Here is a 227,471-nt window from a genome sequence, read left to right as displayed (position 1 = left end):
ATAGCCGGCGTGCAGATTCAGATTGCCCTGCGGCTTATAGAACGCCACGGCCGGCAGCTTGCCGGCGACGACGTCGGCGAGGAATTTATTCGAGATCGGGCTGTCGCCCAGGCCGCCGTCGCGCAGGTGCTCGGCGCGCGCGCGGGTGCCCGGGGCGAACTGGCGGAAGTAGTTCAGCGGCTGGTGGTGGTACTGGAAGTTTGGTTTTTCGCCGCCGCCCCTGGCGTCCAGCGCCGCCTGCCAGGCGCCGCCGTACCAGGCCCAGCCGACCGATTTTGCCGACAGCAGGTCGCCGACGGTCGGATAGGTCTGCGGCGGCAGCGTGCTCGGGTCGAGCGCGTCGGCCAGTTGGGCGTCGCCGCCGGCGGCCGGGCGCACATAGCTCGGCTGGTACGGCGGCGCCATGGTGTTGACCGCGTAGCCGTCCGGCGTGATGGCGCCGTCGTTGACGAACTTCGGTTTGCCGTCCATGGCCGAGGCGGGGCCGTCGTCGGCCAACGCCAGGCGCGCGCCGGCGGGACCGTCGGCCGTCACCGCGATTTTCTTGTTGGCCGCCGTCGAGGCGGCGTTGAAATACTCCGGCGTGCGTCCGGAGATCAGGAACTGGTGGTTCAGGTAGGAGCCGCCGAAAGCGGCCATGAAGAAGTTGTCGCACAAGGTGTACTGGCGGGCGATCTGCCACAGGTCCAGGTTTTTCTGGCTCTCGCCGTAGTAACCCATGACCATGCCGCCGGTGTTGGCCCAGGCGACGAAACCGTCGTTCTTGCCGCCGTTGATCTGCATCTGGTTCTGGTAGAACAGGTGCCACAGGTCGCGCGTGATGACCGACGGCGGCAGCGGCTGGCCGTCGGTGCCGGTCAGCTTGAACGGCGCGTTCGGCAGATCCTTGACCTGGTCTTCCTTGATCTCGTACTGTTTGCCGCCGATGTTTTGCGGCGTCGGCACCATGCCGCCCCAGATCTTCGGCAGCGTCGCCAGGGTCGCGCCGTTGCGGTCCTTCTGCGCCGCCAGCGCGGCCGGCACCGCCGACAGCGGCGCGCTGGTGCCGGGGAAGTCGGCAAACAGATTGTTGAAGCTGCGGTTCTCAAGGTAGATCACGACCAAGTTCTTGACGTTCGCCTTGAGCTTGGCGTCGAGCGAACCCGGGGTCGTCCTGGCCGGCTTGGCGTCGCTGACGGCGGCCGGCAGCGCGCCGGCCAGGCCGACCGCGGTGGCGGCCTGGAAGACGCGGCGGCGCGCCGGATTGCTGGGCAGGTCGTCGGCTTTGTGTTTCGTGTCGTTGGCTTGGTCCGTCACGCGGTGCTCCTTGTTGTTGTTCGTCGGATGCGACGGCGCGGACCGCTCGGCCCGCCACGCGGGAAAATTGTATCACCGGGATGGCAACGTTGTGAAATTACTAGCGTCGAGGCGCCTCAGAGGGGAGGCAGGGGCGCAAAAAGGAAAAGCCGCCGATTCTCGAGGAAAATCGGCGGCTTTGCAAATGTGGTTGCGGGGACAGGATTTGAACCTGTGACCTTCGGGTTATGAGCCCGACGAGCTGCCAGACTGCTCCACCCCGCAGCCGCATTATATAGAGCTACGCTGCAATGCGCAATGGCAGAGGCGACAAGTCTCAGGGCAATTGCATGAAGGCGGAGCCGAGGCGATGAGCACAGCTTGTAGGTATCGCTTGTAAACTCTTTGAAAAAGGCGTTTACTCTCGATATTTGGGCGAGAAAAATGACAATCGGACCGATGTCGCTGCTGGAAGCATTCGATGAATTACGCGATCCGCGCGCGCGCGAGTGCGCATATCAACTGGACGAATTGCTGCTGGCCGCGATCTGCGCCGTCATCAGTGGAGCGGAAAGCTGGACCACGGTTGTGGAATGGAGCGAAATGAAGCTCGAGTGGCTGCGTCAGTACCGGCCGTTCGCCAATGGCATCGCCTCGCACGACACCTTCGGACGCGTTTTTTCCCTGCTTGACGCGAAGCAGTTCGAATCGTGTTTTGTACGCTGGATGGGCGCACTGTGTCCGTCGCTTGAAGGGCAGCACATTGCCATCGATGGCAAATGCGTGCGTGGTTCACACGATGGCAAACAGAGCGCCATTCATCTGGTGTCGGCGTGGAGCAGCGCGAGCGGCGTCACACTTGGGCAGGTTCGGACCGCCGACAAGAGCAACGAGATCACCGCGATACCGGAATTATTGGATACCCTGGACGTCAAAGGCGCCATCATCACAATCGACGCGATGGGGTGCCAGCGCGACATCGCCGCCAAGATCGTTGCCAGCGGCGCCGACTATGTTCTGGGTGTGAAGGACAACCAGCCCGTCTTGGCCGAAGCCGTCAAGCTGTGGTTCGACGCCGCCGACGCAGGCAAGATGGATCGTCCATTCTGGGAGCACATCCAGACCGAAAAAGATCACGGACGGATCGAAACCCGGCGCTGCCTTGTCACCAACGACATCGCTTGGCTCGTTCAGCAAAAACAGCATTGGAGCGGGCTGCAAAGNCTCATCATGATCGAGTCGACGCGCGAAATCATCGGGCGAAACAGCACCGGAACAGCCAGCGTTGAACGCCGCTATTACATCAGCAGCTTGCCGGCCAAGGCTGCAATGTTGGGCAAAACAGTACGGGCGCACTGGGGCATTGAAAACAGCATGCATTGGGTGCTGGACGTCGCATTTCGCGAGGACGGCTGCCGCGTGCGCGTTGGCGACGCGGCGCAAAATTTCGCCATCCTGCGCCGCATTGCCCTCAACCTGCTGAAGAACGAGAAAACGACGAAGCTCGGCGTCGCCTCCAAGCGCCTAAAGGCGGGCTGGAACGCCGACTACCTTGGCAAGGTGTTGGGCCTGGCCATCTGATCCTTCATGCAATCGCCCTGCGACAAGTCTGACTAATACTGCAGGCGACGCCAGTAGTGCTGCTAATACGCTTGCGCAATGATGTCGCGATTCCAGGGCTAAACATCAGGGTAACTTAATTTACGCGGCGGCCAGGCGCCACAGCGAGGTCACTTCGGCGGCGCGCGCGGCGTGCAGGGCGTCGCTGGCGTCGGCGGCGCGCGGGTGGGTAGGCTTGACGTCAAGGCGCGCCAGCACCTTCAGGCCGGCCGCCTCGATCCAGCCGAGCAGCTCGGCGCGCGGGCGCAGGCCCAGGTGCTCGGCCAGGTCGGACAGGATCAGCCAGCCTTCACCGCCCGGCTCCAGATGCCCGGCCAGGCCGCCCAGGAAGCCGCGCAGCATGCGGCTTTCCGGGTCGTAGACGGCAAATTCAATCGGCGAGCTGGGTCGCGCCGGCAGCCACGGCGGATTACACACGATCAGCGGCGCGCGCCCGGCCGGGAACAGGTCGGCCTGCACCACCTCGACCTTGTCGGCCAGACCGAGCCGGGCCAGGTTTTCGCGCGCGCAGCTGAGCGCGCGCGGGTCCATGTCGGTGGCGACGACGCGCTGGATGCCGCGCTGCGCCAGCACCGCCGCCAGCACGCCGGTGCCGGTGCCGATGTCGAAGGCCAGGGCGGCGCGCGGCGGAATCGGCGCGTCCGCCACCAGGCCGACGTACTCGCTGCGGATCGGCGCGAACACGCCGTAGTGCGGGTGGATGCGCTGGCCCAGCGTGGCCAGTTCGACGCCGGTGCGGCGCCATTCATGCGCGCCGATCAGGCCGAGCAGTTCGCGCAGCGACGCGACGAAAGGCTCCTCGCCGCGGCCGTAGGCCTCGTTGCAGGCCAGCTGGACGTCGGGCGCGCGGCGCAGCGGAATGCTGTAGTCGGCCTCGAACGGCAGCAGCAGCATGGCCAGCGTGCGCGCGCGTTGCGACTGGGCCTGGCGGTGCAGGTTGAAGGCCTCGGTCGGCGAGGCGGGCGGCTTGGCGGCGCGCGCCTCCTTGGCGGCCTTGGCGCGCTTGCCGGACTTGTCGTGCTTGTGGTCGGCGCGCCGCGCCAGCGCCTGCAGCAGTTGGCGCGCGTTCTGGAAGTCGCCGCGCCACAGCAGGGCGGTGCCTTCGCAGGCCAGGCGGTAGGCGACGTCGGCGTTGGTGCGGTCGTCGGCCAGCACTACTTTTTTCGGCGCCGGCATGCCGCTCTCCGAGCGCCAGCGCGCCGAGCGCTCCTGGCCCTCCTCGATCCAGTGGATCAGCGGGTACGGCGCGGCGGCGCTCATGCCGCCACCTGCGGGCAAGGGGCGGCGAAATGGCGCGCGGCGGTGCGCGGCGCGGCGGTGCGGAAGGTCAAGGACATGGCGGTCATTCGAAAAGGAGGAGGGCGCGCGGCGGTGTCGCGTGCGGCAGCCCGTGGTTTGTCCCGCCATTATACGTGGCGCGCGGGCGCCATGATTGCGGGCATGGCTTTTCGAAAAGCCGAGCCGCGCGAGCGTCCTTTTAAACGGCCGGCTTGTCCGTCGCGGCGGCGTCGGCCACGACCGGCACGCCGTAGGCGTCGGCCAGCATTTTGGCGCGCGCCCTGTCCTCGTCCCGCGCCTGGGTGGCGCCGGCGTCGAGCTGGGTCGCTTGCTTGACCAGATTGAGCATGCGCAGCGACAGCGAGCCGCCTTGGGCGGCGCCGCCTTCGGCCGGCGGCGCTTGCAGGTCGCCGCGCAGTTGTTGGCCAAGCAGTTTGAACAAGTCGTTCAGGCTGCCCGGGAAGTTGACGTTCGGCAGGTCCCGCGTCGGCAGGGCGTCGTCGGCGCTGGCCTTGTCGGGGCGCGGCGCGGCGCCGCTGCCGGCGCTGCCGGCGTCGTCGCGGCTCCGGTTCGCCGTCGATGCGTCGATGCGGGCGTCGTATTGGACCTCGATTTCAAACTCGTAGCTTTGGCCGTCGGCGGTGGTAATGGTGCCCTTGCCGATGAAGTGCGCGCTTTCGCTGAGCCGGAAGGCGGCCGCGTCGAAGCTGCCGTTCGGGCCTTCGCGATGGCGCACGGCGGCGGCGAAACTGGACTCGACCGACAAGCTGGCCGAGTCGAACTGGATAGTGGCGCCGTCGGCGGCGTCGCCCAGCAGGCTGCGCGTGAAGCTGTTGAGGAAGCCTTGCGCGACGTCGAGGGTGGCGTTGCCGAGCGCGTCGGTGCGCTCGAGCAGCGCTTGCGCAGACAAGTCCAGCCCGCCCTGCGACAGCGAGACGCCGTTCAGCGGCGAGTTCGGATGTCCCTCGTGCGCGGCGGCGACCCGGCCGCCGCTTCTGGCATCGCCTTGCGCGGCGGGCGTGGGGTGCGGCAACTGGCGCGCGTTCAGGGCGGGGAGGAGGGACATGGTGGGCTGCCTGGGGAAAGGTGATTACATATTGTTATCGGCAGCGCCTGCGATTCCTTGAGGCCGGGGAGAAACGTTGCCGCAAACCTTGACACCAGAGGCGTGCCGCGGCGGCGCTTCCCCGTGGCAAGCAGGTCAGTGGTGGTGCGCCCAGCTGCCGTCGGCCGATTCCAGATACGATTTGACGGCGTCGGCCGAGCCGGTGGCGTGGCGCTTCAGCTCGCCACACTGGCACAGGCCCTGGTAGGGCTGGATGTGCGAGCAGGCCGATACCTTCTGCAGGTAGACCTGGACCGATTTCGCGCATTTGGCGCATTTGAAGGTGAGAGTGCGGGCTGCTTTCATGATTTCCTTGGTGGGTTGACGGTGCGGCGCTGTCGCGCGAGGCGGAATTCTATCACTGCGCTAATTTATTATCTGTATGACAGCAAATTTTGCGTTGGCATGAGCTTGATCAGCAGTATGTCGTCAGAAAATGTAACAACGGTCAACGGCGGGCTTATGCTAACGTTATTGGCACAAATGCCAGTGATGTTTCTAAGAGGCCACAAAATGGAACAGCCTAAACCCCCTAGCAAGGAAGTTGTGCGGCGCTGGTTGCGCGCCGAACTGGAGCAGCGCCGCCCGCCGCCCGACCCGAAACAGATCCGCCGCGAACTGGGCTGGGATTTGGTGAAGATGGAACGCGACCCGTATAAGCGGTAGCGACAGGCCGGCGCGCCACGGCGGACCATGCCGGATTACGCTATCGCTCCTCCGACCGACGCCACGCTGCACGGCCTTTATTGCACCGAGACGGCGCTTTTGCCGCCGGCCATCGGTTGCACCATGATTTTGGTCGCGATGCGTTCCGTCATCTCCTGCACGTGGGAGATCACGCCGACTTTGCGCCCCATCGATTGCAGGCCGTCGAGGGCGTCCATGGCCACCCGTAGCGTTTCCGAGTCGAGGCTGCCGAAGCCCTCGTCGATGAACAGCGATTCGACCCGCACCCGGTTCGACGACAGCGAGGCCAGGCCCAGCGCCAGCGCCAGCGACACCAGGAACGACTCGCCGCCCGACAGCGAGTGCACCGAGCGCAGTTCGCCACCCATGTCCTGGTCGCGCACCATCAGCCCCAGCGAGGGGTTGGCCGGGTTGTCGATGCGCTCCAGCTGGTAGCGCCGCGCCAGCTGGTTCAGGTGCGCATTGGCGTAGCCGAGCAGCACGTCGAGCGTGAACTGCTGCGCGTAGTTGCGGAACTTTTTGCCGTCGGCCGAGCCGATCAATTCGTTCATGCGCGCCCAGCGCCGCTCGATGTCTTCCTGCTGGCCGATTTCGGCCAGCATGCCCTGCGCGCTGTGGCGGCGCGCGTCGTCCTGGGCGATGCCCAGGCGCAACGCGGTGGCCGCGTCGTGCGCGGTTTTGCGCTCCAGCGTCAGCGCGGCCAGGTCGTCGGCCAGGCCGGCGGCGTCGCGCTGGCCGGGTCCGTCGGCCTGGCCGCCCTGCTGGTGCTGCTGGTGCTGCTGGTGCTGCTGGCGTTGCGCACGGCGCTCGGCCAGCACGGTGGCGGCGCTGGCCGCGCCGGCGTCGAGCGCCTGCAAGGCGCGCCGTTCCGCCGCGATGGCCTCGGCCGGCACCGCCAGCAGTGCGCGCAATTGCTCCAGGTCTTGCGCGGCGCCGTCGGCTGGTTCCGCCGGCCCCCGCAGATACTGCTGCAGCCACGCCGCCAGCCGCGCGGCCGCGGCCACGGCGGCCGCGCCCAGGTCGGCCAGCCGGCGCTGCGCCTGCGCCAGCGCCTCGTCGAGCCTGGCGCGCTGCTGCTCGGCCTGGCGCTGGCTTTCCTGCTGCGCCGCCAGCTGGCGCTTCGCCAGCTCGACCGCGGCGCCCAGCGCGGCCTCGACGTCGCCGACGGCGCGGCCCTGCCACAGCGCCGCGCGCTCGCCTTGCATCGCCTTCGCTTGCGCGTCCAGCGTGGCGAAGGCGCGTTGCGCGGCGCCGGCGTCCAGCTCGGCCTTGGCCGCCAGCGCGGCCGCCGCCTTCAGCTCGACGCCGGCGCTGGCCAGTGCCACGGCGCGCTCGTCGTGGGCGCCGCGCTGCGCCAGCCATTGCCGGCTGTCGGCGTGGCGCGCGGCGTGGAAGCGCGACGGCGCCGCGTGCCAGCTGTCTTTCCAGTCTTCGTTGACGACGTCGGCGTGGTTGAAGGCGCTGTCGAGTTCATCGAGCAGGCCGCCCAGTTGCAGCGCCAGCGCGATGCGCTTTTCCTCCAGCCCGGCCAACTCGCCGTTCAACTGCGCCAGCCGGGTTTGCGCGGCGGCGGCGGCGGCCACCAGGCCGGCGTGCGCGCCGGCGGCCTGGTCGCAGGCGCGCTGCGCCTGGTCGCGCGCGGCCAGGGCATGGTGCAGCGCCTGCTCCTGCTGTTGCAGCGCTTGCAGCGCGCCCTGGCTTGCTGTCAGCTGGGCGGCGAGCCAGGCGCCGGGTTCGTCGCCGGGCGGCAGTTGCAGCGCGCCGGCCTGCTTGCGCCACAGCGGCGCGCCGGCGTCGACGGCCTCGGCCAGCTCGCGCAGCTCGTCCTTCAGCGCGCCCAATTGCTCGATGCAGCCGGCCTTGACGGTGCGCTGGCTGGCCTGCTGGGCGATGTTCTCCTCGGCGTCGCGGCGGCAGCGCGCCACCTCCGCCTGCAGGCTGGCGAGCATGGCGTGCAGGGCGTCGTCCTCGTCGCGGTACGGGTGTTGCAGCGCGCCGCAGACCGGGCAGGGGGCGTCGTCGGCCAGCGTGGCGCGCAGCGTTTTGACGCTGGCCGCGCAGGCCGCCTCGGCGCCCTTCAGCGAACGCTCGGCCTGGCTGAACGCGGCCATCAGCGGCTCCGCCTTGGCCTGCTCCGCCGCCAGCGCCGCCTCGGCTGTCGCCATGGCCCGCTGCCATTGCGTCGACTGGCCCCGCAGCAGCGCCTGGCGGGCCTGTTTGCCGGCCAGCGCGGTCCAGGTTTTTTCCGCGTCCGCCAATGCGTCGCGGCGCTGTTCCAGCTGGCGCCGGCGTTGCGGCAGCGCGTCGCCGTCGACGGCGGCCAAGGCCGCGCCGGCTTGCTGTCTTTGGCTTTCCAGCGCCAGCACGGCCTGCGCCGACGCCGCCAGCCCGTCGGCGCAGGCGGCGGCGTCGTCGGCGCTGGCGCCGGCCGCCTGCTGCGCCGCGGCGGCCGCGTGGGCGACGCCGTCGGCCTGCGCGGCGGCTTGCCCGGCCTGGACGAACAGCAGGTCCCAGCGCGGCCACCCTTGCGCCAGCGCCTGCCATTGCTGGTGTTGTTCCAGCCAGGCGGCGCTGCCGTTCTGCGCGGCGGCCAACTGCTCGTACCGCTCTTTTTTCTCCTGCGCGGCGGCGCGGGCCGCCTCGTGGGCGCGCTCGCTTTCGCGGCCAATTAGCGCCGCCTGCCGGTGGCTCGGGCGCAACGCGTCCAGGCGCGCGTCGAGCGCCTTGGCCTGGTCCAGTTGCGGCGCGGCGTCGCGCTGGGCCCGCTCCGCCGCCTGCAGCGCGGCGCCGCCTTGGCGCAGCGCCGCCGCCGACGCGTCCTGCGCCAGCGCGGCCTGCGCCGCGTCGCGCTGGCTGGCCGCCAGCACCGCGTGGGTGCGCGCCAGCTCGGCGTCGATGCGGGCGATGTCGTCGGCCAGCGGGCGCGCCGCCTGCACCGCGTCGTTGTGCGCCAGCGCGGCGCGGCGCGCGCCGGCCAGCGCAATCTCGGCCTGGCTCGCGTGCAGGGCCTGCTCGGCCAATTGCTCGTTGTGGCGCAGCTTGGCCGCTTCCTGGTGCCAGCGCACATGCTGCTCCAGCGCCGCCTTGCGCTGCTCCAGCGCGGCCAGGGCGGCGTCGGCGGCCGCGCTGTCGGCGTCCAGCGCGATGCGCGCCTCGGCGCCCAGCGGCTTCTGGTCGGCCAGCCGTTCGGTCAGGCGCAGCAGCAGCGCCTGTTCGCGCCGCGCGCGTTCGTAGGCGCGCATGGAAATGGCGCTGTAGACGGTGCTGCCGGTCAGCGTTTCGAGCAGCTCGCCGCGTTCGTTGTCCTCGGTCTTGAGGAAGGTGGAGAACTCGTTTTGCGCCAGCAGCACGGCGCGCGTGAACTGTTCGAACGAGAGGCCGATGCGCTGTTCGATTTCCACCTTGACCTCGGTCTTGGTGGCGCCGATCGGCTGCAGCGCCGGCAATTGGTGCAGGCTCATGGCGGTCGGTTGCAGCGCGCCCTCGGCCTTGGTGCGCGAACGCCGCACGCTCCAGCGCGCGCGGTAGGCGCGGCCGTCGTTGCCGACGAAGTCGACTTCGGCGTAGCCGTCGGCGGCGCCGCGGCGCAGCAGCGTGCGGGTGTCCTGGGCCGACACGGTTTCCTTGCCGACGTCGGGCAGCGCGTTGCGCCCGGCCACCTTGAGCAGGCGCGGGGTGGCGTCGTACAGGGCCAGGCAGAGCGCGTCGAGCAGGGTGCTTTTGCCGGCGCCGGTGGGGCCGCTGATGGCGAACAGGCCGCTCGACGCCAGCGGTTCCTGTTCGAAGTCCACGCCAAATTCGCCGGCCAGCGAGGCCAGGTTCTTACCGCCGATTCTGAGGATTCTCATGGCGCTTTATCTCCCAACATCAGTTCGGCGAAGGCGCTCAGTTGTTCGGCCGGCGCCTCGCTGGCGTATTTTTGCAGGTACAGGCGGCGGAAGATGTCGTCCGGCTGCAGCTGGTCGAGCTGGTCGAGCGTCAGCGGCGCGGCGCTGGCGCCGCGGGCGGCGCTGGAGGTTTCAATTTTGGCCAGGCGCACCGCCTTGTGCTCCAGCGCCGCCTCGACGCGCGCGCGCAGGCCCGGTTCGGGCGCGTCCAGCCGCACCCGCACCTCCAGGAACGGCAGCGCTTCCGGCGCCGCCTCGGGCAGCGCCAGCGCCACCAGCTCGGCCAGTACCTGCTCCAGCGGCGCCGGTTTGCTCGGTACGCGCAGCAGTTCCACCGCGCGCGGCACCGGCAGCGCGCTGATCGCGCCCAGCGCCTCGCCGTCGAGGTCGACGCGCAGGATCTGGTGGCGGTAGCCGACTTCGGCGAACGACAGCGGAATCGGGCTGCCGCAGTAGCGCAGGTGGGCCTGCTTGCCGACTTGCTGGGCCAGGTGCAGGTGGCCCAGCGCGGCGTAGACGATGGCCGGGTCGAACACGCCCGAGGGCAGCATTTCGGCGCCGCCGATGACGATGCGGCGCTCCGAGTCGTTCGACATTTCGCCGCCGACCATGTGGCAGTGGCCCATCGCGACGATGGCCTGGCCCGGCTGGCGCCGCGCCAGCGCGACGTCGAGCGCCTGGCGGTACAGCAGGGCGATGCCGGCCAGGTAGGGGTCGGGCGCGGCGGCGCCGTCCGGCGCCGCCGCCTGGGCCGGCGCGCGCGGCACGTCGCCCGGGCGCAGGAAGGGCAGCGCCAGGCACCAGGCGCGCACCGCGCCGCCCTTGTCGGTGAGCGGCAGCACCATCCGTTCGACGTCGATGTTGCCGTCGGCGTCGCGCAGCACGTGGCCGATGACGTGGGTGCCGTGCGCCTGCAGCAGCGGCGCCGGCGCCTCCAGCCGGCCGGGCGAGTCGTGGTTGCCGGCGATGGCGATCAGGTTCAGGTGCGGCGCCCGCTGCCGGGCCCGTTGCAGGAAGGTGTACAACTGCTTTTGCGACGCCGCCGACGGGTTGGCGTTGTCGAAAATGTCGCCGGCGATCAGCAGCGCGTCGGCCTGCTCGGCGACGATGGTGTCGAGCAGCCAGTCGAGGAAGCACTGGTGCTCGTGGCCGCGTTCGAAGTTGTGCAGGGTCTGGCCGAGATGCCAGTCGGAGGTGTGCAGCAGGCGCATAGGGGTATCGGGGCGGGGAACAGGCGCCCAATATAGCGTAATCTGGCCGCGCCGGTGGCGGCTTTCGTCGGCGGCGGCCGGGCGTCGGATTGCGCTGTCGCCCATCCGACCCGCGGACGCGGCGGGGATTGCCCGGCCTACGCCGCCAGCGCGCCGGCGCGGTAGGTGTTGCGGCCGGCCTGCTTGGCCTGGTACAGCAGCACGTCGGCCTGTTTCAGCAGCGCCGCCGGGCTCAGGTCCTCGTTGCGGTAGTAGGCCAGGCCGATGCTCGCCGAGATCGCCACGGTGACGCCGTCCAGCTCGAACGGCGCCTGCATCGCCGTGACGATCTTCGCCGCCAGCACCGAGGCGTCCTCCGGCCGCGCGATCTTCTCCATGATGATGGTGAACTCGTCGCCGCCCAGGCGGGCGATGGTGTCGCTGGCGCGCATGGTGTGCGTCAGGCGCGTCGAAAAGGCCCGCAGCAGGGCGTCGCCGACGCTGTGGCCGTGGGTGTCGTTGACCGGCTTGAAACGGTCGATATCCATATACATCACGGCCATCAGGCTGGCGCCGTCCTGGCCGTCCTGGCATTGCCGCATCGCGTCGCTGAGCTTTTGCAGGAAGCCGGCGCGGTTGGTCAGGCCGGTCAGGGCGTCGACCTGGGCCAGCTTGAGCAGGCGCCGCTTCTCGCGCTTTTGCATCGTGATGTCCTGCCGCATGACGTGGAAGCCGACCACGCCGGCGCTATCCTCGCCCCACTGCGGAATGTAGGTGACCTCGAGGCAGCGCTCGCCGCCCTCGAGCTCGTCGTCCTCCTCGAAGCTGAGCGTCTCGCCGCCCAGCACCCGCGCGATGTGGGGCGCCAGGCGCCGGTAGTGCTCCTCGCCGACGGTGTCGCGCACGCTCTGGCCCAGCACGTGCTGGCCGGTCTGGCTGAATTCGCGCTCGTAGGCGATGTTGTGGAAGCGGTAAACCTGCTCGGCGTCGATGTAGGCGATCATCGCCGGCAGCGTGTCGGCGATGGTGCGCAGGCGCGCCTCGCTCTCGAGCAGCGCCACCTCCGACTCGCGCAGCAGGGTGATGTCGTCGAAGCTGCCGACGTAGCCGGCGACGGCGTCGTCGACCAGGATGGCGGCGATCTTCACCGACAGCCAGGCCGCCTTGCCGTCGCGGTGCAGGCCGCGCAGCGTGGCCTGGAACGGCTGGTGGTTGCGCGCCAGGCGCGCCAGCGCCGCCGCCAGCCTGGCCTGGTCGTCCGGGTGCACCGCCGCGGTCCAGCCCTGGCCCAGCGCGGCGCCGCGCGCCAGCCCGGTGATCGACTCGAAGGGGCGGTTGGCGTAGGTGCACTGGCGCGCCGGGTCCAGGCGCACCAGGCCGAGCGGCGAGGAGTCGGTGACGGCGGCCAGCTCGGCCTGGTTTTCGCGCAGCGCCTGTTCGTGGCGCAGCCGCAGCGAGACGTCCTCGGCGATGGAGAGGATGTATTCGGTCTGGCCGTGCTGGTCGAACAGCGGCATCGACACCGTGTGCAGGTGGCGCAGCGTGCCGTCGGCGCCGCGCAGCGCCTTGGCGGGCAGTTCGATCACGCCGCCCGCGGCCACCAGTTCGCGGTCGCCGGCGTCGTCGCCGTGCAGGCCGAAGCCGGGCGCGAAGGCGTCGGCGCCGTGCTTGCCGATGACCTGGGCGGCGGCGTAGCCGGTGACGCCTTCGGCGGCCTTGTTCCAGATCACCATTTGGCCGAAGGTCTCCGGCCGCGCGCTCTTCACGTACACCAGCACCGGCAGGTGCTCGATCAGCGACTGCAGGAAGGCGCGGTTGTTGCGCGTCTCCAGCTCGTCCTGCTTGCGCGCGCTGATGTCGCGCGTGGTGACGGCGACGCCGTCCTCGATGGCGACGATCTGGTGGTGCAGCCAGTGCTTGGCGCCCGAGCTCAGGCGCACCTCGAACTCGTCCTCGAGCGGTACGCCGCTGTGCAGCACCGTCAGGTACTGGCCGAAAAAGCAGGGCTGGCGCAGGATCGGCACCAACTGGCAGGCCTTGCTGTTGAGTACGTCCGCGCGCGGCTTGCCGAGCATATCGGCGGCGCGCTCGTTGACGTCGGCGAAAATGAAGTCCTCGACCGCGCCGTCGAGCCCGTCGGGGCGCCAGGCCTTGAGCAGGAACACCGCGTCCAGGCTGCCCTGGGCGGCCGCGCGCAGCATCGACTGCGCCTCGCTGGCGGCGCGCATGCTGCTGCGCAGGCGCAGGCTTTGCCGCATCAGCGTGGCGACCACGGCGACGATCAGCAGCGTGGCGACGCTGGCCGCGCCGAAATACACGTTGCGGCGCTGGCCGAAATTGGCCATCGCCACCTGCTGCGAGATGCCGACCACCGCCAGCAGCGCGTAGCGCGGCATGTCGCGGAAGCTGTAGATGCGCGTGACCTGGTCGAACGGCTGGCGGATCAGCAGCTGCTCGGGCGGAGACGCTGGCCCGGCCGGCGCGACGAAGTCGATCCTGTCGCTCAGGATCAGCTGTTCGCCGGCGCGCCCGACCGACAGGCCGGTGTCGCGCGTGAGCAGCAGCAGGGCGCCGGCGGCGTCGACGTTGAGGCGGTCGTAGTCGTCGACGAAGTAGCTGGGGTCGATCATGACGACGACCACGCCGGCGAAGCGGCCGGCGGCGTCGTTGAGGCGGCGCGAGCTGCGGATCAGCCATTTTTTCGTACTCGCTTCCAGCACCGGCGTGCCGAACAGCGGCGTGTCGGACGGGTTGGCCGCGTGCGCCTTGAAAAAATCCGCGTCGGCTACGGCGCCCGGCATGAAGGCGTTGACGCTGTCGACGACGGCGCCGTCGGCGCCGATCAGGGCGATCGGCAAATCCAGTTTCGACGGCAGCACGCTGTCGAGCAGTCCGCCGCGGCGGGTGAACTCGTTGAGCGCGCAGCGCGCCGCCGCTCTCCTCGAATTTCAATTTGAACAACTGGGTGGCGTGGTCGGTCTGGCGCAGGATGTGGCTGGTGTGGTCGGCCAGCGTGCGCGCCAGCGACTGGCTGGTGGCGACCGCCTCGCGCAGCGCGCCGGCGCGCTCCTGCCCGACCTGGTAGCTGACCGCGCCCCACATCGCCAACAACAGGGCCAGGGCGAAGACGGGCAGCAGTAGCACCCGATACAATCGGCTCAGCGAACGTTGCACGGTTCTAGGCGAAGAGATCAATTGGGCGCTGCCACCAGGGTCGTTGAACGGGCGAACATGCCGCACAGCAGAACCGCGCGCGGCGCCGTCGACATGTTTCTATTCTGCACCTATTTGCCGGGCCTGGGGCCGGCCACCGAAAAAATATCGCGCCGCGGCGCCACGCCGCGCTACCGTTGGACGGGGCGCGGACGCCGTTCAGCCAGCGGGCCGGCGGCGCTAGAAACCAGGCAAAAGCAAGGAGCCGGGGTCGGACCCTTGGTGTGAGCTATTTCAACGTCGCCGGCGCCCCGAAGCGCGCCACCACGAACTCGATAAAGGTGGTCAGCTTCGGCGTCGACTGCCGGTCGCGCGGATACAGCAGGTGCATCGGCCGCGCCGGCGGGACGAATTGCGCCAGCAGCGGCACCAGGCGGCCGCGTTGGATCTGCTCGGCCAGCACGATTTCGGGCTGCATGACGATGCCGAAGCCGGCCAGCGCGGCCTGCATCAGCGCATGCCCGTTGTTGGAGCGGAAGCGGCTGGCCGGCAGCGCCGGCGCCGCCTCGGACGGCTCCAGGCGCCAGCGCACCAGGCGCCGCCAATGCAGGAAGTCGAGGCACTGGTGGCGCGCCAGATCGGCCGGCGTCAGCGGCGTGCCGAAGCGCGCCAGATAATCGGGCGAGGCGCAGATGGCGTGCTTGAAGGGGCGCAGCGGCCGCGCCACCATGCTCGAGTCGTCCAGCGGCCCGACGCGGATGGCCGCGTCCAAGCCCTCCTCGACGAGGTCGGAATTGCGGTTGCTCAGGTTCAGGTCCAGGTTGACCTCGGGGTACTGGTCCAGGTAGGCCGTCATCGCCGGCGCCAGGCATTCGCTGCCGAAGGCCACCGGCGCGCTGACCTTGAGCGTGCCGCGCGCGGTGGCGCGCATCGCCTGGGCGCCGGAGTCGGCGACGCGGATCTGCGCCAGGATCTGCCGGCAATGCTCGCAATACAGCTCGCCGATCTCGGTCAGGCTCTGGCGCCGGGTGGTGCGGTTCAACAGGCGCGCGCCCAGTTGCTGCTCCAGCGCGGCGATGTGCTTGCTGACCATCACCGTCGACATGTCCAGCGCCCGCCCGACCGCCGTGAAACTGCCGGCGTCAACCACGCCGACAAACACTTCCATACCGCGCAGCTTGTCCATGATTGTTAAGTCTGGGTTAATAATGTTCTAAATCATAGCCCATTTATCAAAGAGGGGAAGCCAACGATACTGGTGGCGAGCCCTTGCCGGCGCGGCCCCACAGCCCTCCACCCCTATTTCGAAATGCATATCATGACAATGTCCACCTGGCTCGTGTTTCTACTCGCTTCGCTCGTCACCACCTTCAGCCCCGGCCCCGGCGTCCTGCTGGCGATCTCGACGTCGGCCTCTGTCGGCGTGCGGCGCACCGCATACAGCAGCGCCGGCAACGCGCTGGGCGTGGTCGTCGTCGCGACGACCGCCGCCGCCGGCGTGGGCATGCTGTTGCAGACCTCGGCCGTCGCGTTTGCCGCGTTGAAGGCGCTCGGCGCCGGCTACCTGGTCTATCTCGGCGTGCGCCAATGGCGCCGCCGCGCCGCGCCGCTCCAGCCTGCCGCCGCCGGGGCCGCAACCGTCGCCACGCGCCGCGGCTTGTTTCTGCGCGGCCTGCTGGTAGCGCTCACCAATCCCAAGTCCATCCTGTTTTTCAGTGCCGTCTTCCCGCAGTTCATGCACGATAACGAGCCGGCCTTGTTCGCCCTCCTGATCAGCACCTTCGTCGCCTGCACCTTGCTGTCGCACCTGTGCTACGCGCTGTTGGCCCGCGCCATCGGCAAACGGGCGATGGGCGCGTCGCGCGCGCGCCTGGCCAACCGCGCCGGTGGCGCCGTGTTCATCGGCCTCGGCTGCTCGCTGCTGGGCTTGTCGGCGCGGCCGGCGTAAACGCTAGCGCTTGGCCAGCGCGATGAGCCGCTCCAGCGCCGCGTCGTGGCCGCCAAACAGGCTGGCGGGATCGCCGGCGGAAAAGACCGGCAGGGCGAGCTTGGGCGGAACGCCGCGGCCCTCATATAGATTGCCCCTCGGGTCAATATAGCTTTCGTTGGAGAGCGACACCACGAAATTGCCGGGCAAGGACTTGAGCAGCTTGTTTGACATCGAGCCGCTGGTGGGCTGGCCGACCTGGGTCACGTTCGGAAGCTCGCGCATCATCAGCGCCAGCGTGTCGCCGGCGCTGACGGTACGGTCGGTGGTCAGCAGATACACCGGCTTGCGGTACTGCGCGCCGCCTTTCGGCTCGACAAACCACTCGCTGGGCGTGCGCCCTTGCGGCCGGCGTTGCCGGACCGTGAAGGCGGGGCGGCGGTCGGCAAAGCTGCCGGCGATTTCGGCGCTCACCAGGTCGTAGCCGCCATCGTTGATGGCGACATCGACGATGACGGCCTTGGTGTTGGCCAGCCCGGCGATGGCGCGGTCCATTTCGGCGCGTATCGCCGCCAGATCGGTGGCCGTATCGGCGTTATCGCTGAACTCGCCCATTCTCGAGATGCCGATATAGCCGATGTTTCCGGCCAGTTGGCCCCAGACCATCGCGCCGTTCAGCACGCGGCCCTGGCTGCCGCCGCTCAAACGTTTCTGCACGCCGTCCTGCATGTGGGCGCGCAACGCCGACTCGAATTTCCCGTAGCTGCCGACCTCGTCCTGCGCGTCGTACGCCTGTTTCAGCATGGTTAATGTGGGTGCGCCGGACGCCTCGACGTAAAACACCGGTTGTGCCCCGTCGAAACGGGCGAGCGCCACATGCTCGTCGTTGAAGCCCTGGACCGCCTCGACCAGCACCGCCTGCAACGCCAGCTCGTCGGCGGCAAGCGCGGCCTTCGGCGCCAGCGCCGCATAGCGCGCGGCCCAATCGATATGGCGCTCCTTGAAGGAGGCGTAATCCAGGTCGAAGATGTCCTACATGGTCTTGAACGTGGTCGCCGGATTGGCCGGCGGCGTGGCGCGGCAGTTGGCCGGGATCTGCGCCAATTGCACCAGGGTGTAGGCGGAAGGCGCCTTCGGCACCGCATACAGCTCCAGCTTGACGCCATCCGACGCCGTCGTGTGCTTGTACGGTCTTTTCGCTGGTGCGAGGCACTGCAAGCGCGGCCAGCGCGGCGCTGCGTCGGCGTAAACGCTGTCAATATGGCCGTTGTCGCATCGGCAATCTAAACGCGACAGCTTTTTTGCATACTTGTGCCTTCATAATGAAGGCAGTATCCCCAATAGCTTCAAATATTCGCTTATTCTATGCATGTTCCGGGTTCTGGCCGGATCGAAGCAACGTTAATCAAGCTCAATTGAAGGCTGTCATGCAAAGCAAAAAGCCGGATGCGGCAAAACTGGACAAGATCGTCGCCGACGCGCGCCGCGCCGCCGACCTGCGCGAGGGCGGCTACCGCGAGCGCTCGCTGAAGATGTACCCGTGGATCTGCGGGCGCTGCATGCGCGAGTTCACCCGCGCCAACGTGCAGCAACTGACGGTGCACCACCGCGACCACAACCACGACAACAACCCGCCCGACGGCAGCAACTGGGAGTTGCTGTGCCTGTATTGCCACGACAACGAGCACTCGCGCTACCTGGAAGCAGACCGCGGCGCCGGGCTAAAATCGGCCGAGGTGGCGCCGGCCACGCACAATCCCTTCGCCGCGCTGGCCGGCCTGATCAAGAAGAAGGAGTAGGCCTTGGCCGAACTGACGCTGTCGCTGGCGGCGGCGCGCGCGCTGCACCTGGCCGCCCAGGGTCTGGCGCAGCCGCGCCGCAAAAAGGCCGTCAAGGCCGACCTGCTGGCGGCGATCCGCCAGATGGGCGTGCTGCAGATCGACACCATCCACGTGGTCGCGCGCAGCCCCTACCTGGTGCTGTGGAGCCGCCTGGGCGACTATCCGCAGCCGTGGCTGGAGCAGTTGCTGGGCGAGGGCGCGCTGTTCGAATACTGGGCCCACGAGGCGTGCTTCGTGCCGGTCGAGGACTACGGCCTGTACCGCCACCGCATGCTCGACCCGGCGGCGATGGGCTGGAAGTATTCGGTCAAGTGGATGAACGAACGGCGCGCCGACGTCGACGCCGTGCTCGAACACATTCGCGCCCACGGCGCCACCCGCTCGGCCGACTTCGAGCGCAGCGACGGCAAGGGTGGCGCCTGGTGGGGCTGGAAGCCGGAGAAGCGCTCGCTCGAAGTGTTGTTTACCTCCGGCGTGCTGATGATCGCGCGGCGCCACAACTTCCAGCGCTACTACGACCTGGCCGAGCGCGTGCTGCCCGGCTGGCACGACGAACGGATGCCGTCGATGGCGGCGAGCGGGCGCGCGCTGGCGCTGCAAAGCGTCAAGGCGCTGGGCCTGGCGAAGGCGTCCTGGATCGCCGACTACTTCCGCACCAAGGGCGCGCGCCCCGACCTCGACGCGCTGGTGGCGGAGGGCGCGCTGCTGCGCGCCCGGGTCGAGGGCTGGGAGCAGCCGGTCTACCTGCACCCGGACCACCTGGCGCTGGCCGAAAGCGCCGCCGCCGGCGCGCTGGCGTCGAGCGTGACGACGATCCTGTCGCCGTTCGACCCGGTGGTGTGGGACCGCCGCCGCGCGCTCGAGCTGTTCGGCTTCGACTACCGGCTGGAGTGCTACACGCCGGCCGAGAAGCGTCGCTACGGCTATTTCACGCTGCCGATCCTACGCCGCGGCGCGCTGGTTGGGCGGGTCGACGCCAAGGCGCACCGCGGCGACGGCGTTTTCGAGCTGAAGTCGCTGGCGCTGGAGCCTGGCGTGCGCCTGAGCGCGCGCTTCACCGCCGACGTGGCCGGCGCGCTGCAACGCCTGGCCAACTGGCACGGCTGCCCGCGCGTGCGCGTCACGCAGACGCTGCCGGACGCTTTCGCGGCGGCCCTGCGCGCCGCGCTCAACGCCGCCGATGTCGATGTCGGCGCCGTCCCGCTCAACCTTGATTCGGAAGCCACCGCATGATGCTGCCCGCCGCGCCGGAAAACATCCTCACGGCCGACGGCCAGCCCAAATTCGGCCGCTACGCCGGCCATGTCGGGCATTTCGACTGGCACGAGCTGGCGCCGCCGCACGCGCGCGGGCGCTGGTGGCGGCGCTTCCACCACAAGCGCTGGCACTACGTCGCGCTGGCCACGCCGGAGCTGTTCTGCGGCGTCGCCATCGTCGACGTCGGCTGGACCAACACCGCCTTCGCCTACGCCTTCGACCGGCGCGAGCGGCGCATCGTCGCCGAGTTCTCGCAGGACGGCGTGCCCGGCCTGAGCGCCAGCGTGGCGGCGCACGCGGACGGCGCCAGCCGCTTCCGCTTCCTGTCCAGGCACATCAGCATCGCCTGCGTCGGGCAGCGCCTGTACCGGCTCAAGCTGGCCGGCGCCGGCCTGGCGATCGAGGCCGAGTTCGGCCCCGACCTGATGCCGCTGCTGCTGGCGTTCGGGCCGGCCGCCGGCGGCTCGGTGCACGCCACCCAGAAGTCGACCGGCTTGCCGCTGTGGGGCGAGGCGCGCTGCGGCGCGGCGCGCTACAAGCTGGACGGCGGCGTCGCCAGCTTCGACTACTCGAACGGCCTGCTGGCGCGCCACACCGCCTGGCGCTGGGCCTCGGCGCACAGCCTGGATGTTGGCTTCAACCTGCAGGCCGGCTACTTCGGCGCCAACGAGAACGCGCTGTGGCTGGACGGCCAGCTGTTCGCGCTGGGCGCCGCGCATTTCAACTTCAACCCGGCCGCGCCGCTGGCGCCGTGGCACATCTACACCGACGACGGCCTGCTCGAGCTGCACTTCAAGCCCGAGGGCGCGCGCGCCGAAGACAAGAATTTGTTGATCGCGGCAAGCCGCTACGTGCAGCCGATCGGCACCTTCAGCGGCTGGGTGCGGGCCAGCCTGGACGCGCCCAAGCGCATCGTCTCGCAACTGGTCGGCGTGACTGAGGACCACGAGTCTCGCTGGTAGGGGGGAGGCGTGGGGTTGGCGCGTCGCAGGCGGCGCCCGGCCCGGAAAAATCGCCTTCGTGTCGCAGTCCGGCGCGCTCGTCGCCGGCGTGCTGGACTGGGCCAGCGCGCACGGCATCGGTTTCTCCAAGTTCGTCTCGCTGGGCGGCGCCGCCGACGTGCCCGAGCTGGCCGAACTCGACATCAACCCGCTGCTGGCCTACGCCAACGGCGTGATCGCCCTCGACGCCCGCATCCGCCTGCAACCGGGCGGGCGCGCCGACCGCCTGGCGATCCGCCCCTACCCGGCCGAGCTGGAGCAGCGATTGCAGTGGCAGGGCGGGGCCCTGACGCTGCGCCCGATCCGCCCGGAGGACGCGCCGGCGCACCTGGCGTTTTTCAAGCGGCTCGACCCGGAGGACGTGCGCCTGCGCTTCTTCACCGCCGTCAGCGAGCTGGCGCCAGCCCAGCTGGCGCGCCTGACGCAGATCGACTACGACCGCGCAATGGTCTTCATCGCCACCCGCGCCGGGCCGGACGGCGCGCCGGAGACGCTAGGCGTGGTGCGCGCGGTGGCCGACCCGGACAACGTCGGCGCTGATTTCGCGATTGCGGTGCGATCGGACTTGAAAGGGCGCGGACTTGGGTCTATTCTGTTTGGCAAGCTGATCGATTACTGCGGCAGCCGCGGCACCGTGCAACTGCGCGGCGAAGCGCTGGCCCAGAACGACGGCATGCAGCAGCTGGTGCGGCGCTTTGGCGGCGAGGTGCACGCCTCGTCCGACCCCGGCACCGTCAATCTGCTATTGAAACTGCAAGCGCAAGAAGAGTAATATTGCCCAAAACGTGGCAAATAAACCACACTCCGGTACGGCGCAACCTCGGCCCTCATACCGCTCGGTGAAGGATGTTCGCAGGTCGGCTTAGCCGGAACGGCGTACCCCGACTGGCGCCGGCGGCGCGGCGTCGCGGATTGCGCTTGGCTATCCGACCTACGCAAGCTTGGCCCCGTCCAGCGCCGCACGATTCACTGGCCGTGGTTTGTTTGATATCAAATTCACCGTAGTCAGCTTTACTTATACTTTCCATTCCGGGTTTCGACGCACGTGCCGCACTTGCGTCGAAGCCGCGAATCACCCACCCCTGCCGCCCCCGCGGCAGCCGGTTTGCTTGGGAGTAAGAATGTTAACGGCTACATATACTTTGGTTGCTTTATCGGTGGAACAGGCCAGCGTGCGCGTCAGCCTGCAGTCGTTTCAACACTATGTGCAAGCCAATCTGCGGCACCAAAACAGCATCAGCCTGGCGCAGTTGCAATACGCCTGCGATTGCCTGAACCGCCTGTACCAGGCCTGCCACTGGCGCAAAATCGAAATGTACCTGATCCCGGCGCTGCGCCAGGCCACCGAACAGGCCGACCGCCTGCTCGACGAATTGAGCACGCTCAACAACGCCGCGCTCGACATCGTCAAGGCGATGCAGGCGCGCGCCGGCAGCATGACGGCCAACAACGACGAGCACGTGGCGCAGTTGTGCGCCAGCATGGACGCCTTTTGCACCGCGCTGCTGCAGCGGCTCGAACGCGAGGAGCGCGAACTGTTCGGCATCGCCCGCAGCGCCATCTGCGGCGAAGCCTGGTTCAGCATCGCCAACCAGTTCCTGCTGCACGACGCGCGGGTGGTCGAAACGCGGCGCGCCAAAGCCCCCGTGTTCGAACTGCCGTTGCCGCCGCAGCCGGCCGGCGCCGACGAGCAGTCGCGCTTCGAGCCGCCCGAGGCGCTGGCGGCGCTGCCTTTGCCGCGCCGCGCCCACGCGCTCAAGCGCGCCGCCGCCGAATAAAATTGGCCCGCAACCCGCCTTTCAACGCGCGCCGCGGCGGTTTGGCTCCGTGCCACGTGCGCGGCTTTGTTATGATGGCGGTTTTGATCCATTCAAAACACGCCCATGTTCGATTTCCTCTTTAAGCGCTCCGCTAGCAAACCGTCCGAACCGCAGCCTGTCGTGGCCGTGCCCGCCGCCGCGGCCCAGGCCGCCTCGCGGCGCGCCGAGCAGGTGGCCGCGGCCCAGGCCCTGGCCGGCGACGAGGCGGCGGCCGTCGCCCTCATCCTGGGCGGCGACTACGCCGACGCGCGCCTGATCGCCGCCGAGCATGTGCGCAGCCAGGGCGCGCTGGAACAAGTCCACCAGGCGATGCGCAACACCGACCGCCGCGTGGCCAAGCTGATGCAGGGGCGCCTGGACCTGATCCGCCACGAGCAGGCCGAACAGCAAAAAGCCCGCAACGCCATCGACCACGCCCAGCGCCTGCTGCGCGACGCGCAACTGAGCCCGAACCAGGTGGCCGAGCTGGACCGCCAATGGCTGGTCATCAAGGCCGCGCCGGCGCTGGCCGATGAGTTTTCCGCCGCCCGCGCCGCGCTGGGGCAGCGCCTGGAGGCGCAAGTGTCGCTGCAACGCGCCGCCATCGACGCGCTCGCCGAGCTGCGGCAACTGCCGGCGGCCGCGCTGGCCGCCGACCAGGCCGCCGCCGCGCTCGAGCGCATCGCCGCCGCGCACGCCGCGCGCGCCGCCGCCGCCGACTACGCGTCGCTGCCGAAGCACCTGCACGGCGACTTCGCCGACGCGATGGCGCAAGCCCAGAGCGCCGTTGTCGCGCTGACGCAACACCAGGCCGCCTACGACGCGCGCCAGGCGGCGCTGGCCGACTGGCAGGCGCAGGACGCCGCCGGCCTGAACCTGGACGAACTCAAGCGCGTTTGGCAAGCCTTGCCGCGCCTGCCGGCCAACGAGCTGGCCGCCGGGCTGCAGCAGCAATTCGACGCGCTCGCCGCCAGCGTGCCGGCGCCGCAACAACCGCTGCGCGAAGAGCGCCCGGTAAAGGCCGCGCGGGAGGCGCGCCCGGCCGCGCCGGCCAAGGACGCCGACCAGCACTTCCTGGCCGCGCTCGACGGCATGGAGGCGGCCTTGCAACAGGGCTTGCTGCAGCAAGCCTCCGAGCACGACAAGGTCCTGCGCGATAGCAAGTCCGGTCGCCTGACGCCGGCCCAGTCCGAACGCCTGGCCCATGTGCGCGCCGAATTCAAACGCCTGGCCGACTGGGCCCGCTGGGGCGGCAACGTCTCGCGCGAGGAACTGGTCAAGGCGGCCGAGGACATGCCGGCGCAGGAACTGGCGATGGCCGAACTGGCCAAGAAGGTCGGCAGCCTGCGCGAGCGCTGGAAGTCGCTCGACACCTTGTCCGGCCACGCGCCGAAATCGCTGTGGGAGCGTTTCGACGCCGCCTGCTCGCTGGCCTACGCGCCGGCCGCCCTGCATTTCAAACAACTCGCCGACGAGCGCCACGCTAACGCCGCCAAGGCGCAGGAACTGATCGCCGAAACGCAGGCGCTGGCCGCCGCCCAGAGCGACGACTGGAAGCAGATCGCCGCCGCCGGGCAGCGGCTGCGCTTGTCGTGGAGCCGCCTCGGCACCATCGACCGCAAGGAAAAGAAGCGCCTCGACGGCGAATTCGGCCTGGCGCTGGACGCGCTGGCGGCGCCGCTGGCCGAGCAGCGGCAGATTGAAACGGCGCGGCGCGAGCAGCTCATCGTCGAAGTCGGCCTGCTGAAACCGATGGAGCGCAACACCGTCGACATGCTGCGCGCGCTGCAGGACAAGTGGCAGGAGCTGGCCAAGGCGCTGCCGCTGGAGCGGCGCGCCGAGCAGGCGCTGTGGCAGCGTTTCCGCGCCGCCTGCGACGAGGTCTTCGCCAAGCGCAAGGAAACCGCGCACGCCGCCGACCACGAGCGGCGCGAGCACCTGCACGCCAAGGAAGCCGTCTGCGCCGTCCTTGAAACGGCCGTGATCCCCGACGGCGGCGACGACAAGAGCCGCGCCGCCGCCATCGCCGCCGTGCTGCGCGGGGCGCGCGACGCCTGGCAGCACGCCGGCCCGGTGCCGCGCGCCAGCGAACAGAAGATCGAGCAGCGCTACCACGCCGCGGTGGCCACGGTGCAGGCCCAGGCCGACGCCATCGCCCAGCGCGCCGGCGCGGCCCAGGCCAACGCCCTGCGCGACAAGCTGCGCCTGTGCCAGGCGCTGGAAAACGCCGTGGCCGCGGAAGAGGGCGGCCCGGACGGCGCCGAATGGGACGCCCGCTGGCAGGCGCTGGCGCCGCTGGAGGCGCCGTTCGAACGCGGCCTGCAGGCGCGTTTCGGCGCCGCCCGCCAGGCGCTCGACGGTGGGCGCGCGGCCTACGCCGCCGTGCTCGAATCGCAGCGCGCCACCTTGTTGGAAGAGGTGCTGCGGCTGGAGATCGTGGCCGGCGTCGACAGCGGCGCCGGGTTCGCGCGCGAGCGCCTGAAGATGCAGGTCGAGGTGCTGCAATCGTCGCTGAAGTCGGGCCAGAAGCCGATGACGCAGGCGTCGCAACTGCTGCAGCTGTGCGCGATCCCGGCGCTGGCCGACGAGCGCACCGCCAACCGCATCGAAGTGCTGCTGCGGCGTATCGGCGGCGCCGCCGCCAGGGACGGCAAATGAGCCGCGTGCGGGTGCAGACCGGGGACTTCGACCTGAGCGCCGAAGTGGCGCGCCTGCGCGCCGCCAACCCGAAGGTCGGCGCGGTGGTCAGCTTCGTCGGCACGGTGCGCGACCTGAACGAGGGCGCGGCCGTCGCCGAGATGGAGCTGGAACACTACCCGGGCATGACCGAACAGTCGATCGAGGCCATCATCGAGCAGGCGATGCGGCGCTGGCCGCTGTTCGACGCGCTGGTCATCCACCGCGTCGGCCCGCTCAAGCCGATGGAGCAGATCGTGCTGGTGCTGACCACGGCGGCGCACCGCGGCGTGGCCTTCGCCGCCTGCGAGTACATCATCGACTACCTGAAAACCGAGGCGCCGTTCTGGAAGAAGGAACAAACCCCCGACGGCGCGCGCTGGGTCGACGCCCGCGTGAGCGACGAGGCGGCGTTGTCGAAGTGGGCCCGGGCTTGAACTGGCTCGCGGTCGGCGCCGGCGCGGCGCTGGGCGCGTGGCTGCGCTGGGGCGTGTCGGTGGGGCTGGCGAATATGCACTCGCGCCTGGTGCTGGCCACGCTGGCCGTCAACTGGGGCGGCGGCTACCTGGTCGGCGTCGCCATCGCCTTCTTCTCCAGCCACCCGGCGCTGCCGCCGGCGTGGCGGCTGTTCGTCATCACCGGTTTCCTCGGCGGCCTGACCACCTTCTCGACCTTCTCCGGCGAAGCGATGGCCTACCTGCAGCGCGGCGAATACGGCTGGGCCTTCGGCCACAGCGCGCTGCACCTGCTCGGCTCGATCGGCTGCTGCATCCTCGGCGTCGCCACCTGGCGCGCGCTGGCCGCCGGCGCCTGATTGTCGTCGGCCGGGTTAGCCCGCCAAAGCTTAAACCCGACTGGCGTCGGCAGCGGCTAGGCGTCGGGTTACGCTGTGCTAGTCCGACCTACGGAAGCTTCACTTGACGGCATTACCGCCGCTCTCTAGCGCCCGCCTAGTTCTTATGGCGTATGCCGCCACACTTGAAAACACCCCGCATGGCCCAATTTGATTGCTAAGATAATCATCAGCGGAGCATCATCATGCGGCAAGACAAACTGACCACCAAACTCCAGGAAGCACTGGCCGACGCCCAAAGCCTAGCTGTGGGCAACGACAACCCTTACATCGAACCGGTGCATCTGCTGACGGCCCTGTTGAACCAGGACGACGGCGGCGCCCGCTCCATCCTGCAGCGCGCCGGCGTCAACGTCGGTGGCCTGAGCGGCGCCTTGAAGTCCTCGCTGGAGCGCCTGCCGAAGGTGTCGGGCAGCGGCGGCGACGTCAATGTCAGCCGTGAATTCGCCGGCCTGCTGAACCTGGCCGACAAGGAGGCGCAAAAGCGCGCCGACCAGTTCGTCTCCAGCGAGATGGTGTTGCTGGCGATGAGCGACGACAAGTCCGACGCCGGCAAGCTGGCGCGCGAGAACGGCCTGAGCCGCAAGGCGCTGGAGGCGGCGATCCAGACCGTCCGCGGCGGTAACAAGGTCGACTCGCAGGAGGCCGAGGGCCAGCGCGAGTCGCTGAAAAAATACACGCTGGACCTGACCGAGCGCGCCCGCATGGGCAAGCTGGACCCGGTGATCGGCCGCGACGACGAGATCCGCCGCGCCATCCAGGTGCTGCAGCGGCGCACCAAGAACAACCCGGTGCTGATCGGCGAGCCGGGCGTCGGCAAGACCGCCATCGTCGAGGGGCTGGCGCAGCGCATCGTCAACGGCGAGGTGCCGGAGTCGCTCAAGGGCAAGCGCGTGCTGTCGCTCGACATGGCCGCGCTGCTGGCCGGCGCCAAGTACCGCGGCGAGTTCGAGGAGCGCCTGAAGTCGGTGCTCAAGGAGCTGGCGATGGACGAGGGCCAGACCATTGTTTTTATCGACGAGATGCACACGATGGTCGGCGCCGGCAAGGCCGAGGGCGCGATGGACGCCGGTAACATGCTAAAGCCGGCGCTGGCGCGCGGCGAGCTGCACTGCGTCGGCGCCACCACGCTCGACGAGTACCGCAAGTACATCGAGAAAGACGCGGCGCTGGAGCGGCGCTTCCAGAAAATCCTGGTCGACGAGCCGACCGTCGAGGCCACCATCGCCATCCTGCGCGGCTTGCAGGACAAGTACGAGCTGCACCACAAGGTCGAGATCACCGACGCCGCCATCATCGCCGCCGCCGAGCTGTCGCACCGCTACATCACCGACCGCTTCCTGCCCGACAAGGCGATCGACCTGATCGACGAGGCGGCCTCGAAGATCAAGATCGAGATCGACTCGAAGCCGGAGGTGATGGACAAGCTGGAGCGCCGCCTGATCCAGTTGAAGATCGAGCGCGAGGCCGTCAAAAAGGAAAAGGACGAGGGCTCGCTGCGCCGGCTCGCGCTGATCGACGAGGAAATCGTCAAGCTGCAGCGCGAGTACAACGACTTCGAGGAAATCCTCAAGGCGGAAAAAGCCGTGGTGCAGGGCAGCACCCACATCAAAGCGGAAATCGAGCGGCTCAAGCTGCTGATGGAACAGGCCACGCGCGAGAGCAACTGGGGCCGCGTCTCCGAGCTGCAGTATGGCCGCCTGCCGGAGCTGGAAGCCCAGCTGAAGCAGGCCGACAGCGGCGTGCTGGCGGCGGCCGACAAGAGCGGCAAGCCGAAGTTGCTGCGCACCCAGGTCGGCGCCGAGGAAATCGCCGAGGTGGTCTCGCGCGCGACCGGCATTCCGGTCTCGCGCATGATGCAGGGCGAGCGCGAGAAGCTGCTGCACATCGAGGAGAAGCTGCACGAGCGCGTGGTCGGCCAGGACGAGGCGATCAGCGCCGTGGCCGACGCGATCCGCCGCTCGCGCGCCGGGCTGGGCGATCCGAACCGGCCGTACGGCTCGTTCATGTTCCTGGGGCCGACCGGGGTCGGCAAGACCGAGTTGAGCAAGGCGCTGGCGACCTTCCTGTTCGACACCGAGGATTCGATGATACGGCTCGATATGAGCGAGTTCATGGAGAAGCATTCGGTGGCCCGCCTGATCGGCGCGCCGCCGGGCTACGTCGGCTACGACGAGGGCGGCTACCTGACCGAGGCGGTGCGGCGCAAGCCCTACAGCGTGATCCTGCTCGACGAGGTCGAGAAGGCCCACCATGACGTCTTCAACGTGCTGCTGCAGGTGCTCGACGACGGGCGCATGACGGACGGGCAGGGGCGCACGGTGGACTTCAAGAACACGGTCATTATCATGACCTCGAACCTGGGCTCGCAAAAAATCCAGTCGATGGAGAGCGACGACCCGGGCGTGGTCAAGCTGGCGGTGATGGCCGAGGTGCGCGCGCATTTCCGGCCGGAGTTCATCAACCGCATCGATGAAATCGTGGTCTTCCACGGCCTCGACGAGAAGAACATCGGCGCCATCGCCAAGATCCAGCTGACCATACTGGAGCAACGCCTGGCCAAGATGGAGATGCGGCTGGAGGTGACGGAAGAGGCTTTGCAGAAGATCGCCGAGGCCGGCTACGATCCGGTGTATGGCGCGCGGCCGCTGAAGCGGGCGATCCAGCAGCAGATCGAAAATCCGCTGTCGAAGCTGATCCTGGAAGGCAAGTTCGGCCCGAAAGACGTGGTGCGCATCGGCGCGCGCAACGGCACGCTGGTGTTCGGCGACAGCCCCGCCGTCGACATCGGCAAGCAGTAAGCGAAGGCGCCGCGGACGTTCAAAAAACCAGGGGCTCTACGCCTTTGGTTTGAATGATGCAAACGGCCCATCGGCACCTTCGCCAATTTAACCCTGCCGGTACACCGACGCGCCGTGCGGCGCCGCCGCAAACGCCGGCAACTGCTCGGCCTGCGCGGAAAAGCGCTGCAAGGCCGGGAAATGCGCCGCGTTCACCAACTCCGGCACCATCGCCTGAATGAAATGCCAGACCACGCCGGTGCTCACGCCGGCCTGGTCGATGGCGCCGTCGGCCACCGCCAGCGGCGCGCGCAGCAGCTCCGCCTCCAGCTCGGTGCAGGCCGCCAGCATCTGCCCGGTCACCCGCGCCACCCAAGGCTGGTGCAGCTTTTCGGCCGGACGCAACTGGCGTTCGTAAATGATCTGCACGCTCTTCTCGCACGCCGCCAGCGCCAAGCCGGTTAGGCGCAGCGCGCGCTGGCGCTGGTCTATCCCGGCCGGGACCAGCGTGCGCCCCGGCGCGGCCAGGCTTTCGGCATAGTCGATGATGAGCGAGGAATCCATCAGTACCACGCCGTTGTCGCACACCAGCGTGGGCGCCTTGACCACCGGATTAATCGCCTGGAACTGGTCGAAGGTGCTGAACACCGAGATCGAACGGTGCTCGAACGGCAGACCGAGCAATTGCAGCGAGACGGCGACGCGGCGCACGTAGGGTGAATCGAGCATTCCAATGAGTTGCATGTTTTTCCTGTCGTGTTGGGGGGGGGGGGATCTGTGTTGCACGCAATGATGACACGAACTTAACGCAGCCGCAGCGGCATCGATATTTCTTACGATCGCACTATTTGAATTGCCAATCGTTCTCATTCTCATTTACAATTGTAACTTTATTGCAATATCCGCCTGCCGCGCGCAGGTATCGGCTTTCAGCGGAAGAGACTATGAACAACGCGTATCTATTGGTCGCCGGGCTTGCCGCCCTGTGCTTTTACCTGGCCTCGCCGCACCAGCGGCTGTGGCGCGGCGGGCTCGGCCATGCGCGCAGCCTGCGCGCCGCCGGCGCGCTGGGCGGTGCCGGCGCCGTCGCCGCGGCCGCCGCGCCACTGGGTTTCTGCGCCGGCCTGTTCGCCGCGCTGGCCGTCTTGATGCTGGCGCTGGTGGCCTTGCCGTACGTGGACCTGTACCGGAGAACGCGCAATGTGGGCTAAATCGCTGGCGGCCGGCTTGCTCGGCTTTCCCCTGGCGGTCGGCCTGGTTGGCCTGGTCGCGCTGCTCGGGCCGGGCAGCTGGGAGGCGCGCACGCTGCCGATGCTACTGCTGTTTTTCCCGATCTGGGTCGGCTGCATCGCCGCCGCCTTCCTGTTTCAAAGCGGTCTGCGCGCCTGGGCCTGGATGGGCGCGGCGACGGCGCTGTGCTTCGCCCTGATGCATCTCGTCAAAACGTCCGGTCTGGTGAGTCTGCCCGTATGACATCGTCGACCTTACGCGTGTTTCTCAAAGTACATACCTGGGTCGGGCTGGTGGCGGGCCTGGCGCTGTTCATCGCCTTTTACGCCGGGTCGATCACGGTGTTTACCGATCAACTGCATGCGTGGGAGCGCCACGACGCGCGCGGCCTGCCGCCGCAATCGATGGCGCTGGCCCAGCCCTTGATCGACGCGGTGTTGCAAGCCCATCCCGCGGCGGCCGACGGCTTCCGCCTGCAACTGCCGGGTCCCGACGAGCCGCGCCTGGTGTTGGCGTGGTACGAGGAGCGCAAGGCCGCCGCGGCGCTGACGCACCGCTTCAGCCTGTCGCAAGAGGGCCGCCTGGTCGAGCACGCGGCGCAGTCGGAGCTGGCCGCGCTGGTGTATCAGTTGCATTACACCGCCGGGTTGCCGCGCTCGTGGGGTATCTACGTGCTGGGCGTGGTGTGCGTGCTGTACGGCGTGGCGCTGCTTAGCGGCGTGCTCATCTACGCGCCGGCGATGATGAAAAACCTGTTCGCGCTGAGGGCGGGCAAGAATCTGAAACTGTTCTGGCAGGACGCGCACAACGCCATCGGCATGCTGTCGCTGCCGTTCCACGTGATCTTTGCCTGGAGCGGGGCGGTGCTGACGATTGGCACGCTGATGCTGGCGCCGTTCCAATTCCTGGTGTTCGACGGCAAATTGCTCAATATCATACAGCCCGAGCTGAGCCTGGCGGCGCACCCCGTCGAGACCGGCAAGCGCGCGCCGCTGCTGCCGGCGCAGGTCTTGCTGGCGCGCGCGCAGGCGGCGGCGCCGGGCATGGAGGCGAAGTCGATGCGCTACGACCACGTCGGCGACAGCAGTGTCCAGGTCGAAGTGTACGGTAGCCATGCCGGGCGCGCCCTCAACAACCAGGCCGGGGTGGCCTTGAACGGCAGCAGCGGCGCGGTGTTGCGCGTGGTACAGCCCGACAACATGAGCGCGGGCAACGCTTTCCTGCGCGGCCTGTCGGTTCTGCATTTCGGCAATTTTGGCGGCGCCGCGATGCAATGGGTGTACTTCGCGCTGGGGCTGGCGGGCGCCTTCCTGTTCTATAGCGGCAATTTACTGTGGGTCGAGGGGCGCCGCAAGCGCCACCAGCTTGAGCAGGCCCGCAACACGCGTCTGATGGCGCAGTTGACGCTGGGCGTCTGCCTCGGCTGCATCGCCGGTATCTCGGCGATCTTCCTGGTCAACAAGCTGGCGCCGCAAGGCTGGGGCGGCTTGGCCGTGTGGGAGGAGCGCGGCTACTATGGCGTGTTCCTGCTGAGCGTGGCGTGGGCGTTCGCGCGGCCGCCGGCGCGCGCCGGCCACGAATTGCTGCTGCTGTGCGCGCTGTTGACCGCGGCCATTCCGCTGGCCAACGGCTGGGCCAGCGGCGAGCATCTGCTGCGCACGCTGTGGCAGGGCCAGTGGCGGGTCTTCGCGGTCGACGCCGTGGCGCTGCTGGCGGCTGCTTGCTACTGGCGCATGGCGCGGGCGACGCTGCGCCGCGGCTTGGGCGGCGACCCGCATAGCGTGTGGGCCTTGCCGGTCGCCGCCGCCGGCGCCCTTCCTTTTGCCGCCGCCGACGCCCGCGCGGGGCCGCAACGCTAACATGCCGGCGTTGCGCCTCGGCCGCCGTGGCCGTCGGCGAAAAACGCCGACGGCGAGCTGCCGAAGGTTTTCTTGAACATGGCCGAGAACGCCGACTGGCTGGCGTAGCCCAGTTCCTCGGCCACCTGCGCCAGCGGCATGCCGCGGGCGATCATCGGCGCGGCGTGCGCCAGCCGCACCTGCTGGCGCCACTGGCCGAAGCTCAGGCCCAGCTCGCGCTCGAACAGGCGCGCCAGCGTGCGCTCGGACGCGCCGACCTGGCGCGCCCAGTCTTCCAGCGTCAGGTTGCTGCCGGGGTTGTCGAGCAAGCCGCCGCACAAGGCCTTCAGCCGCTTGTCCTCCGGCAGCGGCACGCGGATCGGCCGGGTCGCCGAGCGCCCCAGTTCGTCGAGGATCAGCGCCGCCAGCATCGCCTCGCGCGCCGGCGCCTCGCCGGGATCGAGCTGGCCCAGCGCGACGATCAGCTCGCGCAGCAGGCTCGACACTTCCAACACCTTGCAATGGGTGCCGGCGAACGGCGCCCGTTCGGCCAGCACGCACAGCGGGCGCAGTCGGGCTTTTTCCAACACCGTCACCTCGTGCACCACGTGCGGCGCGATCCAGATCGCCCGCAGCGGCGGCACGATCCAGCTGCTGTTCAAGGCCGTCACGCGCAGCACGCCCTCGAGCGCGAACGTGACCTGTCCCCAGCTGTGCTGGTGCGGGCTGAGGAACTCGTCGGCCTGCAGGTCGCGCGCGATCAGCGTCACCGGCCGCTCCGGAGTCGGGGCCTTGCCGGGCGGGCACGGGCGCGTGTGGGTCAGAATCGGGATGGCCATGCGCTTCCTGTTCGGGTTGGCGTGAATTCGATAAATTATGTCCCTTTATCTCGAAACAGTCGATGCCACTTTATCTACACTAGACCTACATACTAGATGCCGGGGTCAATATGAGCACAATAAGCTTGCGCCAGGATGCGCGCGTGATCGGCCTGGTCGGCCTGGCGCACGGCGTGTCGCATTTCTACCATCTGATTTTGGCCGCGTTGTTTCCATGGCTGAAACCGGCCTTCGCCCTGAGCTACGCCGAGCTGGGGCTGCTGATGACGGTTTTTTTCGTCGTCTCCGGCGTCGGCCAGGCGCTGGCCGGCTTCGTCGTCGACCGCGTCGGCGCGCGCGCCGTGCTGTTTTCCGGCGTCGCCATGCTGGGCCTGTCGGCGCTGCTGCTGGCCGGCGCCAACAGCTACCCGGCGCTGCTGCTGGGCGCCATGCTGGCCGGGGTCGGCAACAGCGTGTTCCACCCGGCCGACTACACCTTGCTGAACCAGCGCGTGTCGCCGGCGCGCCTGGCGCACGGCTTCTCGGTGCACGGCATCAGCGGCAACATCGGCTGGGCCGCGGCGCCGCTGTTCCTGACCTTCGTCGCCAGCCAGGCCGGTTGGCGCCACGCGCTGCTGTACGCGGCGCTGCTGCCGTTCGCCGTGCTGCTGGTGTTGTTCCTGAACCGCGACGCGCTGCGCCCCGACGTCGTCGCCGCCCACCCGGCCGGGCGCGGTGGCGCCGGCACGCTGGCCTTCCTGCGCCTGCAATCGGTGTGGATGTGCTTTGCCTTCTTCCTGATCACCGCCGTCGCCCTGGGCGGCATCCAAAGCTTCGCCTCGGTCAGCCTGGTGGCGTTGTACGGCATGTCGCTGGCGTGGGCCACCAGCGCCTACACCGCCTACATGCTGGCGTCGGCGCTCGGCATGGCGCTGGGCGGATTCCTCGGCGCCAACAGCGGCCAGCACGACCGCACCATCGCCGTCGCGTTCGCCGTCGCGGCGCTGCTGGCGCTGTTGCTGGCCGCCGCCGTCGTGCCGGCCTGGGCCGCCGTGGCGCTGATGGGCGCGATTGGTTTCGCCGCCGGCATCGCCGGACCGTCGCGCGACCTGATGATCAAGGCGGCGGCGCCGAAGCACGCCACCGGCCGCGTCTACGGCGTCGTGTATTCCGGCCTCGACAGCGGTCTGGCGCTCGGCCCGCTGCTGTTCGGCGCGTTGATGGACGCCAACCGCCCGGCCTGGGTCTTCGTCTGCATCGCCCTGTTCCAGGGGCTGGCGATCGTCACGGCGGTGGGGCTGGGCGGCAAAACCCGCGCGGTGCGACTGCAAAACGCTTAGAATTGTCGGCATCTTGATAACCGAGCGGACCTGACCATGACTTTTGCTACCACCGACCTGTGCGACGACAACGGCCAATTGCTGGAGGACGGCAGGCTGGCCGTGCTGCCGCCGCTGTTTCGCCATTTCGGCAAACAAGTGCGCTTCAGCGGCCGCGTCACCACCCTGAAGGTCTTCGAGGACAACGCGCTGGTGCGCGCGATGCTGGAAACCCAGGGCAACGGCAACGTCCTCGTCATCGACGGCGGCGGCAGCCTGCGCCGCGCGCTGGTGGGTGGACAGCTCGGCCTGCTGGCGCAGGATAACGGCTGGTCCGGCATCGTCGTCGACGGCTGCATCCGCGACAGCGAGGAAATCGACGCCTGCGAAATCGGCGTGCGCGCGCTGGCCGCCCATCCGCGGAAAAGCGGCAAGAAAGGTGCGGGCGAGCGCAACGTGCGGGTCCACATCTGCGGCGTGCCGGTCAACCCGGGCGACTGGATCTACGCCGACGCCGACGGCATCCTGGTGGCGCAACAGAAGCTGGCCTGAGCCGGCGCGCTTGCGCCGGACAAAAAAATGCCCCGTTTGACGACGGGGCATTTTTTTTCGCGCGGCCGGGAGGCTGCCGCGCTAGAGCGATGATTACTTGGCTTTGCGGCGGCGGGCGACGAAGCCGATCATGCCCAAGCCGGCCAGCAGCATGGCGTAGGTATCGGCTTCAGGCACGGCCGACACTGGCGTGCCGAAGAAACCGGCGTGCGACAGGACCGAACCGCTACCGGCCTTGACGCCGTTGGTGTCGTATTTAATGCTGGAAATGCCGCCGGCGACCAGGTTGCCGTTGAACAGGTACAGCGAGTAAGCGTTACCTTGTTTCAGACCCAGTACAAACGAGCCGGTCAGCGCTTTGTCGAAGTTGATGACGCCGTCATCGTTGTTGCCTTCGTTTTGCGAGAATGGATTCTTGAGGGCGCTGAAATTTTCGCTGCTGAAATAGGTGTTGGTCGAGAAGCCGAAGCCGCCGCGGGCGACGCTGGTGGCCATCTTGGCGTAAATGGTGCTGAGCTGGTTGTCCATGTTGCCGCTGTTGGCGCCGATGCAGGCGACATAACCCGGCTGGGTGTCGGTCAGCGTGGTGGCGCTGCATGACGGCAGACTTGCCGGAGCGGCGAAAGCTGGAGCGGCGGCGAAGCCGGCGATCAACAGCGAGGAGGCGATGATAGCTTGAATTCGTTTGTACATAATGTTTTCCCCGTAATGTATTTTGGCAAAAAAAGTTGATGTATGTCAATTGATGTTAGCAATGATACCAGTATTTTTTGACCTTAAGCATAGTTTTGTTGAATATTTTTGGGGCCGCGGGCGGCTGGCGTTTCCTGCAACATAGGCTGGCGCTATTCGGGGGGGCGTCCCTTGTGCGGGTGCGGCTTTTTTCACGATGCGCGCGGCTTGTTTCACATTGTGGAAAATTTCGGCGGGAGGATATTCCTTCACCTCCCACTACCAGGAATTTAGTGCCACATCGTGAAACCGCAATTTTAAGTGCATGAATAGTAAGACAATTCTCTCACTTGTATGTCTTATAGAAGACTATTGCTGCTCCGCACAAATGGCCTATCATTTGTTGAACGGATTTTGTTTTCAATTTTTTGTGTGAATAGGAGGGCAACCATGGCAACGCGTGAACAGCAAGTGGCGGAACTGCAAGAAGACTGGGACGGCAACCCGCGCTGGAAGGGCGTGGTACGCAACTACACGGCCGACGACGTGGTGCGCCTGCGCGGTTCGCTGCGGATCGAGCACACGCTGGCCAAGCGCGGCGCGGAAAAGCTGTGGACGCTGCTTCAGCACGAACCCTTCGTCAACGCCCTGGGCGCGCTGACCGGCAACCAAGCCATGCAACAAGTCAAGGCCGGCTTGAAGGCCATCTACCTGTCGGGTTGGCAAGTTGCCGGCGACGCCAACAACGCCGGCGAAATGTACCCGGACCAATCGCTGTACCCGGCGAACTCGGTGCCGAGCGTCGTCAAACGCATCAACAACACCTTCACCCGCGCCGACCAGATCCAATGGTCCGAGGGCAAGGACGACATCGACTTCTTCGCGCCCATCGTGGCCGACGCCGAAGCCGGCTTCGGCGGCGTGCTGAACGCCTACGAACTGATGAAATCGATGATCGACGCCGGCGCCGCCGGCGTCCACTTCGAAGACCAACTGGCGCCGGTCAAGAAATGCGGCCACATGGGCGGCAAAGTGCTGGTGCCAACGCGCGAAGCGGTGGAAAAACTGACCGCGGCACGCCTGGCGGCCGACGTCATGGGCACCTCGACGCTGGTGATCGCCCGCACCGACGCCGAAGCGGCCGACCTGCTGAGCTCGGACGTGGACGACAACGACCGGCCGTTCCGCACCGGCGAGCGGACCGTAGAAGGCTTCTACAAAACCCGTCCCGGCATCGGCCAGGCGATCGCGCGCGCGCTGGCGTACGCGCCGTACGCCGACCTGGTCTGGTGTGAAACCGGCAAACCGGACCTGGCCTTCGCGAAAAAATTCGCCGAAGCCGTGCGCGCCAGATTCCCCGGCAAAATGCTGGCGTACAACTGCTCGCCATCGTTCAACTGGAAAAAGAACCTCGACGACGCCACTATCGCCAAGTTCCAACGAGAACTGGGCGCGATGGGCTACAAATTCCAGTTCATCCCCCTGGCTGGATTCCACGCGCTCAACTACGGCATGTTCAACCTGGCGCACGGCTACGCCCGTCAACACATGAGCGCCTTTGTCGAACTGCAAGAAGCCGAATTCGCCGCCGCCGAAAAAGGCTTCACCGCCGTTAAACACCAGCGCGAAGTGGGCGCCGGCTACTTCGACGCCGTCACCCAAGCGATCCGGCAAGGGCAAAGTTCGACCACTGCGCTGCATTGCGCGACCGAAGCCGAACAATTCTTCGACGTCAAAAAAGTCGCCTGAGGCAAGCCTACACCCCCGGGGGCCGGTCTCGACATGGCGCTTTTGTTGTTGGGTTGAAATGCGGTGGCGGGTTCGCGGGGCGTTCGCTTTCGAGCCCTGGGCCCGGGGTCGATGCGGCAACACCGTCATTTCGCGACCTGCCCCCGGGGTTGTTGCGTTGCCCCGCGCTGCGGCTTTTTTTGTCGTTGCCGGCCGTTTTAGTGGATAATGCTGGTAATTACGCGCTGTTTTCGCTGCCCTTTGCTTTTTCTTGACCATCCCTTTGTTCCGATGCCTCGCCTGGCGGGATCTGCAGCGCCCCTCTGATCATTATATTTTTATGGAATTACCAAGCTTATGTTGAGTTACCGCCACGCCTTTCACGCTGGTAATCACGCTGATGTGTTGAAGCACTTTGTGCAGATCCAGCTGCTGCAGTACATGAATCAGAAAGATACGGCCTACAGCTATATCGATACCCATTCGGGCGCCGGCGTGTATGCGCTCGACGGCGGTTACGCGTCCAAGAACGCCGAGTTCGAAACCGGTATCGCGCCGCTGTGGGACCGCACCGACCTGCCGCCGGCCCTGGCCGAGTATGTCAATCTGGTCAAGGCGATGAATCCAAGCGGCAAGATGCGCTATTACCCGGGTTCGCCGTATTGCGCCGACCAGGTGATGCGCGAGGAAGATCGCCTGCGCCTGTTCGAGTTGCATCCGGCCGACGCCAAGATTTTGGCCGATAATTTTCGCAAGGTCGAGGCGCACGCCGCCGAGCAGGGCCAGCGCCCGAGTTCGCGCGGCCGCCGCGTGATGATCACCAAGGCCGACGGTTTCCTCGGTCTGAAGGCCTTGCTGCCGCCGCCGTCGCGCCGCGCGCTGGTCTTGATCGACCCGCCGTACGAAGACAAGATGGATTACCGCAAGGTCAAGGACACGCTGGCCGATGCGCTGGTGCGTTTTCCGACCGGTACTTACGCGGTCTGGTATCCGGTGCTGCAGCGCATGGAGTCGCGCCAGTTCGCGCCCAAGCTGAGCCAGTTGCCGGCCACCAATTGGCTACACGTGACGCTGACCGTCAACACGCCCGCGCCGGACGGTTTCGGCCTGCACAGCAGCGGCATGTATGTAATCAATCCGCCGTACACCTTGGAGCCGATGCTGCGTGAAATCATGCCGTACCTGGTGAAGGTGCTGGGCCGCGACGATGGCGCGAAATTCGAGCTGGAAGTCGGCTCCGGTCCCATGCGCGGCAAGGGCACCGGGCCGGTGCGGGCCTTGTCGTCGCTGCCGCGCGCGGGCGGTTCGCTGCGCCAGCCAGGCGCGGCGCCGGCGCGCAAGGACGGTTCGACGCCGCGTCCCGCCGCCACCAGCGGCCGTCCGAGCGGCCCGGCCACCGGCGGCGCCGCGCGTCCGGCCGGCAGCGGCGCGAGGCCGCCACGCAACACCGGACCGCGTCGTCCTTAAGTCGCTTATCAATGAAACCTGTTAAATCGCTAATGTGGCGTATAGTTTTGACTCAGGGGAGGGCGCAGTCCGCCAGCCCCCGGTCAAGCTGCAACCATGATGCGGCCAAGCGTGACTATCGTTGGCGGGGTATCCCATGACGACCGATGCAGCGACGTTGGTGCCAGTGCGACAACCATTTTTCAATCATTTCTTCCTGGCGCGACAGCCTATCCTGAATCGCGACCAGCGCCTGGTGGCGTACGAATTGTTGTTTCGTAACGCGCACTGCGATGCCGCCGACGTCGTCGACGACGCGGCCGCCACCGCCACCGTGATCGCCCACGCGTCCGACCTGGGTATGGAGCGGGTGGTGGGGCGGCAGTTGGCCTATATTAATGTCGATACGGTCGCTCTGATGAGCGACTTCATCCGTTTTCTTCCGAATAGTAAAGTTATCCTGGAAATCCTGGAAACCGTCAAGGCGACCCCGGAGGTGCTGGCGCGCGTGCGCGAGCTGAAGGCGGCCGGTTTCAAGTTCGCCCTCGACGACGTGGTGTCGGCCTCGGAGGACGTGCAAAAGCTGGCGCCGCTGGTCGATGTGATCAAGGTCGATATCCAGCACATGCCGTCGGACGCGCTGACGACGCTGGCGCTGTTGCTGAGCGGCTCGAAGCAAAAGTTGTTGGCCGAAAAAGTGGAAACGCTGGCCCAGTTCAAGCACTGCCTGGAGCTGGGCTTTGAATTTTTCCAGGGATATTATTTCGCCCGCCCTGTCATTTTGAGCGGCAAGAAAATCGCCCCGTCCGAGCTGGCGATCCTGCGTTTGCTCGACCTGGTCAACGCCGAGGCCGACAACGTCGAACTTGAACGCTGCATCAAGCACGACGCGCTGATCAGCCTGAACCTGCTGCGCCTGGTGAACACGCCGGCGGTCGGCGCGCGCGTGCGCATCGATACCTTGGGCCAGGCCCTGATCGTGCTGGGCCGGCGCCAGTTGCAGCGCTGGCTGCAGATCCTGCTGTATGTGAAGCCGGGCGCGGCCCAGCAATTCACGTCGCCGTTGTTGCAGCTGGCGACGACGCGCGGCAAGCTGCTTGAACTGATGATGGAAAAGTTGCGTCCGGGCCAGCGCAATTGCGCCGACGTCGGTTTTACCGTCGGCATCATGTCGCTGATGGACGCGCTGTTCTCAATACGGATGAGCGACGTCGTCGCCACCGTCAAGGTGCAAAACGAGGTGCGCGACGCCTTGCTGTTCCGCCGCGGCGACTATGGCAGCATGCTGAACCTGGTCGAGCGCGTCGAGAACGCCGAGTGCGGCCCGGAGCTGGTCGCCATCCTGCGCGGCCTGCGCCTGTCGGCCGCCGACTTGAATGCGATCCAGATTGCCGCGTTCGAGTGGGTCAACGACTATGTCGACGGCGTCAGCCTGGCGCATTGACTACTGCGCCAGCAGCAGGAATACCGTCGGTTTCTTGTGGAAGTCGGGCGTTTTGCCCGCGCCAAGCAGGCCTTTCCACTGCGCGCCCGTCATCGTTTTGATCGACTCCGTTTCCAGGCTCAGGTCGGTTGCCACGCAGATCAGCGTGCCGGCCTGGCAGTTGCCGACCAGCGCGTCGAGCATCGCCGCGTTGCGGTAGGGCGTCTCGATGAACAACTGGGTCTGCTTTTCGCCGCGCGAGCGGTTTTCCAGTTCCTTGATGCGTTTCGCGCGCAGCGCGGCGTCGGTCGGCAGGTAGCCGTTGAAGGCGAAGCTTTGGCCGTTCAGGCCGCTCGCCATGACGGCCAGCAGTAGCGACGACGGCCCCACCAGCGGCTTGACGGTAATGCCGCGCTGGTGCGCCAGGCGCACCAGGTCGGCGCCGGGGTCGGCCACGGCCGGCACGCCGGCCTCCGACACCAGGCCGGCGTCCCGGCCGGCCAGCAGCGGCGCCAGCAGGCCCGCCAGCGCCTGCGCCGGCGTGTTGACGTTCAGCTCGGCGATGGCGATCTCCTGCAGCGGCTTGGCGAGCGGATGCTTGATGGCGATCAGTTTCAGGAAAGCCCGCGCGGTCTTGGCGTTTTCGGCGACGAAATAGTCGAGGCGCGCGGTGATCGCCCGTACGTTCTCGGGAATGATGTGGGCCAGCGCGTCGTCGGCGTCGTCGCTGCTGCCGAGGGTGTTGGGGATCAGGTACAAAGTGCCGGTGGTGTTGGTCATGGAGTGTTCAGTCTAATAGCGTGGTGAAAGCCGGCGGCGCCGCCAAGGGGTCGGACCCTCTGGCCCGAGCGCGGCACCTGCCCTTGGTTTGGCGCTTATTCGGCGAAAAAAGCCAGGCCGGCGTTGCGCAGCATGCCGGTCAGCGCGATCAGCGGCAGGCCGGTCAGCGCGGTCGGGTCGGTGCTCTCGATTTTTTCCAGGATGGCGATGCCCAGGCCTTCGTTCTTGGCGCTGCCGGCGCAGTCGTATGGCCGTTCGATGCGCAGGTAGGCGTCCAGTTCGGCGTCCGGCAGGTCGCGCACCGTGACGATGGTCTGGACGTCCTGCAGTTGCACCAGCGGTACGCTGTGGCGCCCGTCCAGTACGCACAGCGCGGTGTGGAAGACCACCCGGCGCCCGCGCATCGTTTGCAGTTGCAGCAGGGCGTTGGCGTGGTTGCCCGGTTTGCCGATCTGCGCGCCGTCCAGCGTGGCGACCTGGTCCGAGCCGATGACGATGCAGCCGGGCGTCTTGGCCAGCACCGCGGCGGCCTTCGCGTGCGCCAGGCGCAGCGCCGTCGCGCTCGGCGTTTCGCCGGCCAGCGGGCTTTCGTCGAGGTCGGGCGCGGCCACCTCGAAGGGCAGGCGCAGGCGGGATAGCAATTCCTTGCGGTAGGTCGAGGTCGACGCGAGAATCAAGCGGGAAGGGTGTGAAGTTGGTATCATTGCGTATTCGGTGGCGACAAAGATTGCCGCGGATGGAAAAATGCCATAAACTCGGCGTCTGGCTGCGCGCCGGGAACTGAAATAATCTGTTCAGCCTTTGACTCGGCGATCAAAACCCTGTTATTATCGCAGGTTTTCCGGGGAAATTTTCTACCAATGAATGCTTTTGTGATCGACGCCTTTGACTTTTGTCGCATCAACGGGAGCCGCGAGGGTGTCACGCCTGTCGCCGAAATGACCCGGTTGATCAAGGATTGCGCTGACTCGTCGGGCTCGCTTGCCTGGCGCATCGACGGTGGCACTAGCAAGCTGGGTTATCCGCAGCTGACGCTGAGCGTCACCGGCACCGTCCAGCTGGAATGCCAGCGATGCCTGAGCCCGTATGCGTACGACATTGACGCCTCGACCATCCTGGTGCTCGCCAAAGACGACGAGCACGCCGATGAAATCGAAGAAATTATCAACGACGAAAGCATCGACGTCATCGTCGGCAGCCGCACCATGGATGGCGCCGCGTTGATCGAAGACGAGGCCCTGCTGGCGCTGCCGCAGGTGCCCAAGCACGAGGTCTGTCCGGATTCGGCCCTGCTCGACGCGGCCACGACGGAAAAGAAGTTGCCGTTCGCGGGTCTGAAAGACTTTAAACCAGAATAAGTAGCAACAAAGAACGTGTCAAACGCGTGTAGTAATCGAGTATGGCAGTGTGTAGGGCAATGTAGTAGGTGTTAAACGATGTCGGTAAAGTAACTACTTTGCCGCTGGGATACTCGATTCGCATGTATTTGCTAGTCGATTGTGCTAAAATTTTAGAACTTATGTATTAGGAGTCATTACCATGGCAGTTCAACAGAACAAGAAAACCCCATCCAAGCGCGGCATGCACCGTTCGCACGACTTTTTGGTCGCGCCGCAATTGAGCGTCGAGCCAGTTACTGGCGAAACACACATGCGTCACCATATCAGCCCTAACGGCTTTTATCGTGGTCGCAAAGTGCTCAAAACCAAAAACGACGAGTAATCGACGTTTTTGTTGGGTAAGATGAAAGCGGCGTTGCGTGGTTTTTCGACGTGGCGCCGTTTTTTCTTTTTCATCGGCTGCAATCCTCTTTTGCATACCGTCATTTTGAATCACGCTGACTCTGGCTGGCTCCTGCTTTCGCATACGCCCAAGTCGTATGGTCATCTTGCCGCGGCACTTCCCCAGCGGTACTGAATCAAAACAATGACAATCAAAATCTCTATCGACTGCATGGGCGGCGACCACGGTCCCTCCGCCACCATTCCTGCGGCAATTTCCTTTCTGAGTAACGAACCCGAGGCTGAACTGATTCTGGTCGGTTTGCAGGACGTTATTCGCGCCGAATTAAAGAGGCACAAGGTCGACGCGCATCCGCGCTTGTCGATTGTGCACGCTTCCGAACAAATCACGATGGACGATCCGCTCGAAGTCGCCCTGCGCCGCAAGAAGGACTCGTCGATGCGCGTGGCGATCGAGCTGGTCAAGGACGGCAAGGCCCAGGCCTGCGTCTCGGCGGGCAACACCGGCGCCTTGATGGCCGTTTCCCGCTACGTGCTCAAAACCATGGCCGGGGTCGACCGGCCCGCCATCTGCAGCATCTTGCCGAACCAAAAAGACCGCCCGACCTACATGCTGGACCTGGGCGCGAACGTCGATTGCGAGCCGCACCATCTGCACCAGTTCGCCATTATGGGTTCGGTGCTGGTCAGCGCCATGGAGGGCATTGCCCGCCCGACCATCGGCCTGCTCAACGTCGGCACCGAGGACATCAAGGGCAACGACGTGGTCAAGCAAACGGCCAAGCTGTTGCGGGCGGACCATGAGCGCGGCGCCCTGAACTTCTTCGGCAACGTCGAAGGCAACGACATCTTCAAGGGCACGGTCGACATCGTCGTCTGCGACGGTTTCGTCGGCAACGTCACGCTCAAGGCGGTCGAGGGCATGGCGCGCTTCTTCAAGAACGTCGTCACCACCGAGTTCAAGCGCACGCCGCTGACGATGCTCGGCGCGCTGGTCGGCCGCGGCGCGTTGAAGTCGATTTCCAACCGCCTCAATCCGTCGCGCTACAATGGCGCCGGCCTGCTGGGCCTGCGCGGCCTGGTCATCAAGAGCCATGGCGGCGCCGACGCCTATTCGTACGAGTGGGCCATCCGGCGCGCTTTCGATGCTGCAAAAAACGACGTGCAAGCGCACCTGTCGACGATGATCGCCGAGCTGATGCCGCGCATGCCAACGCAGGAAGAACCAAGCTCAACTATTTAGTGGACGGGTAATTGCATGACTTTGTACAGCAAAATTATCGGCACCGGCAGCTACCTGCCCGAACGGCGCGTGACCAACCAGGACCTGGCCGAGCAACTGGCGGCCAAGGGCATTGAAACCTCGGACGAGTGGATCGTCTCGCGCAGCGGCATTTCGGCGCGCCACTACGCGGCGCCGGAGCAAAACTCCTCCGACCTGGGCGTCGCGGCGGCCAAGAGCGCGCTGCAGATGGCCGGCTTGCAGGCGAACGACCTGGACCTGATCATCGTCGCCAGCTCGACCCCGGATTTCTTCGGCAGCTTCCCCAGCACCGCCTGCATCGTTCAAAACAAACTCGGCATCACCAACCACTGCGCCGCGGTCGACGTCCAGGCCGTCTGTAGCGGCTTCGTCTACGCGGTCGCCACCGCCGACAGCTTCATCAAGTCGGGCATGCACAAAAACGTGCTGGTGATCGGCGCCGAAGTGTTTTCGCGCATCCTCAACTTCGACGACCGCGGCACCTGCGTGCTGTTCGGCGACGGCGCCGGCGCGATCGTCATGGCGGCCTCGCGCGAGCCGGGCATCCTGGCCGCCAAGTTGCACGCCGACGGGCGCCAGTCGCACATCCTCAGCGTGCCGGGCAGCGTCGCCGGCGGCGCGGTGGCGGGCAGCGCCTTCCTGCACATGGACGGCCCGGCGGTGTTCAAGCTGGCCGTCTCGGTGCTGGAAAAAGTCGCGCTCGAAGCGCTGGCGCACGCCAACATGACGGCCGACCAGATCGACTGGCTGATCCCGCACCAGGCCAACATCCGCATCATGAACAGCACCGCCAAGAAGCTCGGCCTGCCGCTGGAAAAAATGGTCGTCACCGTCGACCAGCACGGTAACACCTCGGCCGCCTCGATCCCGCTGGCGCTGGACATCGCCGTGCGCGACGGCCGCGTCAAAAAAGGCGACAACGTGATGATGGAAGGCGTAGGCGGCGGCTTCACCTGGGGCGCCGTCTTGGCGAGGATGTAGGGTTTTGGCGTTCCCGCCAGGACTCGCCCACATGTAAAAACCGGGGACAGACCACGTTTTCCAAGCAATAAATTGCTTGGAAAACGTGGTCTGTCCCCAAACTGGAAAGAGACCAGCATGACTCAATTTGCATTTGTTTTTCCCGGCCAGGGTTCGCAGGCAATCGCGATGCTCGACGGTTTCGCCGGCAACCCGGTGGTTGCGCAAACCGTTGCCGAAGCGTCCGACGCGCTGCAGTTTGACCTGGGCAAGCTGATCGCCGAAGGTCCGAAAGAAGAACTCGACCTGACCACCAACACCCAGCCGGTGATGCTGACGGCCGCCGTCGCCGTCTACCGCGCCTGGATCGCCGCCGGCGGCGCGCTGCCGACGCTGGTCGCCGGCCACAGCCTGGGCGAATATTCGGCCCTGGTGGCCGCCGGCGTGATCGCCTTCAAGGACGCGCTGCCGCTGGTGCGCTTCCGCGCCCAGGCGATGCAGGAGGCGGTGCCGGTCGGGCAGGGCACGATGGCCGTCGTACTCGGCCTGTCCGACGACGACGTGCGCGCCGCCTGCCTGGAGGCGGTCGCCGCCGACCCGGCCTGGGTGGTCGAACCGGTCAACTTCAACGCGCCCGCGCAAGTGGTCATCGCCGGCCACACCGCCGCCGTCGAGCGCGCCTGCGAACTGGCCAAGGCCAGGGGCGCCAAGCGGGCGATGCGCCTGCCGGTGTCGGCGCCGTTCCATTCGTCGCTGCTGAAGCCGGCCTCGGACCGCTTGCGCGAGTACATGGCCGAACTGCACTTCAACGCGCCGCGGATCGCCCTGATCAACAACGTCGACGTCAGTGTCGTCAACGATCCGGCCGGCATCAAGGACGCGCTGGTGCGCCAGGCCGCCAGTCCGGTGCGCTGGGTCGAGACGATGCAGAAGGTCGCCGCCGACGGTATCACCCAGGTGGTCGAGTGCGGCCCGGGCAAGGTGCTGATGGGCTTGACCAAGCGCATCGACGCCACCCTGGTCGGCGACGCCATCGTCGACCAGGCTTCATTGGAACGCTTGCTGACATCGCTCAACTGATTTTCGCCTGCTTGATGCAGTATCCACATTTAGTGAAGGACATCCATGAATTTAGTTAATCAAGTTGCCCTGGTCACCGGCGCCTCGCGCGGCATCGGCCGCGCCATCGCCGAGGAACTGGCCCGGCAGGGCGCCAAAGTGGTCGGCACCGCCACTACCGAGGCCGGCGCCGCCGCCATTTCCGAGTATCTGGCCGCCATCGGCGCCGACTGCGGCAAGGGCGTCGTGCTCAACGTCACCGACCCGGCGCGCTGCGCCGCGGTGGTCGACGACGTGCAGAAAAGCTACGGCAGCCTGTCGATCCTGGTCAACAACGCCGGCATCACGCAAGACCAGCTGGCCATGCGCATGAAGGACGAGGAATGGGACAGGGTCATCTCGACCAATCTGTCGGCGGTCGGGCGCCTGTCGCGCGCGGTGTTGCGCGGCATGATGAAGGCCAAGGCCGGCCGCATCATCAGCATCACCTCGGTGGTGGCGTCGTCGGGCAATCCGGGGCAGATGAACTACGCGGCGGCCAAGGCCGGCGTCGAGGGCATGAGCCGGGCGCTGGCGCGCGAGATCGGCAGCCGCAACATCACCGTCAATTGCATTGCCCCCGGTTTCATCGACACCGACATGACCAAGGCGCTCAGCGCGGAGCAGCACGCCAGCTTGCTGACGCAAATTCCGCTGGCGCGCCTGGGCACGCCGGAAGATATCGCCGCCGCCTGCGCTTTCCTGGCGTCGCCGCAAGCGGCGTATATCACCGGCAGCACGCTGCACGTGAATGGCGGCATGTATATGAATTGATGCGGCGGCGCGGCTAGTCGGCCGTTCCGCCGGGCAGGGGGCGGCGGGCTTTTTCGGGCAATCACATCTTTTAGCAGCAGGTTCGGTCGAGTTAGCAGCAGTCACCGAAATTAGTATTGGAACGCGCAAACCTGATAAAATGCGCGCACTTTCCGTAACACACACAATGGAGCCATAACATGTCGGATATCGAACAACGCGTTAAGAAAATCGTCGCTGAGCAACTGGGCGTAGCTGAAGCAGACATCAAGATCGAATCCTCGTTCGTCGATGACCTCGGCGCTGATTCGCTGGATACCGTCGAACTGGTCATGGCACTGGAAGACGAATTCGAAATGGAAATCCCTGACGAGCAAGCTGAAAAGATCACCACCGTGCAACAGGCGATTGATTACGCCACTGCACACGTCAAGGCCTAAAGCTGTCTGACCGACTTCAGGAGAATCGCTTGAGCCGTTCTAAAAACCGTCGCGTAGTTATCACCGGCCTGGGTTGCGTTTCACCTGTCGGCAATTCCGTTGCCGAGGCGTGGAGCGCAATCCTCGAGGGTAAATCGGGTATCGCCAGCATCACCAAGTTTGATGCGCAACCCTTTACGACCCACTTTGCAGGCGAAGTCAAAGGCTTCAATATCGAGGATTACATCCCCGGTAAAGACGCCCGCCATATGGATACCTTTATCCATTACGGCATGGCCGCCGGCATCCAGGCGATGCAAGACTCCGGTCTGGTCGTCACCGAGGAAAACGCCGAGCGTATCGGCGTCATCATCGGCTCGGGCATCGGCGGCTTGCCGTTGATCGAAGACACCAAGGCCGAGTACGAGAAGCGTGGCCCGCGCCGCATTTCGCCGTTTTTCGTGCCTGCCTCGATCATTAACATGATCTCTGGCAACCTTTCGATCAAATATGGTTTGAAGGGCCCGAACCTGGCGATCGTGACCGCTTGCACGACCGGTTTGCACAGCATTGGCGCGGCCGGCCGCTTGATTGAATACGGCGACGCCGACGTCATGATTGCCGGCGGTGCCGAATCGACCGTGTCGCCGCTGGGTCTGGGCGGTTTCGCCTCGGCCCGTGCCTTGTCGACCCGCAACGACGATCCGGCGACGGCGTCGCGTCCCTGGGACCGCGACCGCGACGGCTTCGTGCTGGGCGAGGGCGCCGGCGTCATGGTGCTGGAAGAGTACGAGCACGCGGTGGCCCGTGGCGCGAAGATCTACGCCGAACTGCTGGGTTTTGGGATGAGCGCTGACGCTTATCACATGACCTCGCCGCTGGAAGACGGTAGCGGCGGTAGCAAGTCGATGATCAACGCGCTGGCCAACGCCGGCGTGAACCGCGACCGCGTCGATTACGTCAACGCGCACGGCACCTCGACGCCCCAGGGCGACGTTGCCGAGGTGGCGGGTATCAAGCGCACCTTCGGCGAGCACGCCGGCAAGCTGGTGGTCAATTCGACCAAGTCGATGACCGGCCACTTGTTGGGCGGCGCAGGCGGCCTGGAGGCGGTATTCACCGTGTTGGCGATGCACCACCAGGTGTCGCCGCCAACGATCAACATCTTCAACCAGGATCCGGCTTGCGATCTTGACTTCTGTGCCAATACGGCGCGGAATATGAAGATCGATATCGCGGTGAAGAACTCGTTCGGCTTCGGCGGTACCAACGGTACCCTGGTGTTCGGTAAGATCTGAACTTTTTAGCGCTCACTCCGGTCAAATCGGATGAGCGCTGATTCGGTGCTGGCGTTCGCCAGCACCTGAATTTGCCCGGCATGTTGCCGGCGCGCCTGACGTATTCCCTTTCTCTAAGAGTGCCATGTCGATTGCGGTGTCTGCCGTCGTGCGTCCGTCCGTCTGCCTGCGCCTGTTGTCGGCCGCGCTGGCCGTCTGCGCGCTGGCGGCCGGCGCGGCGCTGGCCGGCGGCGGCCACAGGCTGGGCCTGCTTGGTGCCGGCGCCAGCGTGCTGGGCGGGTTGTTGTGCCTGTTTTTTCCGGACCAAAACACAAAGCCGCGCCGGATTGACATTTCCGGTGTCGGACAAATTCGGCAGACGGTATACCTAGGCATGGCCGGCGGGGCCGCGTGCGCAGCCGTTCTGATGCCGGGATCGACCTTGTGGCCCGGCTTGTTGCTGCTGCGCTTGCGCGGCGATGACGGTGCCGTGTTGGCGCTGCTGCTGTGGCCCGGCAACGTGGCCGGCGCGGCGTTCCGTCCGCTTGCCGTGGCTTGCCGTTGGATAGCCGCTCGCGCTGGGGAAGTGGGAGAAAAAAATCAGAATGACTGAACTTCTTGCAACGGGCCAACTCTATAACTATAACGGCGCCCGCGCTGCATGCCACCAAGGACATCGGGAGTGAGGACAGAACGTGAGTGTGATCAGCTGCTGGTCGAGCGTGTCCAGTCGGGCGACAAACGGGCATTTGACGTCCTGGTGTCAAAGTATCAGCGCAGGCTGATGCGCTTGGTGTCGCGCCTTGTGCACGACCCGGCGGAGGCCGAAGATGTGGTACAGGAGACTTTTATTAAAGCGTACCGGGCCTTGCGGCATTTCCGCGGCGACTCCGCGTTTTACACGTGGTTGTACCGGATCGGCATCAACACGGCCAAAAATTTCCTGGTCACCCAGGGCCGGCGCACGCCGACGTCCACCGACACCGACGCCGAGCAGGCCGAGGCCTTCGACGACGGCGACAACCTGCGCGACATCAATACCCCAGAGTCCATGCTCGCCAGCAAGCAGATCGCCGAAACCGTCAACGCCGCGATGGACCTGCTGCCGCTGGAGTTGCGCACCGCCATCGTGCTGCGTGAAATCGAAGGTCTTAGCTACGAGGAAATTTCCGACATCATGGCCTGCCCGATCGGCACCGTGCGCAGTCGTATTTTTCGCGCCCGCGAAGTCATTGCGGAAAAATTACGACCTTTATTGGATATGCCGGTTGACAAGCGTTGGTAAGACAGTGATTATTTGCAATAAGACTGTGATTATTGGCAATTGAGATGCGACTTTGGCAATTCTGGTCCGCGCCCGGTTTTTTTCGCACGAAACGCTCTTGAGATGGCAGGAAAAATGTGATGGACACGCAAAAACAGCTGCACGAAACGATCTCGGCCCTGGCCGACGGTGAACTGGCGGCCAGCGAAGTCGAGCTGGCCTTCGCGGCGCTCGACACGCCCGAGGGGCGTGCGGCTTGGAGTGCGTATCATCAAATTGGCCATACGCTGCGATCGGACGGTTGCGGCGGCGAATTGAGCGAGGGCTTCGCCGCGCGCATGGCGACGGCGCTGGCGGCCGAGCCGCCGCTGCGCGCGCCCTTGCCGTCGCCAGCCAGCGGCGCCGACGGCGCCAGCGCCGCGCCGGACCGCGTTACCAGCCTACCCTGACGGTGTGGCCGCCAACGTCGGTTTGGATAAGGCCGCTCAGTTGGCGGGCCGGCCACGCCGAAAATCAAGCCAAGGCAAAGAGCCTGGGGCCAGACCTCCAGGTCTGACCGCGGGGTTGCGCCGTGGGTTTTAATTATTCCACCATCTGCCCCCCTTGAAAAAACGCCGCCGCACAATACCTTGTGTGGGCGGCAAGTTCTGTTTTCGCTTACCATGGCTATAGCCTTATGCCATGCAGCGACAGGGCGCCCAGCGCACTCTTCCATTCCAGGCCCAAGATACCCAATATACTCACACGATACCGTCCATGAAAAATAAAATCTCCGTTGGTGGCAAGACTCTTTCCGCGTTGCTGATCAGCGCCGGCATGGTATTCGCGCCGGCCGTACTCGGCGTGGCCCCCACCGCGCAGGCGGCAGCCGCCGTCGCCGGCTTGCCCGATTTCACCGACCTGATCGAGAAGGTCGGCCCCGCCGTCGTCAACATCCGCACCACCGAGCGCATGAAAATGGGCCGCGGCCAGGGCCAGGGCGGGCAGGGCGCGCCGGGCGAAGAGGAAATGCAGGAATTCCTGCGCCGCTTCTTCGGTGGTGGCGCCGCCCCGGCGCCGTCGCCGTCGCCGCGCCAGCAGGCCCCGCGCGGGCGCCGCGCCGTGCCGCAGGAGGAGCAGGTCCAGCGTGGCGTCGGTTCCGGCTTCATCATTTCGGCCGACGGCTACGTGCTGACCAACGCCCACGTCGTCGACGGCGCCGACGAGGTCTACGTGACGTTGACCGACAAGCGCGAATTCAAGGCCAAGGTGCTGGGCGCCGACGCCCGCACCGACGTCGCCTTGCTGAAGATCGACGGCGGCAACCTGCCGCGCCTGTCCATGGGCGATTCGAACAAGATACGCGTCGGCGAATGGGTGATCGCGATCGGTTCGCCGTTCAATCTGGAAAACACCGTCACCGCCGGTATCATCTCGGCCAAGTCGCGCGACACCGGCGACTACCTGCAACTGATCCAGAGCGACGTCGCGGTCAATCCCGGCAATTCCGGCGGGCCCCTGATCAATATGCGCGGCGAGGTGATCGGCATCAATTCGCAGATCGCCACCCTGTCCGGCGGCTATAACGGCATTTCGTTCGCGGTGCCGATCGACGAGGCGATGCGCGTTGGCGAACAGCTGAAGAAATCGGGCAAGGTCACGCGCGGGCGTATCGGCGTGCAAATCGGCGAGCTGACCAAGGAAGTGGCCGAATCGCTGGGGCTGAAGAACGCCCAGGGCGCGCAGGTGTCGATGGTCGAGCCGGGCGGCCCCGCGGACAAGGCCGGCATCAAGGCCGGCGACATCATCCTGAAGTTCAACGGTGTGGCGGTGGAGCGTTCGTCCGACCTGCCGCGCCTGGTTGGCGGCACCGCGCTCAACAGCCGCGCCACCGTCACGCTGTGGCGCAAGGGCGCGCAGCAGGACGTGCCGGTCACCATCGTCGAGCTGGAGGGCGACAAGGTGGCCAAGAAGGCCGGCGGCAAGACGCCGGGCGACGAAGCGCCGAGCAACGCGCTAGGCTTGACGGTGAGCGACCTGACGCCGGTCAAGAAGAAGGAGTTGTCGCTTGAGGTCGGCGTGCTGGTCGAAGCGGCCGACGGCGTCGCCGCGCGCGCCGGCGTGCAGCCGGGCGACGTGATCCAGCAAGTGAACAATATCGAGGTGCGGGACGCCAAGCAGTTCAACGCCGTCGTCGCCAAGCTCGACCCGAACAAGTCGTCGGTGGTGCTGGTGCGGCGCGGCGACGTGTCGCAGTTCGTGTCGCTGCGTCCGTCGGCGGGTAAGTAAAGGGTATTTCGTAGGGCGGGTTGGCCGGAACGACGTAACCCGACAATGTTGGCCTGGAGCGGCGTGGCTCGCTTCGGCCAACATTGTCGGATTACGCGTCCCGCTAATCCGACCTACGTCACGCGTCTTAATTTTTCATTATCGAATCATGCATTTCACTCTTTACTCCCGCAGTTATTGCCATTTGTGCCAGGACATGTTGGACGCCTTGCAGGCGCTCAACGATCCGGCCGCGCCGTTCACCGTCGAGGTCATCGACGTCGACGCCGACGAGGCCCTGGTGGCCAAGTACGACGAGCTGGTACCGGTCTTGTTCGGCGACCTGGAGCAACCCGAGTTGTGCCATTACTTCCTCGACGCCGACAAGGTCGGCGCGTATTTGCGGCAGGACCAAGCTTCGCTATAAATGCATTTAAATTAATATTTATATCCTTGCAGCCCGGCGTCCGCCTTAAATCTGGCTGAAATTGCACCCCGCCAAGCCCGCAGGCGTCATAACACGGGCTTTCTACTCTGAAATCCGGTAAAATGGGAGAATCGAAAAAGCTTCTGTTTATCGCATTCGCTTCTGTCGCTTCAAAGGCGCTCGCCTGGGGCTCAACGCCCCGCTCGGAGCGCTTTTTTTATCATTGTGCGGAGTTCGCTCCGGCGGTGGTCCCCGATCAGCAGTGCCGTCTTTCATACTTCGCATTTATATTTGTTAATGAACAACATACGCAATTTCTCCATCATCGCCCACATCGATCACGGTAAGTCGACCCTGGCCGACCGCATCATTCAATTGTGCGGCGGCCTGTCCGACCGCGAGATGGAAGCCCAAGTGCTCGATTCGATGGATCTGGAGCGCGAACGCGGCATTACCATCAAGGCGCAGACGGCGGCGCTGCAATACAAGGCCCGCAACGGCGAAATCTACAACCTGAACCTGATCGACACCCCGGGCCACGTTGACTTCAGCTATGAAGTGAGCCGCTCGCTGTCGGCGTGCGAAGGCGCGCTGCTGGTGGTCGACGCCTCGCAGGGCGTGGAAGCGCAGACCGTGGCGAACTGCTACACGGCGCTGGACCTGGGCGTTGAAGTGGTGCCGGTGCTCAACAAGATCGACTTGCCGAACGCCGACCCGCCGAACGCCATCGCCGAAATCGAAGACGTCATCGGCATCGACGCGACCGACGCCGTGCATTGCTCGGCCAAGACCGGCCTGGGCGTCATCGACGTGCTCGAATCGCTGATCCTGAAGGTGCCGCCGCCGAAGGGCGACCCGGAGGCGCCGCTGCAGGCGCTGATCGTCGACTCGTGGTTCGACAACTACGTCGGCGTCGTCATGCTGGTGCGCGTCATCAACGGCACCCTGAAACCGAAGGAAAAAATCCTGCTGATGGCTAGCGGTTCGGTCAACCTGGTCGAAAGCGTCGGCGTGTTCTCGCCGCGTTCGGTCTCGCTGCCGGCGCTGTCGGCCGGGCAGGTGGGCTTCATCATCGCCGGCATCAAGGAATTGAAGGCCGCCAAGGTCGGCGACACCGTCACCCTGGCCAGCCGCCCCGCCAAGGAGCCGCTGCCGGGCTTCAAGGAAGTGCAGCCGCAGGTGTTCGCCGGCCTGTTCCCGGTCGAGGCCAACCAGTACGACGCGCTGCGCGACTCGCTGGAAAAATTGAAACTGAACGACGCCGCCCTGATGTACGAGCCGGAAGTGTCGCAGGCGCTGGGCTTCGGCTTCCGCTGCGGTTTCCTCGGCCTGTTGCACATGGAAATCGTGCAAGAGCGCCTGGAGCGCGAATTCGACATGGACCTGATCACCACGGCGCCGACCGTGGTGTACGAGGTGGTGTTGCGCGACAACAGCCTGATCCGCGTCGACAACCCGTCCAAGATGCCGGACCCGTCCCGGATCGAAGAGGTGCGCGAGCCTATCGTCACCGTCAACCTGTACATGCCGCAGGAATACGTCGGCTCGGTCATCACGCTGTGCATCGCCAAGCGCGGCGTGCAGCTGGACATGGCCTACCACGGCCGCCAGGTCAAGCTGGTGTATGAAATGCCGATGGCCGAGATCGTGCTGGACTTCTTCGACAAGCTCAAATCGACCTCGCGCGGTTACGCCTCGATGGACTACGAGTTCAAGGAGTACCGCGCCGCCGACGTCGTCAAGGTCGACATGCTGATCAACAGCGAGAAGGTCGACGCGCTGGCCATCATCGTGCACCGCTCCAACAGCCAGTTCCGCGGCCGCCAGGTGGCCGCCAAGATGCGCGAACTGATCCCGCGCCAGATGTTCGACGTGGCGATCCAGGCGACCATCGGCGCCAACATCATTTCGCGCGAAAACGTCAAGGCCTTGCGCAAGAACGTGTTGGCGAAATGCTATGGCGGCGACATCAGCCGCAAGAAAAAGTTGCTTGAAAAGCAAAAAGCGGGTAAAAAGCGGATGAAGCAAGTGGGCTCGGTCGAGATTCCACAGGAAGCATTCTTAGCAATTTTACAAGTGGACGATAAATGAGCCTGCAAGTCATCTTAGGAAATTTCGCATTAATCTTGTTCGTGTTGATGGTCCTGACCGGCGTGATTTATTTTCTCGACGTGTTCTACCTGGCGCGCCAGCGCCGGGTCGCCGCCGACCGCGCGCTGGCCGACTTCGACTCGCGCAACGCCAAGTTGACGGCCGAGGGCGTCAAGATCGAGCACGGCACCAGCCGTTCGACGATCGAATCGGCGCTGCTGCGCCAGCCGACCTGGGTCGAGTACTCGGGCGCCTTCTTCCCGGTCATCGCGCTGGTGTTTTGCCTGCGCTCCTTCCTGTACGAGCCGTTCAAGATCCCGTCCTCGTCGATGGTGCCGACGCTGGTGGTGGGCGACCTGATCCTCGTCAACAAGTTCACCTACGGCATCCGCTTGCCTATCTTGAACAAGAAGGTGATCGAAGTGAACGACCCGCAACGGGGCGACGTGATGGTGTTCAAATATCCGCGCGACATCTCGCAGGACTACATTAAGCGCGTCATCGGCGTGCCGGGTGATAAAATCACCTACGAGAACAAGCGTTTGACGGTAAACGGCAAGGCTGTCACCTACACGCCGCTGGACGATTACCTGGACGACGAGCAACCGGTCTACCACAAGCAGTTGCAGGAAAACCTGGCCGGCGTGCCGCACCGCGTCCTCAACGACGACGTCGCGCCGACGCTGAACCTGAACCAGGTCCACGATTTCCCGAACAAGGAAGCGTGCAACTACAATGAAGACGGTTTCACTTGCGTCGTTCCAGAAGGTAATTACTTTATGATGGGCGACAACCGCGATAACAGCGCCGACAGCCGTTACTGGGGTTTTGTGCCGAACAAGAACATCGTCGGCAAGGCCATTCTGGTCTGGATGAACCTGAGCAACCTGAAACGCATTGGCGGCATACAATAATCGAACAAGGGGAAGCGCATGGATCGGATCGCACCATACGGCGGCAAGCAACAGGGCATATCACTGGTCGGACTAATCTTCGTGCTGGCCATCCTGGGATTTGTCGGCGTGCTGGGCTTGAAGGTCGTGCCGACCTACATTGAATACCGGGCCATTTCGAACGGCATCAAGCAGGCCAAGGCGGCCGGCACCACGGTGCGCGCCATCCAGAACGCCTTCGACCAGAACGCCAGCGTCACGTATATCGACTCGATCAGCGGCAAGGATTTGATCATCGGCGCCGAGAACGGCGAGGTCGAAGTGAGCTTCGCCTACGAAAAACGCATTCCGCTGATGGGGCCGGCGAGCCTGGTGCTGAACTATACCGGCACCACCGCAAAGGGCGTGCCGGCCGTCAAGCCCGCCGAATGACCCCCAACACCATACAGAACCGACAATGAATCTTCAGTTATTGCAAAACCGTTTAGGCTACACGTTCCAGGATGCCGGCCTGTTGCAGCAAGCCTTGACGCACCGTAGCCACAGCAGTTTGCATAACGAGCGGCTGGAGTTCCTGGGCGACTCGATCCTGAACTGCGTGGTCGCCTCGATCCTGTACGAGCGCTTCGCGGCGATCGACGAGGGCGACCTGTCGCGCCTGCGCGCCAACCTGGTCAAGCAGCAGTCGCTCTACGAAATCGCCCAGAAGCTGGAGCTGTCGCAGTTCCTGCGCCTGGGCGAGGGCGAATTGAAGTCGGGCGGTTTCCGGCGCCCCTCGATCCTGGCCGACACGCTCGAGGCGCTGTTAGGCGCCATTTTTTTGGACGCCGGCTTCGACCCCGCGCGCGACGTCATCCGCGCCTTCTACATTCCCATCCTCGACTCGGTCGACCCGCAAACGCTGGGCAAGGATGCCAAGACGCTACTGCAGGAATTTTTGCAGAGTAAGAAAATCTCGCTGCCGCAGTACAACGTGGTGGCCACCCACGGCGCCGCGCACAGCCAGGAATTCGAAATCGAATGCCTGGTGCCCAAGCTGGGCATCCAGGTCTACGGCCGCGGCGGCAGCCGCCGCGCCGGCGAACAGGCCGCCGCCAAACTGGCGCTGGACGTGGCCGAACAGGCGCTGCTGAAGTCGCCGGCCGCGGCCCGCAAGGCCAAGCCGCGCGCGACCCAGCTGAAACTGGCCGGCATCGCCACGGTCCAACACGAAGGCGCCGCCGCGGCGCCCGCCAAGGCCGCCGACGGCAAGCCGACCACCATTGCACTTCACACTAAACAGAATCGACACTAGCATGACAGCCACTCCTATGCCCGCCAACTTCCGCTGTGGCTATATCGCCATCGTCGGCCGCCCGAACGTGGGCAAATCGACCTTGATGAACGTGCTGATCGGCGCAAAAGTCAGTATCACCTCGCGCAAGGCCCAGACCACGCGCCACCGCATCACCGGCATCCAGACCGTGGAAGACGCGCAGTTCATCTACGTCGACACGCCGGGTTTCCAAACGCGCCATTCGAACGCGCTCAACAAGACGCTCAACAAGACCGTCACCAATACCCTGGTTTCGTCGGACGTGATCCTGTACGTGATCGAGGCCGGCACCTTCGGCCCGGCCGACCAGCAAGTCATGGACCTGCTGCCGAAAGAGGTGCCGTGCATCCTGGTGATCAACAAGTCCGACCGCGTCAAGGACAAGGCCGTGCTGCTGCCGTTCGCGCAGAAGATCGCCGCCATGCGCGACTTCGCCGCCATCGTGCCGGTGTCGGCCAAGCTGCATTTCCAGCTGGAAGGGCTGCAAAGCGAGATCAAGCGCTTCATGCCGGAAAACCAGCCGATCTTCGGGCCGGACGACATCACCGACCGCAGCGAGAAGTTCCTCGCCTCCGAGATCGTGCGCGAAAAACTCTTCCGCTTCGTCGGCGACGAACTGCCGTACACCAGCACCGTGCTGATCGAGAAGTTCGAGCAAGAGGGCGACCTGCGCCGCGTCTTCGCCGCCATCCTGGTCGAGCGCAACACCCACAAGTCGATGATTATCGGCGACAAGGGCGCGCGCCTGAAGGAAGTGTCGACCCAGGCCCGCCTGGACATGGAGAAACTCTTCGGCGGTCCGGTGTACCTGGAAATCTGGGTCAAGGTGAAATCCGGCTGGGCCGACAACGAAGCCGGTTTGCGCGCCTACGGTTACGAGTAACACGGCAACAACGCTGCGACGCGCATGAACACCAACACGCTCGACGCCGAAGAAGTCAGCGCGCCGGCCGCCGCGCCGGCGCCGCCACCCGCCGTCGCGCCCCCTGCGACGACGGCGCCGGCGCCTGCGGTCCGGCGCGGCCGGCCGCCGCAGCGCGACGGCCGCGTCAGCGGCCAGCCCGGCTTCGTGCTGCACAGCTACCCCCACAAAGAAACCAGCCTGATCGTCGACCTGTTCACGCGCGAACACGGCCGCGTGGCGTTGGTCGCCAAGGGCGCCAAGCGGCCGCACTCGCAACTGCGCGGCGTGCTGCAAACCTTCCAGCCGCTGTCGACCGGCTGGACCGGCAAATCCGAGCTGCGCATCCTCACCGGCGCCGAATGGGTGGGCGGCATGCTGCCGCTGGAAAAAACCGCGCTGTTGTGCGGCTTCTACCTCAACGAGTTGCTGGTCAAGCTGCTGGCGCGCGACGACCCGCACCCGGCCTTGTTCGACCACTACGTCGCCACGCTGAACCAGCTGGCGCACAACGAACCGCCGCCCATCGTGCTGCGCAAGTTCGAACTGGCGCTGCTGAAGGAAACCGGCGTCGCCGCCGACCTGACGCGCTGCACCAGCAGCCGCCAGCCGGTCGAGGCCGACCGCCTCTATGTGGTCGACCCCGAGCGCGGCGCGCGGCTGGAACGCGCCGCCGACGCCTGGCCGCGCGTCAGCGGCAAGACCCTGCTCGACATGGAGCGCGAAGACTACGCCGACCCCGCCACGCAAAGCCAGAGCAAGCAGCTGATGCGCTTCCTGCTGGCGCACCACCTCGGTGGCGCGCCGCTGAACACGCGCCAGATCCTGATCGACCTGATGCAGTTATGATGTAGTTTTCAACCCGACCCCCACCATGAGCTTCCTGCAACCGTCCGGCCCGGTCATCGACCTGGGTGTCAACATCGACCACGTGGCCACGCTGCGCAACGCCCGCGGCACCGTCTACCCGGACCCGCTGCGCGCGGCGCTGCTGGCCGAACAGGCCGGCGCCGACGCCATCACCCTGCACCTGCGCGAAGACCGCCGCCACATCCGCGACGCCGACGTTATCGCCATCGCGCCGCGACTGATCACGCGCATGAACCTGGAGGCGGCCGTTACCGCCGAGATGATCGACTTCGCCTGCCGCATCAAGCCGTCCGACGTTTGCCTGGTGCCGGAAAAGCGCCACGAGGTGACCACCGAGGGCGGCCTTGATGTGGTGCGCTATTTCAAGGAAGTGCAGGCCGCCGTGGCGCAACTGCAAGGCGAGGGCATCCGCGTCAGCCTGTTCATCGACGCCGACGAGGCGCAGATCGCCGCCGCGGCCGAAGCGGGCGCACCGGTCATCGAACTGCACACCGGCCGCTACGCCGAGGCCGACGGCGCCGCCCAACAGGGCGAACTGGAACGCATCCAGGCCGGCGTGCTGGCCGGCGTGCGGCGCGGCCTGAAGGTCAACGCGGGCCACGGCCTGCACTACAGCAACGTCCAGGCGATCGCCGCGATCCGCGACATCGCCGAACTCAACATCGGCCACGCCATCGTCGCCCACGCCGTCTTCGCCGGCTGGGAAAACGCGGTGCGCGAAATGAAGGCCATCATGGTTGGCGCGCGACTGGGGGCAACATGATTTACGGCATCGGCACCGACATTTGCAAGATTCCCCGCATCGAGGCGGCGCTGCAGCGCCACGGCGAGCGCTTCGCCAACAAGATACTCGGGCCGCAAGAGCTGGAAAAATACCACGCGCGCAGCGCCAAGAACGCCGTGCGCGGGCTGCGTTTCCTGGCGACCCGCTTCGCCGCCAAGGAGGCGTTTTCAAAGGCCGTCGGCCTGGGCCTGCACATGCCGATGACCTGGCCGGCGGCGCAAATGCTGAACGCGCCCAGCGGCAAACCGATGATCGTATGCAGCGGCGTGCTGGAAGAATTCATGCGGCTGAACCGCCTGACGGCGCAAGTGACCATCAGCGACGAAGCCGAGTACGCGGTCGCCTTCGTCATCGTCGAGCAGGCGGCGTAAAATTAACATCCGGGGACAGACCACGATTTCCGAGAAAGTATTTCCCGGAAATCGTGGTCTGTCCCCGGTTTTGAGAGTCGAGCAATGACCGAAGCAAGCATTCCCGAAACCGGCGCCGCCGGCCCGCGCGCGCAAGTGCTGGCCACCGTCGCCATGCTGCCCAGCCTGCCCGGCGTGTACCGTTATTTCGACGCCGCCGACGCCGTGCTGTACGTCGGCAAGGCGCGCGACCTGAAAAAGCGCGTGTCGAGCTACTTCCAGAAAAACCTGGCCAGCCCGCGCATCGCCATGATGGTCGAACGCATCGCCCGGCTCGAAACCACGGTGACGCACAGCGAAGCCGAGGCGCTGATCCTGGAAAACAACCTGATCAAGACGCTACAGCCGCGCTTCAACATCCTGTTCCGCGACGACAAGTCCTATCCCTACCTGAAAATCACCGGCGGCGACACGCCGCGCATGGTTTACTACCGCGGCGCCATCGACAAGAAAAACCAGTACTTCGGCCCCTTCCCCAGCGCCTGGGCGGTCAAGGAGTCGATGCAGATCCTGCAAAAAGTGTTCATGCTGCGTTCCTGCGAGGACAGCGTCTACGCCAACCGCACCCGGCCCTGCCTGCTGCACCAGATCCACCGTTGCAGCGCGCCCTGCGTCAAGGCGATCAGCAGCGAAGACTACCTGATCGACGTTGAAAACGCCGCCAAATTCCTGCGCGGACGGCAAGGCGAGGTGATGGCCGACATGGAGGCGAAAATGCACGGCTACGCCGCCGAACTGAAGTTCGAGCAGGCGGTGGTGGTGCGCAACCAGATCGCCGCGCTGTCGCGCGTGCTGCACCAGCAAAGCATGGAAACCAGCGGCGACGCCGACGTCGACGTCATCGCCGTCATCGTCCAGGGCGGGCGCGCCTGCGTCAACCTGGCGATGGTGCGCGGCGGGCGCCACCTGGGCGACCGCGCCTACTTCCCGAGCCAGTTGAACGACGCCGCCGCCATCGCCGAAGCACCGATCGAAGTCGAAGTACTGATCGCCTTCCTGGTCCAGCACTACACCGAAAAATTCATCCCCGGCACGCTAATCCTGAACATCGAATTCGACCAGCCGGCGCTGATGCTGGCCCTGATGGAGCAGTGCGGCCACCGCGTCAACCTGATCTTCCAGCCGCAGGGGCAACGGCGCCAGTGGCTGGAACTGGCGCAGAAGGGCGCCGAGATCTCGCTGGCGCGGCTGCTGTCGGAGCAGGGCTCGCAACAGTCGCGCACGCGCGCGCTGGTCGAGGCGCTCAGCCTCGATACCGACGACATGGAAACGCTGCGGGTGGAATGCTTCGACATCAGCCACACCCAGGGCGAGGCGACCCAGGCCTCGTGCGTGGTGTTCCACCACCACGCGATGCAAAACGGCGAATACCGGCGCTACAACATCAACGACATCACGCCCGGCGACGATTACGCGGCGATGCGCCAGGTGCTGATGCGGCGCTATGAAAAAGTGGCCAACGGCGACGGCGTCATGCCCGACGTGGTGCTGATCGACGGCGGCAAGGGGCAAATCGAAATGGCGCGCCAGGTCTTCGCCGAACTGGGACTCGACATCAGCCTGATCGTCGGCGTGGCCAAAGGGGAGGGCCGCAAGGTCGGCCTGGAGACGCTGCTGTTCGTCGACGGCCGCGCCGCCCAGGAACTGGGCAAGGAATCGGCGGCGCTGATGCTGGTGGCGCAGATCCGCGACGAGGCGCACCGCTTCGCCATCACCGGCATGCGCGCCAAGCGCGCCAAGACGCGCCAGACTTCGCGCCTGGAGGAAATCGAAGGCATCGGCGCCAAGCGGCGGCAGAAGCTGCTGGCCCGCTTCGGCGGCCTGCGCGGCGTGGTCGACGCCAGCGTCGAGGACCTGATGTCGGTGGAAGGCATCTCCAACCAGTTGGCCGAGGAAATCTACAAGCAGCTGCACTAGAGCGGCTCGCGCGAAATACGCCGCGCGCCCTAGGCTAATGCGCGTCAGCCATGTAGACTAGCGAAGCAAAACTTAACTCATCAGCCGGTCGATTTTTTTACCCTATGCCTTTTAATATCCCCATTTTATTGACCTGGTTGCGCGTGGCGCTGATCCCGCTGGTGGTCGGCGTGTTTTACTTGCCGACGCTGTGGCTGCCCAAGGTCGACCAGAACCTGGTCGCCACCCTGGTGTTCATCGTCGCCGCCATCACCGACTGGTTCGACGGCTTCCTGGCGCGGCGCTGGAACCAGACCTCCGCCTTCGGCGCCTTCCTCGACCCGGTCGCCGACAAACTGATGGTGGCCGGCGCCTTGTTGGTGCTGGTGCAGCTGGACCGCGTCAACGCGGTGCTCGCCTTCATCATCATCGGCCGCGAAATCGCCATCTCCGCGCTGCGCGAATGGATGGCGCAGATCGGCGCCTCGAAATCGGTGGCGGTCAGCTCGATCGGCAAAATCAAAACCGCCGCGCAAATGACGGCGATCCCGCTGCTGCTGTTCCACGACGTCCTGTTCGGCGCGGTCGACACCCACGTCTGGGGCGAGCGCCTGTTGTGGATCGCCAGCGTGCTGACGGTCTGGTCGATGTTCTACTACCTGCGCCTGGCCTGGCCGTTGATCAAGGAAAAGGCCGGCAACCTCGAATAAGCCGGCAACTGCGGCGCCGGCCCCGGTTTTTTGCGCAAAGGCATTTTCTCATTGCCTTGTAAATAGCGTTTGCAATGAAACCCATCGTCATCAGCGACTCCTTGTCAATTGTCCGCTTACAAGCGGTTGACAGTTGCGCGCAATTCATTCCCCATATGCAGTCCCCGACAACGCGTCGAGGCGTTGTCCGTATGGATGCCCCTGCGGCAAAAAAGTGATCCTCCCTCTTTAGGGGCGTCTGGACTCAGCCCGCAGCCGCAAGGCGTTGTGGTTTTCTTTGGGTCTGAGTATTCTGTGCGGAAATCATGGTTTATAGTTTATATACTTTGATCATTGACAGTGGCGGTGGATGATCTATAATGCTGGCCTGTTGTTGATGACGCGGAAGTAGCTCAGTTGGTAGAGCGCAACCTTGCCAAGGTTGAGGTCGAGAGTTCGAGACTCTTCTTCCGCTCCAGGTTTTTGGAGCCCGTCAGCAGCAGAGAGTAGGAAAGTAGCACTAGAAAGGTCGTCAAGGTTCTGTTAGAATGTTGTTCCTAACGCGGAAGTAGCTCAGTTGGTAGAGCGCAACCTTGCCAAGGTTGAGGTCGAGAGTTCGAGACTCTTCTTCCGCTCCAGTTTATTCTGGGTGGTGTGCTAGGCAGTAAAACGGTGGTTCTCAATGCGGAAGTAGCTCAGTTGGTAGAGCGCAACCTTGCCAAGGTTGAGGTCGAGAGTTCGAGACTCTTCTTCCGCTCCAGTGAATGCTGGTTGGTGTAGTCGGCGGTAAATAGCAGTGCCCAATGCGGAAGTAGCTCAGTTGGTAGAGCGCAACCTTGCCAAGGTTGAGGTCGAGAGTTCGAGACTCTTCTTCCGCTCCAGTGAATACTGGTTGGTGTAGTTGGCGGTAAATAGTGGTCCCAATGCGGAAGTAGCTCAGTTGGTAGAGCGCAACCTTGCCAAGGTTGAGGTCGAGAGTTCGAGACTCTTCTTCCGCTCCAGAATTCTGAGGGAAGCTTGACGGCTTCCTTTTTTGATGTGCTAGTAGTCCCTCTGGCGAGGTAGCAAAGAGGTTATGCAGCGGCCTGCAAAGCCGTTTAGACGGGTTCGATTCCCGTCCTCGCCTCCAAGAATTCGCAGTAAAGAAAAAGCCCGCTTCCGAGTGGGCTTTTTTCGTTCTGTGCCATCTCTGTCGTGCCAGTCGCGCCGACAGCCGGTGCGGCGCCTGAGCGCGCGATCGCCTTACGACGACGGCGTGATCCAGGAAACGGCCTGTAGGGTGTACGTGGGGCACAAGTTCCACGACCTGCATATGGCTCGGCCGTCGCCGCAGACGTACGCGCAGCCGTTCGGCAGACGCGGGTCTTAGCAATGCGCTTGTTGCAACGCTCTTGGGCACCCGAGATCGGTTTGTTCTGACTCCCTTTTCGCTGGATCTGCATGCGCCAGCCCTGTTTGCCCAGGCGTTCTTCTCGCTCACCGTTGACGTAGCCCTTGTTGGCAAAGATGTTGCAGTTCGTGTTGGCCGGGTCCAGCACCTCTTTGAAGTGCAGCGTGTCGTGCTCGCTGGCCGTGCTCACCTTGATCTTGCGCACCAGCTTGTAGCGCTTCTCGGCATTGCAGAAACCTTGTAGCCGAAGTAGGACTCGCCGTGCTTCTTGGTCCATCGCGCGTCCATGTCCTTCTGGGGGCGCTTGGCCGGGTTCCATTCGATGGGCATGGCGCCTTCCTTCACCAGCGCCGTCTCCTTGGTTCTCAGCGACTGCTTCGGCGCCTGCACGATGCTCGCGTCGGCCATCTGCCCGCCGCGCGATATAGCCATGCTTACCCAGCCGCCGCTCACGGCCTCGAAGATGCTCTCGCTGGCGCCGGCCGGGATCAGGCGCTCCTTGAAGGTCCAGATCGTCGTCTGGTCCGGTATCTGGCTGCTCGAGCGCAGCTCGACGAAGCGTTGCAAGCTCAGACGGTCGAGTAGCGGGAATTCCATCTGTTCGTCGCTGAGGTTGAACAACTGCTGGATCAGCAAGACACGGACCATCAGCTCGGTGGGGAATGGGGGCGACCGCCGCGCTCGCGGCTGGGGCGCGGAGCGGCACGGTCCACTTCCTCCGCCAAGGCGACGGTGCCGACGTGCTGCTCCATCACCCGCAGCGCATAGCCCAGCTTGTTCAGCTTGGCTTCGCGTTCTTGGTTTCGATCATGAGGGAGGGAGTCAGAATCATAGCGTTATACGCATCTCCCGCGCCGATTAACACGGCCCCGAAAAATCGTTTACATTCAACGGGTTGCGCAGAGCGGTTGTAAATTTCGCCGAATTCGCGTTTACTTTCGGAATTTCGGCGGCCGCGTGACCAAGGTAGCGCAGCAGGGAACGGAGCAGGGATTCGCGGAAGTGGATCTTGGCGATGCCCGCCTCAACAAGAGGGCGAAGCGAATGATGGAACAATTTTCGGCCAATCCGACGGCCAGCATTCCGGATGCGTGCGATAGCTGGGGCGAAACCTGCGCAGCCGACCGCTTCTTGGGCAATGTCGAAGTAGAATGGGAAGCGATACTTGCCCCGCACTGGTAGCATACCGAGGAACGCATGCGCGCGCAGCCGGTGGTGTTGTGCATCCAGGACTCAACGGAACTCGATTTCGACGGTCAGGAGATCGACGGGCTCGGGCCGCTCAATTACGAGGCGCGGGGCGGCATGTACCCGCACCCGACTTACCTGGTCACGGCGCGGCGCGAGTCCTTAGGCGTGCTCGACAAGTGGATGTGGGCGCGCGAGAAGCGCGGCGCCGATGGCGTCAGTCCGAGCCTGATCGAGAGCAAGCGCTGGGTCGAAGGCTACCAACGCGTGGCGGACCCAGCCATCATGACATAGCCGGTTTGGCTTTTCGAAGCACGCAACTGTGTGCACAAGGGACGCCAAGATATACCCGTGCAAAGAAGAACACTTGCCTATGAGAAAATTCACCATTATCCTTGATGGATCACTTTTTTAGTTGCGCCTCGGGTTAGTTGCCCACAGATAAGGTTGCAAATAAATTGCACCTGGAAAACATTTTAAAATGATATCTATAAAGTCATTCCGCAGCGACCAGTTTCATAGCGCATTTATGGATTCCGCCATCGGAATGGCGCTAGTCGGCCTTACTGGCCGTTGGATGGATGTGAATGATGCACTGTGTGAAATAGTTGGATATGGAAAACCTGAACTTTTAACCCTGCGTTTTCAAGATATTACCCACCCAGAGGATTTGGACAGCGACCTCACCCTTGTTGCTGAACTATTAAAAGGAAATATTAGTTCATATAACTTGGAAAAGCGATATATACGAAAAGATGGTACTGTCGTTTGGACCTTGTTAACAGTTTCTGTCGGAAGGAATAGCAATCTCGCTCCAGATTTTTTCATTTCGCAAATTATTGACATATCAAAACAAAAACGAGCGGAAAGCGATCGTGATGCCTATTTTGACCTGTCGCCAGATTTATTGGCAATTGCCGACTCAAAGGGTTTTTTGGTCCATGTGAGTCCTGCGTGGACTGACTTGCTTGGTTGGACAAAGTCCGAACTAACTTCAAAACCATCGTTAGACTTCGTACATCCTGAGGATCACTCGCGCACTGTCGCAGAGGCCGCATCACTTTACGCAGGTAACGCTACGGTCGGCTTTCGGAACCGCTATATTCACCGCGATGGGGGGATCCATTGGATCGAATGGAATGCCCGAATTGTGACTTCAGATCGATTTTACTGTGCGGCACGCGATGTTACTGCTCAGGAAGAGGAGGGCCAAAATCGCCGCGCAGAGTTAGCTGCACTAGACGCTGTTGCGGGAAGCCTCCTTGTGAATCTCAACGGCGACGCTACAGATCTGGCTAACCAGCTTTATGTAGCAAGCCAGCTTTTCGAAAGCAGCCCAGACTGCGTCAAGATCGTCGACCTAAACGGCAACCTTCTTGCGATGAACAGGAACGGGCAATGCGTGATGGAAATTGACGACTGCGCCGCTTTAATAGGCAAGCAATGGGCGAGTTTATGGCCTGCTCAAATCCAAGGCGAGGTCCATTCTGCACTGGACGTTGCACGCAGTGGCAAGAACGGACGCTTTGAGGCGTTCTGCCCTACTGCCAAAGGAGCGCAGAAATGGTGGGATGTAATGGTGACACCAATCTTTGATTTAGATGGAAAGGTTGAAAAGATACTATCAGTGTCTCGGGATGTAACCCTTTCTACACAAGCAAAAAATGAGATAAAAAACTACGCGACTCGATTGGAGCAAATTACTGTCAGCGTGCCCGTGGCGCTCTTTCAAATGTACTGCCGGACAGACGGTGAGATAGGCATTCACTATATTTCGCAAAAATTCGAGCAACTTTTTTCCATTCATTGCGACGATGTCTTGCTGAACTGGACTCAAATGGGTGTTCACGCGGACGATCAAAATGAGTTTGCGCAGGTGATACGCGAATCCGCACAGCACAATACCGCGTGGGCCTATGAGTGTCGTCTACTGCCGCCGGATGGTTCGAATAGGTGGGTACGGTTCGATGCTTCGCCAACGGATTCGTCCGTCTCAGAGGTGATCTATACGGGCGTGATTCAAGACGTCACTGAAGATCGAGCTGGCAACGAGCTAAAACGCAGCCAGGCAGAAAAAATCCGGCTCCTAATTCAAAACGCGAATGATGCCTTTGTCGGTATGGACCACCTGGGCGTGATCACCGAGTGGAATGCGCAAGCGGAGCATACATTGGGGTGGTCAGCGACGGAAGCTATCGGAACAAAAATGGCTGAACTCATAATACCCCCTGCATTACGTTCTCAACACAGTCGGGGTATGCACTCGTTTTTGCACGGGGGTACCGGAAAAATCATTAACAAACGCGTGGAGGTTCTCGCACTGCATAAGCTTGGCCATAGCATACTCGTTGAGATAACAGTTGGTAAGATGACCGTGGGCGGGCATCATTACTTCCATGCCTTCCTGCACGATATTTCGGAGCGAAAGGCTGTTCAGAGACTTTTGGAAGAGAAGCAACAATTGCTTGATGCGGTTCTGGATACCATCGACGTGGGGGTGGTCGCGTGCTCAGGTACCGGCGAACTAACGCTGTTCAACCGCGCTGCACGAGAACTTCACGGTCTGGACGTTACGGACATAGATAGCGGAAAATGGGCCGAACATTACAGTCTTTTCAGTGGGGATGGGGAAACGTTACTTAGGATCGACCAAGTTCCTCTTATACGTGCGCTCTCTGGAGAGTCGGTACACAATGCCGAAATGGTTGTCGCTCCGAGAGATAAATCGCCGAAGTTTTTGCTCGCCAGCGGCCGTCGTTTAGTTAGCTCAACCGGCGTCCGCCTCGGAGCTGTTGTAGCAATGAAGGACGTGACGGAACTTAAGCAGTCGGAAAAATCGGCAGCCATCAATGAACAGCGACTACGGGCGATTACAGAGAATATGCCGGCAATGATTGGTCACGTCGACCGTCAAGAACGACTGCTTTTTCTAAACAGCGCTGCGGTCGACCAAGTCTTTCAGGGTTCCCACGAAGAACTGATTGGCTCTTCTCTGGCAGCGGCATACGGGCAGGCTCGATATTCACAGATAAAACCGTTTATCGACCGCGCCTTTGCTAACGAAAAAGTCGTTTTCGAGCGCGGTATGGTAGTTGATGGCGAGCGTCGGCACTACCACACGACTTATGTGCCGGATATAGGTCCGGCTGGTGAAGTGGCGGGGTTTTTTGCGATGGCATTGGATATCACAGACCGGAAAAATAGTGAATTAAAACAAGCCGAAAGCGAGGAGCGCCTTAAAACCATTACAGACAATCTCCCGGTACTAATTGCCTACATCGATAACACCGAAGTGTATCGATTTGCAAATGCGACTTACGAAAGCTGGTTCGGAATACCTCCGTCTGCCATGGTGGGGAAAACAGTCGAACAAGTACTAGGGCGCGAGCTGTATGCATTGGGGGAGGCTCAACTCAAACGGAATCTTCGCGGAGAAGTGGTAAAATTTGAAACGACGGCATTGGTGCACAACTCGTTGCGCACAGCTAGCGTACTCGGAATCCCAGATATTAAGAATAGTGAAGTTCTGGGTGTTTATGTGATGACGACTGATATCACGGAGGTAAAAAAACAAGAGCAGCAGCTACAATTACTTGCTCGCTCCGATGCCCTGACAGGTTTAGCGAACCGACGAAGCTACGAGGAGAAGCTCCATGAGGCAGCATTACGTGCTCTGAGAACCGACCGAATATTGGCATTGATGTATCTCGACCTCGATCACTTTAAACAGATAAATGACTCACTCGGCCATGCAGGTGGTGACGAAGTTCTGCGTGAGTTTGCAACACGGCTGCGTCTGAGTGTACGCGCGACTGACGCGGTATGCCGATTGGCTGGGGACGAATTTACGATCATTGTTGAGGGTTTAGTGGACCCGCGAGAAGCAACCTTGATAGCAGAAAAAATTATCGCCTCTGTCGCCCAGCCGTTTTTGATCCAAGGCTCACTTCGGACAATTTCAACGAGTATTGGCATTGCGTATATGTCACCTGAAGCTATCGATATCCCTGAGCTTGGTAAGCGCGCTGACGCAGCGCTATATGAGGCAAAAAGTGCTGGACGGAATCGGTTCGTCATCAGCATACCCGTAGCGGTATCTGTTTGAGATTCATTGTGCTTGATTTGGTCTAGCTTCGGCCTGCTCTGAACGCCGCGATCAGCGATCGCCGCCAATGCATCCGCTCCCATTGCGGTGCGCGCCTTTTTCGCCATGCCCGACAGTTGATCGCGGTCGCTGCCGATATTGGTGATCTCGTGTTCGACGATCAGTTAGTGCTTGGTGTCGACCGCGGTCTGAACGTTGTAGCCGTCGTTGCCTGAGCCCCGCGTCATCATTGAACGCAGCCGGATCGGTCAACGAGATCTGCGTTTCGCCAGTTGCTTCCAGCCTTGCTTCGATTTCCTTGGGAGAGAGCAGCCGTCAGCGATTTCATCACTGCAATCTTGTCGTTCAACGGCGTGCTGCGCGCTTGCTTCGTCGCTGGTTCCCGCCTGTCCGCCGTGCCCAGTCGCGCGCGAAAGTTGAGGGCCAAATTTGCGGTATGCGTGTATCCTGCCTTGCGCTACACTCTTGCATGGGCATGCTGCTGAGCACGCCTTATGACTAAAACAGCCCCGCATTTTCCGGCCCCCGAACCTGCTGAAATCTTTACCTATGAAAATTCGGGTCTATCTGATGTTAACTGCCTTGGCAGTGCTAATTCCGGTCATGGTATCGTCTGCGGTTGCCCTTAGTTTGCTGCATGAATTCGGGCGCGTCTCCGCACTACGCTCGCTAGAAGAAACTGCCCGAGCAACGGCCCTAACGGTTGACCGCGAGTTGGCCAGCGCGGAAGCCGCGTTGCACGTGCTGGCCTCTTCTCCTTACCTCGCAACAGGTGATATGGCTGCCTTTTATCAGCAAGCCATTACAGCGGGCCGCGGCAAGACAGCTTGGGCGCTCTTGCTCGATGCCAATGGCCAGCAAATTATCAACACGCTTGTTCCATACGGCACCCCGATGCCGCCTGCGGTTGCCAAAGCGCGTGCCCAAGAGGTCATCCGTACGCAGACAACCCTGGTGTCCGGCCTGCTGCCTGGACCGCTGTTGCGCAAGCCCGTCACCACTGTCAACGTCCCGGTACCGCTGGACGGCGGAAAACGCTATGTGCTGGTGGAAGCTTTCGCGGCCGAGCATTTCAGCGGCATCGTCGCGACGACGCGCATGGCGGAAGGCAGCGTCGTGGCCATCATCGACAAGCAGGGACGCTTTATTGCCCGCAACGTCAATGCGGCGGCGCGGATCGGTGCGCCTGCGCGGCCCGAACTTGTCGCTGCGGCAGCCGCTCGGCGGGACGGCTACATCCGTCACACCACACTCGAGAACGTAGAGGTTTACGACGTCTTCACTCACTCGCCAATTTCGGGCTGGACCATTGCCGTAGCCGCCCCTGTCGAACAAATCGAAACAGCTGCTATCCGCGCAGCCACAGTTGCCGCGCTCGGCATGCTGGTCGCGCTCCTGCTAGCCTTGGCGGCGGCGACCTACCTCGGCCGCCGCCTGGTGCGTTCGCTCGATGTCGCCAAGACGGCGGCCAAGGCATTGAGCGCCGCCGAGGTGCCCGTCATCGCGCGCGTCGGCGTTGTAGAAGTCGATGAGCTGCAGGACGCCCTGAGCGAAGCGAGCACTATTCTGTTGCAGGAACAGCAGGCGCGCAAATTCGTCGAAGAACAGAGAAAGCACCTGCTCGTCAGCGAGCAGAACGCGCGCCAGCTAGCCGAAAATCAAAACAAGGCCAAGGACACTTTCCTCGCGATGCTCGGCCACGAACTGCGCAATCCGCTAAGCGCAATTAGCGCAGCGACCGTAGTCATCAAGCTCACCACCCCCGACGCGCCCGCCTCAGTGCGCGCCCACCAGATCATTGAACGTCAGAGCAAGCATCTGGAACGCATCGTCAGCGACTTGCTCGATGTAAGCCGAATGTTGAGCGGCAAGATCGAGCTAAGTTACACTGGAACGAATTTGTCGGATGTCGTGCGTGAATCGTTGCAAGCGCTCGATATTGCGGGGCGCACCCTCGGCCTGACTGTTGAATTGGACCTGCAAGCCGCATGGATCTTCGCCGATCGCACCCGCCTGGACCAGATCGTAACCAATATCATAAGTAATGCCATCAAATACACGCCCAAGCCCGGCACCATCCGTGTCACAATCCGCGTGGATGCGCAGCACGCCGTTTTGTCCGTGACTGACACCGGTGTCGGCATGGATGCGGATCTCGTGGCCAAGGCCTTCGATCCCTTCGTGCAGGGCACGGTGTCACTTGATCGTTCTCAGGGTGGTCTAGGCCTCGGGCTAACGCTGGTGCGCGAGCTGGTGCGCTTGCATGGCGGCACAGTGTCTGCGAGCAGTGCCGGGCGCAATTGTGGGAGCACCTTCACCGTTGCCCTCCCGGGCGCAACCGAACTGCTCAGACCCGAGCCCGACATGGCCAACCTAGCGCATGGCGGTGTCTCACCGCACCGCGTCCTATTAATCGAAGATAACGAGGATGCGCGTAGTATGGTGAAGGTCATGCTTGAGCTGTCGGGATGCGTGGTAGTCGAGGCCGCCAACGGTGCCGACGGCATCACGGTCGCGCAACGCGAACTTCCCGCAGTTGCGATCGTTGATATCGGCCTTCCCGATGTCAACGGCTTCCAAGTTGCGGCGCGCCTGCGCAATGCACCCGGGACGCGCTCCATCGCCCTGATTGCATTAAGTGGATATGGCCGTCCGGAGGACATCGAAGCGGCGCGGGCTGCCGGCTTCGACTTGCATTTGGTTAAACCGGTACGCCGTGAGCAGCTCTGTGCCGCGATCGAAACAGTGCTTGGTTCAATGTCCTCCGCTGTGTAGGCCCCAGTGCCCGCTTGAACCAACTGCGTGCGGAGCGTGTCAATGATTTTGAAACACTTGGTTGAAACGGCGGGAGTCTACATCTCGGATTTCAGGCAGTTTTTTTCTGCATCGGTGGCGGGTTGATCCAGGCAGCCGTGGGCAACTTCTGCGGCTGCGGCATGCGGTGTTTGAAGCGGTTCGGCCGGCGTGCGCTGGAAAGCGATCGCCAGAGTGGATTGTCGTTGCTTGCGCACTTCGGCGGCGCGGCCGGCGTGAACGGTCTCAGGGGCCATCACGCCGATGCCGGAATGGCGCTGCACCCGGTTGTACCGCGCGAAGAACTGGACGCAATGCGCGCGCGTCGGCCAGCGAGCCAAAGCGTGTCGGAAAGCCTAGCTGGTATTTCATGGTTTTGAACTGCGCCTCCGAGTACGGGTTGTCGTCGGAGACGTAGGGTCTGCTGTGCGACTTGGCGATGCCCAGGTCCGACAGCAGCGTGGCCACCGGCTTGGAACGCATGCCGCTGCCCGGGTCGGCATGCAAGGTTAGTTCGCGCGGCGCGATGCGTTCCTTGGCGGCGCTGTCGCCGATCTCGCGATGCAACACGCTGGCCGGTATCCAGTTCGGCCGCGCCGCCGTTTGCCGCTCCCGCAGATAGGCCTCGTGCGCGGCCAGCTTGCTGGCCCGCTTGACCTTGCGCTCATATTTCGGCACAGCCTTCAACGCCAGATGGCGCCGCACCGTGTTCACTGCGCAGCCTACCTCGGCCGCGATCTTCCGCAGACGCAACCCATGCTTGCTCAATAATTGAATTTCCACACACACCTCGTTGGGTTTCATGGCGGCCCCGCAAAGCCGCCATCATTTCAAAACGGTGTATCAGTTTTCAATCGCTGCCGTGTATCAGTTTACAACCGCTGCTGACAGTACCGGGAACTGCTGGCCCTTGGGGCGTCGGAAAAGGTGGCGCGACTGGTGGCGGCGAACAGCCGGCGCTGGTGGCGAAACAGTCGGATGGCGCTGAACAATGTGTTGACGATCGCCTACTTTGACCGCCTTGGCATGCCTCGCCTCTCATAACCTCAACTACTCGAACCGCCCGGTGCGGACCCGCATGCCGGGTGGTGTGGCAGGGGACCGGCCAGTAATTGGCCGCCCCTATGCAGATTGAACGATCCGCCCTGTGCGCCAGCACGAGTACCGTCTGCCAAAATAGGTCCCGTTGCTATTTCTGGCGAAAACCACTGTGGAGCCAGGCAATCGCCAAGAACGTTCAAACCATTGGTTTGAGTTCAAACAAGGTCCCGCCGTCCCATCTTACGCCTGTGCCAGGCCGACTGGCGCGAATCGACAGCGCGCTCGCCTTCCAAGGCGGCGTGACCCGGCTCATCGTGCCCCGATAATCCGCTGGCCCGAGGCGGCCGACGTGGTGCCGATGTCGGGCGATCTGCATGGCGTGCCGAACGCCATCGCGCTCAGCCAGGCGACGATTCGCAGAGAATGATCATCCACCCGCTCAGTCTCCGCGGGGTACGACATGCATTGCAGGTGCAGCATCCGCCTCGCTACGATCACTGAACACAGTGCCATGTTCGTTATTGACGTCAAAGTAGAAAATTCGCTGGAAAGTGGTTGACCTTACCACGCTGCCAAACTCCATAGTAGTCGGACCCTAACCCAACCAGGATATCAAGATGATCCGTTTTTACCTTCCAAACATGACCTGTGGCGGCTGCGCCAAGATCGTCACCAAGGCATTGCTGAGCGTCGACCCGCAAGCCCGCGTCGAAACCGATCCGCCCGCGCGTGAAGTTCGCGTCGATAGCGCCTTGGACGAGAGCGCTTTCCTCGTGGCCCTTAGCGAGGCCGGGTACCCGGATAAGCAGTGAGCGAGTAATCAGGGAGTAAGGCTCGTGCCCATCACGCACCTTTTAATCGATCGGAGTGGCGGTGCGCGGCCAATGCGGTTATCCGCGGCACCGGCGCCCTTTCCGGCAGGCTTCATCAGCGCGCCAAAAAATCAAACTGTCACCATGCGAACAACATCGCTGCTATGAAATTCACGAATTTATATAAACCAACAACTGACACCTTCGAGTGCCGATGTCGTTTTTGCCTGCCCGGGCGCTGTTTGTGTGGCTGCCCGGCATTCTCCCGACTCCACCGATGTACCTGCGGCCCCAATTGCGGATGCGGTGAAAGCTGCTCGTGCGAGGATATTTATGCGTTGCAAAGGCCCAGTACCTAACTGCCTCCCGCGCCAAGTCCTCGCCTCCAGGAATTCGCAGTAAAGAAAAAGCCCGCTTTCAAGTCGTTTTCGTTTTGGCCGGCCACGTCCAGCTTTCGCGCCCTGTTCGGCATCGCACCGTCGCAATTGCGCGGCCGGACGAGCAAATACTAGCCCGCGCGCACCGGCATTTCAAGCGGCGCTTCCCGGACATCGCCCAAGCCCCCGTCTTCGGGGCTGGGGCTGGGCCACAAGCCGGCCGGCCGGGTCAGCATGATCAATACCATCGCCAGCCCCAATAACAACTGGCGCAATATCTCCGCCTCGATCAAGACTTGTCCGAATAACTGGCGCTGCATCGGCTCGACCACATGACGCAACAGTTCGGGCAATGCGGCCAGAATCACGCCGCCCAGCACGACGCCGGGAATATGTCCCATGCCGCCCAGTACCACCATCGACAGCACCGTGATTGACTCGTTCAGCGAAAACGATTCGGGCGATATATAACCCTGGAACGCGGCGAACATGGAACCCGCCACGCCGCCGAAGGACGCGCCCAGGGCGAAGGCCAGCAGCTTGACGTTACGGGTATTGATACCCATCGCCTGGGCGGCCGTTTCATCTTCGCGTACGGCGACGAAGGCGCGGCCGAGGCGGGAATGTTGCAAACGCAGCGACACGAAGACAGTCGCGGCGCACAGGAACAGGAACAGGAAGTAATACGCGTTCACCGAGGGCATGGCGAATCCGCCGATATCGAGCATGGCCCCGGAACCGGGCTTGCCCGCCAACGACACGTCGAAGAGGCGCACCGGATCGATCATATTGATGCCTTTCGGGCCGTCCGTGATGTTTACCGGCGCATTCAGATTGATGATGAAGAGGCGGATGATTTCACCGAAACCGAGCGTGACGACCGCCAGGTAGTCGCCGCGCAGTTTCAATGTCGGCGCGCCAAGCAAGGCGCCGAAAAACCCGGCCAGCGCCGCGCTCAGCGGGACGATCAGCCATACCGGTAAATGCACGCCGTTTGCCGCCACGTCCGGTCCGCACATCCACAGCAGCGCATTGCCGGCCAGCGGATAGGTGTCGACGACGGACGCCAGCACGAGCGAGAATTGCGGCGACGCCAGCAAGGCCGTCAGGTAGGCGCCAAGCGCGTAGAAGGCAACATAGCCAAGGTCGAGCAGACCGGCGAAACCGACGACGATATTCAGGCCCAGCGCCAGCATGATGTATATCAGCGCCATGTCCATAATGCGCACCCATGAATTGCCGAACTGGGACGCGAGGAAGGGGAATAGCAGTAGCGCCGCGCCGAGCAGGGCCAGAGCGGCGGGGATTTTGCGCGATGGCGTGCCGCGATAGTGTGCCATGAACAAGCTTTACGCGGAGACGGCTACGCGCCAGCGCGCGACGCCGGATGCTTCGGCCGGAACACTATTGTTTGTGGAGAGAGGGGGCATGGCCAATGTATCCGAAGAGAATGAAGGTTAGTCATCTTAAGAAACGTAAACAATTAGCGCTACCAAAATCTTGCTCGATTGTCTGCGAGGGCCGATATCGAAAAGGGAACCACCGTTGTCGCCCAGCGCCCGGTCAGTCCATTTCAGCGCGTCGTTGATCAGCGTGGCTTGGCGAACACCACGAAGCCGGTCGCGCGTTCGAGCAGCGTGCCGACCGGGGAGCGGTTGCCGGCGCCGCTGATCACCTCACCCTCCCATTGGCCGCGGATATGGACGCTCTGCGTGGCCGGGATTGGGCTGCACGGGTCGGCTTGGGGCGCTGCGCTGACGCGCGGACGAGGCTGCGAATCGACTTGCAACGTTCCGAAATTCCAAGTGAAATCAATAGCTTGCAATCGTAAGGTAATCGAAAGGTAAAAAATCGTTCGGCTCGATACAGTGAATTCAGGCACTCGACGGTGCACCGACTGAATCACTTTTTATGATTGGGACGAATATGAATGCCTCTATCTCTGTTGCATCGAATATTGCCGCAACCTCAATGGAAAGCGATGAGCGGTGGCAGGCTGTGCAGCGCGTGCTGAGCAGCCCGTTATTCGTTAAGGCGCCACGTATGCGCGCCATGTTGTCGTTCCTGATGATCAGGAAACTGAGTGGCATGGAAGAATCGATTAGCGAGTACGCGGTGGGGATTGAGGTATTTCGGCGTGATGCGCGTGATTACGATACGACTACCGATCCTGTCGTGAGGGTGCAGATGGGCCGGCTGCGCGGTCGTCTCGCTCAATATTACGCAACAGCAAGCAATTGCGGCAGCTTCCAAATTGTGATTCCGCCCGGAACGTATGTGCCGGAGCTGACGCCATGTGAAAGAAAACGGCCTGTTCCGTGCAACAAAACGCAGTGGGTGCCATTGCGAGTGCTCACCCCGAACAACGGCACAAACGAGTTCACCTGCGGACTTGAGGAAGAACTCGCCCTGCTACTATTTCAGCGCTTTGGCAATGGGCAAGACATCGACCTGGCGCAGCATCACCGCATCGAAGTGAGTGTCAGGGTGGAACAGCGCCGTGCGCGCGCGTCGATACGGCTGATTGATGCGGGCACGGAAGACATTGTTTTTCTCCAGCAATGCGACTGTTATGGCGATCTCGGCATAATGCTGCAGGAGGAGTTGGCGCTGGAAATCTTCAATATCTTGCAGAAGTTCATGCACTCCTCCCAGCGTTCAGCGCAAGGCCGTCCAGCCGATGCGCTTTGGACTTAGTCCTTACTTCGGCGTGGTAATGTTGCCTTCCTGCGGATCGTCATGGATGCTTTTACCAGCGACCTTGTTTCTGAACAGGAGATAGAAATGATATTCGGTGTCTAGCTCGTCATATTCAGTAACCATCAACAAACGGTTATCCGCGCGATAATGAGGAATAGTATTTGAGCCGTTTCTAGGCTTGATCTTTTTCTTGAAGCACCATCCATTGCGCGTAGCCGCGTAGTCGAGGGCATAAACGGTATGGTAGGGAGCATGTGCGTTGAGGGAACATCCGGTTGCCTCAACGTGCAGCAAACCCGTTTCGGGGTCTGTATAAGTGTATGAGACCTGTGCTTTCCTGTCCAAGCCGGTGATAGAGACAAGGACGATTATTTGAGATATAAGGCGAGGGTGGTTGCGTGACATAGAGTCTTTCTTATTGGGGGAAGTTCAGTTGACGATAAATGGAGTCGCGATAGCCAATCTGATGCAATCGCTTCCACGGGATGTTGCTGGAATGACCTTCCTGCAGGCAAAGGGTCGCACGTCCCCACGGGTCGAGGATTTGAAAGTCCATGGTGGCTTTGGTCCCAGGATCAATCAAGGCATAGGCATGCCGGCAAATTTTCGCCGATAGTCCCTGGTTTTTTTCCGAGCGTAGTATCGTTGCGTAGACCAGCAGGGATTCGACCAGCAAAAGCCGTACCTTGAAGTTTGCCGGGTTATTGGCGTACAAGGTCTTGAGCTGCGCAGTGGCCGATTCGCTCTCTCGCCTGGCCAGCGCGGCGTTACCGCTTGCTAGCACGGCCTTCGCAAGCTGATAGCGGGCCACTGCCTCGCTGCTCGCCCACAGGACGTTTTGAGGATTGAGTTTCAGCGAGGCCGCCAACGTCGAATGCACCTGCCGGAGCCGGGGCAGAATGGCGGACGGGGGCTCCCGGCGCGCTTTCACGCGCAATATGTCCTGTTCAATATTTGCCAGTTCGACTTGCCACGCGTGGTTCTTCTCGTCCTCCCGGGCGATGCGCAAAAAGAGCTCCTTTGCCGCGATGTGGTCGGCCAGGGCGCTGTCGTCGCGACCCAACGCCAGCGCCATCGTGGCACGATGCTGGAGTGCCTGGACCTGCCGCTTAACCCACATCGACTCGTCGGGAAATTGCGCGCGCAGCCGCAAAACGAGTTCCATTTCCTTCTGATACAGGTTTTCTGCCGACTTCAATTCGCCCAAGGACTGCCTGGCTAAACCCAGCCAGGAATAACTGTCTGCCAATTCAGCGATCAGTACTTTCGATTCGGGCGTGCGGCGCAGCGCGCCTTCCTTCAATGCGATGGACGCGGCAAACTCGGGCGCGGCAAACTCCGGCGTTCCCCGCGCGATGGCGAGCGAGCCGAGATTGTTGTGGGCGTAAGACTGTTCAATCCACCAATCAACCTTGTCCGGCTCAAGCGCGTGCACCTGGTTGGCAAACTGCAGATATTGCTGCCACGCCAGCGCAGCTGCCTGCAAGTTGTTGTGATCCTTGTGCAGCTGACCAACCCAGTAGGCATTGACACCGAGATTGTTGAGTACATGGATGTCGTTGGGATTCAAGGTATGTTGACGCTTCAAAATGGCGCTGGCTTTGTCCAAAGCATCAATGGCCTGAACGGCGTTGCCGCGCGATCGGCTGACTTCGCCGATCACTTGGAATGCCTTGGCGCGCAACGTCAACCCGGTTTGGCTGAGTGCGTCCGTTTGCGAGCCGCGCAGGTATTCAAGCGCCTTGCCGCTGATGCCTTCCAGTAAATCGAGCTTGCCCAGGGGGCGCAGCTTGTCGGCAAAGTCGCCCAGCATGTAGTCGGCCAGGCCTTCGACCTCGGTACGGCGTGCTTCGGCTGCGCGCCTGGCCGACAGCGCGCTGAGGGCGAGCGCGGAATTGAGCACGGCAAGCACGATGATCATCGCTAGCGCGGACAGGCGCGCCCATGCGAACTGGCGCGCCCGGCGGTTGGACAAGCGAATCAGCTCGGATTCGGCCGGCTCCAAGGACCACAGGGCGGCATCGCGCAGCGCTTTGGCCTCGTCTAGCAACTTGCCGCGCGGGATGAGCAGGTCGACACGCCGTCCATCCGCGCTCCAGCGTGCCGCCTGCTGGGCCAGTCTGCCGCGCGCGCGCAAGGCATCGCGGTGCGCCGCTATCCATTCTTTCATCCGTGGCCAACGCCGCAGGATCGCTTCATGCGCAATGCCGAACACCTGCGTACCGCCGGCCAGGTCACTGACAAACAGGCGCGCTTCGACCAGCGCCGCCACCGTCTGGCGCGCCGCTTCGTTGCGCAGCGCGGACCACAGCGCGCGCTGGCTGCTTATCTGTTCCTTGTCGATCGATAGCACCGTCACCAGCGACATGATGTGGGGCAGTTCGGCGCGTTGCCCCTCCGTCAGGCCGACGACAAGCTGTTCCGCGCGCCGGCCGATAGCGCCTTCAAGATCGCCCAGCTCATAAAAGGCGTCGAAGCTCAGCTCGCCCTCGGGCGTGCGCAAGCGGTACAGCTCGTGCAAACAGTATTGCAGCAAAGGCAGGGCGTCCGGACTGGCGGTGGCGCTCTCGCACAATATATCGTCAAGGTTGGCGTGCGTAACGGGATCGACGCCAAAGCTCAGCTGCGCCGCCGCCGCCGGCTTGCGGATCATCTGCGCGATATCGCTGAAACTGGGCGGCGCAAGATCGACGTGGCCGGCATGCGCCTTCACCTCGATGAGCAGCGGAAGTTTGGCAATGCTCGGGTAAAAATCGTTGCGGCAGGCGAGCACGATCAGGCAGGCGCTGCTGCGCGCCAGATGGGCCAGCGTTGCCAGAAACGCGATACGCTCCTGCTCGCCGACGCGGCTGGCGTTGAAGAGCGCCTCAAAGCGGTCGATGAAAATGCCGAAGCGCATACCAGGGCGCTGCGGCGCCAGCGTGGCGTGAAGCTGTTCGCCGACGCTGGCGCAATCGTGTTCCAGGCGTTTGCCGAGCGCAACCGCGTTTTCATCTGGAAAGGCGCATGCCTCGTCCCATTGCAAGTCCAGCATCGCGCCGGCCAGCGCGGTAAATAGCGTTTGTTCGCCTTGGTCGGCGACGTCGAACGTTGTCGTGGCCAGCAGCGCGGCGCCGGCGCTGGCCTGCGCGCGCGCGAACGCCGGGAACAGGCCCGCCTGCACCAGTGAGGTTTTGCCTGAACCGCTAGGACCCAGCAGCAGCAGCAGGGCGAGGCCACTGTCGATCTGAGCCTGCGCCGCAATCGCCAGTTTGCGCGTTGCCTCGTCGCGGCCGTAGAACACGGGTGCATGGGCCTCGTCGAACGGCAGCAAGCCACGGAACGGCGAGCCCCCATCCCAATGTGAAACGCGGTGGATATCGTCAACGGTGAAATCGAGCTCTGCAACAGTGCGGTAGCCGCGTTTGCGGATGGTTTCGATGAAGATTGGCGCGGCCGCGTCGTCGCCCAATAGGCGGCGCAGCTGGGCTATGTTTTTGTGGACGGGACTGTCGCCATGAATCGTGCTGCCCCAGCATTGCTCCAACAGTTGCTCTGTGCTGACCGTCTCGCCGTTGGCGCGGCACAGTGCCACCAGCACATCCATTGTGCGCGGCTCCATTTGGCGCGTGCCGATGGCGCTTTCGATGGAATTGGATGAAGGGTCGACCAGCCACGCGCCGAGGCGGAACCGCGCTTTGGCACGGAACGCGTTACCAACCTGGCTGGCGGTGCCAACCGGGGAAAGGCGACGGGGCATGGTATCGGAAGTTGATAGTAGTCAAATGACAATATTGCATCCTATCACGGCCTCGTCATCGTGTCGACGTCACTGTTGTAGAAGCGAGACCAAGGTTGTTACTTGTGTTACGCGGCGGCGAACTCCTACCATCAATTCCGAACTACCCGATTTACAAAAACAAGTTGACGGTGTTGTCAGGCCCATAAAAGTGTTCTGGTCGGCCTGCTCGATCGTCTGTTCCACAAGTCCAACAACGAGTGAGGGTGTGATGTCAGAGAGCTTGCAAAAATGGGTGGGACGCAATCGTCCGCCGCGCGTGCAGATTACCTACGACGTGGAAATCGGCGGCGCCATCGAGAAGAAGGAACTGCCGTTGGTGGTCGGCCTGCTGGCCGACTTGTCCGGCCAGCCGTTGGTGGCGCCGCCTAAACTGAAGGCGCGCCGCCTGGTGGAAATCGACCGCGACAACTTTAACGAAGTCATGGCCAAGATCGCGCCGCGGCTGGACCTGTCGGTGCCCGACACCTACAAGGGCGAGGGCAGCCTGAAGATTGAATTGAACTTCACCGAGTTCGACCACTTCCATCCCGAGGCCATCGTCAATCAAGTGCCGCGGCTGGCCAAGCTGCTCGAAGTGCGCCAGCAACTGCGCGACCTGCTCGGCAAGCTCGACGGCAATGACGAACTCGATTCGCTGCTCGAAAACATCGTGCAGAACACCGAAGAGCTGAAAACCCTGCGCACCGACGATGCCGCTGCGCCAGCCGCCGAGGCGACGGCCGACAGTGCCGAAGCGGTCGCGTCCTGATCGCGCCTTGATGTATTCCAACATTTGAAGAGAGTTCAATTATGGCCAGCACTCAAACGGTTGAAAGCGGCGCCGGCAATGCCGCCGTAGTGGAAATGAGCCTGTTGGATCGTATCGTCCAGGAAGGCAAAATGGCGGTCGACCCTTCGCAGAACGTGTATGCACGCAAACTGCTGGGGCAGTTTGCCACCCAGGTGCTTGACGAGGGCATGAAGGCGGCACCGGACAAGGGCATCGTGACGATGATCAATGAACGCGTCGCCCAGATCGACAAGATCCTGAGCGACCAGGTCAACGCCATCATGCACGATGAACGTTTCCAGACGCTGGAAGCATCGTGGCGCGGCCTGCGCGACATGGTGTTCGGCACCGAAACGAGCACCAAGCTGAAGCTGCGCTTGCTGAACGTGTCCAAGAAAGAGCTGTTGAAAGACCTCGAAGGCGCCGTCGATCACGACATGAGCGTGCTGTTCAAGAAAATTTACGAGGAAGAGTACGGCACCTATGGCGGGCACCCATATTCGCTGTTCATCGGCGATTACTACTTCGGCCGCCATCCGCAGGACATGGCCTTGATCGAACGCCTGTCGAAAGTGGCGGCCGCCGCGCACGCGCCGTTCATCGCCGCCGCCGCCCCTTCGCTGTTTGATATGAACTCGTTCACCGAGCTGGGCGTACCGCGCGATATGTCAAAGATCTTCGAGAGCGCCGAACTGACCTCGTGGCGCGGTTTTCGCGAGTCGGAAGACTCGCGCTACGTGGCGTTGGTGCTGCCGCGCTATGCCGCCCGTTTGCCGTATGGCGCCAAGACCATCCCGGTGGACTCGTTCGCGTTCGAGGAAGATGTCAACGGCAAGGACCACAGCAAATACCTGTGGGCTAATTCCGTCTATCAGCTGGGCCTGCGCATCACCGATTCCTTCGCCAAGCATAGCTGGACCACGGCCATTCGCGGCGTCGAAGGCGGTGGCAAGATCACCGGCATGACGGCGCACACCTTCAAGACGGACGAGGGCGACATCGCGCTCAAATGCCCGACCGAGGTGTTCATCACCGACCGGCGCGAGAAGGAGTTGAACGATCTGGGCTTTATTGCCGTGGTCAATTCCAAGGGCTCGGATGTGGCGGCGTTTTTCGGCGGCCAGTCGGTCAATAAGCCCAAGTTGTACAACCTGGATGCGGCCAACGCCAACGCAGCGCTGTCGTCGCGGCTGCCGTATGTGCTGGCCGCGTCGCGTTTTGCTCACTATATCAAGGTGATCATGCGCGACAAGATCGGCAGTTTCCAGAGCCGCCAGAGCGTGGAGAACTATCTCAACAACTGGCTGGCCGACTACGTCCTGCTGAGCGCAAATGCTTCGCAGGGTGAAAAAGCGCGCTTTCCGTTGTCGGAGGGGCGGGTTGACGTCACTGACCTGCCGGGCAAGCCGGGCGCCTATTCGGCTGTCGTTTTCCTGAAGCCGCACTTTCAGATGGAAGAGTTGACCACCTCGATACGCTTGGTGGCGGAGTTGCCTGCGGCGGTTGCCGCGTAATCGGTGTGCGGGCTTGGTGCCCGCACACCTTGTTTTCATTAGCGTGGCGCTGTCCATAACAGCACCGGCCTACTTTACATGGAGCACAAAATGTCAGACGTTCTTATTTTGGATCTGGGTGATAAATACAAGGGCAATTGCACCATCGACGGCTATGCGGACAAGATCATTGTCAGTTCGTTTTCGCATAACGCCTACCTGCCGATGGGCAGCGATTCGGCCAATACCGAACGCACGTTGGGTCGGCCTGTGTTGTCGGAAATGTCGTTCTCAAAATCGTCAGACTTGTGCACCACCGAATTGTTCAAGGCCTGCACGCAAGGCAGCAAGATCGGTCCTGCGAAGCTGAGCATTGGCCGCGTCGAGAACGGCGTGTACATGAATTTCATGACCTACACGATGGACAATGCGATGGTGTCGCAAATGAGTTGCGGAGGCGGTGGGGGCATTCCTAACGATTCGTTTTCGCTCAATTTTACAAAAATTGGCGCGGTGTTCGCGCAGCAGAATGCCGATTCGACCAAAAAAGGCACAGGCACGTGGAATTGGAACTTGGGGACCATGAAAGCTGACTGAGTCAGTACTAACTTTCTAGAAAGTAAAGTCATGGTTCCTCATAGGGGGAAGAGTGACTTTTCTAGCTAGAAGGTTAGTAGTACGGACGCTCAGCCAAAGGCGCTGCAATGTGGAATTGGAACCGTGAAACCTTGAAGGCAGATTGGTCAAATGTTGATGCTTGCAACCGGAGCCTCAGGCTAAGGAATTATTGATTAATTTTTCTTCGCAGCTAAAAGCGCCTTCGGAAACACCTATTTCGGACGTGGAGACGCAGAGTGTAGGGACAGTTTCACCATTTGGACATTTCTTGGCCAAGATGTCGGAATGGCGGAACGGCAGAAGTTGTCGAGCAGTGATTTATTCCTTGGGGAGACGAGTGATGATTTTTATTGAAAAAGCATTTATTAATGGCAGGCAACGACCTGGTCTTGATGGCAGCAGGGTCCGATTGCTAGACATTGCGGAACTGGAACAATGGCTGCAGCTAGGCAACGAGGCGCTCTCACCGGAAGATCGTTCCAACGCAATCCGGATATTGAATAGCAACGAAGTTTATATATGTCATTTAGATGCCCAAAATACGTTCGGGATATTTATCCGGAATAAAAGAGTGCTGGTATCTCCCGCACCGCAGTCCGGATCGGCGTCCAATCATGCGCCGTACAATGCGAATTGTGCCTCCGCTGCCGCTTCGTGGCCCAATTATGCGCCCTACAATTCGAATTCTGCTTCCGCTGCCGCTTCGTCATCAAGTAGTCAGATTGGGCAAAGTTCCCAACGTTCGGAATTTAATTTTAACAGTGTTGTGCACCACGGTTCGAACGGGGCGAGCTACGCGGCGCAGGCTTGGGAACAGGGGATTGCAAGATCTTCCCTAGCTGGGCTGGGAAATGTGCATTCAATTCCTGGAGCGTCTGCATTTGTTATGAGACCGGCTATACGTCCGTCAGGCGCCGGGCGAGCCAGGTTAATCTCTGCTGGAATCCAGATTGGCGCGGGCGTGGCTAATAAATATTTTAATGGACGATGATCGGATTGCCGCTGTGCGCCGGGATTTGTATTTTCCATTCGGGGTAAATTAGAAATAGCGTTATTTTAATTCTCCCACTTGTAGATTCATCCGACTGGGTTTTGGTTGCGCAAGCATGATCTGTGAGACTGAAGTTTGATGGCCAATGAAGATGACGATCTTCATTGACCATCGTCGCTTCTGGACAGCCCCTTTTTCACGCGCACGTCCTTGCGTCCACACTCACAACGATCAGATACGCACTTGTTACTAGTGTTACGCGCGAACGGCCGCCTACCATTGACTTCGAACTACCCGATTCACGAAGCGCGAGCTCTGCGATGCGCGTTGTTTCCACTGCAAGCAACCTTGGTCAGGGTGATCCCATGAACGCAATGCCAGCCAGCGCACCGATACCAATGTTCGACCGCCTCTGCGGCAAGCTGCTGGCAACGGATGACGAGTCGCCCGATCCAGGCGGCCTGCAGCACTCGCTGCGTCAAGACATGGTCCGTTTGTTCAATGTGCGCAATGGCCTGACCATTGAGCAGTTCTTGAGCGACTCGCCAACGGCGCTGCACTACGGCCTGCCCGATACGCTGGGACTGTCGCCGCAATCGGCGGCGGACATCGCGCGCTGGGAGCTGGTGGTAGCGCGGGCCATCGCGCTGTACGAACCGCGCCTGTCGCAGGTGCACGTGCATATCACGCACGACGACGACCATCCGGCGGCGGCGCGCATCAATATCGACGCCGCCGTCGCCCTCGGTTGGCATGTGTGCCGCGTGTATTTTCACGTGCTCCTCAACGACGGTACGGCGCAACTGGCTGCGGCCGCGTAAGGACGGGGACGTGACCATGAACAGCCAGGACGACCTGCTCGAATACTACCGCCGCGAATTAAGCTATCTGCGCACGCAGTCGGCGGATTTCGCCGCGCGCTATCCGAAAGTCGCGCGTCACCTGATGTTGACGGGCGCCGAGACCGCCGATCCGCATACCGAGCACATGATCGAGTCGGTGGCCTTTGTCACTGCCCGCCTGCACCGTGATCTGGATCGCGATCAACCCGCCGTGGCCGGCGCCATGCTCGACAATCTGTGTCCCAATCTGACGCAGCCGGTACCCGCCATGACCGTGGTGCAGATGGCGCTTGACCCCACCGAAGGCAAGGTCACGGCCGGCATGCCGGTGCGGCGCGGGACCATGCTGTCGGCCAGCGCCGCTAGCGGCGAACAGTGCCGATTCCAGGTGGCGTGGGACACGACCTTGTGGCCGCTGCGCGTGGCGAACATCGCGCAGGACGACCCGCGCACGCTGCGCCTGGACTTCCAAGCCGACGCCGGCGTCGATGTCGCCGAGCTGGAGTTGGACACCTTGTCCCTGCACCTGGCCGGAGACCTGATGACGACGATGCCTTTGCACGAGATGCTTCTCAGTGCCCTGGAGCGCGTTGAGCTGCTTGGGGATAGTGGTGTGCATCGCCTGTCGCCCCGCCAGTTGACGGAAGTCGGCTTCGGCGAAGACGAGGCGATGTTGTGCAAGCCCGGTCATGCCCACCCCGCCTACGGCCTGGTGCAGGAATACTTCGCCTTCCCCCGCAAATTCCAGTTCTTCGACCTGAGCGGCCTGCGTGGGCGCCTGGGCAACGGTAGCCGTTTTTCGGTGCGCCTTATCTTCACCCACAGCGCGCCAGTGCTGTCGCTGCTAACGCATGACAATGTGCTGCTCAACTGCGTGCCGGCGGTGAACCTGTTCCCCGTCACCAGCGAGCCGATCGCCTTCAACCGCCGCCATTACGAATACCTGCTGGTGCCCGACCGCCGCCGCGACGCCGTCATGGAGGTGCACTCGATCGTATCGGTGACCGCGTCCGATCCCCAAGCCGAGCGCAGCGTGCAGATTCCCAACGCCTTCGCCGACGCCGATGTGGATGGCGAGGGCGCGCCAATGAGTTGGACCATGCGCCGCGAAACCAGCCTGCGCAAGGGCATCAACGGCACCGACGTGTATCTCAGCTTTATCGAAGGCGGCAATGTGCGCGCCGCCTTGCCGGAGCAGGTGATGTACGCCCAACTGCTTTGCACCAACCGCCAGTTGGCCGACCAGATCGAGCCGGGCACCCGCTTCTACGGCGACGGCATTGCCGCTTCCACCGTCATTCGCGCGTTGTACCCGCCAAGCGCCCAGCGCGCGCCGGCCGCCGCCACCAAGGCGCTGTGGTCGCTGGTGTCGCTGATGCGCCTGAACCACCACTCGCTGGTCCACGGCGGCGCCAGCGTACCGACCTTGCGGCGGATGCTGATGCTGTTCGCCGGCGGCAGCGCGCGCGACCAGGTCCAGATACGCGGCATCGAGCGCCTGCACGCAAGCGGCGCCATGGCGCGCATTGGCGGCGACACCTGGCGTGGCCACTGCCGCGGCACCGACATCGAACTCGAATTCGATGCGGACGCCTTCGCCGGATCGTCGCCGCTGGTGCTGGCCGCGGTGCTGGCCCGCTTTTTCGCGCTGTACACCACCGCCAATTCCTTCGTGCGCCTGTCCGTCGTGCGGCGTGGCGAACTGTGGAAGCAATGGCCAGCCATGGTGGGGCGACAATGCCTGATCTGATCGCCCAGCTGCGCCGCGCGCCGCACGAGTTCAACCTGTTCCAGGCCATCAGCCTGCTCGAACGCAGCGAACCATCGCGTGCGCCGGTCGGCACCGGGCAGGGTATCGATGAAGCGGTGCGACTGGCAGGCCAGACCGACTTCGCCTTCCCGGCGAGCGACATTGCCAGCCTGGGCGACAGCGCCCGGCCGGGTCCACCCTTGATGCTGCGCACCGCCGCATTGACACTGGCGGGCGGGCATGGCCCGATCGCCACGCCGTTCACCGAAATGCTGCTGGAGCAGCGCCGCCAGCGCGACTATGCGGGGCTCGATTTTCTCGACATCTTCAATCAGCGCCTGATCGGCTTCTGGTACCGCAGCCGCTGCAAGCGGCATCTGGCCCTGCGCCCGCACGCGCGGGAAAGCGCTCCGCTGGTGCGGGCCCTGGACGCGTTGTCGGGACTGGGTCGTGGCGAAGGCGCGCGCGGACCGGATGGCGAACAGGCCTGGCTGCGCCACGCCGCGCTGCAAAGCGCCGCGCCGCGCTCCATGGCGACCTTGCTGGCGCTGCTGCGCGACCGCATCGGTGTCGCCTTTGCCGGACGGCAGATGGTCGGCCGCTGGCACGCGCTGGCCCCGCGCGACCATGCCCGCCTGGGCAAGCAGCAGCTGGGCATGGGCGCCAGTCTCGGCGCGCGCGCCTGGGACCAGTCGGCGGCGATGGCGCTCACGACAGCGCCATTGGCGCCTGCGCAGTTTGCCGCGCTGCTGCCGTCGGGCGACCAATATGGCCTGCTTGGCTGGCTGGTGGCCCGCCATCTGCAACAAGACATCAGCGTAAGCCTGCAACCGGCGTTGGCCGTGCAACCGGCCAGCCGTCTCGGCGGGGCGCAGGCGCTGGCGCCGCGCCTGGGGCAAAGCGCCTGGCTGTGCAGCGGCGCCGGCAGCGCACAAGCGTACCAACAACCGCGCTTCGACCTGCGCGCCCAACCACCACTGACCGGAGCTGATGGCCATGCAAATTGATATCCGCACGCTCATGTCGAAGCTCAACCCGGAGTGCAAGCGCGCGATGGGCCGCGCGGCCGAACTGTGCGTCCAGCAGACCCATTTCAACGTCGAACTGGAGCACCTTTTGCTGGCGCTCATCGAAGCGAACGCCCCGGACCTGACGCTGATGCTCGCGCACTTCGGCATCGACGCGGATGCGGTGCGCACCCAGACGCAAGCGAGCCTTGATGGCTTCAAACGCGGCAACGGCCGTACCCCGGCCTTGTCGCCCAACTTCACGGCGATGTTCCAGGAAGCCTGGTTGAACAGTTCCATGCGGCTGGGCGCGCAGCAGATCCGTTCCGGCACCGTGCTGCTGGCAATGCTGGAGCTGGACAGCCTGCGTGGCGTGCTGATCGAGACCGCGCCGGCCTTGCTGAAGATCCCCCGCGACCGTCTTAAAGCCGATCTGGCGCAACTGTTGGCGCAATCGGCGGAAGACGCCGGTCCCGCGTCGGGCACGCCAGTGGCGCCGGCCGGCGCCTCGCCGGCACTGGACCAGTACACCGTCGACATGACCGCGCTGGCGCGCGCCGGGCGCATCGACCCGGTACGCGGGCGCAATGCCGAGATCCGCCAGATCATCGACATTTTGCTGCGCCGCCGCCAGAACAACCCCATCCTCACCGGTGAAGCCGGCGTCGGCAAGACCGCCGTGGTCGAGGGCTTTGCCGTGCGCGTGGCGCAGGGCGGCGTGCCGCCGGCGCTGGCCAATGTGCGCGTCTGCTCGCTCGACCTGGCGCTGTTGCAGGCCGGCGCCGGGGTGCGCGGCGAGTTTGAACACCGCCTCAAATCCGTCATCGCCGAAGTGCGCGCCTCGGCCACGCCAATCATCCTGTTCATCGACGAAGCGCATCAGCTGATCGGCGCGGGCGGTACCGAAGGGCAGGGCGACGCCGCCAACTTGTTGAAGCCAGCCCTGGCACGCGGCGAGCTGCGCACCATCGCCGCCACCACCTGGGCCGAGTACAAGAAACACGTGGAACGCGATCCGGCGCTGGCGCGGCGCTTCCAGGTGGTGAAGGTGGACGAACCGACGCCGGAAGCGGCCATCGGCATGTTGCGCGGCATGGTGGACGTGTTGACCCGTCACCACCAGGTGGAAATTTTGGATGAAGCCGTGCGCGACGCGGTGCGCCTGTCGCACCGCTATATTACCGGGCGCCAGCTGCCGGACAAGGCGATCAGCGTGCTCGATACGGCCTGCGCGCGGGTCGCCCTGGCGCTTGCCGGCACGCCGCCGCAGCTGGAGTCGGTCGAGCACGAAATCATGCTGGCGGTCGAGGAGCTGCGCATTTTGCGCAAGCAGTTGGCGCGCGGCGAGGGTGACGGGGCCCAGGCCGATCAAGTGGCGGCTGCGCTCTCCCGTTTGCATGCGCGCCGTGCGCAGCTGCGCGACAAGCTCGCCGAGGAACGGCGTGCGGTGGACGAGATCCTGATTCTGCGCCGCCGCATCGCCGAGCGCAGCGACGGCAGCGAAGAGCAGCAAGCCGACGCCGCCCAGCTGCAACGCTTGCAAAAGGGCTTGGAGACGATACAGGACGGCGAAGCGCTGGTGCCGGTGTGCGTCGATTCGGCCACGGTCGCCGATGTGATTTCGGGCTGGACCGGCATCCCGGTTGGCAAAATGCTCGCCGATGAAATTCACACCGTGCTGCAGCTGCACGAGCGCCTGTGCGAGCGCGTGGTCGGGCAGGACCAGGCGCTGGACGCCATCGCCAGCCGCGTGCGCACCTTCCGCGCGGAGCTGGACGACCCTGGCAAGCCGGTCGGGGTATTCATGCTGGTCGGCCCCAGCGGCGTCGGCAAGACCGAGACCGCCTGCGCGCTGGCCGACATGCTCTACGGCGGCGAACGCAATCTGATCACCATTAACATGTCGGAGTTCCAGGAGGCGCATTCCATCTCCAGCCTGAAAGGCGCGCCACCGGGCTACGTCGGCTACGGCAAGGGCGGCGTCTTGACCGAGGCGGTGCGGCGCCGGCCCTACAGCGTGGTGCTGCTCGACGAGATGGAAAAAGCCCATCCCGACGTGCTGGAACTGTTCTTCCAGGTGTTCGACAAGGGCACCATGGACGATGGCGAGGGTGTCGCGATCAATTTCAAGAACACCCTGATCCTGCTGACGTCGAACGCGGCCCAGGACGTGATCACTGAAGCCTGCCAGGCCTCGCGCGGCGCGCCGCCCGACCCGGCCGCGCTGGTTGAGCGCCTGCGCCCGGTGTTGCTGCGCCAGTTCAGCCCCGCCTTCCTTGGCCGCGTGGTACTGGTTCCGTACTACCCGCTGGGCGACGCCGAAATCAGCGTCATCGCCGAGATGAAGCTGGCCAGGCTGGCCGAGCGCTTCAGCGCCAATCACCAGGCGCGCTTCAGCTGGGACGACGCCGTCACCGCGGCCATCACCGCGCGCTGCACCGAGGTCGATAGCGGCGCCCGCAACATCGATTTCATCCTGACCCAGACCGTGCTGCCGCGGTTGTCGTCGCAGGTCCTGGAGCGCATGTCCACCGCCTGCGCATTCTGCGCGGTCCATATGCGCATGGATGGCGAGCAGTTCGCGTACAGCTTTCGCGATAGCCCGGTGCGGGGTGCGGCGTGAAGGATAACTTCAAACAGGCTGGCGGCATGTTGCGGCTCAGCTCCCCGCTGGGCGCCGACGACCTGCTGCTCGACAGCATGGAGGGCAGCGAGGGCTTGTCCGAGTTGTTCAAGTTCAGTCTGCACATGCGCTCGGGCAGCACGTCGCTCAGCGCGGAGGCGGTGGTCGGGAAAAATATGACGGTGACGATCAGCGTCCCGGGCGCGGCCCCACGCCACGTCGGCGGAATGGTGGCGCGCTTCGCCCAGACGGGACAGGACAAGGACTTCGCCGTCTACGAGGCCGAGCTGGTCCCCGCGCTATGGCTGTTGACCCTGTCGCGCGACCGCAAGGTCTTTTCGAACCAGAGCGTGGACGCGATTGTGGGCGATGTGCTGACCTTGTTTGGCATTTCCTTTGACTCAAAACTGGCAGGCGTTTATCCCAAGCGCGACTATTGCGTGCAGTACGACGAAAGCGCCTTCGACTTCGTCTCGCGGCTCATGGAGCAGGCCGGCATCGTTTACTACTTCACCTTCAGCGCCGGGGGCCACCGCATGGTGCTGGCCGATGCGCCGGCGCACTTCGCCGACTGCGACGGCGGCGCCGAGATCCGCTTCTGGCCGGGCACCGGCCTGACCAAACCGGCCGACACGGTCACGCGCTTCGCCCATGAGCACCGCATCGCGCTGCAGAAGGCGACGGTGAGCGACTACGACTTCCGCACGCCCGACACCTCGCTCGAAGGCAATTTCGCAGGGACCGCAGGCAAGGGCGCCATCTATGAATTCGCCAGCGGCCAGCCGACGCTCGATGCGGCCAAGGCGCTGGCCCAGCTCCGGGTGGAGGCCGGCCAGGCGGGCGCGCGGCTGCTGCATGGCGACAGCTACTGCCACGCCTTCGCCGCCGGCACGCGATTCACGCTGTCCGGCCACTTCGTGCCGGCGCTGAACGCGGCCTTCGTGCTGCGCCGCGTGCGCCATAGCGCGCGCGCCGACAGTTATGCGAATACCTTCGAGGCGTTTCCCGCAGCCGTGCCGTTCCGTCCAGTGGCGCAGACCCCGCGCCCGCGCGCGGGCGGCTGCGAAACGGCGATGGTGGTAGGGCCGGCGGGCGAGGAAATCTGGACCGACCGGCACGGCCGTATCAAGGTGCATTTTGCGTGGGACCGGGGCGCCAACGACCATGAACGGGCGCCGTGGATACGCGTGGCCCAGGCGTCCGCCGGCAAGGGCTTCGGCGCGCTGTTCCTGCCGCGCGTGGGCCACGAGGTTGTCATCAGCTACCTCAACGGCGACCCGGACCGGCCGCTCGTCACCGGTAGCGTCTACAACGGCAACAACACGACGCCGGCCGAACTGCCGGCCAATCAGACCCAGTCGATCCTGCGTACGCGTTCATCCAAGCAGGGCACGGCCGGCAATGAACTGCGCTTCGAGGATAAAAAAGACGCCGAGCAGCTGTACCTGCACGCGCAGAAGGACATGCTGGTCGAGATTGAAGACGCCCTCACCACCACGCTCAAGAAAGGCGCCGAGCTGCATACCCTGGAAGAAGGCGACCGCACGCTGGAACTCAAAAAGGGCAAGGAGATCCACACCGTGGCCGGCACCCGCGCCGTCTCCGTCAAGGGGGACGAAACCCATGCCAACGAAGCCAAGTTCACGCACACGGTCAAGGGCGACTATGCGCTCACCGTCGACGGCAGCTTGACCATCACCGTCAAGGGCGCCATCAAGATCGTCACGCAGGACGCGCTGTCGCTGGAGGCGGCCAAGGCGCTGTTGGCCAAGGCCGGCGAGACGCTGACCAACGACGCGGGCAAGGCGCTGACCAACAAGGCCGGCACTGAGCTGATTAACAAGGCCGGCACCGCGCTGACCTGCGAAGCGGGCACTGACCTGAGCAGCAAGGCCGGCAAGGCGCTGCTGCACAGCGCGGGCCTCAAGATCGAGAGCAAGGCGCCCATCATCAATAGCAAGGCCGACGCCGCGCACACGGTGGAAGCGGGCGCCAACCTGACGCTCAAGGGCGCGCTGACAAAGGTGAACTAGATGACGACGACCATCGAAGAACACGACGACAAGGGCCAGCTGCTGCTGCGCTGTGGAATGGCCGGCGGCGCGCTGCATGGCCCGCTGGAACAGTTCGGCGCTACAGGCTTGCCGGCCATGACCGCGCATTTCGAGGACGGCAAGCTGCATGGCGCCATGGCGGTGTATGGCCCCGACGGCGCGCTGGTGCAGCGCAGCGTGTATCGGCACGGGGTCGCGCACGGTTTGATGGAGACCTTCGTCAATGGACGCCGGGTGGCTGCGCAAAGCATGGCCGATGGCGTGGCCAACGGCCCGTCGCTGTCGTTCGACGAAGCCGGCCAGATGACGGCGCGGCTACCGCTCGCGGACGGCAAGCTGGAAGGGCCGGCCGCCTTTTATCACGAGGGCCGCCAGGTGCGCAGCGCCCATTACCGGGACGGCCTGCTGGACGGCGAATCGGTCGATCACGACGCCCAGGGCGCAGTGGTGCAGCGCTGTACCTACCGCGCCAATCTGCTGTGCGGCCCGGTGCGGCGCTACTGGCCCAACGGCGCGCTGATGGAGGAGCTGCTGTACCGCGACGGCGTGCCGTGCGGCCAACCGGCGCGCTTCAATCAGCGCGGCAAGCGGCTCGGCAACGCCGAGGCGGCGCCCATGCTGTTCGATCGGATCAAACAACTGCTAAGGGGGGAATGATGGGACAACAAGTTTGCGGCGGGGCGATGCTGAAATGCTCGTTCGGCCTCGCGCCCGGCACCTTGAACGTACTGCCACTGAGCCAGGTGATGACGTCGATGGCCGACGCCAACATCATGGATAACAAACCCATGGTCAACATCATGCCGTTCGGCATGTGCACCTCGCTGGCCAACCCACTGGTTGCCGCGGCGACGGCGGCGGCGTTGGGCGTGCTGGTGCCCATGCCGTGCATTCCGCTGACCACCGCGCCGTGGATGCCCGGTTCGCCGACGGTCTTGCTGGGCGGCCTGCCAGCGTTGAACAACGCGTCAAAGCTGATGTGCATGGCCGGCGGCGTGATCGAAATTTCCGTGCCCGGTCAGACGACCGTGGTGCTTCCTTAACCTTGTCTGGCGAGGCCGATGATGGAATACCGATTCAACTTCACACCGCGACTGGTGGTGCTGGGTGTGCTCGCAGGCGTGGCGCTGCTGGTTCTGCTGTTCTCGCTGGGCTTCCAGCTGGGCGTGCGCATGGCCGCCGAGCCGGCCGCCGCGGTGTCGCTCGAACGCGCCGCGTCGGCGTCGGCGTCGGCGCCGGCGTCGACGCCGGAGTCGAAGGCCAGGCCATGAGCGCCGCGCCCACCCGGTGGCGGCGCCAGCGGTACCCGGCTTGGATGCGTGCCGCCGCCGCGCTGGTGGCCGTTGCGGCGCTGGCGGGCTGCGGCGCCGTGGCGGGCGCGCGCGCGCTGGTGGGCCTGGCGCCGGCGCCGGCCAAACCCGGCTGGACCAGCGTCACGCTCGCCGCCGCCGCCGACGCCAATGCCGACAGCGCGCTGGCGGTCGATATCGTGCTGGTCAAGGACAAGGCCATGCTCGAGAGCCTGTCCGCGATGTCGGCGGCCAAGTACTTTGGCGCACGCGAGAACCTGCAACGCACCTTCCCCGACGCGCTCACCGTGCTGGCGGTGGAAATCACGCCGGGACAGCAAATCCGCCTCGACGCCAAGCGCTTCGCCAAGGAGCGCGCCTGGGCGGCGCTGGTCTTTGCCAACTACGCCGCCCCCGGCGAGCACAGGCTGCGCCTGCTGCTGGATAAGCAGGGTTATGTGCTGCAACTGAACGCGCAGGAGTTCAGTGCCAGCGAGATCAAGCCGGGCAGCGCCCGCTAACCGAGGAAACATCGTCATGGCCGAAGCACAACTGTTTGACCGTATCCAGTGGCACGAGGGCATGCTGCTCAGCCCACAGCAATTCCAGCAGGAGAGCGCCCGCGTCGACGCGCTCGTCGCGTGGCAATCGCTGGCGGCGCAGCCGGCCGCCTGGGGGGTGCGCCGGCTGGTGCTGGACGAGGCGCGCCTGACCACCGGCACGCTGCGGGTGCTGGCGATCGAGGCGATCCTGCCCAACGGCATGGCGGTGCGTTTCGACGCCGCGCAGGCGCAGGGCCAGGAGCTGGAACTCGACCTGGTGCCGTACGCCCAGCGCATGGAGCAGGGCGATCTGCCGGTCTACCTGGCGGTCGGCGCGGCGCGTTCGCTGCATCTGCCGGGCCAGCCGGCCATGTTCCGCGGGCTGGAAGGCGGCGCCGTCGACGACGAGGTGTCGCAGGCGCTGGCCTGCGAGGTGCCGCGCATGAGCGCCAATTTGCAGCTCATCGCCGGCAAGGCGCCCGGCGCCGCCTACGTCGCCCTGCACCTGGCGAATCTGCGCAAGGAGAACGAAATCGTGCGCCGCGGCGCGTTCTGGCCGGCCCAGCTTGAAGTGCCGGCCGACTCCAGCCTGTGCCGGCGCGCGGGCGAGCTGGCCGCGCACATGCGCAGCAAGGCGGTGTTCCTGGCGCGCCAGAACGTGGCGCCGTCGTCGCGGCTGGAGGACCGTTTGGCGCTGCTCGAGCAGCAGGCCCGGCTAACCGGCCTGGTGCTGCACCTGCCGCTGCTCGAGGCGGTGCTGCGCGGGCCGGTGCTGCAGCCGCAGCCGCTGTACCTGGCACTGTGCGCCCAGCTTGGCGCGCTGGCGGCGCTGCGTCCCGGCGCGGTGCCGATGGCGCCGCCGCCGTACCGCCACGCCGACAGCTACGCCGCGTTCGACAGCGTGCTGCTGGCCTTGCAGGACCTGGTCGACGAGGTCAGCCAGGACTGGAAGAGCTGCACTTTCGACTTCGACGGCCAGGCGTTCGGGCTGCCGGTGCGCGCCGAGTGGCTCGGCCAGCGCCTGGTGGTGGGCGTGCGCGGCCAGGGCGAGCGCGAGCTGGACCAGTGGATGGGGGGCGCCGTGATCGGCTCGCGCACCATCTGGCCGTCGCTGTGCGAACGCCGCATGCTGGGGGCCGTGCGCACCCGGATCGACAACGCGCCGGAACTTGGCCTGCGCGCCAGCGCCGGTTACACCCTGTTTGGCATCGACACGTCGGACCAGTTCATCGTCGCCGAGCAGGCGCTGCAGATCAGCAATATCAACGAACACCTGGCGGCCCACCGGCCGCAGGAACTTGTCCTGTTCATCAAAGGCTCAGCATGACTATCCATGACAATCCGGGCGCGGCCGGCGGCGCGGCGGCCGCCGGCGGCGACGACCTGCCGTCGCTCCAGTTCCGCCACTTCGCGGCCGTGCTCACGCAAGCCGCCGCCACCGCCGTCGAGCTAGGCGAAACCGAGGCGCGCGCCGGCGCCGAGGCGCTGAGCCGCCAACTGGCGCAACTCATCGAGCTGCAAACGCTGGAGGCCGGGCGGCGCGGCGGCAAGGCCGGCTTCGAGGCGGAGTTGCAGGGGCGCTTCCTGAAGGCGGCGCTGGCCGATGAAGTGCTGCTCCACACCGACTGGGCCGGCCGCGGCCATTGGCGCCATGTGCTGCTGGAGGCGAACCTGTTCAATTCGGCCCACGCCGGCCAGCAGGTTTTTGCCGACATCGATCAGCTGCTGCGCGAGCGCGAACCGGCGCGGCGCGGCGTGGCCCGCCTGTACCTGTACCTGCTGTCGCTCGGTTTCCAGGGGCGCTATCGCGACGGCGCCGGCTTGGCGCGGATTGCCGACTACCGGCGCGAGCTGTTCCAGTTCATCTACCAGCGCGCCGCCGACCTGGGCGGACGCGACGCCGTCGTGGCCGAGCAAGCGTACGCGAGCACGCTGTCGCAGGGCGGCGGCCGGCGCCTGCCCAAGTTGAGCCGCCGCGGCGTGGCGTTGGCGCTGGCGATGCTGCTGTTGCTGGGGCTGTCCGAGATCGCCTGGCTTTGGCAGTCATGGCCGGTGCGCCAGGCCGTCGGCGCATCCCTGGCGAGCGCGCTCATCGCACCAAGCGGGGTGGCGCCATGCTGACCTATTTGTCCGATAACCTGGCCATTGCCACGCTGTCGCTGGTCACGCTGCTGGTGATGGTCCTGCTTGGCCTGATCGTCAGCGCGGCCTTGCGCGGTAGCGGCCAGGCGGGCGCCGCCAATGCCGACGGCCAGCTGCGCACGCTGGGCGCGGAATCGCTGCGCCAGTCCTTCCGCAGCGCGGTGAAACTGATCGAATCGAACCTGGCCGCGCGCTCCGAACGTTACAAGTTGTCGTGGACGCTGCTGCTCAACGACAGCGCGCAACGCCCGTTGCCGCTGGCGCAGTCCGGCCTGTCCAGCGCGCTCAGCGCCGACAGCACCCTGAGCGCGGCTGCGCAAGGCATCGACTGGCATTTCTTCGACAACGGCGTGATCGTCCAGCTACAGGCCGGCCACCTCGGCTCGCCCGACCCCGACAGCGCGTCGAGCAATGGCGTGTGGGACGATTTTCTCGGCCTGTGCCGCGGCTACCGGCCGCAGCGCCCGTTCGACAGCATCGTGCTGGCGCTGCCGTGCGCGGCCCTGCTGCAAACCGATCCGCAGGGCCAGCTCGACCTGGTGGCGCGCGCCAAGGCGGTTCACCGGCGCCTGTGGCTGGCGCAAAACCGTCTGGCGCTGCGCTTTCCGATCTATCTGGTGGTGTCCGAATGCGACGCGCTGCCGGGCTTTGCCACCTTTGGCGCCGCCTTGCCCGAGCCGCTGCGCCGCTCGATGCTGGGCTGGTCGTCGCCGTACGAGCTGGTGGCGCCGTTCCGCGACCAGTGGGCCGACAGCGCCATGGACGAGATCGTGCGCGCGGCGGGCGACCACTGCGCCGAACTGTGCGCGCTGGAGCCGGCCGGCGCCGACAGCAGCGCCTACTTCATGCTGCCGGCCGAACTGGAGCGCCTGCGCGCCGGCCTCAAGCTGTTCTGCGAAGAATTGATGCGCCCCAGCGCCTACCACGAACCCTTCCTGTTGCGCGGCATGTACCTGACCGGCGATTGCAGCGACGCGGCGGCGCTGGTCGCCGCGATGCCGGCGCCGTCCATCGGCCAGCCGGCCGCGGCCACCCTGGCCGCGGCGGAGCCCGGCCGGCCCGCGGCGCCCGGCACGGCCGACGCCATGCCGGTATTCTTGCGCGACATCTTCGAGCGCAAGATCTTCGCCGAAGTGGGCCTGGTGCAGTCATCCTCGCAGCGCATGCGCCGCCCCGCCGCGAGCCGCGTCGCCGCCTGGGTGGCGCTGGCGCTGCCGCTGCTGTGGGGTGTCGGCCTGGTGGTCGCCACCGTGCGCCTGCATCAATTGGGCGCCGACCTGGTTGGCGACCTGAACGTGCTGAACAACGACACCCGCGTCAGCCTGCAAAACGAGCGGGCCGGAATCCACAACCCGCAGCGCAGCCAGCAGCGCGCCACCGAGGCGCTGCTCAGCATCGAGCAGCTGGGCGCCGCCCATTTCAGCTCGGTCTTCATGCCCGGTTCCTGGCCGCTGTTCGACGACCTGCACCGGCGCGTGGTTGGCCGGCTTGAACAGGGCTTCGCCGACAACGCCTTCGACCCGTTGCGGCGCGCCGCGCTCAGCCGGCTGAGCCAATTGACCGGGGTGCCGATCGAGCCGGACAGCGGCGCGCTGATCGCCGGCGCCCAGTGCACGACGCCGGCCGGCTGGAACGATCAGGCGGCCATGCCGGCCGCGAACGCGCTGAACGTGGAAGACATGCCGCAGTTTGCCGCCACGCTGGGGTATCTGGCGCGGCTCGATGAACTGGACCGCGTGATCGGCGCCATGCTGCGGTTGAAGCGGATTGACGCCGGACCGGCCTCGGGCACCGATCTGGCGCTGGTGGTGCGGGTGCTGCTGGGTGTGGAGTTGAACGGCGCCCCGGGGCGCACCGCCGCCGTGTTTCGCGCCGTGGCGCAGCGCGAACCGTCGCTGGCGCTGGAACCGATGCAGGCGGCGGCGCGCTGCGCGCTGCAACTGGCCAGCACGGCCATGTACCGGCGCCTGTTCGACGATAACGCCCTGCTGCGTTCCGAACGGACGGTGGCCGCCAGCATGGCCAGTTTGTTCGACGGCGGCCAGCCCGGCGCCGGTCTGGCCGAGCGGCTGCGGGTGTGGCAGACGCTGCGCGATACTCTCGACCTTGAGCAGAACCAGTTCGCCGGCGGGAAGGGCGGCTGGATGGTACAGGGCAGTGTGAACCTCGGCGCCGCGCACGAGGCAATGATGGCGCGTATCAACGCCAATTCGCTGCTGGGAAAACCCGCCGCGCAGGACACGCGGCGCCTGGCCGCCGAGGGCTTTGGGCGCTTTGTGGTGGCCAGGGATGCCGCGCTGTCCGCGGCGAGCCCGGTCGACGGCAGCGGCGACAATCTGCTGTGGTCCGGCGCCGCCTGGGCGTTTTCGCCGCAGCGCAAGGCGATGCTGGAGTCGGTGGCGGCGCTGGTGTCGCAGCCGTGGATGAAAGCCGGCGTGCCGGCGCGGCTACCGGCGTTGGCGCCCGGCGCCACCGTCAGCTGGAACAAGGCGCTGCTGGAGCAGGCCGGCCAGCTGGCCGAAGCGCGCAAGGGCTTTCAGGCCGGGACCTACACCAAGCTGCCTGCCAGGCTTCAGCAACCGGCCGCCGCGCTGGCCGACCAGGCGCTGGCCGGCGCCGCGCACAGTCTGTTGACGCAGGCGCTGACCGTGGCGCCGGTCGAACTGCCGAGCGGCGCCAGCGACGCCGAGCGCGCCAGCGTGCTGCGCGTGCGCGCCTGGCTGCTGGAAATCGGGGCGGCCGACGTCACCGCCGAGCTGGACGCGGTGCTGGTGCGCGACGCCATGTCGCGCCTGCAGCGCCTCGACGACGTCTTCAACGCGGCCGACGTGTTCGTGCCGCGCGAGCGCGCGTTCCAGTCGTGGAAGGGCGAGAAGGGCGCGCTGCTGGACGCCTTTGGCGGCGGCGACGCGGCCGCGCTGGGCGCCTACGTGGCCCAGCAGCAGGAGTTCGTCGACACCGCGGCCGGCCAGGCCGAGGCCGTGCTGGCGCAGCTGACGCATGTCTCGGCCGGGCAGCCGCTGGTGAGCCGCTGGCAAGCCATCGTGGCCGACATGCGCCGCTACCGGCTCAAGAGTCCGGCCAGTTCGCTGATGGCGGTGGAGCAGTTCATCGTCGGCGGCAGCGCCGAAATCGACCTTGGCAACTGCACCAGCAAGCTCGGTTCGCGCGCCGGCCAGCGCCGCGGCGCCGACGTGTTTGCCGAGCGCTTGCAAAGTTTGCAGAACGGCTTGCTGGCACGTTGCCGCGAACTGGCGGCCAGCCGCTACAGGAACGAATGGGAGCGCTTTGCCGAGGTGTACAACCGCGACCTGGCGCGGCGCGCGCCGTTCCTTGCGCGCCCGAGAAGCGACGCGGCGCCGGCCGACCGGGACGCGGTGGGCGCGGCGATGAACCAGTTCGACCGCGCCCGCGCGGCCAGTGCGCTGGCGGAACGCGAGCCGGGCGTGCCGGGCGCCAGCGCCGCGGTACGCGCCGCTGGGGAACAGCTGCGCCGCATGCGCGAAGTGCTGGCGCCGCTGTATCCAGTCGAGCCGGGGCAGGCGGGCGGGCTGGACGTGGCGGTGCAGTTTCGCGCCGCCGGCCCGGCCGAGGCCGAGGCCAACCAGATCATCGATTGGAGTCTGAGCATCGGCGCGGCCACGCTGCGGCTGGCCGACCCGGCGCGCGCGCTGCGCTGGGAGCCGGGCATGCCGGTGCTGTTGTCACTGCGCCTGGCGCGCGACGGCAGCGTCGTGCCCAAGGCCGAGCCGGGCCAGCCCAACATGACGGTGTCCGAGCGCACCGTCAGCTACCGCTTCGACGACCCATGGGCGCTGTTTAGCTTTATCGGCGCCTACCGGGATGGCGACGCGGCCGACGGCGAGCAGCGCGCGCCGCTGCTGCGCTTTGAATTTCCGGTGACGCGCGCCGCCGCGGGCGCGAACGTGGCGCCGGCGGCGGCACGGGCGCGTGTCTTCCTGCGCCTGAACGTGAGCGCGCCGGGCAAGCGCGCGCCGTTGGCATGGCCCACGGTATTCCTGTCGCAGGTCCCGGGCTGGCAGGAAGCGGCGTCGACCGGCAACGATGCGCCGCCACCGTACCACCTTGAAACGGCCGCAAAATGAACGCCATGTCAGATTGTCCCGTCAGCGAAGCGGACCGGCGGCTTATTGCGGAGCTCCTGGCGCCGCTGGCGCCCGACGCGCCGTGCGGACCGCCGGTGCGCTTCGATCCCGTGTTCACCGAAATCCGCCTGCTGCGCGAAGAGGATGATCCCAGTTTGCCGATGCGGCAATGGGAGCGTCCGCTCAAGCTGGCCGACTGGACGCGGATTGAAGCGCGCTGCGTGGAGATGCTGGGCACGCGCTCGAAACACCTGCAGATTGCCGTATGGCTGCTGGAAGCGTGGATGCGCCAGCGCGGCTTCGCGGGCCTGCGCCAGGGACTGTGCATGCTCGACGCGCTGCTGCGGCGTTACTGGACGCCGCTGCATCCAATGATCGAGGAAGACGGCGACTGCGATCTGCGCTTGGCGCCGCTGGAGTGGCTCAACGAATCGCTCAGCCTGGGAGTGCACGTGCACGCGGTGCTACTGCCACTGGAGCAGTGCAAGCCGCCGTACCTGACGCTGGCCGACTGGGAGCGGATGACGGCGCAGGATATCGCCGGTCAGCACGTCAATCCGGGCGGCGCGGACGCGCCGCCGACGCGCGCCGATATCCTGGTCTTTGCGGCGCAGTCCGGCGCGCAGCTGCGCGCGACGCACAGTGCGGTGTCGCAGTGTCTGCAGGCGCTGCACGCGATGAACGCCTTCCTCAATGAGCAACTTGGGATGGCGGCGCCGAATCTATCCCGCCTGCAGGCCACGCTGGAAGCTGCCGAGCGCGTTCTGCTGCAGCTGCAGCCCGAACCGGAAGTGATCGACATGGATGATGAGCCATTTGTTGAAACAGTGTCTCTCGACACTGCCGCGGCGCCCACGCCGGCGCAAAACACCGCCGACATTAGCAGCACGGGCTGGCGCAACCGCGGCGAAGCTTACGCGACGCTGGACGCGCTGGCGCAGTATTTGATGGCGGTTGAACCGCACAGCCCGGTACCGTTTCTGATTCGCCGGGCGCTACGTTGGGGCGGCATGCCTTTGCCCGAACTGATCGCCGAAATCATTCGGGAGGAGGGCGACCTGAACCGGCTGATGGGGGTGTTGGGGCTGAAGGTGTAGCGTTCACATGCCATTGTCTACCATGCTTATCTCCACAGGTTTATGTTTGGTGGGGGGCATGTTGGCGTATGGACGGCGCCGCGACAAACGAGGAAAACTCAGGGGAGGGCGAAATCAATTCATGTTCATCGTCCCTGGTGTGCACAAACAATAAGGGGTGGCGCAAACGGCCCTGGGACTAGAACCACCAGGGGGCCGGGGCGGGCAACGGGACCTCCCCAGCCAAGTTGGAGGCGAGCTACTTCCCGGACTGCTCCGTCGAGGGGTAATTGCAGTCTCGTGGCATGAATGTTGTTACGTAGGGCGGTCGACGAGGCGCGAGCTCCTCAGGATGTGGCGGTACTCATGCTTATACCAATGAACAAAGCGACCCACCCACTGCTTGATCAGCGCCATGGACGGAGCTTGTAGGCGAACAAGCTGGACATTTCCCGGTTTTGAATATACTGTATGTATAAACAGTATTTGGCGGAGCGGGAAAATGGAATTATTGATTGCGGAAAAACCGTCGATGGCGCTCGACATCGCCCGCGCGCTGGGCGCCGACGTGGTCCGGCGCGACGGCTATTTTGAAGTCGCCGGCAAGGTGGTGTCGTACGCGATCGGCCACCTGATCGGCCTGGAGGAGCCGCAGGCGTACGACGCCAAGTACGGCCGCTGGCGCCTGGCCGACTTGCCTATCGTGATTGCCGACGGCGAGTGGAAAATGCGCGCGCATCCGAAGACGGCGGCGCAACTGGCCATCGTCGGCAAGCTGATCAAGAAAGCCAAGCGCGTCACCCATTGCGGCGACGCCGCGCGCGAGGGCCAGATGATCGTCGACGAGTTGCTCGATTATTTCGATTACCGCGGCCCGGTCAGACGGCTGTGGCTGCAAGAGATGAACTTGCCGGCGATCCAACGCGCGCTGGCGGCGGCCAAGGACAACGCCGAGTACCGCAACCTGTACAGCTCGGCCATGTGCCGCTCGGAAGCGGATTGGTCGATCGGCATGAACCTGACCCGCGCCTACACGGAGGCGCTGCGCGCCAAGGGCGGCTCGGGCGTGCTGCATTTCGGCCGCGTGCAAACCAATGTGCTGAGCATGATTGTCGAGCGCGACGAGTTGATCGAGAATTTCGAGCCCAAGGATATTTTCAGCGTGAGCGCCGAGGTCGCGGTGAAGGGCGGCAGCTTCACCGCCCAGTGGCTGCCGCCCGAGGACGCGCCCTTCGTCGACGAGGCCGGCCGCGTTGTCGAGCAGGCCGCGGCGCAGGCCGTGGTCGACGCCGTCACCGGCCAAACGGGCGTCATCGCCAGTTGCGAGACCGTGCGCGACAAGAAGAAGTTGCAGCCTTTGCCGTACTCGCTCGGCGACCTGCAAAAGGAGGTCAACCGCGCCTTCGGCCTGTCGCCGAGCGACACCTTGAAAATCGCCCAGTCGCTGTACGAAACGCACAAGCTGACCAGTTACCCGCGCACCGATTTCTCGCACCTGCCGGAAGACGAGTACCGGCTCGGGCGCTCGATCATCGAGGCGTGCAGGAGCAATTTCGGCGCCGACTGGGACTTTCCCGGCGCGCCCGACTACAGCATCCGCAGCCACGCCTGGAACAGCAAGAAGATCGGCGACCACCACGGCATCCGGCCGACCGAGCGCAAGGGTTACAAGCTGGGCGCCCTGTCGAAGATGGAACTGGCGGTCTACAAATTGATCGTGCGGCGCTTCCTGGCGCAGTTTTATCCGGTCTACCTGTACGACGCGACCAGCGTGCGGGTGGCGTGCGCCGGACACCTGTTCAAAGCCGCCGGCGCGGTGGAAAAGCAAAAGGGCTGGCAAGCGCTGTACCCGGCCCGCGGCAACAACAAGGAGGACGGCCAGGACGTGGTGCTACTGCCGGCCATGCAAAAGGGCGAGCCGGCGCGCATAGCCGCGGCCAAGGTCAACGAAGGCAAGACCAAGCCGCCGCCGCGCTTCAACGGCGCGCTGATTATCGACGCGATGGAAAAGGCCTACAAGCTGGTGACGGACGAGCGGGTCAAGAAAGTCATCCGCGAGATTGGCATCGGCACGCCGGCCACGCGCGCCAACATCGTCGACGACCTGATCTCGCGTTGGTATATCGAAGAGCGCGCGGAAGGCAAGGGCAGCGTGTATATCTCGACCCTGCGCGGGCGCGCGCTCTACAAATGCGCGCCGGTGCAGCTGCGCAAGCCGGACCTGACCGCCTATTTCGAGGAATTGTTGGCGCGCGTATCCGAGGGAAAAATGAGCGCGCAAGACTTCATGGCGCGGCAGTTGCAGTTTGTCAGCAAGCTGGTGGACGCGGTCAAGTCGGGCGAGGCGACCCGCGACATGCCGAGCGATATTCCGGTGGCGCCGCAGCAGCGCGCGGCGCCGGCCGGCAAGCCGGTCAAGGGGCGGCGCAAGCCGGCGGCCCGGCCGGCGAAGGCGAAGGCGGCTGGGGCGGAGGCCGGGGAGGGCGCCAAGGCTTGCCCGAAATGCGGCAAGGGCATGCGTGCGCGCAGCAGCGCGAGCGGCCCCTTTTTCGGCTGCTCGGCATTCCCCGCGTGCCGGCACACGGAAAACGGCTGAGGCGCCAATAGCCTTGCTGTCGGGCGGCATCGGCCCGGATAGGCTTCCGTAGGTCGGATTAACGACGCGTAATCCGACATGGTCCGCAGCGGCGCGCGTCGGGTTACGCCCCTTGGGCTAACCCAACCTACGAAAATTCTTCACTTTACGGCAATGGCGCCGCGCTTGAGTTGACGGCGGCCCACTGCTTAAATCTTCTACAGCAGGCGATTGTTATTTGAAAACAAGCACTTAGTCCAATGGGGGTGTGCTTGTTAACAAACTTATCCACAGATTTTGTGAGTAACCCTGCTCCCGGATCAACGCGGCTGCGTCATGAATTGCCGATCAGGCGCGCCATTTGTTCATACCGCGCGGCGGCTTTTGCGAAAGCGTCGTCGGGTGTCGCGGCGGCGCCAGGGCCGAACTCCTTTTGCACGGCAGCCTTGTTGGCGTCGATCCAGTGAACCGCGCGGTCCAGGTTGGCCATTTGCCGCACCTGCGCGTGGTCTGTGGCGTTGAGGTCCGCAACGGTGGCGACGAAGTTGGTGGCGAAGTCGTTCACGGCAGCGGCAACGACGCCCTTGTCGTGCGCCAGTGCGTTGTCCAACTTTGCATCGTCAATCGAGGCTAGTCCCGTGTTCGGATCGGTACTGATGCCCAGCGCGGCCAAGCCGCCTTTGAGGCCGGCTTCGGCGCCGTTCAGGAAATTATTGATATCGCGCTCGGTGGCAAAGCGCGCGCGGGCCGCCTCCCAACTACCTTCCAGCACGCCGCCGGCGGCGATGTCCGGCGCAAAGCGTTTGACGCCGGCGTTATAGCTCGCCACAAAATTATCGAGCGCGACCTTGATATCGGCACTTGAACTTTCTGCGTCGAGCACGGTCAATTTATGCGCGGCGTCCTGCTGCTGGGCTAGGCTTTTTCGCATCTCGCCCAACTCGGAAAATTGCGCCTTGAACGACACCTCGACCCGATTCAGCACCGTTACCACGTTCTGTCCCGGCTGGCTGAACGGCCGCGAGGAATCCAATCCGGTTGGCTTCGTCGAGGTGGGTAACTCCGCCGCACGCATGGAGGCGCTAAATTGATCCAGCACGCTACCGAACGAAGCGCTGCTTGACAGTGGCGGGCCTGCATCGAGCAAGGCGTTTCCAGTGCGATTGAGAAAGCGCGTATCGGCGAACGCGCCGGCCGGGTTGCCGGACGACAGGGCGGGGGCGTTCCGGTCGAACAGGGACGCCAGGGTCCGGCCTTTGAACTGAGTCAGACTGGACGGCAAGTTGCGGAGATTCACTGGTGAGATCGACATGGCAACTCCTTGGACGCTGCGCTGTTGTATCGGAAATTTACCCCAGCATACGCCGGTATGGCCCGATTCGTCTGAGGATTGTGTAAGTGAATGTTCTTTGGTTGAAAGGGCGGGCTTGCTCGCCATGAAGAACATTTCATAAAATGAAAAGCATCGGACGACATTGCGTGCGCCCCTGGTCGCCGAAAGAGGCAATTGCCCGGTGCCGCGATCAACACCAGGTGCCGGCCTACGCCGAAGATCCGTGCGCCGCCGAGAACGGCTACTCCGCACACGAGGTAAGCCGGGCCTGGGCGTGGGGCCGGACAGGGCAGCCATCGAGGCGGCGCACCAGTTATACCTGTCGATGGGCTTGGGCGTGCGCAACGACGCGGTGGCGACGCAGTACTTCATCCCGGCTGGGAGGGTGGGGGAGGTGGGGATGTGCCGGCACGTGTCGCTAATTCCTCGCCGTTTATCATACGACGACAGACAACTTAATCAGAAGTTGCACTTGTGTTACTATTTCTTTTTTTTCTAAAGAGACCGACATGGCTGCCGCCAGCGAAGCAAGCATGCACGACCCCGCCATCGGCGCCGTGCCGCGCGACTTGGTGCAGGCCCTTGGCGGCCTTTACCAGCAGGCCGGCGTGGCGACGACGCGCGCGCCGCAACGCGAGCCGGAGAGCGGTGAATACGGCGCCTGCCGCCTGGCTTTGCAGGGGCGCGCCGTGGTATTTCGCGTGGCCAAGACGACGCCCACCAAGATCGGCCAATTCGTCACCGTCTGGAAACGGCCTGCGCCGGGCGACGAGATTGCCCCGCTCGACAGCGGCGACGGCATCGACTTCGTGGTGGTGAGCGTGGCCGGCGCCGGCCACCGCGGCCAGTTTGTGTTCGACCAGCAAGCCCTGCTCAAGCACGGCGTGATGTCGCGCGATGCCCACGGCGGCAAGCGCGCCATTCGCGTCTACCCGCCCTGGAGCAAACCGCTGGCCAAGGACGCGATCAAGACCCAGCAGTGGCAGTTGCGCTACTTCGTTGCTCTGGAGCCGCATGACGCCGGCGCGGCGGCGCGCTTGCGCCAGCTGCTCCACGTATGACGTGCAGCCACGCCGGTTTGTCCACGCTGCCCGGAAAACGCGCAATCGTGTTTTTTTGTTTCAAAGCAAGGACTTAAGGCGCCAGGGAGAAGCTTGTTAACAAACTTATCCACAGATTCTGTTAACAACTAGCGTCTCAAGCGCCGCCAACCCTACAAGCCGGGACGCGGAAGCGGGGGCGGACCCTCGGCGACATGGTGTCCCCCGTTTGACCCCGGGGTGACGCCCAATGGGCTAAGCCGAGCGACGCAATCTGCTCACAATTGCGCGCCGACTAGCGAGGCCAGCTGGTCCAACCCTTTTTGCAACAAGGGCCGGTTTTGCCAATCCTGCAGCGTGACGTTTTTTGAGCGCAGCAGGTCGGCTTCGAAAATGGCGATCTGGCGCTCGGCGAAAGCGCGGTCAAACACGTTCAGGTTGGCTTCGTCGTTCAGGCTGAACGAACGGTTGTCGAAATTGGTCGAGCCGACCGACACCAGCAGCGAGTCGACCACCAGCGCCTTGACGTGGAACATGGTCGGCTGGAATTCGGCGATGCGCACGCCGGCCGCCAGCAGGTCGCCCCAGCGCGCATGCGAGGCGCTGCGCACCACCTCGGAGTCAATGTTGCCGCCGGGCGTGATGATGTGCACCTTGACGCCGCGCCGGGCCGCGGCCGCCAGCGCCTTCACGGTTAGCTCGTCGGGCACGAAATACGAACTCGACAGGTGGATGCTGCGTTCGGCGGAGGTGATCGCCATCAGGTACATCAGGTGCATGCTTTCGCTGCCGCCGGTGGGCGAGCTGCTGAACATCTGCGCCGGGTGCCGGCCGGCCGCGCTCAACGGCGGGAAATAGTCGACGCCGTCGAGCACGCGGCCGGTGCTCTTGGTCCAGTTGTCGATAAACACCGCCTGGATCTGGCCGACCACCGGGCCTTCGACGCGGAAATGGCTGTCGCGCCAGTGCTTGTCGTCCTGGGCGTTGCCGCGCCATTGGTCGGCGATGCCGACGCCGCCGGTGAAGCCGACCTTGCCGTCGACGACCAGCAATTTGCGGTGGGTGCGGTTGTTCAGGCGCGCCAGCTTCCACCACACCGGCTTGTGGTAGCGTTCCAGCTGCACGCCGGCCTGCTTCATCGCGTCGAGCGCGGCCAGGTCCATCTTGGCGCTGCCGACGAAGTCGAGCATGACATGCACCTTGACGCCGGCGCGCGCGCGCTCCATCAGCGCCTCGCTGAATTGCTTGCCGATCGACTCCGACCAGTAGATATAGGTTTCAAAGGTAATGCTGTGTTGCGCGCCGCGGATGGCGGCGAGCATGGAGGCGAAGATGGCGTCGCCGTTCAGCAGCACCTCGACGGCGTTGCCTTCCAGGATAGGCGGACCGAGCAGCACGCCCATCGAGCGCCGGAACTGCGGGTCCGCGACATTGTATTGGCGGGTCAACTGGGTGTCGATGCGCTTTTCGCCGGGCGCCAGGTTTAGCGCGATAAACCCGGCAAGCAGGGTGGCGGCGCTGGCGGTCAGGGCGATCACGGCGGCGTGTTTTGTCATCTTAATCTTATCATCCAAAAAAAATACGGGGGCGGCCACTTGTCTTGCGGCGTAGCCGATTGTAGTCAGGCCGGCGCCACGCATCGGTTCGCTAGCGAACCCTGCGCGGTGCGATGCGCGGAACTCGCGCGCCGGCGCCGGGTCCAATTTTATTCCGATCAGCAGGCGCTGGAACTGGACGCACAATGACGAGCAATGGTGTTTTAGGGACCGCGACGGCGATTGACACGCAAGTCCACCCCGACGTGGTCAACTGCGGCAGCGGATGCGCTTACCGGATCCTCGGGTTAATTGCTCGCAGGAATGGTTCATCGCTGTATTTTGCCCGTTCCGCGCAACACGGCGGCGCCGCCATCGTGAAACTGCTGGCGCCGGGTGCGTCGCTGCCCGAGCAGCTTTCCAGTCTGCGCAGGGAATACGCGGCGCTGCGCTCGCTCGACGTGCACGGCATCGTCAAGGCGCTGGCGCTGTTCGACCAGGCGCGCCCGCCGCTGATGGTGCTCGACCATGCCGCCGGCGAGTCCTTCGAGGCCGCCTTGCAGTGCCAGTCCTTTGACGTGGCCACCTGTCTGCGCCTGGCGTGCCAACTGGCGCGCATCGTCGCCGGCCTGCATGCGGCACAGCTGATCCATCGCGACATCCGCCCGGCGAATTTTTTACTCGGTCCGCAGCGGCAGTTGCTGCTGGTCGACCTGAGCCTGGCGACCGGCGACGTGGCGCCGTCGGCGGCGGCCGGCGCCGCGCCGGTGGCGGACTGGGCCTATGTGTCGCCGGAGCAAACCGGGCGCATGAACCGCGGCGTCGATTACCGCAGCGATTTCTATTCGCTGGGCGTGACGCTGTACCGCATGTTGACGGGGCAATTGCCGTGCCGCGGCAACGACCCGATGGAATGGGCGCACTGCCACATCGCCCGCGTGCCGCGTCCGCCCGCCGAATTGGCGCCGGGTATTCCGGCGCCGTTGTCGGACATCGTCATGAAGCTGCTGGCGAAAATGCCGGAGGACCGCTACCAAAGCGCGCACGGCCTGTTGCACGACCTCGACACCTGCCTGGCGCAGTGGGAGGCGGGGGCGGCGATGCCGCCGTTTCCCCTGGGTGCGCACGACCGGCCGGAACGGATTCAGATTCCACAAAGACTGGTGGGCCGCGATAGCGAGCTGGCCCAAGTGGTAGGCAGCTTCGACGCCATGCTGGCCTCGGGAAGAGCGGCCCTGCTGCTCATTACTGGCTACGCCGGCATTGGCAAGTCGGCCCTGGCGGGGGAGCTGCGCCAGCCGGTGCTGGCGCGGCGCGGATTTTTCATTTCCGGCAAATTCGACCAGTACCAGCGCGAAATTCCCTACGCCACGGTGACGGACGCGCTGCGCGAACTGGTGCGGCAAATCCTTACCGAAAGCGAGGAGGGCGTCGCCGCCTGGCGCCGCAAGGTGCGGGCGGCGGTCGGCGCCAACGGTAAACTGATCGTCGACGTGCTGCCCCAGGCCGAACTGATCATCGGCGCGCAGGCGCCGGTGCCGGAGGTGCCGCCGGCGGAGGCGGAGAACCGGTTTTTGATGGTGTTCGAGCGCTTCATCCGCGCCTTCGCGCAGGCGGCCCACCCGCTGACCTTGTTTCTCGACGATTTGCAGTGGGCCGACGCCGCCAGCTTGCGGCTGGTGGCGCAATTGCTGAGTTCACCCTCGCCGTGCAGCCTGCTGGTGGCGGGCGCCTACCGGGACAACGAGGTCGGCCCGGGGCACCCGCTGTCGCGCATGCTCGTCGGCGCCGGCGCCGGCGCAGTGACGCGGGTGGTGCTGGCGCCCTTGGCCGAGGACGCGGTGCGCGCCCTGATTGACGAAACGCTGCGCTGCGGGCACGGCGAAGCGGCCCAGCTGGCGCAGCTGGTCTACGAGAAGACCCGCGGCAATCCGTTTTTCATGACCCAGTTTATTGGCGAACTGGAGGAAGAACGCATGCTCGCTTTCGACCCGCAGTCGCGGACCTGGCGCTGGGACCTCGGCAAGATCAGCGCCAAGGGCTACACCGACAACGTCGCGGTGCTGATGGTGGCGAAAATGGCGCGCTTGCCGGACCCGGCCAAGTCGGTGCTGCAACGGCTGGCCTGCCTCGGCTCGGGCGCCAGCACGGCGGCGCTGGCGAACGTGTGCGGCCGGGCGGAACCGGCCACGCAAGCGGCGCTGTCGGCGGCGCAGGCCGCCGGCCTCGTCACGCGCACGGACAACGCCGTGTATTTTCTCCACGACCGGGTGCAAGAGGCGGCCTATCTGTCGATTCCGCTTTCCGCGCGCGCGGCGCTGCATCTGCAGATCGGCCGTGCGCTGATCGGCGGTAAAACCCCCGCGCAGGTCGAGGAAGCGGTGTTTGCCATCGTCGACCAGTTCAACCGCGGCGGCGACGCCGTCGCCGACCCCGGCGACAAGGCCTTGCTGTGCCAGCTCAACTTGATGGCCGGGAAGAAGGCCCTGGCGAGCAGGGCCCATGCGTCGGCCTGCAACTTCCTCGACCGCGCCATGGCGCTGTTGCCGCCCACCGCGTGGCAAACGCAGTACCAGCAGGCCTACGCCATCGCGCTGGCCTTGTCCGAGTGCGAACATTTTGCCGGGAATTTCCAGCGGGCCGATCAACTGGCCAACCTGATCTTGACGAACGCCCGCTCGCCTGGCGACTGCGCGGACGTGTACTTGCTGCGCATTCAGCTCTACCAGACGGCCGGGCGCTACGACGACGCGCTGGGCGCCATGGTCGAGGGCGTCGGCCGCTTCGGCCTGCACTTTCCAACCGACATGGCGGCGATCGAAGCGGCCATCGCCGCCGAGGTGCGCGACATCGCCGCCTGCCTGCGCGACAAAAAAATGGCCGATGTCATCGATGCGCCCGAGTCGAGCGACAGCGGCATGGCCAGCGTCATAGCGCTGCTGGTGGAGGCGATCGCCCCGGCATATTCGTCGCGGCCGGAGTACTTCGCCCTGATCACCGCGTGGACGGTCAAGCTGTCGCTGCGGCACGGGCACACCGCCGGTTCTTGCTTTGCGTACAGCGTGTACGGCACCATCCTGCTGTCGCGCTTCGGCGACGTCGAGTCGGCCTTTGTCTTCTCCGAGCTGGCCTTGCAACTGAACAGCAGGCGCGCCGCGCCGCGCTTCAAGGGACGGGTGTTGTTTGTGCACGCCATCACGTTTATGCCGTGGAAGGAGGCCATCGCCGGCTCGGTGCCGATGCTCGAGCAAGCCTTCGGCGCCAGCCTGGAAGTGGGCGACCTGGTGTTTGCCAACTACATCGCCGTGTGCCATTTCTGGCCGATGCTGCAACAAGGCGCCGCCCTCGACGAGGTATTGGCGACGGCGCGCAGGAATGGCGAATTCGCCCGCGACAACCACAACGAAACGGTTTACGACGCCATCCGCTTCGAACAACAACTGGTGTTGAGCCTGAAGGGCCGGACGCGTGCGCCCGGTAGCCTGGACGGCGACGACTTCGACGAAGTGCCGTGCTTGGCCGCGCTGGAGAAGGCGAACTTCAGCGCCGGCCTGTATATTGCCTACATCGTTAAACAGATGTGCGCCTTCATGTACGGCGACTATGCCGGCGCCTTGGCGCACGCGCGGCAGGCCGCGCTGAACGTCAACCAGACCGGCACCATCATGGTGCTGGACGGCGCGCATCATTTCTATTTCGCGCTGGCCTTGGCCGCGCTGTGTCCGTCCGAACCCGGCGAGGAGCAAGCGCGCTTTGCCGGCTTGCTGGCAACGGAATTGGAGCGGCACGCGCTGTGGGCCGCGCATTGCCCGCAGAACTACCTGAGCAGCCATGCGCTGGTGGGGGCGGAAATCGCCCGCATCGAAGGGCGGGCCGGCGACGCCGAGCGGCTGTACCAGCAGGCCATCGGCGCCGCCCGCGACAACGGCTTGGTCCAGAACGAGGCCATCGCGTACGAGCTGGCGTCGAAGTTCTATCGCGGGCGCGGCTTCGAGTTGATCGCCGACACCTATCTGAGCGAGGCCTGCACGCACTACCGGCGCTGGGGCGCGCAAGGCAAGGCCGAGCAACTCCACACCAGTCGCCCGGCGCTGTCGGCGGGCGCGGTGGCGGTGCCGTTGGACGTCTTGTCGATCACCAAGGCGTCGCAGGCGATCTCCAGCCGGATCACGCTCAACGAACTGGCCGATACGCTGCTGCACATCGTGCTGGAAAACGCCGGCGCGCAAGCCGGTTCGTTGCTGCTGTCCAACAACGAAGGTCTGGAACTGGCCGCCGAGGCCAGCGTTGACCAGGACGCGGTGCAGGTGCGCATCCACGACAGGGTGGCGCCGGCCGAGGCGTCCCTGCCGGCGGCAATCCTCAACTACGTGCAGCACAGCCGCGAGGAGGTATTGTTGCCCGATGTGGCACAGCCCAACGTGTTTTCCAGCGACCCCTACTTTGCCCGGCACCAGCCGAAGTCGGTGTTGTGCCTGCCGATCCTGCGCCAGGGCGGCCTGGTCGGCCTGCTCTACCTCGAGAATAATCTGTTGACCCACGCCTTTTCCTCCGAACGGGTGGCGGCGCTCAAGTTGTTGACCTCGCAAGCCGCCATCTCCCTGGAAAACGCCCAACTGTATGCCGACCTGCGACAGGAAAACAGCCGGCGCAAACGCGCCGAACAGCAGGCAACGCAACTGGCCGCCATCGTCACCTCGTCGGACGACGCCATCATCGGCAAGACGCTCGACGGCACCATCGTCAGTTGGAACGCCGGCGCCGAGCGCATGTACGGCTACAGCGCCAACGAGGCGCTGGGGCGGCCGATTTCCATCCTGGCGCCGCCGGAGCTGCCCGATGAAACGCCCGGCATCCTGGCGCGGCTGCGCCGCCGCGAGCGGGTCTTGCACCACGAGACGGTGCGTATGCGCAAGGACGGCCGGCGCATCGACGTTTCGATCTCGTTCTCGCCCATTTGCGACGCCAGCGGCCGGCTCACCGGCGCCTCGCTGATCGCCCGCGAAATTGGCGAGCGCAAGCTTGCCGAGCAGGCGCTGCGCGAAAAAGACGCGCAAATCCGCCGCCTGGTGGAGTCGAACATGATCGGCGTGACGTTTTGGAACACCGCCGGCGACATCTCGTACGCCAACGACGCCTTCCTGGAACTGTCCGGCTACTCCAGGGAGGACCTGGCATCGGGGGAACTGCGCTGGTCGGACATGACCCCGCCGGAATACCACGCCCTCGACGTTCGGGCGATCGAAGAGGCGATGCGCACCGGCACCTGCGCGCCGTACGAGAAGGAATACATCCGCAAGGACGGCCAGCGCGTCCACGTGCTGATCGGCCGCGCCATGTTCGAAGGCTCCCGCGAGAGCGGCGTCAGCTTCGTGCTCGACCTCAGCGCGCGCAAGCAGGCGGAAGAGCAAATCCGCCACATGGCGGACCACGACGCCTTGACCGGGCTGCCCAACCGCGCGCTGTTGCAGGACCGCATGACGCAGGCTATTGCCCAGGCCCACCGCAACCAGGGCCGCGTGGCGATCCTGTTCATCGACCTCGATTATTTCAAGAACATCAACGACTCGCTTGGCCACCACATCGGCGACATCGTTTTGCAGATGACCTCCGTGCGCCTGCAAAAGTGCCTGCGCGAAGGCGACAGCGTGGCCCGGCTGGGCGGCGACGAATTCGTCCTCAGCCTGCCGATGGTCAACGACAGCGGCGACGCCGCGCAGGTGGCGCAAAAGGTACTCGATATCCTGCTCAAGCCTTTTATTGTAGAGGGGCATGAACTGCATGTCAGCGGCAGCGTCGGCATCAGCCTGTATCCGGACGACGGCACCGAGGTCGAAAGCCTGATGCGCGCGGCCGACACGGCCATGTACCACGCCAAGGAAACGGGGCGCGGCAATTTCCAGTTTTTCACCCCCGCGCTGAACCACGCGGCGCAGCAGCGCATGGTCGTCGGAAACCGCTTGCGCCAAGCCCTGGCGCGGCAGGAATTCGTCCTGCATTACCAGCCGCAGGTGGACATGCAAAGCGGCACGACCTTTTCAACCGAGGCGCTGCTGCGCTGGCAGCCGCCGGGCGGTGCGCCGATTTCCTGCGGCGCCTTCATCGCCAACGCCGAGGAGTCGGGGCTGATCGTGCCGCTTGGCGAGTGGGTCTTGCGCGAAGCCTGCAAGCAGCTGCGCGTCTGGCACGACGGCGGCCGCCCGGAGTTGAAAATAGCGGTCAACCTATCGCCCCGGCAACTGGAGCAAAGCGACTTTTGCGCCCTGGTCGCGCACATACTGGCCGAAACGGGGGTTCCGGCCAGCGCCCTCGAACTGGAAATCACCGAAAGCACGCTGATGCAGCGCAGCGATTTCAATCTTGCCGCGCTGACCCGGCTGAGCAAAATGGGCGTCAGACTGTCGATCGACGACTTCGGCACCGGCTATTCCAGCCTCGGCTATTTGCAGCGCTTTCCGGTGCATGCGTTGAAGATCGACCAATCGTTCGTGCGCGACATCGGCACCGATCCGAACGATACCGCGCTGGTGTCGGCCATTATTGCGATGGCCGCCAGCCTGCACCTGAACGTCATGGCCGAAGGCGTGGAAACGTCGCAACAGGCGGAGTTCCTGCTCGCCCACAATTGCCTTGCGGGGCAGGGCTTCTACTTCAGCAAAGCGGTGCCGGCGGAAATGCTGTCGGCATTATTCAAAGCCGATGCGAATCCGGTATTGCGCACGCATCCCGAACTGCGCTTGTAAGGCGGCGCCGTTCATCCGCGCCTCTGGCTCACGCCGCTGTGTGCTCATTCGTTCAAAAATCGCCACACGGTTAAACCATAAGCGGAGCGCAGGTCGCTCATCAACTCGCCGTGCGCGAATTTCCGGGTGAGTGGCGGAATATCCAAAGCTTGCCACTGGCCCGCTTCCGGACACGCCTCGCCTGCGTGCGCGCGCAATTCCCGTGCTTCGAGCTGCTGCGGAGCAACATCCGTGGCGCCGCCGTTGTGGGGCTGGCGCAGGTCTGCGCTTGGCCAGTCGCTGTCCGCGTCGAAACGCCGCATCCAGCGCAGCGAATCGGCGTCGTTGAAGCGTTCGTTGGGATCGCCGTCCCATTGGCCCCCGCTTAACAGGCCCATATGGTCATGGCGAATAGGTTTGAGTATTTTGTTCAACAACACGGGCAGCACGGGGACCCCTTCTTCGACAGGGAAAAGCGACGGCTCCTCGCCTAATTCGATCCATAATCCCACCTTGAGTTCTTCAATTCTGATGCTCGAATGATGGAGGCTAATTTTAACCTGATCGCGGCTGAGGTCGAGCTTCTCACGCCAGAAATCTGAAAGCAGGAAACCCCAAGTCGGCGGGCGAATACCTATAGCCAGTTCACCGTGCATTCCGAGGTAGTCATCGATATCAAGTCCGTAGAAATGAGGGGTCAACGCCCGCTCCCACACAGAAACCTCCGAACGAGAGCCATAAGCCAGCGGAGTGGCCATGGCGAAACCACTGTATACCTGCGCCGCGCGAAGCGTTTCAGCCGTTTGCAGAACAAATTCTCTCCAAGCGTCTTTATTTTTCCTCCACCATGACCATCGATAGTAAAATTGAATCGACGAATAGGTTCTGTTTGATGGATCCTCTCTGTCGTTCATATAGTCCCGAACTTTCCAAAAATATCCTGCTGTCGAGGGAGAGGAAATATGATTATTTTGATCGGTGAAATTAAAAACAAAATAGTCCCCTTTCTTCGTTTTCCGAGCAAACTCACGAAGATCGGGTAAGCGTTTTGAGCCGTAAGGATGGGGCTTTTCCGAGGCGGGATGTGTGCCGATACGATATGGATTCCCTGTTAATCGCTCAAATTTCTCATGAATGTCTATCATGATGAGCGATGTATCAAGATGATGCTTAGTATCGTAAAGGAAATAAAATGTCACAAAGGGACTTACGTTATGTGTAACGTCGTCATTTCCGTAAGATGAATTTGGCCATTCCTTTAGTTCTGCAACAAATCCACTAACATCATCGCTGCTAAGAAAGCTTTCTGTTGTACTCATAGTCTGTTAGCCCTATTTTTTTTTACTTTTTTCTCTTGTTTTTCGCCCGGCACGACATCCGTGCAGTCTTCCGGTACGCGTAACAGCGCGATCCGCGCTTTTCCTATTTTTCTGGCATCTAGCCCAAGCTTTGGTGTCATTAGCTCAACGTAATCTTCCATCTGCTTTGTCTGTACCCAGTCATTTGGAAACTTGATCTCCACTGCTGCAAACACGTTGTCGATCTCCCACGGCTTCTGTCGGTATTCCGGAATGACCAGATCGGGCGCCAAACTTCCACGCGGCCGGGGCCAGAATGGAAACACGCTGCTAATCCGGTGCGGGCGCGTCGGCGGGGTGCCGAGATACCCTTTTTGCGTTGCCCGATTGTAGTTCGGTTCGGCTTTTAACGGGCTCTTCCAATCGAGCATCAGGTCGATGGTTTCGAACATCAGCGACGCCGTGGTTTGTTTCAGTGTGACTTCAATCGTACCTTCGGGAATCTCGCCGCCTATTTTTTTGCGGATACGCCGGGGTACTTTGATCGGTGCCTCCAGCGCCAGCTTGCACACGATGCTGATCGCGGGACGGAAAGGGATCTTGCGCTCGATGTATTCCTTCCATTCGAAGTTTTCATTGCCCCGGCGCGAGACGGTGCTTTTTCCGCCGGGGTCGACCAGTGCGAAGGTCGAGCATTTCACCTCGATTTCCTGCGACATGCTCTCGATGACGCCGCGAATTTTGTGCTTGATCAGTTCCTTGCTCTGGGCGATCGACTTGGCCATTTCGACGGCTTCCAGCGCTGTCTGGGCCGTGTCATAGGCGCGATAGCCGCGCCAGGCCCACACGCCGGCTTGCAGTGCAATTTCTCCCAGCGCAATAATAATGAGTGGAACCGGCATTAGGCGTCCTCCCCATATTGGTCGAGATAATCGTCGGGCAGCGGCTCCGCGGCGCCGCCGGTGTTGGCGGGGTTGCCGTCGGCGGCGCGGTCCAGCGCCGCCGCCCATTGTTCGTCGATTTTTTGGTCGTCCCGCATGATGGTTTTGTAGATTTTCACTTGGCTGCGTTGCTCGGTGTCGATGAAGGCGGTGCGGCCGGCCTTGTCGGTTTTGCCTTCCGCCAGTAGCTGTTTGTTGGATTCGATCTTGTATCGATATCCTTGGAACGCGTTGTCGAGATTCTTGCTCAGGGTGTAGCGGCCGGTGTAGGAACCGGCGGCATTGACGGAGGCCATCGCGGAGAGGCTGGGAAGCGCCGCCAGTTGCGCGTCGCTGCTGGCCGGCCCCGCCAACTCCTTTAAGCTAGCCTTGAAATCCATCTTGCCCGGCCCGTGTACCATAATATTGCCGCCTTCGAGCTTCAAATAAGCGCCCTGCGCCGTCATCAGCACGTGCTGCTTCGCGGCGATGTTGACGCTCTGGGTAACGCTGGCCACGGTGACAGCCTTGTCGGCGGTGATGCTGGTCTTGTCCGACTGGCTCTGGCTGCTGACCTTGCCGGTCGCCGCGTGCAGTTTGATGCCGGTTTCCTGGTTCGGCTTGTCCTTATTGCCGGCCTTGCCGTAGGTGAACAGGCTGACGCCCGCCTTCACCAGGTAATAGCTGTTGCCCCTGCGCGGCGAAGTTGATGTCCTGCCCGGCGGTGACGCTGCCGGTGTTGCCGGCGGCGAGGATGGCGTTCGCCGGCGTGGTCGCGGCGATGCCGGCCGGGCTAGACAGTTGCAACTGCGCCTCCGTGTAGGCCGTCACCGGAGTCTGCCCGCCGCCGCCGTCCGTGCCCTTGAGCACCTCGACGCTGTTGGCCATCTGGGCGATCGCCGGCAATGTGTCCGGCGCCGGCTCGGCCTGGCCCTTGTCGTCCTTGATGCCGGCGTTGTGCTTTTGCGCGGTGCCGGCCATGCTCAGTTGCAGTTCGTGGCTGCGCTCGATCTGCGCCTGCGCCTCCTTCGAGTCGAGCTGGCTGCCGCTGGCGCCGTTGCGCGCGTCGCTCGACAGCAGCATCCCCTGGCCGGCGCGCAGCGCGGCGGCGTGCTCGGTTTTCAATTCGGCACCGAAGCCGGCCTTGGCCAGGCGCTGGTTGTCGCTCTGGTGGCGCAGGTGGCCCAGGTTCAGCTCGTCGTTGCCGCGGTGCGCCTTGGCGTGGCGCTGCAGCGACAGCCGTGGCTGGCCGGGGCTGTCGTCGAACACCAACTGGTTGTAGGCGCCGGCGCCGCTCTGGCTGCTGGCCATCGCCTGCGATTTCAAGCCCGACAGCACGGCCGGGTGGGCGTGGCCGCCGCCCTGGCCGGGGAACCAGGCCGGCGCGTTGCCGGTGGCCGCGCCGGCGCCCTTGAACGCCTGGTTGTGCTGCGCGTCGGGCTGGCCCTTGCCGTTGTAGACGGCGCCGATGACGACGGGACGGTCGATGTTACCTTCAAAGAAGTCCACCAGCACTTCCTGGCCGACGCGGGGTAGCGCGTTGGCGCCCCAGTTGGCGCCCGCCACCGGGGCGATCGGCGTGGCCACGCGCACCCAGGTGCCGGCGCGGTGGTCGGCCGGCGCGCCGCTGTGGCCGTCCGGCGCCGGGTGGTCGAGGCGGCTGTGGCTGCCGGCGCCGCGCTGCCAGTGCATCTGCACCAGGATGCGATGGTCGCGGTCGGTGTGGATAACGCTGCCGGGCGGGCCGACGACAATGGCCGTTTGCTGGCCGTGCACGGTCGGGCTCGGGTGCAGCAGGTGGCCGTGGCCGTCCACGCCGCTGCTGCGGTAGGGCGTGGCGCGGCCGATGGCGTCGAGGCGGCAGCGGTACAGCGGCCGTTCGCCGATGTGCCTGCCGCTGGCGTGCAGGCTGTGCGCTTGCTCCTTTTCGTTGGCGGCGGCCAGCGCGCCCTGGCCCAGTTCGCGCACGATGCCGGCGCGCATCTCGGCGCTCAGGTTGTTGTGCGCCAGGTGCACGGCGCGCACGATCAGGAAGCTGCGGCCGTCGTCGTTGCGGGCGCCGTCGAACCGGTGGTGGCCGCGCAGGGTGAAGGTGGTGCCGGGCGCGGCGGTGCGCACGGTGCCGGCGGCGGTGTGGATTTCCCTGCCCGCCTCGAACGCCTGCAGCTGGTTGTCGGCGATGCGCTGGCCCTGCGCGCGGCTCTGGTAGGCGTAGGCGCCGGGGGCGTCGCGGCTGAGCAGGCGCACGCCGTCGCCGATGTCGCCGTAGGCGCCGACCGGGTTGTCGCGGCAGGAGCGGTAGTCCCAGGAACTCAGTTCGATGGCGTTGGTCCGCTGCGTCAGCGTGGTGCGCCAGCGGTCCAGGCTNTCCGCCTTCATCACCGCGCCGGGCTGGGTGAANGCNATGTCGGCCTGGACGTTGGCTTGGAAGCTGCCGTTGTGGTCGGCCACGACCAGGGTATGCCCGCCCAGGCCGGGGCCGTCGCCGGCGCTGTGCTCGTAGTAGTAGAACAGGCCTTCCTCGCTCATCAGGCGCAGGANGAAGGCGAGGTCGCTTTCCTGGTATTGGGTGGTNAGGCTGCGGCGCGGGNAGATGTCGCGCTCGGCGATGTCGAAGCGCCACGCCGGCATCAGGCGGCCCTGGCCCAAGTAGGGGGCGAAGACGGNGTCGAGGATGTCGCACACCGTCATGTCCTGGAAGATGCGGCTGTCCTGGTTCAACGCCAGGAAGGCGGTCCATGGTTCGATGGTCAGCGCGTAGCGGGCGAAGCCGCCGTTCGCCTCGGTCATTTCCACCGCCGTGATGTGGCCGTGGAAGGGGCGTCGGGCGCCGGCGGCGCTGGTGAGCAGGTCGACGCGGGCGGGCTGGCCGATCAGCGACTTCAGGGGGATGCGGGCGTCACTGGACAGCGCCGCGATCTTGAGCGAGTAGCCCTGGCTCAGGCCTTCCTCGCCGCGCAGGCATTCGACCAGTAATTTGTCGGGGCCGAGCGGTGTCGTCAGTTGCAGTAGGCGGGTGCTTTGCGTGAAGCCGCCAAGCAAGGCTTGCAGGCTGGAGGACAGCGGCGTGGAATTGGACGATTGCGGCATCTGGCAATACTCCCGCGGTGCCGCAGGGCGTACACCTGAATGTAATTTGAATAATATTTATTGTCTAGCATTACATCTCAGAAAGGGAGCTTGCACAAGCGTGATTCGATTGAGACGGCAACTAGTTTGCTTATGGCTAATTAGTCCAGCGGGTCAAAACCAGCGGCGCAAGCCCGGGGGCGCACCGCGCGGGTCCGGCCCCGGCTCTTTGCCGTGGGCGCGGATGAATTTGGCGGCGCGCGCGCAGGCCAGGCGCAGCCAGCGCCGCCAGCGCGGTGTCGCCCGCTGCTTCAATGGCCGAGTGCTTTGCTGACGGCGGCCTGGCCGTCGGCGCCGTCGTAGGTGGTGACGCCGACCAGCCATTTTTGCAGTACCGCCGGGTTTTTCTTCAGCCATTCGCGCGCCGCCGCGACCGGGTTGGTCTTGTCGAGGATCGTCACCATCACCTGGTTTTCCATCTCGGTGTTGAATTCGAGGTTGCCGATCAGCTTGGCCGCGTTGGGGCAGCGCGCCTGGTAGTCGGTGGCGACGGCGGTGTAGACCTTGGCTTCGCCGAAGTTGGGGCCGAACACCGTGTCGCCGCCCTCCAGGTAGGCCATCTTGGTCTGCACGTTCATCGGATGCGGCTCCCAGCCGAGGAAGACGATCCATTTTTTCAGCCGCGCCGAGCGTTGCACCTCGGCCAGCATGCCGGCCTCGCTCGACTCGACCATTTTGAAGCCCTTCAGGCCGAACTCGTTCTTGTCGATCATGCGCTGGATCAGCGCGTTGCCGTCGTTGCCCGGTTCGATGCCGTAGATTTTGCCGTCGAGTTCCTTGTGGTATTTGGCGATGTCGGCGAAGGTCTTGATGCCGCCCTCGGAGGCCATGCTGTTCACGCCCAGCGTGTATTTGGCGCCGACCAGGTTGGGCCGCTCCAGCACCTTGATCTGGCCGGCCTTCAGGAACGGCGCGATGATCGGCGTCATCGACGGATTCCAGTAGCCGAGGAAGGCGTCGATCTGCTTGTTCTTGATGCCGGAGAAGGCGATCGGCACCGACGCCAGGGTCGTCGTCGGCCGGTAGCCGAGACCTTCCATGACCACGGTGGCGATGCCGGTGGTGGCGGCGATGTCGCTCCAGCCAACGTCGGCGAAACGCACGGTGCGGCAGCTGGCCGGCTCGGTCGCGGCGGCCGGCAGCGCGGTCAGGACGAGGGCGGCGGAACCCAGCGTGGCGAGTGATTTCGGCATTCTCATGAACTTCTCCAAATGATGGTGGCGGCTTCGGTGGCGCGCTGGGTGGCGCGCCGGTGACTCAGCTACAGGATGGGCCGCTTGACGATGTCGGACTTGCATTGCGGCGACGCGAAGTTGTGGTTTTTCGCCGCCGCGCAGGGCGGCGGATTTTGGGCCAACGTCGTCGGGTTGCCCACGCGTGTAACGGGGGGCGGGCTAACCCGACCCACGCAAGTATTTCAGGCGGCGCTACGCACGGCGGCGGGCGGCGGCGCCGGCGGCAGCGAGTGGTCCTGGTGGCGTTCGCGGCTGGGCGCGTAGCCGAACAGCGAGCGGTACGATTTGCAGAAGTGCGACGACGACTGGAAGCCGCAAGCCACCGTCACCTCCATCACCGACATGTTGGTCTGCAGCAGGAATTCGCGGCCGCGCCGCAGCCGCAGGTTCAGGTAGTGCTGCGCCGGCGTGATGTTCAGGTAGCGCTTGAACAGCCGTTCCAGCTGGCGCAGCGACAGGCCGACCTGTTCGGCCAGCACGTCGAGCGCGAACGGCTCCTCGATGTTCATTTCCATGAAGACGGCGGCGTCGAGCAGCGCCTCGTGGCCGAAGCCGACCCGCGACAGCAGCGGGATGTGCTGCTGGTCCTTCTGGTCGCGGATGCGCTCGACGCTGAATTGCTCGGAGACGTCGGAGGCCAGGCTTTTGCCGCCCTTCAGGCGAATCAGGTTGAGCATCAGGTCGAGCGGCGCGGTGCCGCCGGTACAGGTGAACATGCTGCGGTCGATGACGAACAGGTCCGAGGAGAACAGGATGGCCGGGAATTCCTCGCGGATCGAGGCCAGGTTCTCCCAGTGGATGGCGCAGCGGTAGCCGTTCAGCAGGCCGGCCTTGGCCAGCGCGAAGGTGCCGGTGCACAGGCCGCCGAGCGGGGTGCCGCGGCCGGCGTACAGGCGCAGCAGCTTGACGACGTCGTTGGTGACGGCTTCGCGCACATGGGTGCCGCCGCAGACGAACAGGATGTCGCAGGGCGGCGCCTCGTCGGCCCGGTACATCGGCGACAGCGACAGGCCGTTGCTGGCCGCGCCCGAGGCCGGGCCGGTCGAGTCGGCCGAGTCCGCATTGATGACAAACCAGCTGTACAGGTTTTTCCTGCTCAGGTAATTGGCCATGCGCAGCGGTTCCAGCGCGTTGGCAAAGGCGATCATCGAAAAATTGTTCAAAACCAGAAAACCGACGCGCGAGACCGCTGAAATTTCTTGGGGAGACATGGCAATTCCTGTAGTGATCGGGCCGCCCGCGCGGCCCGGGGGGCTGGCGTGGTCAGGTTTGTTGCGGCGCGTTGCCGCCGCCGAAGCTTTCGGTGATACGGTCCAAAATGATGGCCAGCAGCACCACGCTCAGGCCGCTCTCGAAACCGAGCCCGACGTCGAGGCGCTGGATGCTCGCCAGCACGTCGTTGCCGAGGCCGCCTGCACCGACCATCGAGGCGATGATCACCATCGACAGCGCCATCATGATGGTTTGGTTGACGCCCGTCATAATGGCCGGCAGGGCGATGGGCAATTGTACTTTAAACAGTAGTTGCCAGGCGTTGGAACCGAAGGCGCAGCCGGCCTCGACCTGCTCCTTGTTGACTTGCCGGATGCCCAGGCTGGTCAGGCGCACCGCCGGCGGCATCGCGAAGATCACGGTGGCCAGGATGCCCGGCACGCGGCCCAGGCCGAACAGCATCGCCGCCGGGATCAGGTAGACGAAGGCCGGCATGGTTTGCATGAAGTCGAGCACCGGCCGGGTCAGGGCGTTGACGCGGTTCGATTTGGCGCTCCAGATGCCCAGCGGCACCCCCAGCGCCAGGCTGATGACGGTGGCCGACAAGGTCAGCCCGAGGGTGACGACGGTTTGCGGCCAGAAGCCGATGCCGACGATCAGCAGCAGCGAGGCGGCGACGAACACGCCGAAGCGCCACGACAGGCGCCACATGCCGACGCCGACGAACAGCGCGATCATCAGCCAGGCCGGCAGCGCCTGCAGCCCCTGTTCGATCAGCTCGGCGAAGCGGTTGATGCCCTGGCCGATGGCGTCGAAGCCGCTGCTGTTGGTGTCGAGCAGGTGGTTGATGAACTGGTTGACCCATTTGCCGATGGGCAGGAAGTCGCGCGGGTGGTCGAGGAATCGTTGCAGGAAATCAGGCATGGTTGGCTCCCAGGGAGATTTTGCGCAGGGCGCTGGCGGCCGTGATGACGCCGAGGTAGGCGCCGCCGCTGTCGAGCACGGCCAGCGGGGCCGGGTGCTTCATCAGTTGCGGCAGGATGTCGCGCAGACAGGTGGTTTCCGAGACGGCCGCGTGTTCCGGCAGCACCGCCTGGTGCGGGTCGTTGCAGGCGGCCAGCACGTCGGCGTTGATCAGGCCTATCCATTTGCGGTCCTGGTTGACGAAGGCCAGCCACGGCTGCCACGCCACCTGCCCGCCGCGGGCCTGGCCCTTGGTCAGCACCGGGATGCCGGCGCTGTCCATCAAATCGGCCGCCACCAGGTAGCGCGAGGTGTCGACGCTCTTGAAGAAGGCGCGCACGTAGTCGTCGGCCGGGTTTTCGATGATTTCCTGCGGCGTGCCGACCTGCACCAGGCGGCCGCCCTCCATGATGGCGATGCGGTTGCCGATGCGCAGCGCCTCCTCCAGGTCGTGCGAGACGAAGATGATGGTGCGGCGCTGTTCGCTTTGCAGGTTCAGCAGCAGCCCCTGCATTTCCTTGCGCTTTAACGGGTCCAGCGCCGAGAAGGCCTCGTCCATCAGCATCAGCGAGGGGTTCACCGCCAGCGCCCGCGCCAGCCCGACGCGTTGCTGCATGCCGCCCGACAACTGGTGCGGGTATTTTTTCGCGTACGGCCCCAGTCCCACCTGTTCCAGCACCTTGCCGGCGCGCGCCTCGCGCTCGGCGCGCCGCACGCCGGCGATTTCCAGGCCGAAGGCGGTGTTGTCGAGCACGTTACGGTGGGGCATCAGCGCGAACGACTGGAACACCATGCTCATGTCGCTGCGGCGCAGTTGCAGCAACTGGCGCGACGTCAGCTTGGCGACGTCCTGGCCGTCGACGAAGATCTTGCCGTCGGACGGGTCGACCAGGCGGTTGATCAAGCGGATCAAGGTCGACTTGCCCGAACCCGACAAACCCATCAGGACGAAGATTTCGCCCTCCTTGACCGTGAACGAGACGTCGTTGACGCCGACCACCTTGCCGGTCTGCGCAAAAACCGTTTCTTTTTTGACGCCCTGTTTCAGCAGCGCCAGGGCGTCGCCCGGACGGGGATCAAAAATCTTGTACAAGTTTTCTATTACAACCTTGCCGCTTGGCATATTGCTGCCCTCCTCAGGGTGATCCATATCTTGGCGAATAGCTTCTCGATAGCTAACTAATATAAATGTTTAGTAACAAAACCGTAATGGAAGGGCGACATAAATCATCCTGAAAGCGACATGTGGTCAAAACGCGACATCTACCGCCCGTGTGCGGCGCCGGCGCATGTCGTTTGCAGAGCGCTTTCGGTCGCAATTGAGCGGCAGCGAAGCGCGCCGCTGGACGCAGAATTGGTGGCTGGTAAACAAATACCGTTTCCGCCCGCACCCACCCAGGAGGATATCCAATGAAGAAGAACAGAGCCGGCATGTTCGGCACGGCGCTGCTGCTGACGGGCCTGATGGCCGGCGGCGGCGCCGCCGCCGCGCCGACGGCGGCGCCCGAGGCCGTCAACGAGAGCCCGCTGTCGACCAGCGACACTTACCAGTTGCGGGCGGCGATTGACCAGTGGATGGCGGCGTTGTCGGCGCGCCAGCCGAACGCCATCAGCGGCTACGTGATGAGCGACCTGCAGGGCGCGTTCCAGGGCGCGCCGGCCGACTACGACGCCGACGCCTTCGAGCGCAGCGTCAAGTTGAGCTTTGCCGGCGCCGCCGGGGCCGACACGGTCGACGTCTGGAGCAACGATATCGAGGAACTGGTCGGCTCGGGCGACATGGCGATGGTGCGCTCGACCCGCAGCTATACCCGCACGGCGGCCGGCGGGCGCGCCACCAGCGTCAAGATGCGCCTGCTCGAAGTCTACCGGCGCCACGACGACGGCAGCTGGCGCATGGCGCGCTTCTTCGGCTTCCCGGGATAAGAACAGGTTTTGCAGGTCGGGTTAGCCCAAGGGGCGTCACCCGACAACGTCGGCCAGGAGCGGCGCGTCTCGCTTCGGCCAACATTGTCGGATGACGCTACGCTAATCCGACCTACGACACCGCCCTGCGTAGCGGCGTGCGAACAGAGAACCCACCACACCTCAGAGGATCAGAATACTATGAAACACCCAGCCATCCAACTCGCCTCGGCCCTGTGCCTGGCCGCCTGCGCGCTGAGCGCGCAGGCCGATTCCGCCGACGCCGCCGCGCCCGACGCCGGCGCCTTAGCCTTTCCGCCGCCGGCGTCGTCGGCCTGGCCGGTCAGCGCCAACGTCACGCTGGCCAACCAGTACATCTCGCGCGGCTTCCGCCAGACCTGGGGCAAACCGGCGCTGCAGGGCGGCTTCGACTACGTCCACGCCAGCGGCTTCTCGGCCGGCACCTGGCTCTCCAACGTCAGCAACCGCTATATCGAAAACGGCACGCTCGAATGGGACCTGTACGGCGCCTATGCCGGCAGCGCCGGCGACCTCGGCTACAGCGCCACCGTGTTCTACTACCTGTATCCGGGCGCCGAATACAAGGCCAGCAGCACCAAGTACGATTACGGCGAACTGTCGCTCGGCCTGACCTGGAAGTTCCTGTACGCCAAATACAACTACACCTACACCAAAGACTTCTTCGGCATCACCAACGCGCGCGGCACCGGCTACCTCGACGTCGGCGCCAACTACGACCTGGGCGGCGGCTTCACGCTGAACCTGCACGTCGGCGACGGCCGCGTCGCCGGCGCCGGCAACAACATCTGGAACTGGCGCGATTACAAGGCCGGCGTCAGCAAAAGCTTCGCCGGCGGCTGGACCGGCGCGGTCTTCTACACCAAGGCCAAGGGAGCGACCAATGTGTATGATGCCTTCGGCACCGGTGTGGCCAATTCCGCCGGCGTGGTCGAGACCTCCAACCCGGCCGCCGGCAGCCTGGTCGTCTCGCTGAACAAGGCGTTTTAAGCGGCGCCGCCGCCGCATCCATCCCGTTGAAAGGACTACCCGTGACGCAATCCGTTTTAGCCAGCTACATCAACGGCGCCTACCGTCCCGGCGCCGGCGCCGCGCGCTTCGCCAACCTCAATCCCGCCACCGGCGCGCTGCTGTGCGAAGTCGAGGTGGCGCTGGAACCCGAAGTGGCGCTAGCCATCGAGAGCGCCCAGGCCGGCCTGTTGGTGTGGTCGGCGATGAGCGGCGCCGAGCGCGGCCGCATTCTGCTGCGCGCCGCGCAGATCCTGCGCTCGCGCAACCGCGAGCTGGCCGAACTGGAGGTGCGCGACAACGGCAAGCCCATCCAGGAGGCCGAAGTGGTCGACGTCGCCAGCGGCGCCGACTGCATTGAATACTTCGCCGGCCTGGCCGCCAGCGTCCACGGCCACCACTACGGCCTGAAAAACGCCTTCGCCTACACCGTGCGCGAACCGCTCGGCATCTGCGTCGGCATCGGCGCCTGGAACTACCCGCTGCAAATCGCCTGCTGGAAGTCGGCCCCGGCCCTGGCCTGCGGCAACGCGATGATCTTCAAACCGTCCGAACTAAGTCCGCTGACGGCGGCCAAGCTGGCCGAAATCTACACCGAGGCCGGGGTGCCGGACGGCGTCTTCAACGTGCTGCAGGGCGACGCCCGCACCGGCCGGCTGCTGGTGGCGCATCCCGACGTGGCGAAGGTTTCGCTGACCGGCGCGGTCGACACCGGCAAGGCCATCATGGCCGCGGCCGCCGGCACGCTCAAGCGCGTGACGATGGAATTGGGCGGCAAGTCGGCCATGCTGGTGTTTGCCGACGCCGACCTGGAGCAGGCCGTCTCGGCGGCGATGCTCGGCAATTTCTACACCCAGGGCGAAATTTGCACCAACTGCACCCGCGTCTTCGTCCACGGCGATATTTACGACGCCTTCCTGGCGCGGCTGGTCGAGCGCACCGCCAAGCTGCGCGTGGGCGACCCGATGCGGCCGGACACGCAGGTCGGCGCGCTGATCTCGGCCGGCCACACGGAGCGCGTGTTGGGTTACATCGCCAGCGGCGTTGAGCAGGGCGCGCGCCTGCTGATCGGCGGCAAACGCGCCGCCGGGGAGGGCACCGGCGGCGGCAATTTCGTCGAACCGACCATCTTCGCCGACTGCGGCGACGACATGACCATCGTGCGCGAGGAGATTTTCGGGCCGGTGATGTCGGTGCTGCGCTTCGAGGGCGAGGACGAGGCGGTGCAACGCGCCAACGGCACCCGCTTCGGCCTGGCCGCCGGCGTCTTCACGCGCGACCTGGCGCGCGGCCACCGCGTCGCCGGACGCCTGAAGGCGGGCGTCTGCTGGATCAACAACTACAACATCACGCCGGTCGAAATGCCCTTCGGCGGCATCCGCGAGTCCGGCATCGGCCACGAAAACAGCCTGGTGACGATCGACCACTACACCCAGCTCAGAAGCGTCTACGTGGAGCTGGGCGAGGTCGCCTGTCCGTACGAGTAATCAAACCAAAGACTATCGAGCCAAGAGAACAGTATGCGCGAAGAATACGATTACATCATTGTCGGCGCCGGATCGGCCGGCTGCGTGCTGGCCAACCGCCTCACCGAGGACGCCGACGTGCGCGTGCTGGTGCTGGAGGCTGGGCCGGCCGACCGCAGCATTTTCATCCACATGCCGTCGGCGTTCGCCTATCCGCTGGCGAACGACAAGTTCAACTGGTTCTACGACACCGAGGCCGAGCCCTTCATGAACCGGCGCAAGATGCACTGCCCGCGCGGGCGCGTGCTGGGCGGTTCCTCGTCGATCAACGGCATGGTCTACATCCGCGGCCACGCCTACGACTACGACGCCTGGGGCGCGCTGCCGGGGCTGGAGCACTGGTCCTACTTCGACTGCTTGCCGTACTTCCGCAAGGCCGAAACGCGCCTGAAGGGCGGCGACGACTACCGCGGCGGCGACGGCCCGCTGAAGGTGTCGACCGGCGCCTGCAAGAACCCTTTGTACCGCGCCTTCATCGAGGCCGGGCAGCAGGCCGGCTATCCGTACACCGCCGACATGAACGGCTACCAGCAGGAGGGCCTGGGGCCGATGGACATGACGGTCTACAAGGGGCGGCGCTGGAGTACGGCGATGGCCTACCTGCGCCCGGCCGCGAAGCGCGCCAACCTGGCGGTGGAAACGCGGGCGCTGGTGACGCGCGTGCTGTTCGACGGCGAACGGGCGATCGGCGTCGAGTACACCCAGGGCGGCCGCTTGCGGCGCGCCCACGCCGCCCGCGAGGTCATCTTGTCCGGCGGCGCGATCAATTCGCCGCAGGTGCTGATGCTCTCCGGAATAGGCCCGGCCGCCGAACTGGCCGCGCTGGGCATCCCGGCGCGGGTCGACCTGCCCGGCGTCGGCAAGAACCTGCAAGACCATATCGAAGCCTACATCCAGTACCGCAGCAAGCAGCCGATCACCCTGTACAGCGCGCAAAACCCGCTGGCCAAGCTGCGCATCGGCACGCAGTGGCTGCTGACGCAAACCGGGCTGGGGGCGACCAACCATTTCGAGGCCGGCGGCTTCATCCGCAGCGCGCCCGGGGTGCGCCACCCCGACCTGCAATACCATTTCCTGCCGATGGCGGTCAGCTACGACGGCGCCTCGCCGGCCTCCGAACACGGCTTCCAGGCCCACGTCGGGCCGATGCGCCCGACCAGCCGCGGCGCCATCACGCTGCGCTCGGCCGACCCGAAGGCGGCGCCGCGCATCCTGTTCAACTACATGCAGACCGAGCAGGACCGCAAGGAAATGCGCGCCGGCGTGCGCCTGACCCGCGAGATCTTCGCGCAGGCGGCGTTCGAACCGTTCCGCAACGGCGAACTGGCGCCCGGCGTGGCGGCCCAGAGCGACGCCGAGATCGACGCCTTCATCCGCGCCAACGCCGAAAGCGCGCTGCACCCGTCGTGCAGCTGCCGCATGGGCAGCGACCCGATGGCGGTGGTGGACGGCGCCGGCCTGGTCCACGGCGTGCGCGGCCTGCGCGTGGTCGACGCCTCGATCATGCCTAACGTCGTCAGCGGCAACCTGAACGCGCCGACCATCATGATGGCCGAGAAAATCGCCGATTTGATACGCGGCAGGGCGCCGCTGCCCAGCGCACGCGTGCCGGTCTACGAGGCGCCCGACTACCCGGCGCGGCAGCGCTGAGCGCCGCGCCCGACCGACCCATCACCGAGGAATAGCATGCAACAAGAAGCAATCGACGATAGCGAGATCGAAAGCGCCGCCGCGGTGGCGTCGGCGGCGCTGCTGGCGCTGCTGGACCGGCTGGGCCTGGAGCACCACGTGGTCGAACACGCGCCGGTCTACACCATCGCCGAGGCGCTCGCGCTGGGGCCGGTGCTGGACGGCGCGATGAGCAAGAACGTCTTCCTGCGCGACGGCAAGGGCCTGCGCCACTTCCTGCTGGTGCTGCCGCACGAGCGCCGCGTCGACCTGGCGGCGCTGGCGCAGGCGCTGTCGGTGTCGAAACTGAGCATGGGTTCGCCCGAACGCCTGCTGCGCCACCTGGGCATCACGCCGGGCGCGGTCAGCGTGTTCGCCGTCGTCAACGACCCGCGCCAGACGGTGCAACTGATCATCGACGACAGCATCTGGCGGGCCGCGCGCATCCAGGCCCACCCGCTGCGCAACACCGCCACGGTATCGCTGTCGCACGCCGCGCTGGAAGGCTTCCTGGCGCACCTCGGGCGCACGGCGCAAGTGATGCGCATCCCTTAACCGCAGGCCCAGTTGGCCGATTTCGTAGCTCGGCTTAGCGCGCACCGCGCGCGTAAGCCGACAATGTTGGCGATGACGGCACCCAAGTGCATGCAAACCCAGGGCAGGCATCGCCCAGCCCCACCATTTCACCAGGAGCACCCACGATGGACGCCATCTTCACCGCACCAAAATACATCCTGACGCTGTCCTGCGCCAGCGCCCCCGGCCAAGTGGCGGCGGTGGCCGGCTTCCTTGAGGCGCGCGGCTGCTACATCGACGAGATCGCGGTCTTCGACGACAAACTGAACCAGCGCTTTTTCGCCCGCTGCGTATTCCACGCGGCGGCCGGCAGCACACCGCCGCTGGCGCTGATGCGCAGCGACTTCAGCGCCATCAGCGAGCGCTTCGGCATGGCCTGGGACATGCGCGACGCCGCCGCCAAGCCGCGCGTGCTGATCATGGTGTCGCGCCTGGACCACTGCCTCAACGACCTGGTCTACCGCTGGCGCATCGGCGAGCTGAAAATGGACATCGCCGCCATCGTCTCGAACCACGCCGACCTGGCGCCGCTGGCGGCGGCGCACGGCTTGCCCTTCCACCACCTGCCGATGACGCCGCAAACCAAGCCGGCGCAGGAGGCGCGCCTGCTGGACATCATCGCCCACAGCGAGGCCGAGCTGGTGGTGCTGGCGCGCTACATGCAGATCCTGTCGACCGAACTGGCCGCCAGCCTGAGCGGACGGGCGATCAACATCCACCACTCCTTTCTGCCGGGCTTCAAGGGCGCCAAGCCCTACCACCAGGCCTACGAGCGCGGCGTCAAGCTGATCGGCGCGACCGCCCACTACGTGACGACCGACCTGGACGAAGGCCCGATCATCGAACAGGTGGTCGAGCGGGTCGACCACAGCTGCGAGCCGGACCAGTTGCTGGCGACCGGGCGCGACATGGAATGCCTGGCGCTGTCGCGCGCGCTGAAGCTGCAGATCGAGCGGCGCGTCTTCCTGAACGGCAACCGCACCGTGGTGCTGCACTGATCGTTCCGGGTCCGCTGTTTATTGTCGTAGACAACATTGCCGGCTTCTTGCGTAAGCGTCAACATCGCTGTAGAATGCGAATCATTCTTATTTGCATATTCACAGGCGCCCGGCGCCCGGCGGGGAAAACGGTCATGTCCATCGCGGTCGCGCAGTGCGCGCTTCAACAGGAGCTGCAACAGTTGTATAGCAGCCACCACGGCTGGTTGTACGGCTGGCTGCGCAAGAAGCTCGGCTGCCCGCACCACGCCGCCGATCTGGCGCAGGACACCTTTGTGCGCATTGTCGCCTCGCGCGACGCGCTGCTGGGCGTACGCGCGCCGCGCGCCTTCCTCACCACCACCGCCAAGCGCTTGATGCTCGACCGCGCCAGGCGCCAGTTGATCGAACAAGCCTACCTGGCCGAACTGGCCGCCACCGCCGACGCCAACGCCGGTTTTCCGTCGCCCGAGGAGATCCTCATCGCCTTGCAGGCGCTTGAGCAGATCGGCGCGGCGCTGCGGGGCGTGTCGGCCAAGGCGCGCCAGGCCTTCATGCTGCATTACCTGGACGGGCAAACCCATGCCGCCGTCGCCGTCCAGCTCGGCGTGTCGACCAAGATGGTGCAAAAGTACCTGGTGCAGGCGCTGCTGCGTTGCCACCAGGCGCTCGCCGGGGAGGGCGCGTGAGCGGCGCCCGGCCGGCCGACGGCGTCGCCGAACAGGCCGCCGAGTGGATCGTGCGGCTAACGGCTGACGACCCGGCCGAGCGCGCCGCCGCCGCCGCCGGCTTCGCCGCGTGGAAGCGGGCCGACGCGCGCCACGCCACGGCGGCCGCACGCCTGGAGGGGTTGCTGGGCCAGATGCGCGGGCCGGGCGGCGCCGGTCACGACAGCCGGCCGGCGCGCGCCGCGCTGAACGCGCAGTTCGGCGCGCGCGCCAACGTCGGCCGCGGCAAGCGCCTGGGCGCCGCGCTGGCGCTGGCGCTGTTGCTGGCCGGGCCGGCCTGGCTGATCATGCACAGCTACCCGCCGGCCTATCTGGCGGCCGACCTGCGCAGCGCCACCGGCGAGTGGCGCAGCCACCAGTTGGCCGACGGCAGCCGCATTACCCTCAACAGCGCCAGCGCCGTCAACCTGCGCTTCGACCGGCGCCGCCGCGCGCTCGAACTGGTGCGCGGCGAGGTGCTGGTCGAGGTGGCGCGCGAGGCCGGCCGGCCGTTCGTCGTCGAGACGGCGCACGGCAGCATCCGCGCGCTGGGCACGCGCTTCGTGGTGCGGCGCGACGGCGCCGCCACCGAGCTGACGATGCTGGAGTCGCGCACCTCGGTGCAGGCGGCCCGGCGTCCCGGCGACGGCGTCGTCGTCAGCGCCGGCGAGGCGGTGCGCATCAGCGCCGACGGCGTCGGGCCGCTGGCGCGGATCGACGCCGGCAGCGTCGCCGAGGCGTGGCGCCAGCACCAGTTGGTGGTGCAGGAGCGGCCGCTGACGCAGGTGCTCGACGAGCTGGCCCGGCACCGCCCGGGCCGCATCCAGTACGACCGCCAGCGCCTGGCCGGCATGACGGTGACGGCGGTGCTGCCGCTGGACGACACCGACCGCGCGCTGCAACTGCTGCTGCACAGTTTCCCGACGCTGCGCGTGCGCACCATAAGCAAGTATCTGGTGCTGGTCGACTAGCGCCGGCCGGCGACGCAAAAAAGAGCAAAGGCAAAGAGCCGAGGTCACACCCTAATACCGCTAAGTGAAGGATTTCGAAGGTCGGGTTAGCCGGCACGGCGTAACCCGACTGGCGTCGGCAGCGGCTCGGCGTCGGATTACGCTGTCGCTAATCCGACCTACGGAATATCAACTTAGCGGCATTCGCGTCCGACCCCGGGCTTACGCCCTTGGTTTTGACGCATTCAACGCCGAAGCAGCATTCCCCTCCCTTCACTCCCATCCCCCAAAAATATTTTCATCGGCAGGTTCCAGTTTTCCGTTTTCGCGCGTCAAGGTAGGTGAAAGCAAGGAAAGTGGACCGCGACGCACGCCCAGTGCTAGCCAGTGCCACCCGTTTGACGCCCGTCCAGGGCATGTACCCCATCTGATAGGAATGTGCTGACCATGTTGTCCAAACACGCATCTGTAGTTGCCGCCAGCGCGCCGAAGGCGCGCCTGATCCCGTTGGCCCTGGCCATCCACCTGGCCTTCGCCAGCACGCTGGCGCTCGGCGGCCACGCCGCCGCGCAAACCCAGGCGGCGGCCGTCGTCCAGTACGACATCCCGGCCGGCCCGCTGGCGGCCGCCCTGAACCGTTTCGCCCAGCGCTCCGGGGTCGCCGTCGCGCTCGACGCCGACAAGGTGCAGGGCTTGCGCAGCGAAGCGCTGAAGGGCGGCTTCGGCGTCGAGGAGGGCTTCAACGCGCTCTTGCGCGGCAGCGCCTTCGTCATCGGCAGGACCGACGCCGGCTATGTGCTGGTTGTGGCGCCGAAGGGGCCGCCTACAAGCGCCGCCGCCGACGCCGCCAGCGGCGAAACCGTGCTGCGCACCATCCAGGTGACGGCCGCCGCCTCGCCCGACGAGCTGCCGGCGGCCTACGCCGGCGGCCACGTGGCGCGCGGCAGCGCGCTCGGCATGCTGGGTAACACCGACATCATGGACGCGCCCTTCCACACCACCAGTTTCACCGCCAAGCTGATCGAAGACCAGCAGGCGTCGACGGTGGCGGCGGTGCTGCTGAACGACCCGTCGATCCGCGCGACCACGTCGGAGGGGCATATCTACGAGAACTTCAGCATCCGCGGTTTCGAGATCAGCAACGAAGACCTGGCCTTCAACGGCATGTACGGCGTGGCGCCGCAGGGCCACGTGCCGACCGAGTTCCTGGAGCGGGTCGAGGTGCTGAAGGGGCCGGGCGCGCTGTTGGGCGGCATGGCGCCGCAGGGTTCGGTCGGCGCGGTCGTCAACCTGGTGCCCAAGCGCGCCGGCGACGAACCGCTGCGCCGCGTCGCGGCCGACTTCAGCGGCGAGTCGCAACTCGGCGTGCACCTCGACGTCGGCCAGCGTTTCGGCCAAGGCCAGCGCTTCGGCGTGCGCGTGAACGCGGCCTACCGCGACGGCAAGGTCGGCGTTGACGGGCAGAACAAGGAGCGCAGCCTGGCCTCGGTGGCGCTGGACTACCGCGGCGAGAAGCTGCGGATGTCGCTCGACGCCTACAAGGACGGGGAGCACATCACCAACGGCAGCTCGTGGATGGCGACGTTCGCCGGGCCGGGCGTGAACGCGCCGCCGAAGGCGGGCACCAATCTGCTGCGCGGCATTTTCGGCAAGCTCGACACGCAGGCGGCGCTGCTGCACGCCGACTACGAGTTCAGCGACAGCTTGAACGCCTACGCCGGCTTGGGCGCGATGCGCTACCGCTATGCCGGCTACATCAACGGCACGCGCGCGCGCATCAAGAACGCGGCCGGCGACTACGACGGCCAGACCTACAACCAGCGCGGCTCGAGCGACACGGTGTCGGCCGAGGTCGGCCTGCGCGCGCGCTTTTCCAGCGGCCCGGTCAAGCACCAGATGACGCTCGGCGCCAACGCGATCCGGCTCGACGGCGGCCGCGCCACGGTGATGAACAGCCCGTTGTACAAGTCGAACATCTACCAGCCGGTGACGCCGCTGCTGGCCGCCACGCCGGGCGCGCCGCTGCAAAGCGGCGACGCCACCCTGTCCAGTGTCGCGCTGGCCGACACGCTGGCGTTCGCCGGCGACAAGGTGCTGCTGACGCTGGGGGCGCGCCACCAGCGGGTGCAGTCGGCCACGTTCGACGGCAAGGGGGTGAAGGGGCTCGAGTATGACAAGAGCGCGCTGACGCCGGCGCTGGGGCTAGTGCTCAAGCCGTGGGACGCGCCGGTGTCGTTGTACGCCAACGCGATCGAGGGCTTGAGCCAGGGCAGCAAGGTGAACGATCCGCAGTCGAACAACAACGGCTTCGAATTCCCGCAGTACAAGGCGAAGCAAGTCGAGGCGGGCCTCAAATGGGACCTGGGCCGTTTCGCCCACACCGTCAGCGCCTTCCAGATCAAGAAGCCGGGCGTGGTCTACGACGAGCAGAGCAAGCTGTATGGCATCGGTGGCGGCCAGCGCAACCGCGGCCTGGAATGGAGCGCGTTCGGCCAGGTCGGCGCGCAGCTGCAGTTGCAGGGCGGGCTCGCCTACACCGAGGGCAAGCTGACCTTCGGCGAGGGCAAGCCGAACAACGGCAACACCGCGTTCGGCACGCCGAAATGGAAGGCCAACCTGGGCGCCGAGTGGCAGGTGGCGGCCTTGCCGGCGCTGGCGCTGAACGCCCGCGCGATCTACACCGGCGCGCAGTTCGTCAACGCCAAGAACACCCAGCAGATCGGCAGCTGGACCCGCTACGACCTTGGCGCGCGCTACGCCGCCCGCGCCATGGGCCGCGACGTGGTGCTGCGCGCCAACGTCGAGAACCTGTTCGACAAGAGCTACTGGGCCGGTTCGTTCAACGACGGCTTCGTCACGCAGGGCGCGGCGCGCGTCTTCAAGCTGGCCGCCGCGACGGACTTTTAAGCGGTGGCGGCGTCGATACCTCCGCGGCGGGCGCCGGCTATCCGGTGCTGTACGCGCTGGACGGCAACGCCGCCTTTCCCAGGCTGGTTTTGATGAGCCGCAAGGCGGCGCGGCGCGGCAAGGCCACCGGCGTCGAGCCGGCGCTGTCGCGCGGCTTGGCTTTTTTCCTGGAGAAAAAATGATGGATCCTTGGTTCGTCTGGTTGGCGCTGGCGGCCACCTGCGCCGCCTCGCTGTGCCTGTATTTGGCGGCGCCGCGCCAGCAGTGGCTGGCGCGGCCCTGGCCGGCGTTCGCCGGGCGCCTCGCCGGCGCCGTGCTGGCCCTGGCCGCGATGCTGCTGTGGCTGCGGCTGATGCACGTCGCCACCGCCATTTTCACGATGCTGACGCTGACCATGTTGTGCTGGGTCGCGTTGCCGTACCTGGCCGCCTGGCGCAATCTGCGCAGGGGGCGCTAGCGATGGCGACCATTCGACTCGACTGGTGGAGCAAGAGCGTCGCCGGCGTCGTGCTGGGCTTCGGCCTGGCCATCTCGCTGTGCGGCTTGTTCGCCTGGCTCAGCCCCGGCGGCCCGGCGGCGACCAACAAGTATCAACTGACCATGTGGCTGGCGGCGCCGGTCTGGGCCAGCGTGCTCAGTTTCGTGTTCCTGTTCCGCAGCGGTGCGCGGGCCTGGCTGTGGCTGGGCGGCGCCAACGCGCTGGCCTTCGGCGGGCTGTTCGCCTGCCGCCATTTTCTTTCCTGAGGCGTCGATGCGTACTGAAGTGATCCGTTTGTATAAAACCGTGCATACCTGGACCGGCATCGTCAGCGGCCTGTTGCTGTTTATCGCCTTCTACGCCGGCGCCATCACGATGTTCGAGGAGCCGCTGGCGCGCTGGGCCTCGGCGCCGACGCGCTTGAGCAAGCCGACGCTGGCGCAGGCCGACGCCTTGATCGCGCAAACGCTGGCGGCGCGCCCGGACGCGCGCAAGGAGTTCACGCTGCACCTGGGCGAGGCCGAGCATCTGCCGGCGCGCCTGACCTGGCAGAAGGGCCGCGGCGACCGCGCGCCGCTGTCGGCCAACCTGGGGCCGGACGGCGCGCTGCGGGTTGAGCGCCTGCATCCGTCCGGGCTGGCGCAGTTTGTCGATACGCTGCACCGCACCGGCGGCGTTCCCGGCGACCTGGAGCTGGGCGAGCACTTGATGGGCGTCGTCAGCCTGCTGTACGCGGTGGCGCTGGTGTCGGGCGTAATCATCCTGTTGCCGTCGCTGGTAAAGGACTTTTTCGCGCTGCGGCTAGGGCGCAACCTGAAGCGCATGTGGCTCGACGCGCACAACGTCGTCGGCATCGCCAGCCTGCCGTTCCACCTGGTGATCGCGCTGACGGCGGTGACGTTCGGCCTGCACGACCAGTTTTACGACGTCCAGGACAAGCTTATCTATAAGGACGGGCTGGCGCCGATGATGAAGGCCGGCAGCGCGTACTCCGCCATCGCGCCGGACGGCAGCCCGGCGCCGATGCTGCCGGCCGCCGCGCTGCTGGCGCGGGTCGGCGCGGCGTCGCCCGGTTTCGCGGTCGCGGCGCTGCATTACCGCGCGCCCGGCACGGCTGGGGCGCAGGTGCGCGTGGCCGGCCACGACGGCCGCTATATGACGCGCGCCGAAGGTTTCCTGGTGATGAGCGCGGTCAGCGGCGAGATCGTCAACACCGCCTACTTCCCCGGTGCGCAGGGCACCTGGTCGGCGCCGGTATCGGCGTTCTTTTCGCTGCACCTGGGCAGTTTCGGCGGCGAGGCGGTGCGCTGGAGCTATTTCCTGCTGGGCCTGGCCGGCGCCTTCCTGTTCTATTCGGGCAATCTGCTGTGGGTCGAAACGCGGCGCAAGGCCGCGCGCAAGAACGCCGGGCCGGTGGTCCAGCAACGCTCGGCGCGCCTGCTGGCGGCCGGCACGGTTGGCGTCGCCGTCGGTTGCGTCGCCGGCATTTCGCTGGCGATCGCCGCGTCCAAATGGCTGGAGGGCAGGGTGGCCGCGCCCGACGAATGGCACCGGCGGATTTACTACGCCGTCTTCGTCGCCAGCGTGGCCTGGGCCTTCCTGCGCGGCGCCGGCAACGCCGCGCCGACCCTGCTGCGGCTGGCGGCGGCCGGCACCGCGGCGATTCCGCTGACCAGCCTGCTCGCGTGGGCGTTTCCCGCGCTTAACCTGTGGGCGCATGGCAGCGCGGCGGCGCTGGGCGTCGACGTGGTGGCGGCGGCCGGCGCGCTGGCGCTGTGGTCGATGGCGCGCGCCTCGGCGCGGCGGGCCGCCGCCGGCCCGTCCGACAGCGTTTGGGCCGGCGCGCCGATGGAGCTGCCGGTCGGCAACGAAACCACCATATCGAGACCTGACCCCGTTTTGTAGCGTGACGGTGTGCTTTCCGTCTTCGCTCCAGCCTTGTCTATTGAGCCAGCACCATTTCTTTCTTGCGCCACTGTTCCCACAGCTCTGCCACCGGCTGCCCGTACGCGGTTTGCAGGGCTATCCCCACGTTTTCGCCTTGGCGCATGAGTTCGAGCGCGTGTGCAAAGCGTGGCGCGCTTTCTCTGAGGTAACTGACGAACATCGCTGCTTGTCGGTAGTAGGCTGCCCAGCTTAAGCTGCCGCGTTGGGCGGGCTTGAAGCAACCATTCTCCAACGCTGGTCGAAAAGCCTGACCTTCACGCAGCAACTGTCGCGCCTGCGCGTCGCTGACCTTCTCCGCACCACCACCAGAGCTGGCCACTGCCATCCCTTCCAGCCACCAGCGCGGCGCGCACCGCTGGCCGTGTTGGAACCAGAATATGTGCGATAACTCATGCGTAAAAATTGGCAGACCGCTGTCGTTTTTCAGGAGCCGAACGGCGTTCAGGATGACAGTGTTGCCGCCCTGTCCAGTTTCGGCGCTGGAGTCTGCGATCATTACATATTTGGCATAACAAGCCTCGCTCGCACAGACATATACGTTGGGAGACTTGAAGCCGGCGCCGTGTGTGTGCTCAATTGTTGTTTGTGCTGCGGCATATGCCTGCTGCAACTGTTGCGCCAAAGCCAGTGTTTGCCCTGACGCCGTGCTATCCACGTGCACCAAAGACGCCGTCGAAACATCGTTGAATCCCGTGAAAGGTCGTATCTGTAGCATGCCAGCCTTCATCCAGTTGGAGCAACCCGACATTGCCAGGCAACACAGCACCGCGATGGCTGCGCTGCCGCGCCAGCGACTTGGCTGGCACATGGCCGCATCCTTCAGAACTCTCAATTCTTGCATTGTCATGCTTTCTTTTGGCTGTTCAGCCTGTTTGGAACGCGTTGGCGCAGTACAGAGCACCCGCGCGGCGCACTTTCGACCTATGGCAAGCAGAATACTATGCCGGAAGTCGGCGCGCAAAGCTCGGCTGTCCGCTTGCGGTCGATAGCTGACCGACCATGTGCCATGCCCGCCGTCCGACCTCAAGCACACCTGGGATGCTTACGGATAGGCGAGCCATCGCCACAGTCGTTCCAGCGGGCCTTGCTGCCAATGTCGCAGCCAGCATTGGCACAGCGCGCGTTGCAACAGAATGATCGACATGGTCAGTGGAATCAGGGCGGCGAATGGAAATTCGCCCATCCATCCCAGCCCAAAACCATAGAACAAGAGCAACGCGATGACGCTTTGCGAGAGATAATTCGTCAGCGGCATACGCCCCAATGGAAGCAGCCATGCGACCATCGCGCGCCACCGGGGCGCCTGCCACAGACGCGCGATCAGCAGCAGATAACACAGCGCCAGCGTGGTGCTGCCGGCGTGGTACACCAGCGACTGAACCATGCCCAGCGCGCCCTCGGAGCTGGGCGAGTGGGTGTACGCCTTGATTGCCGCATAGACCGCGCTACACACCAGGCCAACCAAGGCAAACGGCCATGGCGAGCGCGCGCGGAGGAATGTCGGCTCGTTCAAGCGGGGCAGTATCTCGCGCGCTATCCAGAAACCGAGGACGAACTGTCCCAGCACTTGGAACGGCCGTCCGGACTGTAAATAACTCATCGGGCGCGTAACGGCATTGACCATGTTGGAGGCGAGTATTTCCAGGCCATTGTTCGAACTGCGCATCTCGAACAGCGATCTCCCGGCAAAACCCCAATGCGTCTTCAATTGCGTTTGCAACTGGGCCAACGATTGCCAAAACGGTTGCTCCGACGTCAAAAAATGCCCGGTCTGTATCGCCAGCGGCATCAGTAACAAGCCGCCGATCCACCACAGCAGATGGTGGGACTTCAGCGTGCGAAAACACAGCAAGAGCACGCCCATGACACTGTATAGCGTGAGGATGTCGCCATACCAGATCAGGAAGAGGTGAATCAGCCCGAACAAACACAGGGCGGCCATGCGACGACACCAGAACCCGGCAAAAGGTGCCGACAAACGTTCTGCCTTGCCTGCCTGCAAACCAAATCCTATGCCAAAAAGCACGGAAAACAGTGTATAGAATTTACCCTCGACGAAGCAGTCGACCAGGAACAACACGATGCGATCGGCGACCGGCCACGGCAGGGCGCTAAGCTGATCCGGCGTCATCACGTACAGGCCGGCGAAGCTCACCAGGTTGGCGATGCAGATACCGATCAGCGCAAAGCCACGTACGCAATCGAGCAAGTCGATCCGCTGCCCGGCGGGAGTTGGCTTGAGTGTGGCGCGCATGCGTCGCTGCTCAGAAGTCGAACTTGACGGTCAGGTCGACGCTGCGAGGCGATCCCAATATCAGCTGGTTGGCGGCGCTGGGACCGCTCCACGTGGCGTACAGTTTGTCGCCAAGATTGCGTACGCGCAAAGTGACCAGTGCCTTGGGCAGGCGATAGCCCAGATAGGCGTCGGCCAAGGTGTAGCCGTTGATGCGCACCGTATTGGCGTTGTCGGTGTACATTGCGCCGACATGACTGAGACTGGCACCGGCCGACAAGGGCAGGCCGGCAAAGCGGTAATCGGCCCACAGGTTGGCGGTGCGCTCGGGCACGTTGGTCGGGACATTGCCGATCCGCGATACGCCTCCCGCCTCTACCAAGGTATCGAATTGCGCTTTGAGGACGGCGAGGTTGCCCGACAAGCTGAATTGCCGGGTGGCGCGCCACGCTGCGGAAAGTTCCATGCCCTGTGACGAAACTTGGCCATTATTCACGGTCAAAGTAGGGATGACGGCATCGCGCGAGAGTATGTTGCTTTGCTCGATCTGGTAGACGGCGGCGGTCCATTCCAGTCGGGCGTCCGGCAGGCTTTGCTTGACGCCCAGTTCCACTTGCCTACCGCGTGTTAGCGGATATTTGGCATTCGCCGCCGATAGCAACAGCAGGTTGGAGGTGCCGGCCGCCGCCGCCGCGTCGGCGATTTGCGCATATAGCGCGGTCGCCTTGGACAGGTCGTACACGGCGCCCAAGCGCAGCGAATTGGCGCTGTAGTTTTTCGTGAATGCGCTGTTGGCGCCGGTATTGAGGTCGGCGATGGTGCGCTCTAAACGAATCCGGTCGTGGCGCAGGCCGGTTACCAGTGTAAACTGAGCGCTAAGCTTCAGCGCGTCTTCGACAAACATCGAGGTCACCGGGATCGTTGCCGTCATGTCGGTGCGATTGCCGCCGCCAACCATGAGCGCCGGATCGCTATTGTAGAAACCGACGAGCGGATTCAATGGATCGACCGGCGCGGCCACCAAACCATTGGAAAAACGGCGCTCGGTCGAAAAATCAGTGTGGGTGTATTCCAGCCCGGCGACAAAACGGTTTCCCATTCCGGCGACCTTGCCCTCATGGCTCAGATCGAGTCGGTTGCCCCAGACTTCATGATCGTGTCCGACATCCACCTGGTCGCGATCGATCATGCCGGAACTCTTGTTGAACACGGCCTGTTCGGCGTTGCGCCAGCGGCGGTGGGCGTTGTAATAGCTGAAGTCATTGCGCAATATCCAGGCATCGGATAACTGCCAGTTCAGGCGCGCGCGCGTCGACAGGCTGTCGGAATCCATGCGAGCGTCGGCGACGTTGTAATTCCGCTTAGCCATGCGGCGGTCGATCACCCGGCCGTCGCTGGTGCTCACTACCGAGGTGGCATTGCCAGCCGCAAAAGCGCCGCTGACCAGCGGCGTGCCGTTATAGGCGTCGACGTCGTCGCGCAGATAATCGAGCGACAGGTCCAATGTGATACGCGGCGCCAGTTCGAAGGCAAGGCCGGTGGTCAGGTGATCGAGTTGCTGGCCACCGCGATCGACATGGCCAACGGATTGCTGGTGGCTGAGATCGAAGCGATAGGCGGCGGTTTCTCCCAGTGCGCCGCCGTTGCCGATGGCGGCACGCGAGGAGTTGAAACTACCGTAGGAAATCAGGGCTTCCGAGCCGGGGTTGCTGCGATCGGGCTGTTTGCTGACAAAATTGACCGCGCCACCGATGCCGCCTTCGCCATACAGTACCGACGCCGGACCCTTGAGTACTTCGATGCGCGCGTAATTCCAGCTGTCTTGCGGCCGGCTCGACATGGTCGGCGTGGAAATGCGCACGCCGTCGAACAGGTAAGTGACGAAGCCGCCGTTGAATCCACGCGTGGACGCCAGCCCTGGCGAGGACGGGCTGCCGCCGACGCTGATGCCGACCGCGCCGCGCATCGCCTCTTCCAAGGTGCGCGCACCGCGCTGTTGGATCAGGTCTTGGCCGATGACCTCGACCGAGGCCGGGGTCTGGCGCAGGCTCAGGCCGAGCCGCGAGCCGACCGCGGCCGGCGCGTCCTGCGTCATGCCGCGCTCCAAGTCGGCGCTGACCACGACCGTTTGCAGGGTGGCCTCGGGGGCCGTGGCATGGGTCTGCGCTAGCACAAGCGCGGGCGACGCCATGCACGCCATGGCGACGGCCTGGCCAATGCGTCGGCGATGAGTGGAGAAGGCGGGAGTTGATGTACGGAAGGCGGACAGCACGGTAACGGGGACGGGTTTGCGAGACATGGCGTTCTTTCAGCGTTTCATGTTTAATGATAATGGTATATCATTATCATAACATGGAAAAATAGCTGTTCAGCAATTTATCGCCCGAGAACGACGCCGGAACTGTCTTGAAGACGGTGCTTCGACTATCATGACTACCTTCTAGAAAGACTGAAAAACCGGGACACCAGCGCAATGGAACGATCAACACGGCAACGCACCGCAATCTCCGCCATCATCGACGCGGCACACAGGCCCCTTTCGCCGCAGGAAATCCTGGACGGTGCGAGAGACGCCGGGACCGCTGTGGGCATCGCCACGGTGTACCGCAACATCAAGTTGCTGGTGGATGAAGGCGCCATTCAGGTCGTCGCCCTGCCGGGAGATAGCCCGCGCTACGAATCGACCGGACACCGGCATCACCACCATTTCCAGTGCGGCGTGTGTAAGAGGGTGTTTGATGTGGACGGCTGCCCGGGCAACATGACGGGCTTGGCGCCGAAGGGCTTTACTGTCGAGCGACACGAATTGACGCTGTATGGGCAATGTGCTGACTGTGGCGCCGGCGCACACTCGTAAGCCGGTCGCCGCGGGCTAGCGCCTATTTCGCCAGCGCCGGCGCCAGCTTGATGAATTCCGGCGACGCGCGCAGGCGGCCGATTTCGCTCCAGACCGCGTTGACGTAGGCCGGGTGGGCTTGCTGGAAGTCGCGGTTGAACGCCAGGTACAGCGTGAACGACAGGAACGGCGCCGGCAGCAGCTCCAGCTCGCCGGCCATGTCGCCGTTGGCCAGCTCGTTGGCGGCGGCCAGGCCGTTCATCACCAGCAGGTCGCCGCGGCCGACCAGCAGCTTGCGCAGCAGCGATTCGTTGGCCTGCGCGCCCTCGTCGCCCTGCACGCCCAGCTTCGCCAGTTTTTCCCGCACCGAGACGATGCCTTTGTTAAACATCACGGGCGTGCTCAGCGCGCTGAAGGCCTTGCCGTCCCAGTTGGCTTTGCTGCCGATGCGGCGCAGCACCACCATGGTGACGGCGCCGACCGCCTTTTGCGTGTCGACCTGTCCCTCGCTCATCGGAAACGCCATTGACGCCGCGTATATGGCCGACGGCGGCAGGGCCGCGTCGTAGGCGCCGGCCATCACCCCCTCGGTGCAGCGCAACCACGGCACCACGGCAAACTGCACCTGGTCGCCTTGCAGCGCGAGCGCCTTGCGCACCAGCCATTGGCCCTGGCCGTCGTGGTCGGTGAAGGTCAGCGGCGGGAAGGGGTTGGTGGGAATGCACACGCTGACGGTGCGCGCCAGGCAGCTCGCCGACAGGCCGAGTACGCCGCAGGCCAGGGCAAGGCGGGACAATAGCGGGCGGGCGGGGCGTTGAATCATGGTGGGTTCTGGGGTGAAAGGGGCGGCGGCCCGGCGGCCGTAATGCCGCCAAGCAAGAGCATTCTACCGTGCCGCCCGAGCCACACGCCTGAATCGCACTGCCGCGGTGCACGCCACTGTGGCGTGGCAACCACGGCGACGTTTTTGATCGTATACATGTCGCTTATGGGGCGCTGCCGCCGAAACCCCCACAGTATGCTCTGGAGGTCTGCATCGTTTCCGCAAGACACTCTTGCACCATCGACGGCAACGGTGGATATTCATGGTTGTAGTGATAAGGGGAAGCAAATGTTTAATAAGTGCCATCAACGATGGCGGACACTGTGCCCGGCCTTGGTGCTCGGCCTTTCCTTCGCGGTTGCGCCGGCGGCCGGCGCCGCCGACGGCAAGGCGCTGCGCATAGGCTGGACCGCCTGGTCGGACGCGGAAGCGGTCACCAATATCGCCAAGCAGGTGATCGAGCAGAAACTCGGTTACAAGGTCGAGCTGGTGATGACCGATATCGGCCTGCAATACCAGGGCGTCGCCAAGGGCCAGCTCGACGTCATGCTGATGTCCTGGCTGCCGACCACGCACAAGGCTTACTGGGACAAATTGTCGGGCGAATTGGTCGACATGGGCGTGCTGTACGACAACGCCAAGCTGGGCTGGGCAGTGCCGGCCTACGTGCCGGAAGCGCAGCTCAACAGCATCGCCGACATGGGCAAGCCCGAGGTGCAGAAGCAGTTGAAAAACCAGGTGCAGGGCATCGATCCCGGCGCCGGGCTGATGAAGGCGTCCGAGGGCGCGCTGAAGAGCTACAAGCTCGACAACTACAAGCTGCAGACCGGTTCCGACGCGGCGATGGTGATCGCGCTCGACCGCGCCATCAAGCGCAAGGAGTGGATCGTCGTCACGACCTGGACCCCGCATTGGATGTTCTCCAAATACAAGCTGCGTTATCTGCAAGACCCGAACCAGGCGCTGGGTGGCGCCGAGGCGATCCACGCGATCGCGCGCAAGGGTTTCGAGCAGGACTTCCCGAAGGCGGCGGCGTTCATCAGCAATTTCAAGATTCCGCTGGCCGACCTGGAGGGAATCATGTTGCGCGCCAAGGACACGTCCTACGAGAAGGAGGCCACCGCCTATATCAAGTCGCATCCGGACATGCTGGAAAAATGGCTGAAGGATGTGAAGTAAGCCGGCGTTCGTGAACGCCATTTTGCCTCTGTACATAAAGGAACCCTGATGAAGCCGAAATGTAGACTCTCTGCGCTGGCCGCCGCGCTGGCGCTCGCTGGCGGCGCCCACGCCAGCAACGTCACCGTGTATGGCAACCTGGACGCCGCGGTGCGCCATTCCACCAATATCGACGGCAATAACAAGGACGTGACGGAACTGGTGTCGGGCGGCTTGACCGCCAGCAAGTGGGGCTTCAAGGGCAGCGAGGATCTGGGCGGCGATCTGCGCGCGGTGTTCCAGCTGGAGTCGGGCATCGGCATCGACACCGGCCAGGGCAAGCAGCAAAACGTCGGCTCCAACACCTTGTTCGGGCGGCAAGCGTACGTCGGCCTGACCGGCGACTTCGGCAGCCTGACCTTCGGCCGCCAGTACAACGCGCTCAACGTCGCCTTCGACTACCAGCCGATCGGCGGCATCTACTATTCGGACCCGTTTTTCGTCGGCGGCGACAATTTCTTCATGGGCTATCGGATCAATAACAGCGTGGTCTACGCGAAATCGTTTGGCGCTTTGTCGGTGCAGCTCGATTACGGCTTCGGCGAACGCGGCGGCAGCGGCCGCAACGGCGCCACGTACGGCGCCAGCCTCGCTTACGTGGCCGGCCCGCTCAACCTGGGCGGCGCCTATGAACAGGCCAGGGCGGTCGACGGCGCCACCACCGCCAAGACCTGGACCGCCGGCGGCGGCTACGCGATCGGCCCGGCCAAGCTGTACTTGGGCCATCTGCACAACCGCGAAGAGGGCGCCAGCGAGCGCAGCCGCAAGATGACGTTTGGCGGCGTCAGCTATCAAGCGACGCCGGCGTTAAGCCTGTCGGGCGGCTATTACAGCTACCGCCAGTCCGATTGCGCCGGCGTCTGCGTCGTCACGCCCGGCTCGGCCAGCAACGTCTCCGGCGGCATGGGCTCGAACGCGGCGACCGGCTTCGCCACCGGCGCCGGCCGCGGCAAGGCCGACATCGTCGCGCTGGTCGCCAATTACGCGCTGTCCAAGCGCACCAGCGTTTACCTGGAAGCGGACCGCACCGACGCCAGGGACGGCGCCGCGCGCGACGACGTCAATTACTGGTGGGGCGACTCGCCCCGGCTGAGCAAGCTGCGCCGCACCGGTGTGATGGTGGGCCTGCGCCAGTCGTTTTAGTGTCGATTGAGCTTTCCCTCGCCCCGTCCAGGACTCTCCAGCCTGGACGGGTTTTTTGCGTTGGCCTCAATCAAGCGATACAAACCTGCCTATCACCTTGTTTTTGATGAAGACAGCGAGCCTCGATGGCAGCGCGACGTTCAAGATGCTTTGTATTTGCGCCAGCGCCGGAATGCCAAGCTCGTTGTCAATAATCCACTTCACCACCGGCCATTTGCCGCTATCCAGCAGCCTGAGCGACACGCAACTGTCGAGCAACGCTAACTGTTGGATCAGCATGCGCCGTTTGCCGGGAGCGCGGCCGAACAGCGCGCAACGTCGATTAAACTCCTCGGACATGATGCGCGACTCGCGGATGCTTCTTTCCAGCCGGGCCTTGTCGGCGCGCATGGTGCCGCCGGCGTAATCGTTGCTGGTATGTACCAGGTAAGCGCCCAGGCTCTTTTTGATCGCGCAGATGCGGCCATAAAAAACGATATTTCTGACGCAATAGGCGTCGTTGAACCCCCACAAGCCCGCCGGAAAAGGCAGGATATGCTTCAGCGCGGAGCGTCGCCACAGGGAGCCGGACGTGGTCGCGGGAATCGGATAACCGTCGAGGTAGGAGAGCAAGCCGTCACAGGGGGCCTCCGACAGCAAGACGTTCAGGTGTTGCCAGCTGGTGCCGCTGACGGCTGAACTGTCCGGTTTGTAGATGTCGAGATCGTGGATGACCGCCACCACGTCGGGCGACTGGTCGAACAAGGGCACGCAGATCGACAGTTTGCTGGGATACCAATAATCGTCGGAATCGAGCTGCGCGACGATGTCGCCCGTCGCCGCGTCGAACGCGGCGGCGCAAGCGGAATTGATTCCGCCATTTTCTTTGTATAGATAGCGTACCCGGTCGCCGTACCGTTGTTCGACCGTGGACCTGGTGTCGTCGGTGGAGCCATCGTCGACGACGATAATTTCGCGTTCATGGACTGGAAAGTCCTGCGCGAGCACGCTGTCGATGGCGACGCATAATAAGGCACAGCGATTGAAGGTGGTAATCACAACGGAAACGCGCGGTGCGCGGCTTGAGCAGACCATTTCCCCTCCGAAAATTTTCCCACCTGTCCACTCGCCGCCGGCATGCGCATCGAGGAAGTCATTTCCGATGATTTTATAAGGTTCCGGCGCCTCGTAAAGTGATATGGCTCAACGGGCCGGGAACGGCGCCGCCTGTATCGGCGCAAATCCCTGCGCGAGGCACGCCGCGCCGCCGCGGCTTTCCGGCGGCGACAAGGCGCCGCCGCACGTGTCGGATTTGTACAAGTCGTAGTCCTTTGCAATCAATTTTGTCGCCATCGGAAATTTCATAATGGAGTCACGATTCAACGCTAGGGAACGCATAATGGCAAACGATACCTATTCACTGTGGCGCCTGATTAAAGAGGGCTTCAGACAGAACGAGAACTGGACGCCGGCCTGGCGCAGCCCGGAAGTGAAGCCGTCCTACGACGTCATCATCATAGGGGCCGGCGGGCACGGGCTGGCCACGGCCTACTACCTGGCCAAGGAGCACAAGCTCAAGAATATCGCGGTCATCGAGCGCGGCTATCTGGGCGGCGGCAACACCGCCCGCAACACCACCATCGTGCGTTCCAACTACCTGTGCGACGAGGCCTCGAATCTGTACGAACACTCGCTCAAGCTGTGGGAGACGCTGTCGCAGGAAATCAACTTTAACGTGATGTTCAGCCAGCGCGGCGTCTTCAACCTGGGCCATACGCTGCAGGACATGCGCGACATCGAACGCCGCGTCAACGCCAACCTGCTCAACAAGATCGACGCCCAGGTGCTGTCGGCGGACGAGGTCAAGCGCCGCATCCCGCTGCTCGACACCAGCGCCAACGCGCGCTATCCGATCATGGGCGCCAGCTTCCAGGCGCGCGCCGGGGTGGCGCGCCACGACGCGGTGGCCTGGGGCTTCGCCCGCGCCGCCAGCATGCTCGGCGTCGACATCATCGAGCAGTGCGAGGTGACCGGCCTGGATATCGAGGCCGGCCGCATCCGCGGCGTGCAGACCTCGCGCGGCGCGATCCGCGCCGACCGCGTCGCCTGCGTCGCCTCCGGCCACTCGACCACGCTGGCGAAGATGGCCGGCATCCGCCTGCCGCTGGAAAGCCACCCCTTGCAGGCCTTCGTGTCGGAGTCGCTCAAGCCGATGCTCGACACGGTGGTGATGTCGAACGCCGTGCACGGCTATGTCAGCCAGTCCGACAAGGGCGAGCTGGTGATCGGCGCCGGCATCGACAGCTACCTCAGTTACGCCCAGCGCGGCAGCCCGCACGTCATCGAGCACACCGCCGCCGCCATCCTGCAGCTGTTCCCGATGTTCTCGCGGGTGCGCATGAACCGCCAGTGGGGCGGCATCGTCGACGTCTCGCCGGACGCCTGCCCGATCATCGGCAAGTCGCCGGTCAAGGGCCTGTACTTCAACTGCGGCTGGGGCACCGGCGGCTTCAAGGCCACGCCCGGTTCCGGCCACGTGTTCGCCCACACCATCGCCCACGACCAGCCGCACCCGCTGAACGCGCCGTTCGCGCTGGAGCGCTTCCACACCGGCCATTTGATCGACGAGCACGGCGCCGCCGCCGTCGCGCACTAGAAGAACGAACAGACTGAGAGGAGTAGCCATGTTTATTTTGCACTGTCCACACTGTGGCGAGGCGCGCGAGGAGGAGGAGTTCTCCAACGCCGGCGAGGCCTTCATCGTGCGCCCGGGCGCGCCCGACAGCGCCAGCGACGAGGAGTGGGGCGATTACGTCTTCATGCGCAAGAACCCCAAGGGCTGGCACTGGGAGCAGTGGCTGCACGCGGCCGGCTGCCGCAAGGTGGTGGTGGTGAAGCGCCACACGGTAACCCACGACATCGCCGGCTGTTGGACGCTGGCCGAAGCCAAACCCCTTTATCTGCAGGAGCAAGCGTGAATTCGCACCGCGTCAACCGTCCCAACGCGCGCATCGACCGCGCCACACCCCTCTCGTTCAGCTTCGACGGCAAGCAGATGCAGGGCTACGCCGGCGACACGCTGGCCTCGGCGCTGCTGGCCAACGGCGTGCGCATGATCGGACGCAGCTTCAAGTACGGCCGCCCGCGCGGCATTATCGGCGCCGGCGCCGAGGAGCCGAACGCGCTGGTGCAACTGGAGCGCGGCGCCGCCACCGTGCCGAACGTGAAGGCGACCCAGGTCGAGCTGTACGCCGGCCTGCAGGCGTTTTCGACCACCGGCTGGCCGTCGCTGAACTTCGACGCCAAGGGCATCATGGGCCACGCCGCGCGCTTCATGCCGGCCGGCTTCTATTACAAGACCTTCATGGCGCCGGCGAAGATGTGGCCGCTGTACGAGGACCTTATCCGCCGCGCCGCCGGCTACGGCCGCGCGCCGGTCGAATCCGACCCCGAGCACTACGACCATCTGCACCACCACGTCGACGTGCTGGTGGTCGGCGCCGGCGCCTGCGGCATTTGGTCGGCGCTGCTGGCGGCGCGCGCCGGGCTGCGCGTGATGCTGGTCGACGAGCAGGCCGAGATGGGCGGCTGGCTGCTGACCGACCACGAGTTGGGCATCGACGGTTACGCCGCGCTGACCTGGTTGCGCGCCTGCGTGGCCGAACTCGACGGCCTGGCGAACGTCAAGCGGCTGGCGCGCACCACCGCGTTCGCGCTGCACGACCAGCAGCTGGTGCAGGCGGTCGAGCTGATCCAGGACCACGTGGCGCCGGGCCGGCGCAAGGCCGAGCTGCCGCGCCAGCGCCTGCACAAGATCCGCGCCACCCAGGTGGTACTGGCGACCGGCGCCATCGAGCGCCCGCTGGTGTTCGGGAACAACGATTTGCCGGGCGTGCTGACGGCGTCGGCCGGCCAGACTTACTTGAACCGCTACGCGGTGCGGGCCGGCCAGAAGGTGCTGGTGCTGACCTCGAACGACTGGGCCTACGGCGCGGCGCGCGACCTGGCGCAGGCCGGCGCGCAGGTGACCTTGGCCGACACCCGCGGCGGCGGCGCCCTGGCGTCGCGCGCCAAGGCGGCGCGCGACGCCGGCGTCGAACTGCTTAACGGCTACGGCGTGGCGCAGGCGCTGGGCGGCCGGGCGGTGCAGGGCGCGCGCCTGGCGCAACTCGACGCCGGCAGCAACAAGGTGGTCGGCCGCGGCGCCGAGGTCGATTGCGACCTGTTGCTGTCGTCGGGCGGCCTGTCGCCGAACGTGCATCTGTTCTGCCACAACGGCAGCCGGCCGCAGTGGAGCGAGGATAAGCTGGCCTTCGTCGCGCCGGTCGACGGCCGCCCGGGCGTGGCCTGCGTCGGCTCGGTGGTCGGCGAATTCGGCCTGCAAGACGCGCTGGCGCAGACCACCCGCATCGTCGTCGGGCTGTGCGCGGCGCTGGGCAAGCCAAGCGCGGCCAAGGCGCCGGAAACGGCCGGCGTCAATTCGGCCATGCCGGCGCAGGCGGCGCGGCGCATTTTCCGCGTCCCGGACGGCAAGGCCGAGGGCCACGGCGCCAAGGCTTTCGTCGACTTCCAGAACGACGTGGCGGCCTCCGACATCCATCTGGCGGTGCGCGAAAACTACCGCTCCATCGAGCTGGTCAAGCGCTACACCGGCCTGGGTTTCGGCACCGACCAGGGCAAGCTGTCGAACGTGAACGGTTTCGCCATCACCGCCGAGGCGCTCGGCAAGCCGGTTTCGGAAGTCGGCACCACCACCTACCGGCCCGCCTACACGCCGGTGGCGTTCGGCGTACTGGCCGGGGCGATGGTCGGCGACACCTTCGACCCGCAGCGCTATTCGGCGATCCACGCCGCGCACAAGGCGCGCGGCGCCAAGTTTGAAGTAGTCGGCCAGTGGCAGCGGCCCTGGTACTTCCCCAAACCGGGTGAGGATCTGCACGCGGCGGTCGACCGCGAATGCGTCGCCACCCGCGGCGGTGTCGGCATGCTCGACGCCTCCACGCTGGGCAAGATAGACCTGCGCGGGCCGGACGCGCGCGAATTCCTGAACCGCGTCTACGCCAACGCCTGGAGCCAGCTCGGCGTCGGCAAGTGCCGCTACGGCTTGATGCTGGACGAGAACGGCATGGTGATGGACGACGGCGTCACCGCCTGTCTTGGCGAGAACCACTTCCTGATGACCACCACCACCGGCGGGGCGGCGCGCGTGATGTCCTGGCTGGAGCGCTGGCTGCAAACCGAATGGCCGGAGCTGAAGGTGTATTTGACATCGGTCACCGACCACTGGTCGACCTGCGCGCTGGTTGGGCCGAAAAGCCGCGCCGTGCTGCAGAAACTGTGCGGCGACATCGACCTGTCGGCCGCCGCCTTCAAATTCATGGACTGCCGCAGCGGCACCGTGGCGGGCATCCCGGCGCGGGTCTACCGCATCAGCTTTTCCGGCGAGCTGGCCTACGAGGTCAACGTCGACGCCGGCTACGGCCACTACATGTGGGAAGCGCTGATGCGCGCCGGCGCCGAGTTCGACATTACGCCGTACGGCACCGAAACCATGCACGTGCTGCGCGCCGAGAAGGGTTTCATCATCGTCGGCCAGGACACCGACGGTTCGGTCACGCCGATCGACCTGGGCATGGCCTGGGCGGTCAGCATGAAAAAGCCGTTCTCCTTCCTCGGCAAGCGCTCGCTGGCGCGCGCCGACACGGCCCGCGGCGACCGCAAGCAAATGGTCGGCCTGCTGACGGACGACCCGGCGCAGGTGCTGACCGAGGGCGCGCAACTGCTGGCTGGCCCGGACCAGACCCGCATGCTGGGCCACGTCACGTCGAGCTACCACAGCGCCTGCCTGGGCCATTCGGTGGCGCTGGCGGTGCTCGAAGGCGGCGCGCTGAAGGACGGCCAGGCCGTGTACGCCTGGGACGGCGGCCAGCTTATCAAGGCCAGAATCGCCTCGCCCGTGTTTGTCGATCCACAAGGAGACCGCCACAATGTTTAACGAATCCGCCCAATTCGCCGCCGCCGGCGGCACCGTGGTGCAGCCATATTTGCAGTCGCCGCTGCACAGCTTCGGCCTGGCCGCCAAGGCCCGCCCGCAGGACGGTTCGCACGGCGTCTGGATGAACGAGCTGGCGCTGCTCGGCTATGTGGCGCTGCGCGGCGACGCCGCCGACCCGCTGTTTCGCGCCGGCGTGGCCGAAGCGCTGGGCGCGCCGCCGCCGCTGCTGCCCAGCAGCTTCGTGCAGACCGCCTTGGGCCTGCTGCTCTGGCAGTCGCCGGACGAGTGGCTGCTGGTGTGCGCGCGGCGCCTGTTGAACGACGCCATCGCCAAGCTGGAGAGCGCCACCGGCGGCCTGCACGCGCAAGTGGTCGACAACTCCGGCGGCCTGACCCAGGTCTACCTGAGCGGCGCCAACCATCTGGCGGTGCTGCACCACGTCGGCGTCTACGATTTCGAGCTGGTCACGCCGGGCCGCGCCGTCTCCACCATGTGCGGGCGCGCCAACATGCTGGTGTACCGGGTCGACGCCGACGGCGTCTTCGTGGTGTTCCGGCGCAGCTTCGCCGACTACGTCTGGCTGCTGCTGAACAAGGCGGCGCGGCCGTACGGCATCGGCGTCCAGCAACTGCCGGCGCGCGCGGCGCATCCGGTGCTGTCGCTGCTGGGTGGGCAGTAGACGTCGTTTTCACCGAACCAAGCAGAGGCAAGCGCCGGGGTCCGACCCCGGGGGGGGGCGCCCCGGGTTTAAAACATATTCCACCAACAGGAGCAGCAATGTCGAATTTGCATGAAGACGCCATCGTCATCGATGGCCTGATTATCGCCAAGTGGGATCGCTCGATCTTCGAGGACATGCGCCGCGGCGGCCTGAGCGCCGCCAACTGCACCGTCTCGGTGTGGGAGGGCTTCGCCGACACCGTCAAGAACATCGCCGACATGAAAAAGCTGATCCGCGAGAACGAGGATCTGGTGACGCTGGTGCGCTGCGCCCAGGACGTGATCGACGCCAAGGCGGCCGGCAAGACCGGCATCATCCTCGGCTTCCAGAACGCCCATGCCTTCGAGGACAACCTCGGCTACATCGAAGCCTTCGCCGACATGGGCGTGCGCGTGGTGCAGCTGTGCTACAACACGCAAAACCTGGTCGGTACCGGCTGCTACGAGCGCGACGGCGGCCTGTCCGGCTTCGGCCGCGAAGTCATCGCCGAGATGAACCGGGTCGGCATCATGGTCGACCTGTCCCACGTCGGCGGCAACACCTCGGAAGAGGCGATCCTGGCCTCAAGCAAGCCGGTCTGCTATTCGCACTGCCTGCCGTCCGGCCTGAAGGAACACCAGCGCAACAAGAGCGACCAGCAGCTGCGCTTCATCGCCGAGCACGGCGGCTTCATCGGCGTGACCATGTTCCCGCCCTTCCTCAAGCGCGGCATCGAAGCCACCGTCGACGACTACGTCGAGGCGATCGACTACGTCATCAACCTGGTTGGCGAGGAGTGCGTCGGCGTCGGCACCGATTTCACCCAGGGCTACGACAAGGGCTTCTTCGATTGGATCACCCACGACAAGGGCCAATACCGCCAGTTGACCAAGTTCGGCACCATCCTCAACCCGCTCGGCATCCGCACCATCGGCGAATTCCCGAATTTGACGGCGGCGATGCAGAAGGCCGGCTGGAGCGAGTCGCGCATCCGCAAGGTGATGGGCGCGAACTGGGTGCGCGTCTTCGGCGAAGTCTGGCGCGGCTGACGCATACACAAGCATTATTCGATTGCCTAACCTGGAGCTAAAGATGATCCGTCTACGCACTTTGCTGTTGTCCCTTGCGCTGATCTGCGCCGGGAATGCCGGCGCCACCGACTTGAAGCACTGGCCGGCCGCCGCCAAGGTCCAGTTGGATGCCTTGATCGCGACCCACGCCAACAGCGGCGCCTACGCCGTGTTCGACTGGGACCAGACCAGCGCGCGTTGGGATCTGGAAGAGTCGCTGCTGCCTTTTCTTGAAATGAAGGGCGTGCTGACGCGGGAAAAGCTCGATCCGTCGCTGAAGCTGGTGCCATTCAAAGACGGCGAAGGCCAGCGCGAAAGCCTGAACAGCTATTACCAGCGGCTGTGCGAAATCGACGACATGGTGTGCTACCCCTGGGTGGCGCAGGTGTTTTCCGGCTTCACGCTGGCCGAGTTGAAGCAGTATGTCGACCAGCTGCTGGCCTACGACAAGCTGATCCCGGCGAGCTATTTCGAGGGCGGCGCCGTGAAGCAGGCGCAGATCCATCCGCAGCGCGTCTATCCGGGCCAGCAGGAGCTGTTCCACAAGCTGATGGAGAACGGCATCGAGGTGTATATCGTCTCGGCCGCGCACGAGGAGCTGGTGCGCATGGTGGCGTCCGATCCGAAGTACGGCTACGACGTCAAGCCGCAGAACGTCATCGGCGTGACCACCTTGCTGAAGAACCGCAAGAGCGGCGCGCTGACCACGGCGCGCAAGCAGATCGCCGAAGGCAGTTACAACCAGGCCGCCAACCTGGAACTGGAAGTGCAGCCCTATCTGTGGACGCCGGCCACCTGGATGGCGGGCAAGCACGCGGCCATCCTGACCTACATCGACGAATGGAAAAAACCCATCCTGGTGGCCGGCGACACGCCCACCAGCGACGGCTACATGCTGTTCCACGCCACCGACGTGGAGCGTGGCGGGGTGCGCCTGTGGGTCGACCGCAAGGCCGCGCACCTAGCGACGATTCAGGCCGCCGCGAAGCGCCACGCGGCCCGCCAGGCAGCGCTGGGCCAGCCGGTGACGGCGGAGCGGAACTGGATCGTGGTCAAGCCCGAAGAACTCGAATAACTGGAAGGGATCGATGATGAACAAGATAATGGCCAGCGTGCTGGCCGCCGGGTCGGTGGCCGCCGCCGCCGCGCAAGCGCAGTCCAGCGTTACCGTGTACGGCCGGCTCGACCTGGGCCTGCGCTACAGCAGCAACCAGAACAAAAACGGCGACGGCCGCACGGAAGTGATGTCGGGCGCCACCAGCCCGAGCCGCTGGGGCGTGCGCGGCATGGAGGAGCTGGGCGCAGGCATGAAGGCGCTGGTGGTGCTGGAAGGCGGCATCAACCCCGACACCGGCACCGCCGCGCAGAGCGGGCGGCTGTTCGGCCGCACCGCGTCGGTCGGGCTGGCGGGCGCCTTCGGCACGGTCACGGCGGGGCGCCAGGTCAGCGCCGTGTATGAAACCATGCCGCTGAACGAGCCCTTCGGCTGGGCCAATCTGTACGAGGACGGTTACATCTACGACAACTACACCAGCAAGCGTTGGGACAATTCGCTGAAGTACGCCGGCAGCTTCGGCGCCGTCAAGACCGCGCTGATGCTCGGCCTGGGCGAGCGCGCCGGCGACAACCGGGCCGGGCGCAACGCCGGCGCCAGCGTGTCGTATGCGGCCGGCGCGCTGGCCTTGAACGGCGCCTACCAGCAAACCCGCAACGCCAAGGCCGTGGCCGACCACAAGGCGCTGACCGTGGGCGGCAGCTACAGCGCCGAGCCGTTCAAGTTCTTCCTGAACTACCTGCGCCACAGCAGCGACCTGACGGCGCAGCGCAACGACGTCTGGGCCACCGGCCTGACCTACGCGCTGACGCCGCGGGTCGACCTGGTCGGCGCGCTGTACTACGACCGCCAGAAGGATGTCGCCGGCAACAAGAAGTCGGGCGCCGGCATGGTCAATTACAAGCTCTCGAAGCGCAGCAATGTGTACCTGCAGGCCGACTATCGCAAGACCGACGCCGGCTACGCCAGCAATGTGTTCGACGACCAGGGCTTTGCCCTGCCGGCCGGCATCCACAAGCGCGCCAGCGTCACCGTCGGGATGCGCCACCAGTTTTAACGCCCCCCGCGAGCCGATCAATGCAACGAGGAGATGTCCCATGAAGCCGCAACTGCCTATCGAAGTCAATGAAGAAACCGGAATCTGGAGCACCGACGGCCTGCCGATGCTGTACGTGCCGCGCCATTTTTTCGTCAACAACCACGCCGCCATCGAGGCCGCGCTGGGGCGCGAGCGTTACGCCCAACAGCTCTACGAGGCCGGCTACAAATCGGCCTATTTCTGGTGCGAGAAGGAAGCCGCGACCCACGGCCTGGCCGGGCTGGCGGTATACGAGCACTACCTGAACCGCCTGTCGCAGCGCGGCTGGGGCCTGTTCAAGTTTGAATCGGTCGACGCCGAGACCGGCCACGCCAGCATCAGCCTGCGGCATTCAGCCTTCGTGCTGGCGCAGCCGGAGGCGCGCGACAAGCTGTGCTACATGTTCTCCGGCTGGTTCTCCGGCGCCATGGACTGGGTTGCCGCCACCACCGGGCGCGACTACCGCACCGTCAGCAGTGAAACCCGCTGCGCCGCCGAAGGCCACGCGCACTGCGTCTTTACCGTAGCACCAAAATAAGCCGAGGTTCGCATGCGTTACCCGAATTTGTTTGCCCCGATCACGCTGAACAAGCTGACGATCCGCAACCGCATCATCAGCACGGCCCATGCCGAGGTGTACGCCGAAAACGGCCTGCCGGGCGAGCGCTACATCCGTTATTACGAGGAAAAGGCCAAGGGCGGCCTGGGCCTGGCGATCTGCGGCGGTTCCAGTTCGGTTTCGCAGGACAGCCCGCAGGGCTGGTGGAAGTCGGTCGACCTGAGCCACGACCGCGTCATCGAACCGCTGGCGCGGCTGGCCGCGACCATGCACAAGCACGGCGCCAAAATCATGATCCAGGCCACCCACATGGGGCGCCGCTCGAACTACCACGGCGAGCACTGGCCGCACCTGGTGACGCCGTCCGGCGTGCGCGAGCCTGTCCACCGCGGCAACGCCAAGGTGATCGAGCCGCACGAGATGGCGCGCATCGTGCGCGACTTCGCCGCCGCCGCGCGCCGCGTCAAGCAGGCCGGCATGGACGGCATCGAAATTTCGGCGGCGCACCAGCACTTGATCGACCAGTTCTGGAGCCCGCGCACCAACAAGCGCACCGACGCTTACGGCGGCAGCCTGGAAAACCGCATGCGCTTCGGCATGGAGGTGCTGGCGGCGGTACGCGCCGAGGTCGGCCCCGATTTTTGCGTCGGCATGCGCATGTGCGGCGACGAATTCCACGAGGACGGCCTGAGCCACGACATGCTCAAGGAGATCGCCCAGGAGCTGGAGAAGTCCGGCCTGATCGACTTCCTCAGCGTGATCGGCTCCGGCGCCGACACCCACAACACGCTGGTCAATTGCATGCCGCCGATGGCCTTGCCGCCCGAGCCCTTCGTGCACCTGGCGAACGGCATCAAGTCGGCGGTCAGCCTGCCGGTGATGCATGCGCAAAGCATCCGCGACCCGGTCCAGGCCGAGCGCATCCTGGCGGCCGGCATGTGCGACCTGGTCGGCATGACGCGCGCGCACATCGCCGACCCGCATTTGGTGATGAAAATCCGCGACGGCCGCGAAGACCAGATCAAGCAGTGCGTCGGCGCCAACTACTGCATCGACCGCCAGTACAACGGCCTGGACGTGTTATGCGTGCAAAACGCCGCCACCAGCCGCGAGGAGCACATGCCGCACCTGGTCGAGAAAACCGCCGGCAGGGTGCGCAAGGTGGTCGTCGTCGGCGCCGGCCCGGCCGGCCTGGAGGCGGCGCGGGTGGCGCGCGAGCGCGGCCACGAGGTGGTGCTGTTCGAGAAAAACGCCGAGGTCGGCGGCCAGATCATGCTGGCCGCGAAGGCGCCGCAGCGCGAGCAGATGGCCGGCATCGTGCGCTGGTTCGACATGGAGACCAAGCGCCTCGGCGTCGACCGGCGCCTGGGCGTGGCGGCCGACGCGGCGGCGATCCTGGCGGAACGGCCCGACATCGTCGTGCTGGCCACCGGCGGCAGCAGCCACACCGGGCAGGTGGCGCGGTGGGGCGCGGCCGAGGGCATCTCGGTGAGCAGCTGGGACATCCTGTCGGGCCGGGTCGCGCCGGGCAAGACCGTGCTGGTGTACGACGGCGTCAGCACCCAGGCCGGCGCCGGCGTGGCCGACTTCCTGGCCAGCCGCGGCAGCCTGGTGGAAATCGTCACGCCCGACGTCAAGGTGGCCGACGACGTCGGCGGCACCACCTTCCCGATTTTCTACCGCCGCATGTACGCCCAGGGCGTCGTGATGACGCCGAACTACTGGCTCGACAGCGTGCACCGCGAGGGCGACAAGTGCATCGCCGTGCTGCGCAACGAATACACCGAGGAGCTGGAGGAGCGTGAAGTCGACCAGGTCGTCATCGAGAACGGCATCGTACCCAACGAGGGCCTGTACTGGGAACTCAAGGAGCGCTCGGCCAACCTCGGCGAAACCGATATCGAGACGCTGTACGCGGCCAAGCCGCAGCCGTCGCTGGCGCAGGCGCTGAACCCCGGGCAGTTCCTGCTGTTCCGGGTCGGCGACTGCATCTCGATGCATAACATCCACGGCGCCATCTACGACGCGCTTCGCCTGTGCAAGGACTTTTAATATGTTGGCCTACGCTTTAACGGTATCGTTTTGGTGCGCCTGCCTGCTGTTGTTGCTGGGCCTGGCGCGGCGCGCGCGGCTGTGGCGCAACGGCCGCGCCGCGCCGCTTGTCTTGAGCGGCTTGCTGGCGGTGCCCAAGCGCTACCTGGTCGACCTGCACCACGTGGTCGCGCGCGAGCCCTTCGTCGCCAACAGCCACGCGGCGGTGGCCGGCGGCGCCGTGCTGTCGATCGCCGTCATCGGCGTCAATTACGGCCTGGCGCTGTATTCGCCGCTGTTGGACCGGGTGCTGCTGCTGGCCTCGGCCGTGATGTTGGGCGGTAGCGCGATGATGGTATGGCGCCGGCGCGCGCCGCCGGCCCGGCTCTCGCGCGGGCCGTGGATGCGGCTGCCGTTTTCGCTGGCGGCGTTCGCCGTCGGCGCCGCGCTGGCGGCCTGGCTGGCGCCGGGCGGCGGGCTGGCCCCGGCCGCCGTGGTCGTCGCGCTGCTGTTGTTCGGCACCGCCGAGCTGGCGCTGGGTATCGGCATGGGCGGACCGATGAAGCACGCCGTCGCCGGCCTGCTGCACCTGGCCTTCCACCCGCGCCCCGAGCGCTTCGCCGGCCAGCGTTCGACCGACCTGAAACCCGCGCGGCTGGAGCGGGGCGAGTTCGGCGCCGCCAAGCCGGCCGACTTCAGCTGGAACCGCCTGCTGTCGTTCGACTCCTGCGTCCAGTGCGGCAAATGCGAGGCGGCCTGTCCGGCGCTGGCGGCGGGGCAACCGCTGAACCCGAAAAAGCTGATCCAGGACATGGTGGCCGGCATGGCCGGGAAAAGCGACGCGCAGTACGCCGGCACGCCGTATCCCGGCAAGCCGGTCGGCCTGCACCGCGGCGCGCCGCACCTGGCCATCGTGCCCGGCCTGATCGACGCCGACACCATCTGGTCCTGCACCACCTGCCGCGCCTGCGTGCAGGAGTGCCCGATGCTGATCGAGCACGTCGACGCCGTCGTCGAGATCCGCCGCGACCTGGCCATGGTGCAGGGCGCGGTGCCGGGCAAGGGCGCGCAGGCGCTGGAGAATTTGCGCCAGACCGACACCGTCGGCGGCTTCGCCAAGGCGATGCGCTACCACTGGGCGATCGACCTGAACGTGCCGACGCTGGCGCCGGGCGGCGCGACCGAGTGGCTGCTGATCGCCGGCGAGGGCGCCTTCGACATGCGCTACCAGCGCGCGCTGCGGGCGCTGGTGAAGGTGCTGCAGCACGCCGGGGTGCAGTTCGCCGTGCTGGGCGCGGCCGAAATGGACAGCGGCGACCTGGCGCGCCGGCTCGGCGACGAGGCGGCCTTCCAGGATCTGGCGAAGGGCAATATCGCGCTGCTGGACGGCCTGCGCTTCAAGCACATCGTCACGCCCGACCCGCACGTGTTCCACTGCCTGAAGAACGAATACCCGGCTCTTGGCGGGCGCTACGACGTGCACCACCACAGCCAGTTGCTGGCGCAGTTGCTCGACGAAGGCCGCATCGCGCTGAAGGACGCCGCGCCGGCCGCGCCGCTGACCTACCACGACCCCTGCTACCTGGGCCGCTATAACGGCGAGGTCGAAGCGCCGCGCAAGGTCTTGCGCGCGCTCGGCATCGAAGTGCTGGAGATGGAGCGTTCGAAGGAGCGCGGGCGGTGCTGCGGCGGCGGCGGCGGCGCGCCGTTCACCGACATTCCCGGCGCCACCCGCATTCCCGACATCCGCATCGCCGACGCCCGCGCCACCGGCGCCGCCACCGTGGCGGTGGCCTGCCCGAACTGCACCGCGATGCTGGAAGGCGTGGTCGGGCCGCGGCCGGAGGTGATGGAATTGGCCGAACTGCTGGTTTTACGACTGAGGGACTGATGGAACACCAATCAAGCATACCGAGGATTAATCCGCGCCGGCCTTATGTGATCGCCGCGTCCGGCCTGAAACGCATCGTACTGGGACAGGAAACCGGCTCGCGCGAGCTGCACCACGGCGGCCACGCGGCGGCGGCGAAACCGCTGCGCAGCGCGCGGCCGGCGACGGCGGCCATTCTGGTGCTGCTGCACAGCGAACGCGGCGGACTCGACGAGCACGCGCGCCAGACCATCGCCGCCGCCACCTTGCTGGCCGACGCCGACACCGCCGTGGTGGTGGCGGTGCTGGGCGGCTGCGCCGAGCCGCTGGGCGCGTTGGGCGCCGACGTTGGCGTGCAACTGCCGCAGCTGGGCGGCGCCGGCTACCTGGTCGAAGCGCGGCTGGCGCAGGCGCTGGCGCTGGTCGAGCAGTACCGGCCGCGCCACATTTTGCTGCCCGAACGCGACGCCGACGCCGACCTGGGGCGGCGCCTGGCGGCGCGCAGCGGCGCCAGCATCGCCACCGACGTGGTCGAACTGACGCGCGAGACGGCGTGCCGCATCGTGCCCGGTGGCCGGTTTGCGCGCTGCGCGCTGCCGCGCATTATCCTGCTGGCGCGTCACGCCGCCGACGCCCGTCTGCCGTATGTGGGACGGGGCGAGGACGCGGCGGCGCCGGCGGCCGAGGCGGCGCTGGAGCGGGGCCTGCGCGACTTGGGGCTGGAGGGCAGCGACCCGGACCAGGTGGCGCTGGAGGAGGCCGACTTCATCCTCTCCGGCGGCAACGGCATGCGCGACATGGCCGGCTTCGCCGCGCTGGCGCAGGCGCTGGGGGCGGCCACCGGAGCCTCGCGCGTGGCGGTCGACGACGGCCGCTTCGCGCGCGCCCGGCAGATTGGCGCGACCGGCAAGACGGTGCAGGCCAGCGTCTACATGGCGCTGGGGATATCGGGCGCGGTGCAGCATCTGCAGGGCATCAAGGACTGCCGCCACGTCATCGCCGTCAACCTGGACCAGAGCGCGCCGATCGTCAAGCGTGCCAACCTGACGCTGGTGGAGGACAGCGGCGCGTTGATGCAGGCGCTGCTGCAACTGGTACGCGCCGCGCAAGCGGCCAAATCCGCCTAGTAGGACGGATTGGCGAAGCGTACTCCGACAATGTTGGCCGAGGCGAGACGCGCTGCCCCGGCCAACGTTGTCGGGTTACGCCCGTTGGGCTAACCCGACCTACGACCCCGATTTCGCGGTAATGACACTTTGATAGAGGCGAAGCATGAACGATAATCTGAAGATTGCGGTGCTGCTGGCGCCGGCGCGCCACCCGCTCAGCGCGCGCGCCCAGGCCGGCGCGTGCGACGCGGCGGCCTTCGAGCTCGCCTGCAGCCTGCAGCCGGCCGAACAGCTGACGCTGCTGTGCGCCAGCGTCGACGGCGCCATCGCGGCCGCCGACCTGCGCCCCTACGCCGCGCTGGGCGCCGCCAACATCGAACTGCTGGCCGTGGCCGGCGACGCCGCGCTGCTGCCGGCGCTGGCGGCGCGGTTGGACGGCTTCGACCTGGTCATCTGCGGCATGCGTTCGGAATGGCAGGCCGCCTCCGGCCTGCTGGCGTACCGGCTGGCCGAGGCGCTGGAGCTGCCGCTGGCGAGCGACGTGCTGGAGGCGCGGCGCGTCGGCGGCGCGCTGCGCGTGCGCCAGTTCCTGCCGAAGGGCCTGCGCCGCCTGCTGGAACTGGACGGGCCGGCGCTGCTGGCGGTGCACGCGCGCGCGCCGCGCACGCGCCAGTACGCCTACGCGCGCGCCGCCGCAGGGCGTATCGCGCACCGCGCCGGCGCCGCCGGGAGCATACTCGGCGGCGGCGTCGGCGTCGGCGCGGTGTGGAGCTACGAGGCGCTGACGCGCCGTCCGCGCCCGCTCAAGGCGGCGCTGGCGCAAAGCGGCCACACGCGCATGTTGGGCGCCATCGGCGGCGGCGACGGCGCCGGCAAGGGCGGCGAAGTCGTGAAACAGGGGAATGCCGTCGAAAAAGCACAAGTATTGCTCGACTATTTACGCGACCATGGCTTGGTCAACTTTTGATTCCTAGAGCGGGAAAGCGCATACATGACTACCAAGACCACCGATATTCATACTTTGCTGGCACGTCGGAAAACAGCATATAGCCTTGAGCAGGCGTTTTACACCGACCCGGCGATTTTCGAGTTGGACATGGAACTGATCTTTGGCCGCCACTGGATCTACGTCGGTCCCGAGCCGAGCGTGCCGGAGCCGGGCGACTACGTCACGGTCGAGCTGGGACGCACCTCGGTGCTGGTGGTGCGCGACGACGACATGCAATTGAACGCCTTCCACAACGTCTGCCGCCACCGCGGTTCGCGCCTGTGCCAGCAGCAGAAGGGCATGGTCGGCAATCTGGTTTGTCCCTACCACCAGTGGACCTACAACCTGCAGGGCGCGCTGATGTTCGCCGAGCACATGGGCGACAAGTTCGACGTCTCCCAGCACAAGCTCAAGCCGGTCCACCTGCGCAACGTCGGCGGCCTGCTGTTCATCTGCCTGGCCGAGACGCCGCCGGCCGACATCGACGACATGGCGCGCCAGATGGAACCGTACCTGGCCCAGCACAACCTGGCCAACTGCAAGATCGCCAAGCAGATGGAGATCGTCGAGGACTGCAACTGGAAGCTGACGATGGAGAACAACCGCGAGTGCTACCACTGCCGCGCCAACCATCCCGAGCTGACCATGTCGCTGTACGAATACGGCTTCGGTTACGCGCCGGACCCGAAGCACAGCGACGGCCTGGAGCAGTACCAGGGCATTTTGAACCAGCGCCACGCCGAATGGGAGGCGCAGGGCCTGCCGTCGCGCGAAATTGACCATTTGGACGACTGCGTGACGGGTTTTCGCACCGAGCGCCTGCCGCTGGACCGCGCCGGCGAGTCGCAAACCATGAACGGCGCCGCCGCTTGCCGCAAGCTGCTGGGCGAATTCGGCCGGGCCGACCTGGGCGGGCTGTCGTTCTGGACCCAGCCGAACTCCTGGCACCATTTCATGAGCGACCATATCGTCACCTTCACGGTGCTGCCGATATCAGCCGAAAAAACCATGGTGCGCACCACCTGGCTGGTGCACAAGGACGCCGTCGAGGGCGTCGACTACGACCTCGACAACCTGGCCGCCGTGTGGATCGCCACCAACGCCCAGGACCAGGCGCTGGTGGAAGCGTCGCAGCGCGGGGTGCGCAGCGACGCCTACGAACCCGGCCCGTATTCGCCGTACACCGAGATGCTGGTCGAGAAGTTCTGCAACTGGTACGTCACGCGCCTGTCCGCGCTGGTGCCGCAGCCATGAACGCGCGCATGCCGGACCTGGCGTCGCTGGCGCAGCAGTGGGACGGCGCCACCGACGACACTCTGGTCTGCCGCCATGTGCGGCAGGAGACCGCCGACGTCAAGACCTTCCTGTTCGCCGCCCCGGCGGCGCGCACGATGCGCTACTGGCCGGGCCAGTACCTGACGCTGGAGCTGGACATCGACGGCGTGCGCGTCAACCGCTGCTACACGCTGTCGTCGACGCCGACCCGGCCCGACATGGTCTCGATCACGGTCAAACGGGTGCCGGGCGGGCTGGTGTCGAATTGGTTGCACGACAATTTGCAGGTTGGCGCCAGCGTGCGCGTGCTCGGCCCCGGCGGCGAGTTCTCCTGCTTCCTGCAAGCGCCGCCGGCGGCCGGCAAATACCTGTTCCTGTCGGCCGGCAGCGGCGTCACGCCGTTGATGTCGATGGCGCGCGCGCTGCACGACCTCAGCTTCGACGCCGACATCGCCTTCGTACACAGCGCGCGCACGCCGGCCGACATCATTTTCGCCCGCGAACTGGAGCTGCTGGCGCACAACCAGCGGCGTTTCCGCCTCGGCCTGGTGTGCGAGCGGCGCGGCGACGCGGCCGCCTGGGCCGGCTTCACCGGCTATCTGTCGCGCGCGGTGCTCGAACATATCGCCCCCGACCTGGCCCAGCGCGAGGTGTTTTGCTGCGGCCCGGCGCCCTACATGGCGGCGGTGCGCGCGCTGTTGCAGGAGGCCGGCTTCGACATGGCCCATTACCACCAGGAGAGCTTCGCCTTCGAGACGCTGGAGGCCGACGGCGCAAGCCAGCCGGCGGCGCCGGTGGCGGCCGAAGCGGCGCCGGGCTTCACGGTGAAGTTCGAGCGGCTCGGCAGCGAAGTCGCCTGCGGCGGCGGCCAGACCATCCTGGAGGCGGCGCGCGCGGCCGGCATGCGCCTGCCGGTGTCGTGCACCAAGGGCATGTGCGGCACCTGCAAGACGCGCATGTTGTCCGGCCAGGTCGACATGCGGCACGCCGGCGGCATACGCCAGCGCGAAATCGACCAGGGCTGGATTTTGCCGTGCTGTAGCCGGCCGCTGTCGGACGTCACGCTGGAACGCTGATATGCGCAACCTGCCATGGACCATCAACGTCAGCGACCTGCACACCCGGCTGCGGGTCGGCATCTGGGAACACGAGCGCGAGTTCCAGCCGATTATCGTGAACCTGTCGCTGCGCGCGCTGGTGCCGGCGGCGCCGCGGGGCATCGAGGACTGCCTCGACTACCAGCCGATTTGCCACTGGATCAGCGACAAATGGCCGACCTGGCCGCACACGCCGTTGCTGGAGACGCGCATGCGCGAGTTGATGGAGTTCGTCTTCCACTACGACGCCCGCATCGAATGGGCCGACGTTAGCATCAGCAAGCCCAACGCCATCGCCGGCAGCCGCGGGGTCGGCGTGCGCCTGGCGCTGTCGCGCGCCGACTTCGAGGCCGCGTTCGGGCCTGTCCACGGCACCGGCAGCGTATGTTCGTGCGCCGCCCAACTCCTTAAAACCAAGGGCAAAGAGCCGGGGTTGGACCTACAGGTCTGACCCCAGGGGTACGCCCTTGTTTTAAATCGATCCCCCGGCGTTTTCCAGCCGATCCATGTCGGAATCGTTAAAGTCGCGTCCACCCTGCATGATATTTTTAGTAACGGTCCGCCCCGATGCGGAGCGCCAAACAACTACAGGAGATTTACCATGGCAGAAAATCGCGGCGTGGTCTACGTCGATCACGGCAGGGTGGAAGTGCAGTCGATTCCGTTCCCGAAACTGGACAATCCGCTCGGTCGCAAGATCGAACACGGCGTCATTTTGCGGGTCGTCACGACCAACATCTGCGGCTCCGACCAGCACATGGTGCGCGGCCGCACCACCGCGCCGTCCGGCCTGGTGCTGGGCCACGAAATCACCGGCGAGGTGATCGAAGTCGGCAAGGACGTCGAAACGCTGAAGAAGGGCGACCTGGTGTCGGTGCCGTTCAACGTCGCCTGCGGCCGCTGCCGCACCTGCAAGGAGCAGCACACCGGCGTGTGCCTGAGCGTGAACCCGGCGCGCGCCGGCGGCGCCTACGGCTACGTCGACATGGGCGGCTGGATCGGCGGCCAAGCCGAATACGTGATGGTACCGTACGCCGACTTTAACCTGCTGCGCTTCCCCGACAAGGACGCGGCCATGCTGAAAATTGAGGATCTGACGTGCCTGTCCGATATCCTGCCGACCGGTTACCACGGCGCCGTCACGGCCGGGGTCGGGCCGGGCGCCACCGTCTACATCGCCGGCGCCGGACCGGTCGGGTTGGCGGCGGCGGCCTCGGCGCGCCTGCTAGGCGCGGCCGTGGTGATCGTCGGCGACGTCAATCCGCTGCGCCTGGTGCACGCGCGCGCGGTCGGCTTCGAAACCGTCGACCTGTCGCTGGACGCGACGCTGAGCGAGCAGATCGCCGCCATCCTGGGCGAGGCGGAAGTCGATTGCGCGATCGATTGCGTCGGCTTCGAGGCGCGCGGCCACGGCCACGCCGGCTCGCAGAGCGAGGCGCCGGCCACGGTGCTCAATTCGCTGATGGAAGTGACCCGCGCGGCCGGGCGCATCGGCATCCCCGGCCTGTACGTGACGGACGACCCGGGCGCCAGCGACCCCGCCGCCAAGCGCGGCAGCCTGTCGATCCGGCTCGGGCTGGGCTGGGCCAAGTCGCACAGCCTGCACACCGGCCAGACCCCGGTGATGAAGTACAACCGCCAGTTGATGCAGGCGATTCTGTGGGACCGCATCAAGATCGCCGACATCGTTGGCGTGCAGGTCATCACGCTCGACCAGGCGCCCGACAGCTACCAGCAGTTCGACGCCGGCGCGCCGAAGAAATTCGTCATCGATCCGCACAACACGCTGAAGCGCGCCGCATAGCATTCCAACCAAAGGCGTAACCCCGGGGGCGGACCCTTGGGGTCCGACCCCGGTCCTTGCCTTTGGTTGGCCGCGCTCCTAGTCCGTTCTACCTATGGGCGCGGCGGCCGGCGGCGGCTACACTTGAACTCCGGACTATGCCAGTCCAAGGAAACAAGTATGAAACCACTCAAGATTTCCCTCGCCCCCTTGGCGCATTACTGGTCGAAGGCGGACACGCTGCGCTTCTACGCCGAGGCGCGGTATTGGCCGGTCGATATCATCTACCTGGGCGAAGTGGTGTGTTCGCGGCGCCATTTGATGCAGTCGCAGGACTGGTTTGCGCTGGCGCAGGACTTGCGCGCGGCCGGCAAGCAGGTGGTGATGGCGACCTTGCTGCGCGTCGATAACGACGCCGACCGCCACGCCACCGAGGCGCTGGTCGAGCGCGCCGTGGCCGACGGTTTGCAACTGGAGGCCAACTGCTTCGGCGTGGTCCGCGCGATCCGCGCCATGCAAGGGCAGTCGTTCGTCGCCGGCCCTAGCCTGAACGCGCACCACGAAGGCATCCTGTCCTGGCTGGCCATGCTGGGCGCGAGCCGCTTCCAGCCGCCGCCCGGCCTGCCGCTGGATGTCTTGGGCGCGCTGCAGCAGCGCCGCCCGGCCGGCATGCAGACCGAAGTGAGCGTGTGGGGCCAGCTCGCGCTGGAGTTCAACGCCCATTGCTTCAGCGCGCGCGACGGCGCGCAGGGGCAGGGCGTCTGCGATTTCCGCTGCCAGGGCGAGCCGCGGCGCTTGCCGGCGCAAACGGGCAGGCGCGGCGCCGGCCTGCCGCTCGCCGGCGAGAACTGCGTCGACATGTTCGCGCAGGTTCCGGCGCTGCGCTCGCTGGGCGTCGAGATCATCCGCGTCCAGCCGCAGGCGCACGGGATGGCGGCGCTGCTGAAGGCTTTCGACGGCGCCCGCCAGCCGCTGCGCTTTGGCGTCGAGAGTATCGCCTGGATGGGGCAATCGAGCCTGCACTGAACATCACGGGCCGCCGCCACGGCCGCGCGCGAAAACCTGCCACACCCATTTCGCCAACGCCGCGTAGAGCAGGCTGAGCAGGGCCGACGGCAGTTTGTAGCAGCTTAGGGGACAGACCACGATTTCCGAGGGAAGTTTCTCGGAAATCGTGGTCTGTCCCCGGTGTGGCGCGTGAGGGAAGTTTCTCGGAAATCGTGGTCTGTCCCCGGTGTGGCGCGTGTTACCATGGAGACCGTTTTGGCTTCGGCGCGACGCCTCGGCGGCACCTCGTTTAACCCATCCCATCCAGGAGTATTTTTGGCAACGCTGAAAGACGTCGCGGCGCTCGCCGGTGTAGGCATGTCGACGGCATCGCGCGCCATTTCCGGCGCCGGACCGGTCTCGGCCAAAGCCGCGGCGCGCGTGCAGGCGGCCATCGAACAACTCAATTTCCGCCCGTCTTCGATCGGCCGCTCGCTGTCGGCGCAGTCGCTCGGCATGATCGGCGTGTTCGTGCCGTCGTTCTTCGGCGCCTATTACGGCAGCATCCTGAAGCAGACCGACACCGAACTGCGCGCGCTGCGCCGGCACGTGGTGGTGGCGACCGGCTGCGGCGACGAGTCGCCGCGCGAGCAGGCCATCGAGGCGGTCAAATTCCTCATCAGCCGCGACTGCGACGGCATCCTGGTGCTGGGCCACGACCTGCTCGACGAGGACTTGATCGCGCTGCAGCGCATGCAGCCGAAAATGGCGTTCCTGAACCGCCGCTGCGCGCAATTGCCGGACGCGTCGTTCTGCCCGGACCACCGCGGCGGCGGCGTGCTGGCCGCCGCCGCGCTGCTGCAGCAGGGGCACCGCCAACTGGCGGCGATCTCGGGTCCGGCCGATACGTCGGACAACCAGATCCGCATGCACGGCTTTTTCGAGGAGTTGGCGCGCCATGGCATCGCCCGCGCCGCCGTGCAATTGGTGGAGTCGGACTTTTCGCGCGAAGGCGGGTTTGCGGCGGCCCGGGAGCTGCTGGACGCGGGTCTGCGCTTCACCGGCCTGTTCTGCGCCAACGACGAGATGGCGATCGGCGCGCTGGCCTGCCTGCACGGGGCCGGCGTGGCGGTGCCGGCGCAGGTGTCGGTGATCGGCTATGACGACGATTATTCGGCGGCGTTTGCGTCGCCGCGGCTGACGTCGGTGCATATACCGATAGTCGACCTGACGCAGAACGCGGTGCGCTGGTTGCTCAACCAGTGCTATGGCACGCGGCACCAGATCAGCCGCGAGTTTCCGGTGACGCTGGCGCTGCGCGATTCGCTTGGCGCGCCGGCGCCGCTTTAAAGCGCCACGGACCGCGAGAAAAACCAGCGGCGTCAAGCCGGGGTCAGACCCTCGGGGTCCGACCCCGCATTGCGCCGCTACAGGCGCTGGCCGCCGGCTTCCGCCTCGTCGAACAGGGAGACGTTTTCGGCGCGGATGGCGAAGCCGGTGGCCGGGTCCAGCTCCGCCGTTTGCTGGTCCTGGGCGATGCTGGCGATTTGGCTGCCGTGGAAGTCGAGCCACAGCACGCGGTGGTTGCCCATCGGTTCGACCAGCGAGACGGTGCCGCGCTGTTCGTACTGCGCGCCGACGCCGATGTCTTCCGGCCGCACGCCCAGCACGCAGGGTTGCCCGTCCGACGGCGGCCGGTGAAACGGATAGGCCGACACGTCCAGTTCCAGGTACGCGTTGCTGAAGACGCTGCGCCCGGCGCGCTGCCGCAGCTGTCCGCTGAACAGGTTCATGCCGGGCGAGCCGAGGAAGCTGGCGACGAACAGGTTGGCCGGCGCGCGGTAGACCTCGGCCGGGGTGTCGTATTGCTGGATCGCGCCGGCGCGCATGACGGCCATGCGCGTGGCCAGCGTCATCGCCTCGACCTGGTCGTGGGTAACGTAGATCATGGTCGCGCCGAGCCGCTTGTGCAGTTGCTTGAGTTCGCGCCGCAGTTCGGTGCGCAGCTTGGCGTCCAGGTTCGACAGCGGTTCGTCGAACAGGAACACGTCGGCCTCGCGCACGATGGCGCGGCCGATCGCCACGCGCTGGCGCTGGCCGCCGGACAGGTTGGCCGGTTTGCGCTTGAGCAGCGGTTCGAGTTGCAGCATGTGCGCCGCGCGCGCCACGCGCCGTTCGATTTCGGGCTTGGGCGTGCCGGCGATGCGCAGCCCGAACGACAGGTTGCGTTCGACGTTCATGGTCGGGTACAGCGCGTAGGACTGGAACACCAGCGCGATGCCGCGGTCCTTCGGGTCGGCCCAGGTCATATCCCGGCCGCCGATTTCGATGCTGCCGCCGCTGACGTCGATCAGGCCGGCGATGGTGTGCAGCAGCGTCGATTTGCCGCAGCCCGAGGGCCCCAGCAGGACGATGAATTCGCCGGCCTCGACGTCGAGGTTGAGCCGGTCGATGACGGTGTTGGCGCCGAGCTGGATGTGCAGATCGCGTATGGCTACGTTGGACATATTTTATTTTTACCTTTGATCGTTAACCTTTGACCGCGCCGGAGGCGATGCCGCGCACGAACCAGCGGCCCGAGACGAAGTACAGCGCCAGCGGCACCAGCGAGGTCAGGATGGTCGCTGCCATGTTGACGTTGTAGAGCCGTTCGCCGGTGGTGGTGTTGATGATGTTGTTGAGCTGGACCGTCATCGGCAGGTTTTCCGAGCCGGCGAACACCAGCCCTAGCAGGAAGTCGTTCCAGATCCCGGTCACCTGCATGATCGCCGCGACGACGATCACCGGGGTCGACATCGGCAGCATCAGGTGCAGGAAGATGCGCCAGAAGCCGCCGCCGTCGATGCGCGCCGCCTTGAACAGTTCCAGCGGCAGGCCGGCGTAGTAATTGCGGAACAACAGCGTCATCACCGGCATGCCGAAGATGGTGTGGATCAGGACGATGCCGGGCAGGGAGCTGAACAGGTGGGCGCCGGCCAGCAGCCGCACCAGCGGATACACCATCACCTGGGCCGGGATGAAGGCGCCCATCATCAGCACGCCGAACAGCAGCGCCGCGCCGCGCGGGCGCCAGAACGACAGCGCGTAGCCGTTCACCGCGCCGATGGCGATCGACAGGACGGTGCTGGGGACGACGATGAAGACCGAGTTCCAGAAGCCGCCGCGGATGCCGTTGCAGGCCAGGCCGGTGCAGGCCGACTGCCAGGCCACGCCCCACGCTGCCAGGGTGGCCTGGCGCGGCAGCGCGAACAAGGTGCCGAGGCGGATTTCCGCCATCGGTTTGAGCGACGTCACCAGCATCACGTACAGCGGCAGCAGGAAAAACAGCGCCGCCATGACGAGGAAGGCGTACACGCCGATGCGCGCCGGCGTGATGCGGGAACGGCGCCGTCGTTCAGCTGGTGCTTGCGGTATGGGCGTCATGCCGTGTCCTTTCTGCGGTTGCCGCGGTGGCGCGCGTACAAAACCGGCGCGACGATGGCCAGCACGGTGCTCAGCAGGACCACCGAGGCGGCCGAGGCCAGCCCCAGATTGGCGCGGCCGAACAGGTAGTCCATGATGAACTTGGCCGGCACTTCGCTGGCGGTGCCGGGGCCGCCCTGGGTCATGGCGACGACCGCGTCGAACAGCTTGACGACCATGACGAACAGCAGCACGAAGGCGGTCGATATCGAGGCGCCCAGCATCGGCAGGACGATGCTGACGTAGACGCGCCAGCGCGGAATGCCGTCGATGCGGGTGGCTTTCCATAGTTCGTCGTCGATGCCGCGCAGGCCCGACAGCAGCAGCGCCATGACCAGCCCGGAGGCTTGCCAGACGGTGGCGATGACGACCGTGAAGATGACCTTGTCCTGGTCGACGATCCAGTCGAAGCGGGCCTCGGGGAAGCCGATCTGGCGCAGCACCTCCTGGATACCCAGTTCGGGATTGAGCAGCCATTGCCAGATCAAGCCGGTGGCGACGAAGGACATCGCGTACGGATACAGGAACACGGTGCGCAGCACGCCCTCGGCCGCCACCTTCTGGTCGATGAAGACCGCCAGCAGGAAGCCGAGCAGCAGGCAGGCGGCGATGAACAGCGCGCCGTACCAGACGATGTTGTGCAGCGAGAGCAGCCAGCGGTCGTTGTTGAACAGGCGCGTGTACTGGGCCAGGCCGACGAAGTCGCTGGCCGGGAAGGTGCGCGAACTGCTGACCGAGACGCGCGCCGTCCACAGCATGGTGCCGAGGTAGGCGAACAACACGGTGAAGGCCATCGGCAGCAGCGCGATGTAGGCCGCCACCGAGTAGCGCCTGCGCAGCGGTTGGCGCGGCGGCTTTTTATTCATCCCTTGAGCGCGCTGGCGAAAGCCTTCTGCGCGTCCTCGGCCGACTGGTTTTTGTTCCAGAAGTTGGTCAGCACGTCTTGCAGGGCGCCGTTCAGGTCGGGCGCGACCAGCATTTCCGAGTTCGGCAACTGGCGGGTTTTATCCTTGAGGATGGCCACGCCCATCTTGGCGCACAGGTCGAGGGAGCTGTCGTCGATGTCGCCGCGGATCGGGATGGACCCCTTGCGCGAATTGAAGGCCACCTGCGCCGCCGGCGAGGTCATTACGCCGGCCAGCAGTTTTTGCGCCTTCACCGTGTTCGGGTTGCTCGACTTGGGAAAGACGAAGGCGTCGCCGGCGACGATGTAGGGCGAGCGCGCGCCGAAGCCGGGGAAGCAGCCGAAGTCCTTGCCGGCGACCTGCTTGGCGGCCGAAAACTCGCCCTTGGCCCAGTCGCCCATGATCTGCACGCCGGCCTTGCCGGTGACGACCATGGCGGTGGCGTCGTTCCAGTTGCGCCCCGGCGAACCGGGATCGACGAAGCCGCGCAGGCGCTTGAAGGCCACCAGCACCTGCTTGAAGGCGTCGGACTTGACGGCGTTCATGTCGCGGTCGCGGTAGACCTTCAGGTACAGCTCCGGCCCGCCGACGCTGGCGAAGACCGCGTCGAAGGTGATTTTCTCTTGCCAGACCTGGCCGCCGAAGGCCAGCGGCACTACGCCGGCGCCTTTCAGCTTGGCCAGCACGGCCAGGAACTCGTCGTAGGTTTTCGGTTCGGCGCCAATGCCGGCCTTCTGGAACGCCGCCTTCGAGTAGAAGAACCAGGCCGGCATGTGGATGTTCACCGGCGCGGCGTAGTAGTGGCCGTCGATCTTGATGCTGTCGATGATGGAAGCGGGCAGGATCTGGTCCCAGTTGCCCTTGGCGGCGACGTCGTCGATATTGTTCAGCATGCCCTGTTCGACGATGTCGCGGAACTGCTTGGAGGTGTTGAACTGCGCCGCCGTCGGCGCGTCGCCGCCGACGATGCGGTTGATGGTGGTGGCGCGCGACTGGTCGGCGCCGGCGATGGCGTTGTCGACCCATTCGCCGCCGGCCTTGTTATAGGCGTCGGCGAACTGCTTGATGGCGGCCGATTCGCCGCCCGAGGTCCACCAGTGGATCACGGTGGCTTTCAGCGCCGGGGCCGCGGCCGCGGTTTGCGCTTGTGCCGCGCCGTGGGCCGCGAACGCCAGCGCGAACGCGCCAGCCAAGTGTGCTGTTTTCATGTTTGTCTCCAATGTGCGTTTTGCCGCATTTTTATTGAATTTTTATACAGGTTGCCACGATAAAACGAAAAACAATGTTTGGCCTCTTTTCAGGATGATTTATTTCGCTCGGCCAGGAAGGCTGCAACCAGTTTGGCGCTGCGCTTCAGGGTGCGTTTCTGGGTGCGGTAGTCGACGTGGACGATGCCGAAGCGGCGCTCGTAGCCGAAAGCCCACTCAAAATTGTCCAATAGTGACCAGATGAAGTAGCCGCGCACGTCGACGCCGGCCTTGATGGCGCTGTCGACCGCCGCCAGGTGGCGGTTCAGGAAGGAGACGCGGCTGCGGTCGTCGACTTCGCCGCCGACCACTTCGTCGTCGGACGCGGTGCCATTTTCGGTGATGTAGATCGGCGGCAGCGCGGGGTAGTCGCCGTGGAAGCGGACCAACAGGTCGCGCAGGCCGTCGGGATAGACTTCCCAGCCCATCTGGGTGCGCTCGACGCCTTCCAGGGCCACTTCGGCGAAGCCGTGGGCGCCGTCGCTGACGACGTTGGTGCGGAAGTAGTAATTAATGCCGAGGAAATCAAGCGGCGCGCCGATGATGTGCATGTCGCCGTCGAGCACGACCGGCTCGGTGCCCGGCCACAGTGCGAACAGCTCGCTCGGATAGGCCTGTCTCAGCAGCGGGTCGAGCACCCAGTTGTTGTGCTGGACTTCGAACAGGCGCGCGGCGCGCCGGTCGGCTTCGCCGCTTCCGGTGGTGGTGCCGCGGCCGACGTTGGCGACGATGCCTTTCAGCGAGGCCGGGTCGTTGGCGCGCAGGATAGGCAGCGCCAGGCCGTGCGCCAGCAGCAGGTGGTGCATGGCTTGCAGCGCCGACGTTTGATTCGTCACGCCGGGCGCGTGGTGGCCGCTGCCGTAGCCGTGCTGGGCCGAGCACCACGGCTCGTTCAGCGTGGCCCAGGCGTCGACCAGGCCGGTCAGTTCGCGGCTCATCAAGTCGGCGTACTCGGCGAAGCGGTAGGCGGTCTCGCGGTTGAGCCAGCCGCCCTTGTCTTCCAGGTGCTGCGGCAGATCCCAGTGGTATAGCGTGACGAAGGTGGAAAGACCTTTTTCTTTCAGGCGGCCCAGCAGGCGCCTGTAGAAGTCGATGCCCTTGCGGTTGGGCCGGCCCGCTTCATCCATCACGCGCGGCCAGGAGATCGACAGGCGGTAGCCGCCGACGTTCAACTCGGACAGCAGGTCGAGGTCGGCTTCCCAGCGGTGGTAGTGGTCGCAGGCGACGGCGCCGGTGTCGCCGGCCAGCACCTTGCCGGGCTGCTGGCTGAAGGTGTCCCAGATCGACGGCAGGCGCCCGTCTTCGTCGACCGCGCCCTCGATCTGGTAGGCGGCGGTCGCGGCGCCGAACAGGAAGTCCTTGCGCCAGAGCGCGGAATCGGGCGGCGGCGAAAATGTGGTTTCAAGGGAAACTGAGGCATCGTTTGACACGGGAACTCCTTCGGTGGCGATAAAGTGGAAGCGCTTCCACACGGTGTTGCCGATAGTAACAGCGAAGAATTTCTTGCGTCAACGAAAATTTTAAAATTGCTAAATAATAATTTTTTAGGCGGACGCAACAGCGTCCCAGGTCCCGGCCGCCGGCTTGCCGGATCGTCACCCGCATGGTAAAACCGTCAGGTGTATGAATTCGACATCGACAGTTTTTTCATGGGAATGGTATGCGGAAGAATGCTACGGGGAAGATTCGGATCTGGTCCCGGCGCCTGCTGCTGGCGCTGCTCGGACTGCTGGTGCTGGCGGCGCTGGCGCTGTGGCTGTTTTTGCGCGGCAGCCTGGCGCAGCTGGACGGCACGCGGGCGGCGCCCGGTTTGCACGGCGACGTCAGCGTGACGCGCGACGCCTTGGGCGTGCCGCTGATCAGCGGCGGCAACCGGCTCGACGTGGCCTACGCCAGCGGTTTCGTGCAGGCGCAGGAGCGCTACTTCCAGATGGACTTGCTGCGCCGCGTCGGCGCCGGCGAACTGGCCGAATTGTTCGGGCCGCGCGCGCTCGGACTCGACAAGTCGCGCCGCCCGCACCGCTTCCGCGCCCGCGCCGAACGGGCCGTGCTGGCGCTGCCGGCCGAACAGCGCCGCTTCCTGGAACGCTATGTCGGCGGCGTCAACGACGGCCTGGCGGCGCTGTCGACGCGGCCATTTGAATATGCCTTGATCGGCGTCAAGCCGCGCCCGTGGACGGCGGCCGATTCGCTGCTGGTGGTATGGGCCATGTATTTCGACTTGCAGGGCGGGCTGGAGCCGCGCGAACTGGCGCGCGGCTGGTTGCGCGAGCACAGCAGCGTCGAGCAGCGCGCCTTCCTGTTGCCGGAGTCGACACAGTGGGACGCGCCGCTGGACGCCGAACGCGTGCCGCCGCCCAGCGCGCCGATTCCGGCGGCGCCACCGCTGTGGTGGGGCCGGCCGCCGGCGCTGGACGCGCCCAAGCTGGCCGGCGCCGAGATGCTCGACGCGGTCGGCGCCAACGCCGTCGGCAGCAACAACTGGGCGCTGGCGGGTAGCCGCAGCCAGGACGGCGCGGCGATCATCGCCGACGACATGCACCTGAACATCCAGCTGCCGAACACCTGGTATCGGGTGGCGCTGCAGTTTCCCGACGCGCGCGGCGGCCAGCGTCGCATGGTTGGCGTCATGCTGCCGGGCGCGCCGCCGCTGCTGGCCGTCGGCAGCAACGGCCACGTCGCCTGGAGTTTCACCAACAGCTACGGCGACTACCTCGACCTGGTCGAGTTGGGCCGCGACCCAGCCCAGCCGGGCCAGGTGCGCACGCCGGCCGGCTGGGAACGCCCGGCCGCGTACCAGGAAACGATTTTGATCAAGGGCGCGCCGGCGCAGCAGTTGCTGGTGCGCGAGAGTTCGCTGGGGCCGCTGCGCGAGGTGGCGGGGCGGCTCTACGCCGTCCACTGGGTCGCGCACGCGGCCGAGGCCGTCAACCTGAACCCGGCGCTGCTGGAGTCGGCCGACAGCATGGCCGACGCGCTGGCCGTGGCGGCGGCCATGGGCGTGCCGGCGCAGAATTTCGTCGCCGGCGACGACCAGGGCAACATCGGCTGGACCATCGCCGGGCCGCTGCCGCGGCGCGTCCAGCCGGGGCCGGCCAGCAGTTTCCCGCTGGCGCTGGACGGTGCGGCGGCCTCATGGCAGGGCTGGCTGACGCCGGCCGAATATCCGCGCGTGAGCAATCCGGCCGACGGCCAGTTGTCGACCGCGAACAGCCGCCAGTTGATGGGCGCCGGCGCCGAGCTGCTCGGCGACGGCGGCTTCGACCTGGGCGCGCGCGGGCGCCAGGTGCGCGACGGCCTGAGCGCATTGGGCGCCAAGACCGACGTGCGCGGCGCCTACGGCGTCGGGCTGGACGACCGCGCCATCTTCCTGTCGGGCTGGCGCGAGCGCGCGATTGCCGCGCTGGACGCCGGCGCGCTGGAAAAACGGCCGCAGCGGGCGGAGTTTCTGGCCTTGCTGAAAAACGGCTGGAGCGGCCGCGCCAGCGTCGACTCGGTTGGCTACCGGCTCACGCGCGCCTTCATGTGGGCGCTGCACGACCTGGTGTTCGAGGGCGCCAACGCCGAGCTGGCCAAGCTCGACGGCAAGGCCAACGTGGCCCTCGCCACCTCGCGCTGGCCGGTGGTGCTGGCGCGCCTGCTCGACGCGCGGCCGGCCGGCTGGCTTCCGCTCGGGCACGCCAGTTGGCAGGCGCTGCAACTGGCGGCGGTTGACCGCGTCATCGCCGACCTGGGCAAGGGCGGCAAGCCCTTGTCGGCGGCCACTTGGGGCGAGCGTAACACGGCCTCCATCGCGCATCCGATCAGCGCGGCGGTGCCGTGGCTGCGGCGTTGGCTGGCAGTGCCGCCCGACATGCTGCCTGGCGACAACCACATGCCGCGCGTTGCCGGCAGCACCTTCGGCCAATCGGAACGGCTGACGGTGTCGCCGGGCAGGGAGGAGCAGGGCGTCTTCAACATGCCGGGCGGGCAGAGCGGGCATCCGCTGTCGCCGTTTTTCCTGGCCGGCCACGCCGACTGGGTGGCGGGGCGCACGACGCCGCTGCTGCCGGGGCCGGCCCAGCATACGCTGACGTTGAGCAGGTAGGGTGCGCGGGACGTAAGCCGGCGCCGGGCAACCGCCGACGCCAGTCGTGTTACGCCCGGCGGGCTAACCCGACCGACGAAAATCGCGCTAAGTTAGCAGCCGGGGTCCGGCCCCTGGGTTACGCCCTTGGTTTATATGGCGGGCATCGGCAGGCGGTTCGAGGATTTGATTTCGCGCATCGACAGGCTGGAGTGGATTTCGGCCACCCCCGGCAGTTTGCGCAGCACCGTGGAGACGAAGTCGCCGTAGCTTTCAATGTCGCGCGCTACCACCTGCAACTGGTAGTCCGATTCGCCGGTGACGTTGTGGCAGGAGAGGATTTCGGGTATCGCCTGGATGGCCTCTTCGAACTGGAACGGTTGCTCGCCGGCGTGGTTGGCGAAGGTGACGCGGACAAACGCGATCAAGCCGATGCCCAGCTTCTTGCGGTCGATCAGCGCCTGGTAGCCGGTGATGTAACCGTCCTCCTCCAGCCGGCGCAGGCGCCGCCATACCGGCGTTTCGCTTAGTTTCAGGCGCTCGGCCAGGCGCGCGTTCGACAGCCGGCCTTCTTCCTGTAGCAGCGTCAAAATGCGGATGTCTACTTCGTCCAGATCGCTATATGAATTTTTCATTTAAGTATATGAGAAAAATGAGTGGAATCTGCTCATAACTATGCCATGCGGGGAGGAAATAGCAAGCACATTTCAGCGCCCCAGCTCGATAATGACGGCATCGTTCATTGTCTTTCTCGGGAGTTAGTATGGAAACATCGGCCACTTTTATGTATCTGGCGGCGCTTGCCGGCGTGTTCTTGTTGCCCGGGCCGGACATGGCGCTGGTGATCGCCACCGGCGCGGCGCGCGGCGCCGGCGTCGCGCTGGTGACGGCGCTGGGCATTGCCGCGTCGCGCGCGATGCATGTGCTGATGTCGGGTCTCGGCCTGGCCGCGCTGATGGCCGCGCATCCGGGCGCGCTGCAACTGGTGCGCTGGGGTGGGGCGGCGTATCTGGTGTATTTGGCGGTAAAAATGTTGCGCGCCGATTTGAGCCTGGACGCGGTCGGCGCTGTGGCGCCGACGCCCGGCGCCTCGTTCGTGCGCGGTTTCCTGACCAACTTGCTCAATCCGAAGGCGCTGCTGTTTTGCAGCTTGTTCCTGCCGCAGTTCGTCAGCGCCGGCGGCGCGTCGGTGCCGATGCAGTATTTGTGGCTGGGCACGCTGCTGGTGCTGACCGGCTTGTTTTTCGACGCGATTTACGCGCTGTTGGCGGCGCGCATTACGCGGCGGGTGAAGTCGAAGTCGGGCGCCGGCAAGTATGTGCTGCCGACGGTATTTGTCGTGCTGGCGGGACGGCTGGTTGCCAGCTGAGCGGGGCCGCGGCCACGCGAAAACCAGCGACAACTAGTTAGGCAACTTTATGCCCGTGGCCGCTTCCAGTATGGCGAACCTGGCGGCTGAGCGTAACGGTGGTCGCGCGCACCGCCTCGGCCACCGCCCGACGGCGGCTTCGACGCGACGGCCGGGCTGGACTTCACCAATTATGCCGCCGACATGTGCGGTGTGCGCGACCCGTCCTGAATGCGGCCGCAAGAAACGGATAGAACGGCAGGGGCCGCTTCGTTACGCTGATGTTTCGCCATAACTCAACGTAAGGATAGCAAAATGAAGCAGTTATCAGGAAAAGTCGCGATTGTGACCGGCGCAAGTTCGGGCATCGGCTACGAGACCGCGAAGTTGTTTGCCAGGGAGGGCGCGCAAGTGGTCGTGACGGCGCGCCGTCAAGCCGAGTTGGACGCCCTTGTGGCCGACATTGAGCAAGGTGGGGGCGAAGCGATTGCCGTCGCCGGTGACATCAAAGACGAACAACTTGCCCGCGCATTGGTGGAGGTCGCGGTCGGTCGCTTTGGCGGACTGGATATCGCTTTCAACAACGCCGGATCGGTAGGGGAGATCGCGGCGCTTGCCGATCTTTCGGTCGATGCCTGGAAATCCGTGCTCGACACCAACCTGACCGGCGCGTTCCTTGGCGCGAAGTTTCAGATTCCAGCGATGGTCAAACGCGGCGGCGGCTCCATCATCTTCACCTCCTCCTTCGTCGGCCATACCGTTGGCTTCCCCGGTATGGGCGCGTATGCCGCCAGCAAGGCGGGATTGACCGGCCTGATGCAAGTGATCGCCGTTGAGTACGCGGCGCATGGGGTGCGCGCCAATGCCCTGCTGCCGGGCGGCACGGATACGCCGGCGGGGCGCGCCGTCGCCAATACGCCGGAGGCGCGTGCCTTCATCGAAGGGTTGTACGCGCTCAAGCGTCTGGCAACGCCGGCGGAAATTGCGCGTTCGGCGCTTTACCTGGCGTCCGACGCGTCAAGTTTCACGACGGGATCGTGCCTGATGGTCGATGGTGGCGTTTCCATTAATCGTACCTGAGCGGGAAATCACTAGCGCTGCCTTCGCACCGAAAAAGTAGGGGTTTACAATGCTTTAATATTTCAAGTATTATTGAAGTATGGAAGCGAAAAACGCAATCACGGCCTTGGCCGCACTCTCTCAGGAATCCCGGCTCGCAATCTTTCGCGCCTTGGTGCAAGCCGGGCCTACCGGTCTTGCCGCTGGCAAGATCGGTGAAAGGACCGGTATTCCCCGTCGTCACTATCCTTTCACATGAACGAACTTAGCCACGCCGACCATGCACGGCCTTTTGGTCTTCCTGACTGAGAACTGTTGCGGCGGCAATCCATGTGCGCCGGTCTGTTCCCCCGCCTGTCCCACAACCGAAGAGGTGTAAAGATGAATCGCTTACATGTGCATATTTCCGTCGGTGATTTGAACAACAGCATCGGCTTCTACTCGGCGCTTTTTTCAAGCGAACCGACGGTCGTAAAAAGCGATTACGCCAAGTGGATGCTGGACCTGAGCGAAAAAATCTACAACGTCCTGTTTCCTTGCACCGGCAATTCCGCCCGCGGCGTCATGGCCGAAGCCTTGGTAACGACGATGGGGAAAAGCCGGTTCAAAGGGTGTAGCGCTGGCAGCCACCCGGGCGGCACGGTCAACCCGTTTACGCCGGTATGACGCTTGCGCGCCGCGTCGTCGCCGAAAGCCTCGGCACGGCCATGCTGCTGGCAATCGTAGTCGGTTCCGGCATCATGGCCGAACGGCTGGCCGCTGGAATCGTTGGCCTTGCGCTGCTGGCCAACGCGATAGCGACCGGCGCTGGCTTGGCGGCACTCATCCTGACTTTCGGCCCGGTGTCCGGGGCGCACTTCAATCCAGCCGTGACCTTGGTCGATGCCTGGCACGGCAACACCGGCTGGCGCGATGTGCCGGCATACGTCGTGGCGCAAGTCGCCGGGGCGTTCGCCGGCGTGGCCGCGGCGCACGCGATGTTCGGCGAGCCTCTGTTTTCCGCTTCGCAGCATGTTCGGGACGGTCTTCCGCAATTGTGGAGCGAGTTCGTCGCCACGTTTGGCCTGTTGGCCGTGATCGTCGGATGTTCGCGCAGCCGGCCAACCGTGACGCCGTTCGCCGTCGCTGCCTATATTACGGCGGCCTACTGGTTCACGTCGTCCACCTCGTTCGCCAACCCCGCCGTGACATTGGCGCGTGCCGCTACCGACACCTTCGCCGGGATAAGGCCAGCGGACGTTCCGGGGTTCGTTGTCGCCCAGCTGGTCGGTGCCGCGACGGCGGCGGTAGTGTTCGGTTGGCTGTATAAGGCGGCGCCATCCTCTACCAAGTCGGTGCAATAAGACTGGTTCAGCGAGCGCGTCCAGATCCGCACCGGCGCCCGCGTGGAGGCCATTTCCGGCCCCAAGCCGCGCCGCAAGCGGAATGCGGATTGATTTTTATCAACAAGTGCTTCGATAGTTTCCCGTGAAAAAATAACTCCTTGACACCGGTTGGTACTCCGCGATCTAATACGCAATCGATTGCGCAATCGATTGCGTACCGTTTTTTGACTGATCAGCGCGAGTTCACTTAAAACTACAACTTCCCTTTCGGAGACACCCAATGAGCACCATTTCCCTTTTTGCCAAATCAATCGCCGTGGCCGCCGCCAGCTTGATGCTGGCCGTACCGATGGCCCAGGCCAGCGCCGAGAAGCCGCGCGTCGCCCTGGTGATGAAGTCGCTCGCCAATGAATTTTTCCTGACGATGGAAAACGGCGCCAAGGCGCATCAAAAGAAAAACAGCGACAAGTACGAGCTGATCACCAACGGCGTCAAGGACGAGAGCGACACCGCCGGCCAGATCAAACTGGTCGAGCAAATGATTATTTCCAACGTCGACGCGATCGTTATCGCGCCGGCCGATTCGAAGGCGCTGGTGGCGGTGTCCAAGCGCGCCATCGACGCCGGCATCGTCGTCATTAACATCGATAACCAGTTCGACGCCAGCGCGCTGAAAGAGAAGGGCATCACCGTGCCGTTCGTCGGGCCGCTCGACCGCAAGGGCGCCGAGCAGGTGGGCGACTACCTGGCCAAGTTCTTGAAGCCGGGCGACAAGGTGGCGATCATTGAAGGCTTGCCAACGGCGAACAACGCCAAGCTGCGCACCGCCGGTTTCCAGGACGCGATGAAGAAGGCCGGCGCGAAAGTGGTCGGCGTCCAGACCGGCGAGTGGGAAATCGACAAGGCCAACAAGGTGGCCGCCGCGATGCTGAGCGAGAACCCGGATATGAAGGCGCTGCTGTGCGGTAACGACAGCATGGCCATCGGCGCCGTGGCCGCCGTGAAATCGGCCGGCTTGACCGGCAAGGTGCGGGTGGTTGGCTTTGACAATATTTCGGCCGTTGCACCGATGCTCAAGGATGGCCGTATGACCGCCACCGCCGAGCAGCACGCCGACAAGCTGGCCATTTACGGCATTGAAAACGCGCTGAAGTTCTTGAAAGCCAAGGCGCCGATTAAAACCCTGGGCGGCGTGGTCGAGACCCCGGTTGATTTGGTTGCCGGTAGCAAGAAGTAAGCTTGCGCAGCCGCTGTTGGCGCACTCTTAAACCAACGGCGAGGGCCGGGGTTACGCCGGTGGTTTTGTCCGCGCCGGCGGCCCCCGCACATTATCTATTCCCCGAGAATATCCCCATGAGTTCCTTTATTGAGCCGCAGTCGCAGCCCTTGTTGCAAATCAACGGCGTGTCGATGTCCTATGCCGGGCCGGTGTTGCAGGACGTTCATTTGAGCCTGCGCCCGGGCGAGGTGCGCGTGCTGGCCGGCGAGAACGGCGCCGGCAAGAGCACGCTGTCGAAGATTATCTGCGGGCTGGTGACGCCGCTGGCCGGCAGCATGCGGCTGAACGGCGTGGCGTTCGCGCCGACGTCGCGCGCGCAGGCCGAGGAGCGCGGCGTGCGCATGGTGCTGCAGGAGCTGAGCCTGGTGAACACGCTGAGCATCGCCGAGAACCTGTTCCTGCGCAAGCTGCCGAGCCGCTTCGGTTTCGTCGACTACGCCAGGCTGAACGCCGCCGCCGCCCAGTGCATGGCGCAGGTCGGCCTGGGCGCGCTCGACCCGGCCACGCCGGTGTCGCGCCTGGGCATCGGCCAGCGCCAGATGATCGAGATCGCCGCCAACATCAGCGCCGACTGCAAGGTGCTGATCCTCGACGAGCCGACGGCGATGCTGACCGGCCGCGAGGTCGACCTGCTGTTCGTGCAGATCGAGCGGCTCAAGGCCAAGGGCGTCGGCATCATCTATATTTCGCACCGGCTGGAAGAGACCAAGCGCATCGCCGATTCGATTTCGGTGCTGCGCGACGGCCTGGTGGTCGGCACCCACGCGGCCGACGCCATCAGCATTCCAGAAGTGGTCAAACTGATGGTCGGGCGCGAGGTCGGCGACCGGCTCGACCGGCCCAAGCCGCAGCCGAGCGCGATTTCGCTGAAGGTGCAGAACCTGAGCCGCGGCAAGGCGGTGCGCGACGTCAGTTTCGAGGCGCGCGGCGGGGAAATCTTCGGCATCGCCGGCCTGGTCGGTTCGGGCCGCACCGAAACGCTGCGGCTTATTTACGGCGCCGACCGGCGCGACAGCGGCCGCATCAGCGTCAGCGGCAGCGAGCGGGCCATCGGCTCGCCGTACGACGCGGTGCGCCACGGCATCGCCATGGTGTCGGAGGACCGCAAGGAGCAGGGCTTGCTGCTGCCGCAGTCGATCCGCGTCAACACCACCCTGAGCGGCATCGCCGCGGTGGCCAGGGCGGGCTGGCTGAGCCGCAACAAAGAGGGCGCCATCGCCGAGCGTATCGGCAAGCTGATGTCGCTGCGCGCCAGCTCGGTCGAGCAGCCGGTCGGCCAGCTGTCCGGCGGCAACCAGCAGAAAATCGCCATCGGCCGCTGGCTGCACCGCGAGTGCGACGTCATGCTGTTCGACGAGCCCACCCGCGGCATCGACGTCGGCGCCAAATTCGAAATCTATAAGCTGATGGCGCAACTGGCGGCGCAGGGCAAGACGCTGGTGGTGGTGTCGAGCGACCTGGTCGAGCTAATGTTGCTGTGCGACCGCATCGCCGTGATGAGCGCCGGCAAGATGGTGCGCACCTTCGGGCGCGACGAGGCCAGCGCCGACGCGATCATGGAGGCGGCCTTCAGCGGCTACGTCGACGCGGCGCCGGCGGCGCTTCAACCAATATAAGAAGGACGATCCTATGACTACCCAAACAATCGATGCACAAGCGCCGCGTTCCCCGCTGGGCGCGGCCGGCGGCGCCAAGGCGGCCTCGCCGTGGCTGCGGCGCGCCAAGGAATACCTCGGCCTGGTACTGGTGCTGGCCGGCATGGTGGTGTTTTTCAGCTACGCCAGCAAGTACTTCCTGAGCATGAAAACCTTCAGCACCATCGCCAACCAGATCCCGGCGCTGACCGTGATGGCGGTCGGCATGACCTACGTGATGATCATCGGCGGCATCGACCTGTCGGTCGGCTCGGTGCTGGCGCTGTGCGGCGGCGTGCTGAGCCTGGCGATGGTCGACTGGCAGCTCGGCTTCGTGCCGGCGGCGGCGCTGGCGCTGGCCGTCGGCTTCCTGTGCGGCATGGTCAACGGCTTGATTACGGTGACGTGGTCGGTGCCGTCCTTCATCGTCACGCTGGGCATGCTGGAAGTGGCGCGCGGCTCGGCCTACCTGGCCACCGACTCGCGCACCAAATACATCGGCGGCGCGGTCTCGTTCATCAACGACCCGGTCATCGGCGGCATCTCGCCGGCCTTTTTGCTGGCCATCGCCATCGTCGTCGCCGGCCAACTGGTGCTGTCGTACACGGTGTTCGGCCGCCACATGATCGGCATCGGCACCAACGAGGAGGCGATGCGCCTGGCCGGCATCCGCACCCGTCCGACCAAGACCGCCGTGTTCGCGCTGCTGGGTTTCCTGGCGGCGATCGCGGCGGCGTTCCAGGTCTCGCGCCTGGAGGCGGCCGACCCGAACGCCGCCGCAGGCATGGAATTGCAGGTGATCGCCGCCGTCGTCATCGGCGGCACCAGCCTGATGGGCGGGCGCGGTTCGGTCGTCAACACCTTCATCGGCGTGCTGATTATCGCGGTGCTGGAGGCCGGCCTGGCGCAGATCGGCGCCAGCGACCCGGCCAAACGCATTATCACCGGCACCGTCATCGTCATCGCGGTGATCGTTGACATGTACCGCAACCGCATGATCGCCCGGAGCGCGGCATGAGCGGCACGAGCGGCACGAGCGGCGCCAAGCCGCGCAAACAGCCGCGCATCACCGTCGTCGGCAGCCTCAACATGGACCTGGTGTTCCGCACGCCGCGCATGCCGGCGGCCGGCGAAACCATAGCCGGCCAGCAATTTTGCCAAATTCCCGGCGGCAAGGGCGCCAACCAGGCGGTCGCCGCGGCGCGCCTGGGCGGCGCCGTGACGATGATCGGCCGGGTCGGCGACGACGCCTTCGGCGCGCAGTTGCGCGCCGGCCTGGTCGGCGACGGCATCGACGTCACGCACCTGCACACGCAGGCCGGCGCGGCCAGCGGCGTGGCCGGCATCATGGTCGACGACGCCGGGCGCAACAGCATCGTCATCGCGCCCGGCGCCAACATGACGCTGACGGCCGACATGGTCGAGGCGCTGGCGCCGGCGATCCTGGCGGCCGACCTGCTGGTGTGCCAGCTTGAAACGCCGTTGACGGCGGTGATCCGGGCGATCCACATCGCCCGCCGCGGCGGCGTGACGGTGGTGTTCAACCCGGCGCCGATGCAACCGCTGCGCCCGGACCTGGTGGCGCTGGTCGACTACCTGATCGTCAACGAGACCGAGGCCTCGCAACTGAGCGGCACCGAGGTCGTCGACCGCGGTAGCGCGCGCCAGGCCGCCACCCGGCTGCTGGCGATGGGCGCCGGCGCGGTGCTGTTGACGATGGGCGAGCAGGGCGTGCTGATCGTCGGCCAGGGCGGGCGCAGCCGCATGCTCGACGCGGTGCGGGTCGACGCGGTCGACACCACGGCCGCCGGCGACACCTTCGTCGGCGCCTTCGCCGTCGGCGTCGGCCAGGGCCTGGACTTGGTCGCGGCGGCCACCGCGGCGCAATACGCGGCCGCGCTGACCGTCACCAAGCTGGGCGCGCAAAGCGCGATTCCCTTCCGCCACGAGGTGGAGCGGTTCATCACCCGATGCGGGGGCGCCGCGCCGGTCGAAACGGAGCCGACATGAAGAAGACGACGTTGCTCAACAGCGCGCTGTCGCAGGTCATCGCCGCCATGGGCCACGGCGACATGCTGGTGATCGGCGACGCCGGCCTGCCGGTGCCGGCCGGCGTGCAATGCATCGACCTGGCGCTGACGCGCGACATCCCCGGTTTCGTCGACACGCTGCGCGTGGTGCTGGCCGAGATGCAGGTGGAGCGCGCCATCGTGGCGCAGGAAACCGCGCTGGCCAGCCCCGCCATCGACGCCGCCATCGGCGCGTTGCTGGCGGCGACGCCGGTGGAACGGGTCACGCACGAGGCGCTGAAAGCGGCCAGCGCGCGCGCCCGCGCGGTGGTGCGCACCGGCCAATTCACGCCCTACGCCAACATCATTCTGGTTGCCGGCGTGGCGTTTTGAAATTGCAGGTTTGTTTGCGCCGCTTCCTGCGGCATAATCCCGCGGGAGAAAGGCGGTCACCATGGCAACAATGAAACAAGTAGCGGAGCAGGCGGGCGTCTCGACGACCACGGTCTCGCACGTCATCAACAACACCCGCGTGGTCAGCGAGGACGTGCGCGCGCGCGTGCTGGCGGTGATCGGGCAGCTGCGCTACGTGCCCAGCGCGGTGGCGCGCAGCCTGAAGAACGACCGCACCCACACCATCGGCATGATGGTGCCGAACAACTCGAACCCGTATTTCGCCGAGGTCATCCGCGGCATCGAAGACGCCGCCTTCAAGCTGGGCTATAACATCATCCTGTGCAACTCGTATGACGATCCGGGCAAGCAGGTCGCGTATATCCGCGTGCTGATGGAAAAGCGCATCGACGGCCTGATCCTGGTGTCGTCCGGCACCGACGCCGAGCTGGCGCGCTTCCTGGCCGACGACCAGATTCCGGTGGTGCTGGTGGACCGCGAAATCAGCGGCGTGGCGGCCGACTTCATCGAGTCCGACCACGCGCTGGGCGGCTACCTCGGCACCCGCTATCTGCTCGACCTGGGGCACCGCTCGATCGCCTGCGTGTCCGGGCCGCGGGAGCTGCTGACCAGCCGCGAGCGCGTGGCCGGCTACCAGCGCGCGCTGCAAGAGGCCGGCGTCGCCCCGCGGGCCGAGTGGTTGCTGTACAGCGACTTCACCAGCGCCGGCGGCCACGCCGCCTTCGGGCAGCTGCTGGCGCTGCCGCGGCGGCCGTCGGCGGTATTCGCCGGCAACGACTTGATGGCCATCGGCGGCATCTGCGCCGCCAGCGAGGCCGGCGTGCAGATCCCCGGCCAGCTGTCGGTGGTGGGCTACGACGACATCGCGCTGGCGGCCTACAGCAACCCGCCGTTGACCTCGATCGGCCAGCCCAAGCAGGAGATGGGCGCGTTGACGGCGCGCATCCTCCTCGAACGCATGCGCGACCCGACGCTGCCGTGGCGGCGCGAACTGCTCAAGCCGAGCCTGGTGGTGCGCAAGTCGACGGCGCCTTTCCCCGGCTAATTGGCGCGACGGGAACGCCGTTGTGCTTGCCATCGCGCGGCGCCGTGCTGACACTGCTTGTACGCATTGTTGCTGGGCGCGACTACGAGGGCGTGGCGCGAATGCGCCGGTGGTACGACACGGTGTTGCTGAAGGCCGAGTGAGCGCGGCGGCGATGCCGGCACGATTGATTTGCTACACTGCGTCCTTTTATTTGCACAGGGTAATACGATGGCGCCAGCGTTTGAACTGCGCGCAAGCGCGCTGCAATGCTTGCTTGAAACAGACCCCGTCGCCAAGGCCGCGGCGGTGGCGGCCATGGCCGAGGCCTACCTCGGCGGCGGCTGGGGCGTCGACATCGGCGCCGCGCCGCAGGTGTCGGCGGCTATCCCCGGCCGCCCGGAGCGGCCGGCGCTGGTGGCGCCGCGCCTGGTGGGGCGGCGTTCGATGGTCACGGTGGAAGGGCGGGCGATGCTGATCCACGCGCTGGCCCACATCGAATTTAACGCCGCCAACCTGGCCCTGGACGCGCTGTGGCGCTTCCCGGGCCTGCCGGTCGGCTACTACACCGACTGGCTGCGCGTGGCGAAGGAGGAGGCGGTGCATTTCTCCCTGCTCACTGCGCATCTCCAGGTGCTCGGTTACCAATACGGCGATTTCCCGGCCCACGACAGCTTGTGGGAAATGGTCGATAAAACCCGCGACGACGTCATGGCCCGGATGGCGCTGGTGCCGCGCACGCTGGAGGCGCGCGGTCTGGACGCGATCCCGCCGTTGCGCGCCAAGCTGGCGCAGGCGGGCGACCTGGCGGCGGCCAAGATCCTCGACCTGATCCTGGAAGAGGAAGTCGGCCATGTCGAGATCGGCAACCGCTGGTATCGCTACCTGTGCGGGCAGCGCGGTCTGGAACCGCGCGCCACCTACGTCGAGCTGGCGGCGCGTTACCAGGCGCCGGTGCTGAAGGGGCCGTTCAACATCGCGGCGCGCCGCCTGGCGGGCTTCACCGAAACGGAGTTGACGGATTTCGTGTAGATCCATCACCCCCTCCGCGCTAATGCCGATCAGCCTGCTAAGCCGAGCTGCGAAAATCATCAGGCGCGGCAGGCATACCGACCTTGGTTTTGGCGGAAATAGCGATATTTTTGTCATTTGTGCCAACCCCTGTTCCGCCATACTCGACGCTTCCGCCTTCGATTGGCGCCGTTACAGGGGAGTCAGCGTGCAAACCGTTGCGATACTTATTTTCAATGATGTGGAAGTGCTCGATTTCGCCGGCCCGTTCGAGGTGTTCGGGGTGACTGGAGGGCGCGGCAAGCGGCCGCTGTACGACGTGTTCACCGTGGCGCAATCGCTGCGCCCGGTCATGGCGCGCAACCAGCTCAGCATCAACCCCGACTATAGTTTCGAGACCATGCCGGACGCCGACGTTTTCGTCGTGCCGGGCGGCTTCGGCACGCGCCGCGAAAAGCGCAACCCGTCCGTGTTGCGCTTCCTCGAAGAAAGGGTGGCCGCCGCGCGCAGCGTGGTGTCGATTTGCTCCGGCGCGCTGATGTTGGCGAAGGCCGGCTTGCTGGACGGCTTGCACGCGACCACCCACCGCGGCGCGCTGGAGGAGTTGGCGCTGGACGCGCCCGATTGCACCATCTGGCCAGAGGCGCGGGTGGTCGACAACGGCAAGATCGTGGTGTCGGCGGGGATTTCGATGGGCATCGAGGCCTCGCTGTACACCGTCGCCAAACACCACGGGCAGGCGCAGGCGCTTGAAACCGCGCGTTATATGGAGTACGACTGGCAGCACCACGCCGTCGACGGCAAGCATGTCGTCGTGCCGGCTCGGCTGGAGCAATCCACATGTTGAAAAAATTCTTCCTGCCGCTGGGCATGATGGCGGCGCTGTCCGCTTGTTCGACGCCGCCCGCCGGGCTCGACCTGGCGCTGACGCGGCCGTCGGCGCAACACAAGTATGTTGTCACGGTGAACCCGCTGCTCGATTCCGTCGCCATCAACCAATTGCATTCGTGGCAAATCAAGCTTGCCACGCCGGACGGCGCGCCGGTCACGCAGGCGCGCTTCGGCGTCGACGGCGGCATGCCGCAGCACGGCCACGGCCTTCCGACCCGCCCGCGGGTAACGCGCGAGCTGGGCGAGGGCCGCTATTTATTGGAGGGCATGAAGTTCAGCATGACCGGTTGGTGGGAATTGAAACTGGCCATCGACGCGGCGCCCGGCAGCGACAATATCACCTTCAATACCGTGGTCGCGCTGCCGGAAGCGGGCAAGCGGTGAGGCCGGCGCTCGGCGCGTTGCTGGGCGCGGCCTTGTTTGCCGGCGGCATGGCCGCGCTGGCGGACGGGGCGCCCCTGGCGGACGCCGCCGAGCCGGACCGCTGGAGCGTCCAGGAGCGCGCGCTGCTGGCGTCGCTGCACATCGCCCGGCTGGCGCCGGCGCCGGCCGACCCGTCCAACGCCGTCGCGCACCAGCCGGTGGCGGCCGAGTTGGGCAAACGCCTGTTCGCCGACGCGCGCTTCAGCGCCAACCAGGCGGTCTCTTGCGCCAGTTGCCATGATCCCGGCAAGCAATTCCAGGACGGCTTGCCGGTCGGGCGGGGCGTTGGCGCCGGTTCGCGCCGCACCATGCCGCTGGCCGCCGCCGCGTTCAGTGCGTGGCAGTTTTGGGATGGCCGCAAGGACAGCCTGTGGTCGCAGGCGCTGGGTCCGCTAGAAGATCCGCTCGAACACGGCGGCAACCGGCTGCAATACGCGCAACTGGTGCGCGCGCATTACCGGCAGCAATACAGCGCGCTCTTCGGCCCCATGCCCGACCTGGCGCGGCTGCCGGCCAACGCCGGCCCGCTCGGTTCGCCGTCGGAGCAGTCGGCCTGGCGCGGGATGGACGAAGCCGAGCGCGACGCCGTTTCGCGCATTTTCGCCAATATGGGCAAGGCGCTGGCGGCTTACCAGGCTACGCTGGGCCATGGCGAGTCGCGCCTGGACCGTTACATCGCCGGCGTGCAAAACGGCGACGCGGCCGCGCTGAGCCAGTTGTTGCCGCAGGAAAAACGCGGTTTGCGCGTCTTCATCGGCAAGCACGCCTGCATCACCTGCCACAACGGACCCTTGTTCACCGACCAGCACTTCCACAACACCGGCATTGCCCCGCGCGACGCCGGCAGGCCGGACCAGGGGCGTTCGGCGGCCTTCGACAAGGTGGCGCGGGACGAGTTTAATTGCCTGGGGCGGTATAGCGACGCGCGGCCGGAGCAATGTGGCGAGCTCAACTTCATGGCGAGCGACGATCCGCATATGCGCGGGGCTTTCAAAACGCCCGGATTGCGCAACGTGGCGCTGCGGGCGCCGTATATGCACGCCGGACAAGTGGCGTCGCTGGCGGACGTGGTGCGCCATTACGCGGTGGCGCCGCCGGCGGCCTTCGGCCACAGCGAACTCAAGCCGATGAGGCTGTCCGAGGCGGAGGTGCGCGACGTGGCGGCGTTTTTGGCGACGCTGTCGGGTCCACTTATTGAGGTTGCGGGGAAGTGATGGCTAGCCCGGCGTCGACGCCGGTCTACGAAAAGCGCTAGGGCTTGCTCGCGGCGTCCCGCACTTGGCGCACAGTGGCCGGCGCGCGGGCCGCTTCGCAGTAGGTGTCGCCGGACGGGGGGCCGAGGATGAGGCCGAGCGACTCGTAATGGCGGATCGCCTTCGGCGACGCGCCCGTCAGTTTGGAGATGCCTCCGATATACATGGTTTTCCTTCGAACGGCACGCGGCGCCCGGCGCGCCGGCGCAGCGCAGACCTTACCACCACGCCGGCGCCGCTTACAGCACCGTCAGCGCGCGCTTTTGCTGCGCGCAGGTCGCGCAGGTGCCGTACAGCGACAGCGCGTGTTCATGCAGCACGAAGCCGCGCTCGGCGGCGATCTCGTCCTGGCGCTGCTCGATGCCCTCGTCGAAGAACTCGTCGACCCTGCCGCAGACGGTGCAGACGAGGTGGTCGTGGTGGGTGCCCTCGTTCAACTCGAAGACCGCGTGGCCGGACTCGAAATGGCGGCGAAACAAAATGCCGGCCTCGGCGAATTGCATCAGCACGCGGTAAATCGTCGCCAGGCCAACGTCGATCTTCTCGGTCAGCAAAAAACGGTAGACGTCGTCGGCGCTCAAATGCTTGCCCTTGCCCTCCTGGAATAGCTGCAAAATCCGCAAGCGGGGGATCGTCACTTTCAAGCCTGACTCGCGCAGTTCCTTCAGAATATCCATTGCTTACCTTTATGTCGGGCGTGCCAAAGCGGCAAGCTTTCATTATCCGGTAATGATAATCATTATTATTCGCATTAGCAAACAAAAGATGGAAATCCCTGCAATGAACGTCCCCGGGCATACCTGCATCCCGGGGGCAGGCCTCGACATGGCGGTTTTGGGCAAGCCGCGACGACGCGCCGCTCGCCGGGAGGGGGCGCGGCGATTGATCTACGTCTGTCGCGGGCGATTTGGCCTTGAATTGAGTCGGACACGCCTTACTTTATTTGCCGAAGCATGTATGTTGGTGGGCCGGGGACGCGGTGCGATGAGGAGGTTTTACCATGAACAATGTTGGAACAGGGCGCCATCGCGGCGCGACGGGCCAGCGGCCGGGGACGCCGCCGCCGCCCGCGCGCGAGCCTTTGACGCCGCCCCCGGAGCCCTTGACGCCGCCGTCGGAGCCGTGGGCGCCCGTCTCCGAACCGTTGATGCCACCGGAGCCGCCGCAAACTTATCGTTAAGGAGGATGTATGGGCAAGATGATCGGTATCGACCTTGGCACGACCAATTCCTGCGTCGCCGTGATGGAGGGCGGCCAGGCCAAGGTGATTGCGAATGCGGAAGGGGCGCGCACCACGCCGTCGGTGGTGGCCTACCAGGACGACGGCGAGATCCTGGTCGGCGCGCCGGCCAAGCGCCAGGCGGTGACGAATCCGCAAAATACCTTGTACGCGGTGAAGCGCCTGATCGGGCGCAAGTTCGACGAGAAGGAAGTGCAGAAGGACATCCATTTGATGCCCTACCGGATTATCCGTGCCGACAACGGCGATGCCTGGGTCGAGGTGCGCGGCAACAAGCTGGCGCCGCCGCAGATTTCCGCCGAGGTGTTGCGCAAGATGAAGACCAGCGCCGAGGATTACCTGGGCGAGGCGGTGACGGAGGCGGTCATTACCGTGCCGGCGTATTTCAACGACGCCCAGCGCCAGGCGACCAAGGACGCCGGCCGCATCGCCGGCCTGGACGTCAAGCGCATCATCAACGAGCCGACCGCGGCGGCGCTGGCCTTCGGTCTGGACAAGGCCGCCAAGGGCGACCGCAAGATCGCCGTCTACGACCTGGGCGGCGGCACCTTCGACATCTCCATCATCGAGATCGCCGACGTCGAGGGCGAGAAGCAGTTCGAGGTGCTGGCGACCAACGGCGACACCTTCCTCGGCGGCGAGGACTTCGACCAGCGCGTGATCGAGCATATCATCGCCGAGTTCAAGAAAGACAGCGGGATCGACCTGGGCAAGGACCCGATCGCGCTGCAGCGCGTCAAGAGCGCGGCCGAGCGCGCCAAGATCGAGCTGTCGTCGACCCAGCAGACCGAGATCAACGAGCCGTACATCGCGATGGCCGGCGGCGCGCCGGCGCACCTGACCCTGCGCCTGTCGCGCGCCCGGCTGGAGTCGCTGGTCGAGGAGTTGATCCAGCAGACCATCGAGCCGTGCCGCATCGCGCTCAAGGACGCCGGCCTGGAGGTCGGCCAGATCGTCGACGTGATCCTGGTCGGCGGCATGACGCGCATGCCGAAGGTGCAGGAATATGTGCGCGAGTTCTTCGGCCGCGAGGCGCGCAAGGACGTCAACCCGGACGAGGCGGTGGCCGTGGGCGCGGCGATCCAGGGCTCGGTGCTGTCGGGCGAGCGCTCCGACCTGCTGCTGATGGACGTCACGCCGCTGTCGCTGGGCATTGAAACGCTGGGCGGCGTGATGGCCAAGATGATCCAGAAGAACACCACGATACCGACCAGGTACAGCCAAGTCTACACCACCGCCGACGACAAGCAGCCGGCGGTGACGGTGAAGGTCTACCAGGGCGAGCGCGAGATCGTCGCCGGCAACAAGCTGCTGGGCGAGTTCAACCTGGTCGGCATCGCGCCGGCGCCGCGCGGCGTGCCGCAGATCGACGTCAGCTTCGATATCGACGCCAACGGCATCTTGCACGTGCAGGCCAAGGACAAGGCCACCGGCAAGGAGAACCAGATCACGATCAAGGCCAATTCCGGCCTGACCGAGGCGGAAATCCAGAAGATGGTGAAGGACGCCGAGTTGAACGCCGAGGAGGACCAGCGCGTGAAGCATTTGACCGAGTCGCGCAACCAGGCCGACGCGCTGGTGCACGCGACGCGCAAGTCGCTGGCCGAGCATGGCGACAAGCTCGACGGCGGGGCGCGCGACAAGATCGAGACCGCCATCGTCGCGCTGGAGGCGGCGGTGAAAGGCGGCGGCAAGGCCGAACTCGACGCGCGGATCGCCGCGCTGTCGGCCGCCGCACAAACGCTGGGCGGGCAGCCCGACGCGGCCGGGCAGGGCGGCGCCGGCGAGGAGCAGGCCCCGGGCCAGCCGCCGGACGAGGGCGCGGTCGACGCCGACTTCAAGGAGGTCAAGAGGAACTAGGCGCGCGCCTCGTGTTCGATCGCAACCGGGTAGCGTCCCCTCAACATTTTCCTGATGGTGGTTTCGCCGGCGTTGACGCCGACATTTAATTCCAGGCCGCCGGCGGGCCGCGTGCTCGCCGCGGCTGGCGGTGCCGGCGCGTGGCGCGGCGTGCGGCCACGATAGGGCATAGGTCGGCGCCGGACGTGTCGTGGCAGCTCGGGAAAGGGCGGCGTGCGACGCGGCGCCAGTCCCTGGTAAAAAGCATAGTGAAAAGACAAACTTGTCATGCGTGGCAATCTGGGCTATTCTCGGCGCAGAAAATGGCGTGGCCGGGTCGACGGCCTGGCGCGCCAATAACCATTCACGCTGTCGCCGACGCGCCAAACACCAAGGGACCCGCGTCGGCGTGCTCCATTGCCGTTGCCGCCGTGTCGGCGGCAGCCCTACTTTTAGGGTGACACATGGCGATAACGTATTTTTTGCTTGGCCTTGCCATTTGCTGCGTCTGGCTGCCGCCGGTCCAGTTCGGCAAGCGTTTTTCGATGCCCTTGTGGCCGTTGCCGTTCGCGCTGGCGGCCGGTGCCGGCGCGCTGGCCGGCATTCTGGCCCTGCCGGCGCTGGCCGCGCTGGGCCTGTTGGCCCTGCTTGCCTGGCTGGCGACGCGCCCGGCCGCCGGGCGCGCCCAGCGCATCGTCTTTACCACGCTGAGCGGCGTGTTGGCGCTGGCGCTGGCGATGCACCTGGTACCGGGCTTTCGCAATCCGCTGCTGGTGTCGGGCGCGCATTTCTCGCCGGACAGCGCGCCGTTCACCCAGTACGCCAACTTCGACAAGGGCGCCGTCGGCCTGGTGCTGCTGACGCTGTTTTGCCGGCGCTGCCAGAGCTGGCGCGAGTTGGGCGCCGCGCTGCGGCTGGCCTTGCCGCTGGCGATGACCATGGCGCTGCTCATGCTTGGCGCCGCGACGGCGCTGGGCTACCTGCGCGGGGACCTGAAACTGCCGGCCTATACGGCCACCTTCCTGGCGGTCAATCTGTTCCTGACCTGCGTCGCCGAGGAGGCGTTCTTCCGCGGCCTGCTGCAGGAGCGGCTGGCCGGTGCGCTGGCCGGGGTGCGCGGCGGCACCGTGCTGGCGGTGCTGGCGTCGGGCCTGCTGTTTGGCGCCGCCCACGCCGGCGGCGGGCCGATCCTGGTGGCGCTGGCCAGCGTGGCCGGCTTCGGCTACGCCTACGCATACGCGGCCACGAAGCGCATCGAAGCGCCGATCGTGGCGCATTTCGTCTTCAACGCCATCCACTTTATTGGCTTCACCTATCCGTACGCGGTGTAGTGCTCTATGAAACCTGGACTTGGAACGCAATTGCGCCATTTGATCGAGCTGCTGGACGGCGCGGTTGCGCGGGCCTACGTGGAAGCGGGCCTGTCGTATCGGCCGCGCTACACGCCGGTGATGCGCGCGCTGATACGGCTGGAGCCGTCCAGCATCGGCCAGATCGCCGAGCTGGCCGGCATCACGCAGCCGGCCGCCACGCAGACCATCGCCCTGATGAGCAAGGAAGGGCTGGTGTCGGTGCAGCCGGGGCCGGTTGACGGCCGCCAGCGCCTGATCCGGCTTACCGAGCAGGGTCGGGTACTGCTGCCGAAGTTGCAGGCTTGCTGGCAGGCGAACGGCGCGGCGGCCGCGGCGCTGGACGCCGAACTGGCGTCGCCGCTGTCCGAGGCGCTCGGCAACGCCATCGCCGCGCTCGAAGCCAAGCCCTTCGGCGCGCGCATCGCCGAGGCGCGCGAACGCCTGGCCGCCTCCGAGCGGGCGGATCGGCAGCCTCAGGATAGATTCAAAAAAATGTAATACAAAACGATGAAGCACTGCTTCTTTGATGCTGGAATGCAGCTACAGCCGTTGGCGTGAATAACTATCATCTATCCTGATTATCTCTGTCGAAAAGAACTATATCCTGATGGCCATCATTGGAATTTTGATATAGATCAATGATTTTTTCGCGCTGCACAAATACACTTCGCAGCGTTACTTAACGACAAGAAAGAGGGAAATAGAATGAAGAAGTCAGCAACTGCATCGGCGATGATTTTCGCGGCATTGGGTTTGTTCGCCGGCCAGGCAATGGCGCAGCAAAGCCCGTGGCTGGTGCGCGCACGCGCGGTGCATCTGAACCCGGCCGACAAGTCCGACCCGATCGCCGGCGTCGGCCGCTCCGACCTGTTGAGCGTGAGCAGCAAGACCATTCCCGAAGTCGATATTTCCTACTTCTTCACACCGAATATCGCGGCCGAACTGGTGTTGACCTATCCGCAAAAACACGACGTCATGCTCGACGGCAGCAAGATTGGCACCTTCAAACACCTGCCGCCTACGCTGTCGATGCAATACCATTTCCTGCCCGACGCGCAACTCAACCCCTACCTGGGCGCGGGCATTAACTACACCAATATTTCCAAGGTTAAGTTGCTGAACGGCGCCGCCGAGCTGGAACACAACAGCTGGGGCCTGGCCGTGCAAGCCGGCGTTGATTTCAAGCTCGACAAAAACTGGTCGCTGAATCTGGATATCAAAAAAGTACAGATCCGCAGCGACGTCATGATTGGCGGCCAGAGGGTCAGCGCCGTCAAGATCGATCCGCTGTTGATCGGCGTGGGCGTGGGTTACCGTTTCTAAAGAATATTATTTGAAGCAAGCATCCGGCCGCTGTGGCCGGAATTTTTTTGTCCATTGCATCTTCTCCCGATTACAATCTGCATTTTGCGTGAATGCCACCGTGGTCACGCAAACCAAGGATGTACGCCTCTGGTTTTTCTCCGCCGCCGGCACTTCGATAAGGGACGCCATGTATTCCGCCACATTTATTTTCGACACCAAACAATTCGACGCCGAATTCCACCGGCTCGACGCGCTGATCGCCGACGCCGCCAAGGCTACCGACGGCTATCTCGGCGAAGAGTCGTGGGAAGACCCGAAGACCGGCCGCGTTTCCAACGTTTACTATTGGCAGTCCGAACTGGGTCTGAAGCAATTGATCGAGCATCCCAGCCACCAGCAGGCGAAAAAGCGCTACAGCGAATGGCTCAGCGGCTATCAGCTTATCATTTCGCAAGTGCTGCGCACCTATGGCGACAAGACCATGAACCACCCGGCGGCGACGTAAGCCGGTCCGCGCGCCGCGCTATTTTTCCTTCTACCGTATCAGGAACGTTACATGCCTATCAGCTCTTACCTCGACACTCGCCCGCAATTGGCGCAGCGCGTTTATCTGCACGACACGGCCCAGGTGATCGGCGACGTGCGGATCGGCCACGACAGCTCGGTCTGGTGCAACACCGTGCTGCGCGGCGACGTCAACCGCATCCGCATCGGCGTGTGCAGCAATATCCAGGACTTCGCGATGGGCCACGTCTCGCACAAGAGCGCGTCCAAGTCGAACGGCTCGCCGTTGCTGATCGGCGACTACGTCACCATCGGCCATTCGGTGATCCTGCACGGCTGCACGATAGGCGACGAATGTCTGATCGGCATGGGGAGTATCGTCATGGACGACGTCGTGGTGCAGAAGCAGGTGATGGTCGGCGCCGGCAGTTTGGTGTCGCCTGGCAAGGTGTTGGAGAGCGGCTTCCTGTACGTCGGCCGCCCGGCTGTGCAAGTGCGCGCGCTCAGCGCGGAGGAGGTGGCTTACCTCAAATATTCGGCCGAACATTATGTGCGCGTGAAGAACAACTACCAGGCCGGCGCGCCGGCCGTCGCCGCCGCTGAATAAAGCGCCCGTCGGGTCAAACCTCGATGGCCGGCCCGGGGATGTGCTGCGCCGGCTCGGCCAGCGCCTCGCGCACCGCGTCGCCGACGTTGCCGAGCCAGATGAATTGCAGCTGCCGCCGCGTGTCCTCGGGGATGTCTTCCAGGTCTTTCTGGTTGCGCGCCGGCAGCAGCACGGTGGCGATGCCGGCCCGCTGCGCCGCCAGTACCTTTTCCTTGATGCCGCCGACCGGTAGGACCAACCCGCGCAGGCTGATTTCGCCGGTCATCGCGCGTTCGCTGCGCACCGGCCGCCCCGTCATCAGCGAGGCCAGCGCGATGAACATGGCCACGCCCGCGCTGGGACCGTCCTTGGGGATCGCGCCGGCCGGCACGTGCACGTGGATGTCGTGCTTTTTGAACCGCTCGGCGCCGATGTGCAGTTCCGCCGAATTCGCCTTGAGCAGCGTTAGCGCCGCCTGCGCGCTTTCCTTCATCACCTCGCCGAGCTGGCCGGTCAGGATCAGCTTGCCCGCTCCCGGGGTGCGGCTCGCTTCGACGAACAGGATGTCGCCGCCCACCGGCGTCCAGGCCAGCCCGGTGGCCACGCCCGGCAGGCTGGTACGCATGGCCAGTTCGCTTTCGAATTTGGCCGGCCCGAGTAGCGCGTGCAAGTCGGCCGGTTCGATGCGCAATTGCTGCGCGCTGCCCTCGGCGACGCGCATCGCCGCGTGGCGGAACACGGCGCCGATTTCGCGTTCGAGGTTGCGCACGCCGGCCTCGCGGGTGTAGTCGCCGATGATGGCGCGCAGCGCCGCGTCGCCGATCTCGCATTGCCCGGGCGCCAAGCCGTTGGCTTCGCGCTGGCGCAGCAGCAGGTAGCGCCGGGCGATCTGCTCCTTTTCCTGGGCCGTGTAGCCGGGCAGCGAAATCACCTCCATGCGGTCGCGCAGCGGGCCCGGCACGGTGTCGAGCACGTTGGCGGTACAGATGAACATCACCTTCGACAGGTCGAAGGGCAGCGCCAGGTAGTTGTCGCGGAAGGTCGCGTTTTGCTCCGGGTCGAGCACCTCAAGCAGGGCCGCCGCCGGGTCGCCGTGGAAACCGGCGCCGAGCTTGTCGAGTTCGTCGAGCATCAGCACGCAGTTGCGGGTGGCGGCCTTGCGCAGCGCCTGGATGATGTTGCCGGGCAGGGCGCCGACGTAGGTGCGGCGGTGGCCGCGGATTTCCGCCTCGTCGTGTACGCCGCCCAGGCTGACGCGGGCGAACTTGCGGCCGGTGGCGCGGGCGATGCTGTGGCCCAGCGAGGTCTTGCCGACGCCGGGCGGGCCGACGAAGCACAGGATCGGACTCTTGCCGTGCGGATTGAGCTTGCGCACGGCCAGGTATTCGAGGATGCGGCGCTTCACCTTGTCGAGTCCGAAATGGTCGTCGTCGAGCACCCGGCGCGCCGCCGGCAGGTCGATCTTGTCCTCGCTGAGCGCCGCCCACGGCAGCTCGGCCAGCCACTCCAGGTAGGTGCGCAGCATTGAATACTCGACCGCCCCCTCGGACATTTTTTCCAGCCGCCTCAGCTCCTTGCGGGCGTGCGCCTCTGCCTCGGGCGGCAGGCCGGCGCCGGCGATGGCCTCGACCAGGTCGGCCAACTCGGCCGGGCCGCCTTCGCCTTCGCCCAGCTCCTTCCTGATGGTGTTGAGTTGCTCTCGCAGCATGAATTCGCGCTGGCGCTCGTCCATGCGCTCCTTGGTCTGCTGGTTGATGTGCCGCGACAGGCGCAGCACCTCGATGCGCTGCACCAGCTCGGCGAGCACCTTGTCTAGCCGCTCCGGCAAGTCCAGCGTTTCCAGGATCACCTGCTTCTCCTGCACGCTGATGTCCATCAGGCCGGCGACGAAATCGGCGTAGCTGGCAGCCGAGGTGATGTGCTGCGCGGCGGCGGCCAGCTCGGCCGGCACCTGCGGCAGCAGGCCGAGGATTTCCATCGACCGTTCCCGCAGTTGCATCAGGCGCGCCTGGATTTCCGTGCTTTGCTCGCTCGCCTCCGGCAACATCTGCACGCGCGCCGCGTGGAAGGGGTAGCCGTCGAGGAATTCGATGACGCGAAAACGCTGCAAGCCCTGGCAGACGATGTAGTGCTCGTTGTCTTGCGCGCTGACGTAGCGCAGGATGCCGGCCATGGTGCCGATCTGGTGCAACTGGTCCGGCCGCGGCGCGTCGACGTCGGGGTCGCGCTGCAACACCATGCCGACGTCGCGGTCGTCGCGGGTGGCGCGCTGGACTGCGGCGATGGTGTCCTCGCGGCCGATATGCACCGGCGCGACCAGGCCCGGGAACAGTACCAGGTTGCGCAGCGGCACGATGATCAGCGCGTCGGGCGGCAACGCCGGATGCGGCTGCGCGCTGGCGGGCGGATCGTAAAATTCTTGTTCGGCGTTCATGGCGTTCGCTGGCGTGGAGGGCTGTGGTGGTTGGACACAATCCATCGCGCCGCGTTCCTGCAAAAAACCACCGGCGCAGCGCCGGCCCGCCGATCCGCCTACACCCCGCAATACGCGGTCTTGACGGTGGTGAAAAACTCGGCGGCGTAGTTGCCCTGTTCGCGCGCGCCGTAGCTGGAGCCTTTGCTGCCGCCGAACGGCACGTGGTAGTCGACGCCGGCGGTCGGCACGTTGACCATCACCATGCCGGCCTGGGCGGCGCGCTTGAAGTGGGTCGCGTATTTCAGCGAGCCGGTGCAGATCCCGCTCGACAGGCCGAATTCGCTGTCGTTGGCCATCGCCAGCGCGTGCTCGTAGTTGTCGGCGGGGATGACGCTGGCGACCGGGCCGAAGATTTCCTCGCGGCTGATGCGCATGTCGTTGCTGCACTCGGTAAACAGGGCGGGGCGCAGGTAGAAGCCGTTGGCGGCGCGCTCCAGGCGTTCGCCGCCGAAGGCCAGGTGGGCGCCCTCGTCGCGGCCGATCTGGATGTACGACAAATCCTGTTCCAGCTGGCTGGCGTCGACCACCGGGCCGATGTCGGTGCCGGCGTCCAGCGCGTGGCCGACCGACAGCGCCGCCAGTTTTTCCGTCACGGCGGCAACGAAGGCCGGGTAGATGCCTTTTTCGACGATCAGCCGGCTCGACGCGGTGCAGCGCTGGCCGGTCGAGTAGAACGAGCCTTGCACCGCGCAGTGGACGGCGCTGGCCAGGTCGGCGTCGTTGAGCACCACCAGCGGGTTCTTGCCGCCCATTTCAATTTGCACCTTGGCCATGCGGCCGATGGCGGCCTGGGCCACCTTGGCGCCGGTGGCGGCCGAGCCGGTGAAGCTGATGGCGTTGACGCGGCGGTCGTTCAGGAAGGCTAGTCCGACGACGCTGCCGCGCCCCATGACGAGGTTGAAGACGCCGTCCGGCAGGCCGGCGCGGCTGATGATGTCGGCCAGCGCCCAGGCGCTGCCGGGCACCAGCTCGGCCGGCTTGATCAGCACGCAGTTGCCGTAGGCCAGGGCCGGGGCGATTTTCCAGGCCGGGATGGCGATCGGGAAGTTCCACGGCGCGATGATGGCGACCACGCCGACCGGCTCGCGGGTGACTTCCACGTCCAGGTTGGGCCGCACCGAGGCCAGCTTGTCGCCGCGCAGGCGCAGGCATTCCTGGGCGAAAAACTTGAAGATGGCGCCGGCGCGGGCCGCCTCGCCGATGCCTTCGGGGCGGGTCTTGCCCTCCTCGCGCGACAGCAGGGTGCCGAGTTCCTCCTTGCGGGCCAGGATTTCGCTGCCGATCCTGTCGAGCGCGTCGGCGCGCATCTGGATGTTCGACAGCGCCCAGCCCGGCGCGGCGGCGGCGGCGGCGGCGATGGCCAGGGCGGCCTGCTGCGCGTCGGCCTGGGCGTAATGGCCGATGACGTCGCTGGTGTCGGAGGGATTGATGTTGGCCGCGGCCGAGGCGCCGTCGACCCAGGCGCCGTTGATGTAGTTTTGCTTCATGTGTTCTCGTCATCCAGGGTTGCGCCGTCGGCGACGGCGGACAGGGGATGGTGCCACAAGGCGGCGCTTGCAGCTAGTAAGAATGTCATGTTTTCCATGCCGAAATGCCGGCCACGCCAAAAAAAAGCGGCAAAGAGCCGGGGGCGGACCTTCAAGCCCGCCCCCGGTTTCACGCCCCTGGTGTTATGTCGGCTATTAGAAACGGTGGCGCAGTCCGGCCGTGAACTGCCGGTTGCCAGTGCCGGCCTCTTCGCTGTTGCCGGCCGTATAGGCGGCGCCGTTCCTGTTGCTGATGCGCGCGAACGAGCTGTACAGGTCGGTGCGCTTCGACAGCGCGTACATGTAGGCCAGCGCCATTTGGCGGGCGTCCTGGTTGAAGGCGGTCTTGTCGTTCTTGGCGACATAGCTGAGTACCAGCGTGCTGGCGCCGAACGGCGCCGTCATGGCCAGCAGCAGGGCGTTGCTGTCGGTCGAAGCCTTCGGCGCGGCGCCGCCGAACGAGGCGGCGGCGTTGTTCAGCGGCGAGCTGTTCAGGCCCTTGTCGCTGGCGTAGCCGAAATACGCCTTGGCCGGGCCGAAGTCATAGTTAGCGCCCAGCAAGATGTTCTTGGCGTTGCCGGTATTTTTCAGCACCTCGGTGTCGTTGTTGCGGTTGTGGTAGGCCAGGCGCACGTTGAGCGGCCCTTCGCTGTAGCCGAACGAGCCGCCCAGCGCGCGGCCGGCCGCGTTGTCGCCCGCCACTTCGCCGGCCGCGTACATAATGTCGCCGGAAAAGCCGTTCAGCGGCTTGCTGCGGTACAGCACCGAGTTGCGGGCCCGCACCCCGGTTGGCGCCATCAGGTTGTTCGAGCGGGCAATGCCGTTGCGCAGCGGGTCGACCACGGCGTTGAGCGTGGTGAAGTGCGGCGTGTCCTGCAAGCCCATGGTGACGGTGCCGAAGCCGCCGCGCAGGCCGACGATGGTGGCCCGGCCGAACAGGGTGTTGCCCTGGGTCGAGGTGCCCTTGTCGGCGCTGAAGCCGCCTTCGACGACGAACAGCGCGCTTAGGCCGCCGCCCAGGTCTTCGATGCCGCGCAAGCCCCAGCGGCTTTGGGTCGCCATGCCGCTGGTCACGCGGGTCGCGTCGCCGGCGACGCCGCCGCGGTCGTGCGAGACGCCGATGTCGACGACGCCGTAGACGGTGACGCCGCTTTGGGCCAGCGCGGCGCCGCTGCACAGGGCCAGGACTGCCAGTGCGGGAAGGGTTTGTTTCATCAATCTCTCCAGAAAAGTACTTATATAATGTGGATGCGGCTGTGTGCGCCGCTTGGGGTGTTTGCCGGATTTTTTCGGGTTAGCCGGCACGGCGTAACCCGACCAACGATGCTTAATTGCGCATTTTTTCCAGATTGGTCTGCAGGTCCTTGATCAAGGCAACGTGGCCGTCGCTGGCGAACTTTTGCATCGCGCCGCGACTGGTGTCGCGCATGCGTACCAGTTCCTTGTCGCTGACGACGTTCACTTGCATGCCTTTTTGTTTCAGGAACTCCAGCGCCTTGCCCGCGCTGTCGCGGCTGTCCTTGCGCTCGAAATCGCGCGCCGCCTCGGCCGAGGCTTGCAGCGCCTTCTTCTCGTCGGCGGACAGCTTGTCCCACCATTTTTTACTCACCAGCACGATCCAAGGACTGTACACGTGTTTTGTCAGCGACAAAAACTTCTGCACTTCATAGAACTTGCTCGACTGGATGGTGTTGACCGGGTTTTCCTGGCCGTCGACGGTGCCCGTTTCCAGCGCGGTGAACAGTTCCGAGAAGGCCAGCGGCACGGCGTTCGCGCCGAAGCTCTTGAACATGTCGATGTAGACCGGGTTTTGCATCACGCGCAGCTTGATGCCCTGCATGTCCTCCAGCTTCGTCACCGGGCGTTTCGAATTGGTCAGATTGCGGAAACCGTTTTCCCAGTAGACCAGGCCGACCAGGCCCTTGTCTTGCAGCTTGGCGTTGAGCGCCTGGCCGAACGGGCCGTCGAGGATGGCGTCGGCCTCGCGCTCGTTGCCGAAGACGAAGGGCAGGTCGTAGACGCCGAAGTCGCTGACGATGCCGACCAGGGTGGCCGTCGAGACCACCGTCATTTCCTGGGCGCCGCCGATCAGCGCGTTCTGCATTTGCGGGTCGCTGCCCAGGCTGGCGCTACCGAAGCTTTTCATCTTGAACTTGTTGCCGGTGCGCTTGGCCAGGTCCTCGGCGAGGAATTTGGCGGCGCGGCCCTGGTTGCTTTCCTCGGCCAGGCCGTAGCCGAAGCGGATGATGCGCGGCTGGTAGTCGGCGGCGGCGGCGACGCCGCTGGCGGCCAGGCCGGCGAAGGCGGAAAGCACGAACAGCGATGTGATAAGGTTTTTCATGAGGTCTCCAGTGTGTTGTTTTTTAGCGGAACCAGGTCATCGGTACGGTGATGATCCCGGGGAAGATGATGAATACAACGGTCAACAGCAAATACGTCAGCAGGAACGGCCAGATGCCCTTGGTCGCGCTTTCAAGCGAAATCTTGGCCACGCCGCAGACCACGTTGAGCACGGTGCACACCGGCGGATGGATCAGCCCGAGCGTGCCGACCAGCACGAACATGACGCCGAAATAGGTCGGGTCGATGCCGGCCTTGACCGCCAGCGGCATCAGTACCGGCCCCATCACCAGGATCGTCGGGGTCAGGTCCATCACGGTGCCGACCGCCAGCAACAGCAACATCACGGCGCCCATCAGCACGCGCGGGTGCGCCATCAGCGGGCCGAGGAATTCGGTCACCTGGCTCGGCAGGTCGGCCAGCGTCACCATGTACGACGACACCAGGGCGCCGGCGCACAGGAACATCACGGTGCTGGTGGTGCGCGAGGCGTCGACCAGCAGCTTGACCAGGTCGGCCAGCTTGATTTCGCGGTAGATGAACAGGCTGACGAACAGCGAGTACACCGCCGCCACCACGGCCGCCTCGGTTGGCGTGAAGATGCCGCCGCGCAAGCCGCCGAGGATGATCACCGGCAGCATCAAGGCCCACAGGCTGTCGACGAAGGCGCCGCGGCGCTGGGTCCAGGTGGCCTTCGGCTGCGGCGTGACGACCATCTTGCGCGCCAGGATGGTCCATACCACCACCAGCGAGACGCCCATCAGTATACCCGGCACGATGCCGGCCAGGAACAGGTTGCTGATCGAGGTGTTGGTGGTGACGCCAAAGATAATGAAAGGCATCGACGGCGGGATGATCGGGGCGATGATGCCGCCGGAGGCGATCAGGCCGGCCGCGCGCGGCACCGAGTAGCCGTGGTCGCGCATCATCGGGATCAACAGCGTGGCCAGCGCGGCGGTGTCGGCGATGGCCGAGCCCGACAGGCTGGCCAGCAGCACCGAGGCGGCGATCGCCACGTAGCCGAGGCCGCCGTTGATGTGGCCGACGAAGCTGACCGCCAGCGCGATGATGCGCTTGGAGATGCCGCCGGCGTTCATCAGCTCGCCGGCCAGGATGAAGAAGGGCACCGCCATCAGCGGGAAGTTGTCGGCGCCCGACAGCAGGTTTTGCGCCACCAGTTGGGCGTCGAAGAAGTCGAGGTGGACCATCAGGGCCACGCCGGTCATGATCAGGGCGAAGGCGATCGGCATGCCGAGCAGCATCAGGAACACCAGGGAACCGAGGAAGATGGCGAGCGTCATTTGGCGCTCCCGTGCAGCTCGGGATGGGCGAATTCGGCGACCGGGTCGCCCGGCACCGCCGCGCGCGGATGGTCGCTGACGATGCGCCACAGGTTGACGGCGACGATGACGATCATCGACACCGAGCAGACCAGGCCGGAGGCGGCCATAAAGGCGGTCGGGTAGCGCAGCACGGTCGAGTAGCTGTCCATGCCGATGACGGTCTGGGCCCTGCTGCCAGAGGCGAAAAGGTACAGGCCGTACAGCATCAGCAGGTGGCTGACGACGGCGCAGGCGCGGCGCAGCGGACGCGGCAGCTTGGCTTGCAGCATCGCCACGCCGAGGTGGCCGTGGTGGCGCAGCGCCAGGATAGCGCCGAGGAAGATCAGCCAGACGAACATCAGGCGCGCCACTTCCTCGGCGGCGGCGAAGCCGGAATTGAAGAGGTAGCGCATCAGGACGTTGCCAAAGACCAGGGCAACCATGATGGCGAGCGCGAGCGCCATCAAGTATTCAACGGTGCGCTCGAGGCGCAGGACCAGGTACTTCATTGTTATCTCCGTTTTGTTATTGTGGTTAATGGTTAATGGGTAATGGGTGACGGGTGGAACTCAGGACAGGGCGAAGTGCGCGGCGATGGCGCCGATCAGTTGTTCCGGCGACAGGCGGATATCCAGGCGCAGGCCGCGCTCGTCGCTGGCCAGCGCTTCCAGCGCGGCGAACTGGCTGTCGAGCAGCGACATCGGCATGTAGTGGTTTGGGCGGGCGTGCATGCGTTCGGCGATCAGCCCGCGCGGGCCGTCGAGGTGGACGAACAGCAGCGCCGGATCGGCCTGGCGCAGCAGGTCGCGGTAGCTGCGCTTGAGGGCCGAGCAGGACAGCACCAGGCCGGCGCCGGCGGCCGTCGCGTTGGCCAGCCGCGCCTGCAGCAACAGCAACCAGGCGCGCCGGTCGGCGTCGGTGAGGGGCGTGCCGGCGGCCATTTTGGCGATGTTGTCGGCGGTGTGGTCAGCGTCGCCCTCGGCGTAGGGGACGCCGAGGCGGGCCGCCAGCCGGGCGCCGATTTCGCTTTTGCCGCAACCGCTGACGCCCATCACCACCCAGCGGCGGTTTGACGCGATTGTCTTGTTGGAATGATTGTTCATGCGCTTCTTCAAATTGTCCGTGGAGGGGGCTTGTTGTCCTGTTTCGCGGTCCATGATAGCGCTAACATTGGAGGCTAGTCTACCCGCCTGGATTGATTTGTAAAGAACAATTGATGCTGCAGCGCGGAAAAATGCGAGGTGTTGTTGCGGGAGTACAGGGGCGGAAAAGACGGGGAGGGGTGGCGGCGGCAGTCGGTGACGCCTTTGTGTTAGGCGGCTTCGGCGCTGAAATAATACAAACCAAGGGTGCAACCTTGGGGGGGGCAGACCTTGAGGCCTGCCCCCGGCTCTTTGTTTTTGCCTGGTTTCAGCGTTGTCGGCCCGCTGACTTTACGGCGCGGTGACGATGACGGTGACGCGGCGGTTTTCGGCGCGGCCGTCGGCGCTGGCGTTGTTGGCCACCGGCTTGTTCTTGCCCATGCCGCGCACCAGGATGTTATCGCGCGCCAGGCCGCTCAGCGCCATCGCCTCGGCCACCGCCTTGGCGCGCGCCAGCGACAGCTTGTCGTTGTGGGCGGCGCTACCGCTGATGTCGGTGTGGCCCTCCACCTGCATGTGCTCGATGCCGACCTGGCGCAGCGCGCCGCTGATCTTGGCCACGCCGGCGCGGCTGGCCTGGGTCAGCACGGCGGCGTCGAGGTCGAACAACAGTTTGTCGGTGAAGCTCAGTTCCCAGCCGTCGTCGGTTTGCTTGAAGCCTTGTTCTTGCAGCGCGGCGATTTGTTGCGGGTTCAGGGTTGGCCTCGCCGGCGCCGCCGTGCGGCAGGCGCTCAGCGGCAGCAGCAGCGCCGCGGCGAGCAGGATCGGGCGCAGCGCGCCGGCGAGGTGGGACGGGCGGTCGGACATCAAGTGCTTTCTTCGTGGAGGTGGGTGAGCGGGCGCGCCAGCTGGCGCGAGCCGCGTTGCGCCTGTTTGGCGCGGTACATGGCCTCGTCGGCCGCGCCGAGCAGGGCGGCGGCGTCGTCGGCGTGGTCGGGGTAGACTGCCACGCCGATCGACAGCGAGCTGACGATGCCGGCGCCGTCCGGCAAGGCGATCGGCGCGCGCATCGCGTCGATGATCATGTCGGCGATGTGCTCGGCGTCGGCGCCGCTGCGCAGCGGGCGCAGCAGGATGGCGAACTCGTCGCCGCCCAGCCGCGCCACCAGGTCGCCGTCGCGCAACTGGCGCTTGATGCGCGCCGCCGTCGCCACCAGCACGGCGTCGCCGGCGGCGTGGCCGTGGTTGTCGTTGATGTGCTTGAAGCGGTCGCTGTCGAGGAACAGCACGGCGACCCGGCCGCCCGTCAGGCGCGCCTCGGCGACGCCGCGCTGCAGCTCGGCCTCCAGCTGCGCGCGGTTCGACAGGCCGGTCAGGCTGTCGTGGTTGGCGCGGTGCGACAGCGTCGCGTGTTCCCGTTGCTGGTGGCTTTGCCAGGCTTCCAGTTCGTCGAGCAGGGCGTTGAAGTCGTCGTTGATCTGGTTGATTTCGGCGATCTCGGCCGGCGGCACGCGCAAGCCGAACGCGCGCTCGCGCCGCACCCGGTGGGCGGTGTCGGCCAGTGTGCGCAGCGGCCCGGTCAGGTTGGCCTCCATGCGCCGCGACAGGCGCACCGCCACAACAATGCTCAGCGCCAGGCAGCCGAGCACGCAGGCCAGCCCGCTGGCGAGAAATTGCAGCAGGCCGCGGCTGTGCGGCACCAGCCGGATGCTGCCGATGGTGGCGTCGGCGTGCTGGATCGGGAAGGTCAGCGCGGCCGGCATGATCCAGCCGGTGACGGCGTGTTCCAGCCGGTAGCGGGCGCCGCCGCGCGGGCGCTGCCATTGCGCCAGCAGCTTGCCGCCGGCGTCGCTGACCTGGGCCTGGTCGATGTCCTCGTTGACGCCGATCAGCGCCAGCGCCTCCTGCGCGGCGAGCGGGTCGTTGAAGACCACCGCCGCCTCGACCGTGTAGCTCATCGAGCGCGCCACCAGGCGCAGGTTCTGGCCGGAATACACGCGCATGGCCACCAGGCTGGCGGCGGTCAGCGTCAGCCCGGCCGTGACGACGGCGATCAGCGACACGCTCAGGTGGGCCCGGCGCAACACGCTGTCGAGCGTGGCGCGGTGCGGCCCTTGGCGCGGGCGCGTCATGGTTGCGGCGAACGTCTGGCGATGCGCAGGGCGTTCGGGTGCACCCGCAAGCCGCTGCGGGCGATGGCGTCGAGGTTGACGTCGAAGGTGACTTGGGCGTCGCGCAATTTCAGGCAAAACATAGTGGCTACGGAGCACGGAACGATGGGCTCGCTGATGGCGAGGATGGGGCGGCCGATGATCTGGGCGTAGAGTTTGTCGCGCTCGGCGTCGGCGACGCTGCCGATGTAGAGCACCTGGCATTGCTCCGGCGTGGGGGCGGCGGCGCCGGCGGCCAGGCGCAGGTTGCGGCTGCGCGGCTGCGCGCCGGCGGCCGGGGCGTCGAGCAGGGCGTCGGCGTATTTGGTGTCGCCGGCCAGGCAGATGTGCAACTCGGCGTGCGGCGCCGGCCAGCGCACGTAGCTGATGATGCCCCATACCACCTGCGCCACCTCGGCGGCGCGTTTCGGCTCGGCCGCGGCGTTCTCGGCACGGGCGGCGGCGCCGGCCAGGCCCAGCGCGCACAGGGCCGGCAGCAGGTAGCGGGCCAGGCGGCGCCTGCGCTCGGCGGGGGCCGGTGTGGGCATGTCAAAACGCGGCGAAGAATGCACGGCGGCCTCAAAAATCGGTAGATCGGGTGACGTCGTCGGATGCCGTCGCCGGCGCGCGTCGCGGGCAGGCTCGACTGTACGGAAATGTGTAGCAAAAGTAAATTGACTTGTTAATTTGCATTACTTTTTCATTACGCCAAGGGCCTGGTATTTCGCGCGCAAGGGGATCGTTCAGGCGCTCTCGCGCGCCATCAGCGTGAAGCCGAGGTCGATGCGGGTGGCCGCCGGCGTGTCGCCTTTGATGACGGCGCGCAGCAGCGTCGCCGCCTCGAAGCCGATGCGGTAGCGCGGCGTGCCGATGGTCGTCACCGACGGGTTCATCCAGGCCGACGCCGGCAGGTCGTTGAAGCCGCAGATCGCCAGTTGCCGCGGCACCGCGATGCCGCGCCGCTGGCATTGGTAGATCGCGCCGTGCGCCAGGTCGTCGTTGCAGCAAAAGATCGCGTCGCAATCGGGCACGCTGGCGAGCATGCGCCCCAGCAGGTCGGCGCCCAGCGCGATGGTCGACGGGTCGTCGACCATCAGCTCCAGGCGCGGGTCGGCCAGGCCGGCCGCCGCCATCGCCGCGCGGTAGCCCTCGGCGCGCTTGAGCGTGCGTTCGTCGCGCTGGGCGCCGAGGAAGGCGATGCGGCGGTGGCCCTTGTCGATCAGATACTGCGTCATCGTGTGGCCGGCCTGCTGCTGCGAGAAGCCGACCGACAGTTGCGCCGGCTCGCTGGCCAGGTCCATCATCGAGACCACCGGTACCTGCGACGTGGCCAGCATCTGCCGCACCCGCGCGCTGTGGCTCAGGCCCGACAGCAGGATGCCGTCCGGGTTCGATTGCAGGTAGATGCCGAGCAGCTTTTCCTCCTCGGCGTCGGAGTAGCGCGTGTTGCCGATCAGGATCTGGTAGTTGTCGGCGTCGAGCGCGTCCTGGATGCCGGCCAGCACCGCCGTGAAGACGGCGTTCGACAGCGACGGCACCAGCACCACGATGACGTTCGAGTGCGCCGAGGCGAGCGCGCGCGCGGCCCGGTTCGGCACGTAAGCGAGTTCGGCCACCGCCTGTTCGACGCGCGCGCGCAGCGCCGCCGAGACCATGTCGGGCTGGCTGATGGCGCGCGAGGCCGTCATCGTCGCCACGCCGGCGTGCGCCGCCACCTCGGCCAGGGTTACGCGGCCGCTGGCGCGGCTCTTGCCGTTCGAAGTCTTTGTCATGGTCTGTTGGGTGTCGTTGGTAACGGTATCATACTGGAGGCCGGGGCGCCGTGCGCGGCGGCGCCCGCTTAATGTTCCAGCGTCGCCTCGAGCAGGTCGATTTCGCGCAGCAGGCGCAGGTGGATGTCGTCGTCGAGTTCGCCCGACAGGCGCCGGCGGTACAGCTCGTCGCGCTCGGCGCCCAGCGCCTGCCGGTGCAGGCTGCGCTCGGCCTTGGCCAGCCGGCGCATTTGCGCGGCGGCGTCGCCGTTGCCCTCGCCGCAGGCCACGCGGCGGCGGTAGGCTTCGATCAACAGCGTGGCCGCCTCGGCGTGCACGGCCTTGTCCGGGTCGGCGGCGGCCTGGCCGGCGCAGGCTCGCTCGAGCGCGCGGATGGCCGCCTCGCCGGCGGCGACGCGGGCGATGCGCTCCTCGCTGGCGCGGCGCGGCGGCGGCGCGAACACCAGGGCGCGCGTCAGCAGCGGCAGGGCGACGCTGGCCAGCAGCAGCGACAGCAGGATCACCCCCATCGCCAGGAAGATCACCAGGTCGCGCGCCGGGAAGCGGCTGCCGTCGGGCATCAGCAGCGGCAGCGTCAGGATGCCGGCCAGCGTCAGCGCGCCGCGCACGCCGGCCAGCGAGGCCACCATCAGCAGGCGCAGGCTGGGCCGGCGGCGCGCGCCGGCGGCGCCGCCGTGGGTGCGGAATAGCGTGAGTTTCATCGACACGCCGACCCAGAAGAAGCGCAGGAAGGTCAGCGCGACGGTCAGCACGACGACGTACAGCGGCAGCTTCCAGGCGCTGCCGACGCCGACGTCGGCGGCCGCCGCCGGCAGGCTGGCGATGGTGGCCGGCAATTGCGCGCCGAGCATGACGAAGATCACGCCGTTGAGCACCAGTTGCACGGTGTCCCAGACGGCGCCGCGCTGCATGCGCGTGGCCGCCAGCGGCCGGCCGATCAAGTCGGCGTAATGCATCGACACGCCGGCCGCGGCGGCGGCCAGGATGCCGGAGCCGTGGATGGCCTCGGCGCCCAGGTAGGCGGCGAAGGGGATCAGCAGGCTGATGAGGATTTGCAGGCCCGGCTCCTCGCCGACCTTGCTGACCAGCCAGCGGTTGACAAAGCCGACGCCCCAGGCGATCGCCAGGCCGACCAGGACGCCGCCGCCGGCGGCCTGGACGAAGCTGAGCGCCGCCGTCTGCACCGAGAAGGTGCCGGTCAGCGCGGCGCCGACGGCGAAGCTGAAGCAGACCAGGCCGGAGGCGTCGTTGAGCAGCGATTCGCCCTCGAGGATGTGCATCAGGCGCGGCGGCACCGGGTTGCCGCGGGCGATGGCCGAGACCGCCACCGGGTCGGTCGGCGACAGGATCGCGCCGAGCGCGAAGCCGACCGCCAACGGCACCGCCGGTATCAGCCAGTCGATCAGCACGCCCATGCCGAGCACGGTAAATAGCACCAGGCCGATGGCCAGCAACAGGATCGGCCCGGCGTCGCTGAAGAAGGCGCCCTTGGGGATGCGCCAGCCGTCCAGGAACAGCAGCGGTGGAATGAAGAGCAGGAAAAAGATCTGCGGGTCGAGCGGTAACTGCATGCCGAACAGCGCGGCCAGGCCGGTGCCGGCGGCGATCTGGATCAGCGGCAGCGGCACGCTGACCCAGCGCAGGCGCGCCGTGAAGCCGCACAGCACGACGGTCAGCACCAGGATCAGGATGATTGTGACGGTATGCATGGGTGGCGGATCGAAGCGGCTGCCTCTTAACTTTAGGGAAACAAATTATACGGTGCGGCGTGCCCGCCGCGCCAGTGCGGCGCGGCGTTTGCGCTGGCGCAGTGGCGGCGCGCCCGCCGGCGCAACCCGCGCGCCGCCGGGCGGTCAAACCCGTGATGGCGACGGCAAGCGACGAGGGGGGAGGCGGCGGCATGGCCAGGGCAAGACTGAAGCGCTTCAAGGACCGCGAGCAGGCCGGCGCCTTGCTGGCGAAGCGGCTGGCGCGCTACGCGGGGCGGGCCGACGCCATCGTGCTGGCGCTGCCGCGCGGCGGCGTGCCGGTGGGCGCGGCGGTGGCCGCCGCGCTGGGCGTCGAAGTCGACATCCTGGTGGTGCGCAAGCTCGGCTTGCCCTTGCGCGAGGAACTGGCGATGGGGGCGGTCGCCAGCGGCGGCCTGCGCGTGCTGCAGGACGACGTGCTGCGCGCCTTCCCCGTGCCGGACGCGCTGATCGAGGCGGCCACGCGGCACGCGCTGCGCGAGATCGTCCGGCGCGAGCTGCGCTACCGGCGCGGCCGGCCGGCGCCGGCCTTGGCCGGGCGTATCGTCATCGTCGTCGACGACGGCGTGGCGACGGGCGCGACCATGCGCGCTGCGGTACAATTGGTACGCCAGGCGCATCCGGCACGGCTGGTCGTTGCGGTGCCGGTGTGCGCGCGGGAGGCGCGGGAGCAATTGGGGGCGCTGGTTGATGAATGCATCTGCCTGAGCGTGCCGCAGCCATTCGGGGCCGTCGGTGCATGGTATGGCAACTTCGAGCAAATCAGCGACGCGGAGGTGGAAACCATGCTGCGGGATTGCTGGCGCGACGCGCCGGCCGACTCCGCGGCGCCGGGGCGGCGCAAGCGCGGCCCTGGGAACTGACGGGGGCGGCGATGGAAGAGCAATTGGTCAGTATCGAGGTGGACGGGGTGCGCTTGGCGGGCGTGCTGGGACTGCCGGTCAAGGCGATGGGCGTGGTGTTGTTCGCGCACGGCACCGGCAGCGGCCGCCTGAGTCCGCGCAACAACGAGGTCGCCTGCGCGCTGCAGCGGGCGGGCATGGCGACGCTGCTGCTCGACCTGCTCAATCCGCAAGAGGAAAAGGACTTCTACACCCGCTTCGACGTCACGCTGCTGACGCAACGGCTGGGCAAGGCGGCCGACTGGCTGGGCGGGCACGACGACGCGCGCGGTTTGCAGCTGGGCCTGTTCGGCGCCAGCACCGGCGCGGCGGCGGCGCTGCAACTGGCGGCCTGGCGCGGCGCCGACATCGCCGCCGTGGTGTCGCGCGGCGGCCGTCCCGATTTGGCCGGGCGGCCGGCGCTGGAGGCGGTGAAGGCGCCGACGCTGCTCATCGTCGGCGGCCTCGACAACGACGTCATCAGCCTGAACCGCATGGCCTTCGGCGCGCTGCACTGCGACAAACAACTCGAAGTGATCAACGGCGCCACCCACCTGTTCGAGGAGCCGGGCGCGCTGCGCGAGGTCGCCGCGCTGGCCACAAGCTGGTTCACGCGGCAATTCGCCGGCAAGGCCTAGGCGCGCCGGCGACGCGTGCAAAACCAGCGACAAAGAGCCGGGTCCGACCCCCGGGGGGGGCGGCGGTGGTTTGATTGCGCCGGGCGGCCCGCCGGCGCTTGGCAGCCGCCCCCCCCCTTAAAACTTGCTCAGCAACTGCACGTACACCATGCGCGGCGCGCCCACCATCTGGCCCTTGTTGGTATCGGTGGTGCGGGTGAAGTAACGCTTGTCGTTCACATTGTTCACGCCCAGTTGCCATTCCAGCGCCGGCGTGCCGGCGAACTTGCGGCTGATCTGGGTCTGCCACAGCCGGTAGCCGGGAATGACACCGGTCGAGCCGTCGGCGCTGGCGGCCACGGTGTTCAGCTCGTCGCCGAACTGCCGCGACTGGTGCGTCGTCGACAGCTTGACGGTCCAGCCGCCCAGCGCGTAGCGCAGGCCCAGCGTGTCGGTGGTGCGCGAATAGTAGGGCAGGTCGTTGCCGGCGTTGGCGCCGGCCTCGATGGTGGCCTTGGTGTAGGCGTAGGTGGCGTAGGCGTTCAAGCCGGCCAGCGCGCCGGCCCGGCCGAAGGTGTAGTCGACGCTGGTCTCCAGGCCGCGGTGGTGGGTCTTGCCCAGGTTCAGGTAATACTTCTCGGTGGCCTGGTACTGAAACTGGTTGTCAAAGCGCATGTCGAACACGGTTGCCTCGGCCTTCCAGTCCTTGCGGTTCAGGCGCGCGCCCAGTTCGACGGTCTTGGCCAGCTCCGGGCGCAGCGATTTCCCCGACGGGCTCAGGTTCAAGTGCGCATGCTGGATGCTGCCGAACGAGGTGTTGTAATTGCCGAACAGCGTCACCTGCTTGCTGAGCAGATAGGCCACGTTCAACACCGGCAGGGCCTTGCTGGCGCCGACTTCCTCGCTGGCGCCGGTCAGCAGATCGACCCGGCCCATCTTGATGTCCTCGACGCGCAGGCCCGGCGTGACGCGCCATTTGCCCAGGTGAATCTGGTCGTCGACATAGGCGGCGTGCGCGTCGGTGCTGTTGTCGGAGCGCCGCGTCACGGTCTCGATATTGGTTTTCAGCACGCGCGTGCTACTGCTTTCGTCGGCGCGCTCGCGCAGGTAGCGGTAGCCCAGCGTGACGTCGTGGCGCATGCCGCCCAGTTGCAGGCTGTGCGTATAGCGCGGCTCGATGCCGTTAACGTCGTAGTTGCGCGGCTGGGTGGCGACGCTCTTGGCGTCGGCGTCGGCCTTGTCGGCCAGCACGCTGGCGCGCAAGCTCTGGTGGTAGAAGGCGCGCACCTCGAACTCCTGCGTGGCCGACAGGGCGTTGACGTAGCCGACGTCGACGCCGTTGCGGCGCCCGCTCCAGGCGTCGTGGCTGCGCACCGACTGGAACGGATCGGCGGCGTATTGCGCCGTCGTCAGGCCGCCGGGGATGGCCGATGCCGCCTCGTAGTGGCTCAACTTGCCGTAGACCTCGGCGCTGGGGCTCAGTTCGTAGCGCCATTTCAGCGCCAGGTCGTCGACCTGCTCGTCGCTGTGCGGGCGCCAGGCGCTGCCCCGGGTGGCCGAATACAGCAGGGCCAGGCCGAGGCCGGCCTCGTTGCGTCCGCCGACGAAGGCGCTGTACTGGCGGCTGCCGCCGCCTTCGGCGTAGCTATTGTAGCGTACGCTGGCGTCGGCCGCCAGGGCCTGGTCGGGGATGGCGCGGGTCTTGAAATCGATGACGCCGCCGACGTTTTGCGGGCCGTAGCGCACCGCCGCGCCGCCGCGCACGACGTCGACCGACTCGACGTTGTTCAGGCTGACCGGCGCGAACGACAGGTGCGGCTGGCCGTACGGCGCCACGGCCATCGGCAAGCCGTCGAGCAGTACGGTCGAGCGCGGCGAATAGCGCCCCTCCAGGCCGCGCACGCCGATATTCAGGGAAATCGAGCTGCCGCCACTGGACGAGTTATCGGTTACCTGCACGCCCGGCACGCGCCGCATGACGTCGCCGATATTGCTGGCGCCGGAGTCGGAAATCGCTTCGCGCTCGACCAGGGTGCGCGCGCCGGCGAAATTCTTGACCTTGTTTTGCAGGCCGGAACCCAGCCAGTTGCCGTTGATCTGGACCGTTTCCATCGCCGCGTCGGGCGTCGGCGCGGCGCCCTGGGCGGACGCGTTCATCGCGGCCAGCATGGCGCAGGCGGTGGCGGTCAAGGTGTTGCGGGGAAGCTGTTTCATGGGTGGCTCTTTCGGTTGCTGTCGATGCGCTCAATACGAATCAAATGATAATCATTCTCATTTTAACATTGGGCGTATCTCCAGGGCAAGGCGCGGCCGTGCCGTGGCGGTAACAGCAAGAGTGCAGGGCATGCTGGCGCAAAGCGACGGTGCCGCGAACGTCAAGCAAAACCAGCGGCGCACGCGCGGGCTTGATGTCGGCGTTGGCGGCACGCCAACTCGGCGTTTAGTTGGCGCCGTTCAAGGACTTGGCGTGGAAGCGCAGGTGCTCGTCGACAAAGGTCGAGATGAAGTAGTAGCCGTGGTCGTAGCCGGCGTGGCGGCGCAGTTGCAGCGGCTGGCCGGCGGCGCGGCAGGCCGCTTCGAAGACGTCCGGGTACAACTGCTCGGCCAGGAATTTGTCGCCCAGCCCCTGGTCGATCAAGATGCCGCCGGGGAAGGGCGCGCGCAAGCCCGCCATCAGCGCGCTGGCGTCGTATTGCGCCCAGTTGGCCTCGTCGGCGCCGAGGTAGCCGTTAAAGGCCTTCTTGCCCCACGGGCACAAGGTCGGCGCGGCAATCGGGGCGAACGCCGACACCGAGCGGAACAGCGTCGGATTGCGCAGCGCCAGCGTTAGCGCGCCGTGACCGCCCATCGAGTGGCCGAAAATGCCGACCTTGCCGGGATCGACCGGCAGTTCGCGCAGCACCAGTTCGCGCAATTCGAGGATGTAGCTGTACATCTTGTAGTGCCGGTCCCACGGCGCCTCGGTGGCGTCGACGTAGAAGCCGGCGCCGACGCCGAAGTCCCAGCTGTCGGCCTCGCCGGGCACGGCCGCGCCGCGCGGGCTGGTGTCGGGCGTGATCAAGATCATGCCCTCGCTGGCGGCGGCCCGTTGCGCGCCGCCCTTGGCCATAAAGGTTTCTTCCGTACAGGTCAGACCGGCCAGGTAGAACAGCGCCGGCAAGCTGGCGCCGGCGGGCGCGCCCGGCAGGTAGACCGAAAAGCGCATCGGCAAGCCGACCGCGCTGGAATCGTGGCGGTAAAAACGCTGCACGCCGCCAAAACAGGCGTGTTCACTGAGCAATTCGAGCATGCTTTCTCCTATCGAATCCGACAGTATAGCCAGAGTGGCGCTGCGGTGGCCGGCGCTGAATTGCGCTTAAGACCCGCGCCCGGCTCGACGCGACGCTGAGCGCGGCGCCTTGCCGCCGGCCAGATAGGCCGGCCTAGGCCGGGGCGAGGCGCTGGACCAGCGCGGGCAGCACCTGCTCGGCCGGCGCCTCGGTCTTGAAAGACAGCAAATGGTCGGCGCGCGTCATGCCCAGATTGATGGCGGCGACGGGCCTCCCGGCGGCGGCCGCCATCCTGCACAGGCGAAAGCTCGAAAACACCATCACCGACGAACCGACCACCAGCAGCGCGTCGGCGCGCGCCAGCGCCTGCTCGGCGGCGGCGCTGCACGCCGGCGCCACGCCGTCGCCGAAAAACACCACGTCCGGCTTCAGCGTGCCGCCGCAACGGGCGCACCGCGGCGCCCGGAAATCGGCCAGGCAGGCCGGCTCCAGATGGGCGTCGCCGTCGGGCGCCGGCAGCGCCACCGCGCCGGCCATGGACGGATTGTCGTTCTCCAGCTGCGCCTGCACCAGGCGGCGCGTGAAGCGCGCGCCGCAATCGAGGCAGAGCACGGCGTGGATACTGCCGTGCAGTTCGACGAGGTCGGCGCTGCCGGCGCGCTGGTGCAAACCGTCGACGTTTTGCGTCACCAGGCCTGCCAGGCGGCCGTCCGCCTGCAGCGCGGCGATGGCGCGATGGCCGGCGTTCGGCGCGGCCGCCGCCAGCGTCGGCCAGCCCGCCATGCTACGCGCCCAATAGCGCCGCCGCACCGCCTCGTCGCGGCGGAATTCCGGCCCCTGCACCGGCGCGTTGCCGCGCCGCGCGCCGCTGCGGTCGCGGTAATCGGGAATGCCGGAAGCCGTGCTGAGACCGGCGCCGGTGAGCACCAGCACCTTTGGATAGCGGGCGAACAAGTCGACCAATTCGCCGGCGCAAGCTGCCGCCATCTGCGGCGTCATGGCGGCACTCATGGGGCGCCTCCTTCGGGCGCTGGCGCGGCCAGCACGCCGGATGTGGCGGCCAGTGCGCGCATGCCCGGTCCCGGGGCGAGGTTTAAAGTCAGGGGCTGCATAGTGAAACCATACTACCACCGCGCGGCGCCCGGGGTGGCAGCAAGCAAAGCGCCGCCGCCGCGGCCAAAAAATGAATTCTTTGCGGAATCCTAAATTAGCTTAAAGATAATTATTAACCATATATCAATATTGAAACCCGCCGACGCCATATTCTGGAATGGCAGTGTGCGCTATGCCCGCTGATTCCCCACAACCATTTCAAGGCGGACCCATGAAAACGTCCCGTATTCTCTATCCACTTGTTGCGCTGGTCTGCGCGACTTGCGCCCACGCCGCCTCGGCGGCGGTCGTGCTGGCGCAAGGTTTCGACGACGTCGACGCGCTCGACGGCTGGCTGCTGGTGAACCGCAGCGAGCCCCCCGGCAGGTCCTGGTTCCAGGGCAATCCGGGCGTGTTCGCCGCCCAGTCCGGCCCTGCCGATTCCTATATCGGCGCCAATTTCGAGAGCGCGCAAGGCGACAGCGGCGGCGTCGACAACTGGCTGATCACGCCGCTGCTGGCGCTGGCGGGGCCGACGCAACTCTTGTTCTACACGCGCGGCGCGGCAACGCCCGGCTTTCACGACATGCTCGAGGTGCGCTTCGGCCAGGGCGACATGGCGGACCCGGCCACCTTCGCGCAAACCCTCGTCAGCGTGGGGGCGGGCGGCTATCCGGACAGCTGGCAGCGCGTCGTCGTCGGCGTCAACGTCGTCGGCGGCGGCCGGTTCGCCTTCCGCTACACCGGCCCGGCCGCCGCCGCCGACTACATCGGCATCGACAGCGTGGTCATCACCAGCGTGCCGGAACCGGGCGCCTACGCCTTGTTCGGCGCCGGTCTGGCGCTGTTGCTGTGGCGCCGCCAAGGCCGCCGCGCCGCCGCGGCCGCCCTGGCGCTGGCCGCGCTGGCCGCCTTGGGTATAGCGCCGGCGGCCGGCGCCGGCGAGCCACAGAGCATGGTGGTGGTGCGCGACGCCGCCAGCGGCCGCTTGCGCGCACCCACCGCCGCCGAGTTCAAGGTCTTGCAGGAGAGCACGCCGTCGGGTGCGGCGACGCGCAGCCGGACGGACGCGCCGGCGCAGATCGAGTTACGCGCCGACGGCACCCGCCGCGTCCACCTGGGCGACCGCGCCACCGTCTATACCACCAGCGGCCGCGACGCCGCCGACGCCAGCCACCAGCAATGCGCGGCCGCGCCCGAGGCCGGCGCCGCGCCGGACCACACCACCACCCACGCCGAGGAGCACCGCCATGAAGCCGACTAAACGCGCCGTATTGCAACACGCCATCGCGGCGCTGTCGCTGTGTTGCCTGGCACTGGGCGGCGCCCGGGCCGACGTCGTCATTACCATCGTCAACGCCAACCTGGCGGGGGAGGGCTTCAACGACCCGACCCCGGCCGATCCGGTCGGCGGCAACGCCGGCACCACCCTGGGCGCGCAGCGCCTGATCGCCTTCCGCCACGCCCTCGACATCTGGGGCGCCAAGCTCGACAGCGCCGTGCCGATCCGCGTCATGGGCTCGTTCCAGCCGCTGCCGTGCAACGCCTCGAGCGGCGTGATCGGCAGCGCCGGCGCGTGGGACGTCTACGCCGACTTCCCGGCCGCGCCGAAGAGCAACACCTGGTATCCGGCGGCGCTGGCGAACAAGCTGGCCGGCGTCGACCTGTCGGCCGCGGCCGATCCGCACATCGTGGCGTATTTCAATTCGCGCCTGGGGCTGGCGCCGGATTGCCTGCCGGGCCTGCCGTTCTACCTGGGACTGGACAACCAGCACGCCGACGCGATCGATTTCGTCACCGTGTTGCTGCACGAAATGGGGCACGGCCTCGGCTTCCAGACCTTCACCGACGAGCGGAGCGGGCAGTTCCTCGCCGGCCTGCCGTCGGTGTGGGACCACTACCTGCTGGACAACCGGCTCAACCAGGTGTGGGTGAACATGACGGCGCCGCAGCGCGCCGCGTCCTCCGTCAGCGGGCGCGGCCTGTCGTGGAGCGGCCCGCGTGTCACATCGGCGGCGCCCTCGGTGCTCGGGCCGAAATCGCGCCTGACCATTGGCGGCGTGGCGGCCGGCGCGGCGGCCGGGCAGTACGAGGTCGGCGACGCCTCGTTCGGTGCGCCGCTGGGCGCCACCCCCGTCACCGGCCAGGTGATGCCGGTGCTCGACCAGCGCGACGGCCGCGGCCTGGCCTGCGCGCCGCTTAGTCCGGCCAACGGGGCGGCGCTCAGGCAGAGCGTGGCGCTGGTCGACCGCGGCGGTTGCGCCTTCGTCGACAAGGCGAGAAACCTGCAGGAGGCCGGCGCCGTCGCCATGATCGTGGTCAACAACGCGCCGGGCGATGCGGCCGGGCTGGGTGGTGACGACGACGGCGTGACGATTCCCGCCGTGATGGTGAGCCAGGCCGACGGCAACGCCATCCGCGCCGCGCTGCATCGCCGCTCGCGCAGCGCGTCGGGCGTGCTCGCCAGCCTCGACGTCGACCCGTCCAGGTTGGCCGGCACCGATCTGCGCAACCGCATCCTGATGTACACCCCGCCGCTGTTCCAGCCGGGGTCGTCGGTGTCGCACTACACCACGGCGGCCAAGCCGAACCAGTTGATGGAGCCGTTTATCAACGACGACCTGACGCACCAGGTCGAGCCGCCGCGCGACCTGACGCTGCCCTTGCTGCAGGATATAGGCTGGTAGCACGCGGGTAGCGGCGTAACCGGACGGCGGCGCTACCCGCCGCCCGCATTTCCCTTCCGCATTCCGGCCGGCCGCCGGGCCTGATCTGTCGCATAAATCTCAACGCGGTGAATTAGCGCTTTCAAGTTTTTCAGCATAGTAATATAGTGAAAGCCTGACGTAGCTCAATGCCCGCGAGCAAGAAACGTCGTGTGCCGCCGCCCGCGGCAGGCTTTCAGAAGGAGTATCCAGAAATGTCAAACTCTTCCGTGCTCGATCGCCTGCTGCTATGGCAAAAGTTCGTCATCGTCAGCTTGATCGCCTTGGTGCTGACCGCCATCCCCACCTATATGTACACGCGCGAGGCGGCCAAAACGCTGGACGCCGCCTTGATGGAGAGGGACGGCCTGGCGCCGGTTGCCGCCGTCCTGAAAGTGATACAGCAGACGCAACAGCACCGCGGCCTGTCGGCGCTGGTGCTCGGCGGCGTCGACAGCGCCAAGGAACAGCGCGACGCCAAACAGCAGGCGGCCGACCTGTCCTACGGCGAGGTGGCGCACATCGTCAAGAACTTGAACGACAAGGCCATCAACGCCGCCTGGGAGCCCGCCGCCAGGGATTGGGAAACCCTGCGCGACAACGTCAGCAAGCGCAGCATCACGGTGCCGGCCAGCTACGCCGCGCACACCGCGCTGGTGCCGAAGTTATTGATGGTAAACGACCTGATCGCCGATTACTATGCCTTGAGCCTGGACCCCGACCTGGACAGCTACCAATTGATCCAGTCGATGTATTACCAGTTGCCGTATCTGACCGAGGAACTCGGCAAGATGCGCGCGAAGGGCGCCGGCCTGCTGGCAAAGAAGTCCGCGACGCCGGCCGACAAGTTCGTTCTTTCTGGCATTATCGCCCGCGTACAGGACCGCCTGAGCCAGACCCTCGTGTCGTTCAATAAGGCGGCGGCGGCCAATCCGGCGCTGGGCCACCGGCTCGCCCCCGCCATGCAGGACCTGGTCAACCAGGCCCACGGCGCGATGCAGTTGGCGAAAGAAAAAATCGTCACGCCGGACACGCTCGATTTTTCCGGTTCGGACTATGTGAAGGCGACGACCGACGCCATCAACGCGCAGTTCAGCGCCAACGAGATGGCGAGCAAGGAGTTGAAAGACTTGCTGGAGGCGAAGATCGCCGATCTGCGCAGCAGCCGTTGGATGATGGCGGCGGCCATGCTGGGGCTGATCGGCCTGGCCGGGCTGATCCAGTATCTGGTCTCGGTGTCGGTCAGCGCGCCGCTGTCGAAGGCGATCGCGGTCGCGCAACTGGTGGCGAAAGGCGACCTGACGTCGCGCTTCGATGTGGTCGGCAGCAACGAGACCGGCCAGTTGCTGCGGGCCTTGCAGGACATGAACGAGAGCTTGCAGAAGCTGGTCGGCGACGTGCGCAAGAATATCGACAACATCAGCGGCGCCTCCCAGGACATCGCCTCCGGCAACGCCGACTTGTCGGCGCGCACCGAGTCGCAGGCCTCCAGCCTGGAGGAAACCGCCTCGTCGATGGAGCAGCTGACCTCGACCGTCAAGCAGAACGCCGACAGCGCCAAGCAGGTCAACTTGCAGGTCATGACCGCTTCGGGCGTGGCCGTCAAGGGCGGCGAAGTGGTGGCGCAGGTGGTGCAGACGATGGCCGACATCAACGGCAGCTCGCGCAAAATCGTCGACATCATCGGCGTCATCGACGCCATCGCCTTCCAGACCAATATCCTGGCCCTGAACGCCGCTGTCGAGGCGGCGCGGGCCGGCGAGCAGGGCCGCGGCTTTGCCGTGGTCGCCTCCGAGGTGCGCAACCTGGCGCAGCGCTCGGCCGTCGCCGCCAAGGAAATCAAGCAATTGATCAACGACAGCGTCGAAAAGGTCGACCTCGGCAACAAGCTGGCCGACCAGGCCGGCAAATCGATGGGCGAGATCGTCGCCAGCATCAGCGGCGTGACCACCATCATGGCCGACATCCTCAGCGCGTCGCAGGAGCAGTCGCTGGGCATCGAGCAGGTCAACGAGGCGGTGATCCAGATGGACCATATGACGCAGCAGAATTCGGCCCTGGTCGAGCAGGCGGCGGCGTCCGAGAGCCTCAACGAGCAGGCGCAGCTGCTGGTGCAGGCGATGAGCATCTTCCGGCTGGGCGAACCCGCGCCGGCGTCCGCCCGGCCGGCGCGCACGCCGCCGCGGCCGCCGGCGCCGCCGGCGCCTGCGCGCGCGGCGCTCGGCCACGCGGCCGCGAAGAAACGCCCGCAGTCCGCCTGATCCCGCCGGTTTTGCCGTGTGCTGTTGACCTCTCAGCGCCGCTTGTACCCTCCAAGGAGACGATGCAATGAACAAATTGATCGCAGGGCTGCTGGCCGCTAGCGCGCTGGCCTCTTCCCCCGCTTTTGCCGGCGACGACACCGCCGCCGCCATCGCCATGGTCGAGAAGGGCGCCGGCTATATGAAAAAAAACGGCAAGGAGGCGCTGATCACGGCGGTGAACGCGAAAAGCCCGGAGTTCGTCAGCGAACGCGTGTACCTGACGGTGCGCGCGCTGGACGGCACGCAACTGGCCCACCCGGTCAATCCCAAGCTGGTGGGCAAAAACCTGGTGGTGCTGCCCGACGCCGACGGCAAGCTGTTCCGCAAAGAAATCATCGACCAGGCCCAGGCCAAGGGCAGCGGCTGGGTGGATTACCGCTACAACAATCCGACCTCCGGCGAAGTGGAAAAGAAATCCACGTACTTCCTCAAAAGCGGCGACGTGATCCTGGAAGCGGGCATCTACAAGGGCAAATAGCGGCGGGAATAGTCCGCCGCACGCTTGCGCTACACGCCAACAGGAGCGGCGCCGGGTTCCGCTTCAGTCCGTCCCCATCTGCTGCACCAGGCCCATCGCAAAACGGCCTTCGCCGACCGACCAGTCCGAGTAATCGTTCTCGTGCATGAAAATCAGCACGTCCTTGGGCGAGACCTTGGCGCCGCTCTTCAGGTTGCGGGCGATGGCGGCGTACAGCTCGCGCTTCATGGCGTCGCTGCGGCCGCGGCGCAGCGTGATCTCGACCACCACCACGCGCTCCGAGCGGGCGATGCCGTTGAAGGTGCGGCTGCACCAGAACTGGTGCGACTGGTACTCGGACAGCATATTGAACAGCTCGTCCTCCGGCATGCCGATGCTCTCGACCAGGGCCCGGTGGATGCCGTCGACGATGGCTTGGCGCTGTTCCTGGCTGGTGTCTTGGTGTACGTTGGTACGAATGAACGGCATGGGCGTTTTCCTCACAATTAAATGAAATCCGGTAACATGGCCGCGGCCACGCCGGAGATGTATTGTGGCAAACCGGAAAGCCCGCCGAAAAGCGATATTTACTCACCACATAAGTGCCGAAAACTCACAATGAAACGCCGCCTGCCACCGTTGAACTCCCTGCGCGCCTTCGAGGCCGCGGCCCGGCTGGGGCGCATGACGGCCGCCGCCGAGGAACTCGCCGTCACGCCCGGCGCCATCAGCCGCCAGGTGCGCCAGCTTGAGCAGGTGCTGGGCGTGAGCCTGTTCGAAGGCTCGAAGAACCAGCCGCTGCTGACGGCCGCCGCCAAGACCCTCCTGCCCGAACTGACGGCGGCGCTGGACCGGATCGAGGCGGCGGTGCGCGCCGTCAGCGACGACGCGGCCGGCACGCTGGACGTGTCGTGTTTCAGCACCTTCACCGTGAAATGGTTGATACCGCGCCTGTACCGTTTCAACGCGCTGCACCCCGACATCGAGATCCGCCTGAGCGCGGCCGAGCGGGCCGGCGACGTCGACCGCGAGCGCTACGACCTCGTCATCACCGCCGCCGACGCCGCCAACGGCGACGGCGACGGCGTGCTGGCGCTGTTCGACGAACGCCTCGGGCCGGTGCTGGCGCCGTCGCTGGCGGCCCGGATCGCCTTGCTGGCGCCGGCCGACATCCTCGGCCAGCCGCTGCTGCACACCCGCACGCGCCTGAACGCCTGGCAAATGTGGGGTGAATCGCTGGGCTGCGCGGTGCCCGTCCAGGCCGGCCCGGAATTCGAACACTATTACTTCACGTTGGAGGCGGCCATCGGCGGCCTGGGGATCTGCGTGGCGCCGTGGCACCTGGTGATCGACGATATCCGCGCCGGCCGCCTGGTGGCGCCGCTCGGCTTTCAAGCCAGCGGCTACCGTTACGTGGCGAAACGCCGGGCGCAGCCGAACCGCCGGCTGGACCGGTTTTGCGCCTGGCTCGGGGCGCAGGCGCGGGAAACGCCGGCGCCCGGCGACTGCTTGACGCGGTCGCCGTAGCGGGCGCGCCGCGGTTTACTTGAACGCCTTGATGACGGCGTCGAATTTCACCTTCAGCGAGTGGTCGTGCGGGTGGATCGGCGGTACTTCGCGATCGATCTTCAGCAATTCGTACACCGCCATTTGCGCGGCGCGCACCGAGTACTCGACCGTGAAGACGACGTCGTCGGCGATTTCGACGAACTGGCTGACGAAGGCCAGGTTGGTCGAATTGGCCGGCACCGGCAAGGGGCGGTCGCTTTTGGCGCGCGGCATGAACATGCTGGTAATGTAGGGCATGCGGCAAGGGATGCAGTTGGCCTTCGTCATGGTGGTGTCGAAGTCGAAGTTCAGATGGCCGCACAGCTCGCGCAGGATCTCCTCGCCGTTGCACTCGGACATGGGCTTGGCAACGAAGTCGCCGACGCGGTCGGGGTGCAGCGCGTAACCCCAGAACACTTGCACGCCGTCCGGCTGGCCGGCGAAGTGCGGCTGGTGCGCCAACACCACCGACATGAACCAGTTCGAGTCCTTGAACGTCACCAGGCCGCCGGTGCCGGCGCGGTTGCCGGTGAATTTCTCCATCTGGTCGAAGAAGGACGTGTCCTTCAGCGTGACGGTAAACGAGGCCCAGTACGATTCCGGGATGCTGGAGTTGAACGCGGCCGGGTTGCCGAATTCGGGGCGGCCCGCCGCCAGTTTCTCCCACAGGGTCCAGCCGCCGCTGTCGTGCTTGGTGTGGCGCGCCGGCGCGTCGCGCATGCTGCCGTAGGTCGAGGCGTCGGTCATGGAACCGTTCTGGAAGAACACCAGGTCGCCGTCGGCCACGCCGACCACGTCGGTGCCGCCGTGGCGCCGGCAGTGGATGCCGGTGACGCTGACCTTGCCGTCCTCGGTTTTCAGGTCGAAGTCGGTGACGGTGCAGTCCATCACGACCTTGACGCCCTGCGCCTGCAGCCAGCTGATCAGTGGCCGCACCAGCGAGTCGTATTGGTTGTAGACGGTGCGCTTGACGCCGGCCAGGGTTTCGATGCGCGAGAATTCCATCATGAAGCGATGCAGGTAGCGCTTGAATTCAACCGCGCTGTGCCATGGCTGGAAGGCGAACGTGGTGGCCCACATGTACCAGAATTCGGTGGTGAAAAAGGCCGGCGAAAGCCAGTCTGTAATGCAACTGGCGCCCAGCGTGGCCTCGTCGGCGTCGCTCAGCTTGAGTAGCTCAAGCCGGTCCTGCATGCTGAAACCCATGCTGCTGACGTCAACCTTGAAGCGGTTCCTGTCGACCAGCCGGGCCATCGAATGGGGGATGTGTTCCTCGTTGAAGGCGATGGTTTCGTCGAACACGGTGCGGCCGGGATGGCTCAGCGACGGGATCGACTTGAACAGGTCCCAGGTGCACTCGTAGTTGTCGGTGGTGAGCATGCGGCCGCCGCGCAGCGTGTAGCCGTCGTCGGCGTTGCCGTTGCCGTCCAGGCTGCCGCCGGCGGAGGGCGCCGCCTCGAAAATGGTGATGTTGGCGCCGGCGACGCCGCCGTCGCGGATCATGAAGGCCGCCGCGGACAGCGAGCCGATGCCGCCGCCGACCAGATAAGCTTGAATAGGATGCTTCATATTTTTCCAATTCCTTGAAAACGCAATGTCGATGTCGTGCTTATGCGTTACTGAATACTTGCAATTCAGAATGAATTAAAGCTCAGGTTGTATTTCATTCTAGCAAGCGGGAATCGGTGAAAATTGAAGGGATATTCTAATGAACGGGCAAAGTCGGCTAATTTCCCGCGTTATGTCGGTAAATTTTGATATGGATCAAAATCGGCCCCGGCGAATTGGATGCCGGCAGGCGAGGCCGCGTGCCGGCAACCGCGCCGACATCCGGCCCTCAGGCTTGGGCGGCCCGTAGCAGCGCGCGCAGATTGCATTCGCGCTGCCACTGCCGGCGCTCGGCGCTGGCGCCGGACAACGCGGCCAGCTCGTCGGCGCTGTGCGCAGCCTGCGCCTGTACCAGGCGGTGCGCCAGGCCCGGGTCGGGCAGGACGGTGCCGAAAAACGCCACCTGCTCCTCGCATTGGATCAGCAAGGTCGGGAAGTTTTCGATGTCGAGCTCGCCGACCACCTCGGCCTGGTCTTCGATGTCTATCCACAGGAAAAACTTGTCGGGGTGGCGCGCCGCCAGCTCCTCGAACACCTTGCGGTAGCCGGCGCAGGTGCCGCACCAGGCGGCGCACAGGCAGGCGACAATCCAGCGCTCGCCGGCCAGCGTTGCCAGCACGTCGTCGCGGTTTTCATTATTCAGGGTCAGACTGTGCATGGTATCTATGCCAAATGGCGCCACTGGCGCCGGATGCGCGTATTTTACCTTGCCGCGGTACGTGCGGCCGCGGCGGCGGCGGCGCCGCTATTGCCGGCGCCGGATCAAGTCGCCGTTGCGCCCGGCGGAACTTGCGCGGCCGTCTGGCTGTCCGATGGAAGTGGCGATGAAAAGGAGACGAGATGGATAAATTCATACTGAGTGGCGGGGCGCCGTCGGGCGCCGGCTGGATCGCGCTGGCGGTGATGGGGCTGGCCTATATGGTGGTGCGCGGAAAGACTCGCCAGGTTGAACGGCGCCATCCGGCCGGCGGGAAATTCCTGCTCGTCGACGGCGTCC

The 227,471-nt window shown here is 65.5% G+C and carries 192 protein-coding genes, 7 tRNA genes and 9 pseudogenes (2 of these 208 cut by a window edge); 141 read left to right on the top strand and 67 right to left on the bottom strand.

Annotated features, from left to right (window positions below):
* Positions 1-1,296, bottom strand: partial view of an acid phosphatase gene (locus JANGC3_RS0110730; protein ID WP_017876491.1) — the 5' portion only. 366 nt of this gene lie to the left of the window's left edge; 1,296 of the gene's 1,662 nt are visible here — the first part of the coding sequence; its start codon is at positions 1,294-1,296; its stop codon lies off the left edge, out of view.
* A gap of 187 nt (positions 1,297-1,483) precedes the next feature.
* Positions 1,484-1,560, bottom strand: a tRNA-Met gene (locus JANGC3_RS0110725).
* Positions 1,561-1,734: 174 nt separating this feature from the next.
* Here JANGC3_RS0110725 and JANGC3_RS0110720 point away from each other — a divergent pair.
* The gene (locus tag JANGC3_RS0110720) at positions 1,735-2,856 is read left to right on the top strand and encodes an ISAs1 family transposase (RefSeq protein WP_017876490.1); all 1,122 of its coding nucleotides are present in this window, start codon (positions 1,735-1,737) and stop codon (positions 2,854-2,856) included.
* 120 nt (positions 2,857-2,976) lie between these two features.
* Here JANGC3_RS0110720 and JANGC3_RS0110715 read toward each other — a convergent pair whose 3' ends face one another.
* The 3 genes from JANGC3_RS0110715 to JANGC3_RS0110700 form a co-directional block, all read right to left on the bottom strand.
* Positions 2,977-4,155, bottom strand: a complete 1,179-nt coding sequence (locus JANGC3_RS0110715) for a methyltransferase (protein WP_017876489.1) — start codon at positions 4,153-4,155, stop codon at positions 2,977-2,979.
* A gap of 217 nt (positions 4,156-4,372) precedes the next feature.
* Positions 4,373-5,239 carry a hypothetical protein gene (locus JANGC3_RS29050; RefSeq protein ID WP_017876487.1) on the bottom strand — a complete coding sequence of 289 codons (867 nt, stop codon included), beginning with the start codon at positions 5,237-5,239 and terminating at the stop codon, positions 4,373-4,375.
* 135 nt (positions 5,240-5,374) lie between these two features.
* A complete protein-coding gene (locus JANGC3_RS0110700) occupies positions 5,375-5,584 on the bottom strand; it encodes a hypothetical protein (protein WP_017876486.1) in 210 nt (69 codons plus the stop codon).
* 207 nt (positions 5,585-5,791) lie between these two features.
* On the opposite strand from JANGC3_RS0110700, the gene JANGC3_RS33250 reads away from it, so the two are divergent.
* Positions 5,792-5,944, top strand: coding sequence for a hypothetical protein (locus JANGC3_RS33250; protein WP_198292017.1), 153 nt, complete (start codon positions 5,792-5,794; stop codon positions 5,942-5,944).
* A 77-nt stretch (positions 5,945-6,021) separates the two neighbouring features.
* On the opposite strand, the gene JANGC3_RS0110690 is transcribed toward JANGC3_RS33250, so the two are convergent.
* The 3 genes from JANGC3_RS0110690 to JANGC3_RS29045 all read right to left on the bottom strand — a co-directional run bounded on the left by JANGC3_RS0110690 (position 6,022) and on the right by JANGC3_RS29045 (position 13,900).
* A complete protein-coding gene (locus JANGC3_RS0110690) occupies positions 6,022-9,813 on the bottom strand; it encodes an AAA family ATPase (protein WP_017876484.1) in 3,792 nt (1,263 codons plus the stop codon).
* The gene (locus tag JANGC3_RS0110685; RefSeq protein WP_017876483.1) at positions 9,810-11,063 is read right to left on the bottom strand and encodes an exonuclease SbcCD subunit D C-terminal domain-containing protein; all 1,254 of its coding nucleotides are present in this window, start codon (positions 11,061-11,063) and stop codon (positions 9,810-9,812) included. Before JANGC3_RS0110685 ends, JANGC3_RS0110690 begins: the two co-directional genes overlap by 4 nt.
* Before the next feature lie 137 nt (positions 11,064-11,200).
* Complete coding sequence (locus JANGC3_RS29045) at positions 11,201-13,900, bottom strand: PAS domain-containing protein (protein ID WP_232429689.1); 2,700 nt, start codon at positions 13,898-13,900, stop codon at positions 11,201-11,203.
* Between JANGC3_RS29045 and JANGC3_RS33670 the strand changes: the two genes are divergently transcribed.
* A complete protein-coding gene (locus JANGC3_RS33670) occupies positions 13,842-14,183 on the top strand; it encodes a hypothetical protein (protein ID WP_232429688.1) in 342 nt (113 codons plus the stop codon). The genes JANGC3_RS29045 and JANGC3_RS33670 overlap by 59 nt on opposite strands.
* Before the next feature lie 301 nt (positions 14,184-14,484).
* Here the strand turns inward: JANGC3_RS33670 and JANGC3_RS0110675 are convergent, their stop codons facing one another.
* Positions 14,485-15,381 carry a LysR family transcriptional regulator gene (locus JANGC3_RS0110675; protein WP_017876480.1) on the bottom strand — a complete coding sequence of 299 codons (897 nt, stop codon included), beginning with the start codon at positions 15,379-15,381 and terminating at the stop codon, positions 14,485-14,487.
* Positions 15,382-15,513: 132 nt separating this feature from the next.
* Here JANGC3_RS0110675 and JANGC3_RS0110670 point away from each other — a divergent pair, with 132 nt between their 5' ends.
* Complete coding sequence (locus tag JANGC3_RS0110670; protein ID WP_026132828.1) at positions 15,514-16,143, top strand: LysE family translocator; 630 nt, start codon at positions 15,514-15,516, stop codon at positions 16,141-16,143.
* Positions 16,144-16,146: 3 nt separating this feature from the next.
* Here JANGC3_RS0110670 and JANGC3_RS29040 read toward each other — a convergent pair whose 3' ends face one another.
* Together JANGC3_RS29040 and JANGC3_RS0110660 are read right to left on the bottom strand one after the other, a co-directional pair.
* On the bottom strand, positions 16,147-17,037 hold the full coding sequence (locus JANGC3_RS29040) for a S41 family peptidase (RefSeq protein ID WP_232429790.1): 891 nt from the start codon (positions 17,035-17,037) through the stop codon (positions 16,147-16,149).
* A 117-nt stretch (positions 17,038-17,154) separates the two neighbouring features.
* Positions 17,155-17,340 (bottom strand): hypothetical protein, encoded by a 186-nt coding sequence (locus JANGC3_RS0110660; protein ID WP_017876477.1) that lies wholly within the window; start codon positions 17,338-17,340, stop codon positions 17,155-17,157.
* A gap of 209 nt (positions 17,341-17,549) precedes the next feature.
* On the opposite strand from JANGC3_RS0110660, the gene JANGC3_RS0110655 reads away from it, so the two are divergent.
* The 9 genes from JANGC3_RS0110655 (at position 17,550) to clpB (ending at position 28,350) form a co-directional block, all read left to right on the top strand.
* A complete protein-coding gene (locus JANGC3_RS0110655) occupies positions 17,550-17,921 on the top strand; it encodes a YajD family HNH nuclease (protein ID WP_017876476.1) in 372 nt (123 codons plus the stop codon).
* 3 nt (positions 17,922-17,924) lie between these two features.
* Complete coding sequence (locus JANGC3_RS0110650; RefSeq protein ID WP_017876475.1) at positions 17,925-19,196, top strand: winged helix-turn-helix domain-containing protein; 1,272 nt, start codon at positions 17,925-17,927, stop codon at positions 19,194-19,196.
* Positions 19,193-20,182 carry a DUF2804 domain-containing protein gene (locus JANGC3_RS0110645; RefSeq protein ID WP_017876474.1) on the top strand — a complete coding sequence of 330 codons (990 nt, stop codon included), beginning with the start codon at positions 19,193-19,195 and terminating at the stop codon, positions 20,180-20,182. The genes JANGC3_RS0110650 and JANGC3_RS0110645 overlap by 4 nt, the downstream gene beginning before the upstream one ends.
* Positions 20,157-20,993, top strand: a complete 837-nt coding sequence (locus JANGC3_RS0110640; protein ID WP_081611820.1) for a GNAT family N-acetyltransferase — start codon at positions 20,157-20,159, stop codon at positions 20,991-20,993. Before JANGC3_RS0110645 ends, JANGC3_RS0110640 begins: the two co-directional genes overlap by 26 nt.
* Positions 20,994-21,363: 370 nt before the next feature.
* Complete coding sequence (locus tag JANGC3_RS29035) at positions 21,364-21,999, top strand: hypothetical protein (protein WP_157406568.1); 636 nt, start codon at positions 21,364-21,366, stop codon at positions 21,997-21,999.
* 105 nt (positions 22,000-22,104) lie between these two features.
* Complete coding sequence (locus JANGC3_RS0110630) at positions 22,105-24,678, top strand: DUF349 domain-containing protein (protein ID WP_017876471.1); 2,574 nt, start codon at positions 22,105-22,107, stop codon at positions 24,676-24,678.
* Entirely contained in the window at positions 24,675-25,133 is a 459-nt protein-coding gene (locus tag JANGC3_RS0110625) for a molybdenum cofactor biosynthesis protein MoaE (RefSeq protein WP_017876470.1), read from the top strand. The genes JANGC3_RS0110630 and JANGC3_RS0110625 overlap by 4 nt, the downstream gene beginning before the upstream one ends.
* Positions 25,130-25,510, top strand: coding sequence for a fluoride efflux transporter CrcB (gene crcB / locus JANGC3_RS0110620; protein WP_026132827.1), 381 nt, complete (start codon positions 25,130-25,132; stop codon positions 25,508-25,510). Before JANGC3_RS0110625 ends, crcB begins: the two co-directional genes overlap by 4 nt.
* Positions 25,511-25,734: 224 nt before the next feature.
* Entirely contained in the window at positions 25,735-28,350 is a 2,616-nt protein-coding gene (gene clpB, locus JANGC3_RS0110615) for an ATP-dependent chaperone ClpB (protein ID WP_017876468.1), read from the top strand.
* Positions 28,351-28,437: 87 nt separating this feature from the next.
* Here clpB and JANGC3_RS0110610 read toward each other — a convergent pair whose 3' ends face one another.
* Positions 28,438-29,073 (bottom strand): glutathione S-transferase, encoded by a 636-nt coding sequence (locus tag JANGC3_RS0110610; RefSeq protein ID WP_026132826.1) that lies wholly within the window; start codon positions 29,071-29,073, stop codon positions 28,438-28,440.
* Between the two features lie 200 nt (positions 29,074-29,273).
* Between JANGC3_RS0110610 and JANGC3_RS0110605 the strand changes: the two genes are divergently transcribed.
* Genes JANGC3_RS0110605 through JANGC3_RS0110595 form a run of 3 tightly spaced genes read left to right on the top strand, consistent with a single transcriptional unit; the run spans position 29,274 to position 31,418 of the window.
* Positions 29,274-29,540 (top strand): hypothetical protein, encoded by a 267-nt coding sequence (locus JANGC3_RS0110605; protein ID WP_017876466.1) that lies wholly within the window; start codon positions 29,274-29,276, stop codon positions 29,538-29,540.
* Entirely contained in the window at positions 29,530-29,802 is a 273-nt protein-coding gene (locus tag JANGC3_RS0110600; protein ID WP_017876465.1) for a hypothetical protein, read from the top strand. Before JANGC3_RS0110605 ends, JANGC3_RS0110600 begins: the two co-directional genes overlap by 11 nt.
* Positions 29,803-29,819: 17 nt before the next feature.
* Entirely contained in the window at positions 29,820-31,418 is a 1,599-nt protein-coding gene (locus tag JANGC3_RS0110595) for a PepSY-associated TM helix domain-containing protein (protein WP_232429687.1), read from the top strand.
* Here JANGC3_RS0110595 and JANGC3_RS0110590 read toward each other — a convergent pair.
* A complete protein-coding gene (locus JANGC3_RS0110590) occupies positions 31,415-32,236 on the bottom strand; it encodes a helix-turn-helix transcriptional regulator (RefSeq protein WP_017876463.1) in 822 nt (273 codons plus the stop codon). The genes JANGC3_RS0110595 and JANGC3_RS0110590 overlap by 4 nt on opposite strands.
* Positions 32,237-32,346: 110 nt before the next feature.
* Between JANGC3_RS0110590 and JANGC3_RS0110585 the strand changes: the two genes are divergently transcribed.
* Both JANGC3_RS0110585 and rraA read left to right on the top strand, forming a co-directional pair.
* Complete coding sequence (locus tag JANGC3_RS0110585) at positions 32,347-33,555, top strand: MFS transporter (RefSeq protein ID WP_017876462.1); 1,209 nt, start codon at positions 32,347-32,349, stop codon at positions 33,553-33,555.
* 36 nt (positions 33,556-33,591) lie between these two features.
* Positions 33,592-34,086, top strand: coding sequence for a ribonuclease E activity regulator RraA (gene rraA, locus JANGC3_RS0110580; protein ID WP_017876461.1), 495 nt, complete (start codon positions 33,592-33,594; stop codon positions 34,084-34,086).
* Between the two features lie 93 nt (positions 34,087-34,179).
* Here rraA and JANGC3_RS33245 read toward each other — a convergent pair whose 3' ends face one another.
* The gene (locus JANGC3_RS33245) at positions 34,180-34,779 is read right to left on the bottom strand and encodes a PEP-CTERM sorting domain-containing protein (protein WP_017876460.1); all 600 of its coding nucleotides are present in this window, start codon (positions 34,777-34,779) and stop codon (positions 34,180-34,182) included.
* Positions 34,780-35,208: 429 nt separating this feature from the next.
* Between JANGC3_RS33245 and aceA the strand changes: the two genes are divergently transcribed.
* The 3 genes from aceA (at position 35,209) to JANGC3_RS0110560 (ending at position 39,376) form a co-directional block, all read left to right on the top strand.
* Positions 35,209-36,507 (top strand): isocitrate lyase, encoded by a 1,299-nt coding sequence (aceA, locus tag JANGC3_RS0110570; protein WP_017876459.1) that lies wholly within the window; start codon positions 35,209-35,211, stop codon positions 36,505-36,507.
* Between the two features lie 420 nt (positions 36,508-36,927).
* Positions 36,928-37,953 carry a 23S rRNA (adenine(2030)-N(6))-methyltransferase RlmJ gene (locus JANGC3_RS0110565; protein WP_232429686.1) on the top strand — a complete coding sequence of 342 codons (1,026 nt, stop codon included), beginning with the start codon at positions 36,928-36,930 and terminating at the stop codon, positions 37,951-37,953.
* Positions 37,954-38,089: 136 nt separating this feature from the next.
* Complete coding sequence (locus JANGC3_RS0110560; RefSeq protein ID WP_035787611.1) at positions 38,090-39,376, top strand: EAL and HDOD domain-containing protein; 1,287 nt, start codon at positions 38,090-38,092, stop codon at positions 39,374-39,376.
* On the opposite strand, the gene JANGC3_RS0110555 is transcribed toward JANGC3_RS0110560, so the two are convergent.
* Positions 39,377-40,135, bottom strand: coding sequence for an SAM-dependent methyltransferase (locus JANGC3_RS0110555; RefSeq protein ID WP_017876456.1), 759 nt, complete (start codon positions 40,133-40,135; stop codon positions 39,377-39,379).
* Positions 40,136-40,230: 95 nt separating this feature from the next.
* On the bottom strand, positions 40,231-40,839 hold the full coding sequence (locus JANGC3_RS0110550; protein ID WP_026132824.1) for a Maf family nucleotide pyrophosphatase: 609 nt from the start codon (positions 40,837-40,839) through the stop codon (positions 40,231-40,233).
* Positions 40,840-40,995: 156 nt separating this feature from the next.
* Here JANGC3_RS0110550 and JANGC3_RS0110545 point away from each other — a divergent pair, with 156 nt between their 5' ends.
* The 29 genes from JANGC3_RS0110545 to JANGC3_RS0110410 all read left to right on the top strand — a co-directional run bounded on the left by JANGC3_RS0110545 (position 40,996) and on the right by JANGC3_RS0110410 (position 62,564).
* Positions 40,996-41,493 (top strand): YceD family protein, encoded by a 498-nt coding sequence (locus JANGC3_RS0110545; protein ID WP_017876454.1) that lies wholly within the window; start codon positions 40,996-40,998, stop codon positions 41,491-41,493.
* Positions 41,494-41,674: 181 nt separating this feature from the next.
* Positions 41,675-41,857 carry a 50S ribosomal protein L32 gene (gene rpmF / locus JANGC3_RS31450; RefSeq protein ID WP_034749653.1) on the top strand — a complete coding sequence of 61 codons (183 nt, stop codon included), beginning with the start codon at positions 41,675-41,677 and terminating at the stop codon, positions 41,855-41,857.
* Between the two features lie 204 nt (positions 41,858-42,061).
* Positions 42,062-43,120 (top strand): phosphate acyltransferase PlsX, encoded by a 1,059-nt coding sequence (gene plsX, locus JANGC3_RS0110540; protein WP_017876453.1) that lies wholly within the window; start codon positions 42,062-42,064, stop codon positions 43,118-43,120.
* Positions 43,121-43,135: 15 nt separating this feature from the next.
* Positions 43,136-44,122 carry a beta-ketoacyl-ACP synthase III gene (locus JANGC3_RS0110535; RefSeq protein WP_017876452.1) on the top strand — a complete coding sequence of 329 codons (987 nt, stop codon included), beginning with the start codon at positions 43,136-43,138 and terminating at the stop codon, positions 44,120-44,122.
* Between the two features lie 117 nt (positions 44,123-44,239).
* Entirely contained in the window at positions 44,240-45,181 is a 942-nt protein-coding gene (gene fabD / locus JANGC3_RS0110530) for an ACP S-malonyltransferase (RefSeq protein WP_026132823.1), read from the top strand.
* 45 nt (positions 45,182-45,226) lie between these two features.
* A complete protein-coding gene (gene fabG / locus JANGC3_RS0110525) occupies positions 45,227-45,973 on the top strand; it encodes a 3-oxoacyl-ACP reductase FabG (RefSeq protein WP_017876450.1) in 747 nt (248 codons plus the stop codon).
* Positions 45,974-46,152: 179 nt separating this feature from the next.
* Positions 46,153-46,392 (top strand): acyl carrier protein, encoded by a 240-nt coding sequence (acpP, locus tag JANGC3_RS0110520; protein ID WP_008449912.1) that lies wholly within the window; start codon positions 46,153-46,155, stop codon positions 46,390-46,392.
* A 29-nt stretch (positions 46,393-46,421) separates the two neighbouring features.
* Complete coding sequence (gene fabF, locus JANGC3_RS0110515) at positions 46,422-47,669, top strand: beta-ketoacyl-ACP synthase II (RefSeq protein ID WP_026132822.1); 1,248 nt, start codon at positions 46,422-46,424, stop codon at positions 47,667-47,669.
* A gap of 124 nt (positions 47,670-47,793) precedes the next feature.
* On the top strand, positions 47,794-48,261 hold the full coding sequence (locus JANGC3_RS0110510) for a hypothetical protein (protein ID WP_017876447.1): 468 nt from the start codon (positions 47,794-47,796) through the stop codon (positions 48,259-48,261).
* A 69-nt stretch (positions 48,262-48,330) separates the two neighbouring features.
* Complete coding sequence (gene rpoE, locus JANGC3_RS0110505; RefSeq protein ID WP_026132821.1) at positions 48,331-48,933, top strand: RNA polymerase sigma factor RpoE; 603 nt, start codon at positions 48,331-48,333, stop codon at positions 48,931-48,933.
* Between the two features lie 119 nt (positions 48,934-49,052).
* The gene (locus JANGC3_RS0110500; RefSeq protein WP_035788545.1) at positions 49,053-49,361 is read left to right on the top strand and encodes a sigma-E factor negative regulatory protein; all 309 of its coding nucleotides are present in this window, start codon (positions 49,053-49,055) and stop codon (positions 49,359-49,361) included.
* Positions 49,362-49,668: 307 nt separating this feature from the next.
* Positions 49,669-51,180, top strand: a complete 1,512-nt coding sequence (locus tag JANGC3_RS0110495; RefSeq protein WP_035787603.1) for a DegQ family serine endoprotease — start codon at positions 49,669-49,671, stop codon at positions 51,178-51,180.
* Between the two features lie 148 nt (positions 51,181-51,328).
* The gene (locus JANGC3_RS0110490) at positions 51,329-51,586 is read left to right on the top strand and encodes a glutaredoxin family protein (protein ID WP_035787601.1); all 258 of its coding nucleotides are present in this window, start codon (positions 51,329-51,331) and stop codon (positions 51,584-51,586) included.
* Positions 51,587-51,883: 297 nt separating this feature from the next.
* On the top strand, positions 51,884-53,677 hold the full coding sequence (lepA, locus tag JANGC3_RS0110485) for a translation elongation factor 4 (RefSeq protein WP_017876442.1): 1,794 nt from the start codon (positions 51,884-51,886) through the stop codon (positions 53,675-53,677).
* Entirely contained in the window at positions 53,674-54,591 is a 918-nt protein-coding gene (gene lepB, locus JANGC3_RS0110480) for a signal peptidase I (RefSeq protein ID WP_026132820.1), read from the top strand. The genes lepA and lepB overlap by 4 nt, the downstream gene beginning before the upstream one ends.
* An 18-nt stretch (positions 54,592-54,609) precedes the next feature.
* The gene (locus tag JANGC3_RS0110475; protein ID WP_017876440.1) at positions 54,610-55,002 is read left to right on the top strand and encodes a DUF4845 domain-containing protein; all 393 of its coding nucleotides are present in this window, start codon (positions 54,610-54,612) and stop codon (positions 55,000-55,002) included.
* 25 nt (positions 55,003-55,027) lie between these two features.
* Positions 55,028-55,864, top strand: a complete 837-nt coding sequence (gene rnc, locus JANGC3_RS0110470; protein WP_051068276.1) for a ribonuclease III — start codon at positions 55,028-55,030, stop codon at positions 55,862-55,864.
* A gap of 1 nt (position 55,865) precedes the next feature.
* Positions 55,866-56,768 carry a GTPase Era gene (era, locus tag JANGC3_RS0110465; protein ID WP_026132819.1) on the top strand — a complete coding sequence of 301 codons (903 nt, stop codon included), beginning with the start codon at positions 55,866-55,868 and terminating at the stop codon, positions 56,766-56,768.
* A gap of 24 nt (positions 56,769-56,792) precedes the next feature.
* Complete coding sequence (gene recO, locus JANGC3_RS0110460) at positions 56,793-57,635, top strand: DNA repair protein RecO (RefSeq protein ID WP_017876437.1); 843 nt, start codon at positions 56,793-56,795, stop codon at positions 57,633-57,635.
* 25 nt (positions 57,636-57,660) lie between these two features.
* The gene (gene pdxJ / locus JANGC3_RS0110455) at positions 57,661-58,419 is read left to right on the top strand and encodes a pyridoxine 5'-phosphate synthase (RefSeq protein WP_017876436.1); all 759 of its coding nucleotides are present in this window, start codon (positions 57,661-57,663) and stop codon (positions 58,417-58,419) included.
* The gene (gene acpS, locus JANGC3_RS0110450) at positions 58,416-58,811 is read left to right on the top strand and encodes a holo-ACP synthase (RefSeq protein ID WP_017876435.1); all 396 of its coding nucleotides are present in this window, start codon (positions 58,416-58,418) and stop codon (positions 58,809-58,811) included. Before pdxJ ends, acpS begins: the two co-directional genes overlap by 4 nt.
* An 84-nt stretch (positions 58,812-58,895) precedes the next feature.
* Complete coding sequence (uvrC, locus tag JANGC3_RS0110445; RefSeq protein WP_017876434.1) at positions 58,896-60,767, top strand: excinuclease ABC subunit UvrC; 1,872 nt, start codon at positions 58,896-58,898, stop codon at positions 60,765-60,767.
* Between the two features lie 104 nt (positions 60,768-60,871).
* Positions 60,872-61,456: a CDP-diacylglycerol--glycerol-3-phosphate 3-phosphatidyltransferase gene (pgsA, locus tag JANGC3_RS0110440; RefSeq protein ID WP_026132818.1), complete on the top strand. Its 585-nt coding sequence runs from the start codon at positions 60,872-60,874 to the stop codon at positions 61,454-61,456.
* Positions 61,457-61,837: 381 nt separating this feature from the next.
* Positions 61,838-61,913, top strand: a tRNA-Gly gene (locus JANGC3_RS0110435).
* Positions 61,914-61,997: 84 nt separating this feature from the next.
* Positions 61,998-62,073, top strand: a tRNA-Gly gene (locus JANGC3_RS0110430).
* 46 nt (positions 62,074-62,119) lie between these two features.
* A tRNA-Gly gene (locus tag JANGC3_RS0110425) sits at positions 62,120-62,195 on the top strand.
* Positions 62,196-62,240: 45 nt separating this feature from the next.
* A tRNA-Gly gene (locus JANGC3_RS0110420) sits at positions 62,241-62,316 on the top strand.
* Positions 62,317-62,360: 44 nt separating this feature from the next.
* Positions 62,361-62,436, top strand: a tRNA-Gly gene (locus tag JANGC3_RS0110415).
* 54 nt (positions 62,437-62,490) lie between these two features.
* Positions 62,491-62,564: transfer RNA gene (locus JANGC3_RS0110410), tRNA-Cys, on the top strand.
* On the opposite strand, the gene JANGC3_RS32575 is transcribed toward JANGC3_RS0110410, so the two are convergent.
* Both JANGC3_RS32575 and JANGC3_RS29025 read right to left on the bottom strand, forming a co-directional pair.
* Positions 62,533-63,102, bottom strand: a complete 570-nt coding sequence (locus tag JANGC3_RS32575) for a transposase (protein WP_157406567.1) — start codon at positions 63,100-63,102, stop codon at positions 62,533-62,535. The genes JANGC3_RS0110410 and JANGC3_RS32575 overlap by 32 nt on opposite strands.
* Entirely contained in the window at positions 63,012-63,473 is a 462-nt protein-coding gene (locus tag JANGC3_RS29025) for an IS5/IS1182 family transposase (RefSeq protein ID WP_051068273.1), read from the bottom strand. The genes JANGC3_RS32575 and JANGC3_RS29025 overlap by 91 nt, the downstream gene beginning before the upstream one ends.
* A 309-nt stretch (positions 63,474-63,782) precedes the next feature.
* On the opposite strand from JANGC3_RS29025, the pseudogene JANGC3_RS32115 reads away from it, so the two are divergent.
* Together JANGC3_RS32115 and JANGC3_RS31445 are read left to right on the top strand one after the other, a co-directional pair.
* Positions 63,783-64,295 (top strand): annotated as a pseudogene (locus tag JANGC3_RS32115) (IS4/Tn5 family transposase DNA-binding protein); the annotation flags it as partial.
* Between the two features lie 199 nt (positions 64,296-64,494).
* Positions 64,495-68,118 (top strand): sensor domain-containing protein, encoded by a 3,624-nt coding sequence (locus JANGC3_RS31445; RefSeq protein WP_081611818.1) that lies wholly within the window; start codon positions 64,495-64,497, stop codon positions 68,116-68,118.
* A 44-nt stretch (positions 68,119-68,162) separates the two neighbouring features.
* Here the strand turns inward: JANGC3_RS31445 and JANGC3_RS33665 are convergent.
* Positions 68,163-68,521: pseudogene (locus tag JANGC3_RS33665) on the bottom strand (IS5/IS1182 family transposase); the annotation flags it as partial.
* Positions 68,522-68,667: 146 nt separating this feature from the next.
* Between JANGC3_RS33665 and JANGC3_RS0110365 the strand changes: the two are divergent.
* A complete protein-coding gene (locus JANGC3_RS0110365; protein WP_017876426.1) occupies positions 68,668-70,893 on the top strand; it encodes a hybrid sensor histidine kinase/response regulator in 2,226 nt (741 codons plus the stop codon).
* 77 nt (positions 70,894-70,970) lie between these two features.
* Here JANGC3_RS0110365 and JANGC3_RS34320 read toward each other — a convergent pair whose 3' ends face one another.
* Both JANGC3_RS34320 and JANGC3_RS33240 read right to left on the bottom strand, forming a co-directional pair.
* Complete coding sequence (locus tag JANGC3_RS34320; RefSeq protein ID WP_157406566.1) at positions 70,971-71,168, bottom strand: hypothetical protein; 198 nt, start codon at positions 71,166-71,168, stop codon at positions 70,971-70,973.
* Between the two features lie 295 nt (positions 71,169-71,463).
* Positions 71,464-71,715 (bottom strand): annotated as a pseudogene (locus tag JANGC3_RS33240) (IS21 family transposase); the annotation flags it as partial.
* 87 nt (positions 71,716-71,802) lie between these two features.
* Between JANGC3_RS33240 and JANGC3_RS33655 the strand changes: the two are divergent.
* Both JANGC3_RS33655 and JANGC3_RS0110350 read left to right on the top strand, forming a co-directional pair.
* Positions 71,803-71,955 (top strand): annotated as a pseudogene (locus tag JANGC3_RS33655) (reverse transcriptase domain-containing protein); the annotation flags it as partial.
* A 614-nt stretch (positions 71,956-72,569) separates the two neighbouring features.
* Positions 72,570-72,764, top strand: a complete 195-nt coding sequence (locus tag JANGC3_RS0110350; protein WP_026132816.1) for a heavy-metal-associated domain-containing protein — start codon at positions 72,570-72,572, stop codon at positions 72,762-72,764.
* Positions 72,765-73,272: 508 nt separating this feature from the next.
* On the opposite strand, the gene JANGC3_RS29010 is transcribed toward JANGC3_RS0110350, so the two are convergent.
* Entirely contained in the window at positions 73,273-74,481 is a 1,209-nt protein-coding gene (locus JANGC3_RS29010; protein WP_035787598.1) for a branched-chain amino acid ABC transporter permease, read from the bottom strand.
* Positions 74,482-74,738: 257 nt separating this feature from the next.
* Positions 74,739-74,852: pseudogene (locus JANGC3_RS33650) on the bottom strand (IS30 family transposase); the annotation flags it as partial.
* Positions 74,853-75,067: 215 nt separating this feature from the next.
* Here JANGC3_RS33650 and JANGC3_RS0110335 point away from each other — a divergent pair.
* A complete protein-coding gene (locus JANGC3_RS0110335; protein WP_157406564.1) occupies positions 75,068-75,838 on the top strand; it encodes a hypothetical protein in 771 nt (256 codons plus the stop codon).
* Positions 75,839-75,841: 3 nt separating this feature from the next.
* On the opposite strand, the gene JANGC3_RS32560 is transcribed toward JANGC3_RS0110335, so the two are convergent.
* Positions 75,842-76,246, bottom strand: coding sequence for a hypothetical protein (locus tag JANGC3_RS32560; protein ID WP_157406563.1), 405 nt, complete (start codon positions 76,244-76,246; stop codon positions 75,842-75,844).
* 10 nt (positions 76,247-76,256) lie between these two features.
* Positions 76,257-79,580: an nSTAND1 domain-containing NTPase gene (locus JANGC3_RS0110325; RefSeq protein WP_026132815.1), complete on the bottom strand. Its 3,324-nt coding sequence runs from the start codon at positions 79,578-79,580 to the stop codon at positions 76,257-76,259.
* Between the two features lie 250 nt (positions 79,581-79,830).
* On the opposite strand from JANGC3_RS0110325, the gene tssB reads away from it, so the two are divergent.
* The 18 genes from tssB to JANGC3_RS0110240 all read left to right on the top strand — a co-directional run bounded on the left by tssB (position 79,831) and on the right by JANGC3_RS0110240 (position 103,520).
* Positions 79,831-80,370, top strand: coding sequence for a type VI secretion system contractile sheath small subunit (gene tssB / locus JANGC3_RS0110320; RefSeq protein WP_026132814.1), 540 nt, complete (start codon positions 79,831-79,833; stop codon positions 80,368-80,370).
* Between the two features lie 41 nt (positions 80,371-80,411).
* Complete coding sequence (tssC, locus tag JANGC3_RS0110315; RefSeq protein WP_017876417.1) at positions 80,412-81,905, top strand: type VI secretion system contractile sheath large subunit; 1,494 nt, start codon at positions 80,412-80,414, stop codon at positions 81,903-81,905.
* Positions 81,906-81,995: 90 nt separating this feature from the next.
* Positions 81,996-82,481, top strand: a complete 486-nt coding sequence (locus JANGC3_RS0110310) for an Hcp family type VI secretion system effector (RefSeq protein WP_035788540.1) — start codon at positions 81,996-81,998, stop codon at positions 82,479-82,481.
* Positions 82,482-82,842: 361 nt separating this feature from the next.
* On the top strand, positions 82,843-83,493 hold the full coding sequence (locus JANGC3_RS32555) for a hypothetical protein (RefSeq protein WP_157406562.1): 651 nt from the start codon (positions 82,843-82,845) through the stop codon (positions 83,491-83,493).
* 365 nt (positions 83,494-83,858) lie between these two features.
* On the top strand, positions 83,859-84,314 hold the full coding sequence (gene tssE, locus JANGC3_RS0110305; protein ID WP_035787595.1) for a type VI secretion system baseplate subunit TssE: 456 nt from the start codon (positions 83,859-83,861) through the stop codon (positions 84,312-84,314).
* Positions 84,315-84,330: 16 nt separating this feature from the next.
* Entirely contained in the window at positions 84,331-86,085 is a 1,755-nt protein-coding gene (tssF, locus tag JANGC3_RS0110300; protein WP_017876414.1) for a type VI secretion system baseplate subunit TssF, read from the top strand.
* Positions 86,073-87,092, top strand: coding sequence for a type VI secretion system baseplate subunit TssG (tssG, locus tag JANGC3_RS0110295; protein ID WP_017876413.1), 1,020 nt, complete (start codon positions 86,073-86,075; stop codon positions 87,090-87,092). The genes tssF and tssG overlap by 13 nt, the downstream gene beginning before the upstream one ends.
* Entirely contained in the window at positions 87,082-89,715 is a 2,634-nt protein-coding gene (gene tssH / locus JANGC3_RS0110290) for a type VI secretion system ATPase TssH (protein ID WP_035788538.1), read from the top strand. The genes tssG and tssH overlap by 11 nt, the downstream gene beginning before the upstream one ends.
* The gene (locus JANGC3_RS0110285; RefSeq protein ID WP_017876411.1) at positions 89,712-91,748 is read left to right on the top strand and encodes a type VI secretion system Vgr family protein; all 2,037 of its coding nucleotides are present in this window, start codon (positions 89,712-89,714) and stop codon (positions 91,746-91,748) included. Before tssH ends, JANGC3_RS0110285 begins: the two co-directional genes overlap by 4 nt.
* The gene (locus JANGC3_RS0110280; RefSeq protein WP_017876410.1) at positions 91,749-92,426 is read left to right on the top strand and encodes a toxin-antitoxin system YwqK family antitoxin; all 678 of its coding nucleotides are present in this window, start codon (positions 91,749-91,751) and stop codon (positions 92,424-92,426) included.
* Positions 92,426-92,812, top strand: coding sequence for a DUF4280 domain-containing protein (locus tag JANGC3_RS0110275; protein ID WP_026132811.1), 387 nt, complete (start codon positions 92,426-92,428; stop codon positions 92,810-92,812). Before JANGC3_RS0110280 ends, JANGC3_RS0110275 begins: the two co-directional genes overlap by 1 nt.
* Positions 92,813-92,830: 18 nt before the next feature.
* Positions 92,831-93,040, top strand: coding sequence for a hypothetical protein (locus JANGC3_RS29005; RefSeq protein WP_017876408.1), 210 nt, complete (start codon positions 92,831-92,833; stop codon positions 93,038-93,040).
* A complete protein-coding gene (locus JANGC3_RS0110265; protein ID WP_232429685.1) occupies positions 93,037-93,579 on the top strand; it encodes a type VI secretion lipoprotein TssJ in 543 nt (180 codons plus the stop codon). The genes JANGC3_RS29005 and JANGC3_RS0110265 overlap by 4 nt, the downstream gene beginning before the upstream one ends.
* A gap of 16 nt (positions 93,580-93,595) precedes the next feature.
* Positions 93,596-94,927, top strand: a complete 1,332-nt coding sequence (gene tssK / locus JANGC3_RS0110260; protein WP_017876406.1) for a type VI secretion system baseplate subunit TssK — start codon at positions 93,596-93,598, stop codon at positions 94,925-94,927.
* A complete protein-coding gene (locus JANGC3_RS0110255; RefSeq protein WP_017876405.1) occupies positions 94,924-95,721 on the top strand; it encodes a DotU family type IV/VI secretion system protein in 798 nt (265 codons plus the stop codon). The genes tssK and JANGC3_RS0110255 overlap by 4 nt, the downstream gene beginning before the upstream one ends.
* A complete protein-coding gene (locus tag JANGC3_RS0110250) occupies positions 95,715-99,848 on the top strand; it encodes a type VI secretion system protein (protein ID WP_017876404.1) in 4,134 nt (1,377 codons plus the stop codon). Before JANGC3_RS0110255 ends, JANGC3_RS0110250 begins: the two co-directional genes overlap by 7 nt.
* Positions 99,845-100,945, top strand: coding sequence for a type VI secretion system protein TssA (gene tssA / locus JANGC3_RS0110245; protein WP_017876403.1), 1,101 nt, complete (start codon positions 99,845-99,847; stop codon positions 100,943-100,945). The genes JANGC3_RS0110250 and tssA overlap by 4 nt, the downstream gene beginning before the upstream one ends.
* Before the next feature lie 481 nt (positions 100,946-101,426).
* Positions 101,427-103,520 (top strand): DNA topoisomerase 3, encoded by a 2,094-nt coding sequence (locus JANGC3_RS0110240; RefSeq protein WP_017876401.1) that lies wholly within the window; start codon positions 101,427-101,429, stop codon positions 103,518-103,520.
* Positions 103,521-103,833: 313 nt separating this feature from the next.
* On the opposite strand, the gene JANGC3_RS0110235 is transcribed toward JANGC3_RS0110240, so the two are convergent.
* Positions 103,834-104,811 (bottom strand): flagellar filament capping protein FliD, encoded by a 978-nt coding sequence (locus JANGC3_RS0110235; protein ID WP_157406561.1) that lies wholly within the window; start codon positions 104,809-104,811, stop codon positions 103,834-103,836.
* Between the two features lie 530 nt (positions 104,812-105,341).
* On the opposite strand from JANGC3_RS0110235, the gene JANGC3_RS0110225 reads away from it, so the two are divergent.
* Positions 105,342-105,893: a MepB family protein gene (locus JANGC3_RS0110225; RefSeq protein WP_017876398.1), complete on the top strand. Its 552-nt coding sequence runs from the start codon at positions 105,342-105,344 to the stop codon at positions 105,891-105,893.
* Positions 105,894-106,150: 257 nt separating this feature from the next.
* Here the strand turns inward: JANGC3_RS0110225 and cls are convergent, their stop codons facing one another.
* Positions 106,151-107,428 carry a cardiolipin synthase gene (cls, locus tag JANGC3_RS0110220; protein WP_017876397.1) on the bottom strand — a complete coding sequence of 426 codons (1,278 nt, stop codon included), beginning with the start codon at positions 107,426-107,428 and terminating at the stop codon, positions 106,151-106,153.
* A gap of 113 nt (positions 107,429-107,541) precedes the next feature.
* Here cls and JANGC3_RS29000 point away from each other — a divergent pair, with 113 nt between their 5' ends.
* Positions 107,542-114,150, top strand: a complete 6,609-nt coding sequence (locus JANGC3_RS29000) for an EAL domain-containing protein (RefSeq protein ID WP_081611815.1) — start codon at positions 107,542-107,544, stop codon at positions 114,148-114,150.
* Between the two features lie 44 nt (positions 114,151-114,194).
* On the opposite strand, the gene JANGC3_RS30760 is transcribed toward JANGC3_RS29000, so the two are convergent.
* The 8 genes and pseudogenes from JANGC3_RS30760 to JANGC3_RS0110175 form a co-directional block, all read right to left on the bottom strand.
* Complete coding sequence (locus tag JANGC3_RS30760; protein WP_085945293.1) at positions 114,195-115,448, bottom strand: type VI immunity family protein; 1,254 nt, start codon at positions 115,446-115,448, stop codon at positions 114,195-114,197.
* Complete coding sequence (locus tag JANGC3_RS0110205) at positions 115,445-116,329, bottom strand: VRR-NUC domain-containing protein (RefSeq protein WP_017876394.1); 885 nt, start codon at positions 116,327-116,329, stop codon at positions 115,445-115,447. Before JANGC3_RS0110205 ends, JANGC3_RS30760 begins: the two co-directional genes overlap by 4 nt.
* On the bottom strand, positions 116,329-117,021 hold the full coding sequence (locus JANGC3_RS34225; protein ID WP_332307814.1) for a DUF2345 domain-containing protein: 693 nt from the start codon (positions 117,019-117,021) through the stop codon (positions 116,329-116,331). Before JANGC3_RS34225 ends, JANGC3_RS0110205 begins: the two co-directional genes overlap by 1 nt.
* The gene (locus JANGC3_RS28990; protein ID WP_332307813.1) at positions 116,975-119,437 is read right to left on the bottom strand and encodes a type VI secretion system Vgr family protein; all 2,463 of its coding nucleotides are present in this window, start codon (positions 119,435-119,437) and stop codon (positions 116,975-116,977) included. The genes JANGC3_RS34225 and JANGC3_RS28990 overlap by 47 nt, the downstream gene beginning before the upstream one ends.
* 290 nt (positions 119,438-119,727) lie before the next feature.
* Entirely contained in the window at positions 119,728-120,669 is a 942-nt protein-coding gene (locus JANGC3_RS0110195; protein WP_017876393.1) for a choline ABC transporter substrate-binding protein, read from the bottom strand.
* Positions 120,670-120,893: 224 nt separating this feature from the next.
* Positions 120,894-121,922 carry a GlxA family transcriptional regulator gene (locus tag JANGC3_RS28985; RefSeq protein WP_051068272.1) on the bottom strand — a complete coding sequence of 343 codons (1,029 nt, stop codon included), beginning with the start codon at positions 121,920-121,922 and terminating at the stop codon, positions 120,894-120,896.
* A gap of 79 nt (positions 121,923-122,001) precedes the next feature.
* Positions 122,002-122,847, bottom strand: a pseudogene (locus tag JANGC3_RS28980) (ABC transporter permease); the annotation flags it as partial.
* Entirely contained in the window at positions 122,840-124,009 is a 1,170-nt protein-coding gene (locus JANGC3_RS0110175) for a quaternary amine ABC transporter ATP-binding protein (RefSeq protein WP_026132809.1), read from the bottom strand. The pseudogene JANGC3_RS28980 and the gene JANGC3_RS0110175, both read right to left, overlap by 8 nt.
* A gap of 287 nt (positions 124,010-124,296) precedes the next feature.
* Here JANGC3_RS0110175 and JANGC3_RS0110170 point away from each other — a divergent pair, with 287 nt between their 5' ends.
* From JANGC3_RS0110170 to JANGC3_RS0110110, 13 genes are all read left to right on the top strand, one after another.
* Positions 124,297-124,812, top strand: coding sequence for a YybH family protein (locus JANGC3_RS0110170; RefSeq protein WP_157406559.1), 516 nt, complete (start codon positions 124,297-124,299; stop codon positions 124,810-124,812).
* 180 nt (positions 124,813-124,992) lie between these two features.
* Positions 124,993-125,820, top strand: coding sequence for a TorF family putative porin (locus JANGC3_RS0110165; protein WP_017876387.1), 828 nt, complete (start codon positions 124,993-124,995; stop codon positions 125,818-125,820).
* Between the two features lie 41 nt (positions 125,821-125,861).
* Positions 125,862-127,325: a betaine-aldehyde dehydrogenase gene (betB, locus tag JANGC3_RS0110160; RefSeq protein WP_017876386.1), complete on the top strand. Its 1,464-nt coding sequence runs from the start codon at positions 125,862-125,864 to the stop codon at positions 127,323-127,325.
* Positions 127,326-127,358: 33 nt separating this feature from the next.
* On the top strand, positions 127,359-129,014 hold the full coding sequence (gene betA / locus JANGC3_RS0110155) for a choline dehydrogenase (protein ID WP_017876385.1): 1,656 nt from the start codon (positions 127,359-127,361) through the stop codon (positions 129,012-129,014).
* Positions 129,015-129,050: 36 nt separating this feature from the next.
* Entirely contained in the window at positions 129,051-129,587 is a 537-nt protein-coding gene (locus JANGC3_RS0110150) for a prolyl-tRNA synthetase associated domain-containing protein (protein ID WP_017876384.1), read from the top strand.
* Positions 129,588-129,733: 146 nt separating this feature from the next.
* Positions 129,734-130,606, top strand: coding sequence for a formyltetrahydrofolate deformylase (gene purU, locus JANGC3_RS0110145; RefSeq protein WP_017876383.1), 873 nt, complete (start codon positions 129,734-129,736; stop codon positions 130,604-130,606).
* Positions 130,607-130,740: 134 nt separating this feature from the next.
* The gene (locus JANGC3_RS0110140; RefSeq protein ID WP_017876382.1) at positions 130,741-131,274 is read left to right on the top strand and encodes a sigma-70 family RNA polymerase sigma factor; all 534 of its coding nucleotides are present in this window, start codon (positions 130,741-130,743) and stop codon (positions 131,272-131,274) included.
* On the top strand, positions 131,271-132,263 hold the full coding sequence (locus JANGC3_RS0110135) for a FecR family protein (RefSeq protein WP_017876381.1): 993 nt from the start codon (positions 131,271-131,273) through the stop codon (positions 132,261-132,263). Before JANGC3_RS0110140 ends, JANGC3_RS0110135 begins: the two co-directional genes overlap by 4 nt.
* A gap of 426 nt (positions 132,264-132,689) precedes the next feature.
* Positions 132,690-135,149, top strand: a complete 2,460-nt coding sequence (locus tag JANGC3_RS0110130; protein ID WP_157406557.1) for a TonB-dependent receptor — start codon at positions 132,690-132,692, stop codon at positions 135,147-135,149.
* A 44-nt stretch (positions 135,150-135,193) separates the two neighbouring features.
* The gene (locus JANGC3_RS32550; RefSeq protein WP_017876379.1) at positions 135,194-135,331 is read left to right on the top strand and encodes a hypothetical protein; all 138 of its coding nucleotides are present in this window, start codon (positions 135,194-135,196) and stop codon (positions 135,329-135,331) included.
* A complete protein-coding gene (locus JANGC3_RS0110120) occupies positions 135,328-135,606 on the top strand; it encodes a hypothetical protein (RefSeq protein WP_157406556.1) in 279 nt (92 codons plus the stop codon). The genes JANGC3_RS32550 and JANGC3_RS0110120 overlap by 4 nt, the downstream gene beginning before the upstream one ends.
* Positions 135,607-135,608: 2 nt before the next feature.
* Positions 135,609-135,893: a hypothetical protein gene (locus tag JANGC3_RS0110115; protein ID WP_017876377.1), complete on the top strand. Its 285-nt coding sequence runs from the start codon at positions 135,609-135,611 to the stop codon at positions 135,891-135,893.
* A gap of 7 nt (positions 135,894-135,900) precedes the next feature.
* Complete coding sequence (locus JANGC3_RS0110110) at positions 135,901-137,532, top strand: PepSY-associated TM helix domain-containing protein (RefSeq protein WP_035787592.1); 1,632 nt, start codon at positions 135,901-135,903, stop codon at positions 137,530-137,532.
* 37 nt (positions 137,533-137,569) lie between these two features.
* Here the strand turns inward: JANGC3_RS0110110 and JANGC3_RS32545 are convergent, their stop codons facing one another.
* The 3 genes from JANGC3_RS32545 to JANGC3_RS0110095 form a co-directional block, all read right to left on the bottom strand.
* Complete coding sequence (locus tag JANGC3_RS32545) at positions 137,570-138,421, bottom strand: hypothetical protein (RefSeq protein WP_157406555.1); 852 nt, start codon at positions 138,419-138,421, stop codon at positions 137,570-137,572.
* 195 nt (positions 138,422-138,616) lie between these two features.
* Positions 138,617-139,828: a DUF418 domain-containing protein gene (locus JANGC3_RS0110100; protein WP_017876374.1), complete on the bottom strand. Its 1,212-nt coding sequence runs from the start codon at positions 139,826-139,828 to the stop codon at positions 138,617-138,619.
* A gap of 10 nt (positions 139,829-139,838) precedes the next feature.
* On the bottom strand, positions 139,839-142,106 hold the full coding sequence (locus JANGC3_RS0110095; protein ID WP_232429684.1) for a TonB-dependent receptor: 2,268 nt from the start codon (positions 142,104-142,106) through the stop codon (positions 139,839-139,841).
* Between the two features lie 174 nt (positions 142,107-142,280).
* Here JANGC3_RS0110095 and JANGC3_RS0110090 point away from each other — a divergent pair, with 174 nt between their 5' ends.
* Positions 142,281-142,664, top strand: coding sequence for a Fur family transcriptional regulator (locus JANGC3_RS0110090; RefSeq protein WP_017876372.1), 384 nt, complete (start codon positions 142,281-142,283; stop codon positions 142,662-142,664).
* Positions 142,665-142,686: 22 nt separating this feature from the next.
* Here the strand turns inward: JANGC3_RS0110090 and JANGC3_RS0110085 are convergent, their stop codons facing one another.
* On the bottom strand, positions 142,687-143,466 hold the full coding sequence (locus tag JANGC3_RS0110085) for a hypothetical protein (RefSeq protein ID WP_157406554.1): 780 nt from the start codon (positions 143,464-143,466) through the stop codon (positions 142,687-142,689).
* Between the two features lie 288 nt (positions 143,467-143,754).
* On the opposite strand from JANGC3_RS0110085, the gene JANGC3_RS0110080 reads away from it, so the two are divergent.
* On the top strand, positions 143,755-144,645 hold the full coding sequence (locus JANGC3_RS0110080) for a glycine betaine ABC transporter substrate-binding protein (protein WP_051068270.1): 891 nt from the start codon (positions 143,755-143,757) through the stop codon (positions 144,643-144,645).
* Positions 144,646-144,693: 48 nt separating this feature from the next.
* The gene (locus tag JANGC3_RS0110075) at positions 144,694-145,827 is read left to right on the top strand and encodes a porin (RefSeq protein ID WP_017876369.1); all 1,134 of its coding nucleotides are present in this window, start codon (positions 144,694-144,696) and stop codon (positions 145,825-145,827) included.
* Positions 145,828-145,893: 66 nt separating this feature from the next.
* On the opposite strand, the gene JANGC3_RS30755 is transcribed toward JANGC3_RS0110075, so the two are convergent.
* Positions 145,894-146,901, bottom strand: coding sequence for a glycosyltransferase family A protein (locus tag JANGC3_RS30755; RefSeq protein WP_081611813.1), 1,008 nt, complete (start codon positions 146,899-146,901; stop codon positions 145,894-145,896).
* A gap of 304 nt (positions 146,902-147,205) precedes the next feature.
* Here JANGC3_RS30755 and JANGC3_RS0110060 point away from each other — a divergent pair, with 304 nt between their 5' ends.
* From JANGC3_RS0110060 to JANGC3_RS0109975, 18 genes are all read left to right on the top strand, one after another.
* Positions 147,206-148,462 (top strand): sarcosine oxidase subunit beta family protein, encoded by a 1,257-nt coding sequence (locus JANGC3_RS0110060; protein WP_017876366.1) that lies wholly within the window; start codon positions 147,206-147,208, stop codon positions 148,460-148,462.
* A 28-nt stretch (positions 148,463-148,490) separates the two neighbouring features.
* Positions 148,491-148,784 carry a sarcosine oxidase subunit delta gene (locus JANGC3_RS0110055; protein WP_026132805.1) on the top strand — a complete coding sequence of 98 codons (294 nt, stop codon included), beginning with the start codon at positions 148,491-148,493 and terminating at the stop codon, positions 148,782-148,784.
* Positions 148,781-151,801 carry a sarcosine oxidase subunit alpha family protein gene (locus JANGC3_RS0110050; protein ID WP_017876364.1) on the top strand — a complete coding sequence of 1,007 codons (3,021 nt, stop codon included), beginning with the start codon at positions 148,781-148,783 and terminating at the stop codon, positions 151,799-151,801. Before JANGC3_RS0110055 ends, JANGC3_RS0110050 begins: the two co-directional genes overlap by 4 nt.
* Positions 151,794-152,480: a sarcosine oxidase subunit gamma gene (locus tag JANGC3_RS28970; protein ID WP_017876363.1), complete on the top strand. Its 687-nt coding sequence runs from the start codon at positions 151,794-151,796 to the stop codon at positions 152,478-152,480. The genes JANGC3_RS0110050 and JANGC3_RS28970 overlap by 8 nt, the downstream gene beginning before the upstream one ends.
* A 98-nt stretch (positions 152,481-152,578) precedes the next feature.
* On the top strand, positions 152,579-153,550 hold the full coding sequence (locus JANGC3_RS0110040) for a dipeptidase (protein WP_017876362.1): 972 nt from the start codon (positions 152,579-152,581) through the stop codon (positions 153,548-153,550).
* A gap of 43 nt (positions 153,551-153,593) precedes the next feature.
* The gene (locus JANGC3_RS0110035) at positions 153,594-154,646 is read left to right on the top strand and encodes a haloacid dehalogenase-like hydrolase (RefSeq protein ID WP_017876361.1); all 1,053 of its coding nucleotides are present in this window, start codon (positions 153,594-153,596) and stop codon (positions 154,644-154,646) included.
* A gap of 13 nt (positions 154,647-154,659) precedes the next feature.
* Positions 154,660-155,682 (top strand): porin, encoded by a 1,023-nt coding sequence (locus JANGC3_RS0110030; RefSeq protein ID WP_017876360.1) that lies wholly within the window; start codon positions 154,660-154,662, stop codon positions 155,680-155,682.
* Positions 155,683-155,722: 40 nt separating this feature from the next.
* Positions 155,723-156,241 carry a DUF5943 domain-containing protein gene (locus tag JANGC3_RS0110025; RefSeq protein WP_017876359.1) on the top strand — a complete coding sequence of 173 codons (519 nt, stop codon included), beginning with the start codon at positions 155,723-155,725 and terminating at the stop codon, positions 156,239-156,241.
* Positions 156,242-156,253: 12 nt separating this feature from the next.
* Positions 156,254-158,314, top strand: coding sequence for an NADH:flavin oxidoreductase (locus tag JANGC3_RS0110020; protein ID WP_017876358.1), 2,061 nt, complete (start codon positions 156,254-156,256; stop codon positions 158,312-158,314).
* A gap of 1 nt (position 158,315) precedes the next feature.
* Complete coding sequence (locus tag JANGC3_RS0110015; protein ID WP_017876357.1) at positions 158,316-160,184, top strand: (Fe-S)-binding protein; 1,869 nt, start codon at positions 158,316-158,318, stop codon at positions 160,182-160,184.
* Positions 160,184-161,290 carry an electron transfer flavoprotein subunit alpha/FixB family protein gene (locus JANGC3_RS0110010; protein ID WP_026132804.1) on the top strand — a complete coding sequence of 369 codons (1,107 nt, stop codon included), beginning with the start codon at positions 160,184-160,186 and terminating at the stop codon, positions 161,288-161,290. Before JANGC3_RS0110015 ends, JANGC3_RS0110010 begins: the two co-directional genes overlap by 1 nt.
* A 145-nt stretch (positions 161,291-161,435) precedes the next feature.
* Positions 161,436-162,239 carry a hypothetical protein gene (locus JANGC3_RS0110005; RefSeq protein ID WP_017876355.1) on the top strand — a complete coding sequence of 268 codons (804 nt, stop codon included), beginning with the start codon at positions 161,436-161,438 and terminating at the stop codon, positions 162,237-162,239.
* Positions 162,240-162,263: 24 nt separating this feature from the next.
* Positions 162,264-163,514 (top strand): aromatic ring-hydroxylating oxygenase subunit alpha, encoded by a 1,251-nt coding sequence (locus JANGC3_RS0110000; protein WP_026132802.1) that lies wholly within the window; start codon positions 162,264-162,266, stop codon positions 163,512-163,514.
* Positions 163,511-164,611, top strand: a complete 1,101-nt coding sequence (locus JANGC3_RS0109995) for a hybrid-cluster NAD(P)-dependent oxidoreductase (RefSeq protein ID WP_017876353.1) — start codon at positions 163,511-163,513, stop codon at positions 164,609-164,611. Before JANGC3_RS0110000 ends, JANGC3_RS0109995 begins: the two co-directional genes overlap by 4 nt.
* Before the next feature lies 1 nt (position 164,612).
* The gene (locus JANGC3_RS0109990; RefSeq protein WP_017876352.1) at positions 164,613-165,083 is read left to right on the top strand and encodes a dihydroneopterin aldolase; all 471 of its coding nucleotides are present in this window, start codon (positions 164,613-164,615) and stop codon (positions 165,081-165,083) included.
* Between the two features lie 150 nt (positions 165,084-165,233).
* Positions 165,234-166,436 (top strand): formaldehyde dehydrogenase, glutathione-independent, encoded by a 1,203-nt coding sequence (gene fdhA, locus JANGC3_RS0109985; protein WP_017876351.1) that lies wholly within the window; start codon positions 165,234-165,236, stop codon positions 166,434-166,436.
* Between the two features lie 159 nt (positions 166,437-166,595).
* On the top strand, positions 166,596-167,441 hold the full coding sequence (locus tag JANGC3_RS28965) for a U32 family peptidase (protein WP_157406553.1): 846 nt from the start codon (positions 166,596-166,598) through the stop codon (positions 167,439-167,441).
* 297 nt (positions 167,442-167,738) lie between these two features.
* A complete protein-coding gene (locus JANGC3_RS0109975; RefSeq protein WP_017876349.1) occupies positions 167,739-168,752 on the top strand; it encodes a LacI family DNA-binding transcriptional regulator in 1,014 nt (337 codons plus the stop codon).
* A gap of 77 nt (positions 168,753-168,829) precedes the next feature.
* On the opposite strand, the gene JANGC3_RS0109970 is transcribed toward JANGC3_RS0109975, so the two are convergent.
* The 5 genes from JANGC3_RS0109970 to JANGC3_RS0109950 all read right to left on the bottom strand — a co-directional run bounded on the left by JANGC3_RS0109970 (position 168,830) and on the right by JANGC3_RS0109950 (position 174,446).
* Positions 168,830-169,909: an ABC transporter ATP-binding protein gene (locus JANGC3_RS0109970; RefSeq protein WP_017876348.1), complete on the bottom strand. Its 1,080-nt coding sequence runs from the start codon at positions 169,907-169,909 to the stop codon at positions 168,830-168,832.
* A 22-nt stretch (positions 169,910-169,931) separates the two neighbouring features.
* Positions 169,932-170,825: a carbohydrate ABC transporter permease gene (locus JANGC3_RS0109965; RefSeq protein ID WP_035787589.1), complete on the bottom strand. Its 894-nt coding sequence runs from the start codon at positions 170,823-170,825 to the stop codon at positions 169,932-169,934.
* Positions 170,822-171,730, bottom strand: a complete 909-nt coding sequence (locus tag JANGC3_RS0109960) for a carbohydrate ABC transporter permease (protein WP_017876346.1) — start codon at positions 171,728-171,730, stop codon at positions 170,822-170,824. Before JANGC3_RS0109960 ends, JANGC3_RS0109965 begins: the two co-directional genes overlap by 4 nt.
* A complete protein-coding gene (locus JANGC3_RS0109955; protein ID WP_081611812.1) occupies positions 171,727-172,977 on the bottom strand; it encodes an ABC transporter substrate-binding protein in 1,251 nt (416 codons plus the stop codon). The genes JANGC3_RS0109960 and JANGC3_RS0109955 overlap by 4 nt, the downstream gene beginning before the upstream one ends.
* 89 nt (positions 172,978-173,066) lie before the next feature.
* Positions 173,067-174,446, bottom strand: a complete 1,380-nt coding sequence (locus tag JANGC3_RS0109950; RefSeq protein ID WP_017876344.1) for a GH1 family beta-glucosidase — start codon at positions 174,444-174,446, stop codon at positions 173,067-173,069.
* Positions 174,447-174,676: 230 nt separating this feature from the next.
* On the opposite strand from JANGC3_RS0109950, the gene JANGC3_RS0109945 reads away from it, so the two are divergent.
* Positions 174,677-177,103 (top strand): penicillin acylase family protein, encoded by a 2,427-nt coding sequence (locus JANGC3_RS0109945; RefSeq protein WP_017876343.1) that lies wholly within the window; start codon positions 174,677-174,679, stop codon positions 177,101-177,103.
* 131 nt (positions 177,104-177,234) lie between these two features.
* On the opposite strand, the gene JANGC3_RS0109940 is transcribed toward JANGC3_RS0109945, so the two are convergent.
* Positions 177,235-177,717: an Lrp/AsnC family transcriptional regulator gene (locus JANGC3_RS0109940; protein WP_017876342.1), complete on the bottom strand. Its 483-nt coding sequence runs from the start codon at positions 177,715-177,717 to the stop codon at positions 177,235-177,237.
* A 128-nt stretch (positions 177,718-177,845) separates the two neighbouring features.
* Here JANGC3_RS0109940 and JANGC3_RS0109935 point away from each other — a divergent pair, with 128 nt between their 5' ends.
* From JANGC3_RS0109935 to JANGC3_RS0109870, 16 genes and pseudogenes are all read left to right on the top strand, one after another.
* Complete coding sequence (locus JANGC3_RS0109935; protein ID WP_017876341.1) at positions 177,846-178,451, top strand: LysE family translocator; 606 nt, start codon at positions 177,846-177,848, stop codon at positions 178,449-178,451.
* 294 nt (positions 178,452-178,745) lie between these two features.
* On the top strand, positions 178,746-179,510 hold the full coding sequence (locus JANGC3_RS0109930) for an SDR family oxidoreductase (RefSeq protein ID WP_017876340.1): 765 nt from the start codon (positions 178,746-178,748) through the stop codon (positions 179,508-179,510).
* 79 nt (positions 179,511-179,589) lie between these two features.
* A pseudogene (locus JANGC3_RS33645) lies at positions 179,590-179,868 on the top strand (winged helix-turn-helix domain-containing protein).
* A gap of 2 nt (positions 179,869-179,870) precedes the next feature.
* Positions 179,871-179,993 (top strand): annotated as a pseudogene (locus tag JANGC3_RS31425) (ArsI/CadI family heavy metal resistance metalloenzyme); the annotation flags it as partial.
* Positions 179,994-180,143 (top strand): annotated as a pseudogene (locus JANGC3_RS34315) (arsenate reductase/protein-tyrosine-phosphatase family protein); the annotation flags it as partial. It lies immediately after the preceding pseudogene.
* 8 nt (positions 180,144-180,151) lie between these two features.
* Entirely contained in the window at positions 180,152-180,832 is a 681-nt protein-coding gene (locus JANGC3_RS0109920) for an aquaporin (protein ID WP_017876338.1), read from the top strand.
* 262 nt (positions 180,833-181,094) lie between these two features.
* A complete protein-coding gene (locus tag JANGC3_RS0109915) occupies positions 181,095-182,051 on the top strand; it encodes a sugar ABC transporter substrate-binding protein (protein ID WP_017876337.1) in 957 nt (318 codons plus the stop codon).
* Between the two features lie 116 nt (positions 182,052-182,167).
* Positions 182,168-183,709: a sugar ABC transporter ATP-binding protein gene (locus tag JANGC3_RS0109910; RefSeq protein ID WP_017876336.1), complete on the top strand. Its 1,542-nt coding sequence runs from the start codon at positions 182,168-182,170 to the stop codon at positions 183,707-183,709.
* A 13-nt stretch (positions 183,710-183,722) separates the two neighbouring features.
* The gene (locus JANGC3_RS0109905) at positions 183,723-184,745 is read left to right on the top strand and encodes an ABC transporter permease (protein ID WP_017876335.1); all 1,023 of its coding nucleotides are present in this window, start codon (positions 183,723-183,725) and stop codon (positions 184,743-184,745) included.
* Positions 184,742-185,737 carry a ribokinase gene (rbsK, locus tag JANGC3_RS0109900; RefSeq protein WP_017876334.1) on the top strand — a complete coding sequence of 332 codons (996 nt, stop codon included), beginning with the start codon at positions 184,742-184,744 and terminating at the stop codon, positions 185,735-185,737. The genes JANGC3_RS0109905 and rbsK overlap by 4 nt, the downstream gene beginning before the upstream one ends.
* Positions 185,734-186,129, top strand: coding sequence for a D-ribose pyranase (gene rbsD, locus JANGC3_RS0109895; protein ID WP_026132795.1), 396 nt, complete (start codon positions 185,734-185,736; stop codon positions 186,127-186,129). Before rbsK ends, rbsD begins: the two co-directional genes overlap by 4 nt.
* Before the next feature lie 61 nt (positions 186,130-186,190).
* Positions 186,191-187,195 carry a LacI family DNA-binding transcriptional regulator gene (locus JANGC3_RS0109890; protein ID WP_026132794.1) on the top strand — a complete coding sequence of 335 codons (1,005 nt, stop codon included), beginning with the start codon at positions 186,191-186,193 and terminating at the stop codon, positions 187,193-187,195.
* Positions 187,196-187,405: 210 nt separating this feature from the next.
* On the top strand, positions 187,406-188,206 hold the full coding sequence (locus JANGC3_RS0109885; RefSeq protein WP_017876331.1) for a ferritin-like domain-containing protein: 801 nt from the start codon (positions 187,406-187,408) through the stop codon (positions 188,204-188,206).
* A gap of 187 nt (positions 188,207-188,393) precedes the next feature.
* Positions 188,394-189,032 carry a DJ-1/PfpI family protein gene (locus tag JANGC3_RS0109880; RefSeq protein WP_051068267.1) on the top strand — a complete coding sequence of 213 codons (639 nt, stop codon included), beginning with the start codon at positions 188,394-188,396 and terminating at the stop codon, positions 189,030-189,032.
* Entirely contained in the window at positions 189,026-189,460 is a 435-nt protein-coding gene (locus JANGC3_RS28955) for a FixH family protein (protein WP_017876329.1), read from the top strand. The genes JANGC3_RS0109880 and JANGC3_RS28955 overlap by 7 nt, the downstream gene beginning before the upstream one ends.
* Entirely contained in the window at positions 189,457-190,713 is a 1,257-nt protein-coding gene (locus tag JANGC3_RS0109870) for a cytochrome-c peroxidase (protein ID WP_017876328.1), read from the top strand. The genes JANGC3_RS28955 and JANGC3_RS0109870 overlap by 4 nt, the downstream gene beginning before the upstream one ends.
* Positions 190,714-190,750: 37 nt before the next feature.
* Here the strand turns inward: JANGC3_RS0109870 and JANGC3_RS33230 are convergent, their stop codons facing one another.
* Positions 190,751-190,918: a MerR family DNA-binding transcriptional regulator gene (locus JANGC3_RS33230; RefSeq protein ID WP_017876327.1), complete on the bottom strand. Its 168-nt coding sequence runs from the start codon at positions 190,916-190,918 to the stop codon at positions 190,751-190,753.
* A 73-nt stretch (positions 190,919-190,991) separates the two neighbouring features.
* Positions 190,992-191,429 (bottom strand): ferric iron uptake transcriptional regulator, encoded by a 438-nt coding sequence (gene fur, locus JANGC3_RS0109860; RefSeq protein ID WP_017876326.1) that lies wholly within the window; start codon positions 191,427-191,429, stop codon positions 190,992-190,994.
* Positions 191,430-191,941: 512 nt separating this feature from the next.
* Between fur and dnaK the strand changes: the two genes are divergently transcribed.
* A complete protein-coding gene (gene dnaK, locus JANGC3_RS0109855) occupies positions 191,942-193,852 on the top strand; it encodes a molecular chaperone DnaK (RefSeq protein WP_017876325.1) in 1,911 nt (636 codons plus the stop codon).
* Here the strand turns inward: dnaK and JANGC3_RS32535 are convergent.
* A complete protein-coding gene (locus JANGC3_RS32535) occupies positions 193,849-194,022 on the bottom strand; it encodes a hypothetical protein (protein WP_017876324.1) in 174 nt (57 codons plus the stop codon). The genes dnaK and JANGC3_RS32535 overlap by 4 nt on opposite strands.
* A 273-nt stretch (positions 194,023-194,295) precedes the next feature.
* On the opposite strand from JANGC3_RS32535, the gene JANGC3_RS0109845 reads away from it, so the two are divergent.
* From JANGC3_RS0109845 to JANGC3_RS0109825, 5 genes are all read left to right on the top strand, one after another.
* Positions 194,296-195,162: a CPBP family intramembrane glutamic endopeptidase gene (locus tag JANGC3_RS0109845; RefSeq protein WP_017876323.1), complete on the top strand. Its 867-nt coding sequence runs from the start codon at positions 194,296-194,298 to the stop codon at positions 195,160-195,162.
* A gap of 6 nt (positions 195,163-195,168) precedes the next feature.
* Positions 195,169-195,681 carry a MarR family winged helix-turn-helix transcriptional regulator gene (locus JANGC3_RS0109840; protein WP_035787586.1) on the top strand — a complete coding sequence of 171 codons (513 nt, stop codon included), beginning with the start codon at positions 195,169-195,171 and terminating at the stop codon, positions 195,679-195,681.
* Positions 195,682-195,888: 207 nt separating this feature from the next.
* Positions 195,889-196,506 (top strand): OmpW/AlkL family protein, encoded by a 618-nt coding sequence (locus tag JANGC3_RS0109835; RefSeq protein ID WP_026132793.1) that lies wholly within the window; start codon positions 195,889-195,891, stop codon positions 196,504-196,506.
* 169 nt (positions 196,507-196,675) lie between these two features.
* Positions 196,676-196,993 carry an antibiotic biosynthesis monooxygenase family protein gene (locus JANGC3_RS0109830; protein WP_017876320.1) on the top strand — a complete coding sequence of 106 codons (318 nt, stop codon included), beginning with the start codon at positions 196,676-196,678 and terminating at the stop codon, positions 196,991-196,993.
* Between the two features lie 51 nt (positions 196,994-197,044).
* Positions 197,045-197,599 carry a gamma carbonic anhydrase family protein gene (locus tag JANGC3_RS0109825; RefSeq protein ID WP_035787584.1) on the top strand — a complete coding sequence of 185 codons (555 nt, stop codon included), beginning with the start codon at positions 197,045-197,047 and terminating at the stop codon, positions 197,597-197,599.
* A gap of 13 nt (positions 197,600-197,612) precedes the next feature.
* Here the strand turns inward: JANGC3_RS0109825 and lon are convergent, their stop codons facing one another.
* The 12 genes from lon to JANGC3_RS0109760 form a co-directional block, all read right to left on the bottom strand.
* Positions 197,613-200,012, bottom strand: coding sequence for an endopeptidase La (gene lon / locus JANGC3_RS0109820; protein WP_017876318.1), 2,400 nt, complete (start codon positions 200,010-200,012; stop codon positions 197,613-197,615).
* 98 nt (positions 200,013-200,110) lie between these two features.
* The gene (locus JANGC3_RS0109815) at positions 200,111-201,541 is read right to left on the bottom strand and encodes an aldehyde dehydrogenase family protein (protein ID WP_017876317.1); all 1,431 of its coding nucleotides are present in this window, start codon (positions 201,539-201,541) and stop codon (positions 200,111-200,113) included.
* Positions 201,542-201,736: 195 nt separating this feature from the next.
* On the bottom strand, positions 201,737-202,795 hold the full coding sequence (locus JANGC3_RS0109805; RefSeq protein WP_017876315.1) for a porin: 1,059 nt from the start codon (positions 202,793-202,795) through the stop codon (positions 201,737-201,739).
* A gap of 112 nt (positions 202,796-202,907) precedes the next feature.
* Positions 202,908-203,921: a TRAP transporter substrate-binding protein gene (locus JANGC3_RS0109800; protein WP_017876314.1), complete on the bottom strand. Its 1,014-nt coding sequence runs from the start codon at positions 203,919-203,921 to the stop codon at positions 202,908-202,910.
* Between the two features lie 22 nt (positions 203,922-203,943).
* Positions 203,944-205,221, bottom strand: a complete 1,278-nt coding sequence (locus tag JANGC3_RS0109795) for a TRAP transporter large permease (protein ID WP_017876313.1) — start codon at positions 205,219-205,221, stop codon at positions 203,944-203,946.
* Positions 205,218-205,751 (bottom strand): TRAP transporter small permease, encoded by a 534-nt coding sequence (locus JANGC3_RS0109790; protein WP_017876312.1) that lies wholly within the window; start codon positions 205,749-205,751, stop codon positions 205,218-205,220. The genes JANGC3_RS0109795 and JANGC3_RS0109790 overlap by 4 nt, the downstream gene beginning before the upstream one ends.
* A 60-nt stretch (positions 205,752-205,811) precedes the next feature.
* Positions 205,812-206,345 carry a gluconokinase gene (locus JANGC3_RS0109785; RefSeq protein WP_017876311.1) on the bottom strand — a complete coding sequence of 178 codons (534 nt, stop codon included), beginning with the start codon at positions 206,343-206,345 and terminating at the stop codon, positions 205,812-205,814.
* A gap of 330 nt (positions 206,346-206,675) precedes the next feature.
* Positions 206,676-207,191 (bottom strand): OmpA family protein, encoded by a 516-nt coding sequence (locus JANGC3_RS0109780; protein ID WP_017876310.1) that lies wholly within the window; start codon positions 207,189-207,191, stop codon positions 206,676-206,678.
* Entirely contained in the window at positions 207,191-208,456 is a 1,266-nt protein-coding gene (locus JANGC3_RS0109775; protein WP_017876309.1) for a diguanylate cyclase domain-containing protein, read from the bottom strand. The genes JANGC3_RS0109780 and JANGC3_RS0109775 overlap by 1 nt, the downstream gene beginning before the upstream one ends.
* On the bottom strand, positions 208,453-209,022 hold the full coding sequence (locus JANGC3_RS33225; RefSeq protein ID WP_017876308.1) for a YfiR family protein: 570 nt from the start codon (positions 209,020-209,022) through the stop codon (positions 208,453-208,455). The genes JANGC3_RS0109775 and JANGC3_RS33225 overlap by 4 nt, the downstream gene beginning before the upstream one ends.
* 195 nt (positions 209,023-209,217) lie before the next feature.
* Positions 209,218-210,246, bottom strand: a complete 1,029-nt coding sequence (locus tag JANGC3_RS0109765) for a LacI family DNA-binding transcriptional regulator (protein ID WP_017876307.1) — start codon at positions 210,244-210,246, stop codon at positions 209,218-209,220.
* Between the two features lie 68 nt (positions 210,247-210,314).
* Positions 210,315-211,955: a Na+/H+ antiporter gene (locus JANGC3_RS0109760; protein WP_017876306.1), complete on the bottom strand. Its 1,641-nt coding sequence runs from the start codon at positions 211,953-211,955 to the stop codon at positions 210,315-210,317.
* 191 nt (positions 211,956-212,146) lie between these two features.
* On the opposite strand from JANGC3_RS0109760, the gene JANGC3_RS33220 reads away from it, so the two are divergent.
* Positions 212,147-212,857 carry a phosphoribosyltransferase gene (locus JANGC3_RS33220; RefSeq protein WP_051068373.1) on the top strand — a complete coding sequence of 237 codons (711 nt, stop codon included), beginning with the start codon at positions 212,147-212,149 and terminating at the stop codon, positions 212,855-212,857.
* 11 nt (positions 212,858-212,868) lie between these two features.
* Entirely contained in the window at positions 212,869-213,513 is a 645-nt protein-coding gene (locus tag JANGC3_RS33215) for a dienelactone hydrolase family protein (RefSeq protein ID WP_035788508.1), read from the top strand.
* 117 nt (positions 213,514-213,630) lie between these two features.
* On the opposite strand, the gene JANGC3_RS0109745 is transcribed toward JANGC3_RS33215, so the two are convergent.
* The 3 genes from JANGC3_RS0109745 to JANGC3_RS0109735 all read right to left on the bottom strand — a co-directional run bounded on the left by JANGC3_RS0109745 (position 213,631) and on the right by JANGC3_RS0109735 (position 217,772).
* Entirely contained in the window at positions 213,631-215,706 is a 2,076-nt protein-coding gene (locus tag JANGC3_RS0109745; RefSeq protein WP_017876303.1) for a TonB-dependent receptor family protein, read from the bottom strand.
* Between the two features lie 226 nt (positions 215,707-215,932).
* On the bottom strand, positions 215,933-216,781 hold the full coding sequence (gene fghA, locus JANGC3_RS0109740; RefSeq protein ID WP_017876302.1) for an S-formylglutathione hydrolase: 849 nt from the start codon (positions 216,779-216,781) through the stop codon (positions 215,933-215,935).
* Positions 216,782-216,914: 133 nt separating this feature from the next.
* The gene (locus JANGC3_RS0109735; RefSeq protein ID WP_026132788.1) at positions 216,915-217,772 is read right to left on the bottom strand and encodes an NAD-dependent protein deacetylase; all 858 of its coding nucleotides are present in this window, start codon (positions 217,770-217,772) and stop codon (positions 216,915-216,917) included.
* A 313-nt stretch (positions 217,773-218,085) separates the two neighbouring features.
* Between JANGC3_RS0109735 and JANGC3_RS30750 the strand changes: the two genes are divergently transcribed.
* The 4 genes from JANGC3_RS30750 to JANGC3_RS0109715 all read left to right on the top strand — a co-directional run bounded on the left by JANGC3_RS30750 (position 218,086) and on the right by JANGC3_RS0109715 (position 223,339).
* On the top strand, positions 218,086-219,117 hold the full coding sequence (locus JANGC3_RS30750) for a choice-of-anchor J family PEP-CTERM protein (protein ID WP_017876300.1): 1,032 nt from the start codon (positions 218,086-218,088) through the stop codon (positions 219,115-219,117).
* Positions 219,104-220,540, top strand: a complete 1,437-nt coding sequence (locus JANGC3_RS0109725) for a PA domain-containing protein (RefSeq protein WP_026132787.1) — start codon at positions 219,104-219,106, stop codon at positions 220,538-220,540. Before JANGC3_RS30750 ends, JANGC3_RS0109725 begins: the two co-directional genes overlap by 14 nt.
* A 233-nt stretch (positions 220,541-220,773) precedes the next feature.
* Positions 220,774-222,819, top strand: a complete 2,046-nt coding sequence (locus JANGC3_RS34075) for a methyl-accepting chemotaxis protein (protein ID WP_051068265.1) — start codon at positions 220,774-220,776, stop codon at positions 222,817-222,819.
* Between the two features lie 67 nt (positions 222,820-222,886).
* The gene (locus tag JANGC3_RS0109715) at positions 222,887-223,339 is read left to right on the top strand and encodes a cache domain-containing protein (RefSeq protein ID WP_017876297.1); all 453 of its coding nucleotides are present in this window, start codon (positions 222,887-222,889) and stop codon (positions 223,337-223,339) included.
* A 63-nt stretch (positions 223,340-223,402) separates the two neighbouring features.
* Here JANGC3_RS0109715 and JANGC3_RS0109710 read toward each other — a convergent pair whose 3' ends face one another.
* Positions 223,403-223,807, bottom strand: coding sequence for a tautomerase family protein (locus JANGC3_RS0109710; protein WP_017876296.1), 405 nt, complete (start codon positions 223,805-223,807; stop codon positions 223,403-223,405).
* A gap of 129 nt (positions 223,808-223,936) precedes the next feature.
* On the opposite strand from JANGC3_RS0109710, the gene JANGC3_RS0109705 reads away from it, so the two are divergent.
* Positions 223,937-224,845: a LysR substrate-binding domain-containing protein gene (locus JANGC3_RS0109705; RefSeq protein ID WP_017876295.1), complete on the top strand. Its 909-nt coding sequence runs from the start codon at positions 223,937-223,939 to the stop codon at positions 224,843-224,845.
* 15 nt (positions 224,846-224,860) lie between these two features.
* Here the strand turns inward: JANGC3_RS0109705 and JANGC3_RS0109700 are convergent, their stop codons facing one another.
* Positions 224,861-226,435, bottom strand: coding sequence for an oleate hydratase (locus tag JANGC3_RS0109700; protein WP_017876294.1), 1,575 nt, complete (start codon positions 226,433-226,435; stop codon positions 224,861-224,863).
* Positions 226,436-226,703: 268 nt separating this feature from the next.
* The gene (locus JANGC3_RS0109695; RefSeq protein WP_017876293.1) at positions 226,704-227,132 is read right to left on the bottom strand and encodes a thioredoxin family protein; all 429 of its coding nucleotides are present in this window, start codon (positions 227,130-227,132) and stop codon (positions 226,704-226,706) included.
* A 182-nt stretch (positions 227,133-227,314) separates the two neighbouring features.
* Here JANGC3_RS0109695 and JANGC3_RS0109690 point away from each other — a divergent pair, with 182 nt between their 5' ends.
* Positions 227,315-227,471, top strand: partial view of an alpha/beta fold hydrolase gene (locus tag JANGC3_RS0109690; RefSeq protein ID WP_017876292.1) — the 5' portion only. Its footprint extends 863 nt past the window's final position; only the first 157 of its 1,020 coding nucleotides appear in the window; its start codon is at positions 227,315-227,317; the stop codon falls past the right edge of the window.

This window comes from Janthinobacterium sp. CG3, from assembly GCF_000344615.1.
Lineage (GTDB): Bacteria > Pseudomonadota > Gammaproteobacteria > Burkholderiales > Burkholderiaceae_D > Janthinobacterium.
The sequence above is the reverse complement of the archived record's forward strand: the minus strand, read 5'-3'. Positions and strand labels throughout refer to the sequence as shown.

What these genes read in the sequence shown, in the direction of transcription:
- JANGC3_RS0110715 (WP_017876489.1), bottom strand. Translation starts at nt 4,155, where the DNA reads ATGAGCGCCGCCGCGCCGTACCCGCTGATCCACTGGATCGAGGAGGGC.
- JANGC3_RS29050 (WP_017876487.1), bottom strand. Translation starts at nt 5,239, where the DNA reads ATGTCCCTCCTCCCCGCCCTGAACGCGCGCCAGTTGCCGCACCCCACG.
- JANGC3_RS0110700 (WP_017876486.1), bottom strand. Translation starts at nt 5,584, where the DNA reads ATGAAAGCAGCCCGCACTCTCACCTTCAAATGCGCCAAATGCGCGAAA.
- JANGC3_RS33250 (WP_198292017.1), top strand. Translation starts at nt 5,792, where the DNA reads ATGGAACAGCCTAAACCCCCTAGCAAGGAAGTTGTGCGGCGCTGGTTG.
- JANGC3_RS0110690 (WP_017876484.1), bottom strand. Translation starts at nt 9,813, where the DNA reads ATGAGAATCCTCAGAATCGGCGGTAAGAACCTGGCCTCGCTGGCCGGC.
- JANGC3_RS0110685 (WP_017876483.1), bottom strand. Translation starts at nt 11,063, where the DNA reads ATGCGCCTGCTGCACACCTCCGACTGGCATCTCGGCCAGACCCTGCAC.
- JANGC3_RS33670 (WP_232429688.1), top strand. Translation starts at nt 13,842, where the DNA reads ATGAAGGCGTTGACGCTGTCGACGACGGCGCCGTCGGCGCCGATCAGG.
- JANGC3_RS0110675 (WP_017876480.1), bottom strand. Translation starts at nt 15,381, where the DNA reads ATGGACAAGCTGCGCGGTATGGAAGTGTTTGTCGGCGTGGTTGACGCC.
- JANGC3_RS0110670 (WP_026132828.1), top strand. Translation starts at nt 15,514, where the DNA reads ATGACAATGTCCACCTGGCTCGTGTTTCTACTCGCTTCGCTCGTCACC.
- JANGC3_RS0110655 (WP_017876476.1), top strand. Translation starts at nt 17,550, where the DNA reads ATGCAAAGCAAAAAGCCGGATGCGGCAAAACTGGACAAGATCGTCGCC.
- JANGC3_RS0110645 (WP_017876474.1), top strand. Translation starts at nt 19,193, where the DNA reads ATGATGCTGCCCGCCGCGCCGGAAAACATCCTCACGGCCGACGGCCAG.
- JANGC3_RS0110630 (WP_017876471.1), top strand. Translation starts at nt 22,105, where the DNA reads ATGTTCGATTTCCTCTTTAAGCGCTCCGCTAGCAAACCGTCCGAACCG.
- JANGC3_RS0110625 (WP_017876470.1), top strand. Translation starts at nt 24,675, where the DNA reads ATGAGCCGCGTGCGGGTGCAGACCGGGGACTTCGACCTGAGCGCCGAA.
- clpB (WP_017876468.1), top strand. Translation starts at nt 25,735, where the DNA reads ATGCGGCAAGACAAACTGACCACCAAACTCCAGGAAGCACTGGCCGAC.
- JANGC3_RS0110610 (WP_026132826.1), bottom strand. Translation starts at nt 29,073, where the DNA reads ATGCAACTCATTGGAATGCTCGATTCACCCTACGTGCGCCGCGTCGCC.
- JANGC3_RS0110605 (WP_017876466.1), top strand. Translation starts at nt 29,274, where the DNA reads ATGAACAACGCGTATCTATTGGTCGCCGGGCTTGCCGCCCTGTGCTTT.
- JANGC3_RS0110600 (WP_017876465.1), top strand. Translation starts at nt 29,530, where the DNA reads ATGTGGGCTAAATCGCTGGCGGCCGGCTTGCTCGGCTTTCCCCTGGCG.
- JANGC3_RS0110590 (WP_017876463.1), bottom strand. Translation starts at nt 32,236, where the DNA reads ATGGCCATCCCGATTCTGACCCACACGCGCCCGTGCCCGCCCGGCAAG.
- JANGC3_RS0110585 (WP_017876462.1), top strand. Translation starts at nt 32,347, where the DNA reads ATGAGCACAATAAGCTTGCGCCAGGATGCGCGCGTGATCGGCCTGGTC.
- rraA (WP_017876461.1), top strand. Translation starts at nt 33,592, where the DNA reads ATGACTTTTGCTACCACCGACCTGTGCGACGACAACGGCCAATTGCTG.
- JANGC3_RS33245 (WP_017876460.1), bottom strand. Translation starts at nt 34,779, where the DNA reads ATGTACAAACGAATTCAAGCTATCATCGCCTCCTCGCTGTTGATCGCC.
- aceA (WP_017876459.1), top strand. Translation starts at nt 35,209, where the DNA reads ATGGCAACGCGTGAACAGCAAGTGGCGGAACTGCAAGAAGACTGGGAC.
- JANGC3_RS0110565 (WP_232429686.1), top strand. Translation starts at nt 36,928, where the DNA reads ATGAATCAGAAAGATACGGCCTACAGCTATATCGATACCCATTCGGGC.
- JANGC3_RS0110560 (WP_035787611.1), top strand. Translation starts at nt 38,090, where the DNA reads ATGACGACCGATGCAGCGACGTTGGTGCCAGTGCGACAACCATTTTTC.
- JANGC3_RS0110555 (WP_017876456.1), bottom strand. Translation starts at nt 40,135, where the DNA reads ATGACCAACACCACCGGCACTTTGTACCTGATCCCCAACACCCTCGGC.
- JANGC3_RS0110550 (WP_026132824.1), bottom strand. Translation starts at nt 40,839, where the DNA reads ATGATACCAACTTCACACCCTTCCCGCTTGATTCTCGCGTCGACCTCG.
- JANGC3_RS0110545 (WP_017876454.1), top strand. Translation starts at nt 40,996, where the DNA reads ATGAATGCTTTTGTGATCGACGCCTTTGACTTTTGTCGCATCAACGGG.
- rpmF (WP_034749653.1), top strand. Translation starts at nt 41,675, where the DNA reads ATGGCAGTTCAACAGAACAAGAAAACCCCATCCAAGCGCGGCATGCAC.
- plsX (WP_017876453.1), top strand. Translation starts at nt 42,062, where the DNA reads ATGACAATCAAAATCTCTATCGACTGCATGGGCGGCGACCACGGTCCC.
- JANGC3_RS0110535 (WP_017876452.1), top strand. Translation starts at nt 43,136, where the DNA reads ATGACTTTGTACAGCAAAATTATCGGCACCGGCAGCTACCTGCCCGAA.
- fabD (WP_026132823.1), top strand. Translation starts at nt 44,240, where the DNA reads ATGACTCAATTTGCATTTGTTTTTCCCGGCCAGGGTTCGCAGGCAATC.
- fabG (WP_017876450.1), top strand. Translation starts at nt 45,227, where the DNA reads ATGAATTTAGTTAATCAAGTTGCCCTGGTCACCGGCGCCTCGCGCGGC.
- acpP (WP_008449912.1), top strand. Translation starts at nt 46,153, where the DNA reads ATGTCGGATATCGAACAACGCGTTAAGAAAATCGTCGCTGAGCAACTG.
- JANGC3_RS0110510 (WP_017876447.1), top strand. Translation starts at nt 47,794, where the DNA reads ATGTCGATTGCGGTGTCTGCCGTCGTGCGTCCGTCCGTCTGCCTGCGC.
- JANGC3_RS0110500 (WP_035788545.1), top strand. Translation starts at nt 49,053, where the DNA reads ATGGACACGCAAAAACAGCTGCACGAAACGATCTCGGCCCTGGCCGAC.
- JANGC3_RS0110495 (WP_035787603.1), top strand. Translation starts at nt 49,669, where the DNA reads ATGAAAAATAAAATCTCCGTTGGTGGCAAGACTCTTTCCGCGTTGCTG.
- JANGC3_RS0110490 (WP_035787601.1), top strand. Translation starts at nt 51,329, where the DNA reads ATGCATTTCACTCTTTACTCCCGCAGTTATTGCCATTTGTGCCAGGAC.
- lepA (WP_017876442.1), top strand. Translation starts at nt 51,884, where the DNA reads ATGAACAACATACGCAATTTCTCCATCATCGCCCACATCGATCACGGT.
- lepB (WP_026132820.1), top strand. Translation starts at nt 53,674, where the DNA reads ATGAGCCTGCAAGTCATCTTAGGAAATTTCGCATTAATCTTGTTCGTG.
- JANGC3_RS0110475 (WP_017876440.1), top strand. Translation starts at nt 54,610, where the DNA reads ATGGATCGGATCGCACCATACGGCGGCAAGCAACAGGGCATATCACTG.
- rnc (WP_051068276.1), top strand. Translation starts at nt 55,028, where the DNA reads ATGAATCTTCAGTTATTGCAAAACCGTTTAGGCTACACGTTCCAGGAT.
- era (WP_026132819.1), top strand. Translation starts at nt 55,866, where the DNA reads ATGACAGCCACTCCTATGCCCGCCAACTTCCGCTGTGGCTATATCGCC.
- recO (WP_017876437.1), top strand. Translation starts at nt 56,793, where the DNA reads ATGAACACCAACACGCTCGACGCCGAAGAAGTCAGCGCGCCGGCCGCC.
- pdxJ (WP_017876436.1), top strand. Translation starts at nt 57,661, where the DNA reads ATGAGCTTCCTGCAACCGTCCGGCCCGGTCATCGACCTGGGTGTCAAC.
- acpS (WP_017876435.1), top strand. Translation starts at nt 58,416, where the DNA reads ATGATTTACGGCATCGGCACCGACATTTGCAAGATTCCCCGCATCGAG.
- uvrC (WP_017876434.1), top strand. Translation starts at nt 58,896, where the DNA reads ATGACCGAAGCAAGCATTCCCGAAACCGGCGCCGCCGGCCCGCGCGCG.
- pgsA (WP_026132818.1), top strand. Translation starts at nt 60,872, where the DNA reads ATGCCTTTTAATATCCCCATTTTATTGACCTGGTTGCGCGTGGCGCTG.
- JANGC3_RS32575 (WP_157406567.1), bottom strand. Translation starts at nt 63,102, where the DNA reads ATGGACCAAGAAGCACGGCGAGTCCTACTTCGGCTACAAGGTTTCTGC.
- JANGC3_RS29025 (WP_051068273.1), bottom strand. Translation starts at nt 63,473, where the DNA reads ATGGTCCGTGTCTTGCTGATCCAGCAGTTGTTCAACCTCAGCGACGAA.
- JANGC3_RS31445 (WP_081611818.1), top strand. Translation starts at nt 64,495, where the DNA reads ATGATATCTATAAAGTCATTCCGCAGCGACCAGTTTCATAGCGCATTT.
- JANGC3_RS0110365 (WP_017876426.1), top strand. Translation starts at nt 68,668, where the DNA reads ATGAAAATTCGGGTCTATCTGATGTTAACTGCCTTGGCAGTGCTAATT.
- JANGC3_RS34320 (WP_157406566.1), bottom strand. Translation starts at nt 71,168, where the DNA reads ATGGCCCCTGAGACCGTTCACGCCGGCCGCGCCGCCGAAGTGCGCAAG.
- JANGC3_RS0110350 (WP_026132816.1), top strand. Translation starts at nt 72,570, where the DNA reads ATGATCCGTTTTTACCTTCCAAACATGACCTGTGGCGGCTGCGCCAAG.
- JANGC3_RS29010 (WP_035787598.1), bottom strand. Translation starts at nt 74,481, where the DNA reads ATGGCACACTATCGCGGCACGCCATCGCGCAAAATCCCCGCCGCTCTG.
- JANGC3_RS0110335 (WP_157406564.1), top strand. Translation starts at nt 75,068, where the DNA reads ATGAATGCCTCTATCTCTGTTGCATCGAATATTGCCGCAACCTCAATG.
- JANGC3_RS32560 (WP_157406563.1), bottom strand. Translation starts at nt 76,246, where the DNA reads ATGTCACGCAACCACCCTCGCCTTATATCTCAAATAATCGTCCTTGTC.
- JANGC3_RS0110325 (WP_026132815.1), bottom strand. Translation starts at nt 79,580, where the DNA reads ATGCCCCGTCGCCTTTCCCCGGTTGGCACCGCCAGCCAGGTTGGTAAC.
- tssB (WP_026132814.1), top strand. Translation starts at nt 79,831, where the DNA reads ATGTCAGAGAGCTTGCAAAAATGGGTGGGACGCAATCGTCCGCCGCGC.
- tssC (WP_017876417.1), top strand. Translation starts at nt 80,412, where the DNA reads ATGGCCAGCACTCAAACGGTTGAAAGCGGCGCCGGCAATGCCGCCGTA.
- JANGC3_RS0110310 (WP_035788540.1), top strand. Translation starts at nt 81,996, where the DNA reads ATGTCAGACGTTCTTATTTTGGATCTGGGTGATAAATACAAGGGCAAT.
- JANGC3_RS32555 (WP_157406562.1), top strand. Translation starts at nt 82,843, where the DNA reads ATGATTTTTATTGAAAAAGCATTTATTAATGGCAGGCAACGACCTGGT.
- tssE (WP_035787595.1), top strand. Translation starts at nt 83,859, where the DNA reads ATGAACGCAATGCCAGCCAGCGCACCGATACCAATGTTCGACCGCCTC.
- tssF (WP_017876414.1), top strand. Translation starts at nt 84,331, where the DNA reads ATGAACAGCCAGGACGACCTGCTCGAATACTACCGCCGCGAATTAAGC.
- tssG (WP_017876413.1), top strand. Translation starts at nt 86,073, where the DNA reads ATGCCTGATCTGATCGCCCAGCTGCGCCGCGCGCCGCACGAGTTCAAC.
- tssH (WP_035788538.1), top strand. Translation starts at nt 87,082, where the DNA reads ATGCAAATTGATATCCGCACGCTCATGTCGAAGCTCAACCCGGAGTGC.
- JANGC3_RS0110280 (WP_017876410.1), top strand. Translation starts at nt 91,749, where the DNA reads ATGACGACGACCATCGAAGAACACGACGACAAGGGCCAGCTGCTGCTG.
- JANGC3_RS0110275 (WP_026132811.1), top strand. Translation starts at nt 92,426, where the DNA reads ATGGGACAACAAGTTTGCGGCGGGGCGATGCTGAAATGCTCGTTCGGC.
- JANGC3_RS29005 (WP_017876408.1), top strand. Translation starts at nt 92,831, where the DNA reads ATGATGGAATACCGATTCAACTTCACACCGCGACTGGTGGTGCTGGGT.
- JANGC3_RS0110265 (WP_232429685.1), top strand. Translation starts at nt 93,037, where the DNA reads ATGAGCGCCGCGCCCACCCGGTGGCGGCGCCAGCGGTACCCGGCTTGG.
- tssK (WP_017876406.1), top strand. Translation starts at nt 93,596, where the DNA reads ATGGCCGAAGCACAACTGTTTGACCGTATCCAGTGGCACGAGGGCATG.
- JANGC3_RS0110255 (WP_017876405.1), top strand. Translation starts at nt 94,924, where the DNA reads ATGACTATCCATGACAATCCGGGCGCGGCCGGCGGCGCGGCGGCCGCC.
- JANGC3_RS0110250 (WP_017876404.1), top strand. Translation starts at nt 95,715, where the DNA reads ATGCTGACCTATTTGTCCGATAACCTGGCCATTGCCACGCTGTCGCTG.
- tssA (WP_017876403.1), top strand. Translation starts at nt 99,845, where the DNA reads ATGAACGCCATGTCAGATTGTCCCGTCAGCGAAGCGGACCGGCGGCTT.
- JANGC3_RS0110240 (WP_017876401.1), top strand. Translation starts at nt 101,427, where the DNA reads ATGGAATTATTGATTGCGGAAAAACCGTCGATGGCGCTCGACATCGCC.
- JANGC3_RS0110235 (WP_157406561.1), bottom strand. Translation starts at nt 104,811, where the DNA reads ATGTCGATCTCACCAGTGAATCTCCGCAACTTGCCGTCCAGTCTGACT.
- JANGC3_RS0110225 (WP_017876398.1), top strand. Translation starts at nt 105,342, where the DNA reads ATGGCTGCCGCCAGCGAAGCAAGCATGCACGACCCCGCCATCGGCGCC.
- cls (WP_017876397.1), bottom strand. Translation starts at nt 107,428, where the DNA reads ATGACAAAACACGCCGCCGTGATCGCCCTGACCGCCAGCGCCGCCACC.
- JANGC3_RS29000 (WP_081611815.1), top strand. Translation starts at nt 107,542, where the DNA reads ATGCGCGGAACTCGCGCGCCGGCGCCGGGTCCAATTTTATTCCGATCA.
- JANGC3_RS30760 (WP_085945293.1), bottom strand. Translation starts at nt 115,448, where the DNA reads ATGAGTACAACAGAAAGCTTTCTTAGCAGCGATGATGTTAGTGGATTT.
- JANGC3_RS0110205 (WP_017876394.1), bottom strand. Translation starts at nt 116,329, where the DNA reads ATGCCGGTTCCACTCATTATTATTGCGCTGGGAGAAATTGCACTGCAA.
- JANGC3_RS0110195 (WP_017876393.1), bottom strand. Translation starts at nt 120,669, where the DNA reads ATGCCGAAATCACTCGCCACGCTGGGTTCCGCCGCCCTCGTCCTGACC.
- JANGC3_RS28985 (WP_051068272.1), bottom strand. Translation starts at nt 121,922, where the DNA reads ATGTCTCCCCAAGAAATTTCAGCGGTCTCGCGCGTCGGTTTTCTGGTT.
- JANGC3_RS0110175 (WP_026132809.1), bottom strand. Translation starts at nt 124,009, where the DNA reads ATGCCAAGCGGCAAGGTTGTAATAGAAAACTTGTACAAGATTTTTGAT.
- JANGC3_RS0110170 (WP_157406559.1), top strand. Translation starts at nt 124,297, where the DNA reads ATGAAGAAGAACAGAGCCGGCATGTTCGGCACGGCGCTGCTGCTGACG.
- JANGC3_RS0110165 (WP_017876387.1), top strand. Translation starts at nt 124,993, where the DNA reads ATGAAACACCCAGCCATCCAACTCGCCTCGGCCCTGTGCCTGGCCGCC.
- betA (WP_017876385.1), top strand. Translation starts at nt 127,359, where the DNA reads ATGCGCGAAGAATACGATTACATCATTGTCGGCGCCGGATCGGCCGGC.
- JANGC3_RS0110150 (WP_017876384.1), top strand. Translation starts at nt 129,051, where the DNA reads ATGCAACAAGAAGCAATCGACGATAGCGAGATCGAAAGCGCCGCCGCG.
- purU (WP_017876383.1), top strand. Translation starts at nt 129,734, where the DNA reads ATGGACGCCATCTTCACCGCACCAAAATACATCCTGACGCTGTCCTGC.
- JANGC3_RS0110140 (WP_017876382.1), top strand. Translation starts at nt 130,741, where the DNA reads ATGTCCATCGCGGTCGCGCAGTGCGCGCTTCAACAGGAGCTGCAACAG.
- JANGC3_RS0110130 (WP_157406557.1), top strand. Translation starts at nt 132,690, where the DNA reads ATGTTGTCCAAACACGCATCTGTAGTTGCCGCCAGCGCGCCGAAGGCG.
- JANGC3_RS0110120 (WP_157406556.1), top strand. Translation starts at nt 135,328, where the DNA reads ATGATGGATCCTTGGTTCGTCTGGTTGGCGCTGGCGGCCACCTGCGCC.
- JANGC3_RS0110115 (WP_017876377.1), top strand. Translation starts at nt 135,609, where the DNA reads ATGGCGACCATTCGACTCGACTGGTGGAGCAAGAGCGTCGCCGGCGTC.
- JANGC3_RS0110110 (WP_035787592.1), top strand. Translation starts at nt 135,901, where the DNA reads ATGCGTACTGAAGTGATCCGTTTGTATAAAACCGTGCATACCTGGACC.
- JANGC3_RS32545 (WP_157406555.1), bottom strand. Translation starts at nt 138,421, where the DNA reads ATGACAATGCAAGAATTGAGAGTTCTGAAGGATGCGGCCATGTGCCAG.
- JANGC3_RS0110100 (WP_017876374.1), bottom strand. Translation starts at nt 139,828, where the DNA reads ATGCGCGCCACACTCAAGCCAACTCCCGCCGGGCAGCGGATCGACTTG.
- JANGC3_RS0110095 (WP_232429684.1), bottom strand. Translation starts at nt 142,106, where the DNA reads ATGTCTCGCAAACCCGTCCCCGTTACCGTGCTGTCCGCCTTCCGTACA.
- JANGC3_RS0110090 (WP_017876372.1), top strand. Translation starts at nt 142,281, where the DNA reads ATGGAACGATCAACACGGCAACGCACCGCAATCTCCGCCATCATCGAC.
- JANGC3_RS0110085 (WP_157406554.1), bottom strand. Translation starts at nt 143,466, where the DNA reads ATGATTCAACGCCCCGCCCGCCCGCTATTGTCCCGCCTTGCCCTGGCC.
- JANGC3_RS0110080 (WP_051068270.1), top strand. Translation starts at nt 143,755, where the DNA reads ATGTTTAATAAGTGCCATCAACGATGGCGGACACTGTGCCCGGCCTTG.
- JANGC3_RS0110075 (WP_017876369.1), top strand. Translation starts at nt 144,694, where the DNA reads ATGAAGCCGAAATGTAGACTCTCTGCGCTGGCCGCCGCGCTGGCGCTC.
- JANGC3_RS30755 (WP_081611813.1), bottom strand. Translation starts at nt 146,901, where the DNA reads ATGGTCTGCTCAAGCCGCGCACCGCGCGTTTCCGTTGTGATTACCACC.
- JANGC3_RS0110060 (WP_017876366.1), top strand. Translation starts at nt 147,206, where the DNA reads ATGGCAAACGATACCTATTCACTGTGGCGCCTGATTAAAGAGGGCTTC.
- JANGC3_RS0110055 (WP_026132805.1), top strand. Translation starts at nt 148,491, where the DNA reads ATGTTTATTTTGCACTGTCCACACTGTGGCGAGGCGCGCGAGGAGGAG.
- JANGC3_RS28970 (WP_017876363.1), top strand. Translation starts at nt 151,794, where the DNA reads ATGTTTAACGAATCCGCCCAATTCGCCGCCGCCGGCGGCACCGTGGTG.
- JANGC3_RS0110040 (WP_017876362.1), top strand. Translation starts at nt 152,579, where the DNA reads ATGTCGAATTTGCATGAAGACGCCATCGTCATCGATGGCCTGATTATC.
- JANGC3_RS0110035 (WP_017876361.1), top strand. Translation starts at nt 153,594, where the DNA reads ATGATCCGTCTACGCACTTTGCTGTTGTCCCTTGCGCTGATCTGCGCC.
- JANGC3_RS0110030 (WP_017876360.1), top strand. Translation starts at nt 154,660, where the DNA reads ATGATGAACAAGATAATGGCCAGCGTGCTGGCCGCCGGGTCGGTGGCC.
- JANGC3_RS0110025 (WP_017876359.1), top strand. Translation starts at nt 155,723, where the DNA reads ATGAAGCCGCAACTGCCTATCGAAGTCAATGAAGAAACCGGAATCTGG.
- JANGC3_RS0110020 (WP_017876358.1), top strand. Translation starts at nt 156,254, where the DNA reads ATGCGTTACCCGAATTTGTTTGCCCCGATCACGCTGAACAAGCTGACG.
- JANGC3_RS0110015 (WP_017876357.1), top strand. Translation starts at nt 158,316, where the DNA reads ATGTTGGCCTACGCTTTAACGGTATCGTTTTGGTGCGCCTGCCTGCTG.
- JANGC3_RS0110010 (WP_026132804.1), top strand. Translation starts at nt 160,184, where the DNA reads ATGGAACACCAATCAAGCATACCGAGGATTAATCCGCGCCGGCCTTAT.
- JANGC3_RS0110005 (WP_017876355.1), top strand. Translation starts at nt 161,436, where the DNA reads ATGAACGATAATCTGAAGATTGCGGTGCTGCTGGCGCCGGCGCGCCAC.
- JANGC3_RS0110000 (WP_026132802.1), top strand. Translation starts at nt 162,264, where the DNA reads ATGACTACCAAGACCACCGATATTCATACTTTGCTGGCACGTCGGAAA.
- JANGC3_RS0109995 (WP_017876353.1), top strand. Translation starts at nt 163,511, where the DNA reads ATGAACGCGCGCATGCCGGACCTGGCGTCGCTGGCGCAGCAGTGGGAC.
- JANGC3_RS0109990 (WP_017876352.1), top strand. Translation starts at nt 164,613, where the DNA reads ATGCGCAACCTGCCATGGACCATCAACGTCAGCGACCTGCACACCCGG.
- fdhA (WP_017876351.1), top strand. Translation starts at nt 165,234, where the DNA reads ATGGCAGAAAATCGCGGCGTGGTCTACGTCGATCACGGCAGGGTGGAA.
- JANGC3_RS28965 (WP_157406553.1), top strand. Translation starts at nt 166,596, where the DNA reads ATGAAACCACTCAAGATTTCCCTCGCCCCCTTGGCGCATTACTGGTCG.
- JANGC3_RS0109970 (WP_017876348.1), bottom strand. Translation starts at nt 169,909, where the DNA reads ATGTCCAACGTAGCCATACGCGATCTGCACATCCAGCTCGGCGCCAAC.
- JANGC3_RS0109965 (WP_035787589.1), bottom strand. Translation starts at nt 170,825, where the DNA reads ATGACGCCCATACCGCAAGCACCAGCTGAACGACGGCGCCGTTCCCGC.
- JANGC3_RS0109960 (WP_017876346.1), bottom strand. Translation starts at nt 171,730, where the DNA reads ATGAATAAAAAGCCGCCGCGCCAACCGCTGCGCAGGCGCTACTCGGTG.
- JANGC3_RS0109955 (WP_081611812.1), bottom strand. Translation starts at nt 172,977, where the DNA reads ATGAAAACAGCACACTTGGCTGGCGCGTTCGCGCTGGCGTTCGCGGCC.
- JANGC3_RS0109945 (WP_017876343.1), top strand. Translation starts at nt 174,677, where the DNA reads ATGCGGAAGAATGCTACGGGGAAGATTCGGATCTGGTCCCGGCGCCTG.
- JANGC3_RS0109940 (WP_017876342.1), bottom strand. Translation starts at nt 177,717, where the DNA reads ATGAAAAATTCATATAGCGATCTGGACGAAGTAGACATCCGCATTTTG.
- JANGC3_RS0109935 (WP_017876341.1), top strand. Translation starts at nt 177,846, where the DNA reads ATGGAAACATCGGCCACTTTTATGTATCTGGCGGCGCTTGCCGGCGTG.
- JANGC3_RS0109930 (WP_017876340.1), top strand. Translation starts at nt 178,746, where the DNA reads ATGAAGCAGTTATCAGGAAAAGTCGCGATTGTGACCGGCGCAAGTTCG.
- JANGC3_RS0109920 (WP_017876338.1), top strand. Translation starts at nt 180,152, where the DNA reads ATGACGCTTGCGCGCCGCGTCGTCGCCGAAAGCCTCGGCACGGCCATG.
- JANGC3_RS0109915 (WP_017876337.1), top strand. Translation starts at nt 181,095, where the DNA reads ATGAGCACCATTTCCCTTTTTGCCAAATCAATCGCCGTGGCCGCCGCC.
- JANGC3_RS0109910 (WP_017876336.1), top strand. Translation starts at nt 182,168, where the DNA reads ATGAGTTCCTTTATTGAGCCGCAGTCGCAGCCCTTGTTGCAAATCAAC.
- JANGC3_RS0109905 (WP_017876335.1), top strand. Translation starts at nt 183,723, where the DNA reads ATGACTACCCAAACAATCGATGCACAAGCGCCGCGTTCCCCGCTGGGC.
- rbsK (WP_017876334.1), top strand. Translation starts at nt 184,742, where the DNA reads ATGAGCGGCACGAGCGGCACGAGCGGCGCCAAGCCGCGCAAACAGCCG.
- rbsD (WP_026132795.1), top strand. Translation starts at nt 185,734, where the DNA reads ATGAAGAAGACGACGTTGCTCAACAGCGCGCTGTCGCAGGTCATCGCC.
- JANGC3_RS0109890 (WP_026132794.1), top strand. Translation starts at nt 186,191, where the DNA reads ATGGCAACAATGAAACAAGTAGCGGAGCAGGCGGGCGTCTCGACGACC.
- JANGC3_RS0109885 (WP_017876331.1), top strand. Translation starts at nt 187,406, where the DNA reads ATGGCGCCAGCGTTTGAACTGCGCGCAAGCGCGCTGCAATGCTTGCTT.
- JANGC3_RS28955 (WP_017876329.1), top strand. Translation starts at nt 189,026, where the DNA reads ATGTTGAAAAAATTCTTCCTGCCGCTGGGCATGATGGCGGCGCTGTCC.
- JANGC3_RS33230 (WP_017876327.1), bottom strand. Translation starts at nt 190,918, where the DNA reads ATGTATATCGGAGGCATCTCCAAACTGACGGGCGCGTCGCCGAAGGCG.
- fur (WP_017876326.1), bottom strand. Translation starts at nt 191,429, where the DNA reads ATGGATATTCTGAAGGAACTGCGCGAGTCAGGCTTGAAAGTGACGATC.
- dnaK (WP_017876325.1), top strand. Translation starts at nt 191,942, where the DNA reads ATGGGCAAGATGATCGGTATCGACCTTGGCACGACCAATTCCTGCGTC.
- JANGC3_RS32535 (WP_017876324.1), bottom strand. Translation starts at nt 194,022, where the DNA reads ATGCCCTATCGTGGCCGCACGCCGCGCCACGCGCCGGCACCGCCAGCC.
- JANGC3_RS0109845 (WP_017876323.1), top strand. Translation starts at nt 194,296, where the DNA reads ATGGCGATAACGTATTTTTTGCTTGGCCTTGCCATTTGCTGCGTCTGG.
- JANGC3_RS0109840 (WP_035787586.1), top strand. Translation starts at nt 195,169, where the DNA reads ATGAAACCTGGACTTGGAACGCAATTGCGCCATTTGATCGAGCTGCTG.
- JANGC3_RS0109835 (WP_026132793.1), top strand. Translation starts at nt 195,889, where the DNA reads ATGAAGAAGTCAGCAACTGCATCGGCGATGATTTTCGCGGCATTGGGT.
- JANGC3_RS0109830 (WP_017876320.1), top strand. Translation starts at nt 196,676, where the DNA reads ATGTATTCCGCCACATTTATTTTCGACACCAAACAATTCGACGCCGAA.
- JANGC3_RS0109825 (WP_035787584.1), top strand. Translation starts at nt 197,045, where the DNA reads ATGCCTATCAGCTCTTACCTCGACACTCGCCCGCAATTGGCGCAGCGC.
- lon (WP_017876318.1), bottom strand. Translation starts at nt 200,012, where the DNA reads ATGAACGCCGAACAAGAATTTTACGATCCGCCCGCCAGCGCGCAGCCG.
- JANGC3_RS0109815 (WP_017876317.1), bottom strand. Translation starts at nt 201,541, where the DNA reads ATGAAGCAAAACTACATCAACGGCGCCTGGGTCGACGGCGCCTCGGCC.
- JANGC3_RS0109805 (WP_017876315.1), bottom strand. Translation starts at nt 202,795, where the DNA reads ATGAAACAAACCCTTCCCGCACTGGCAGTCCTGGCCCTGTGCAGCGGC.
- JANGC3_RS0109800 (WP_017876314.1), bottom strand. Translation starts at nt 203,921, where the DNA reads ATGAAAAACCTTATCACATCGCTGTTCGTGCTTTCCGCCTTCGCCGGC.
- JANGC3_RS0109795 (WP_017876313.1), bottom strand. Translation starts at nt 205,221, where the DNA reads ATGACGCTCGCCATCTTCCTCGGTTCCCTGGTGTTCCTGATGCTGCTC.
- JANGC3_RS0109790 (WP_017876312.1), bottom strand. Translation starts at nt 205,751, where the DNA reads ATGAAGTACCTGGTCCTGCGCCTCGAGCGCACCGTTGAATACTTGATG.
- JANGC3_RS0109785 (WP_017876311.1), bottom strand. Translation starts at nt 206,345, where the DNA reads ATGAACAATCATTCCAACAAGACAATCGCGTCAAACCGCCGCTGGGTG.
- JANGC3_RS0109780 (WP_017876310.1), bottom strand. Translation starts at nt 207,191, where the DNA reads ATGTCCGACCGCCCGTCCCACCTCGCCGGCGCGCTGCGCCCGATCCTG.
- JANGC3_RS0109775 (WP_017876309.1), bottom strand. Translation starts at nt 208,456, where the DNA reads ATGACGCGCCCGCGCCAAGGGCCGCACCGCGCCACGCTCGACAGCGTG.
- JANGC3_RS33225 (WP_017876308.1), bottom strand. Translation starts at nt 209,022, where the DNA reads ATGCCCACACCGGCCCCCGCCGAGCGCAGGCGCCGCCTGGCCCGCTAC.
- JANGC3_RS0109765 (WP_017876307.1), bottom strand. Translation starts at nt 210,246, where the DNA reads ATGACAAAGACTTCGAACGGCAAGAGCCGCGCCAGCGGCCGCGTAACC.
- JANGC3_RS0109760 (WP_017876306.1), bottom strand. Translation starts at nt 211,955, where the DNA reads ATGCATACCGTCACAATCATCCTGATCCTGGTGCTGACCGTCGTGCTG.
- JANGC3_RS33220 (WP_051068373.1), top strand. Translation starts at nt 212,147, where the DNA reads ATGGCCAGGGCAAGACTGAAGCGCTTCAAGGACCGCGAGCAGGCCGGC.
- JANGC3_RS33215 (WP_035788508.1), top strand. Translation starts at nt 212,869, where the DNA reads ATGGAAGAGCAATTGGTCAGTATCGAGGTGGACGGGGTGCGCTTGGCG.
- JANGC3_RS0109745 (WP_017876303.1), bottom strand. Translation starts at nt 215,706, where the DNA reads ATGAAACAGCTTCCCCGCAACACCTTGACCGCCACCGCCTGCGCCATG.
- fghA (WP_017876302.1), bottom strand. Translation starts at nt 216,781, where the DNA reads ATGCTCGAATTGCTCAGTGAACACGCCTGTTTTGGCGGCGTGCAGCGT.
- JANGC3_RS0109735 (WP_026132788.1), bottom strand. Translation starts at nt 217,772, where the DNA reads ATGAGTGCCGCCATGACGCCGCAGATGGCGGCAGCTTGCGCCGGCGAA.
- JANGC3_RS30750 (WP_017876300.1), top strand. Translation starts at nt 218,086, where the DNA reads ATGAAAACGTCCCGTATTCTCTATCCACTTGTTGCGCTGGTCTGCGCG.
- JANGC3_RS0109725 (WP_026132787.1), top strand. Translation starts at nt 219,104, where the DNA reads ATGAAGCCGACTAAACGCGCCGTATTGCAACACGCCATCGCGGCGCTG.
- JANGC3_RS34075 (WP_051068265.1), top strand. Translation starts at nt 220,774, where the DNA reads ATGTCAAACTCTTCCGTGCTCGATCGCCTGCTGCTATGGCAAAAGTTC.
- JANGC3_RS0109715 (WP_017876297.1), top strand. Translation starts at nt 222,887, where the DNA reads ATGAACAAATTGATCGCAGGGCTGCTGGCCGCTAGCGCGCTGGCCTCT.
- JANGC3_RS0109710 (WP_017876296.1), bottom strand. Translation starts at nt 223,807, where the DNA reads ATGCCGTTCATTCGTACCAACGTACACCAAGACACCAGCCAGGAACAG.
- JANGC3_RS0109705 (WP_017876295.1), top strand. Translation starts at nt 223,937, where the DNA reads ATGAAACGCCGCCTGCCACCGTTGAACTCCCTGCGCGCCTTCGAGGCC.
- JANGC3_RS0109700 (WP_017876294.1), bottom strand. Translation starts at nt 226,435, where the DNA reads ATGAAGCATCCTATTCAAGCTTATCTGGTCGGCGGCGGCATCGGCTCG.
- JANGC3_RS0109695 (WP_017876293.1), bottom strand. Translation starts at nt 227,132, where the DNA reads ATGCACAGTCTGACCCTGAATAATGAAAACCGCGACGACGTGCTGGCA.